Genomic DNA, 223,134 nt, shown 5'->3' with positions numbered 1-223,134 from the left:
GTGCTCATGGGCGGCATCGGGATCTTCTCCACGCTCATCGCCCTCATGGTCGTCGTGCTGCTTCCCATCGGGGGCCTGCGCATCGTCGACCTGACCGGGTGGCTGCTGGGCGCCGTCATCGTCTGGCTCGTGACGGCGCTCGGCAGCGTGCTGCTGCCGCTCATCTTCCTGCGGCGCCGGATGGAGGGCCGCAGCGGCCGTCGCTCGGGTCGAAGGGCTGCGCGTCAGATGGAGTAGTCCGGGGCGGTCAGCAGAGCCCTGGTGTCCTCACCGGCGGTCCGCTGACGCGGCTTCGCCGGCACACCCACGAGCACGCTGTCGGCGGGGGCGTCCTTGGTGACCACGGCGTTGGCGCCCACCACCGAACGGGCTCCGACCGTGACGGGGCCGAGGATCTTCGCCCCCGCGCCCACGGCCACGCCGTCCTGCAGGGTGGGGTGCCGCTTGCCGACGTCCCTGGTCCGCCCGCCGAGGGTCACACCGTGGTACATCAGCACGTCATCACCGATCTCCGCCGTCTCGCCGATGACGACGCCCATGCCGTGATCGATGAAGAAGCGTCGGCCGATCCGGGCGCCGGGATGGATCTCGACGCCCGTCAGCCACCGGGCGACCTGCGACCCGGTGCGGGCGAGGAGCCGGAGGCGCCGCCGCCACAGCGCGTGCGAGATGCGGTGCGCCCAGATGGCGTGCAGCCCCGGGTAGAGCAGCGCGACCTCGACCGCGGTGCGCGCGGCCGGGTCGCGAAGGCGCGCGGCGGCGATGTCCTCGCGCATTCGCCCGATCATGCCCATCGACGACCTCAGTCCTCGCGCAGATCCTCGAACAGGGCGGTGGAGAGGTACCGCTCGCCGGTGTCCGGGATGATCACGACGATGGTCTTGCCGGCGTTCTCCGGGCGCGCGGCGACGGTCAGCGCGGCCGAGACGGCGGCACCGGAGGACATGCCGACCAGCAGACCCTCCTTCGCCGCGAGCGCGCGGGCCACGCGCAGCGAGTCCTCGAACTCCGCCGTGATGATCTCGTCGAGCACCTCGCGGTCGAGCACGTCGGGCACGAAGTTCGGGCCGATGCCCTGAATCTTGTGCGGTCCGGGGTGCCCTTCGGTCAGGACGGGGGAGTCCTTGGGTTCGACGGCGATGACCTGGACCTCGGGCTTCGCCGCCTTCAGGGCCTGGCCGGTGCCGGTGACCGTGCCGCCCGTGCCCACGCCGGCGATGAAGATGTCGACCGCGCCGTCGGTGTCGCGCAGGATCTCCTGCGCCGTGGTCTCGCGGTGGATCTGCGGGTTCGCCGCGTTCTCGAACTGGCGGATCCAGATGGCGCCCGGGGTCTCGTCGACGATGCGCTTGACCTCCTCGATCGCCCCCTTCATGCCCTTCGTGGGGTCGGTGAGGACGATCTCCGCGCCGAACGCCTTGAGCAGCACGCGGCGCTCCTTCGACATCGAGGCGGGCATCGTGAGGATGACGCGGTAGCCGCGCGCGGCGCCCACCATGGCGAGGGCGATGCCGGTGTTGCCGCTCGTCGACTCCACGATCGTCCCGCCGGGGGCGAGCTCGCCGGCGGCCTCGGCGGCGTTGATCATGGCGATGCCGATGCGGTCCTTCACGCTGGACGCCGGGTTGTAGTACTCGAGCTTCGCGAGCACGGTGGCGCCGAGGCCCTCGGTCACGCGGTTGAGGCGGACGAGCGGGGTGTTCCCGAAAGCGGTGGTGATGTCGGGGTGGATGCCGGACATGGGGGAGCCTTCCTGTGCGGGTGCGCTGCCGATCCAGCCTAGGCGAGCGCGATGGGGGACGGGGCATTGTGACGGTCGCGCACTCTACGCTGGAGCCATGCCCGACCTCTCCCTCGCCGCCGCCGTGCGCGCCGCGGCGCAGCGTCTCGCCGACGCCGGCGTGCCCGACCCCCTCGTCGATGCGGAGCTGCTCGCCGGACACGTCCGCGGACAGCGCAGGGGAGAGGTGCAGGCGGCGGTGATCCGCGGCGACCGGCTCACCGATGACGACGCGGCGGCGCTGGACGCCCTCGTCGACCGCCGCGCGCGCAGGGAGCCGTTGCAGCACCTCACCGGAACTGCGCCGTTCCGGCACCTGGAGCTCGCGGTCGGCCCTGGCGTCTTCGTCCCGCGTCCCGAGACGGAGACGGTGGTGCAGTACGCGATCGACGCTCTCCTGGGTTCGGGGGAGCCGTCACCGATCGGGGTCGACCTCGGCACCGGCAGCGGCGCGATCGCGCTCGCGATGGCCACCGAGGTGCCGCACGCCCGGGTGTACGCCGCTGAGCTCTCTCCGGAGGCGCACGCCTGGGCCCGACGCAACGTCGCGGGCGTCGAGAACCTCACCCTCGTGCTCTCGGACCTGGCAGACGCGTTCCCCGAGCTCGACGGCACCGCGAGCGTCGTCATCTCCAACCCGCCGTACGTGCCGGCGCAGGCGATCCCCCGCGATCCGGAGGTCCGGCTGTTCGATCCGGCGCTGGCCCTCTACGGCGGAGAGGACGGTCTCGACGTCGTCCGCGTCCTCAGCACGCGCGCACTGCGACTGCTCCGGCCCGGGGGGACGCTGGTGATCGAGCACGGTGAGCTGCAGGGCGCTCCGATCCGGGAGCTGCTCGCGGCGGACGGCTGGCGGGCCGCGGCCACCCATCGCGATCTGACGCTGCGCGATCGCGCCACCACCGCCGTGCGTCCCTGATCAGCAGACGTCGAGCTCGTCCCGAACCCGCCCCGCGTAGAATCGAACCGTCATGTCCCCCATCTTCGACTGCAGCGACGAGGCGCAGCTGCTCGCCGGGATGCGCAACGCGCGTCAGGCGATCGGCCGCGGCGACCTCATCGTCATCCCCACCGACACCGTCTACGGCGTCGCCGCCGACGCCTTCTCGCCGCCCGCGGTGCAGCGCCTCCTGGATGCCAAGGGGCGCGGCCGCAATCAGCCGCCGCCCGTTCTCGTCGGCACGAAGGAGACGCTGACGGCCCTCGCGGAGGAGGTCCCGGAGCCGGTCCAGCGCCTCGTCGACGCGTTCTGGCCCGGCGGCCTCACGATCGTCCTTCCCGCGCAGCCCTCGCTGGTGTGGGACCTGGGGGAGACCAGGGGGACCGTGGCCGTGCGCATGCCCGAGGGGCGCGTGGTTCTCGAACTGCTGGCCGAGACCGGGCCGCTCGCGGTGTCCAGCGCCAACCTCACCGGGAAGGCGGCGGCGATCTCCGCGCTCGACGCCGAGAAGATGCTGGGCGACAGCATCGCCGTGTATCTGGACGACGGCATGAGCAGGAACGGCGTCGCGTCCACGATCATCGACGCCACCTCGCTCGTCCGCCGCGCCTCCGACGCCGAGCCGGGCGTGGTCCGGGTCCTGCGGGACGGCGTGGTGACGAGAGAGCAGCTGCGCGAGGTCCTGGGCGATCTGCTCGAGCCGGAGCCGCAGGACGGGGATTCGTGAAGCAGTACCTCTTCACGATCATCGTCACCGCCGCGATCACCTTCGTGCTGACGTGGGCGGTGTGGCGGTTGAGCCTGCGCTTCAAGCTGTATCCCGGCATCCGCGAGCGCGACGTGCACACCACGCCGACGCCCCGCCTCGGCGGCGTCGCGATCTTCTTCGGCATCGTGGCCGCCTTCGCGATCTCGGCGGCCAACCCCTTCTTCCAGAGCATCTGGACGCCCCCGCAGACCATGTGGTCCATCCTCGCGGCCGCCCTCCTCATCGCCGTGATCGGGGTCATGGACGACCTCTGGGACATCGATTGGATGATCAAGCTCGGCGCGCAGTTCCTCGCCGCGGGCATCATCACCGTGGGTGGCGGCCTGCAGATCCTCTCCCTGCCGTTCGGCGACCTCATCGTGGTGTCGAGCTGGCTGAGCATCACGATCACGATGTTCGCGATCGTGATCGTCATGAACGCCGTGAACTTCATCGACGGCCTCGACGGTCTCGTCGCCGGCGTCTGCCTGATCTCCAACGGGGTGTTCTTCGCCTACTCGTACATCTTCACGCGCGACTCCGGTGCCTCGAGCTACTTCAACCTCTCCACGTTCCTCGCCGCGGTCCTCATCGGGGCGTGCCTCGGGTTCCTGCCGTTGAACTGGAGCCCGGCGAAGCTGTTCATGGGCGACTCCGGTGCGCTCGTCATCGGCCTGCTCATGGCGACGTCGGCCATCGCGATCACCGGACAGATGGACCCCTCGGCGCTGGACCCGGAGCGCCTCGGACGCTCGCAGCTGATCGGTGCCTTCCTGCCCATCCTGCTTCCGCTGCTCGTCGTGCTCCTGCCGCTCCTGGACTTCGGGCTCGCCGTGCTGCGCCGGATGAGCGCCGGCCGATCGCCGTTCTCCCCGGACCGCAAGCACCTGCACCACCGGATGCTGGACCTCGGTCACCGCGACCGCGACGCCGTCCTCATCTTCTACGCCTGGACGGCCGTCATCTCGCTCGCCGTCCTCCTGATGTACGTCGGCGCCAGGGAGGACTGGCCGGGCCAGTACATCCCCGGCGTCGTGTTCGGCGTCGTCGGCATCGCCGCGTGCCTCGTCATCACCCTGAGTCCCACCCGCCGACGCAAGACCGCCGCGGGCGCCGCGCCCGACCCGATCCCTCTGGAGCCCCGATGAGCCCGAGCCCCGTTTCCAGCACCCCGATCCTGCGTCGCACGCTCATCTGGTCGGCCGTGGCCACCGTCGTGCTCGCCCTCGTCGCCGGCGGCATCGGATTCGCCGTCGCGCAGGGGGAGGGGCTGATCAGCGGACTGCTCGGCGTGCTCCTCGCTGCGCTCTTCCTCGGCATCACCGGGCTGAGCATCCTCATCGCGAACCGGTGGTACGGCGACCCGCTCTATGTGCAGCTCTTCTTCGCGATCGTGCTCGGCGGCTGGCTGCTGAAGCTCGGCGTCTTCGTCGTCGTGATGATCCTGCTCGCGGGACAGCCGTGGATCGAGCCGATGGTGTTCTTCCTGTCGATCGTGGCGGGCGTGCTCATGTCGCTGATCATCGACGTGGTCGTCCTGACCCAGATGCGCCTGCCGAACGTCAGCGACACCACGCTGCCCACCGAGGTGCCGGAGGACCGCGCCCCGGGAGCAGCGAACGATGCCCCGGACGGCCCGGCGGACACGGCCCCGCGGTCTTAGGGCACCCTTGGATTCTGATAGTGTTGAGGAGTGCCCGCCGCTCGCCCGCGAGCGCTTGCGCTGTGTAGCACACCGACCATCGTCGCCCCGGTTCTGACCGGTGCCCCGAAGCTGGAGCCCGCGCTGTTTAATCTTGCTGCGACCCTGACCCCCCGACTCGCGTCCTCTGATGGCGAGTTCCACGGCCCTTCGATCGATGAGTTCTTCCCGGAGATCCTCTTCCACGTCGGACCCATCCCGGTCAACCGGATCCACCTGATCCAGTTGCTCTCGGTGATCGCCGTCGTCCTGATCCTCTGGCTCGGCACCCGCCGCATGAAGGTCGTGCCCGGCCGGTTCCAGAGCCTCGTCGAGATGGGCCTCGGCTTCGTCCGCGGCGGCATCGCCCACGACCTGTTGGGCCGCAAGGACGGCGACCGGTTCCTGCCGATCCTCACCACGATCTTCTTCATGGTGCTGTTCATGAACATCACGGGCATCATCCCGTTCCTGAACATGCCGGGAACGGCGATCATCGCGGTGCCGCTCACGCTCGCCGTGGTCAGCTACGTCACGTTCATCTACGCAGGCATCAAGAAGAGCCCGAAGAACTTCTTCAAGAACGCCCTCTTCCCGTCGGGCGTGCCGTGGCCGGTCTACTTCATCGTCACGCCGATCGAGCTCATCTCGACGTTCATCATCCGCCCGGTGACCCTCACCCTGCGACTGCTGATGAACCTCGTCGTCGGCCACATGATCCTGGTCCTCTGCTTCGCAGCGACCCAGTTCTTCTTCTTCACCGCGGGTGGCGGCTGGGCCGCCCTCGGTATCGGAACCCTCGCCTTCGGTGGCGCCTTCACTCTCTTCGAGATCCTGGTGGCCGTCCTGCAGGCATACGTCTTCACCGTCCTCACCGCGGTCTACATCCAGCTCGCGGTCGCAGAAGAGCACTGAGCGGGCGGGCAACAGCCCTCCCACCCAACGAAAGGAAAAACCCGTGGACGCAACTACGGTTCTCGCTGAAATCAACGGCCACCTCGCGGCGGTCGGCTACGGCCTCGCGGCCATCGGCCCGGCCATCGGTGTGGGCATCGTGGTCGGCAAGACCATCGAGGGCGTCGCCCGTCAGCCCGAGCTGGCCGGTCGCCTGCAGGTCCTCATGTGGATCGGTATCGCCTTCACCGAGGCGCTTGCGTTCGTCGGCATCGCCGTCGGATTCATCCCCTTCCCGTAATCCCCACCGACTTCTGAAGGAGACAGGATGCTGAACGCTCTTGTCACGAACCTCGCGGCTGAGGGTGAGGCGGCGAACAACCCGCTGATCCCCGCGTGGTACGACATCATCTGGTCGGGCTTCTGGTTCCTCATCATCCTCGCCGTCGTGTGGAAGGTCGCCCTTCCCCGTCTGACGAAGATGCTCGACGAGCGGTCCGCCGCCATCGAGGGCAACATCGCCAAGGCCGATGAGGCGCAGAAGCAGGCGGAAGCGGCTCTCGAGGAGTACACCCGGCAGCTCGCCGAGGCGCGTACCGAGGCCGGTGAGATCCGTGAGGCCGCCCGTGAGGACGGCAAGAAGATCATCGCCGAGGCGAAGGAGACCGCAGCCAGCGAGGCCGCGCGTCTGACCGCCACCGCGCACACGCAGATCGAGGCCGAGCGCCAGACGGCTCTCGTCTCCCTGCGTAGCGAGGTCGGCTCGCTCGCTCTCGACCTCGCCGGCGGCGTGGTCGGCGAGACGCTCTCCGACGACGCTCGCGCGGCCGCCGTGGTCGACCGCTTCCTCGCCGATCTCGAAGCATCCGAGAAGGCGGCTCAGTAATGGGCAGCGCGACCGCTCAGGCACTCGCGGCATCCACTCAGACGCTTGCCGCAGCGAAGGACGTCACCCTCGAGACCGCGCGCGAGCTGTTCGCGGCCGCGCGGGCCGTGGGCGAATCGTCTCAGCTGAGCGGCGCGCTGGCTGACCCCTCGGCTCCGACCACGGCCCGGCAGAACGTCGTGTCCGCGGTGTTCGGCCAGTACGGCTCCGCAGCGCAGGACGTCCTGCGCACCGCGGTCGCCGAGCGCTGGTCGAACGCGTCCGAGCTGATCGACGGCCTCGAAGAGCTCGCGATCCGGGCGGCGACCATCGCCGAGCCCGGCGCGGACATCGAGGGAGAGCTCTTCGGCTTCTCGCGCGTGGTCGCGGCGAACCCGGAGCTCGAACTCGCTCTCGGCAGCCGGCTCGGGGGAGAGGACGCGAAGGCCGCCCTGGTCGAGCGTCTCCTCGCCGACGCCTCCGCCAGCGCTCCGACGGCCCTCATCGTCACGTCCCTCGTGCGTCAGCCGCGCGAGCGCCGGGTGCGGCAGCTGCTGAGCCGGGCGATGCGCATCGTCTCGAGTCAGCGCGGCCGCCTCGTGGCCACGGTGCACACGGCGACCGAGCTCAGCGACGCCCAGCGCACGCGACTCGGCCAGACGCTCTCGCAGCGATACGGCGGCCAGGTGTCCCTCAACGTCGTCATCGACCCCAGCGTCGTCGGAGGCCTGCGCGTGCAGATCGCCGATGACGTCATCGACGGCAGCATCTCCGCACGACTCGCCGACCTTCGCCAGAAGCTCGCGGGCTAACACGACTTCGCGCGGGGAACCGCGCACCCAGATACAAAGGGAAGACAATGGCAGAACTATCGATCAGCCCCGACGTCATCCGTGACGCGCTGAAGGATTTCGCCGCCGCGTACGAGCCCACCGGGGCCGCGGCGACCGAGGTCGGCACCGTCATCGACGCCGCCGACGGCATCGCTCACGTCGAGGGACTTCCCGGCGTCATGGCGAACGAGCTCGTGACCTTCGCCGACGGCACCAAGGGTCTCGCGCTGAACCTCGACGAGCACGAGATCGGCGTCGTCGTCCTCGGCGACTTCACCGGCATCGAGGCCGGTCAGGAAGTCACCCGCACGGGTGAGGTCCTCTCCGTCCCGGTCGGTGACGGCTACCTCGGCCGCGTGGTCGACCCGCTCGGCAACCCGATCGACGGCCTCGGCGCGATCGCGACCGAGGGTGTCCGCGAGCTCGAGCTCCAGGCCCCCGGCGTCATGCAGCGCAAGTCGGTCCACGAGCCGATGCAGACCGGCATCAAGGCCATCGACGCGATGATCCCGGTCGGCCGCGGCCAGCGCCAGCTCATCATCGGCGACCGTCAGACCGGCAAGACGGCCATCGCGATCGACACGATCATCAACCAGAAGGCCAACTGGGAGTCCGGCGACGTCAACAAGCAGGTCCGCTGCATCTACGTCGCCATCGGTCAGAAGGGCTCGACCATCGCTTCGGTGAAGGGCGCGCTCGAAGAGGCCGGCGCTCTGGAGTACACCACCATCGTGGCGGCGCCGGCGTCCGACCCCGCCGGCTTCAAGTACCTCGCTCCGTACACCGGTTCGGCCATCGGCCAGCACTGGATGTACGGCGGCAAGCACGTCCTGATCATCTTCGACGACCTGTCGAAGCAGGCCGAGGCCTACCGTGCCGTCTCCCTGCTGCTCCGTCGCCCGCCGGGCCGCGAGGCCTACCCGGGCGACGTCTTCTACCTGCACTCGCGTCTGCTCGAGCGGTGCGCGAAGCTGTCCGACGAGCTCGGTGCCGGCTCGATGACGGGTCTCCCGATCATCGAGACCAAGGCGAACGACGTCTCGGCGTACATCCCGACCAACGTGATCTCGATCACCGACGGCCAGATCTTCCTGCAGTCCGACCTCTTCAACGCCAACCAGCGTCCCGCGGTCGACGTGGGTATCTCGGTGTCGCGTGTCGGTGGTGACGCCCAGGTGAAGTCGATCAAGAAGGTCTCCGGAACGTTGAAGCTGGAGCTGGCGCAGTACCGCTCGCTCGAGGCGTTCGCGATGTTCGCGTCGGACCTCGACGCCGCGTCGCGCCGTCAGCTCTCGCGCGGTGCCCGTCTGACCGAGCTGCTCAAGCAGCCGCAGTACTCGCCGTACCCGGTGGAGGAGCAGGTCGTCTCGATCTGGGCCGGCACCAACGGCAAGCTCGACTCGATCGAGGTCGAGGACGTGCTGCGCTTCGAGCGCGAGCTGCTCGACTACCTGCGTCGCAACACCAAGGTGCTCGACACGCTGCGGGAGACGAACGTGCTGGACGACGCGACCGTCGCCGAGCTCGACAAGCAGACCGACAACTTCCTCCTGGAGTTCCAGGGCGGCAAGGGCCACGCCATCGGCGCCCCTGGTCACGAGGAGCACGCTGCGGCCGAGGCCGAGGACGTCAACCAGGAGAAGATCGTCAAGGGTCGTCGCGCGTAATCGCGTGAGGTACTGATTCATGGGCGCTCAACTCAGGGTCTACAAGCAGAAGATCTCTTCTGCTCAGACGACCAAGAAGATCACGAAGGCGATGGAACTCATCGCGGCTTCGCGCATCCAGAAGGCGATGGCACGCGTCAAGGCGTCCACTCCCTTCGCGCGGGCCGTGACGAGGGCCGTGTCCGCCGTCGCGACGCACTCGAACGTCGACCACCCGCTCACCCGCGAGCCCGAGACGATCCGCCGCTCCGCGGTCGTGATCTTCTCGTCGGACCGCGGCCTCGCCGGAGCCTTCAACTCGCAGATCCTCCGTGAGGGTCTCGAGGTCGCGGAGCTCCTGCGTGAGCAGGGCAAGGAGCCGGTGTTCTACCTCGTGGGCCGCAAGGCCGTCGGGTACTTCCAGTTCCGTCGTATCGAGGCCGCTGCAGAGTGGACCGGCGACACCGACACCCCCTCGTTCCACACGGCGGAGGAGATCTCGCAGACGCTTCTCGAGGCCTTCAACCGTGGGGGAGAGGACGGCGGCGTCGACGAGATCCACCTCGTGTACAACCGCTTCGTCAGCATGATGACGCAGTCGCCGGAGTCCGTGCGCCTGCTGCCGCTGGAGATCGCGGAGGCCGACGACTCGGAGGCGGGCAGCACCGTCTACCCGCTGTACGAGTTCGAGCCCGACGCCGAGACGGTGCTCGACGCGATCCTGCCGGTGTACATCCAGAGCCGCGTCTTCAACGCCCTCCTGCAGTCGTCCGCCGCCAAGCAGGCCGCGACGCAGAAGGCGATGAAGTCGGCCAGCGACAACGCCGACAAGCTCATCACCGACTACACCCGCCTGCGCAACAACGCGCGTCAGGCCGAGATCACCCAGCAGATCGCCGAGATCGTCGGTGGCGCCGACGCTCTCGCATCGAGCTGACAGACCCTCAGGAAAGAGACGAAGAAATGACCACCACCGCCACGGCTGAGCAGCCGGCGACCGCGGTCGTCGGGCGCGTCGCCCGCGTCAACGGTCCGGTTGTCGACATCGAGTTCCCGCACGACTCGATCCCCGACATCTACAACGCGCTGAAGACGACGATCACGATCGGCGAGGAGTCCACCGAGATCACGCTCGAGGTCGCGCAGCACCTCGGCGACGACCTGGTCCGCGCCATCGCCCTGAAGCCGACCGACGGCATCGTCCGCGGTCAGGAGGTGCGTGACACCGGTGAGGCCATCTCGGTCCCCGTCGGTGACATCACCAAGGGCAAGGTCTTCAACGTGATCGGCGAGGTCCTCAACGGCGAGCCCGGTGAGACCATCGAGGTCACGGAGCGCTGGCCCATCCACCGCAAGGCCCCGAACTTCGACCAGCTCGAGTCGAAGACCACGATGTTCGAGACGGGCATCAAGTCGATCGACCTCCTCACCCCGTACGTGCAGGGTGGGAAGATCGGTCTCTTCGGTGGTGCCGGCGTCGGCAAGACCGTCCTCATCCAGGAGATGATCCAGCGCGTCGCGCAGGACCACGGTGGCGTGTCGGTGTTCGCCGGTGTCGGTGAGCGCACCCGTGAGGGCAACGACCTCATCCACGAGATGGAGGAGGCGGGCGTCTTCGACAAGACCGCCCTCGTCTTCGGCCAGATGGACGAGCCGCCGGGGACGCGTCTGCGCGTCGCGCTGTCGGCTCTGACGATGGCGGAGTACTTCCGTGACGTGCAGAAGCAGGACGTGCTGCTCTTCATCGACAACATCTTCCGCTTCACGCAGGCCGGTTCCGAGGTCTCCACGCTGCTGGGCCGCATGCCCTCCGCCGTGGGGTACCAGCCGAACCTCGCCGACGAGATGGGCCTCCTCCAGGAGCGCATCACCTCGACGCGCGGTCACTCGATCACCTCCCTGCAGGCGATCTACGTGCCGGCCGACGACTACACCGACCCGGCTCCGGCCACGACCTTCGCGCACCTCGACGCGACGACCGAGCTCTCGCGTGAGATCGCGTCGAAGGGTCTGTACCCGGCCATCGACCCGCTGACCTCGACGTCGCGCATCATGGACCCCCGCTACTTGGGCGAGGACCACTACCGCGTGGCCACCACGGTCAAGCAGATCCTCCAGAAGAACAAGGAGCTGCAGGAGATCATCGCCATCCTCGGTGTCGACGAGCTCTCCGAGGAAGACAAGATCGTCGTGTCGCGTGCACGTCGCATCCAGCAGTTCCTCTCGCAGAACACCTACATGGCGAAGAAGTTCACGGGCGTCGAGGGCTCGACCGTGCCGCTGAAGGAGACCATCGAGTCGTTCGATGCGATCACCCGCGGTGACTTCGACCACGTCGCCGAGCAGGCCTTCTTCAACGTCGGTGGCATCTCCGACGTGGAGGAGCGCTGGGCGCAGATCCAGAAGGAGAACGCCTGACCATGGCGCTGCACGTCAGCCTCGTCTCCGCCGACGCGGAGGTCTGGACGGGAGAGGCGAGCCTCGTGGTCGCCAAGACCGTCGAGGGCGAGATCGGCTTCATGTCCGGTCACGAGCCGGTGCTGGCCATCCTCGCCGAGGGCCAGGTCCGGATCACCCAGACGGATGGCGCCAAGGTGCTGGCGAACGCGCAGGACGGATTCCTCTCGATGGAGGGCGACGTCCTGACGATCGTGGCCGGCAACGCGGCACTCATCTCCTGACAGTCCTGTACATCGCGTCCGCCTCGACACCCGCCCGGGTGCCGAGGCGGACGCGTCTCTTTTCCCCGAGGTCCTATGAAGATCCTGCTCCCGCCGTCCGAGACCAAGCGCGAGGGCGGTGACGGCAGCCCGCTGGACGTGTCGGCGCTCGCGCTTCCCGATCTCGCGCCGCAACGGAACGCCGTGATCGACGCGCTCATCGCTCTCGCGGACGACGAGGACTCGGCGCGCCGCGTGCTCAAGCTCAGCGAACGGCAGCGAGGAGACATCGCACACAACAGGGCTCTGCGGAGCGCACCCACGATGCCCGCGGTGGACCGCTACACCGGGGTGCTGTTCGACGCCCTCGACGCGGGATCGCTGTCCACCGCGTCCCGCCGCTGGCTGGATGCCCATGTGTGGATCCACAGCGCCCCGTTCGGTCCCGTCGCCGCCCTGGACGGGGTTCCGACGTATCGGCTCGCTGCCGGCACGGCGCTGCCCGGAGTGGCGCCGCTCCGCCGTCACTGGGCCGATCCGACGTCGGCGGCGATCGCGGCCGACGCCCCCGCGTTCGTCCTCGATCTGCGCAGCGAGGCCTACGCAGCGCTCGGTCCGGTCCCGCGCGCGGTGTCGTCGGCGTACGTGCGGGTCGTCACGGAGCAGGGGAGAGCCCTGAACCACTTCAACAAGAAGAGCAAGGGGCTGCTCGTGCGCGCGCTGGCGGAGGATCGTCCGCGGCTCGGCTCTCTCCGTGCGCTGCAGCGGTGGGCCCAGGCGCATGACGTCGTGCTCCGGGACGGGAAGGTGCCCGGCGAGGTCGAGCTGGTCGTCGCCGACTGACGCCCGCCCCGAGCCCGGCGAATCGCCTCCGGCGGTCGTTGCCGCCCCCTGGGCGCACCGCTACCATGTCCAATGCGAGGCGGGGAGTCTCGTGGTGGGGGACGAAAGCCGTCTCCCCTGACCAGAGAATGTGAGCCTCATGGGTTACGACGACTACGGAGCGGGCTATCTCGGCCTGCTCTTCGCCTACTTCTTCGTCATTCTGCTGATCGCGGTCGCCGGATACGTCCTGGTGTCGCTCTTCTACATGAAGATCTTCCAGAAGGCCGGAGTCCAGGGGAACTGGCGCGCCTGGGTGCCGGTCTACAACTCCATGATCTTCTTCAAGCTCGGCGACCTGAGTCCGTGGCTCGTCCTCTACGGGATCGCGGGCGCCGCGCTGCTGAGCTGGATCGGCATCGGCTTCCTGTTCTCGCTGGCCCTCGGGGTGCTCTCGGCCATCGCCGCGTGGCGCGTGGGTCTCAAGCTCCAGAAGGACGCCGTCTGGGTTGTCCTCTACGTCTTCCTCGCCGTCGTCTGGCTCGGCATCAACGCCTTCGACAAGTCGCGCTGGAACCCGAACATCCAGCCGGCACCGTGGGCGGGCAACGGATTCCTCGGCGACCGCACGGTCTGGGACGGCATCCCCGTCCAGCCCGCCGCGGCCGCGCCGCAGCAGGGCTACGGCGCGCCCCAGGGGTACGGTGCCCCGCAGGGCTACGGCACCCCTCCGCAGGGGTACGCTCCTCCGACGCAGCCGTACACCCCGCCCGCCGCTCCGGGCTACGCACCGCCGGCCGCGCCGACCGCTCCGGCGACGGGAGCGCCGATCCCTCCGGTGCCGCCCACCACTCCGCCGGCTCCGCCCGCGGCTCCGCCCACCACGCCTCCCGCGCCTCCGGCGGCTCCGCCTGCGGCGCCTCCGGCTCCGCCGACCACGCCGAACGATCCCACGCAGCCTCCTGCGTGATGACGGTGGAAGAACCCCCGGTCTCCGGACCGGGGGTTCTTCGCGTCCGTGGTGCCGGCACGCCCCGACATGCCGCTAACGTGGAGGCATGGACTCGTCGCACCGGAGGGCCGTGCACTCTCCTCCTTTCGTCCCGCGCCCCGTTCACAAAGATCCCGGTGCGGAGCAGGAGAGCGAGTTCCACTACGATGTGTGAGTATCCTGCGCCCGTCCCCTTCGCCGCAGGTCCATCGGAGGCAGTTCGTGGCTGAGACCAAGACGCACACCGTCACGGTTGCGCATCGTCCGTTGCTGCTGTCCTGGGCCGGGGTCACCGACCAGGGGCGACGCCGGGAGACGAATCAGGACGCGCTGCTCGCCGAGTACCCGTTGTTCATCGTCGCGGACGGCATGGGCGGCCACGCCGGCGGGGAGATCGCCAGCCAGAGCACCGTCACCCGGCTGCGCGCGGTGGTGGACGCGGACGAGGTCTCTCCGTCCGCGATCGAGAAGGCGCTCGCTCTCGCGGTGGACGACATCGCCGGGCACCCGGACACCACCGATGAAGGCACCGGCACCACGCTCACGGGTGTGTATCTCGATGAGCGCGAGGGGGAACCGCACTGGGTGGCGCTGAACATCGGCGATTCCCGCGTGTACCTCCTCCGCGACGACCGGCTGCTGCAGGTCACGACGGATCACTCGGTCGTGCAGGAGCTCATCACAGCGGGAAAGCTCAGCCCGGAAGAGGCCGAGGGACACCCGTACAGCAACGTGATCACCCGCGCCGTCGGCGCCAGTGAGCTCACCGCGCCGGACTACGTGACCATCGACGTGCGGCCGGGAGATCGCTTCGTGATCTGCTCCGACGGACTCACGAAGGAGCTCACGGACTACGGCATCCAGCACTTCCTCCGCGCGCACGCCGATCCGGGGGAGAGCGTCGACGCGATGCTCGCCGCGGCTCTCGACAACGGCGGTCGCGACAACGTCACCGTGATCGTCCTGCAGGTCAGCGACCCCGAGGACTCCTCCTCCCCATCCGACGACTCCGCGGAGTAGCGCCCCGCAGCCTGTGGAGAGGCCGCATCGGCACCGGGGGTGGGATGCACTGGGGGCATGGACCCTTCGCCGCTGCTCCTGCCGTCCGCATCGACACCGCTCCGCCGCCGCCCGCTTCCCCTCGTCGCCGCCGTCGTCCCCGTGGTGGCCGGCCTCGCGCTCTGGATGACGACGGGGGCCGTGCACGCGCTGTGGTTCGCGGCTCTCGGTCCCCTGATGCTGGGCGCTTCTCTCCTCGACACGGCCCGGGGGCGCCGTCGGGAACGGAAGGCCGACGCGCTCAGGGTGAGCACCGCCTGGGCCGACATCGAGGCCGAGCTGCATCGTCGGCACGCGCAGGAGCGGGCGCAGGGGGAACGCCGTCATCCGGATGCGGCATCCTGCATCCGCGACCGACCGTTGCGGGATGCCCGACCGCCGGGCGACGACACCCCGCTGGTGGTGGGACGCGGATCCCGGGCGAGCGGGGTGCGCTGCGAAGGCGGTGACGACGCCCGTGCTCACGCCTTCCGCCGCCGCTGCGCGGTGTTGGAGGACGCGCCGTGGGTCGTCGCCCTCGGCCGTGGGGTGTGCCTCCGCGGCCGGGAGCCGCTCGTGCAGGCCGCAGCTCGCGCTCTCGTGATCCAGCTCTGCCTGCGCTTCTCGCCGAGCGTGCTGTCCCTCGTCGGCGACGAGGGGTGCGACCCGGCGCTCCGAGCGCTTCCGCATGCGCAGCGAGCGCGACGCGGCGGATTCCGTCTCGCCCTCGCCACCGGTTCGGCCGGCGGGTCGGGGCCACGTGCGGATGCCGTGATCTGGACCGTTCCGTCCGGCGCCGAGGTCCCGGAGGGCATCACGACGGTGATCGACATCGAGGAACCGGGCGCGGCCACGCTGCGGACGCCGGACGGCGAGGCCGACCTCGCCGTGGAGTTCCTCGCTTCCGCCCAGGCAGCGGCCGCGGCGGAGCTGTGCGGCGCGCGGGACGGGGCGGGGCCCGCCGTCACCGAGACAGCCCTGCGAGACCTTCCGCAGCCGCCGGCGGGGCCGGGCCTCCGCGTCGCGCTGGGCACCGGGAGGGATGGCGCGCCCGTGGGAGCCGACATCGTCGAGGACGGTCCGCACGCCATCGTGACGGGGATGACGGGCACGGGCAAGAGCGAGCTCCTCGTCAGCTGGGTCGTCGCGGTCTGCGCGGGACACGGCCCTGACCGGGTGAGCTTCCTCCTCGCGGACTTCAAGGGAGGAACGGCCTTCGACCGGTTGCGCGGTCTGCCGCAGGTGGTCGGCGTCATCACCGACCTCGATGAGACGGAGGCGCGACGCGGGGTCGCCAGCCTCGCCGCCGAGATGCGGCGTCGCGAGGCAGCCCTCGCCGCGATGGGCGCCCGGGACGTGCGCGAGACCGACCTGCCCCGTCTGGTCATCGTCGTCGACGAGTTCGCCGCCTTGCTGCAGGAGCACGCGGAGCTCGCGGCGGTGTTCACCGATGTCGCGGCGCGGGGGCGTGCGCTGGGCATGCACCTGATCCTGGGCACCCAGCGCGCCGCCGGTGTCATCCGTGACGCTCTCGCGACGAACTGCCCGCTGCGGATCAGCCTCCGCGTCGCGGAGGCCGCCGACAGTCGAGCGGTGATCGGGACCGGGGAAGCGGCGGATCTGCCCGGGGGCGCGGACGGGCGCGGTCGGGCGCTGCTCCGACGCCCCCAGGACGAGGAGCCCCACCCCGTGCGCACAGCGCTCGCGGATGACGAGCACATCCGTCGCATCGGGGAGCGGTGGTCCGGTACGACTCCGTCCGCACCGCCGTGGCACCCGGCCCTCCCCGCGCACCTGCCGCTCGAGACGCTGCGGGCCGGGTCGAGGACGGGCGACCGGAGAACCGAGGAGGGGCCGCTGATTGTGCTCGGACGCGCCGACGACCCCGACCACCAGGCGCAGCCGCTGGAGGTCCTGCGTCCGGGGCACGAGCGCGGCCTCGCTGTGCTCGGCGCTCCGGGGACCGGCAGGACGACAGCGCTGCGCGTGATCGCCGCGCAGTATCCGGAATGCACGTGGTTCCCTGATGACCCCGAGAGCGCCGTCGATCAGCTCCTCGCATGGACGGAGGAGGACGGCGCTCCGTCCGATGTCGTGCTCGCCGACGACCTCGACGCTCTCCATGCGGCGCTGCCTCTCGAAGACGGTCAGGACTTCGTCCAGCGCTGGGAGCACCTCGTGCGGTCGAAGGCGGCCGTCACCTGGGTGCTGGCGGCGAGCCGGGCCGTGGGCCCTCTGGCGCGCGTGTTCGATGCGCTTCCGCGACGAGCGGTGCTCCGGATGCCCACCCGGGTCGAGCACCTCGCCGCCGGCGGCGAGCTGGCGGCCTTCCGACGAGACCGGCCGCCGGGGCGGGCGGTCCTCGAGGAGCGGGAGATGCAGTTCGCGTGGATCGACACCGAGAGTATGCCCGTACGGCCGCTGCAGCCCCTCCGCGAGGTGGCGGCGGCCTGGGCACCGGCGGGGGAGCTGACGGCGCTGGTCACCCCGGGCGCGGCCTCGGTCGTCGAGACGCTGGCCTCGGCGCACCCGGAGTGGGACGTGCAGGCCGCTCGTCCCGAGACGAGCCGGACCGGCAAGCCGCTCGTGCTCGTCGCCGATGCCGAGAGCTGGCAGCGTCACTGGGCGCTGTGGCAGCGGGTGCGGTCGCACGGGGAGGTGCTCATCCGGGCGGAGCGGCCCAGCGAGCTGCGCCAGCTCGTCGGCGTCCGCGTCCGCCCGCCGTACGCCCGACCCGACGCCGGACGCGCGTGGTCCGTGATCGGCGACCGCGCACCCCGGCGTGTGGTCATCGATGCTCTGGGGCGTCGATGACCACCCGACGGCGGCACACGGGTCCCGTGCCGCCGATGTGCGGTCAGATACCCGCGCCGGGCCGGACGACGCCGACGCGGGAGCCGCCACCGAGCACCGCGAGCGGCAGGGCCTCGGCCAGCGCGGTCACGTCGGCCTCGCTGAGGCCGCCGGCGCGCGCCAGCAGCGTGGCGGCCACGATCGTCGATGCCCGGGCGCCGCCGTCCAGCATCTTGAGGGCGACCGTGGTCCCGTTCGGAGCCACCATCACCATGACGCCCTCCGCGCCGCCCTTCGCGAAGACGCCGAGCCGCTCGATCGCGATCGTGTCAGGGCGCCCCGGACCATCGATGGTCCAGGGGTTCTCGCGGACAGCCTTGACCAGGGCGCCGGCCACCCGATGCAGCGCGAAGGGGGAGCGCTCGGAGGCGGTGCCGACGCGGTGGATCGCACGGGCCAGGCCCGTGAGGGTGAGGGCGTACACCGGGGCGCCGCAGCCGTCGATCGCGGTGTGCGCCATCTTCTCGCCGGTCAGGCGTTCGATGACGTCGCGGATGTGGGCCTGGAGCGGGTGGGTCGGATCGAGGTAGCCCTCGACGGGCCAGCCGGTCGCGATGCAGGCGCGGAGCATCGCGGCGTGCTTGCCCGAGCAGTTCATCCGGACCCGCGCCTCCTGGCCGTGCTCGCGCACCATCTCGTCGCGGGTCGCGGAGTCGCTCGGCCACGCCGGGGGACAGGCGAGGTCGTCCTCGTTGAGGCCGCCGGCGGTGAGCATCTCGCGCACGACCTCGGCGTGCCGGTCGGTTCCGGAATGGCTGGCGGTGGACAGAGCCAACTGCTCTCCCTCGAGCACGGCGCCCGCCGTGAGGCAGGCGACTGCCTGCAGGGGCTTGAGGCTGGAGCGGGGGAGGATCAGTGCCTCCGCGTTCCCATGCCGCGCGACCACCTCGCCCTCGGGCGACAGCACGACGGCCGCACCGGCATGACGCGACTCGATGAAGCCGCTCCGCTCCACGACGGCGAGTTCGACGGAATCCTGAACGGTGAGAGTCTCCAGCACCCGACAACTCTACCGGCGGGTGCGGCGCGGCTCCGTCGAGGGCGGAGCCCGGGTGTCGGCGCCGCCTGGCAGACTGGGCGCATGCCAGAGCAGACGACTCCCCGGGCCCTCGGCGAGCACCGCTACGCCCTCACCTCCACCTGGACCGGCAACGCCGGGTCCGGCACGAGCGGTTATCGCGACTACCGCCGTGACGTCACGATCGAGGTCGAGGGGAAGCCCGAGCTGCTCGCGTCGTCCGACAAGCCCTTCCGCGGCGATCCGTCGCGCTGGAATCCGGAGGACCTCTTGCTGGCCTCCCTCTCGGAGTGCCACCTGCTGTCCTATCTGCACGCGTGCGTGACGGCCGGCGTGGTGGTCGTCTCCTATCGCGACACCGCGAGCGGCCTGATGCGCGAGAACGGCGCCGGCGGCGGGTCCTTCGTCGAGGTGCTGCTGCGACCGGAGGTCGTCGTCGCCGAGGCGTCGATGATCGAGGCGGCCGAGCGGGCGCACGCCCAGGCGAACGAGTGGTGCTTCATCGCCAACTCGGTCAACTTCCCGGTCCGGCACGAGGCGACGGTGACGGCCGCCGGCTGAACGGGGCGCTCAGCGGCGCTCGTGCGGGAGCGCCTGCTTGATCTTCTCGATCGTGTTCTGCGCCGGCGCCTCGTTGTAGGTGCCCGCGAGCTCCTGACCGGAGAGGGCGTGGATCGCGGCCATGATCTCGTCGGTCGCGAGTCGGCGCGCGCGGCCGCTCGTCGCCGGTCCGTGCGGAGACAGATCCAGGGGCTCCCCGAAGCGCACGGTGATCCGCTCGGACAGCGTGGGCATCTTGGCGCCGACCGGCATCACCTTGTCGGTGCCGATGAGTCCCACGGGGACGACGGGGGCGCCGGTCTGCAGGGCGAGGAACGCCACGCCCGTGCGGCCCTTGTACAGCCGGCCGTCGGTGGAACGGGTGCCCTCGGGGTACAGCGCGACGGCGAGGCCCTCGTCGAGGAGCTGACGCTGCAGGTCGAGGGCGTCGAGCGCCGCCTGGCCGGCGCCGCGGCGGACCGGGATCGCGCCGATCGCCTCGAAGAACGTCTTGGACGCCCAGCCCTTCATGCCGGTGCCCTCGAAGTAGCTCGACTTGGCGAGGAAGTGCACGGGCCGCGGGGCAGCCACCGGGATGGCGATGGAGTCGATGAACGACAGGTGGTTGCTGGCGAAGATCACCGGGCCGGTGGTGGGGACGTGCTCGCGTCCTTCGATGTGCGGCCGGTAGACGAGCCGGGCGAGCGGGGCGATGAGGCTGCGGCCCAGGGCGTAGGTGAAGCCGGCGTGCCGGGGCTTCGGAGAGTCCTCTGAGGGGGTTTCGGGGTCCACGGACTGCTCAGAGCTCATCAGAGCAGGCTACTCCCGGATCCATGCCGACGTGGGAATGAAGACTCGCGCCGCCGCTTCCCAGCGCGAGCAAAGGGCGATGAGGCAGGATGGAAGCTCCCGCCCGCGATCGTGAGGTCTTCCTGTGCGCACCCGTCCGCTGCTCGTCCTGTCCACCGTCGCTGCGGCGACCCTGCTGCTGGCGGGCTGCTCCGGGAACGGCGATCCGCAGAGCACCTCCTCCCCGGACGCCTCCGGGTCGAGCCAGTGCCTCGTGAACGCGAAGGCCGGCGACACCTCGGACGCCATCGAGGTGGACGGCGAAGGCCTCGACGCCAAGATCACGGTTCCCGACGATGCGGAGTTCGCGAACGTCGAGCGGACCGTCGTGTCTGAGGGCGAGGGAGACGACCTCGCGGCGAACGACCTCGTCTCCGTCCAGTACCAGATCGTCGATGCCGCCAGCGGCGAGGTGGTCGACTCGTCGGCGCGCGGCGAGGACGGCACGCTCCCCGTGCTCCTCGACCCGAACCAGTCGTCGCTGTTCGTCGCCGCGCTGGAGTGCGAGCCGGTCGGATCCCGCGTCGTCCTCGCCATCCCCGGCAGCGCGCTCGGTGAGGGGCAGAGCAACATCGTCGTCTACGCGGAGGCCGTCGACCGACTCCCCGAGGTCGCGACCGGTGAGCCCGTCGAGCCGACCGCCGGCATGCCCGAGGTCGAGCTCGACGACGACGGCAAGCCGTCCGTCACGATCCCGGACGGCGACGCGCCGACCGAGACGAAGGTCTCCGTCCTCAAGCAGGGCGACGGGGCGACGGTCGCCTCCGGCGACCTTGTGGTCGTCCAGTACCTCGGCGTGAAGTGGTCCGACGGCGAGGAGTTCGACTCCAGCTGGAGCCGCGACGCCGCCCCCGCGCAGTTCCAGACCACGGGGGTCGTCGCCGGCTTCCAGAAGGCGCTCGAGGGGCAGAAGGTCGGTTCGCAGGTCCTCGTCGTCATGCCGCCGTCCGACGGCTACGGCGCGGCTGAGGGCCACGAGCTGCAGGACGAGAGCCTCGTGTTCGTCGTCGACATCCTCGCGACGACCCCGGTCCAGCCGCAGCAGTAGGGCCGCCGTCGCGGCGTGTCCTAGGCTGGCGTCATGCGTCGCGTCATCATCCTCGGCTCCACCGGTTCCATCGGCACCCAGGCGCTGGATGTGATCCGTGCCAATCCTCGACGCTTCGAGGTCGTCGGTCTCGCCGCAGGGTCGAACGCGGCGATGGTGGCCGAGCAGGCGGCGCAGTTCCAGGTGGAGCACACCGCTCTGGGCGCCGCGGAGGCGGAGCAGCTGGTCCGTGACGTCGAAGCCGATGTGGTGCTGAACGGGATCACCGGCTCGATCGGTCTGGGCTCGACGCTGGCTGCGCTGGAGGAGGGGCGGACGCTCGCCCTGGCGAACAAGGAGTCGCTGATCGTCGGCGGTGATCTCGTGCTCGCCGCCGCAGCCCCCGGTCAGATCGTCCCCGTGGACTCCGAGCACTCCGCTCTCGCGCAGGCCCTGCGCTCCGGTACGCACGACGAGATCCGTCGGCTCGTGGTCACGGCCTCGGGCGGGCCCTTCCGCGGGAAGTCGCGCGACGAGCTCACCGCCGTCACGCCGCAGGATGCGCTCGCGCACCCGACGTGGGACATGGGACGCACCGTCACCACGAACTCCGCCACGCTGGTCAACAAGGGCCTCGAGGTCATCGAGGCGCACCTGCTGTTCGACGTGCCCTACGACGACATCGACGTCGTCGTGCACCCGCAGTCGATCGTGCACTCCATGGTGGAGTTCATCGACGGATCCACCATCGCCCAGGCCTCTCCGCCGGACATGCGGCTGCCGATCTCGCTGGGCCTCGACTGGCCGCACCGGGTGGGCGGTGTGGGCCGCCCGCTGGACTGGACCACCGCCACGTCGTGGACGTTCGAGCCGCTCGATGACGACGCCTTCCCCGCGGTGGCACTCGCGAAGGCGGTCGGGCGTGCCGGAGGCACCTTCCCCGCGGTCTACAACGCCGCCAACGAGCAGGCCGTGGACGCGTTCCACGAGGGGCGCCTGCCGTTCCTCGGCATCGTCGACACCGTGCAGCGGGTCGTCGACGCGCACGACGCTCCGGACGCGCTGACCGTGGAATCGCTCGCGGCGGCGGAGGACTGGGCGCGGCGGAAGGCCGACCAGCTCATCGCCGCCGCCTGACGCGGCGCGGGCTCAGTCCTCGTCCGGGTACGGCACGGGCCAGCGCGGCTCCGGGACGGGCCATCCGGCGGCCTTCAGCGCACGCCGGGAGAGCTCGCGGGCGGAGTACGGCGTCCGCACTCCGCGGATGTCGCGGTAGTCCTGGTGGCCGGGTCCCGCCCAGAGGATCGCGTCGCCGTCGCCGACGAGTCCGACGGCGGCCACGATCGCGGCCTCCGGCGGGGAGTACTCGTGGATCTCGGCGTCGGGACGGGCGCGACGCGCGCCCTCGACGAGCGTGGCGCGGATCGACGCCGGGTCCTCGAACCGCGGGTGGTGATCGGTCACGACGAGGATGTCGCTGCCCTCCACCGCGGTGCGGGCCATGTCGAAGCGCTTGCTGGCGTCGCGGTCCCCGTCGGCCCCGAAGAGCATGAGCACCTTGCCGGGGGTCACCCGCCGCACGGCGGCCAGGGTCTTCTCGAAGGCGTCGGGCGAGTGGCCGAAGTCGACGAAGACGGCCGGCCCTTGCGCGCCCGAGACGAGCTGCGTGCGACCGGGCAGGTAGGCCCGGATGCCGCCGTCGCGCTGCAGGGCCCCGACGATCCGCTCCCAGGCATAGCCGCCCTCGAGCAGCATGACGATCGCCAGCGCCGCGTTCGCGGCCATGTGCGGACCGATCACGGGGACGGTCGTGGTGAGCGTGCCGGCCGGTCCCGTCATCGTGAACGTGGTGCCGGTCGCCCGCTCGTCGTCGATGACGACCACCCAGTCCGCTCGCGATGCCTGATCGGCGTCGGCGGCGATGGAGGGCGTCCCGACGGTGACGACGGGGATCTCGGAGCGTTCGACGACGAGGGCGCCGGAGGACGAGTCGAGGCAGACGACGCCGCGCACGGCGCGGTCGGGGCGGAAGAGCGGCAGCTTCGCCTCGAAGTACTCCTCCATGTCGGCGTAGTCGTCGAGGTGATCGTGGCTGAGGTTGGTGAACCCCGCGACGTCGAACCGGATGCCGTCGACGCGGTGACGGGACAGGGCCTGGGCACTGACCTCGACCGCGACGGCCTCGACCTCGCGCTCCCGCATCAGCGCGAGGAGGGCGTGCATCTCGGAGGCCTCGGGGGTGGTGAGCCGCGAGACGATGACCTCGCCCGCGATGTGCCGCTCAGCCGTGGAGGAGAGCCCGGTGACGACGCCCATCTGCTCGAGGATGCCCTCGAGGAGGTGGGAGACGCTCGTCTTGCCGTTCGTCCCGGTGGTCGCGAACAGGAGGGGGAGCGGATCCTCCGCGCCCGTGCCGTACACCCAGGCGCTCAGCGCGCCGAGCACGCCGCGGGGGTCGTCGACGATGAGGATCGGGAGGCCGGCGTCGGCGGCGATGTCGGCACCCGCCTGGTCCGTGATCACCGCGACCGCTCCCTTCTCGGCGGCGGTCTTCGCGAAGTCCGCGCCGTGGCGGTTCACGCCGCGGATGGCGACGAAGGCCTCACCCGGGCGCAGATCGGCCGTGGCGAGGGTGATGCCACTGAGAGCGACGCCCTCCACGTCGCCCCGCACGGAGCGGGCGAACAGGGAGGCGAGTTCGGACAGCTCGCGCCGGGGCGGGTTCGCCGGGCGGAGCACGGGGGGCAGGGTCGGCTGTTGTTCCATCGACATGTCGTCTCCATGTTCTCACGGCCGCGGTGTCAGCCCGGGCGGGTCGGTCCGCCGCGCGCCGGAGCCGGGCGCGGCGGACCGGGGGTCAGGCGCGGCGGCGGAACGCGAGCACCGCGACCACCAGCGCCGCGACGCCGGCGAGCAGACCGCCGGCACCCAGCGCGATGCCCAGCGCGTCGTCGCCGTCGTCCGCCGTCGCGGGCTGCGACGCGGCGCTCGTGCCGTGACCGTCCGCGGTGCCGTCCGTGACCGTCACGACAGGCGCGGGGGAGTCGAGGTCGTGCGGGTCCTCACCCTTCTCGGCGAGCTGCGTCCACTCGGTCGCGCCGTCCACGCACTGCTGGACCACCGGGAAGGCGAGCGTTTCGGGCGTGTCCTCATCCAGGCCCACCGACATGCTCACGGCGCCGCGCAGGTCGGTCGGCACCGGCGTGAGGGCGGTGTACGTGACGGCGCTCACGAGACCGTCGTCGCCGCGCTCGACCTGGATGGTCCAGTCGCCGTCGAGCGTGGGGGCTACCGAGGCGAGACCGTCCGGCATGGTGATGCGCAGGGCGGTGGTGGGCGAGGTGCCGCAGCCGTGCGAGAACGAGAAGGTCAGCACGCCGTGGTCGCCCGCGGCGAGCTCGTCGGGGCTGACGCTGACGTGTGCCCCGGCCATCACGGGGACGGCGAGGGCGAGGGCGAGTCCGCCGACGACGCCGGTGGCTCCGAGGAGGGTGCGGCGTGGACGACGGGGACGGATGGTGGTGTTCGACATGGGGTCTCCAGATGCTCGTGTGCGGGCGCGCCGGAACAGCGCAGCCCGGAAGGATGGGCCGTCGAACGGCGACGGCCGGATCGAGGGGCGGCTCAGCCGCCGACGAGCACCGGAGGACCGCGTCGCGAGACCACGGCGGTCGTCGCGACGTCGAGCGGAGGGAGGAGGGCGGAGCGCAGAGGACGCGGGGGAGCGGGCGGCGTGGAGGCGGGCGTCGCCGTGCGTCGGAGGGCGGCCTGGAACCAGCGGGCGATCGTGCGCAGCACGCTCTCGCCATGCCACAGCAGCACCGTCGTCAGCAGGGCGGCGACGAGGTGCGCCGACAGCATCAGCGCTCCTGGCCCTGCGGCCGGTGACAGCGGGCCGAGTGCGCTCAGGTCGAGGTGGTGGGAGTGGACGCCGAGTCCCGGCGCCTCCTCGGCGGTGGGCGCCCCCAGGAGCTGGAAGAGCAGGTGGAACGCGCCCTGCGCCAGGACCACGGCCACCGCGACTCGGGCGCGCGAGGACCGCCGGCCGACCACGGCGGCGGAGAGCGGCACGAAGAGCGTCGCGACGGCGGCGATGAGCAGCGGGTGCGGGGCGGCCCCGCCGGCGAGCGTGTGGGAGACGGCCGCGAGGAGCGTGGCGATCGCGGACACGGCGGCGGCGCGGAGGAAGCGCAGCTGCCGGGACGTCATCGTGCCAGCCTAGCGACGCTGCGCGAGCCGGGCGGATTCCTAGGCGGCGGGCAGTAGCGTGGGCTCGTGGAATTCCTGCTCTATCTGGGCGGCATCGTGTTCATGCTGATCGGCCTCGGCCTCTCGATCGGTCTGCACGAGGTCGGCCACCTCGTCCCCGCGAAGCTCTTCGGCGTGCGTGTCGGCCAGTACATGATCGGCTTCGGGCCGCGCCTGTGGTCGAAGCGGATCGGGGAGACGGAGTACGGCTTCAAGCTCCTGCCCCTGGGCGGCTTCATCTCCATGTCGGGGATGTATCCGTCGTCGAAGGACAGCGGGCCCGCCTCCGGGGCGTTCCGCACGCTCATCCAGGACGCGCGTTCTGCCAACGACGAGACCATCGCGGAAGGCGCCGAGGACCGGGTCTTCTACAAGCTGCCGGTGTGGAAGCGCGTGATCGTGATGCTCGGCGGACCGCTCATGAATCTCGTGCTGGCCGTGGTGATCTTCACCGTCCTCGTCAGCGGGATCGGCGTGCAGCAGGGGACCACCACGGTCGCGGCGGTGAACGAGTGCGTGGTCCCCGCGTCGTCGACGGCGACCGAGTGCGGGGCCGACGATCCGGAGTCCCCGGCCGCTGCGGCCGACGTGCAGCCGGGCGACGTCCTCGTGTCGATCGACGGGAAGCCGGTGTCGACCTTCGCGGAGGCCACCGCCATCGTCCAGGCCTCACCGGGCGAGCCCCTCGCCCTCGTCGTGCGCCGGGACGGCACCGAGCGGACGCTGACCCTCACGCCCATCGCCGCGGAGCGCACCATCACGGACGCGAGCGGGCAGCCGGTGCTCGACGACGACGGCGATCCCGTCGTGAAGGAGGTCGGCTATGCGGGGATGATCGCGCAGATGGGCTACGTGCAGCAGCCGCTGACCGCCGGACCCCAGCTGGCGGCGGACACCGTCGCCCGGGTCGGCTCGCTGATCGTCACGCTCCCGGTGCGGCTGTGGGACGTCGGGGTCTCGCTCGTGACGGGAGGGGAACGCGATCCGAACGGGCCGCTGAGCGTCGTCGGCGTCGGGCGTCTCGCGGGCGAGGTGGCCGCGACGGACGCTCCGGTGCTCAACCGCTTCGCCGTGCTGCTCGGCCTTCTCGGCTCGCTCAACGTCGCGCTCTTCGTCTTCAACCTGATCCCGCTGCTGCCGCTCGACGGCGGGCACATCGTCGTCGCGCTGTGGGAGGGGATCAAGCGGGCGTGGGCGAAGCTGTTCCGGCGGCCGCCCCCGGCCCCGGTCGACGCCACCAAGCTCGTGCCGCTGACCGTCGTCGTCGCGACGCTGCTCATCGCGATGGGCGCGCTCCTGCTCGTGGCCGACCTGTTCAACCCGGTCAAGCTCCTGGGCTGAGCGGCCGGAACGCGCTCAGCGCAGGGCGTGCGCCGCCAGGCGCTCCAGCGTGCGGATGCCGTCGCGGGACAGGATCGATTCGAGGTGGCCCTGCACCGATGCGAAGCCGTCGCCGCGGAGCGCGTAGACGTCTCCGGTCACCGGATCCGCGGAGACCTCGGCCGGGCCCACCGTGGTCGCTCCGGGGTCGACCCGTGCCGTGAAGGTGTTGTAGAACCCGATCGAGGCATCCTCGCCGAACACCGGCACGGCCTTCTGCAGCCCCTGGTGCGGAGCGTCGAGGGGCGTCAGCGCGATCCCCATCCGGTCCGCCAGGATCTGGTGGCTCAGGCAGACCGCGAGCAGCGGCGAATGCGCCTGCAGGCGGGCCGCCACGATCTCGCGCATCCGGGCGATGCGCGGGCTCGCGTCGTCTCGGGGGTCGCCGGGGCCGGGGCCGGCGACGACGAGATCGGCCGTCTCGACCGCTTCGTCGTCCACCTCGTCCCAGGACGCGATGGTCACGTCGAGCCCGAGGTGCCGCAGCTGATGCGCGAGCATCGTCGTGAAGCGGTCCTCGGCGTCGACGACGAGGGCGGAGCGGCCGGAGAACGGACCGGTGAAGTCCTCGCCCTGCGGGTTCAGCCAGAACTCGGCGAGGCGGGCGTTGCGCGAGGAGAGGAGCGCGGCGACGTCCGGGTCGTCCGCGAGACGCCGCGGCTCACCGGGGGCGTCGGCGTCGCTGCGGGCCTCGGCCACGCGGTCCCGATCGATCGCGCCGATGGCGCCGAGCACGCCCGCGGCCTTGCCGTGGGTCTCGGACACCTCGCCGTGCGGGTCCGAGTGGCGGACGAGGGTCGCGCCGACGGGCACGCTCAGCTCGCCGTCGCGCAGGTACACGGTGCGGATGAGGATGGGCGCGTCGAGGTCGTGCCCGCCGTCGGCGTTGGGCGTGAAGAGCGCCGCGACGCCCGAGTAGTAGCCCCGGGGCTTGCGCTCGTGCCGCCGGATCACGGCGCAGGCGTTCTGCATGGGGGAGCCGGTGACGGTCGGGGCGAACATCGTCTCGCGGAGGATGTCCCGCGGGTCCAGCCCGCTCCGTCCGCGCAGCATGTACTCGGTGTGCGTCAGCCGCGACATCTCCTTGAGATGCGGGCCCGTGATGCGTCCGCCGTCGGCGCAGACGGCGCTCATCATCTTGAGCTCCTCGTCCACGACCATGAACAGCTCCTCGGTCTCCTTGGTCGACGCCAGGAAGTCGGTGAGCGTCTCCTTCGTCGCGCCGCCGGCCGGATGCCGGAAGGTGCCCGAGATGGGGTTCATGGTGACGACACCGTCGCGGGCCACGACGTGCGCCTCGGGGCTCGCCCCGACCGCGATGTGCCCGGGGGTGACGACCGCGAACGTCCAGTACGCGCCGCGCTCGTGGGCGAGCAGAGCCCGGAACCAGGTGAGCGCCGCCTGGCGCTCGTCGGCGTCGACGGTCGCGGTGAAATCGCGGCGGATGACGAAGTTCGCACCCTCGCCGCGGCCGATCTCGTCTGCGATCACGGTCTCGACGATCCGCGCGTACTCCTCGTCCGCGATGTCGAAGCCCTCATCGCGGAGCGGGATCGGGGTGGTCGGAAGCGCGTCGAGCACAGCAGCGGTCGGCAGGTGCCGGTGCTCCGAGACGACGAGGCAGCGCAGCGGCGCCCCGTCGTCCTGGGCCACGAAGCCGCGTTCGCGGACCTGCCGATACGGGACGAGCGCGAACACCTCCCGCGGCTCTCCCTCGACCGTCAGGGGGATGTCGGCGAGCAGGTCGACGTCGGTGACGTCTCCGGTGAGCAGCTCGACGGTGTCCGCGCCGTCCCGGGCGATCAGCACGAAGGACGCGGTGGGGTCGGCGCTGAGCTCGTCGAGGCGAGAGAGGGTCATCGATGTCTCCTGTGCGAGGGCTCCGGCTCGGCGCAACGAAAAGACCGCCCCGGAGGCGGTCTGGATTCGAGGGAACGCGAACACACCGCCTAGGAGGCGGGCCACCAGGTGATGTGCGCGATCATGGGGCGAAACTACCACACCCGCCGCATCCAGCCCTTCCGCATCCGGGCGGCGTAGGCTGGGATCGTGCCAGCAGTGAATCTTGGGATGCCGAAGGTCCCCGAAGTCCTCGCCCCGCGTCGCAAGTCCCGTCAGATCAAGGTGGGCAAGGTGCTCGTCGGCGGCGATGCGCCCGTCAGCGTGCAGTCGATGACGACGACGAAGACCACCGACATCAACGGGACGCTGCAGCAGATCGCGGAGCTCACCGCCTCCGGCTGCGAGATCGTCCGCGTCGCCGTGCCCTCGCAGGACGACGCCGACGTGCTGCACATCATCGCGAAGAAGAGCCAGATCCCGGTCATCGCCGACATCCACTTCCAGCCGAAGTACGTCTTCCAGGCGATCGACGCCGGCTGTGCGGCCGTGCGCGTGAACCCGGGCAACATCCGCAAGTTCGACGACCAGGTCGGCGAGATCGCGAAGGCCGCCAAGGACGCGGGCGTCTCGCTCCGCATCGGCGTGAACGCGGGCTCGCTCGACCGTCGCCTGCTCGAGAAGTACGGCAAGGCCACGCCGGAGGCCCTCGTCGAGAGTGCGGTCTGGGAGGCGTCGCTGTTCGAGGAGCACGACTTCCACGACTTCAAGATCTCGGTCAAGCACAACGACCCGGTCGTCATGGTCAAGGCCTACCGTCAGCTCGCCGAGCGGGGCGACTGGCCGCTGCACCTCGGCGTGACCGAAGCGGGACCGGCCTTCCAGGGCACGATCAAGAGCGCGACCGCCTTCGGCATCCTGCTGGGGGAGGGCATCGGCGACACCATCCGCGTCTCGCTGTCCGCGCCGCCGGCCGAGGAGGTCAAGGTCGGTCACCAGATCCTGCAGTCCCTCAACCTCCGGGAGCGCAAGCTCGAGATCGTCTCGTGCCCGTCGTGCGGTCGGGCTCAGGTCGACGTCTACACGCTCGCGGAAGACGTCACCGAGGGGCTCAAGGAGATGACGGTGCCGCTGCGCGTCGCCGTCATGGGCTGCGTCGTGAACGGCCCGGGTGAGGCACGCGAGGCCGACCTCGGTGTCGCCTCCGGCAACGGCAAGGGCCAGATCTTCGTCAAGGGCGAGGTCATCAAGACCGTCCCGGAGGCCGACATCGTCGCCACCCTCATCGAGGAGGCGAACCGCATCGCCGCCGAGATGGGACCGGACGCTCCGCTCGGCACCGCCCAGGTCGTCACCGCCTGATCCGAGGAGTGCCGTGTCCGACATCCTCCTGCCCGCGCCGGTCCAGGCCATGATCGACGCGATCAACGCCGGGGACACCGACGCCTTCGTCGCCGCGTTCACCGCGGACGGCTTCGTGAGCGACTGGGGCACCGTGAAAGCCGGTGCCGACGGCGTGCGCGGCTGGGCGGACAGCGATGCGATCGGCGCCGGGGCGCGGATGACCGTGCTCTCGGCCGCCACGGACGGCGACACGACGCGCATCCGGCTCGCGTGGAGCAGTCGCGTCTTCAACGGCGAGTCCGATGGGATCTTCGTCGTCGACGGCGACCGGCTCGCCAGCTTCACGATCCCGCCGTCCCACTGACACCCCGTGCCTGACCGGCACCACCGTTCCGTCGTCTCTCCGAGGAGCCCCATGACCACGCCCACGATCGTCACCTTCCCGGACGGCGGCCTCCGCGGAGACGCCGTCGTGACCCGCGTGGCGGACGACGCCGACGGGACGGTGGTCGTCGTCGATGCCACGCCGTTCCACCCCGTCGATCACACCTGGCCCGATCAGCCCGGTGATACCGGCGCGATCTCCGGCGATGCCGGAGCCGTCCCCGTGACCGAGGCGCTCATGGCGGCGGTCTCGGATGACGGCGCGTTCGCGGTGGGCAGCGCGATCCCCGTCAAGCGCGGGAGCGAGGGGTGGACGTGGCTGGTGGGCCACCGGCTCGATGGTGCCGCGCCCGCCTGGCTCGCGGAGGGGACGCGCGTGGCGCTCTCGGTCGACGAGGCGCACCGTGCCGGCCTCAGCCGCGGTCACACCGCGTGCCACCTCGCCTCCCTCGCCCTGGATCTCGCGGTCGCCGACCTCTGGCGCAAGGACCCGGGGGAGGATGCGCTGGGAAACCCGGACTTCGAGGGACGGGCGAACCAGTCCAGCCGCATCCACGAGGACGGCGCCGTCGACGAGTACCGCCTGGGCAAGAGCCTGCGCCGCGCGGGTTTCGACACCGAGACGTTCGCGGCCACGCTGGCGGACCGCGAGCAGCGCATCAACGCACAGCTCGCCGCATGGGTCGGCTCCGCTGCCGCGAGCCGCATCGAGGTGGACGGACCGACCATCGTCGATCGGCGACGCTGGCACTGCGACCTCCCTGAGGGCGAGGCCGTGATCCTCTGCGGCGGCACCCACGTCGGTTCCCTCGCGGAATTCGCCGCCATCGCGGTGACTCTGGATCTGTCCGACCCGCAGCTCCTCGTGATGACGACGACCGCGACTCCCGCCTCCTGAGCGCTCGCCCGCCTCAGGCCTTCGCGCGAGGACAGGCGCCAGCGGCCGGTGTCGCCTGCTGTCGCATGCCTGCCTGTTCTCGCGATGAGGTCAGCGCACGAACCCTGCCTGCACCCGACCACCGGTGAGTTCCTGTTCCTCGCCGACCAGCCCGGACATCGTCCCGAGAGGCGCCGACGACCGTCTCGTCTCGGGCTGACGCTGGTGGAGGATCAGGCGAACGCGGCAGCACAGGCTCTGGCGCCGGTAAGCGCCTGGTCCGGCGTCCTCGCCTGACCCGGCGGAGTCAGACGGCGAGCTCGATCTCGCCCGTCGCGATGTCCACGCGCACGACGCGCAGCCGCACCACGTCCCCGGGCCTGGCGAGACCCACCGGCGCGGTCGTCGTCACGGCAGGGTCCGCGATCTGAACGGCGGCCCGCTCGCCCCGGAGCTCGATGACCGTGGCCTCGACCGTCTGTCCCACCAGAGGTGTGAGCAGGGCGGCCTCGACCCGGTTCACGGTGTCCGCGTCCAGCTGCGACGCCCGCCGGCCCGAGTCCTGCATGAGCGCGGGGAGGTCGTCGAGGGAGGAGCGCACCCACTCCGGCACCGGCTGTCCCGTCGACACGGCGAGGCAGATGGTGAGGACCCAGCGGTCGACGAGCCGGCGGAGGGGAGCGGTCGCGTGCGCGTACGGGGCTCCGATCGCGGCCTGCACGGCGTCGGCGGGCGGCTCTCCGTCGAACACGAGGTACCCCGCACCGCGGAACAGCGAGGCGGCGGCTTCCAGCACCGGGAGGGTCATCGGGTCGGAGCGGTCGAGGCCGCGGAGGTACTCGCCGTACGTGCCGTCGGTCCACGGGCGCCCGAGCGCCTCCGTCTGGTGACGGAAGGCCGCGAACGCCGCCTCGTCCGGCTCCGGCATCGTGCGGAGGATGCCCACGCCTGCGTCGATCATGAGCGTCGCGGCCGCCATCCCGGTCATGAGCGACAGCTGCGCGTTCCACTCCTCCACGGGCAGGGGGCTGCGGCGCTCGATCGCATAGGAGCCGTCCTCGGTGCGCACGACCTCCTCGTCCGGGACGTTGAGGCTGGCTCCACCGCGCCCACGCTCCTGCTCGAGGCGGAGGGCACCGATATCCGGCAGCAGGGCCGCGTGGCCGCCGTCGCCCCGGTCCAGCGCCTCCTGGGTGGACGCGTAGTCGAGCTGCGCACGGGACCGGATGAGGGCGCGCTCCAGCCGGAAGTCGGTCACGGTGCCCGCGGCATCCAGCGCGAACGTCCACACGAGAGCGGGACGGTCGACATCGGGGAGCAGGGAGACGCGGTCCTCGCTCAGCACCGGCGGATGCAGCGGGATCGTGCCGTCCGCGGCGTACAGGGTCTGTCCCCGTCGGCGGGCCTCCGCGTCCACGGCACCACCGGGGGTGACGAAACCCGGCACGTCCGCGATGGCGTACCGCACCCGATAGCCGTCGCCGTCGCGCTCGAGGTGGAAGGCCTGGTCGAGGTCACGGGCGCCCGCAGGGTCGAGGGTCGCGAACGGGATGTCCGTGAGGTCGAGCTCCGGGGTCGTGGCCGAGGCCGCTTCCGCCTCGGCGAGCACGTCGGCGGGAAACACGGTCGGCGTGTCCAGGGCCTCCCGCAGCGCGGAGAGCGCCGCGGCGAGCTCGGTCTGGGCGGCGGAGGGGGCGACATGCGAGCGGCGCTGGGGCATGCCGCCAGCCTAGGTCGAGCACCGGGACGATCCGCCGCAGCCGGCCCGCGTGCCCGCATCGGCCGCTAGCGTGGGGACATGACCACTGCTGCCAAGGCTCAGACCCTCGTCGGACTCTATGACGCCCCGGAGATCCTCCGTGTGGTGAACGTGTGGGATGTCGTCTCCGCACGCGCCGTCGCCGCGCTGCCGGAGACGAAGGCGATCGCCACCGCCGGTCACGGCATCGCCGCGTCGTTCGGCTACGACGACGGGGACACCCCGCGCGACGTCATGATCGACATGGTCGGACGGATCGCGGCGGCCGTGTCCGTTCCCGTCACCGCCGACCTGGACGACGGGTACGGCGACGCGGGGGAGACCACCCGCCTCGCGATCGCGGCCGGCGTCGTCGGCGCGAACGTCGAGGACCGCCTCAAGCCGCTCGACGAATCGGTCGCCGTCGTCGAGGCCATCGTGAAGGCCGCGGAGGCGGAGGGCGTGCCGTTCGCCCTCAACGCCCGGACCGACGCGTTCGTGCGTGCCGGGTCGCGCCCCGTGGAGCAGAGCATCGCGGATGCCATCCAGCGCGGTCGCGCCTTCCTCGATGCGGGCGCCACCGCGGTCTTCGTCCCCGGCATCCTGGACGCGAACGTCACGCGTCAGCTCGTCGAGGGGATCGGTGAGCGCAAGGTCAGCGTGATCGGCATCCCCGGCGCGCTCGCCGCCTCCGAGTACGAGAAGCTCGGCGTGACCCGCATCTCCTACGGTCCGCTGCCGCAGCGCGTGGCGCTCACGGCTCTGCAGGAGCTCGCGGAGAGCCTCTACCGCGGCGGTGTCGTGCCGCAGGGACTCCCGGCCCTCAACTGAGCGACGAGGCGGGTGACCGCGGCTCACTACACTTGAGCCGTGGTCACTCGTCTTTCGAACTTCTTCCTCCGTACGCTCCGCGAAGATCCTGCCGGTGCCGAGGTCGCCAGTCACAAGCTGCTGATCCGCGCCGGGTACATCCGACCGCAGGCGGCGGGCATCTTCGCGTGGCTGCCGCTCGGCCTGCGCGTCAAGGCGAAGATCGAGACCGTCATCCGCGAGGAGATGGCCGCCGCGGGTGCGCAGGAGGTGCACTTCCCCGCGCTGATGCCGCGCGAGGCGTACGAGGCCACCGGGCGCTGGGACGAGTACGGCGATCTGCTGTTCCGCCTCCAGGACCGCAAGGGCGGGGACTACCTGCTGGCGCCGACGCACGAGGAGGCGTTCACGCTCCTCGTGAAGGACCTGTACTCGTCGTACAAGGACCTGCCGCTGACGATCTTCCAGATCCAGGACAAGTACCGCGACGAGGCCCGGCCGCGCGCCGGGCTCCTCCGCGGCCGCGAGTTCACGATGAAGGACGCCTACTCCTTCGACGCCTCCGAGGAGGGGCTGGATGCGAGCTACCAGGCGCAGCGGGACGCGTACGAGCGCATCTTCCAGCGGCTGGGCCTCGAGTACGCCATCGTGCAAGCCGACGCCGGGGCCATGGGCGGTTCGCGGAGCGAGGAGTTCCTGCACCCGACCCCCGTGGGCGAGGACACGTTCGTCCGCAGTGCCGGCGGCTACGCGGCCAACGTCGAGGCCTTCAGCACCCCGGTACCCGCGCCGGTCCCGTTCGATGCCGACGGCGCCCCCGTGATCTTCGACTCTCCGGACACGCCGACCATCGAGACGCTCGTGGCGCACTGCAACCGCGAGCTCGACGGCGAGTACACCGCGGCCGACACGCTCAAGAACGTGGTCCTCGCGTTGAAGCACCTCGACGGCACCCGTGAGCTCGTGATCGTCGGCATCCCCGGCGACCGCGAGGTGGACGAGAAGCGCGCCGAGGTGGCCTTCGCGCCGGCCGAGGTCGAGACCGCCACCGCCGAGGACTTCGAGAACAGCCCCCTTCTGGTGAAGGGCTACATCGGTCCGTGGTCGCCCACGGGCGCCGTGCTGGGCGAGGAGTCCGCGACCGGCATCCGCTACCTCGTCGACCCCCGCGTGAGCGAGGGCACGAGCTGGATCACCGGCGCGAACATCGACCAGAAGCACGCGCACTCCGTCGTCGCCGGACGCGACTTCGAGGCGGACGGCATCGTGGAGATCGCGAACGTGCGCGCCGGCGACCCGGCGCCCGACGGCTCCGGTCCGGTCGAGCTCGCCCGCGGCATGGAGATCGGTCACGTCTTCCAGCTCGGACGGAAGTACGCGGAGGCACTCGGCCTCAAGGTCCTCAACGAGAACGGCAAGCTCGTCACGGTCACCATGGGGTCGTACGGCATCGGCGTCACGCGGATCCTGGCGATCATCGCCGAGCTCAACAACGACGACAAGGGCCTCATCTGGCCGGCCTCGGTCGCCCCGTTCGACGTGCAGGTCGTCGCCGCCGGGCGCGACCAGGTCGCCTTCGACGTCGCGGAGGACCTCTCCGCGCAGCTCGAAGCCGCCGGGCTCGACGTGCTCTACGACGACCGTCCGAAGGTGTCGCCCGGAGTCAAGTTCGGTGATGCAGAACTCGTCGGCGTCCCGAAGATCGTGATCGTCGGCCGGGGCGCCGCCGACGGCCAGGTGGAGTTCTGGGACCGCCGCACGGGCGAGCGCGAGGCGGTCTCGGTCGCCGAGGCTGTGGAGCGGCTCTCCGCCACGCGCTGACCCGGCGCCGCCGGTCGCTCAGCAGGTGACGCGGCCGTGGTTCATGATGTCGTCGTCCGGGGTGTCTCGGGTCACCAACGCCTTGAGCGCCCCGGCGGCCATCGCCACCTTGCCCTTCGCCGGTTCCCAGAACTCGGCGACGACCGGGGTGACCGCGAGCAGGGCGATGCCGGGGGTGTCCAGCCCCTCCTCGAACCAGATGTCGAGGGAGGGGGAGTAGAGCTCCTCCATCTTCGCGCGGTCGTGCACGATCTCTGCGGTGCCGGCGACGGACACGTAGCGCATGCCCTTCGCGTCGCAGTAGGCCAGCCCGACATCATGGTGACGGCGCGCCTCCTCGACCTTCTCCGTGTCTTCCGCCGTGAAGAACCAGATGGCGCCGGCGTCGTCCATCTGCCTGGTGGACATCGGCCGGCTGACGAGGTTCCCCTCCGGGTCGGTGGTGGTGAGCATGGTGAAGTCGATGTCCTCCACGAGCTCCTTGATGCGGGCGAGGGCCTCGGGTCCGGTGATCTCTGTCATGTCGCCATCGTGGCGCCACCGCCGACCGAGCGCACGGGCGTTGACACCGTGTCCCGCCCATGCTGCGGAGCGCGGGGGTGCGGATCTTCGGCGTTGCGTCCCGTCGGCGGGAGGCCGCGTGGGACGCTGGGGGCATGACCGAGGAACCGCTGCCGGCCGCTCTGAGCGACGAGATCAACCATGTGCTGGACGAAGCGGGGGTGTCCTCGGACCGCCGGCTCGTGATGCGGATGCTCCGCACGGCGCTGCTCCTCGGTGAGGACGACACCGACCGCCTCGACCTCAAGATCGCCTCCGCCGCCCTGGCCGAGATGCGCGACGCGTTCCGCCTCTTCGCCCCGTTCCGCGGCGTGCCGAAGGTGACGGTGTTCGGCTCCGCGCGCACCCTCCACGACGACCCGCTGTACCTGCAGGCGCGCGATGTCGCGGCGGCGCTCGCGAACGACGGCTGGATGGTCGTCACGGGCGCGGGCCCCGGGATCATGCAGGCCGCCGCCGAGGGGGCGGGGCCGGCGCTGTCTCTCGGCGTCTCCATCCGGCTCCCCTTCGAGGAGAAGGCGAACAGTCTCGTCGCGGGAAGCGATCAGGTCGTCGCGATGAAGTACTTCTTCACGCGCAAGCTCATGCTCATCAAGGAGTCGAGCGGATTCATCTGCCTGCCCGGGGGCTTCGGCACGCTCGACGAGATGTTCGAGCTGCTCACCCTGCAGCAGACCGGGAAGGCCGAGCCGACGCCGATCGTGCTGCTCGACGAGAAGGGCGGATCGTTCTGGCAGGGCATGCGGCGCTTCGTCGACGAGCACCTCGCCCCGATGGGGGTGATCTCCCCGGGGGACTTCGATCGCGTCGTCATCACCGACTCGGTCGAGGAGGCCCGCGCCGAGATCACCGGGTTCTGGCGCAACTACGACTCGCTGCGGTGGGTCGGGGACACGCTCGTGCTGCGGCTCAAGGCCGAGCCGACGGACGCCGAGATCGAGGAGCTCAACACCGCCTTCGCCGCACTCCTGTCGACCGGGCGGATCGAGCGCACGGCTCCCCGGTCCCCGGAGGTCGCCGACGACGACCGCCTCGACCTCCCGCGCCTCGCCCTGCACCTGGATCAGCGTCAGGTGGGCAACCTCTTCCGTCTGATCGGCGCGCTCAACGCCCTCCCGTCCGCGCCGAAGGCCTGACCAGGCGCGGGACTGTCCGCCGGAACAGGCACCTGTGCGGAAGCAGGCTGCTCGCGCACAGAGAGCCTGCTGGCGCGCGACGGCCTGTGCCGGCGGAGGCCGGATGGCCCGGGCGCGCGGCACACGGTATCGTTGTACGGATGTCGCGCGTGCATTCGGGCGCGACGAGAGCTGAATAGGGAGGCCGTCATGGACATCGAACTGAGTCTGCTGCGAGGGATCGAGAAGGAGAAGGCGATCCCGTTCGACGAGCTCGTCTCGATCATCGAGCAGGCGATCCTGACCGCGTACTCCAAGCACGTCTCGCCCGACGGCGCGACGCCGGAGGGCGTCCGCGTGCACCTCGACCGCAAGACCGGCCACGTCGCCGTCCTCCAGGTCGTCCGCGACGACGAGGGTGCGATCATCGGCGAGGAGGAGGCGACGCCGGACGACTTCGGGCGCATCGCCGCATTCGCCGCCAAGCAGGTCATCAGCCAGCGCCTCCGGGACATCGCGGACGACGCCGTCCTCGGCGAGTTCAAGGGCAAGGAGGGCGACATCGTCGCCGGCGTGATCCAGCAGGGGCCGAACCCGCGCATGATCCACGTCGACCTCGGCTCCGTCGAGGCGATCCTCCCGCCCGAGGAGCAGGTACCCGGCGAGGAGTACGCGCACGGGTCCCGGCTGCGCGTCTACGTCACCAGCGTCGCCAAGGGGCTCAAGGGTCCGCAGATCACCGTCTCGCGCACGCACCCGGGCCTGGTCCGCAAGCTGTTCGCGCTCGAGGTGCCCGAGATCGCGGCCGGCCTGGTCGAGATCGTCGCGCTGGCCCGCGAGGCCGGGCACCGCACCAAGATCGCGGTGAAGGCGAACGACCCGGCCATCAACGCCAAGGGCGCGTGCATCGGCGAGATGGGGCGCCGTGTGCGGGCCGTCACGGAGGAGCTGGCGGGGGAGAAGATCGACATCGTCGACTACGACGCCGACCTGCCCACGTTCGTGGCGCACGCGCTGTCGCCGGCGAAGGTCACGAGCTCGTTCGTCCTCGACGCGAGCACCAAGGCCGTCCGCGCCCTCGTGCCGGACTACCAGCTGTCGCTCGCCATCGGCAAGGAGGGTCAGAACGCGCGTCTGGCCGCCAAGCTCACCGGCGCCAAGATCGACATCCAGCCGGACAGCGTCCTCGACTGATCCCTGTCCGTCCTCGACGCCACGCCCGGTGGCGGCGAGGACGGACGGAACGCAGGTGTAAGATGGAACCCGTACGAACGTGCGTCGGTTGCCGCACGCGTGCTCCCCGCTCCACTCTGCTCAGGGTGGTTGCCCAGAACGACACCCTCATCCCCGATGAGCGTGCTGTCCTGCCGGGGCGTGGCGCGTGGGTGCATCCGACACCCGAGTGCATGGAAGCCGCTCTGCGGCGTCGAGCTTTCGGAAGAGCACTGCGTGTGACCACTCAGCTGGACACACGGATCTTCGAACAGCACCCACCAAGAAACAAAGGCTGAACAGCTATGGAAACAAAGTGAACGGCTCGAAATGAGACCCGTCCGCGACTAGTGGTCTGCCCTGTCTGGGCAGACCGACCCAGACAGGAGAATTGTGGCTGGTAAACCACGCGTACATGAGATCGCCGCCGAACTCGGCGTCGACAGCAAGGTCGCACTTGCGAAGCTCAAGGAACTCGGCGAGTTCGTGAAGAGCCCGTCCTCGACGGTCGAGCCCCCGGTGGCGCGCAAGCTGCGCGCCGCGATCGAGGCCGACCCGTCCCTGAAGGCGGCCTCCGAGCCCGCTGCGGCGAAGCCCGCCGCGAAGCCGGCACCGAAGTCCTCGGCGCCCACCCCCGGTCCGAAGCCCGGCCCCAAGCCGGGTCCTGCAGCTCCGGCCGCACCCGCTCCGAGCCCGGCGCCCGCCCCCGCGGCGGAGAAGGCTCCGGCGCCGTCGGCGCCCGCGAAGCCGTCGGCTCCGGCTCCGGCCGCACCGTCCTCCGGTGACGGCAACGCCCCGAAGCCCGGCGCGCCCCGCCCCGGCAACAACCCGTTCTCGTCCGCACAGGGCATGGGCCAGCGTCCCGCGGGTCCCCGTCCCGGCAACAACCCCTTCGCCTCGGCGCAGGGGATGGGCCAGCGCCCGACCCCCGGCAACATCCCGCGTCCGCAGGCGCCCCGTCCCGGTGCTCCGCGCCCGGGTGCCCCGCGTCCCGGCTCGCCGCGACCCGGCGCACCTCGTGGTGGTCAGGGCGGTCGTCCCGGTGCTCCGTTCCAGCAGCGTACGGGCGGCCCCGGTCGTCCCGGCGGCGGTGGCGGTCCCGGTGCGGGTCCCCGTCCCGGCGGCGGTTTCGCCGGTCGTCCCGGTGGTGGCGGTCGTGGCCGTGGTCCCGGCGGCGGTACGGCCGGTGCCTTCGGCAAGGGCGGCGGCAAGAGCAAGCAGCGCAAGTCGCGGCGGGCGAAGCGGCAAGAGTTCGAGATGCGGAGCGCCCCGGTCGTCGGTGGCGTCAACGTCACCCGTGGCAACGGCGAGACGATCCGCATGCGTCGCGGTGCCTCCATCGCGGACTTCGCCGACAAGATCGAGGCCCTGACCGGCTACACCGTGCAGCCGGGCACCCTCGTCACGATCCTCTTCAACCTCGGCGAGATGGCCACGGCCACCGAGTCGCTGGATGAGGCCACGTTCGAGGTCCTCGGTGAGGAGCTGGGATACAAGGTCCAGATGGTCTCGCCCGAGGACGAGGACAAGGAGCTCCTCGAGGGCTTCGGTCTCGACCTCGAGAAGGAGCTGGAGGAGGAGAGCGAGGACGACCTCGAGATCCGTCCCCCGGTCGTCACCGTCATGGGTCACGTCGACCACGGTAAGACGCGCCTCCTCGACGCGATCCGCCAGACCAACGTCATCGAGGGTGAGGCCGGCGGCATCACCCAGCACATCGGTGCCTACCAGGTCTGGACCGAGCACGAGGGCATCGAGCGGGCGATCACGTTCATCGACACCCCCGGTCACGAGGCGTTCACCGCCATGCGTGCCCGTGGTGCGCAGGTCACCGACCTCGCGATCCTCGTGGTCGCGGCCGACGACGGCATCATGCCGCAGACGGTCGAGGCGCTGAACCACGCCCAGGCGGCCAACGTGCCGATCGTGGTCGCGGTGAACAAGGTCGACAAGCCCGAGGCCAACCCGGCCAAGGTGCGTCAGCAGCTCACCGAGTACGGTCTGGTGGCCGAGGAGTACGGCGGCGACGTCATGTTCGTCGACGTCTCGGCCCGTGCCAACACCGGCATCCAGGAGCTCCTGGACGCGGTGCTGCTCACGGCGGACGCCGGTCTCGACCTGACCGCCAACCCGAACAAGGCCGCTCGCGGTGTCGCCATCGAGGCGAAGCTCGACAAGGGCCGCGGTTCGGTCGCGACGGTGCTGATCCAGTCCGGAACCCTCCGGGTCGGCGACGCGATCGTGGCGGGCACCGCTTACGGCCGTGTCCGCGCGATGATCGACGAGAACGGCGAGATCGTCGAGGCGGCCGCGCCGTCCCGTCCGGTCCAGGTGCAGGGTCTGAACTCCGTGCCCCGCGCCGGCGACGTCTTCATCGTCACCGAGGAAGACCGCATGGCGCGTCAGATCGCGGAGAAGCGCGAAGCCGTCGAGCGCAACGCGCAGCTGGCCAAGGCTCGCAAGCGCATCTCGCTCGAGGACTTCACCCGTGCTCTCGAAGAGGGCAAGGTCGAGTCGCTCAACCTCATCATCAAGGGTGACGTCTCCGGTGCCGTCGAGGCGCTGGAGGAGTCGCTCCTCAAGATCGAGGTCGACGACTCGGTGCAGCTGCGCATCATCCACCGCGGTGTCGGTGCGATCACCGAGTCCGACGTGAACCTGGCGACGATCGACAACGCGATCATCGTGGGCTTCAACGTCCGCCCCGACACGAAGGCGCGCGAGCGTGCTCAGCGTGAGGGCGTGGACATCCGTTTCTACTCCGTCATCTACAACGCGATCGACGAGATCGAGAGCTCGCTCAAGGGCATGCTCAAGCCGGAGTACGAAGAGGTCCAGTCGGGTGTCGCCGAGATCCGCGAGGTGTTCCGCTCCTCGAAGTTCGGCAACATCGCCGGTGTCATCGTGCGGTCCGGGACGATCACGCGCAACGCGAAGGCCCGCGTCATCCGCGACGGCGTCGTCATCGCCGATGGCCTCGCCATCGAGTCGCTGCGCCGGTTCAAGGACGACGTCACCGAGGTGCGGACGGACTACGAGGCCGGTATCGGCCTCGGCAAGTACAACGACATCCAGGTCGGCGACGAGATCGAGACGACCGAGATGGTGGAGAAGCCGCGCGGCTGATCCGCACGACTGCGGCGGCTGCCTCCTCCTCCCGTGACGGGGGAGGAGGCAGCCGCCTCCGCGGTTCGCTGGGAACCGCGACGCACAGAGGTGGGAGAAGGAACAATGGCTGGTGAACGACAGGCCCGACTCGCGGATCGCATCCGCGTGATCCTCGCCGAGCGCTTGGAGAAGGGGCTGCGCGACCCGCGTCTCGGCTTCGTGACCATCACCGACGTCCGCGTGAGCGGCGATCTGCAGCACGCGTCCGTGTTCTACACGGTGCTCGGCACGGAAGAGGAGCGCCTCGCCAGCGGTGCCGCGCTCACGTCCGCGACCGGAATGCTGCGCAGCGAGGTCGGTCGACAGCTCAGCACTCGACTCGTCCCCACGCTCGAATTCATCCCGGACGCGCTCCCGGAGAACGCCGACCACATCACCGCTCTGCTGCGCGAGGCGCAGGAGCGCGACGCGGAGGTGGCCAAGCTGGCCTCGTCCGCGACCCACGCCGGCGAGGCCGACCCCTACCGGTCGGACGACGACGACGAGGACTGATCCCGTCTGATACCCTCAGGTCCGCGGCGGGACAACCGGTGGATCTGGGGGGATCGACATTCAGGCGACGAGCACGCCCGCGGGCCTCTTCGTCGCGCCTGTCGTCGTGGAGCCGCTGCTGGATGAGCTTCGACGGCGGGATCTGTGCTGCGCGCCGCACGTGGCGGCGCAGCTGGGCGCCGCGCTGCCTGACGATGCCGAGGCCGTGCTCGCCGTCGCGGCCCGCCTCACACCGGAGCAGCGCCGCGGATTGAGTCGGATGCCGTGGCCGCTGCCGTCCGCGGCGGTCCATGCCGGCATCCGCGGGCTGGCGAGCGCCGACCGACTGCTCCTGCTCACGGTGGTGCTGGCACTCGAGGAGGAGCTGGATCCGATCCTCGCGGCCGACGGACGCCGCGTGGAGGAGATACGGGCCAGCGCCGCCGCGCCGCATCTGACGATCCACGCGGGCTCGATCCGGCTCACCGACCCGCGCGTGGCCGCGGAGGTGTACGCGGCCGCGTCGGCGGCGGAGGTCGCGCGCGTGCACACCCGGCTGGCTGACGCCGCGGTCGCACGCGGGGACCGGAGTGGGGAGGCGTGGCATCGCGCGCGATCGTGCGCCGCGCGGGATCGTCGGGCCGCAGCGGTCCTGACAGCGCGGGCCCGTGTCGCGGCCGACGCGGGGCTCACCGAGCGCGCGCTGCTCCTGGCCGGTGAGGCCGCCGCGCACGCGACCGGCGCCGTCGGCGAGGAGGCCAGGGTGCTCGCCGGCTGCGCGGCGCTCGCCTGCGGCTACGCCGCGGATGCCGAGGCGTGGCTGAGCGGTCTCTTCCCGGGCGCGGCGGAGCATCGACGGGCACGGGCGCTCGGCCCCTACCTCGCCGCCCGCACCCTTCGGCACGGCCTCGTTCCCGCCGTCGATCCGCGGCGGCTCGCCTCCGGCTCCGCGGCCGACGCCACGGCATGGGCGCGATCCGCGGGGCTCGTCGCGATCCTGTGCGCGGAACGTCGCGACCGCGGGGCCGAGTGGCGCTGGCTCGCCCAGGTCCGCGGAGCCTCCCACGCGGGGACGGACCGTGCGCTGCGCGATGCCGTGGTGGGGGTGTGCGCTCTCCTCGCCGGCGACGTCATGCCGGCGAGCGGGACCGCGGGCCTCGGCGGGCTCGGCGGCGTAGCGGCGGCGCTGCAGATGGCATGCGCGGGCGACATCGACGAGGGCCTGCGGCTGCTGCGCACGGGAGGACTTCCCGGAGCGGAGCGCGATCCGGTGTTCCCCGGCTTCGAGAGCAGCCCGGTCGTGCGGGCCTACCGCGCTGTCACCGAGGTGCTGCTCCTCGTCTGGCGGGGAGACATCGGTCCGGCCAGGGAACTGCTCCGGCACGCGGCGGTCGAGCTCCCCGTCGCCATCCCGTTCGCCGGTCTCGGTGTCGTCCTGGCGCGGCGGCTCGACCTGGCGGTGCTCGGCGCCCTGGGCCCGATCGCGCGTGCACTCACCGACGTCCTTGCTCCCGCCGCCGGGTCGGACGTGCTGGTCGATCGCGCCGTCGAGGCCTTTCTGGACGGTTCCTTCGAGGTGGCCGTCGGCGCCATGGGGCTGTGGCGGGACCGCGGAGCCCCGCAGCCGGTGTTCGCGGTGCCGGGAGTCGACGAGGTCGTGCTCTGGTCGCCGGGGGGATACCGGCCGGGGACCGTGCGGCCGCCGGAGAGCGAGATCGCCGCGGCGCTGCGGCGGGCGGTCGTCGGTTCCGCCGGCCCCACTTGGCGCACGGACCAGGAGGAGCTGCGGGTGGCGGCGAGCCGGCTTCGGTCTCCGTTCGCCCGCGGGCGGGTCGAGTCCCTCCTCGGGGTCCGATCCGGTCTGCACGGAGACGTGGTCTCGGCACGCGGGCACCTCGCGCAGGCCGAGCGGCTGTTCGAGGTCGCCGGAGCGCGAGCCTGGGAGCGCGCGGTGCGACGACGGCGGGAACGGCTCGAGGCGTCCGGGACCACGGCGGACGGGACGGCGGCCCTGCCCGCCTGCCGGAGCGCCTGGGCTCAGCGACTGACGCCTCGGGAAATCGAGGTGGCGATGCTCGCGGTCGGCGGGACGGCGAACCGCGCGATCGCGGAGCGGCTGTCGGTCTCGGTCCGCACGGTCGAGGTGCACCTCGGACGCGCGTTCGCGAAGCTGCATGTCCGCAGCCGCGTCGAACTGACCGTGCTGGCCCACCGCACCGAACAGCTCCTCTGAGCGCTCACCGTGGCAGGGAGAGGCCCTCCCCGTCGGCTTCCGCGAGCCCGTCGGCGATGAGGGAGTCGATCGCACGGTCCCGCTGACGCACGTCGGGCCAGTCCGGGAGGACGGCGGTGAGCGGGACCGCGGCGGGGGCGGCGGCGCGCAGGAGCCGGAGCACGGCGCCGCGGGCCTGGCGGTCCGAACCCTCGTACGCAGCCTGTCGTCGTCGCTCATCCCCGGTGTCGGGTCGGCCGGCCGCGAGCCACGCACACCCGTCCGCCAGCGGGCAGCGTTCGCATCGGGGCGCACGGGACGTGCAGATCGTCGCGCCGAGCTCCATCGCCGCGGCGTTGAGGACGGCGGCCTCGGCGGGGTCCGCGGGCAGCAGCGCCGCCATGAGCGCGAGGTCGCGGCGGGACGGGGATCCCGGTTGCGCTCGTCCCTCGACCGCCCTGGCGAGCACGCGACGGGTGTTGGTGTCGACGACGGGATGACGGTCGCCGTAGGCGAAGACGGCCACGGCACGGGCGGTGTAGTCGCCGATCCCGGAGAGGGCGAGGAGGGCGTCGACGTCACGCGGCACGACGCCGCCGTGGCGCTCGACCACCTCGACGGCCGCACGGTGCAGCCACAGGGCGCGCCGCGGATAGCCGAGGTTCGCCCATTGCTGCACGACGTCCGCCGGAGACGCGGCCGCCATCGCGCGGGGTGTGGGCCACCGCGTCAGCCACGCGTCGAGGTGCGGGATCACGCGGGTCACGGGCGTCTGCTGCAGCATGAACTCGCTCACCAGCACGCCCCAGGCGCCGAAGGCGGCGTGGAACTCCGGGCGGCGCCACGGCAGATCGCGCGCCTCCTCGGCGTACCAGCCGTGCAGGGGCGTCATCGTCGCAGGAGACGGTGCGGGCGCGGCCATCCCTCCAGCCTAGGCGAGCGGTCGCCGCTCCCGGCCTCGGTAGGCTGGAGGGATGGCGACCCCCGGCATCCTCCTCGTCGACAAGCCCGGCGGGCTGACCAGTCACGATGTGGTCGGCCGCACCCGACGGGCCTTCGGGACCCGCAAGGTCGGTCACGCGGGGACCCTCGACCCGATGGCCACCGGACTGCTCGTCATCGGCATCGAGGGCGCGACCCGCCTCCTCACCTACATCGTGGGCGCGGACAAGACCTACGAGGCGACCATCCGGCTCGGTGCCGTCACCTCCACGGATGACGCCGAGGGCGAGATCCTCCACCGCGCGGATGAGAGCGCCCTCGCGGCGATCGAGGAGGCGGCGATCGATGCCGGAGTGGCCGCGCTGACGGGCGCGATCTCCCAGGTCCCGAGTGCGGTGTCGGCGATCAAAGTCGACGGCCGCCGCGCCTACGACCGCGTCCGTGCGGGGGAGGAGGTCGTCCTCCCGCCGCGAGACGTCGTCGTGTCCCGATTCGACGTCGTCGCGCGTCGCCGCGACGACCACGCGATCGACCTCGATGTCGTCGTGGACTGCTCGTCCGGAACCTACATCCGCTCGCTGGCCCGCGATTTGGGTGCCGCCCTCGGTGTCGGCGGCCACCTGACCGCCCTCCGCCGCACCCGTGTCGGCCCGTTCGACGTGCGTGACGCCGTGACGATCGACGCCCTCGAGGGCGCTCCCGTGCTCACCCCCGCCGCCGCCGCCGGCCGCGTGCTCTCCGTCCTCCCCGTCACGGCGGACGAGGCGCGGGACCTGCGACACGGCAAGCGCCTCACCGGGCAGGCGGTGCGGCTGGACGGCCCGCTCGCGGCCGCCATCGAAGACGACGGCACGCTCGTGGGGATCGTCGAGAAGCGCGGTGCCGATGTGAAGAGCGCCATGAACATGCCGGAGGTCTCCCGATGATCCTGTGGTTCACGATCGTGCAGATCGTCGTCGCCGTCGCCGCCGGCCTCTTCTGCCTCGGCGCGGGGTTCGCCGGCCGTCGCCCCAGCGATTTCTCCGTCGGGGCGCTCGCTCTCGTCGAGGTGCTGCTGATCGTGCAGATCGTCGTCGCCATCGTCGCGCCGCTCGCGGGGAACCCGCCGACCGGGGACCTGCTGGAGCTCTGGGTGTATCTCGTCTCGGCGGCTCTGCTGCCCGTGGGCGCGGTGCTCTGGGCCCTCATGGAACGCAGCCGGTGGAGCACCGTCGTGCTCGGCGTGGCCGCGCTCGCGATCGCGATCATGCTCTGGCGCATGCAGGTCATCTGGACCGTGCAGGTCGCCTGAGGAGCACCCGGAGCGGACGCCGGGCAGCTCGCCCGGCTCTAGGATGGAATGCGCTATGAGCTCCACCGCCCCCTCCACTCGGATGACCGGTATCGGTCGTGTCCTGGTGATCGTCTACGCCGTGATGGCGCTGGCGGCCACCGGGCGCAGCTTCGTGCAGATCGTCCGGCGATTCGACGAGGCCCCGTTGGCCTACAGCCTCTCGGCGCTGGCCGCGGTCGTGTACGTCCTGGCGACGCTCGCGCTCGTCTTCGCGCGTCGTCGCGGCTGGTACACCGTCGCGTGGGTGGCGATCGTCTTCGAACTCACCGGTGTCCTGGTCGTCGGCGTGCTCAGCCTCGTCCTCCCCGAGCTCTTCCAGCACGAGACCGTATGGTCGCTGTTCGGGCGCGGCTACCTCTTCATCCCCCTCGTCCTCCCGATCTTCGGGATCTGGTGGCTGCGCACGCACCGGCCCGTCGAGACCGCGCGTCCGGTCGAGGTCGCCGCGTGATCGTGTTCCGGAATCCGGAGGAGGTGCCGGAGGACTTCGGGCCCAGCGCCGTTGCCATCGGCAAGTTCGACGGCGTGCACGAGGGGCATCGCGCCGTCATCCGTCGCCTGGAGGAGGCTGCCGCGGCCTCGGGGAGCCGTGCCGTCGCGGTCACGTTCGACCGCAACCCCCTCGCCGTGATCCGTCCCGACCGGTGTCCCGAGAACGTCGTGACCGTCGACCGCAAGCTGGAGCTCCTCGGCGAGCTCGGACTCGACGCGACGCTGGTGCTGACGTTCGACGAGACGCTCGCCGCCCGGAGCGCGGAGGACTTCGTCGTCGACATCCTCGTCGGCGCGCTGCACGTGTCCACGGTGCTCGTCGGCGCCGACTTCCGCTTCGGACACCGGGGCGCCGGCACCCCCGAGCTGCTGCGGGAGCTCGGCCCCCGGTACGGGTTCACGGTCGAGGTCGTCGACGACGTCTACCTTCCGGGGTCGAGCCGCCGGGTCTCGTCGAGCTGGATCCGCGAGCTGCTGATGGCGGGGGACGTCGCCGAGGCGGCCCGCGCCCTCGGGCGGTATCCCGACGTGCGCGGCGTCGTCGTCCACGGGCTGAAGCGCGGACGCGAGCTCGGGTTCCCGACCGCCAACCTCTCCACGATCATCGACGCGTTCGTCCCCGCCGACGGCGTCTACGCCGGCTGGCTCGTCGACCACGACACTGGCATCCGGCACCCGTCGGCGATCTCGGTGGGCACGAACCCCACCTTCGACGACGTGCTCGTCCGTCAGGTCGAGGCGCACGTGCTGGGGGAGACCGGGCTCGATCTCTACGGTCACGACGTGACGGTGGAGTTCGTGCAGCGGCTGCGCGGCATGGTCGCGTTCGAGGGCATCGAGAAGCTGATGACCCAGATGGCCGCCGATGTGACGCAGGCCGCGACCATCCTGGACGTGTCCGCGTAACACGACGGCGCCGTGCTCCCGCGGCCAGTGCCAGGGATGACATAGAATAGGGTCAGGCTCTCACCGGCCCCGCACGTATCGCGTGCTCCGGCGGGAACACCGATCCACAGTCCGCACGGTCCTGGCTCACGCCACACGCGGACGACGAGAACGGCTCACGGCTCCCTGAGGGCGCCGGAGCCCTTCAGGCTCAGGAGGAGCATGCCGACCACGGCAACCGCCGCCCCGCGGCGCAAGAAGACGTCCCGTCGCGATGACGAGGCACCCCTCATCCCGATCCTCGCGCGCAAGGTGCGCGAGATCGAGGCGAAGTCCCAGCGGGGGAAGCTGGGCCCCACGAACCGCACGAAGTTCCAGGTGATCGCGTTCCTGGTGCGCGAGGAGCGCGCCAGGGTGAAGGCCGACACGGAGATCACCGACGCGGCCCGCGTCGAGCTGCTCAAGCGGCTCGACGGTGTCGCGACGATCCTCGCGAAGACGGCCGCGCGGGACACCTCGCTCATCCAGCTGCTCGAGGCCGACCAGGCCACCTCGCCGGTCGCCAAGCGGATGCGGCGCGACTGGCTGCTCGAGTCGGGGGCCGAGCTCCCGCCGGAGGAGCTCATCATCGCCGACCCCGCGCCCGTGCAGGTGTCGGTGGTCCCCGCGGCCATCGCGGAGCGTCAGGTCACCCCGCCCTCGGTGGAGGCCCGTCAGCTGGCCAACCCGTTCCTCGCGCCCGACCTGACCCCGCGTCCGGCCAGCACGCCCCGCCGCCGCCTCGACGGCTGGGAGCTCATGGGGCCGCTGTACAAGGCCTTCGAGACCGGCGCGGGCGGTGCGGCGGCGTCGATGGAGCTTCCGCCGGCTCCGGAGTTCGATCACATCTCGCCCAAGGGCCGCGAGATCATGGTGCACCAGTCCCGTTTCCTCGAGGCTGTGCGCGCCGGACACCGCAGCTTCCTGCTCGCCGACGAGCCAGGCCTCGGCAAGACGGCGCAGTCGGTGCTCGCGGCCTCCGTCGCCGGCGCCTATCCGCTGCTCGTCGTGGTGCCCAACGTCGTGAAGATGAACTGGGCGCGCGAGGTCGAGCGGTGGACGCCGCAGCGTCGTGCCACGGTCATCCAGGGCGACGGCGACGACATCGACGCCTTCGCCGACGTGTTCATCGTCAACTACGAGATCCTCGACCGTCACATGTCCTGGCTCGCGTCGATCGGCCTGCGCGGCATGGTCGTCGACGAGGCGCACTTCATCAAGAACCTCTCGTCGCAGCGTTCGCAGAACGTGCTCTCGCTCGCGGCGCAGGTGCGCGAGCGCACGCCGGGGCACGATCCGCTCATGCTCGCCCTCACCGGCACCCCGCTCATCAACGATGTCGAGGACTTCGACGCCATCTGGCGTTTCCTCGGCTGGACGAACGGCGAGAAGCCCGGGCCCGAGCTCATGGAGAAGCTCGATGCGACGGGGCTCACGCCCGCGGACAAGGCCTTCTACCCGGAGGCCCGCGACGCGGTGATCTCGATGGGCATCGTGCGGCGCAAGAAGAAGGACGTCGCCGCCGACCTGCCCGACAAGCTGGTCGCCGATCTGCCGGTGCAGCTCGACGACGAGTTCGGTCGTAGCATCCGCCAGGCCGAGCGCGAGCTGGGGGAGCGCCTGGCCGCCCGCTACCGCCGCATCATCGAGGCACGCGGCGACCGCGGTCTCGCGCCCGGAGAGATCGACGACGACATCGTCCGGCTCGTGGCGCAGAACGAGCTCGAGGAGTCGAAGGCAGCCGGCACCGGGGGAGACAACGTCTTCACCATGGTGCGCCGCATCGGTCAGGCGAAGGCCCTCCTCGCCGCCGACTACGCCGCACAGCTGCAGCGGTCGGTCGGCAAGGTCGTGTTCTTCGCGAAGCACATCGACGTCATGGATCAGGCGGAGGCGCACTTCGCCTCCGCGGGCATCCGCGCGGTGTCCATCCGCGGCGACCAGACGAACACGGCACGGCAGCAGGCCATCGACGACTTCAACGGCGACCCCGAGGTCGGCATCGCGGTGTGCTCGCTCACGGCGGCCGGCGTCGGACTCAACCTGCAGGCGGCCTCGAACGTCGTCCTCGCGGAGCTGTCGTGGACCGCTGCCGAGCAGACGCAGGCCATCGACCGCGTCCACCGCATCGGCCAGGACGAGCCGGTCACCGCCTGGCGGATCATCGCCGCGCACACGATCGACACGAAGATCGCCGAGCTCATCGACCAGAAGCAGGGCCTCGCGGCCCGCGCTCTGGACGGCGAGGCGACGGAGGAGACGGCGAGCGAGTCGGTGCAGCTGGCGGCGCTCACGCACCTTCTGCGCGAGGCTCTGGGCGGGCGCTGAGACGTCGTCAAGAACACAGGTTCTTAACGGCGATTCCGAGGCCTCATCCTGCCGGAACGCGAAGTTCGGCGTTATCACTCCTCGCGGCCGTCAAGATCCCCGGTTTTCGACGCGCTCGAATGGCCACGCGAGGGGGCGGCGCGCTAGTGTCGATCGCAGGCACTGTCGCCGTACCCCCATCCCTCGACCTCCGAAGGCAGCAGCATGAAGATCGGCATCCTGACGAGCGGCGGCGACTGCCCCGGACTCAACGCGGTCATCCGCGGCATCGTGCTCAAGGGCACCACGACCTACGACCTGGAGTTCGTCGGCATCCGCGACGGATGGCGCGGCGTCGTCGAGGGCGACTTCATGCCCCTGACGCGGCATGAGGTGAAGGGCCTGTCCAAGGTGGGCGGCACGATCCTCGGCACCAGCCGCACCAACCCCTACGAGGGGGAGCGCGGAGGCGCCGACAACATCGCGAAGACCCTCTACGGGCACAAGATCGACGGCATCGTCGCGATCGGCGGCGAAGGCACCCTCGCGGCGGCGGACCGTCTCGCCAAGGACGGCATCAAGGTGCTCGGCGTCCCGAAGACGATCGACAACGACCTCCGGGCCACGGACTACTCGTTCGGCTTCGACACCGCCGTGAACATCGCCACGGACGCCATGGACCGGCTCCGGACCACGGGCGACTCTCACCAGCGCTGCATGGTCGCCGAGGTCATGGGTCGTCACGTCGGCTGGATCGCCCTGCACGCCGGAATGGCCGCGGGTGCGCACGTCATCTGCATCCCCGAGGTGCCGATGTCGCTGGACGAGATCACCGCTCTCGTCACGAGCGCCCACGATCGCGGTCGCGCGCCGCTCGTCGTCGTCTCCGAGGGCTTCAAGCTCGCCGGCATGGACGAGGCCTACAGCGACAAGGGCCTGGACGCGTTCAACCGTCCGCGGCTCGGTGGCATCGGCGATCTGCTCGCCCCCGAGATCGAGCGGATCACGGGCATCGAGACGCGGGCCACGATCCTCGGCCACATCCAGCGTGGCGGCTCGCCGTCGGCCTTCGACCGCGTCCTCGCGACCCGGCTCGGCCTGCACGCCGCGGATGCCATCGTGGACGGCGCCTGGGGGCAGATGGTCGCGATGCAGGGGACGGACATCGTCCGCGTCCCGTTCGCGGATGCTCTGGGCGAGCTCAACACGGTGCCCCGCTATCGCTACGACGAGGCCGCCGCCCTCTTCGGCTGACCGCCGGCTTCAGCCCCTCGCGCGGCTTCAGGAGTCCTGCTGTCTTCCCTGCCTGAATTTGCGTGAGTGCCTGTGTCCGCGTGGCTGCCTGTTCTTTCGGCCTCGCGCGGTGTCAGGCTCTCGCGGGGCTTCAGGCGTCCTGCTGTCTTCCCTGCCTGAACTTGCGTGAGGGCCTGTGTCCGCGCGTTCGTCTGTTCTCACGGCCTCGCGCGGTGTCAGGCTCTCGCGGGGCTTCAGGCGTCCTGCTGTCTTTCTCGCCTGTTCTCGCGCGAGTGCCTGAGCTTGTGGTCGGTCTGCTCCGCGCGAGCCGTCGCGCGACGGCGTGCGCGATGCAGCCCCTGCGCGAGCGCGGACAGGACGGTGTCCTCCACGTGAGTGTCATCGACCATGACCTGGTGGTAATCGAAGCGCAGGACGGTATACCCGCGGAGTGCGAGCCTCGCGTCCGCCGCGAGGTCTCGCCGCCGGTCGCCGGCGGCGCTGTGGTGGCGGAAGCCGTCGATCTGAATGGCGAGCCGTTCGCCTATGACACCGTCGAGCGGATGGCCGTCCACCCACACCTGCTGTCGCACGTCGATGCCGATCGCGCGCATCCGTTCGACGAAGACCGTCTCGGGACCGGAGTCCGACCGGCCGCGGACGATTCGAGCGAGGCGGTCAGCGGCGTGGCACCGCCACCGCACCCGCGCGAGCGTATCCAGCTCCACCGCCCCGTGGCGGATGGCGGACTCCCAGATCGCGCGGGCCTCGACGGGCGGCCGACATCGCGCGACCTGGAAGAGGACATTCAGGACGGGATCGACCGCCGCGCGCTGATGCGCCGGCACAGGCCCCTGGGCGCAGTGCACCTGGACGCCGCCGCGGTCGAACCGAGAAGCGGTACGGGGGAGGGCGACGTGCACGTCCGTGGCCCCGATGTCCCACCATCCGGCGAGAGCCGCAGCGCTCACACAGGTGACTCTCCCGCCGACCGAAGCAGCCGCCCGGCGCCGTGGATCGACATCGGGGAGGAGGAGCCACGACCGGCGCACACGCTCGAGCGTGCCTTCCTGCACCGCACGACGCATCTGGTACTCGGTGAAACCCGCCTCACGTACGCGCGACGAATGCGCGGAGCCTCCCTGCTCTCGAACCCAGCTCTCGACCCTCGTGCGTCTCACCCCTCCACCCTGAGCGCTCGCGCAGCACTCTCCATCGCTGCACTCGGGATGGGGAGATCGTTCGCGGAATCCTGGCCCTGTGCAGGATCAGTCGTCGCGTGTGGTCACCACAGGCGTCCGCGCGAGATCAGGCAGCAAGAGCCTCTTGCGCCTGATGCCACGCGAGCGCCTGATGCCGCGCGGAAGCCTGAGCCCACGTCGGACACGGGAGTGCAGGCCTCCGCGCGAGATCAGGCCAGGAGAGCCACTCGCGCCTGATGCCGCGCGAATGCCTGATGCCGCGCGCCTGATGCCGCGCGTGACCGATGCGTCAGGCGAGGTGGAGGGTGTCCAGGAGCCAGGCGAGCTCGAACGCCCGCTCGCGCCAGGAGTTGTACCGCCCGCTCACGCCCCCGTGCCCCGCGACCATCTCGCACTTGAGCAGCACGTCCTTCGCGCCGGCCTCCCGCAGCCGGGCGACCCACTTGGCGGGCTCCACGTAGAGCACGCGGGTGTCGTTCAGCGAGGTCACCGCGAGGATCCGCGGGTACTCCACGCCGTCGCGCACGTTCTCGTACGGCGTGTACGACTTCATGTACGCGTACACCTCCGGGTCGTGCAGCGGGTCGCCCCACTCGTCCCACTCGATCACCGTGAGGGGGAGCGAGGGGTCGAGGATCGTGGTCAACGCATCGACGAACGGCACCCCCGCGAGGATCCCGGCGAACAGCTCCGGAGCGAGGTTGGCGACCGCGCCCATCAGCAGACCGCCCGCGCTGCCGCCCTCCGCGACGAGCTGGGCCGGCGTCGTGGTGCCCTCGTCGACGAGGTGCCGGGCGCAGGCGACGAAGTCCGTGAAGGTGTTCCGCTTGTGCAGGAGCTTGCCTTCTTCGTACCACTGCCGGCCCATCTCGCCGCCGCCACGCACATGCGCCACGGCGAAGACGACTCCGCGGTCCAGCTCCGAGAGTCGGGCGACGGAGAAGCCCGGGTCGATGGAGTGCTCGTACGAGCCGTAGCCGTAGAGGTGGACGGGCCGGGGCGTCGCTCCGGGCTCTCCGAAGGAGCGCTTCCAGACGAGGGACATCGGCACGCGCGTGCCGTCCTCCGCGGTGGCCCATTCCCGCCGCTGTCCGTAGCCGGCGGGGTCGTAGTCGCCGAGCACCGTCACCTGCTTGCGGAGGACGAGTTCGCGCGTCGCGAGGTCGAGTTCGTAGACCGTGCCTGGGGTGACGAACGACGTGTAGCCGAGGCGCAGGAAGGGGGAGTGCCACTCCGGGTTGCCGCTGACGCCCGCCGAGTAGAGGGGCTCGTCGAACTGCAGCTCCTCCACGGCGTCCGTCGCGTAGTCCAGGAGCCCGACGCGCTCGAGGCCCTCGCTGCGGTACTCCACCGTGGCGAAGTCGCGGAACGCATCCACCCCGAGCAGCCGTCGTCCCGGCTGATGCGCGACGACGACGCGGCGCTCGCCCTGCGGGTCGTCCGCCGCCACGGAGACGAGCTCGAAGTCCAGGGCGTCGTCATTGTGCAGGATGAGCAGGCGGTCCTCGCCGTCCACGACCGCGTGCTCGAGCGAGTACTCCACGCCCTCCCGCCGCGGCCATACCGGACGCGGCTCCGCGGTGATGTCACCGGTCAGGTCGACGAGGTACTCCTCGCTCGTGATGCTGGAGCCCACGCCGATCACGAGGTAGCGACGACTGCGCGTGATCCCGGCGCCGAGCCAGAACTTCTCGTCGGGCTCGTGGAAGAGCTTGATGTCGTCCGACACCGGGGTCCCGAGCCGGTGCAGCCACAGGGTGTCGGGGCGCCAGGCGTCGTCGCGCGTCGTGTAGAGGATGCCGGTGCCGTCGGGGGTGAAGAACGCGCTGCCGGTGTCCGGGATCTCGTCGGCGAGCGTGACGCCCGTCTCCAGGTCGCGGACGCGCACGGTGTAGAGCTCGTCGCCCTCGAAGTCCGTCGACCACAGCAGCTTCGTCGCGTCGTCGGAGGTGTCGAACGCGCCGAGGGAGAAGAACTCGTGCCCCTCCGCCTCGGCGTTGCCGTCCAGCAGCACCACCTCTCCGGGGACGGGCACCCCCGGCTCGAGACGCGGCGGCGTCCAGTCGCCCTCGACGGCGGCGGCTCGGCAGTGGATGCCGTACTGCGCGCCTTCCTCGGTGCGGCTGTAGTACCACCAGTCTCCGCGTCGCGTGGGCACGGAGAGATCCGTCTCCTGCACGCGGCCCTTGATCTCCTGGAACAGCGTCTCGCGGAGCGCCGCCAGATGCGCCGTCTCCGCCTCGGTGTGCGCGTTCTCGGCCTCCAGGTGCGCGATGACCTCGGGGGAGTCCTTGGCACGCAGCCACTCGTACGGGTCGTCGACCGTGTCGCCGTGGTGCGTGCGGAAGGTGGAACGGCGGGCGGCGATCGGGGCGTCAGTCACCGTCCCACGCTATCCCAGGTCGAGTTGACCGGCACGGGGGACGGTGGCAGGATTTACCGGGGCCGGTAAACGGAAGTCAAACCCACGGTGAACTCTTCGTTCGTCACGTCGATCCCGTCGACATCTCCCTCTTCCTCAAGACCGAAAGCGAACGGTGGAAACCGCAGCCCTCATCGTCGTGCTCGTCATCGCGCTGGCACTCTTCTTCGATTTCACGAACGGGTTTCACGACACCGCGAACGCGATGGCCACGCCCATCGCGACCGGGGCGCTCAAGCCCAAGACCGCGGTGCTCCTGGCCGCTCTCCTCAACCTCGTCGGCGCCTTCCTGTCGACCGAGGTGTCCAAGACCATCTCCGGCGGCATCATTCAGGAGGATGCGATCCTCGCCGCGGGGGCGGAGCTGTTCCTCTCGCTGATCTTCGCTGGACTCATCGGCGCGATCACCTGGAACATGCTGACCTGGCTGCTCGGGCTGCCGTCCAGCTCGTCCCACGCCCTCTTCGGCGGTCTGATCGGTGCGACGCTCGTGGGAGCCGGCCTCGGCGGCATCGACTTCGGCGCCGTGCTGTCGAAGATCGTCCTCCCCGCTCTCATCGCCCCGATCACCGCCGGCATCATCGCCTTCGTGGCGACGAAGATCGCCTACTCGATCACCCGGCGCTATGACGGCAAGCCCGACGGGCGCGACGGCTTCCGCTGGGGTCAGATCTTCACGTCGTCCCTCGTCGCGCTCGCCCACGGCACCAACGACGCACAGAAGACGATGGGCGTCATCACCCTCGCGATGATCACGATCGGCTGGCAGTCCGGTGCGCACCACGAGCCCGAGCTCTGGGTCATCGTCGCCTGTGCGTTCACGATCGCCCTCGGCACGTATCTCGGCGGCTGGCGCATCATCCGCACGCTGGGCAAGGGCCTGACCGACGTCAAGCCGGCGCAGGGCTTCGCGGCCGAGAGCTCGACGGCAGCGACGATCCTCGCCTCCAGCGCCCTCGGCTTCGCCCTCTCCACCACGCAGGTGGCCTCGGGATCGGTCATCGGATCGGGTCTCGGTCGCCGCGGCTCGACGGTCCGCTGGCGGACGGCCGGCCGCATCGGCGTCGGCTGGCTGCTGACCCTGCCCGCGGCCGGCGGCGTCGGCGCCCTGGCGGCGCTGCTCGTCGTCTGGCTCGGTCCCTGGGGCGTGGCCATCGATGCGGTGCTCGCGGTGGTGATCATCCTCGGGCTGTACATGCGTTCCCGGCGGAACGCCGTCACGCCGGCCAACGCCATGAGCGACGTCGCCGAGTCCCACCTCGCGGTCGAGGTCCCCGACACCCCGCCGCCCACGCGTCGCCAGCAGCGCATCGCCCAGGCGAAGGCGGAAGCCAAGGCCCGTGCCGAGGCCAAGGAGAAGGCGAAGGCCGAGGCCAAGGACAAGGCGAAGAAGAAGGCCAAGGCCAAGGCCGACGCGAAGGCCGCGAAGACCGGCAGCGTCTCCTCGTCCGACGCCTCGCAGAACGGGGACTCGGCATGAACGTCACGATCGACTGGATCGCCTTCCTGCAGGTGTTCGCCGCCGCGCTCATCGGCGCCGCCGCCATCGTCACCTTCTACGCCCTGGGCCTGCGTCTGCTCGTACGCAGCGGCCGGGCCCCCGTCGTGAGCCCGGCGGAGTTCACCGACGCCATCACGGTGATCTCCGAGAAGGAGCTCAAGCGGGCCGCCAAGCAGGCGGCGAAGGCGGCGAGGAAGAGCCCGCTCACCGAGGGGCAGAAGACCCTCGCCCTCGTGGGCGCCTACGGCTGCTTCGTGCTCTGCGGGGCCGCGGTCATCGCCGGCATCCTGCTCATCGTCGTCGGCCACTGAGCCTCCGGCGCGCCAGGGACGGGCGTCGGCACCCGCCCCTAGGCTGAGGGCATGTCCGCAACCAACGGAACGCCCCCGGTCTTCGGCCGATACGCCCCCGCGTCCCATGTCCTGATCCATGTCAGCGACCCGCACTTCCTGGCCGGAGGCGCGGCGCTGGGGGGACGGTACGACGTCGATCACACGTTCGCGCGGACGCTCGAGGCGATCCGCGCCGTGCATCCCGCTCCCGCCGCCATCGTGATCACCGGGGACCTCGCCGACCTCGGCGAGCCGGATGCGTACCGCCGGCTGCGTGCGGCGATCGAGCCGGTCGCCGCCGAACTGGGCGCTCCCGTGGTCTGGGTCGCGGGCAACCATGACGAGCGCCCGGCGCTCCGCGAGGCGCTCCTGGACGGCGAGCCCACCGAGGAGCCGGTCACCGGGGTGTGGGATCTCGACGGGCTGCGCCTCGTGGCCCTCGACACGAGCGTCCCGGGATGGCACCACGGCGACCTCGACCCGGCGCAGCTCGCGTGGTTGGCCGACGTCCTCGCCGAACCCGCGCCGCATGGGACGATCCTGGCGATGCACCACCCGCCGCTGCCCAGCCATCTGCCATTGTTCGACATCCTCGAGCTCCGTCATCAGGACGAGCTCGCCGCCGTCATCCGCGGCACCGACGTCCGCGGCATCCTCGCCGGCCACCTGCATTACTCCTCACACGGTCTGTTCGCCGGCGTCCCGGTGAGCGTCGCGTCCGCGACCTGCTACAGCATGAACGTCGCCCGTCCGGCGGCAGAGGTGAACGGCATGGACGCCGCCCAGGCGTTCCAGCTCGTGCACGTGCGGCCGGAGACCCTCACGCACACGGTCGTCCCCGTGGTCGACGCGCCGACCGACGACTACTTCTCGGAGGAGTGGATCGCGCGAATGGCGGCGCTGACCCCGGAGGAGCGCCTGGAGGCGTTCTCCCGGAAAACCCCGCAGGGACCGGCGTAGACTGGTCGCATCCCCCACTTTTCCGTTCGCCACGACCCACGAGGATGTGACATGGCTTCTGCCGCGCCCGCCCATACCCGCACCGAGACCGATTCGCTGGGGAGCATGGAGATCCCCGCCGACGCGTACTGGGGGATCCACACCGCCCGCGCCGATGCGAACTTCCCGATCACGAAGCGCCCCATCTCGGTCTACCCCGAACTGGTGATCGCCCTCGCGATGGTGAAGCAGGCCAGCGCCCGGGCCAACAAGGAGATCGGCGTCCTCGACGCCGAGTGGGCCGACCTCATCGACCGCGCGGCACAGCGCGTCATCGACGGCGAGTTCCACGACCAGTTCACGGTCGGCGTCATCCAGGGCGGCGCCGGCACGTCGACGAACATGAACGCGAACGAGGTCATCACCAACATCGCGCTCGAGATGGCCGGACGCGAGAAGGGCGACTACGCCTTCCTCTCTCCGATCGACCACACGAACCGCAGCCAGTCGACCAACGACGTGTACCCGACCGCGGTCAAGATCGGCCTCTCGCTGACGCTGCGCTCGCTGCTCGACGAGCTGGACGCCCTGCGCGTGGCCTTCCTCGGCAAGGCGGGGGAGTTCCACGACATCCTCAAGGTCGGCCGCACCCAGCTCCAGGACGCCGTGCCCATGACGCTCGGCCAGGAGTTCCACGGCTTCGCCACGACCCTGGGCGAGGACCACAGCCGCCTCACCGAGAACGCCTCCCTCATGTTCGAGATCAACATGGGCGCGACCGCGATCGGCACCGGCATCACGACCCACCCCGACTACGCGCCCGCCGTGCTGAAGCACCTGCGCGAGATCACCGGACTCGACCTGGAGACGGCCACCGACCTCGTCGAGTCCACGAGCGACACGGGCGCCTTCATGTCGTTCTCCTCGTCGCTCAAGCGGAACGCCATCAAGCTCTCGAAGATCTGCAACGACCTGCGCCTGCTGTCGTCGGGTCCGCAGGCGGGCCTCGGCGAGATCAATCTGCCCGCACGCCAGGCCGGCTCGAGCATCATGCCGGGCAAGGTCAACCCGGTGATCCCGGAGGTCGTGAACCAGGTGGCGTTCGCGGTCGTCGGCGCCGACATGACCGTGACCATGGCCGTCGAGGGCGGTCAGCTCCAGCTCAACGCCTTCGAGCCCGTCATCGCGCACTCGATCTTCCAGTCGATCACCTGGATGCGTCAGGCCATGTGGACGCTGCGCGTGAACTGCGTCGAGGGCATCACCGCGAACCGCGACCGTCTGGGCGCGATGGTCGGCGCGTCGGTCGGCGTCATCACGGCGCTCACGCCCTTCATCGGTTACGCGGCGGCCGCCGCCCTGGCCAAGACGGCCCTGCTGACCAACCGCAACGTCGCCGACCTGGTGGTCGAGGCCGGACTCATGTCCCGCGACGAGGTCACCAAGCAGCTGTCTCCCGCCCGTCTGTCGGGCCTGGAGGCGGTCACGGCGGCCATCCCGATCGTCACCCCCGACGACCTCATCCAGATCTGAGCGTCGACCGGATACGCGAAGGGGACGGGAGCTCACAGCTCCCGTCCCCTTCGTCGCGTCCGGGTCAGTCGAGGATGCGGCAGTGCGTCGTGAGCTCGCCGATGCCGTCGATGCCGACCGTGACGGTCGAGCGGTCGCGGAGGAAGATCTGCGGGTCGCGCGAGTAGCCGGCGCCGCCGGGGCTGCCCGTGGAGATCAGGGTGCCGGGGAGCAGGGTGAGCGACTGGGAGAGGTGGGCGATGAGCTTCGCCACCGAGCGCACCATCTGATCGGTGCTGGCGTCCTGCACGGTGTGTCCGTCCACCACGGTCCAGATGTGGAGGTCCTGCGGGTCGGCGATCTCGTCGGCGGTCACCGCGAACGGGCCGGTGGGGGTGAAGCCGTCGAACGACTTGCAGCGGGACCACTGCGCCTCGGAGAACTGGATGTTCCGTGCGGTGATGTCGTTGACCACCGTGTATCCCCACACGTGCGTCAGGGCGTCCGCCTCCGGCACGTCCTTCGCGGGCGTGCCGATGAGCACGCCCAGCTCGGCCTCGTAGTCGACGGCCTCGCTGAGGCTCCGGGGCCAGGACGTGGTCTGGTCGTGACCGGTCAGCGAGTTCGGCCACAGCGTGAACACGGTCGGCGCGGCGTCGGTCTTGAGTCCGAGCTCGCTGGAGTGCGCGGCGTAGTTGAGACCGACGGCGAGCACGGCCGGCGGCGCGATCACGGCGGAGGCGAACCCCCAGCCGGTCAGCGGGTGGCGCGGGGCCGTGCTGTCGCGCAGGGCGGCGCGGAGCTCGTCGAGTCCGGCGTCTCCTCGCTCGATCAGCTGCTGCAGGGTGGCAGGCGCGTCGGACAGGAGATCGGAGACGAGGATGGCGTCCGAGCCCTCCACCACGGCGAGAACCGCCTGGGAGGAGTCTGGACGGCGCAGGTGAGCGAACCGCATGGTTCTACGCTACCGGGTGCGTGCGGCCGGTCGGGTGGAGGAAGCCCCCAGAGCCCGGCGCGGATGCTTGTGCCCCATAAGCTTTGAGCATGACCTTCGGAGGACCGTCCGACCCCCAGCAGCCCGCCCGGTACACGCCGCCGTCCGCGCCGCCCGCGCAGCCGAGTGCGTACTCCGCCGCGCAGTACGCACAGTCGCCGTATCTGCCGCCGACGTTCGGACAGCAGCCGGGCTATGCGTCGGCCCTCGCGCAGCCGACGCCCTACACGCCACCGGCTCCCGTCGCGCCGTCGCCCGCCGAGTCGCTGCCGGCTCTCCCGGTGCCGAACAAGAAGGGCCGGACGATCTCGCTGTGGCTGTTCGGCTTCCTCGGGTTCCTCCTCCTGGCGCTCATCGGCTACTTCGGCTGGGCGCTCGGACCGACCGCCTCGGTGATCGGGCTCGTCCTGGCGTTGATCCCGCTCACGATCGTCTTCCTCGGGGTGCGCATGATCGACCGGTGGGAGCCGGAGCCCAAGCGTCTCGTGGCGTTCGCCATCGCCTGGGGTGCCGTGGCCGCGGTCGGCCTCACGCTCCTCGTCGACATCGGCCTCACTATGCTGTTCGACATCCGCTCCGAGGAGTTCTCCGCGGTGATCCAGGCGCCCATCGTCGAGGAGTTCTGGAAGGGCCTCGGGGTCTTCCTCATCTTCCTGCTCGCGCGGCGCTCCTTCGACGGTCCGGTGGACGGCGTCGTCTACGGGGCGCTCGTCGGCGCGGGCTTCGCGTTCACCGAGAACATCCAGTACTTCGCGATCAGCCTGATCGAAGGCGGCGGCGAGCAGCTCGGCGTCACCTTCATCGTGCGGGCGGTGCTCTCGCCGTTCGCCCATGCGATGTTCACCTCGCTGACCGGGTTCGCGATCGGCCTCGTGGCTCGCCGGCACGCCTCCGCGGGAGCGGCCGCCGGCGCGGGCCTGCTCGGCATGGTCGGGGCGATCCTCCTGCACGGCCTGTGGAACGGCTCGGCCACCTTCGCCGACTTCTTCGGGCTCTACTTCACCCTGCAGGTGCCGCTGTTCATCGGCTTCATCCTCGGGATCGTCGCGCTGCGGCGAGAGGAGGCGCGGCTCACGCGGGCGCGCCTGGCCGAGTACGCGGCCGCCGGCTGGTTCACGCCGGAGGAGGTCACGATGCTCGCCACGCCCGCCGGGCGCAAGGTCGGGCTGGCGTGGGCGGCGCAGCTGCGCGGCGACCGCCGGCCGCTGATGCGTGAGTTCATCAAGGACGCGACGGCTCTGGCAGCGGTTCGCCAGCGGGCGATCACCGGTCGCGACCCGCTCGCGGTCGAGGACGAGCGTGCTCTGCTGATCCGCACGAGGGCGGCACGCGCCGCGCTGCTGGCCTACTGAGGGACCGCTTCGGACAGACTCAGCGCCCGGTGCTGCGGCGATGCCTGCATGTCTCCCGGGCGCTGAGTTGATCTGCCACCAGGGTGCACCCGGCCCCGGGGATGTGTCAAGGGTCTCCGCGACGGGCGGCCACAGCAGCTCGACGAGGTGTTCGCTGTGAGCAGGTGTGGTCGCGTTGACCGCGCGCGCGACGGTCGGGTTGGATGGAGCCATGACTGATCGCACAAAGCCCGAGTTCGACGCCCCGACCGGCCCTGCCCCCGCAGAACTGGTCATCCGCGACATCATCGAGGGTGACGGTGCCGAGGCCAAGCCCGGCGACACCGTGACCGTCCACTACGCCGGCGTGGAGTTCGAGTCCGGCGAGGAGTTCGACTCGTCGTGGGGTCGCGGGGAGACCATCCAGTTCCCGCTCCGTGGCCTGATCCAGGGCTGGCAGGACGGCATCCCCGGCATGAAGGTCGGCGGCCGCCGCGAGCTGATCATCCCGCCGCACCTCGCGTACGGCCCGGCCGGGGGAGGGCACTTCCTCTCCGGCAAGACGCTGATCTTCATCATCGATCTCGTCGCCGTCGGCTGACATCCTCGTTCGGAAGCGCCCCGCACCCTGTGGTGCGGGGCGCTTTCGATGTCTCCGGACTTTCTGCTCGACACGGGAATACATGCGAGTGAATGTATGTTGTCGGAAGGGTGCCGCGGACGATCGCGGTGCCATCCCTTCGCCGCCGCCGCGGCCGACGTCTCCTGAGGAGCAATCATGAGCAGCATCGACATCCCCGGTTACCGCCCCGGCACCTGGGTCCTGGACCCGTCCCACAGCGAGGTGACCTTCAGCGTCCGCCACATGATGATCTCGAAGGTGCGCGGCACCTTCGGTGTGAAGAGCGCGACGCTTGTGGCTCCGGAGAACCCGCTCGACGCCAAGGTCGAGGCCTCGGTCGACGTGACCTCCGTCGACACGAAGGACGAGGGTCGTGACCAGCACCTCCGCTCCGCCGACTTCTTCGACACCGAGAACTTCCCGACCATGGACTTCGTCTCGACCGGCGCGCGCGTCGAGGGCGGCGACTTCCTCGTGGACGGCGACCTCACCATCCGCGGCATCACCAAGCCCGTCACCTTCGAGCTCGACTTCGGCGGCTTCGGCAGTGACCCGTGGGGCAACTACAAGGCCGGCGCCTCGGCCAAGACGGTCATCAACCGCGAGGACTTCGGCCTCACCTGGAACGCCGCGCTGGAGACCGGCGGCGTGCTCGTCGGCAAGGACGTCACGATCACGCTCGACCTCCAGGGTGCGCTGCAGCAGGACTGACGCGCGCAGACCTCTCCGAACCCCGGGCCCGTCAAGGCTCGGGGTTCTCTGCGTCGTAGGCGCGGAACCGCGGGTGCCGACGGGCGAGGAGGGCGACGAGCACGATCACGAGGATGCCGCCGAGCAGCGGGGGGAACCACAGCGACGTCAGCGTCGCGAGGGTCCCGGCGTAGAGGGCGCCGACGCGGGGGCCGCCGGTCACCACGACGACGAAGAGCCCCTGCAGGCGTCCGCGCATGGCGTCGGGCACTGCCGCCTGCATCATGGTGTTGCGATAGATCGAGCTGATGTTGTCCGAGGCGCCGGAGAGCGCGAGCGCCACGCAGGCGGCGACGATGAGGAGGACGTGCGGCCGGTCCCCGGCCGCGGGCGTCGCGGAGAAGGCGCCGATCAGGAGGACGACGCCGAACAGGGCGATCGCGGCGCCGTAGGCCTCGATGGCACGGGCGATCCCACGACCGTGCCACCGGTACTGCACCACGCGGCCGGAGAACAGGCTCGAGGAGAAGGTGCCGACGGCGACCGCCGCCGTGAGGATGCCGGTCGTGAACGCCCCGCCGCCGAGGATCACGGTGCCCAGCGCCGGGAAGAGCACGAGCGGCTGCCCGAAGGTCATCGCGATGATGTCCATGACGTACTGCATCCGGATGTTGCCCGCCCGGCGGAGGAAGCGCCAGCCGTCGACGAGTGAGGCGAGACCGGGGCGCACGGTGTCGCCTTCGGGGCGCAGGGCGGGGAGGGTCCACAGTCCGAGGAACATCGACAGCATGAGCACGACGTCGATCGTGTACGTCCAGCCGTATCCGGTGAGGGCCACGAGGAGTCCGGCCAGCGCGGGGCCGGCCATGACCGTGAGTCCGAAGGCGACGCCGTTGAGCGCGGACGCGGCGGCGAGCATGCGGCGGGGGATGAGTCGGGGGACGATCGCCGTCCGGGTGGCCATGCCGACCGAGTTCGCCGCCGAGTTCACGATGCTCAGCGCGTACAGCCACCAGATCGTCTCCGTCCCCGTCCACGTGAGCGCGGCGAGGAGCGCGGTGGAGGCGAACGTCACGGTGGCCGCGATCAGCGCGACCCGCCGGCGGTCGAACGCGTCGGCGAGCATGCCGCCGTACAGACCGGCGAGGATCATCGGGAGGAGACCGGCGACGGCGATCATCGAGACGGCGAACGTGCTCTCGGTCAGTTCGAACACGTGCAGCATCACGGTCACGATGGTGAGCTGACCGCCGATGCCTGCGAGCGTCGAGCCGATCCACATCCGGGCGAAGGCCGAACTCGCCTTCAGCGGGGTGAGGTCGATCAGATGGCCGCGTCGGGAGCTCACAGGGCGATCTTCTTCTGCACATCCCGAGCCTAGTTGACCGGTGCGCCTCGCTCCGGACCCCGTGTCCCGCCGTGGTCGTTCGGGCTGGTAGACTCGTCAGGTTGCCGTTCGATCGGCCGCGGATAAAGAGAGCTCACGCATCAGGCGTCGGGCGCCGCGCAACAAGCAGAGAGGGGATCGAATCTATGGCACTGGAAGCAGACGTCAAGAAGGCGATCATCGAAGAGTACGCGACGCACCCCGGTGACACCGGATCCCCCGAGGTGCAGGCCGCGATGCTGACGCAGCGCATCAAGGACCTCACCGAGCACCTGAAGGAGCACAAGCACGACCACCACTCGCGTCGTGGTCTGTTCCTGCTCGTGGGTCAGCGCCGTCGTCTGCTCGGCTACCTCCAGAGCGTCGACATCGAGCGGTACCGCTCGCTGATCGCACGCCTTGGTCTTCGCCGATAAGGCACCACGGACCCAGCGTTCAATCGCGCAGAACATTCTTGAGAAGGCCGCCCCACGGTGTGGGGCGGCCTTCGTCATGTCCGGACGGCGTGGATCCGCTCAGGCGGTCGCCTGCACGAGGTCGGGGTGGTGGATGGCCGCCACGTCGGGGTGCGCCCGCAGGCGTGACTTCATGGCGTTCTCGCCGTAGGTCGCGTGGATCGGATTGCTCGGGTCCTCGGTGACTCCGGTGGCCTCGGCGGCGAGGTCGGCGGGGAGCTCGAGCAACGGCAGCTGCTGGTCGAGGGCGGGGTTGAAGAAGAACGGGATCGAGATGCGCTCCTCGGGCGCCCGCGGCGAGATCACCCGGTGGTTCGTCGCCTTGAGGTAGCCGCCGGTGGCGTACTCGAGCAGCTCGCCGATGTTGACGACGAAGGCGCCGGGAACCGGGGGAGCCGACACCCACTCGCCGTCGCGCTCGACCTGGAGCCCACCCTTGCCGGGCTCGACCCAGAGCAGCGTCAGCACCCCGGAGTCCTTGTGCGCGCCGACGCCCTGCTGCGGTTCCGGCTCGTTCGTGCCCGGGTACCGCACGATCTTGATCAGGGTGGACGGATCGCGGAACGTCTCGTCGAAGTAGGTCTCCTCGGCCCCGAGGGTGAGGGCCCAGGCGCGCAGGAGCTTGCGGGCGATCTCCGTCAGGGCGTCGTGCCACTCGGTGACGACCTGCTTCAGCTCGGGCTGGGCGGCCGGCCAGAGGTTGGGGCCGATGAGGCGGTTGAAGGCGGGGCCGCCGTCCACCGGCTCGCGCTCGGGGCCGATGTCGATCTGCTCGCGCCAGTCGACCTTGCCCTGCGTCCGTTCCCCGCCGATCCGGGTGTAGCCGCGGAAGTGCGGGCTGTTGACGTTCTCGATCGCGAGCTTGTCCTCCTCCGGCAGGGCGAAGAAGTCGAGGGCCGCCTGGTGCAGCCGCGCCTCGAGTTCCGGTGAGATCCCGGTGCCGGTCAGGTAGAAGAAGCCGACGTCGTGAGTGGCCGCGCGGAGGTCGTCGCGGAAGCGCGCCGCGGCCTCGGGGCCGTCGTCGAGCTGGGACAGGTCGAGGATGGGGAGCGAGAGTTCAGCCATGGACCGAGGCTATGTCGGGGATGTGGCCGGAGGACGCTCTGTTGCACTCCATTACCTCCGGCGGTGATGTCGGAGCCGCGTCGGTCGCGGTGCTAGAGTCTCGGTGGTAAGGGATGCCTTACCTCAGTCGTCAGTCAGAGAGTGTCTCCCGTGCTCGCCACCTTCCTCATCGGACTCCGCGAGGGTCTCGAAGCCGCGCTCGTCGTCGGCATCCTCGTCGCCTACCTCCGCCGTCTCGGTCGCCGGGACGCGCTGCCGAAGATGTGGGCCGGGGTCGGTCTCGCGATCGCCCTCGCTCTGGGCATCGGCGCGATCCTGACCTTCGGAGCCTACGAACTGACCTTCCAGGCGCAGGAGCTGATCGGCGGCGGGTTGTCCCTCGTCGCGGTGGCGATGGTGACGTGGATGATCTTCTGGATGCAGCGCGCCGGCCGCACCATGAAGGCGACTCTGGAGGGCGGCATCGATCGCGCGCTGACAGTGGGTGGTCTCTGGGCGCTCATCGCGATCGGCTTCGTCTCCGTCGCCCGCGAGGGGATCGAGACCACGCTGCTGCTGTGGTCGATGGTGCAGTCCTTCGGCGACGCCCCCTCGGCGCTCGTCGGCGCGCTCCTGGGACTCTCCGTGGCCGTCGTGCTCGGCTGGCTCATCTCCCGCGGGGCGCTGCGCCTGGACCTGCGGCGCTTCTTCGCCTGGACGGGCGGCTTCCTCGTGATCGTCGCCGCCGGCGTCCTCGCCTACGCGCTGATGGATCTGCAGGAGGCGGGCGCGCTTCCCGGCCCGTTCACCGCCGCCGCTCCGCTCGATCCGGTCACCGGTGCCGTCGCCGTGGGCGCGGCCGGCTTCCCGTTCGGCTGGGCGTTCGACGTGTCGGCGGCGATCGCTCCCGGCGGCGCGCTGGCCTCCGTCCTGCAGGCCACGGTCGGCTTCATGCCCGCCATGACCTGGCTGCAGGTGCTCGCCTGGGGTCTCTACATCCTCGTCGTGGGCGGGCTCTACCTCCGCGGCCTGCGCTCGGCACGCCCTTCGACGCGCGGCGCCTCCGCCGCCACCCCGACGTCCTCCCTCACACAGCAAGGAGCAGCATGATCACCTCGCACCGGGTCCTCGCCGCGGCAGCCGCCGCGGGTACCGCCGTCCTCCTCCTCCTCAGCGGCTGCGTCGCGAAGAGCGATGCCCAGGCGACGGCGGCGTTCGACGTCTCATCCACCGCCACGGACTGCGCCGTCTCCGCGTCCACCGCGAAGAGCGGGACGCTGACGTTCGATGTGACGAACGACACCGACCAGGTCTCCGAGTTCTACCTGCTGGCCGAGGACGGACTGCGGATCGTCGGCGAGGTCGAGAACATCGCCCCGGCCGCGTCCCGCACCCTCACGGTGGTCGCCCAGCCGGGCGAGTACTTCACGCTCTGCAAGCCGGGCATGGTCGGCGACGGTGTCGGCCGGGCGTCGTTCACGGTGACCGGAGACCGCGTGGCGGTGGACGGCCCCGACGCCGAGCAGAAGCAGAAGGCGGTCGATCTCTACGGGGCGTTCGTGAAGGATCAGGTCGGGCAGCTCGTGCCGGCCGTGGAAGACCTCGTGGCCGCCTACGAGTCCGGCGACGACGAGACCGCCCGCACGCTCTTCCCGCAGACGAGGGCGTTCTACGAGCGCATCGAGCCCGTCGCCGAGGCGCTCGGAGACCTCGACCCGCGGATCGACTACCGAGAGGTCGATGCGGTGGCGGAGGGCCTGGACTGGACCGGCTTCCACCGCATCGAGAAGGACCTCTGGGTGCCGGCGAAGGACGCGCTGAACGCCGACGGAGAGACCCCGGCATGGCAGGACTGGGCGCCGTCCACGCCCGCGGAGCGCGCCGATTACGGCGACCTGCTCCTGGCCGACGTGCAGGAGCTGTACGACTACGTGCACTCGGACGACTTCACCACCGCGCTGGACGACCAGGGGATCGGCGGCATCTCGAACGGCGCGATCGCACTGCTCGACGAGGTGGCCACCGGTAAGATCTCCGGCGAGGAGGACTGGTGGTCCGGCACGGATCTCTTCGACTTCGCCGCGAACGTCGAGGGCTCCAAGATGGCCTTCTCGCTGGTGCAGGACTTCGCCGCGGCGCAGGGCGACGACGGCGAGGCCCTCGTCTCCGAGATCGAGACCGGATACACCGCCCTCGAGGAGTCCCTCGCCGCGCACGGCTCGCTCGCCGAGGGCTTCGTGGGGTACGGAGAGCTGACCGATGCCGACAAGCGCGAGTTCACCGACCTCATCAACGCGCTCGCCGAGCCGCTCTCGCAGCTCACCGGCACGGTGCTCGACTGACGGCGGCACACGGAGGAGCACGGACGTGAACGAGTCGGAATCCGTCGCCCGGGAGGCGCCGGCGGCCCTGCCATCGGAGCCCTCCGGCGGCGGTCTCAGCCGCCGCGGGCTACTCGGGCTGGCCGTCGGCGGTGGTGTCGCCGGCCTGGCCGTCGGGCTGGGGGCCGGGACGGCCGGAGGCATGGCGCTCGGGCGTGCGCGTGCCGCCGAGGACGCCGAGTCGCGGTACGAGTTCTTCGGCGCGCACCAGGCCGGCATCACGACGCCGGTGCAGGACCACCTGCACTTCGCGAGCTTCGACATGATGCCCCGCACCGATCGGGACGACCTCATCTCCCTGTTGCAGGACTGGTCGTACGCCGCGGCACGGATGACGCAGGGGCTGGAGGTGAGTGCGAGCGGCGCGGTGAACGGTCCCGCCGAAGCGCCCCCGGATGACACGGGAGAGGCGCTGGGGCTCCCCGCCGCGGGCCTGACCCTCACGTTCGGGTTCGGTCCGGGGCTGTTCGAGAACGAGGACGGCGATCGCTACGGTCTCGCCGCTCGGCGTCCGTCCGGCCTCGAACGGCTCCCCGCCTTCCTCGGGGACGACCTCGATCCGGCGGCGTCGCACGGCGACCTGTGCATCCAGGCCTGCGCCGACGACCCCCAGGTCGCTGTGCACGCGATCCGCAACCTCAGCCGCATCGCGTTCGGGCGGGCCCGCCTGCGCTGGTCGCAGCTCGGATTCGGCAAGACCTCGCGCACGACGGCAAGTCAGGCCACGCCCCGGAACCTCTTCGGCTTCAAGGACGGCACGGCCAACATCCTCGCCGACGACACCGCGGCGCTCGCCGAGCACGTCTGGGTCGCCGAGGGTGACGAGCCGTCCTGGATGGCCGGCGGTTCGTATCTGGTCGCCCGGAAGATCGCCATGCTCATCGAGACCTGGGACCGGGTGCGCCTGGCCGAGCAGGACACGATCATCGGACGGGACAAGGGGGTCGGGGCACCGCTCTCCGGAGGCGACGAGTTCACGGCCCCCGACTTCCGCGGCACGGAGATCGATGCGAACAGTCACGTCCGGCTCGCGCATCCGGAGCAGAACGACGGCATCCGCATCCTGCGCCGCGGGTACAACTACGTCGACGGCAACAACGCCCTGGGACGACTCGACGCCGGGCTGTTCTTCCTGTCCTACCAGCGTGATCCCGCCCAGTTCATCAGCCTGCAGCGCCGCCTGTCGACCGACCGTCTCAACGAGTACATCCGTCACGTGGGCTCGGGCATCTGGGCCATCCCGCCGGGAGCGCGACCGGGTTCGTACGTGGGGGCGGAGCTGTTCGCCTGAGCAGACTCAGCCGGCGACGACGTCTTCGAGGACGGCGACGGCATCCGCGGCGAACGCATCCGCTCCGGCGTGATCGTGAGCGGTCACCGTCACCACCGCGTCGCCGAGGAACAGCAGCAGCTGGCCGTGCGCTCCGTGCAGCCGCCACGCCCGCCCCGGACCCTGCCAGCCCGCGAGCGCATAGCGGTCATAGCCAGGGTTGACGCCCGCGACGACGCCGTCCTCGTGCATGGCGTCGATCCACTCCGGGGCGACGAGTCGACGTCCCTGCCAGGAGCCGCGATCACGGATGAGCAGCCCCAGGCGCGCGACCTCCTCGGTGCGGAGCGGCAGGCCGCCACCCGCCTCGATGCGTCCGTTCGGGCAGCGGGACCACGTCACGTCCTCGATGCCGAGCGGGGCGAAGAGGCGCGTCGAGAGGTAGTCGCCGACGTCGCCCACGCGGGTCGCGAGGGCGGTCATCGCGGTGTAGGTGCTCGCGTTGGAGTACTGGAACACACGCCCGCGCGACGGCCGTCGCAGGAACTCGCGGGCCAGATCCGGCCAGTCCGTCATCAGCGTCTCGGACCACGGCAGGTCGATGCCGCTCGACATCGACAGCAGGTGACGCAGGGTGACGCGAGCGACGCCCTCGCCGAGTTCGTGCTCCGGCAGGAGGCTGGCGACGGTGTCGTCCAGGCCGATCAGTCCGTCGTCGGCGGCGAGGGCGGCCGCAAGCACGCAGACGCCCTTCGCGATCGAGTGCACGTCCTCACGGACGTCGGGCGTCCAGCGGTGATCCGCGGTGTCGTCGCCGATGCGCACGTGGAGCCCGTGCGCGGCGAACCCCTGGGAGTCGGCGATGGCGACGAGCCGGTCCCGGACCTCGGACGCGGGGCGGGCGGCTGTCATCGCGGACGCCGGGAGCCGGTCGGATCGTTGCGGCGACCTTCCCGCGACGCGAGCTCGGGATCGGCGAACAGCCACCGCGGCCGCGGCTCCACGAGCGGACGGAACACCCGCCGCACGGGCTTGGTCGCGAGCAGCAGGGCGAGGACCACCGAGAGTGCGGTGACCGCAGGGAGCCAGAACCAGGTCGGCTCGAGGTCGCGCAGCACGCCGCTCTCGCGGAACGGGTAGAGCACGAAGGAGTGCAGGAGGTAGACGTACATCGTGTACTGACCGAACGTGGTCCACCAGTACGCGCCGCGGGGGATGAGGGCGAAGAAGGCGGCGCACAGCACGACCGCGAGCAGCATGAGCAGGATGCGGATGCCGCCGGCCCACCACTGGTCGCCGACGAGGTCGACGTAGGAGTCCTCGTAGAACAGCCAGTGCCGCAGGTCGACCGCCTGCCACAGCGGCAGCCAGTTCCACGCCGCCCATCCGGCCGTGCCGAGGACGACGAGCGCGAGGACGCGGCTCCACCACGGGCGGACGTCGAGGAGGCGGAGGCGGTCGACGACGTTCTTCTCCCGGAGCCACCAGCCCAGGGTGAAGAACGGCAGCAGGCCCAGGGTCCGGGAGAGTGAGAACGTGCTGTCGACGTTCGGCAGATAGCCGGCGCCGATGGAGATCACGATCGTCCACAGCAGCGGCCAGCGCAGGAGCGCGAGGTACGGGAGGACGAGACGGAAGATCCCGAGCGCGAGCAGGAACCAGAGCGTCCAGCTGGGCTGCGTCGGGTTCGGGGTGGTCTCTCCCTCCACGAGCCACTTCGTGAGCGTCCAGAGCGCCTCGAAGATGACGTAGGGGAGGATGATGTCGGTGATGACGCGGGCCATCTGCGTCCGGGTGGGGGAGCCCGACTTGGAGAAGTAGCCCGAGATGATGGCGAACGCCGGCATGTGGAACGCGTAGAGCGCCAGATAGAAGGCGAAGGCGATGTCCGAGTCGTAGCTGAGGCGCTGGATGGCATGGCCCAGCACGACGAGGACGATGCAGGCGTAGCGGGCGTTGTCCCAGAAGGGCACGCGGCGGCGTTTGCGGGGAACCGGTCCGGTGCTGGGTCCTGTGGTGCCGACCCCGGTGGTGCTCATTCTCCGAGGCTACCGGTCGGGAATAAAGTTGCCGTGCACGCGTTGACCCAATTACATTCAAATGAATAGAACCGGATGTCCGGCATCCGATTCGGAGAACACGGAGCAATCATGAGCGAGCAGTCAGGCGCGCAGGCGATGCAGTTCGGCATCATGTCGGTCAGCGACATCACCCGCGACCCCACCACGGGAGTCACCCCCAGCGAGCAGGAGCGGATCAAGGCGACGCTGGCCATCGCCACGCACGCCGAGGAGGTGGGCCTCGACGTCTTCGCCATCGGCGAGCACCACAACCCGCCCTTCTGGTCGTCGAGTCCCACGACATTCCTCGCCGCGCTCGCCGCCCAGACGGAACGCCTCATCGTCTCGACCTCGACGACGCTGATCACGACGAACGACCCGGTGCGCATCGCCGAGGAGTACGCGATGCTGCAGCACGTCTCGGACGGCCGCATGGACCTCATGCTGGGCCGCGGCAACACCGGCCCGGTGTACCCGTGGTTCGGGCAGGACATCCGTCAGGGCCTTCCGCTCGCGATCGAGAACTACGCGCTGCTGCACAAGCTGTGGCGCGAGGACGTCGTCGACTGGGAGGGCAAGTTCCGCACGCCGCTGCAGGGCTTCACCTCCACGCCCCGTCCGCTCGACGGCATCGCCCCGTTCGTGTGGCACGGTTCGATCCGCACCCCGGAGATCGCGGAGCAGGCCGCGTACTACGGCGACGGCTTCTTCGCGAACAACATCTTCTGGCCGAAGGAGCACTACCAGCGGCTCATCGAGCTGTACCGTCAGCGCTTCGAGCACTACGGCCACGGCACGCGCGAGCAGGCGATCGTCGGTCTCGGCGGCCAGGTGTTCATGGCCGCGAAGTCGCAGGACGCGGTGAACCAGTTCCGCCCGTACTTCGACAACGCGCCCGTCTACGGTCACGGCCCCAGCATGGAGGACTTCACCGAGATGACCCCGCTGACCGTGGGATCACCGCAGCAGGTGATCGACCGGTACGCGGCGATGCGCGAGCACTACGGCGACTACCAACGCCAGCTGTTCCTCATCGACCACGCGGGTCTGCCGCTGAAGACGGTCCTCGAGCAGCTCGACATCCTCGGCTCCGAGGTCGTGCCGGTGCTCCGCAAGGAGCTCGCGAAGGACCGCCCGTCCACGGTGCCCGACGCGCCGACCCACGCCGCGCGCGTGCGGGCGACGTACGGCGACGGGCCTACCCGGCAGGCGCGCCCCGGTGCGAACCGCGGAGACAACCTCACCGGGGACTCGCCCTACCAGGACACGCCGGCGCCCGCGGGTGCCGCCTTCGGACTCGGCCGGAAGGAGGCCTGACATGACCACGCGTCGCATCGCCGTCGTCTCGGCGGGGCTGTCCAACCCCTCGTCCACCCGGATGCTCGCCGACCGGCTGGCCGCGGAGACCGTGAAGGCGCTCGCGGAGCGCGACATCGAGGCCACCGTCGACGTGATCGAGCTGCGCGACCACGCGCACGACATCACGAACAACATGCTGACCGGCTTCGCGCCTCCCGCACTCGAGACGGCGATCAACACCGTCGTCTCGGCCGACGCGCTGATCGCGGTCACCCCGATCTTCTCGACGAGCTACTCGGGCTTGTTCAAGTCGTTCATCGACGTGCTCGACCCGGACGCGCTCACCGGGAAGCCGGTGCTGATCGGAGCGAACGCGGGAACGCCACGGCACTCGCTCGCGATCGACTACGCGATCCGTCCGCTGTTCGCCTACCTGCATGCCGAGGCCGTCTCGACGGGCGTCTTCGCGGCGTCGAGCGACTGGGGCGGCGCGGGGGACGACGTCGCGCCGCTGGCGAAGCGGGTCGAGAAGGGAGCGAGGGAACTCGCTGAGGCGGTCGCGCGCCGGGATGCCGCCGCGGTCGTCGACCCGTACGACCCCGCCACCTACCTGGGTGAGGGACGCTCCTTCGGTCACATGCTCGGCGGTCTCGCCGGGGAGTGACCGGAACGGCCGCCCGACAGCGACGTGCCCCGTGCCTTCCGGCGCGGGGCACGTCCGTGTCTGCGGAGGGGGATGCGGGAGCAGGAGACCGGCTCCCGCATCCTCGCGGTCAACCGCTCTTGCGTCGGAACTCGCGCCGCGTCTGCGGGGCGTGGGCGGCGTGCACGGCGGAATCGCCGTCGAGGTGAGCCTCGCCCTGCCGGTGGTGCGCGTTCTTCTTCTCGAGCGCTTCCTTGAACTTGCGCTTCATGTCCTCGGAGGAGGAGCCGGCGCCTTCTTCGGTGCTCATGCTCCCGAGCCTAGAGCACGGCCGGTCGAGCGGCGAGGGTCGCCGCGTCGGTCGCGACCGACCCCGAGGCGGTGGGCGGGAACCAGAGCGCGGATAGCCGGTGACCCGTTATCCAGCATCCGGTGAACATCCGGTGCCCGACGCCGATTCCCCTCGGCGGGGACGGGGAGCGCCGCCATCCTGAGGGTGTGAGAGTCGCGATCGTCACCGAGTCCTTCCTTCCGCACATGAACGGTGTGACCGGATCCGTGATGCAGATCCTCCGTCACCTGGAGCGCCGAGGGCATGACTCCTGTGTGCTCGCTCCGGCCGCGATCGGAATGCCGGCGGAGCTGCACGGCGCGCCTGTCACCGCGATTCCCAGCGTCCCGCTCCCGGGGTACCGGGACGTCCGGGTGGGCGCGGCGACCATTCGGAGGATCGGCGCGGAGCTCGATCGCTTCCGTCCCGACGTCGTCCACCTGGCGTCGCCGTTCGCGCTCGGGTGGCGGGGCCTGCTCGCCGCAGAACGCGGGGGTGTCGGAACGGTCGCGGCGTACCAGACCGACGTGGGCGCCTATACGGAGAGATATCGCGTCGCGGCGACGACCGGGATCGCCCATGCCCACATCGCCCGACTGCACAGGAGGGCCACTCTCACGCTCGCGCCGTCCACCGAGTCGGCACAGCAGCTGAGCCGGCTCGGCATCGACCGCATCCGGCCCTGGGGGCGGGGTGTCGACGCCGAGCTCTTCCACCCCTCGCGGCGCAGCGACGCGCTCCGGGCCGAGTGGGGAGCCGAGACCGTCATCGGCTACGTCGGACGCCTCGCCCCCGAGAAGCAGGTGGAGGATCTCGCCGCGCTGCACGGCATCCCCGGCACGCGTCTCGTCATCGTCGGAGACGGCCCCCGGAGGGAGCGGCTGCAGGAGCAGCTTCCCGACGCCCTCTTCCTCGGGCGGCTCGACGGGGAGGCGCTCGCGGCGGCGCTGGCCTCCTTCGACGTCTTCGTGCATCCGGGGGAGAACGAGACCTTCGGGCAGACACTCCAGGAGGCCCATGCGAGCGGTGTCCCCGTGGTCGCCACAGGCAGAGGAGGCCCGCTCGACCTCGTCCGGCCCGGCGTCGACGGGTGGCTCTACCGACCAGGAGACCTCGCAGACCTCCGCCGTCGCGTGACCGATCTCGCCGGAGACGAGCGCCGGCGTCGGGCGTTCGGGGAGGCGGGCTGGAGCGCGGTGCAGGGCCGGAGCTGGGCGCACCTCGGAGATCAGCTCCTGGATCATTTCGAGGAGGCGCGGACGCTGCATGCCGTGGACCGTCGTCTGCGCGCTCGCCGCCTCGTCCGGCCGGAGCCGGCCCTGCCGGCCCCCGCGCGCCGCTGGCGGCGGATCGTCGCCCTCGGCGACTCGGTGACCGAGGGTCTCTGCGATCCCGGACCCGATGGGGTGCTCCGCGGGTGGGCGGACCGGCTCGCGCTGCTCCTCGCCGCGCGGGGAGGCCTCCACTACGCGAACCTCGCGATCCGGTCGAAGCGGGTGTCCGATGTGTGCGGACCGCAGCTGGAGCGGGCGCGCGAACTCCGCCCCGACCTGGTCACCGTCCTGGTGGGTGCCAACGACCTCGTGAGGCACCGCGTCGACGTGCCCGCGCTCGCCGCGAGCCTGGAGACCGCGGTGCGGCGGCTGCGCGCGACCGGTGCCGACGTGATCCTGGTCACGCCGTTCCTGCCCGCCCGTCGAGCGGCGGCGCTGTACGCGCGGCGCTTCTCCGCTTTCGCCACGGCGCTCGCCGGGGTCGCTGCGCGGACCGGTGCGATCCTCATCGACACCGATCTGCTCCCGGCGCTGGGGGAGCGACAGCACTGGGGCGAGGACCTCGTGCATCTCGGCAGTCGGGGGCACCGCGTGCTCGCCTATCGCGTCGCGGAGGTGCTCGGGGTACCGCACGCCGATGCGCTGGGAGCGCTGGATGCGGCGTTGCACGAGAACGAGCCGATCGGACGAGCGGCCTGGTGGCGGCAGTACGCGCTCCCGTGGGTGTGGCGACGACTGCACGGCCGCGCCGCGGGAGACGGGCGTCGGGCGAAGCACGACGACTACGTCTACCTCGGGCGCTCCACCGTGCCGCAGGACGCCAGTGTGGTCTGACGGGCGCGAGGCCTCAGCGTCGCCCCATCCCGTGGTAGGTCCAGCCGGCAGCCCGCCAGGCGTCGGCGTCCAGACAGTTCCGCCCGTCGATCACGATGCGGCCCCGCACGAGCCCGCCGGCGTGCTGCGGATGGAGCTCCCGGCGGTACTCGTCCCACTCCGTGACGACGACGACCGCATCCGCGTCCCGCAGGGCCTCGTCCCTGGACGAGGCGTACCCGAGCTGCGGATGCCGTGCGCGGGCGTTCTCGATCGCCGCGGGGTCGGTCACCACGACATCGGCGCCCAGTCCGCGCAGCCGCACGGCCACCTCCAGGGCGGGGGAATCGCGGACGTCGTCGCTGAAGGGCTTGAAGGCCGCGCCGAGGACGGCGATCCTCCTCCCGAAGACGAGGCCGCCGAGCGCATCCACCACGAGGCGCACCGCCCGATCCCGTCGGCGGAGGTTGATGGCGTCCACCTCGTGGAGGAACCCGACGGCCTCCCCGCGTCCGAGCTCCTCGGCGCGCGCCGCGAACGCGCGGATGTCCTTGGGCAGGCAGCCGCCCCCGAACCCGATCCCCGAGCCGAGGTAGCGGCGGCCGATGCGCGAGTCGTGTCCGAGTGCTTCGGCGAGGAGGGTGACGTCCGCTCCGGCCGCCTCGGCGATCTCGGCCATGGCGTTGATGAACGAGATCTTCGTCGCGAGGAACGCGTTGGCGGCACCCTTCACGAGCTCAGCGGTGGCGAGGTCGGTGACGAGGAAGGGCGCGCCCGCGTCGATCGCCGCGGCGTACACGCGGCGGAGCAGGTCGACGGCGGCGACGCCCTGCCGGGTGTCCTCGGCCCCGACCACCAGACGGTCGGGCCGGAGGGTGTCGTGGACGGCCCAGCCCTCCCGGAGGAACTCGGGGTTCCAGGCGAGCGTCGCGCCGGTCTCCGCGATCCGACGGGCGAGACGGGCGGCGGTGCCCACGGGCACCGTCGACTTCCCGGCGACCACCGCCCCCGGTCGCAGGTGCGGGAGCAGCCCGTCGATCGCCGCGTCGACGAAGCGGAGGTCGGCTGCGGGCCCGGAGGCGGACTGCGGGGTGCCGACCGCGAGGAAGTGCACCTCCGCCCCGGCAGCGGCCGCCGGATCCGCGGCGAAGCGCAACCGCCCTGACCGCACTCCCTCCTCGAGGAGCTCGGCGAGGCCCGGCTCGAAGAAGGGCGCGGCACCCGCGGTGAGGTCGGCGACCTTGCCCTCGTCCACGTCGATCCCCACGACATCGTGACCGAGCGAGGCCATCGCCGCGGCGTGCACCGCTCCCAGATACCCGCATCCGATCACTGACATCCGCATGCGCTCAGCACAGCCGAGCCGTCTCTCGCTCCGGCGCACGCGCGGTGAACACCGGGTGACGGTCGGGTGTCGGGACCGGGTCGCGCGTGGAGCCCTCGGGTCTTCGGGCACACGCTGGTAGTGTGGTCGAGGGTGACCCCGGTCATCCGATAACTTCACATCGACTCATGGAGCGATCGGCGGAGAAGCTGGTCCCCTGTGGTGGGTTCCTCGGCGCAGGTCGGGTGGCTTTCTACTGGTGGCCAGCGCAGGCGAGATTCGCGGGAATGCCCGCGCGCCCGAACCCTTCCGTTCCGCTCCTTTGAACACGCTCGCGCGTCACACGGATTCGCGAGTCTAAACAAAGAAGGAGAGACCTCTTGGAAGGTCCTGAAATCACCGCCACCGAGGCCGTTCTCGACAACGGCCGCTTCGGCACCCGCACCATCCGCTTCGAGACCGGCCGCCTCGCGCAGCAGGCTCAGGGCGCCGTCGCCGCCTACCTGGACGGCGAGACCATGCTCCTGTCGGCCACGAGCGCGGGCAAGCACCCGCGTGAGGGCTTCGACTTCTTCCCGCTGACGGTCGACGTCGAGGAGCGCTCCTACGCCGCCGGCAAGATCCCCGGCTCGTTCTTCCGTCGTGAGGGTCGTCCCTCGACCGAGGCGATCCTGGTCTGCCGTCTGATCGACCGCCCGCTGCGCCCGTCGTTCGTCGACGGCCTGCGCAACGAGGTCCAGATCGTCATCACGGTCCTCTCGATCGCGCCGGGCGAGTTCTACGACGCCCTCGCGATCAACGCCGCGTCCGCGTCGACCCAGATCTCGGGTCTGCCGTTCTCGGGTCCCGTCGCCGGTGTGCGCCTCGCGTTCATCCCCGGTCACGGTCAGCACGAGGACCAGTGGGTCGCGTTCCCGACCGCCGAGCAGGTCTCCGAGGCCGTGTTCGACCTCATCGTCGCCGGCCGCGTGGTCACCAAGGCCGACGGCTCCGAGGACGTCGCGATCATGATGGTCGAGGCCGAGGCGACCGAGGGCAGCTGGAACCTGATCAAGGCCGGCGCCACCAAGCCCGACGAGACCATCGTGGCCCAGGGCCTCGAGGCCTCGAAGCCGTTCATCGCCCAGCTCGTCAAGGCCCAGGCCGAGCTCGCCGCCACCGCGTCGAAGGAGCCGGGCGTGTACCCGGTCTTCCCCGCGTACAGCGACGAGGTCTACGACTTCGTGTCCGAGCGCGCGTTCGCCGAGCTGAGCGACGTCTACCAGATCGCCGACAAGACCGAGCGCCAGAACGCCGACGACGCGATCAAGGACCGCGTCAAGGCCGAGCTCATCGAGGCCACCGAGGCGGGCTCGCTCCCGGCTGCGGCCCCGCTGGAGTTCTCCGCGGCGTACAAGTCCGTCACGAAGAAGATCGTGCGTGGTCGCATCCTCACCGAGGGCACCCGCATCGACGGCCGCGGGCTGGCGGACATCCGTCCGCTCGACGCCGAGGTGCAGGTCATCCCGCGCGTGCACGGCTCCGCGATCTTCCAGCGCGGCGAGACCCAGATCATGGGTGTCACCACGCTGAACATGCTGAAGATGGAGCAGCAGATCGACTCGCTGTCGCCCACGACCAGCAAGCGCTACATGCACCACTACAACTTCCCGCCCTACTCGACCGGTGAGACCGGCCGGGTGGGTTCGCCGAAGCGTCGCGAGATCGGGCACGGCTTCCTCGCCGAGCGCGCTCTGGTGCCGGTTCTGCCGAGCCGCGAGGAGTTCCCGTACGCGATCCGTCAGGTGTCCGAGGCGCTGAGCTCCAACGGCTCCACCTCGATGGGCTCCGTCTGCGCGTCGACCCTCTCGCTCCTCAACGCGGGTGTGCCGCTGCGCGCCCCCGTCGCCGGCATCGCGATGGGCCTCGTCTCCGACGAGGTCAACGGGGAGACCCGGTACGCGGCGCTGACCGACATCCTGGGTGCGGAGGACGCGCTCGGCGACATGGACTTCAAGGTCGCCGGCACGAGCGAGTTCGTCACCGCCATCCAGCTCGACACGAAGCTCGACGGCATCCCGTCGTCGGTGCTCGCGGGCGCGCTGACCCAGGCCAAGGACGCTCGTCTGACGATCCTCAACGTCCTGAACGCCGCGATCGACGCTCCCGACGAGATGGCACCCACCGCGCCGCGCGTCATCAGCGTCCAGATCCCGGTCGACAAGATCGGCGAGCTGATCGGCCCGAAGGGCAAGACGATCAACGCGATCCAGGACGAGACCGGTGCGCAGATCTCCATCGAGGAGGACGGCACCGTCTACATCGGCGCGACCGACGGCCCCTCGGCCGAGGCCGCCCGTGCCCAGGTCAACGCGATCGCCAACCCGACCAACCCGGAGGTCGGCGAGCAGTTCCTCGGCACCGTCGTGAAGATCGCCACCTTCGGCGCCTTCATCTCGCTGCTGCCGGGCAAGGACGGTCTGCTGCACGTCACCGAGGTGCGCAAGCTCGCCGGTGGCAAGCGTGTGGAGAACGTCGAGGACGTGCTCTCCGTCGGCCAGAAGATCCTTGTGAAGATCACGAAGATCGACGACCGCGGCAAGCTGTCGCTCGAGCCCGTGCTCGACGATGCGCCCGCTGCGGACGAGGCTCCGGCCGAGGACGCCGCCGAGTAAGACAACGGATGACACGGAACCCGGGTCTCTCCGTCGGAGGGGCCCGGGTTCCGTCGTCTGTGCCGTGATCGAAACGTTATGGGAAGTTTGCGCGCCGTTCCCCGGATTGGTCGGGACGTTCGCGCACGTCGCATACCCTCGAAGTACGCACCGGGGGGTGCCAGCGAAGCAGTGATGTCGATCGGTTCCGGCCGATCACGGCGGGGGTGAGAGTATGCGGTTGTTCAGCGTAGGCGCAGGAACACCTGCTGAACGCGCCCCGCAAAAGCACGAGGACCACCCGTCCGCCCCCATCCCGATCGTCGGGCCCGGCGTGGGGGAGTCCATCCGCGCCGCCCTCGGCGAGACCGGGTACGAGACGTTCCCGCTGATGCTCGGCGCCGCGGAGTTCGGATGGAACGTCGATCTCGAGACGAGCCACGGCATCCTCGACCGCTACGTGGAGTTCGGCGGCAACGCCATCCATACCGCGGACGGGTTCTCCGGCGGGCGGAGCGAGCACATCCTCGGGCAGTGGCTGCGGTCGCGGGACCAGCGCGAGCGGGTGGTCCTGAGCGTGCGCATCGGAGCGCACGCCGACAACCCCGGCCTGGGATCGGTCAACCTCGTCCGTGCCGTCGAGGGGTCGCTGACCCGGCTCGGCGTCGAGCGCATCGACGTGCTGTACCTGGACGCCACGCTGGATGCGACGACCAACCTCGAAGACACCCTGGCCACGGTCGAGTGGCTCGTCGAGGCGGGGAAGATCGGGGCGCTCGGCGCGTACGGCTTCACGCCGGAGAGGCTCGTCGAGGCGCGGATCCTCGCGTCGGCGGGATATCCGCGCATCACGGTCATCGACACGCCGTACAACCTCGTCCGTCGGCAGCCGTTCGAGGGCGACCTGCGGCTCGTCGCCGGCGCGCAGAACCTCGCCGTGACGCCTTCCCACGCGCTGGAGCACGGATTCCTGTCCGGCCGTCACCGGACGAAGGCGGTCGCGTCGCGCGGCGTCCGCGGCGAGCAGCTCCGGGGTCACCTCAACCGCCGAGGGACCAAGGTGCTGCGTGCGCTGGATCAGGTCGCGGCGGAGCTCGCCGTGCCTGTCGCGGCCGTGTCCATCGCGTGGCTGCTCGCGCAGCGCACGGTCGCCGCGCCGATCGTGAACACGTTCGCGACCGACCACGTCGACGAGCTCATGCAGGGCGCGGGCGTGACGCTGTCCCGGGTACAGGTCGCCGACCTCACCCGCGCGGGCGCCTGAGCTCGCGGCGCCCGTGACATAGGGTGGAAGAGGAAGACCGGCGGATGCTGGCGACGAGGCGAGCGAGCGAGTTGTGACGCACTACATATATCTGGTCAGACACGGTGAACATCAGGATGCCGAGCACGGCCTCGCCGACGGACCCCTCTCCCCGCGCGGTCAGCGGCAGGCGGAGCTCATCGCGGATCGCCTGTCCGGCCTCCCGCTCGACGCCGTCTGGCATTCTCCGCTCCTCCGCGCCGCGGAGACGGCGCGAGCGATCGCCGGCCGACTCCCGTCCGTGGATCCGGAGCCCTCCGCTCTGCTCTTCGACTGCGTGCCGACGGGGATGACGGAGGAGACGCCGGCCGTGTTCGAGCCCTTCTTCGGCTCCGTGACCGAGGCGGAGATCGAGGCGGGCCGCGCGCAGATGTCCGATGCCGTCAACGAGTTCCTCGTGCGGAAGACCGGCGACGTGCACGAGGTGCTCATCACCCACAACTTCGTGATCTCGTGGTTCGTGCGCGAGGTGCTCGCCGCACCGGACTGGCGCTGGATGACCCTGAACCAGTCGCACTGCGGGTTGACGGTGATCGCGCAGAAGCAGGGACGGCCATGGACCCTGCTCACGCACAACGACACCGGCCATCTTCCGATGGAGCTGCGGACGGGCATCCCGGACGCGCTGCTGGTCTGATCGACGCCTCCGCGCGCCGCGACCCCCGGCCGACGCCCGGAAATAGACTGGACGCATGACCACGAAGGTAGCCCTCGTCGGCGGGACCGGAAAGCTCGGGACGATCATCGCTGCGGTGATCGAGGAGCTCGAGGGCTTCGAGGTGAGCCGGGTGCTGACGTCGGCGAGCGACCTGTCGGAGCTCGCGGGCGCCGACCTCGTGATCGATGCCTCAACCCCGCAGGTCAGCATCGACGTGGTGCGCACGGCCGTGGAGCACGGGCTCAACATCCTCGTGGCCACCTCCGGCTGGTCGGCGGAGCGGATCGCCCTCGTCCGGCCGCTCGTCGAAGCCGCCGACACGGGAGCGGTGTTCATCCCGAACTTCTCCCTCGGCTCCGTTCTCGGCTCGGCCCTCGCGGCGGCCGCCGCGCCCTACTTCGGCTCGGTCGAGATCGTCGAGGCACACCGGGAGACGAAGGTGGACTCGCCCAGCGGGACAGCCGTCCGCACGGCGGAGCTCATCGCCGCCGCGCGCGCGACGCAGGGTCCGGTGAGTGCGCCGCATGCCGATCAGCGCGCCCGAGGTCAGCAGGTCGGCAGCGTGCCCATCCACTCGCTCCGCCGCCCCGGGGTGATCGCCAAGCAGGAGGTGATCCTGTCCGGTCCGGGGGAGTCGCTGACCTTCACGCATGACACCACCGACCCGGGCCTGGCGTATGCGCCGGGGATCCGCCTGGCCGTGCCCTATGCGGCCACCGCCACCGGCGTCGTGGTGGGCCTGGAGAACATGCTCGACATCGGCATCCGCTCGTGATGTCGCGGATCGGGGTCGGGCTGATGGCCGCGGCCCTCCTGCTCTACCTCGTGGTGGCGGGCTGGCTCGCCGTCATGTTCCTCGCCGTGGGCACGCCTGTCTCCATCGGGATGGGCATCACGCTCCTCGTGCTCGCACCCGTGGGCGGGTGGGCGCTGGTGCGCGAGATGCTCTTCGGGTTCGGTGCCGACCGTCTGGGACGCCTGCTCGACGCCGAGGGCGGTATGCCGCCCGTGGAGACCGAGCTCACGCCCAGCGGACGCATCGCCCGCAAGGATGCCGACGCGCTCGTCGCGCGCTACACGGCGGAGGCGGAGGCGGCGCCCACCGACTGGCGGGCGCGCTACCGTCTCGGCGTTGTGCAGGACGCGGCGGGACGCCGCAAGGACGCCAGGGCGAGCATCCGACAGGCGATCAGCCTCTCCCGCGCCTGACGTCCACGCGGCTCAGGCGAGAGTCGCCTCGAGCGTGATCTCGATGCCCGCGAGAGCCTGGGACACCGGGCATCCGGTCTTCGCCCCCTCGGCGATCTCCTGGAACTTCTCCGCGGTCAGACCTGGCGCCGTCGCGTTGACGTTGAGGTGGCTGCCGGTGATGCCGACGCCCGGCTTGAAGGTGACCGAGGCGCTGGTGTCGACGCGCTCCGGGGGCGTGCCGTTCTCGGCGAGTGCGTGCGAGAGCGCCATGCTGAAGCAGGAGGCATGGGCCGCGGCGATGAGCTCCTCCGGCGTCGTGGTCGTGTCGCTGCCCTCGCTGCGCGACTTCCAGTCGATCGGGAACGTCCCCAGATGCGAGGAGGAGAAGGCGACCGTGCCGGAACCCTCCGTGAGCGATCCGGTCCAGGTGGCGGCGGCTTCACTGGTGACGGGCATGGTTCCTCCGGTTCTGACGCCACCGGGGGAGCGGCGTCGCTTGCTCGTCAGCCTACCGAGCGACCGGGCCTTCGGGAACCGGCGTCAGGCGGCGCGGCGCGGTCGTCCGGTGAGCCCGACGCGCTGCAGCAGGAGGTAGAGCTGGCACCCGAGGCACAGTCCGAACACGGCGTTGAGGAAGGCGGCGAGGAACGCGGCGGCGGTGGCGATCGGAAGGGCCCACGGCACGCCGGCGAGGTGGAGGAGCAGGCCGAGTCCCACGACGACGAGACCCACGCCCTGGGCGAACCGCGGGGGACGGGGATCCTCCAGCTCTGCGGGCGGCGCGAGGCGCGGACGGACGAGGCGGCGGTAGAGGACGCCCCACGGGGCGGTGGCGGGAGAGACGACGCCCCAGAGGAACAGGAGCGCGATCAGTGTGGCGAGGAGGAAGCCCGGGTCGAGGACACGCGCGACCGGCCCCGCGGCGGAGACCGCCCACCCGCCTCCTCCGATGAACGCGAACTCCGACGACGCCGTGAGCGCGAACCAGCCATCGGTGGTCCGCGCGGTGGAGATCCCGATGAGGGCCAGGAACGTCGCGACGGCGAGCAGGAGTGCGGTGATCCCGGCGGCGAAGCGGGGCCCGCGCGGATCGATTCCGGGGGGAGGCGTCATCATCTGCTCCAGACGGGGTCTCAGACGGCGGCGAGGGCGTGGGTCAGGCTCTCGCGAGCGGGTATGCCCGCGAACCGGGCCCTGACGCGCCCGGTGGCGTCGAGCACGAAGGTGGTCGGTGTCTGCAGCACACGGTAGCGCGCCGAGAGATCCGGGCGGTGCGTGAGATCGACCTCGATGTGCGCGAGGCCGGCGTCCTCGGACGCAAAGGAGCCGAGAAGACGACGCACCTGGGGGCAGCGGGCGCAGGTCTCCGTGCTGAACTGCACGAGCGTCGCCGCGGCCCCCAGCGCCGCGCCCTCCGCATCAGCGGGATCGAACCGCAGGTCGCCGCCGTCGCGGCGGCGACCCTCTCTCCCGCGGAGCACGAGCCCGACCACGGTGGCGAGCACCAGAAGCGCGGCCAGGGCGGCGAGAGCGAGCGCGGGGGACATCCTTCGAGGCTAGAGCCGTGACCGCAGAAGCGTCGCGATGTTTCGGTCCGTGACGTGCGGATCGCGTCACGGCCACCGCCCCCGCCGGGAGCGGGGCGGGTATCCTGACAACCATGAGCGCCGCTGTCCCGACTCCGTACGAAGACCTGCTCCGCGACGTGCTCGAGACGGGCACGCACAAGAGCGATCGCACCGGGACCGGGACCACGAGCGTGTTCGGGCGGCAGATCCGCTTCGATCTCGCGGCGGGCTTCCCCCTCATCACCACGAAGCGCGTGCACTTCAAGTCCATCGCGTACGAGCTGCTGTGGTTCCTGCGCGGCGACTCCAACGTCCGCTGGCTGCAGGAGAACGGGGTCTCGATCTGGGACGAGTGGGCGGATGCAGACGGCGATCTCGGCCCGGTGTACGGCGTCCAGTGGCGGTCCTGGCCGACTCCCGACGGCGGCAGCATCGATCAGCTGACCGAGGTCATCGAGCAGATCCGGCGCACACCCGACTCGCGGCGCCTGCTCGTCTCCGCCTGGAATCCCGCGGACATCCCGGACATGGCCCTCGCACCGTGCCACGCTCTGTTCCAGTTCTACGTCGCCGACGGAAAGCTCTCCTGCCAGCTCTACCAGCGCAGCGCCGACATGTTCCTCGGCGTCCCCTTCAACATCGCCTCCTACGCGCTGCTGACGATGATGATCGCGCAGCAGGTGGGGCTGGAGCCCGGCGACTTCGTGTGGACCGGCGGGGACTGCCACGTCTACGACAACCACGTCGAGCAGGTGCGCGAGCAGCTCACGCGAGAGGCCTACCCGTACCCGACGCTGCGCTTCGCGCGGAAGCCGGAGTCGATCTTCGACTACCGGTTCGAGGACTTCGTCGTCGAGGACTACCAGCACCACGCACCGATCAGGGCGGCGGTGGCGGTATGACCTGGGTGGGGCTCATCTGGGCCGAGGCCGCCGGAGGCGTGATCGGCGCCGAGGGCGGCATGCCCTGGTACGTGCCGGAGGATCTGGCGCACTTCAAGGAGACCACGCAGGGCGCTCCGGTCGTCATGGGACGCAAGACCTGGGACTCGCTGCCCGAGCGATTCCGCCCCCTGCCCGGTCGCGACAACATCGTCGTGACCCGCCAGCAGGACTGGACGGCGGAGGGCGCCCGCCGTGCGTCCACGGTGTCCGAGGCCGTGCGCGGCCAGGAGAAGGTGTGGATCATCGGCGGTGCGGAGATCTTCCGTCAGGTGATCGCCGACGCCGACCGGCTCGAGGTCACCGAGCTCGACCTCACGGTCGACGGTGACACGTTCGCTCCGCCCAAGACCGGGTGGCGCGTGGTAGACGAGGGGGACTGGCAGACGTCCCGCACCGGCGTCCGGTATCGCTTCCTGAGGTACGAGCGCTGATGCCCACCGTACTGATCACCGGAGCCAGCGCGGGGCTGGGCGCCGAGTTCGCCCGTCAGCTGGCACGTCGACGCGCCGACCTCGTGCTCGTGGCCCGCTCGGAGGAGTCGCTCTCGGCTCTCGCGGGGGAGTTGCGCGGCGAGTGGGGAGTGGCTGTCGAGGTGCTCCCGGCCGATCTGTCCGAGGAGGTCGGCGTCGAGCTCGTCGCGGCTCGGCTCCGTGATCGGGACGATCCGATCGACCTGCTCGTGAACAACGCCGGTTTCGGATTGCCGTTGCAGTTCGCCGACAACGACATCGAGGACGAGGTGCGGCATCTGCGTGTGCACGTCGAGGCCTCCATGCGCCTGATGCACGCGGCCCTGCAGACCATGCGGGGGCGGGGCGGTCGGATCATCAACGTCGCCTCGGTGGCCGGTTTCATCTCGCGGTCGACGTACTCCGCCTGCAAGGCCTGGCTCATCGACTTCAGCCGGTGGGCGAACACCGCCTACGGCCCGGACGGCGTGAGCGTCACGGCGCTCTGCCCCGGTTTCACGCACACCTCCTTCCATGAGCGGATGGGTCTCGCGGTCGGCGAGGAGGGCGTGCCGACCTTCCTGTGGCTCGATGCCCGAGACGTCGTGCGCGAGGGGCTCCGCGACGCGGCGCGGGGCAAGGCCGTGTCCATCCCCTCGGTGCGGTACAAGGCCGTCGTGGCCGCGACGAAGGTGCTGCCTCGGTCCCTCACCGCGGCGGTCGCCCGCCGGGGTCGGGTCTGACCCGCCGTCAGCGGAACCGCCCGAGACGGATCCCGGCGAGGGCGATGGCGGCGATCGTCTCGCCGTCCGTGATGCGGCCGTCGGCGATCATCCGCAGGACCTCGCCGAACGCCACCCACTCCACGGTGTCGATGCCCTCCTCCGCGCGGCTGTCGACCGCATCGTCGACGCGCTCGATCTCCCGGGCCAGGAAGACGTGCTCCGTGGCCTCCGCGACGCCGTCGAGCGCGTGGGTCGTGCCGAGGAGCTCCCACCGGAGCGCCCGGTACCCGCACTCCTCGAGGAGCTCGCGTTCCGCGGCGGCACGCGGGTCCTCGCCGTCGGTGCCGCCGGCGGGCACCTCGACGGACGGGCCGATCGTGTAGCGATCGACGGTGACCAGGCAGACTCGGTCGTCGGCGTCCATCGCGACGATGAACACCGCCGGGTTCCGCACCGTCATGACGCCGTAGACGCCCCGGCCACCCGGTCCGGTGACGTCGTCCTCCCGGACGCGGATCCAGGCGTTCTCGTAGGTCGTGCGTGAGGCGTGCGTGATCCAACCCATGGTGCGAGCCTACGGCCGACAGGGGAGGAGGACCGGACCCGTCCGCGACAGCGGCATCCGACCCGATACGCTGGACGCATGACGCACTCGGGCAACCCCTTCGGACAGGTTCTCGTCGCGCTCGTCACTCCGATGACGGCCGACGGCGAAGTCGACTGGCCCGCCGTCGAGAAGCACATCGATGACGTGATCACCGCAGGCGCGGACGGCATCGTCGTGACGGGAACGACCGGCGAGACCTCGACCCTGACGGACCCGGAGAAGCTCAAGCTCGTCGAGGTCGGCAAGTCCGTCTCGTCGGGACGCGCGAAGATCATCACGGGTGGCGGATCGAACGAGACCGCGCATGCGATCGAGCTGTACAAGGCCAGCGAGAAGGCCGGCGCCGACGGCATCATGATCGTCACGCCGTACTACAACAAGCCGACGCAGGCGGGCATCCTCACGCACTTCCGGCTCGTCGCCGATGCGACCGACCTGCCGGTCATCCTGTACGACATCCCCGGGCGGACCGGTGTCCCGATCAAGTACGAGACGATCCTCCGGCTCGCCAAGCACCCGAACATCCTCGCGGTGAAGGACGCCAAGGGCGACTTCTCCGAGGTGAGCCGTGTGCTCAACCAGACCGACCTCATGTACTTCTCCGGTGACGACGCGAACGTGCTGCCGCACCTGTCGATCGGGGCGACCGGCCTCATCGGCGTGACGGCGAACGTCGCCGCCGCTCCGTACCGGACCATCATCGATGCGGTGAACCGAGGCGACCTCGCCACCGCGACCGCCGAGCACAAGCGGCTGGAACCGCTGGTCCGGGCCGTCATGACGCACGTCCCCGGCACGGTCGCCGCGAAGTACATCCTGCACGGGCTGGGCCGCATCTCCAGTCCGCGTGTCCGCCTTCCCCTCGTCGGCCCGGAGGAGTGGGAGGCCGCCCTCATCGAGGACGAGCTCGATCTCGTCAGCGGCGTGCCGGGGGCGGACTTCTCGAACTTCCGGCCCGACCGCAACGCGGCCGCGGGCGGCGCCCTGCCGAAGGTGCACGGCACGACGCGCTGAGCCGCGTCACCCTGAACGAACGGACGCGTGGAGTGTCCGACTGAGGAGACAGCATGTCCATTCCCCTGGCCGAACCGTCCGCTCTCGACGAAGGGACGCTCCGGGTCATCCCGATCGGCGGCCTGGGGGAGATCGGTCGCAACATGACCGTGTTCGAGTACGCGGGCAAGATCCTCATCGTGGACTGCGGGGTGCTCTTCCCGGAGGAGCACCAGCCCGGCGTCGACCTCATCCTCCCCGACTTCGAGCCGATCCGTGACCGTCTCGACGACATCGTGGGCGTGGTGCTGACGCACGGGCACGAGGACCACATCGGGGCGGTTCCGTACCTGCTGCGGCTGAAGAGCGACATCCCGCTGATCGGCTCCGGACTCACGCTCGCCCTCGTCGAGGCGAAGCTGAAGGAGCACCGCATCAAGGCCTTCACCCTGACCGTGAAGGAAGGCCAGCACGAGAAGGTCGGGCCGTTCGACCTCGAGTTCGTCGCGGTGAACCACTCCATTCCGGACGCGCTGGCCGTCGCGATCCGCACCCCCGCGGGCATGGCCCTCGCCACCGGCGACTTCAAGATGGACCAGCTGCCCCTGGACGGCCGCATCACCGATCTGCGCGCGTTCTCGCGCCTGGGGGAGGAGGGCGTCGACCTCTTCCTCGTCGACTCCACCAACGCCGACGTCCCCGGCTTCACGCCCACGGAGCGCTCCATCGGCCCGGTCCTCGACCAGGTCATCGGCAAGGCTCCGCGCCGCGTGATCGTCGCGAGCTTCTCCAGCCACGTGCACCGCGTGCAGCAGGTGATCGACGCCGCGCACGCGCACGGGCGTCGGGTCGCGTTCCTCGGCCGCAGCATGGTCCGCAACATGACGATCGCGGAGCAGCTCGGCTACCTCAAGGTGCCGGCGGGCGTGCTGATCGACTTCAAGAAGGCACGCGACCTCCCGGACGAGCAGATCGTCTACATGTCGACCGGTTCGCAGGGCGAGCCGATGGCCGTGCTGAGCCGCATGGCCAACATGGACCACGCCATCGAGGTGAGCGAGGGCGACACGGTCATCCTGGCGTCGAGCCTCATCCCGGGCAACGAGAACGCCGTCTACCGCGTCATCGACGGGCTCACGAAGCTGGGCGCGAACGTCGTGCACAAGGCCAACGCGCGGGTGCACGTGTCGGGGCACGCCGCGGCCGGCGAGCTGCTCTACTGCTACAACATCCTCAAGCCGAAGAACGTCCTCCCTGTCCACGGGGAGTACCGGCACCTGATCGCCAACGCCAAGCTCGCCCAGGACACCGGGATCCCCGAGCAGAACACGATCATCGCCTCCAACGGCACCGTGATCGACCTGAAGGACGGCGTCGCCCGGGTGGCCGGGCAGCTCGACCTCGGGTTCGTCTACGTCGACGGCTCGACCGTCGGCGAGATCACCGATGCCGACCTCAAGGACCGTCGCATCCTCGGCGAGGAGGGGTTCATCTCGGTCATCGTCGTCGTGGATGCCGCGACCGGGCGCATCATCTCGGGGCCGGAGATCCACGCGCGCGGCGTCGCCGAGGACGACGCCGTGTTCGACGACGTCGCTCCGAAGATCGTCGCCGCGCTGAAGGAGGCGTCCGGCAACGGCGTGCGCGACACGCACGCGCTGTCGCAGGTCGTCCGTCGGACGATCGGCCGCTGGGTGAACCAGAAGCTGCGTCGTCGCCCGATGATCGTCCCTCTCGTCATCGAGGCCTGACCCTCGGATCACGGCGTGCCGTCGCGCGCCGTGATCGTCGAGTTCCGCGTGGTGACGCGGAGATGTCGGTCGCGGGTCGTACCGTGGAGGCATGGCCAGGAGCAGCACCAAGACCGAGCGCGCCTCGACGAGCGCCCCGTCGCGCCCCAAGCGGCAGGCGGCTCCGAAGGCGCAGCCCGCACCCAAGAAGTACATCGACGAGGCGGACAAGCCGCCCGTCGCCGCGCGCGCCTGGAACGGGCTCGCGCACGGCGTCGGCGGACTCTTCCGGGCCTTCGGGCCGGAAACGCTGCAGAAGGACGACCGCAGGGACGGATTCCCGTTCCTGCTGGTGATCCTGGCGGCGCTCGGTGCCGTCAACGAGTGGTTCTTCATCGGCAACGAGGTCGCGGCGAACATCAGCGCCTACTCGGTGGGGCTCTTCGTCGGTCGGGTGGCCTTCATCATGCCGGTGCTGCTGCTCCTCCTGGCGGGATGGCTGTTCCGGCATCCGTCGTCCGTGCACGACAACGGGCGCATCGGTATCGGCTTCGGGATGTTCGTGCTCGCTCTGGCGGGGATCTTCCACGTCGCCGGCCCTCGTCCCCACCCGAACCAGGGCATGCCCGCGCTGAGCGAGTCCGGTGGCCTGCTCGGGTGGCTCGTGGGCCAGCCCCTGACGTACCTCACCGACATCCCGGCGTACCTCATCCTCGGGCTGCTCGCCGCCCTGAGCATCCTCATCCTCACGAAGACCCCGCCGAACCGCATCGGTGCCCGGCTGGGAGATCTCTACGCGTGGATGTTCGACGCGGAGCGCCCGGAGAAGCCGGCGAAGGACACCGCGGCCGCGGTCGACGAGGCCGACAAGGTCGACGACCCGGACGTGCTGCCCTGGTGGCGACGCAACAAGACCGGTCGCGAGGAAGACCCCGACGAGGGCACGCTCGCGTCCGACGACATCACCGCGCTCCTGTCCACCACCGAGGCCACCCCCGCATACGACCAGGCCGTGACGGTGGCGAACCCGTACGACGCGGCGACCGAGGTGCTCAGCGACGTGCGCTCCGTGACCGACGCGCTCGCGGAGCAGCAGACGACCGCGCTGCTGGACGACGAGTCGGACACCGGCGAGATGCCGGAGCTGCCCGGACTGGACGGCTTCGGCACCGAGGGCCCCGGCGACCGCGGTCCGCAGGCCCCCGTGGCCCCCTACATCCTCCCGTCGCCGGGTGTGCTGTCCGAGGGACCGCCCTCGGTGGCCCGCTCGGAGGCGAACGACCGCATCGTCGAGCAGATCACCAGCGTCCTCGACCAGTTCAAGGTCGACGCCAAGGTCACCGGCTTCTCCCGCGGTCCGACGGTCACGCAGTACGAGGTCGAGGTCGGCCACGGCGTCAAGGTCGAGAAGATCCTGCAGCTCAGCAACAACTTCGCCTACGCGGTCGCCTCCAACGACGTGCGCATCCTCTCGCCGATCCCCGGCAAGAGCGCGATCGGCATCGAGATCCCGAACACCGACCGCGAGACGGTCGCCCTCGGCGACGTGCTGCGGTCGGCGGCCGCGCAGAAGAGCACGCACCCGCTCACGATCGGCGTCGGCAAGGACGTCGGCGGCAACTTCGTCGTCGCCAACCTCGCGAAGATGCCGCACCTCCTGGTGGCGGGCTCGACGGGGTCCGGTAAGTCCAGCTTCGTGAACTCGATGATCACCAGCCTGCTCATGCGGGCGCGCCCGTCCGACGTGCGCATGGTCCTCATCGACCCGAAGCGTGTGGAGCTGACGAGCTACGCCGGTGTCCCGCACCTGATCACCCCCATCATCACGAACCCGAAGAAGGCCGCCGAGGCGCTGCAGTGGGTCGTGAAGGAGATGGACATGCGGTACGACGACCTCGCGTCGTTCGGCTTCCGCCACATCGACGACTTCAACCGCGCCGTGCGTGCGGGGGAGGTGGAGGTGCCCCCGGGCAGCGAACGGGTGCTCAAGCCGTACCCGTACCTCCTCGTCGTGGTCGACGAGCTCGCGGACCTCATGATGGTCGCCCCGCGCGACGTCGAGGACTCGATCGTCCGCATTACGCAGCTCGCCCGCGCCTCCGGCATCCACCTGGTGCTCGCCACGCAGCGCCCGAGCGTCGACGTCGTCACCGGCCTCATCAAGGCGAACGTGCCGTCCCGTCTCGCGTTCGCGGTCACGAGCGTCACCGACAGCCGCGTGATCCTCGACAGCCCCGGCGCCGACAAGCTCATCGGACAGGGTGATGCGCTCTTCTCGCCCATGGGCTCGTCGAAGCCGTTCCGACTGCAGGGTGCGTGGGTCGACGAGAAGGAGATCGACGCGGTCGTCAAGCACGTCACGCGTCAGGCGCGTCCCGAGTACCGTGCCGACGTCCAGGAGGCGATGGAGCCGGCGAAGAAGAAGGAGGTCGACGAGGACATCGGCGACGACCTCGAGCTCCTGCTCGCGGCGGCCGAGCTCATCGTCTCCTCGCAGTTCGGATCGACGTCGATGCTGCAGCGCAAGCTGCGGGTCGGCTTCGCCAAGGCCGGACGCCTCATGGATCTCCTCGAGTCGCGCGAGGTCGTCGGTCCCTCGGAGGGCTCGAAGGCGCGCGATGTGCTCGCGACCCCCGAGCAGTTGCCGCAGGTCATGGCGAAGCTCCGCGGCGAAGACGTTCCGTCGGCTCCTGCGGCTCCGGCTGCGCCCGCCGCCGCAGCGGTGCCGCCGGCCGAACGGGACCCGTTGGAGGCGCAGTACGACGGCCTGCCGGTCGTCGAAGCGGAGGGCGACGAAGACGCCTGGGGCCTGACGGGACGCGATTGATGGCGATCCCTCGGCAGCTCCCCAACGCCATCACGGTGGCGCGCATCCCGCTCGCCGTGGTGTTCTTCGTCCTCCTGCTCGTCGGCGGGACGTACGGCCTCGCCGATCTCACCGTGCGCTGGATCGCCGCCGTCCTCTTCATCGTCGCCATCTCGACCGACTGGGTCGACGGCTACCTCGCACGTCGCTACGACATCGTCAGCGACTTCGGCAAGCTCTGGGATCCGATCGCGGACAAGCTCCTCACCGGCGCCGGATTCGTCGGGTTGGCGATCCTGGGCGAGGTCTCCTGGTGGATCGTCGTGATCATCCTCGTCCGCGAGTGGGGGATCACCATCCATCGGCTGGTCGTCGCGAGCGAGCACGTTGTCGCGGCCGCCTGGATGGGCAAGATCAAGACGGCTTTCCAGGGGGTCGCCCTCGGCTGGGCTCTCCTGCCGCTGCACGTGTTCATCGGGCTCGGCCCGTGGACCGTCGTGACGACCGTCCTCATGGTCATCGTGCTCGTGCTCACCGTCGTCAGCGGGATCGACTACATCGTCGCGCAGGTGCGCGGCGCGCGTCAGAGCCGATGAGCGGCACGACACCGGCCGAGGCTCTGGACGCTCTGCGTGAGCGAGGCTGGACCGTCGGTGTCGCGGAGTCGCTCACCGGCGGTGCGGTGTGCGCGGCGCTCGTCGCGGTTCCCGGCGCCTCCGCCGTGCTCCTCGGCGGCGTCGTCGCCTACGCCACCCCCGTCAAGCACACGCTGCTCGACGTCGACACCGACCTGCTGGAGCGATACGGGCCGGTGCACCCGGAGGTCGCGCGGCAGATGGCTGCCGGAGTGCGCGACGCCGTCGCGGTGGATGGTCTCCCCGCCGATGTCGGGGTGTCCACCACGGGGATCGCGGGCCCGGAGTCCCCGGATGGGCAGCCCGTGGGCACCGTCCACATCGGCGTGGTCACCCCGACAGTGAGCCGGACCCGACCGTTCCACTTCGAGGGGGACCGCGACGCGGTGCGAGCACAGACGGTCGCGGCGGTCCTCGATGTGCTGGCCGCTGCGCTGCGGGAATAGCGGCCCGCCGCGTCATGTTGATACGGATGTGCTCACATTTAAACCACAGAGTGCAAGGGTAGATTCTGTGCAAGCCAGGAGGACTAGACTGGCCGTCTCTTCGAGGGAGACCTCGATTCACGAACTGCGGAGGAGGTTCCGATGATTCTTGTACGACAGGAGATCGGCGACGTGCTGAGGGACTTCCGTCTGCAGAAGGGGCGGACGCTCCGGCAGGTCGCGAGCAAGGCATCCGTCGCTCTCGGTTACCTCAGCGAGGTCGAGCGCGGACAGAAGGAGGCCTCGAGCGAGATCCTCGCCTCGGTGGCAGAGGCGCTCGACGTCCCCATCTCCACGATCATGCGCGAGGTCGGGGACCGCATCTCGGTGCTCGAAGGCATCCAGGTCTTCCCGGACGTCGTTCCGGACGACCTGGTCGCGTCCGTGGAGCCCGAGCTCTCGCTCCGCTGACACTCGGAGATCACCCTGATGCGACGCAGTGAGTTCCTGCGCGCCGTCGACGCCGAGTTCCATACCCGAGCATCTTCTCTGGTGAATGACCTCGTGCTCTCCGGCATGGGGGGACGAACGGCGCTCGAGGCTCTCGAAGCCGGGGTACCTCCGCGCGACATCTGGCTCGCGCTCTGCGCCGACATGGATGTCCCCGAATCCCGTCGCCACGGCGTGGGGCGTCTGGAGCCGCGCGGCCGGTGACGGCGGCTTCCCGGGTGTGCGGAAGTCCGACACGCCGAACGTGCGTGTTGTCGAAAATCTGTTCGAACCAGGCGTAGTCTTCTGCACAAGTGGTCAGACGGTTCTGGTCCCCACGATCCCCGGCTCCTCGACGCAATGTCGGAGGCCCGCCGTACCGTGAGGTCCAGGCTGAAAAGCCATACGCCTTGTCGGAGAGTTCCTTCCGCCGGAAGAGCCGCGACAGCCTACAGGCGGCAGCACACGCGCAGAAGGAGCACACCATGCCATCACCCGCCGACCGCGAGAAGTCCCTCGAGACCGCCCTCGCCCAGATCGACCGCCAGTTCGGAAAGGGCTCGGTCATGCGGCTGGGCAGCGATGAGCGTGCCCCTGTGGCCGTCATCCCCACCGGCTCCATCGCCCTCGACGTCGCCCTCGGCGTGGGAGGTCTGCCGCGTGGCCGCATCGTCGAGATCTACGGCCCGGAGTCCTCGGGTAAGACGACGCTGACGCTGCACGCCATCGCCAACGCCCAGCGGGCCGGCGGTATCGCGGCATTCATCGACGCGGAGCACGCGCTCGACCCCGACTACGCCGCGAAGCTCGGCGTCGACATCGACGCCCTTCTCGTCTCGCAGCCCGACACGGGTGAGCAGGCTCTCGAGATCGCCGACATGCTCGTGCGCTCCGGTGCCATCGACCTCATCGTCGTCGACTCGGTGGCGGCCCTGGTGCCGCGTGCGGAGATCGAGGGCGAGATGGGAGACTCCCACGTGGGTCTCCAGGCCCGCCTCATGTCGCAGGCGCTGCGGAAGCTCACCGGTGGTCTGAACCAGACGAACACGACGATGATCTTCATCAACCAGCTGCGCGAGAAGATCGGCGTGTTCTTCGGCTCGCCGGAGACCACTGCCGGTGGTAAGGCGCTGAAGTTCTACGCCTCCGTGCGTATGGACATCCGCCGCATCGAGACGCTCAAGGACGGCACGGACGCCGTGGGTAACCGCACCCGCGTCAAGATCGTCAAGAACAAGATGGCGCCGCCCTTCAAGCAGGCGGAGTTCGACATCCTCTACGGCGTCGGCATCTCCCGCGAGGGCAGCCTGATCGACTTCGGCGTCGAGCACGGCATCGTCAAGAAGTCGGGATCGTGGTACACCTACGACGGCGATCAGCTGGGCCAGGGGAAGGAGAACGCGCGCACGTTCCTGCTCAACAACGCCGACATCGCCCTGGCGATCGAGAGCCAGATCAAGCAGAAGCTCGGTATCGGCGGCCCGGCCGCCGCTCCGGGTGCTGATGAGCTGGCCGAGCGTCGCCCGGCCTGATGAGTGACCAGCGTGGGGGCGATTCCGAGCGGATCGCCCCCATCATCCCTCTCTTCGGCGGACCCACGCGTGCGGAGCATCCAGCCGCAGGCGGTGCAGACGAGTCGTCGTCCGCACCGCCTGCGCGGTCGGGGCCACCCGCGGACGCGGCGGGACTCTGGCGCTCGACGTGGCACGAGCCCACGTCGGCAGGGTCCCCGTCGGTCGACGACGGTTCTCCCAGCGCGAGGCACCCCGCCCGGGGTGCCTCGGCGCGGGCCGCTTCCCGGGGCGGGAAGACCACCACATTGCGCGCCGTCGGCGATACGTCCCGGTCGACCGGAGGGGGAGAGGGCACGGAGAACGGCCCCTCGGCGGCGGAGATCCGAGCGACGGCGGAGGAGTCGTTGGTGCGGAAGCTCCGCACGCGGTCACTGTCCGTCTCCGAGGCCCGGCTGGTGTTGAAAGGGCACGGGCTTGCGACGGACGCCGTCGAAGACGTGATCGACGACTTCGTACGGCGCGGATACCTCGACGACGCCGTGCTCGCCGAGCTCCTCGTCACGTCCGGCGTCGAACGCAAGGGCCAGGGGCGGGTCGCGTTGTCTCGTGCGCTCGCGCAGCGGGGCATTCCTCGTGACGTCATCGACGCCGCGCTCGACGAGCTGCCCGACGACGATGCGGAGCGGGCCCTGGAGTTCGCCCGGACCAAAGCGCGTTCGATGGGACGCCTCGACCCCGACGCGGCGCTCCGCCGGTTGATCGGGCAGCTGTCGCGCCGCGGGTACGGGGGATCGGTCGCCATGAACGCGGCGAAGACGGCGCTGCGGGAAGCCTCGTTCGGCGGGGGCGTCTCCGGCGTCCGGTTCGTGGACTCCGACTGACGGTTCGCACGCGATCGGCTCTCGACGACGCTCGTACAATGGGAGCATCATGACTATCCCCCGCAGTGAACCGACGATCATCAGCGCGTCGTCGGCGGCCGTCGACGATGACGGGCGCCAGCGATCCTACGAAGTGCGCACCTTCGGCTGCCAGATGAACGTCCACGACTCCGAGCGTCTGTCCGGGTCCCTGGAGAGCGCCGGCTACATCCGCGCCGAGGCCGGGGCCGAGGCTGACGTGGTGATCATCAACACCTGCGCCGTCCGGGACAACGCCGCCGGGAAGCTCTACGGGACGCTCGGGCACCTGGCCGCCGTCAAGCGCCGCAAGGCCGGGATGCAGATCGCCGTCGGCGGCTGCCTGGCGCAGATGGACAAGCAGGCCGTGCTCGACAAGGCCCCCTGGGTCGACGTGGTCTTCGGCACGCACAACATGGGATCCTTGCCCGGCCTCCTCGAGCGCGCGCGCCACAACGGTGACGCCGAGCTCGAGATCCTCGAGTCCCTCGAGGTCTTCCCGTCGACGCTTCCCACCAAGCGCGACTCCGCACACAGCGGCTGGGTGTCGATCTCCGTCGGCTGCAACAACACCTGCACCTTCTGCATCGTCCCGAGCCTCCGGGGCAAGGAGAAGGACCGTCGCCCGGGCGACATCCTCAACGAGATCCGTCTGCTGGTGGAGGACGGCGCCATCGAGGTGACGCTCCTCGGGCAGAACGTGAACTCCTACGGGGTGGAGTTCGGGGATCGTCAGGCGTTCGGAAAGCTCCTCCGCGCCGCCGGCGAGATCGAGGGGCTCGAGCGCATCCGCTTCACGAGCCCGCATCCCGCCGCCTTCACAGACGACGTGATCGACGCGATGGCGGAGACGCCCGCCGTCATGCCGCAGCTCCACATGCCGCTGCAGTCGGGGAGCGACCGGATCCTCAAGGCGATGCGTCGCTCCTACCGCAGCGAGCGCTTCCTGGGCATCCTGGACCGCGTCCGCGAGCGCATCCCGCACGCGGCCATCACGACCGACATCATCGTCGGCTTCCCCGGCGAGACCGAGGAGGACTTCGAGGACACGATGCGCGTCGTCGAGCAGTCGCGCTTCTCCGGAGCCTTCACCTTCCAGTACTCGATCCGCGAAGGCACCCCTGCGGCCACGATGCCGGACCAGGTGCCCAAGGACGTCGTGCAGGCTCGCTATGACCGGCTGATCGCGCTCCAGGAGCGCATCTCGCTCGAGGAGAACCAGAAGCAGGTCGGCCGGGAGGTCGAGGTTCTCGTGTCCACGGGCGAAGGCAAGAAGGACACGGAGACGCGTCGCCTGACCGGGCGGGCGCAGGACAACCGGCTCGTGCACTTCGAGGTCACTCCCGGGTCCGAGCTGCCGCGCCCAGGGGATGTCGTCACGGTGACGGTGACGCACGCCGCGCCGTTCCACCTCCTCGCCGACGACCCGACGGGTGCCCCGCTCCGCATCCGTCGGACGCGTGGTGGCGACGCCTGGGATCGGGGACAGGCCGAGTCGTGCGCCGTGCCGGCACCGAGCGACGGCGCTCCGCGCGCCGTCTCCCTCGGCCTGCCGACCCTCCGCGTCGGAGTGTGACCGCGCCTCGGCTCTGGGCCGTCGTCGGCGCGACCGGCACGGGGAAGAGCGATCTGGCGCTCGATCTCGCCGAGGAGCTCCGGCGGCGCGGCAACCCGGCGGAGATCGTCAACGCCGACGCTATGCAGCTCTACCGCGGCATGGACATCGGCACCGCGAAGCTGTCGGTCGCCGAACGTCGCGGCATTCCGCACCACCTCTTCGACGCGCGAGAGGTGACGCAGGACGCTGCCGTGGCCTGGTATCAGCCGCTCGCACGAGAGGCCGTGCAGCAGATCCACGCGGCGGGAGGGGACGCGATCCTCGTCGGTGGATCGGGACTCTACGTGTCGAGCGTCGTCTACGAGTTCCACTTCCCGCCCCGGGACCCCGCCATCCGCGAGCGTCTCGAGCAGGAACTCGATCGCGAGGGTGTCGGGTCCCTGCTCCAGCGGTTGCGTGAGCGTGATCCGGGGGTCGCGGCCCGAGTGGACCCGCGCAACGGGAGACGCGTGATCCGCGCGCTCGAGATCATCGAGCAGGGGAGCGCGACGCATGGTGCCGTCCTCCCCGAGACGCCGACGCTCTGGTATCCGCACACGCGTCTGATCGGGCTGCACGTGGATCGGGGCGAACTCGTCGCCCGCCTCGATGCGCGTGTGCGTCGGATGTGGGAGCACGGCCTGGTGGCCGAGGTCGCCGGGCTGCGGGACCGCGGTCTGGAGCGCGGGACGACAGCCCCGCGGGCGATCGGATACGCACAGGCGCTCGCACAGCTGGACGGTCGCTCCACCGCCGAAGAGGCGATCGCCGAGACGCAGGCTCTCACGCGACGCTATGCACGTCGACAGGTGTCGTGGTTCAAGCGCTACCCGGAGCTGGAGTGGGTGACGCCACCCGTGGCCGTCGCCGACCTGTTGCGGGACTGACCGCGATGTCGGTGGCCCGTGCGAGCATGCGCGTATGGCCACTCACTACTTCACCGCGTCCAGCCTGGACGGCTTCATCGCCACTGCCGAGCACTCCCTGGACTGGCTGCTGAGCCAGGACATCGACATGGAGGGTCCGATGGCGTACCCCGCCTTCGAGAAGAGCATCGGTGCGCTGGTGATGGGGGCATCCACGTTCGAGTGGGTCATGCGCCATGAGGAGGGCCGCTGGACGTACACGCAGCCCACGTGGGTGCTGTCGCATCGTGACCTTGCGGTGCCGGCCGGGGCCGATGTCCGGGTGACGAGTGCCGACATCCGCGACGTGCACAGCGCGATGCTCGACGCCGCGGGTGGCAAGGATCTTTGGGTGGTCGGCGGGGGAGACCTCGCCGGGCAGTTCGCCGACGCGGGGCTGCTGGACGAGGTCTGGGTGCAGTACGCACCGGTGACCCTCGGGAGCGGCGCCCCGCTGTTGCCGCGGCGGCTCGATCTGGAACTGATCGAGGTGGCTCGCAACCGCAGCTTCCTCTGCGGGCGCTATCGCGTCGCACGGCCGGGCGCAGGGTCGTCGGCTCCCTAGACTGGTCCCATGGTCGCATTCACCAAGGGGCACGGTACCGGCAACGACTTCATCATCATCGCCGACCCCGACGGGCAGCTGGAGTTGACGGCGGAGCAGGTCGCCGTGCTCTGCGATCGTCACTTCGGCATCGGCGCGGACGGCGTGCTGCGCGTCGTGCGCTCGTCCGCGATCCCGGAGGGTGCAGCCGCCCTGGCAGAAGAGCCGGATGCCGAATGGTTCATGGACTATCGCAACGCCGACGGCTCCGTCGCGGAGATGTGCGGGAACGGGATCCGGGTCTTCGCCCACTACCTCGTCCGCTCGGGTCTCGCGGCGATCGAGCCCGGCAGCACGCTCCCGATCGGCACCAGAGCCGGCGTCCGTGACGTCACCCGCAGCGTGAGCGGCTATCAGGTCGACCTCGGCGCGTGGAAGCTGTCGGGAGACGACCCGCTGGTGCGCGCGGACGGGCTGACCGTCACCCGTCCGGGACTGGGCATCGACGTCGGGAACCCGCACGTCGTGGTGGCACTGGCCTCGGACGCGGAACTCGGACTGCTGGAACTCACCCGCACGCCGGAGCTGGAGCCGGCTCCGCCCGCGGGAGCCAACGTCGAGTTCGTGGTGCCCGGTGAGCCCCTCGTGCGCGACGGCATCGGGCACGTGCGGATGCGTGTCTTCGAGCGCGGCGTCGGCGAGACACTGAGCTGCGGGACGGGTGTCGCCGCCACGGCTCTCGCTGTGCGCTACTGGGCCGGCGCACAGGCCCCCGACAACTGGCAGGTCGAGGTTCCCGGCGGCACGCTCGGAGTTCGCATGTTCCCCGCCGAAGACGGGGAGCACGTCGCCCTGTCCGGGCCCGCGCAGCTCGTCTATCAGGGTGAGGTCGACCTCGTCTGAGGTCGCGGGGCGGACCTCTCAGACGAGGGCGATGGGCTCCGTCGGCGGTGTTCCGTGCTTGCGCACCTTGAGGATGCGGTACCCCTTGCCGGTCGCCGTCCGGAAGACGCTGTAGCCGGGCTGGAAGGTCGCCGCGATCCAGCGCTGCAGGGAGTCGGCGCCGAGGTTCCGCTGGACGACGAGCCACGCATCGCTGCGCTCGTCGAGCCTCGGGATCCACTTCTCGAGCAGACCGTGCAGCTCGTTCTTCCCCACCCGGATCGGGGGATTGGATCGGATCGTGCGGAAGGTCACGTCGGCGGGAACATCTTGGGGCAGTGCAGCGTTGACATTGGTGAGGCCGAGGGCTGCGGCGTTGCGACGCACGAGGTCCAGAGCCCGCTCGTTCACATCGACCGCCCAGACGGTCGCGTGCGGAGCGGCCAGCGCCATCGACAGGGAGATCGGCCCCCACCCGCTGCCGAGGTCGAGAAGATGACCTCCCGGTGGAACCGGAGGCATGTTGGCGAGAAGCACTGCGGTGCCGGCGTCGAGTCGATCCGGGCTGAAGACGCCACCCGCGGTGGTCACTTCGAGCTCACGTCCTGCCAGGGATACGCGGATCTTGCGCAGGTTCTCGGGGCTAGCCGGGGCCGCAGTGAAGTAGTGGTCGGACCCCATACGGTGAGCGTACCGGACGGCGCGGGCTAAGGTTAAGGCTCGCGAGGAAACCAGAGACAGGAACGGATGACGGAGACGAAGACACCCTCCACCGACGACCAGACGGTCGACCGCGTGCTGGCGAACGCAGAGAAGCGCTCGGAGGTGCGGATGTTCGGCGCCGCGCAGGCGCTCCAGGACGAAGCGACGGCCGCGCACTCGACCGCAGACGGCGACCAGTGGGACCTCGAGGACCGGCATGCGCTGCGGCGTGTGGGCGGTCTGTCGACGGAGCTCGAAGACGTCACCGAGGTCGAGTATCGCCAGCTGCGGCTCGAGAACGTCGTGCTCGTCGGCGTGTATCCGCAGGGCGCCCAGGAGGACGCGGAGAACTCGTTGCGCGAGCTCGCCGCGCTCGCGGAGACGGCAGGCGCCGTCGTGCTCGACGGCGTGCTGCAGCGCCGTCCGCACCCGGATGCCGCCACCTACCTGGGACGCGGCAAAGCGCAGGAGTTGAAGGACATCGTCGCCGCCGTCGGCGCCGACACCGTGATCGCCGACACCGAGCTGGCCCCCAGCCAGCGTCGTGCGCTCGAAGACGTCGTGAGGGTCAAGGTGATCGACCGGACCACCGTGATCCTCGACATCTTCAGCCAGCATGCCAAGAGCCGAGAAGGTAAGGCCCAGGTCGAGCTCGCGCAGCTCGAATATCTGCTGCCGCGCCTGCGCGGCTGGGGTGAGTCGATGAGCCGCCAAGCCGGTGGACAGGTCGGCGCCGGAGGCGCGGGCATGGGCTCGCGCGGACCCGGTGAGACGAAGATCGAGCTCGACCGCCGACGCATCCGGACGAAGATGGCGCTCCTGCGCAAGCAGATCCGCGACTTCGCTCCCGCGCGCGAGGCGAAGCGGGCCGAACGCAAGCGCAACACCATCCCCTCCGTCGCCATCGCCGGGTACACGAACGCCGGGAAGTCGAGTCTGCTCAACGCGCTGACGAGCGCGGGCGTGCTCGTGGAGAACGCGCTGTTCGCGACCCTCGATGCGACCGTCCGTCGGTCCGAGACCGAAGACGGCCGGGTGTACACGCTCACCGACACGGTGGGATTCGTGCGCAACCTGCCGCACCAGCTCGTCGAAGCCTTCCGCTCCACGTTGGAGGAGGTCGGTGACGCGGACGTCGTGCTGCATGTGGTCGACGGCTCGCACCCCGACCCGGCCGGCCAGCTGCAGACCGTGCGCGACGTGATGGGCGATGTGGGCGTGCGCGACATGCCGGAGATCGTCGTCTTCAACAAGGCCGACCTCATCCCCGAGGACGAGCGGCTCGTGCTGCGCGGCCTGGAGCCGCAGGCGCACTTCGTCTCGTCACGGTCCGGCGAGGGCATCGTCGAGCTCCGCGCGGCGATCGAGGAGGCGCTGCCGAAGCCGGCCGTCGAGCTCCACGCCGTGATCCCGTACGACCGCGGTGACCTCGTCGCGGCGATCCACGAGACCGGGATGCTGCTGTCCGTCGAGCACCAGGAGGCAGGGACCGCGGTGCACGCGCACGTGTCCGAGCGTCTCGCCGCCGACCTCGCGGCCTACGTCGTCAGCGACTGACGGCGGAGGCTCAGCGAGCGAGGAAGCGCGCCTCGACGGTCGCCGTGAGGACGATGTCCTGCGGCTCGTACTCCATGGCCGGCGCGGTGTCGGCCGCGAAAGCGACGGCACCGCGCGCCTTCCCCAGCGGTGTGCCGGGCGTCGGCGCCGTGGTGGAGAGCAGGCCGGTATCGGCGATCTCCAGGGGAGCCACGTCGGCGAGGCCGAGCGCGGCGGCGTAGGCCTCGGCTCTCGTCACGGCCACGTGGACGGCCTGCGTGGCCACCTCTCGTTCCACGCGAACGCGGGTCTCGGGGGTGAGGTGCCAGTCGACACCGCCGACCTCGACGCCATCCCAGGCGGAGATGTCGGAGATCCAGACCGACAGCTCCGACGCCTCGGCGAAGGTCGCGGTGACGTCGATGCTCGCGTAGTAGACCGGGGCGAGACGCTTCCCGTCGGCGTTCCACGGGCGCTCCGCACGGACCGAGAGGCGGGTGCTGCTCCAGTCGAGAGCGGAGCCGGCTTCCACGCGGCCCACGATGCTGGTCCGCACGGGCTCGGCCAAGCGCATCACATGGTCGACGACCGCGGCGCGGTCCGGCCCTTCCGCGCGGACCGCGACGTGGGCGGTGGCGCGCTCCGGAGCCAGACGGGCCTCGTGCTCGCCGCGGACGGTGACAGTCACATCGCTCATGGCGCCGACTCTACGCGACCTCCGCGGGCGGCGTGGAATGGCGACGCGGGCGGGAACGTTGTATCCTGTGATGCTCGGGTGCTCGTCGTCCGAGGCTGACAATTCCACAGTGTGACAGCGGCTCCTTCGAGAGAAGGACCACGGGGCTGATCGGTTTCGACAGCGCCTGTGAATCCACGAGAAGCGGGCCGAGGATGCAGAGTTATCTCGTAAACGCTCTCTGCAAAACAATAGTTGCCGAATCCAAGCGCAACGACTTCGCCCTCGCTGCCTAAGCGAGCCCGATAGTCCGTCAGACCGTATGTGATTCCGATACGGATCCTGGCGTCATCTAGGAATCTTGCTGCGTGACGGCGTCTGGACGTCACGTGGGACTCTTCCCAGGCTGGGCTCGTCGACTTAGGTGTCTGTGACAAAGGTCGGAGCCGAGCAGAACGCTTCCACAGACTGCGCCCGGAGAAGGCGTGGAGACTCAGCGTTGGACGGGGGTTCGATTCCCCCCAGCTCCACCAGGTCGCTGTCACACAGAACGAGGCCCGCCTCCCTGGTCATGTATCCGGGGAGGCGGGCTTCTTCGTGTCGGGGAACGGGCCGCAGAGACCCCCGCGGGGTCGGAACGTCGAGCTGGCTACGATGGGAAGATGTCGTCCGAACCCCGCCCGCCCGTGCGGAGCCGGCGCCGCACCGGCTGGCTCGTCGCGGTGATCGCGGTGGTGGTGGCAGCCGTGCTCCTCGTCGCCGCAGCGTGGGTGCTGGGGCGGAGGGTGGACCTCGTCACGAACGTGACCATCGCGCTGAGCTATGTCGGCGACGACGGGCGGACGTACTCGTGTACCTACGACTACAGGACCCCGCACCGCGCGCCGATGCCCCCGGAGATCGCGGAAGAGATGAACGACCGCGATTGGTCTCAGACGGGCCAGCTCATCTACGAATGGGCGAAGACCCATCCGGCCGAGTCGTGGTCCACAGAGGACGAGCTTCCTGCCGACGACCCCGGATCGACCAGAGCAGACAGCTCGTGGGCACTCGCGCTCGACCGCTTCATCACCTTCCCACCGTGGACGATCGAGACCGCGGAGGGACCCGAGTACGCGCTCTGGTGGGAAGCCCGCCGGGGAAGCGACTGCGAAGACGGCCTGCGATAGGCTCCGCGGCTGGTGACCGCGGTCGACTATGCGGTCACCCAGCGGACGCCGTCGGCGTCGGGGGCGAAGCGGCGCCCGGCGTCCGTCTCCAGCTCCTCCATGAGCGGGATGATGACGCTCCACAGCGCCCAGTGCTCCGGCGTGCCTTCACCACCTTGTGCCCTCCCTTCCCACCGGGCGGCTGCCGGAAGCGGAACGCGGAAGCCGAACCGGGTCCCCGTCGAGTCGGTGACCTCTGCGCTCAGCGACCCCGCTCCGGCCGCCAACTGCGTCAGGGTGAAATCCCGGGGGACGATGAGTGTTCCCCGCCCACGGTCCCAGGCCTCGCGGACCGCCGTCAGGAACGGCCCCGCGATGATGTCGGTCGTCATCAGAAGTCTCCTTCCCCGATCGGCGGGACAGCGCCCGCCCGTTCGACTCCCTCATCGCGATGATCGCAGGCGGAGTGACCGGATGTCTGTCCCCTCTTCGGGGGACGCGACCGATGCGCGGTGCGCGTACGACCGAACCGGCGCGCGCAAGGGGGTCGGAGGCGACTGCGGTCGCGCGGTACCAAGGGGGTCCACGACGAAGGGAGACGCCATGCCGAAGGGCGATGTCGACACGTTCCACCAGGAAGGCGGCTGGTTCAATCGCGTCCAGGGCGAGGTGAACACGTTCAGCGGGCCGCATGACACGAAGGACGAGGCGGTCGCCGTCGGTCGGGAGACGGCTCGGGCGCGTCAGGTCGAGCACCTCATCCGACGGGAGGACGGCACGATCGGGGAGCGGAACAGCTACGGCAACGACCCGAGGGACGTCCGCGGCTGAGACGCGGGTGGGGAGGCGCGGCATGACGGCCCTGGTGGCGGAGTCGGGCGAGGCCTACCATTCGCACATGGGGTTCATCATGTACGACAGCACGAGCCAGCTCCACATCGAGGACCGCGCGCTCGCGCACCTCAAGGTCGTGATCGCGACGAAGCTCCGACGCAACGAGAGCTTCACGGTGTCGTGGACCCACCCCGAGGGCGATGCGTACGGACGCTCCACGATCTGGCTGCATCCGTCGATCCCGCTGCGCTTCACGTTCGAAGGGCGGGAGCCGCCCAAGCTGAACCCGAAGTGGATCGACGACCTCATGCAATCGGCGAACTCCACCGGAGGCATCACGCTCGTCGACGAGATCGTCCAAGGCTCCACGGCCGAGTGACGGCGAAGGAGCCCCACCTCGTGCGAGGCGGGGCTCCTGGCATCGGGGCGGCAGACTCAGTGCGAGCGGTCGGGGTCCTCGGCGCGCACGTCGCCGCCGTCGTCATCCGATCCGTCCGTGGGCGGAACGGTGCGCGGCTCGCCCTTGTTGTCCTCGGCGCCGAGGTTGTCGTTCTCCTCGGGGCCGGGGGAGGGCTCGGTGCTGATGTCGTTGCGGTCGCTGTCGTTACCCATGCGCATTCCTTTCCTCGACGGATGTCACCAGCCTCGTCCGTCTGCGGCCTCAGGCCCAGCGGCTTGACAACACCAGCCCGAGTGGTGTGCGGCGTCAGCGCTGTCCCTCGATGAGGAGGAGTCCCTGCTTCGTGTCGGCGACCTTCACCCAGCCGTCCCCGAAGAGATACGTCATGCCGTACCCGTCCTCGTCCGTGCTCATGGCGAACTGCGGGTCCTCGGTGACGTACGTGCCCTGAGCGTCTTCCTCGCTCCGCCACCCCTCCTCCTCGAGGCCCGCCTGTGCGCGCTCCGCCTCCTCGGCGGACAGGGGGGACCAGCCGTACATCTGACCGTGGTCCGAGGGCACGCTGAAGTCCGCCCAGAGGCAGAGGAGTCCCTGTGTCAGCTCGACGTCCCCGACGCGGAACTCGCGTGGCTCTGCCGTCCAGCCGGCGTCGGTGAGGGCCGCGACGGTGCCTTCGGAGATCATCGACTCGCACGTGAGCTCGTCCCCGCCCGGTGTCGCGCTCGCGCCGCCGTCTCCCGTGGGAGCGGCCGAGCCCGGCGCCGACGGCTCAGGGGTGCCGCCACCCGTGCACGCCGTCAGGGCGGCTCCCGCGAGCACGAGACCGGTCAGGATCGCGAGTCGTCGGGTGGTCATCGTGGCCTCGGGGTGGTCAGTCGTGCAGGAGACGGAGGAACTCGTCGTGAAGAGTGCCGTTGGTGGCGAGTGTTGAGCGGGCGGAGATCGTCTCGGAGCCGTCGAATGCCGTCATGCGCCCGCCGGCCTCATTCACGATCGCCACAGCCGCTGCGATGTCGTACTCCTTCACATCGAACTCCGCGACCGCCTCCAGTCGTCCTTCGGCGAGGAGCATGTAGGCGTAGACGTCGCCGTACGCCCGATCGCGCCAGACGTGCGCGCTCAGGCGCAGCAGGGCATCCAGCTGTCCGGCGTCACGCCACTGCGCGATGCTCTGGAAGCTCACGCTGGCCTCGTCCAGCGAGGAGACGGTCGAGGTGGCGAGACGGCGCTCGGTGCGGTCGCTGACGGTCCAGGCGCCATGTCCGGCTGCCGCCCACCAGCGTCGACCGAGGGCGGGCATGCTGACCACGCCGACGCGCGGCACGCCGTCGATCGCGAGGGCGATCATCGTGCCCCACAGCGGGACACCGCGGAGGAAGTTCGCGGTGCCGTCGATCGGGTCGATGATCCACTGCCGGGCGGTGCTGCCCTGAGCGCCGAATTCTTCGCCGAAGATGCCGTCGTCAGGACGTTCCTCCTCGAGGATCCGGCGGATCGCCCGCTCCGTCGCCAGGTCGGCGTCCGTCACGTGCGAGTGGTCCGCCTTCGTGGAGATCTCCAGGTCGGCGGCGTCGAAACGCGGGAGCGACTGGGCATCCGCGGCGTCGGCTAGGCGGAGGGCGAGCTGGAGATCGGCGCGCAGGTCGGCGGCGTCGGGAGTGGCGGTCACGCTCTCAGGATAGTCGCCGCCCCGACGGCGCCCGCAGAGACCATCGGCCAGGATGAGGGGGCGAAACGCCCGAGCCACGCCCGGGCCGCGCTGGATTTCGTGTCGGCGCCAACCGCTGGTAATGTAATTCCTCGGTCGGGGTTATCCCGGGCCACGCACCTCTAGCTCAATCGGCAGAGCAACTGACTCTTAATCAGTGGGTTCAGGGTTCAAGTCCCTGGGGGTGCACGGAACAAGCCTCAGAGATCTCGCCATCTCCGGGGCTTTTTCTCTGCCTGTTTCGGGGCTGGATCGCTCAGGGCGGGATCGAAACCGTGCCTCTCGCGGCCGGGAAAACCGTGCCTCTCGCGGCCGGGAGAGGCACCTTTCGAACCGGCATGGGGCGGAGGCGACGACCTGCCGACGCGGGGATCGGAAACGCGCGCTGTGGCGGCGGGTGGCGCGCGCGTCAGGCCCGGCGGACCGAGAGCAGCTGCCAGCCCTCCGGGACCTTCGCCTCGATGCCCGCCATGTCCTCGGCCTCGATCTGCTCGACGCCGTCGACGCGCTGGAACGTCCCCGTGGCCTCCATCTTCGCCTCACCCTTGAGCATGCGCACCGGGGCGGAAGTGAGCGCGTAGCCCGGCTCACGATGAGCATCGAGCTGGGCGTGGACGTCTTCGAGGGATGTCCCGGTGACGTCGACGGTCATGGATCCTCGGGGGCGGATGAGGGCGACAAGCATCCGTCCAGTCTACGAGCGGACCGTGCTGCTCAGAGATCCCAGTCGAGCGTGGAGCGCACGTCGATGGGGGCATCATGGCCGGCGTCCTCGCGGATCAGGTAGACGACGACGCGCGACTGCGCGGTGATGAGCACGCTCGTCAGAGCGTCGCCGGTCGCCAAGTCGATGAACGTCGGTTGCGAGCGCGCCGCCGCCTCGATCCGAGACATGAGGTCCGCGACATCCGTGCTGCGAGGCAGGAGGAAGTCGTGCCCATCGATCTCGATGTGCGTCGTCGTCATTCCCGTCTGGTTCCCCATGGGCTCCACGGTACGAACCACCTCGATCCCCGACAAGAGGGGTTGAACCCCGCCGAAGAGCGTGTTAGGACCGGGTGAGAGCGCTCTCGCTGCCGTCCGGCTGCTGCTGGTCCGCGGGCTCGGGGACGAGGTACAGACCGCTCGGGGCGTTGGCGGTGAATGCGAGGGCCTCGATCCAGGCGCGGTTGACGCTGGGCTGGCGACTGCCGTGGTACTTGTACACCAGCGAGCTTCCGGCATGGATCCAGACCGTCGTCCGGCCGCCGCCCATGCTGACGTCGTCCTTCCAGGTGAAGCCGAAGGGCTCGCCACGGCGGAGCTTCGCGGTCATGACCAGCTGGATGTGAGTGAGAGCGCGGTCTTCGATGTCGACCTTGACGCTGTTCTCGTAGATGAACTTGCCCATCGCAAGATTCCCTTCTCGCCACGGGAACCTGTGCTAAGAGGCGCGGACGCGATGACCGCTGGTGTGGGGTGTGCTCAGCGTTTCACACTTCTGCCCGTTCTCCTACCCGACCGGGGTGTCGTGCGTCGTCGCGTGTCTCCCTGTTTCAGGCCACCGGATCGAGAAGCGTGGGATCGGACGGGTCGACGGTGCGCGTGTTGCTCACCTTGCGGTCGACGACGTGTCCGCGGAGCGTCGCCGCGACATCGGCGGAGGTGTGATCGAGCATCGCCAGCGTATCGAGCTTGGTCTGCCCGGTGAGCTTCTCCGGTGTGAGCCAGGCGTCCCAGGTGTCCGGAGTCAGGAAGGCGGGCATCCGGTCGTGCACCTCCCCACCGGCATCGCGTGCCTCCCGGGTGACGACGACGAAGCAGCGCACCTTCTCTCCCTCATGCTCCATCGACCAGGTGAGGCCGGCGGCGGCGAGCAGGCCGTCCCCGTGGAGGAAGTGCGGGGTCTTGTGGCCTTTCTCGCCCGTCCATTCGAAGTACCCGCGCATCGGCACGAGGCACCGCGCGGCGGAGAACGCCGGCGCCCAGAACCCGGCGGCGAGCTTCTCCATCCGTGCGTTGATCAGCGGGGCGCGCTGCGGACGGTTGGGAGGACTCTGCCAGTCCCACCGCACGAGTTCGAGGATGCGGCCCTCACCGCGGTCCCGGACGATCGGGGCGCTCTCGGTGGGCGCGATCGAGTAGGCGCCGTGCCAGGACTTCCACCAGTCCTCCGGGCGGCCGCCCTCGGCGACGAACTCCCTGATCAGCTCGTCCGTCGCCGCGTCGTTCGCGAATCGTCCGCACATGTCATCGCCTCCGTCTCGCCGGTCGCTCGCGCCGCGGCCGGCATCGCCTCCATCATGGGGCATGGCGCGGACATCGGGTCAGACGACCTCGATCACCGTGCCGGCGGTCAGATCCGACAGCTGGGCGAAGGTCAGCGGCATGACGGTGTGCGGGTGGCCCGCCGCCGCCCACACCACGTCGTACACCTGCAGCGCGCTGTCGATGAAGGTCGGGAGGGACGTGGGATGGCCGACGGGCGCCACTCCGCCGATCGCCTGTCCGGTGGCGTCGCGCACGGTGGCGGGCGGTGCCATGACGACCTCGCTCGCCCCCACGCTTCGCGCCAGGACGGCGAGGTTCGCCCGGTGCCCGCCGCTGGTCATGACGAGGACGGGGCGGCCGTCGGCGAGGAAGACGAGACTGTTGGCGATCGCGGCGACGTCGCAGCCGATGGCGGCGGCCGCCTCGGCGGCGGTGCGCGCCGAGTCCGGAAGAACCCGGATCTCGGTCTCGACACCGGCCGCGAGGAGGTGTTCCTGCACCCGTCGGCTGCGCTCGGGGAGGGGAGGAGCGTCGGTCATGCCCCCACGGTAGCCGAGCAGGTCAGCCGGCGTCACCGACGAGGATCGCCGCCGCGTCCTCGGCGGTCGCATCAGCCGGCTCGTCGTCGATGTGCGCGAGGACCTTCCGGCCGAGGAGGATCGTCAGCGCGGCCAGCAGGACGGCGGCGGCGGCGAAGAGGTACGGCACGGTGGCGCTGAACAGGTGCCACAGCAGGGCGGCGATCGGCGGGGCCATCGCGCCGCCGAGGAAGCGGACTGCGGAGTAGGCCGAAGAGGCGACGGAGCGGGGGAGGTCTGTCGCCTCCATGACGGCTTCGGTCAGCACGGTGTTCATGATGCCGAGGAGCAGACCGCCGACGATGATGCACACGACGAGAGCGGCCGGTTCGGCGACCACGAGTCCCGCGACCACGAGATCGACGGCGAGCAGGGGCAGCACGGTGAGGATCACGTGCGTCCGCGGCATCCGGCGCATCAGCACCGGCGCGACCCACACGCTGGTGATCGCGAGGGCGACACCCCAGCCGAAGAAGGTCAGGCCGATGCCCATCGCGCCGAAGCCCAGGGGGAAGGGCGAGAACGCGAGCAGCACGAAGAAGCCGATGTTGTAGAACAGGGCGGCCACGGCGAGGATCGCGAGCGCGGGACGGCGCAGGGCCGTGAAGGGGGCGGAAAACTTCACCGGCGTGCGCTTCTCGCCCGGACCCCGCAGCAGCACGAGCACGGCGATGAAGGCGATGGCCATCAGGGCCACGACGCCGAAGAACGGGCCGCGCCAGCTCTGCTCGCCGAGGATGCCGCCGAGCAGGGGACCCACGGCGATGCCGAGGCCGAGTGCCGCCTCATACAGCACGATGGCCGCGCTGCTGCCGCCGGATGCGGCGCCGACGATCGTGGCCAGCGCCGTCGAGATGAACAGCGCGTTGCCCAGCCCCCAGCCGGCACGGAAGCCGATGACCGCGTCGACGCTGCCGCTGATCGCGCAGAGGAAGGCGAACACGACGATCAGGCCGAGACCGACGAGGAGGGTCGCCTTGGCGCCGATCCGGCTGGAGATCCAGCTGGTGACGAGCATCGCGAGGCCGGTGACGAGGAGGTAGCTGGTGAACAGCAGTTCCGTCTCGACCGGCGTGGCCTCGAGGGACTCCGCGATGGCCGGGAGGATCGGATCGACGAGGCCGATGCCCATGAAAGCGACGACGCACGCGAAGGCGACGGCCCATACCTGGGCCGGCTGCCGCCAGACCGAGGGGGCGGGTGTAGCGGGGGCGGTGTTCAACGGATGTCTCCTGTCCGGTCGGCAGAGGTGCGGGCGGCGAGGATCTCGGCCGCACGGGTGAGGGCATGCCAGTCGTCGTCGTCGAGGTCGGCGAACCGCGGTGCGATCGTTTCCCGGAACTCGGAGCGCCAGGCGGCCAGGGCCGCCGTGCCGTCGGGGGTCGCGGCGACGACGGTGGCACGGGAATCGTCGGGGTCGGGGGAGCGGCGGACGAGGCCCTCGCGTTCGAGGGTGCCGAGCAACCGGGTCATCCCGGGCTGTGTCGTGCGGGCCGCCGCGGCGAGCTCGCCGACGCGACGGGGACCCGACTGGTCGAGCAGGCTGAGCACCCGCCATTGCGCGGCGGGCGCCTCGTTCCCCGCGTCCTGGGCGGCGATGCGACCCAGCGCGTAGCCCGAGAGCACGAGCGACGGGATGACCTCAGAGCGATTCATACCAGAAAGTATATACCGGCTGGTATGTATTAAGGTCACCGTCGGGCGTGCGCGATCCTCGCCGAGAGCTGATGCGCGTGAGCGAGGAGGATCCGGCCCAGCTCGGCCTGACGCTCCGGGCCGAAGCGGAAGGCGACACCGGTGAGGCTGAGCGCCCACTCCGGGCGTCCGGCGCGGTCGAACACCGCCGCGCCGAGGCCCCAGCTCCCCTCGACGATCAGGCCGGGGTTGACGGCGAACCCGCGTTCCTTCGTCTCGGCGAGGCGCTTCCGCAACGGGCGCTCGCCATGAGCGCGTCCCCAGTTCTCGACGAGCTCCGGATGGCGCTCCAGGTAGGCATCCACATCGTGGTCGGGGAGGAAGGCGAGGATCGCGAGGCCGGCGCTCGCCACGCCGAGCGGGAAGCGCACCCCCTCGCTCAGCACGAACGAGCGGATGGGGAACGACCCCTCCTCGCGCAGCAGGCAGACCGTCTCGTCCGCGCGGCGGACGGAGAAGAACGCGCTCTCCTCAGTCTTCACGGCGAGCGACCGCACGATGTCCCGGGCCAGGGCCGTCACGTCGTATCGTGCGGCGGCCACGGATCCCATGAGGAAGAGCTCGGGTCCGGGCATCCAGCGCGTGCTGTCGGCGTCGCGGTCGACGAGTCCCTCCGCGCGGAGGGCGCTGAGCAGGCGATGCGCGGTGGGCCGGGAGAGGCCGGCGCTGCCGGCGAGTTCCTGCAGGGTGGCGCCGTCGGTGCCGGCGGCCGTCACCAGTCGCAGGAGCCGCGCTGCCCGCGCGACCGCCTGAGTGCCGGGGACCGGGTTCGTCGCAGTGTCCACATAGTGGACGCTAGTGGCGCGGGCGTCCACATCGCAAGAGGGCGCTGGTCATGGCTCCGCCGGGGCGGGAGGCTGGTGGGGACACGGAACCGAAGGAGCAGACGTGATCGACAAGCAATGGGAGTCCGCGGCGGCCGCGGTCGCCGACATCCCGGACGGCGCCTCGCTCGCGGTCGGAGGCTTCGGGCTCTCCGGGAACCCGATCGCCCTCATCGAGGCGCTCCTCGCCCAGGGCACGACAGACCTGAGCGTCGTCAGCAACAACTGCGGGGTGGACGACTGGGGCCTCGGCATCCTGCTCGCCGCGCAGCGCATCCGGAAGATGACGTCGTCGTACGTGGGGGAGAACAAGGAGTTCGAGCGGCAGTTCCTGTCCGGGGAGCTCGAGCTGGAGCTGACCCCGCAGGGCACGCTCGCCGAGAAGCTGCGGGCGGGAGGATCCGGAATCGCGGCGTTCTTCACCCAGACGGGCGTCGGCACCCAGGTGGCCGAGGGCGGTCTGCCTCGCCGGTACCACGCCGATGGCTCGATCGCGGTGGCCTCGCCGCGCAAGGACGTACGCACGTTCACGGTGCACGGCGAACCGCGCGAGTTCGTGCTGGAGGAGGCGATCACCACCGACTTCGCCCTGGTCCATGCGGTCCGCGGCGACCGGCACGGCAACCTCGTGTTCCGGAAGGCGGCGCGGAACTTCAACCCGCTCGCTGCGATGGCCGGGCGCGTGTGCATCGCGCAGGTGGAGCGGCTCGTCGAACCGGGAGAGCTCGACCCGGACGCGATCCACCTGCCCGGCGTCTTCGTGCACCGGATCGTCGAAGTCGGCGAGGACATCCCCCAGCGCATCGAGCGACGGACCGTCGCCGCGGAAGGAGCCTGACATGGCGCTCACGAGAGACCAGATGGCCGCGCGTGCGGCGGCCGAGCTGCCGGACGGCGCGTATGTGAACCTCGGCATCGGCCTGCCCACGCTCGTGCCGAACCACGTCCCGTCCGACGTGACCGTGGTGCTGCAGTCGGAGAACGGCATCCTCGGGGTCGGGCCCTATCCGCGGGAGGACGAGGTCGACCCGGATCTCATCAACGCGGGGAAGGAGACGGTGACCACGCTGCCCGGGGCGGCGTTCTTCGACTCCGCCCTCAGCTTCGGCATGATCCGCGGCGGGAAGATCGATGCCGCGATCCTCGGGGCGATGCAGGTCTCCGCCACGGGAGATCTCGCGAACTGGATGATCCCCGGCAAGATGGTCAAGGGCCCAGGGGGTGCGATGGACCTCGTGCACGGCGCCGGACGGGTGATCGTGCTGATGGAGCACGTCGCCAAGGACGGCTCGGCGAAGATCGTCGACGCGTGCACGCTGCCGTTGACCGGACGCGGCGTCGTGGACCGGATCATCACGGACCTCGCGGTGATCGACGTGACGCCGGACGGGCTCGTCCTGGTCGAGCTCGCGCCCGACGTCTCGGTGGAGCAAGTGCGGCAGGCCACGGAGCCGCCTCTCCGCCTCGCCCCGGAACTGGACAACGGAAGGACCGAGATCAATGAGTGAGAACGATGTCGTCATCGTCGCCGCGGCGCGCACCCCGCAGGGGCGGCTGAAAGGACAGCTCGCCGCCTTCACCGCGCCGCAGCTCGGATCGTTCGCGATCCGCGGTGCGCTGGAGCAGGGCGGGGTGGACCCGGCAGACGTCGATGCGGTCATCGTGGGGCAGGTGCTCGCCGCGGGGTCGGGACAGAACGCCGCCCGTCAGGCCGCCATCGGCGCCGGGATCGGCTGGGACGTCCCCGCCCACTCCGTGAACAAGGTGTGCCTGTCCGGTCTCACGGCCGTGATCGACGCGGCGCGCATGATCCGGACCGGGGACGCCGAGGTCGTCGTCGCCGCTGGCATGGAGTCCATGACCCGCGCACCGCACCTGCTCATGGGATCGCGCGATGGCTGGACCTACGGCACCGTCGAGGTCCTCGACCACATGGCCTACGACGGGCTGACGGACGCCTACGACCGGGAGAGCATGGGCGCGTCCACTGAGCGGCACAACGCGCGCTACGAACTCACCCGGGAGGCCCAGGACCAGGTCGCCGCGCTCTCGCATCAGCGGGCCGCCGCCGCGCAGGAGAGCGGTGTGCTCGACGCGGAGATCGTCGCCGTCGAGGTGCCGCAGCGCCGGGGCGAACCCGTGCGGGTGACCCGAGACGAGGGGGTGCGCCCCGAGACCACGGTGGAGACCCTCGCGGGACTGCGCGCCGCCTTCGCCGAGGGCGGCTCGATCACGGCGGGCAACTCATCCCAGATCTCGGACGGCGCCTCCGCCGTCGTCGTCACGACTCGCGGGACGGCCGAGGCCAAGGGCTGGCCGGTGCTCGTGACCGTCGGGGCGAGCGGCCAGACCGCCGGCCCGGACAACTCGCTCCAGGCGCAGCCGGCGCGGGCGATCGAGCAGGCATGCCGGAAACAGGGCATCACGCCGCAGGACCTCGACCTCGTGGAGATCAACGAGGCGTTCGGGGCCGTCGTGGCCCGCTCGCAGACCGAGCTCGGGCTGGACGGGGAGATCGTCAACGTGCACGGCGGCGGCATCGCGATCGGTCATCCGATCGGTGCCTCCGGCAACCGCCTCGTGGTGCACGTCGCGCACGAGCTGGCCCGCCGGGGAGGCGGAACCGCGGCGGTCGGCCTGTGCGGCGGCGGCGGTCAGGGCGAGGCACTCATCCTCACCCGGTGACGCGGGAGGCGCGGGGGTGCGTCAGGACCGCTTGTCCTGGGCGTGCCCCTGCGCGTCGGCGAGGGCCTTCTGCGAACGGAACTGCAGACGCTGCGCCTTCTTGGACTTCTTCACCGACTGCGGGGAGTCCGCGTCCACCGGCACGCCGTGGCGCTCACGGCGCATGTCGACGACCGCGCCGACCGCGAGCGCCATGGTGATGCCCCAGCTCACCCACGACAGGAGCGAGCGCCAGGTGATGGGTTCGTTGCGGGTGCCGCGCAGCAGCGAGATCCCAGCCGAGATCGCGGCGACGAGTCCGGTGCTGAAGAGGTAGCGCATGCCCCTACGGTACCCGCAGGGAGCGCACGCGGGTCGGTGGCTTGACAAGGCGGGGGAGCGACTGGCAGGGCATGCGTCCTGAGGCACCGGATATCATGGGAGGGTCGCGGTTCGCCCGCGGCCGCAGAAACCGTGTATCTACCGGCCGTCGGCATCTCCGGCGGACAGCGGCGGCACCCGACATCGCGTCGTCGACGCGCGAGAGCCATGACACACGCCAGCACCACGCCCGATATCGCCGAGCCGAGCCTCTTCCGCCTCGCCGGCCTGCCCTACTTCCTCATCGCGTTCATCGCGCGTCTGCCCTTCGCCATGATGGTGGTCGGTGTGCTGACCGTCGTCGTGTCGGCGCGGGAATCCCTGTCGCTCGGCGGGCTCACGTCCGCTGCGGTCGGTCTCGGCACCGCCTGCTTCGGCCCGCTCCTGGGCGCCGCCGCCGACCGCTTCGGCCAGCGCACGGTCCTCCTCGCGCTCGCCGTGGGCAACGCGGCGATGCTCCTGCTCTTCACCGCGGTGGTCTACGGTCCGGCCGCCGACGGCTTCGTGCTTCTCACCGCGATCGGCATCGGTGCGACGGCTCCGCAGGTGGCGCCGCTCTCGCGCTCCCGTCTGGTCACGATCATCGGCGAGCGGATGCCGGCGGAGCGCCGCGCCCGCACCGTCTCCGGCACGATGGCGTACGAGTCGGCCGCCGACGAGACCGTCTTCGTGTTCGGTCCTTTCCTCGTGGGCGTCCTCGCCTCGGCACTCGCACCCTGGGCCCCGCTGGTCGGCGCCGCCGTGCTGACCCTGGTGTTCGTCGGGGCCTTCGCGCTGCACCCGAGCGGACGGCATGTCTCGCAGGACCGCACCGAGGACGGTCGGGCGCCCTCCGCCGTTTCCGAGCTGTTCCGGCCGCAGCTCCTCATCGTCGTCCTCGGCATCCTCGGCGTCGGCATCTTCTTCGGAACCATGCTCACCTCGCTCACGTCGTTCATGGCCGACCTCGGCGCCCCGGAGCAGGCGGGCCTGCTGTACGGCGTGATGGGCGTCGGCTCCGCGCTGCTGGCCCTGGGTGTCGCGTGGCTCCCCGCGCGGTTCTCGCTCCGGGCGCGATGGCTCGTCTTCTCCGGAGTCCTCCTCGCCGGCTCGCTGCTGCTCGGCATCGTCGACTCGCCGGCGGGGATGATGCTCGCCCTGGCCATCATGGGCATCGGCATCGGCCCGACCCTCGTCACCCAGTACAGCTTCGGAGCGGCGCGGAGCCCCCGTGGCCGATCGGCGACGGTGATGACGATGCTCGGCTCCGGCGTGATCGTCGGCCAGTCGATCGGCGCCGCGGTGGCGGGGGAGGTCGCGGAGAGTCTCGGCACGTCGGCCGCCCTCGTGCTTCCGATGATCGCGGCCGGCATCGCGTTCGCGGCGGGTCTCGCCAACTGGGCCCTCAGCGGTCTGCACCGCGGAACGTCCGCTGTCAAGGCCTGAGCGCGGACCAGCGGTCGGCGCTCATCCTCGGTAGGTTGGAAGCTCCTGGACCGAGGAGTGCCCCTGTGACCGCTGCTGATTTCGTCGTCGTCGCCAACCGCCTCCCGGTGGACCGGGTCGTGGGGCCCGACGGCGAGGAGACCTGGCGGACGTCGCCCGGCGGCCTCGTCGCCGCCCTCGAGCCGATGATGCGCCGCGTGCACGGCGCCTGGGTCGGCTGGCCCGGTCAGCCGGACGTGGAGCTCGAGGCCTTCGACGCCGACGGGATCCATCTCATCCCGGTGTCGCTGAGCTCCGAGGAGGTCGCGGACTACTACGAGGGCTTCGCCAACGACACGATCTGGCCGCTCTACCACGACGTCATCGCCCCGCCGCAGTACCACCGTGAGTGGTGGGAGGCGTATGTGCGGGTCAACCGCCGGTTCGCCGAGGCCGCCGCGGCCGCCGCCGCTGAGGACGGCACCGTCTGGGTCCACGACTACCAGCTCCAGCTGGTGCCCCAGATGGTCCGCGAGCTGCGCCCCGACGTCACGATCGGCTACTTCCACCACATCCCGTTCCCCGCGCACGGCCTCTACGCGCAGCTTCCGTGGCGCGACCAGGTCCTCCGCGGACTGCTCGGCGCCGACGTCATCGGCTTCCAGCGGGCGCAGGACGCGACCTACTTCCTCACCGCGGTGCGACGCCGGTTGCGCTACGAGGTGAAGGGGCCGAACATCACGGTCCCGGAGCAGGGCGGCTCGCGGACGGCGATCGCCAAGGCGTTCCCGATCTCCATCGACACCGCCCCGTACCTCGAACTCGCCGCGCGGGAGGACGTCCGGGCGCGGGCCGCGGAGATCCGCGCGAGCCTCGGCAACCCGAAGCGCATCCTCCTCGGCGTCGACCGCCTGGACTACACCAAGGGCATCGGGCACCGGATCAAGGCCTACGGCGAGCTCCTCGAAGACGGCCGCCTCGATGTGGAGGACGTCACGCTCATCCAGGTGGCGAGTCCGAGCCGGGAGAGGGTGGACGCCTATGCGCACCTCCGGGACGAGATCGAGCTCGCGGTGGCCCGCATCAACGGCGACCATGACACGGTCGGCCACTCCGCCATCCGCTACCTGCATCAGGGATACCCGCGCGAGGAGATGGTCGCCCTGTACCTCGCGGCGGACGTCATGCTCGTGACGGCGCTGCGCGACGGCATGAACCTCGTCGCGAAGGAGTACATCGCCACGCGGACGGACAACCGCGGCGTGCTGGTGCTCAGCGAGTTCACCGGCGCGGCGGACGAGCTCCGTCAGGCCGTGCGCGTCAACCCGCACGACATCGCCGGGCTCAAGGACGCGATCATGGAGGCCGTGGAGATGTCGCCCGCCGAGCAGGGACGCCGCATGCGGTCCCTGCGTCGACGTGTGCTGGACAACGACGTGAACGCCTGGTCGTCGTCCTTCCTCGAGGCCCTCGCGGACGTCCGCAGCCGCTGACCGCCCTTCCTGCACCCCCTTCTTCCTCTCGATCGGAGACACCGTGACGCGCCCCTGGATCCCCGGAACCGCCGACGCCGACCTCACCGCCCTCGCAACGACGCCGCGCCTGGTGGTCGCCCTCGACTTCGACGGCACCGCCTCCCCGCTCGTCGTGGACCCCATGGCCGCGCGGGCGCTTCCCGAGGTGGCCGCGCAGATGAATCGCCTCGCTGCCATGCCCGACACCGTGGTCGCCTACGTCTCGGGGCGCAGCATGCACGACCTCCGGGAGATCACCGAGCACACCGACGACTCCGTCGTGGTGCTCGCCGGCTCCCACGGCGCGCAGTACTGGTTCCCCGGCGAGGGGGCCGCCGACGCGCCGGGCGATGCGACCGAGACCGGGGCGCGGGAGGAGCTGTGGGCGGCCGCGCAGCCGATCATCGACCGCTACGAGGGGGCGGAGCTGGAGCCCAAGGCCTTCGGCATGGGCGTGCACACCCGCCGCGCGGACCGGGACACCGAGGAGAAGGTCTTCGCCGAGATCGACGCCCTCGTCGCCGAGCGCTTCCCGCACTGGCGGCGGCGCGCCGGTCACCGGGTCCTCGAGTTCTCGTCGCGGAACGAGGGCAAGGACGCAGCGATGATCGCCCTCCGGGAGCGCTTCGACGCGACGGGCATCCTCTTCGCCGGTGACGACGTGACCGACGAGGATGCGATGCGCGTGCTGCAGGAGGGCGACCTCGGCGTGCGCGTCGGGCCGGGGGAGAGCGCCGCGACCCTCCGTGTGGACTCCCCACAACAGATCGCCGCGCTTCTGGAGACGCTCGCGAACGAGAGGTCCGTCGCGCAGGAATAGACTCTCGTCATGTCCTCGCATGATCCCTCCGCCAGCGCGCCCATCGACATCAAGCCCCGCAGTCGCGTCGTCACCGACGGCATCGAGGCCACGACCTCCCGCGGCATGCTCCGCGCCGTCGGCATGGGGGATGCCGACTGGGACAAGCCGCAGATCGGCATCGCGTCCAGCTGGAACGAGATCACGCCCTGCAACCTGAGCCTCGACCGGCTCGCGCAGGGCGCGAAGGAGGGCGTGCACTCCGGCGGCGGGTACCCGCTGCAGTTCGGCACGATCTCCGTCTCGGACGGCATCTCGATGGGCCATGAGGGGATGCACTTCTCGCTCGTGTCCCGCGAGGTCATCGCCGACTCGGTCGAGACCGTGATGATGGCCGAGCGCCTCGACGGCTCCGTCCTCCTCGCCGGCTGCGACAAGTCCATCCCCGGCATGCTCATGGCCAGCGCGCGCCTCGACCTGTCGAGCGTCTTCCTCTACGCCGGGTCGATCGCACCGGGCTGGGTCAAGCTCTCCGACGGCACCGAGAAGGACGTCACGATCATCGACTCGTTCGAGGCGGTCGGCGCCTGCCGTGCCGGCCTCATGAGCGAGGAGGACCTCAAGCGCATCGAGTGCGCCATCGCTCCTGGTGAGGGCGCGTGTGGCGGCATGTACACGGCCAACACCATGGCCTCCGTCGCCGAGGCGCTCGGGCTCAGCCTCCCGGGCTCCGCCGCGCCGCCCGCGGCCGACCGTCGTCGCGACTACTTCGCGCACCGGTCGGGCGAGGCGGTCGTGAACCTGCTCCGCCAGGGGATCACGACGCGCGACATCCTCACCAAGGAGGCGTTCGAGAACGCGATCGCCCTCGCGATGGCCCTCGGCGGCTCGACCAACGTCGTCCTCCACCTCCTCGCGATCGCCCGCGAGGCGGAGGTCGAGCTGAGCCTGCACGACTTCAACCGCATCGGCGACAAGGTCCCGCACGTGGCCGACATGAAGCCGTTCGGCAAGTACGTCATGAACGACGTCGACCGGCACGGCGGCATCCCCGTGATCATGAAGGCGATGCTCGATGAAGGGCTGCTGCACGGCGACGCGCTCACGGTCACCGGCAAGACGCTCGCCGAGAACCTCGCCGAGCTCGACCCGCAGCCGATCGACGGCGAGGTCATCCACACGTTCGACAACCCCATCCACGCCACCGGCGGACTCACGATCCTGCACGGATCGCTCGCGCCGGAGGGTGCCGTCGTCAAGACCGCCGGCTTCGACGCGGCCGTCTTCGAAGGTCCCGCGCGGGTCTTCGAGCGGGAGCGCGCCGCCATGGACGCGGTCGCCGAGGGCAGCATCGAGCCGGGGACGGTCATCGTCATCCGGTACGAGGGCCCCAAGGGCGGACCGGGCATGCGCGAGATGCTCGCCATCACCGCGGCCATCAAGGGCGCGGGGCTCGGAAAAGATGTACTACTCTTGACGGACGGACGATTCTCAGGCGGCACAACCGGCCTGTGCATCGGCCACATAGCACCCGAAGCGGTGGACGCAGGTCCTATCGCCTTCGTGCGCGATGGTGATCTGATACGGGTCGATATCGCAGCTCGCTCTCTCGATCTACTCGTCGACGAGGCAGAGCTCGCCTCCCGCCGCTCTGGCTGGGAGCCGCTTCCCCCGCGCTACACCCGAGGCGTTCTTGCCAAGTACTCGCGCCTCGTGCGGTCCGCCGCCGAGGGCGCGACGACCGGCTGATCCATCGACCGGCTCAGCAACCGCTCGATCGGAGCGCCGGTGTCCCGCACAGTTCATCAGAAGGAAAGTCATGACTGCTGACTCCGTCTCGGCCGTGCCGAGGCCGCCCGCCCGCCCATCCGCTCCGGAGATCACCGGTGCGGAGGCCGTCGTCCGCTCGCTCGAGCTGCTCGGCGTCACGGACGTCTTCGGCCTTCCCGGCGGCGCGATCCTCCCGGTCTACGACCCGCTCATGGACGCCTCGCAGCTCCGCCACATCCTCGTGCGGCACGAGCAGGGCGCGGGCCACGCGGCCGAGGGCTACGCGTCCGCATCCGGCAAGGTCGGCGTGTGCATCGCCACCTCCGGTCCGGGAGCGACCAACCTCGTCACGGCGATCGCCGACGCCTACATGGACTCGGTGCCGCTGCTGGCGATCACCGGTCAGGTGTTCTCGACGCTGATGGGGACGGATGCGTTCCAGGAGGCCGACATCGTGGGGATCACGATGCCGATCACGAAGCACTCGTTCCTGGTGAAGGACGCCGCGGACATCCCCGGCGCCATCGCCGCGGCCTACGAGATCGCCGGCACCGGGCGCCCCGGTCCGGTGCTCGTGGACATCACCAAGGATGCGCAGCAGGCGACGGCACCGTTCGTGTGGCCGCCGAAGATCGACCTCCCCGGGTACCGACCGGTGACCAAGGCGCACGGCAAGCAGATCCAGGCGGCCGCCGCCCTCCTCGCGGAGGCGAAGAAGCCGGTGCTGTACGTGGGCGGAGGCGTCGTCCGCGGCCGGGCCGCGGCCGAGCTGCTCGAGCTCGCCGAGTCGACCGGCGCGCCCGTCGTGACGACGCTGATGGCGCGCGGCGCGTTCCCGGACTCGCACCCGCAGCACCTGGGCATGCCCGGCATGCACGGCACCGTTCCCGCCGTGCTCGCGCTGCAGGAGGCCGACCTCCTCGTCTCGCTCGGCGCCCGGTTCGACGATCGCGTCACCGGCAAGGCCGCGCTGTTCGCGCCGCACGCGAAGGTCGTGCACGTCGACATCGATCCGGCGGAGATCTCCAAGATCCGCACGGCCGACGTGCCGATCGTGGGCGACGTGCGCGACGTGCTCACCGACCTCGACGCCGCCTTCCGCGGAGCGACGGCCGACGCGAAGCCCGACATCGAGGAGTGGTGGTCGTACCTCGACGGGCTCCGGAACGAGTTCCCGCTCGGGTACGCGCCGACGACCGACGGTCTGCTCGCCCCGCAGTACGTGATCCAGCGCATCGGCGAGCTCACCGGTCCGGAGGGCATCTTCGCCTCCGGTGTGGGGCAGCACCAGATGTGGGCCGCGCAGTTCATCAAGTACGAGCGTCCGAACGCCTGGCTGAACTCCGGCGGAGCGGGCACGATGGGCTACTCGGTGCCGGCGGCCATGGGCGCCAAGGTCGCGGAGCCGGAGCGCCAGGTCTGGGCGATCGACGGCGACGGCTGCTTCCAGATGACCAATCAGGAGCTCGCCACCTGTGCGATCAACAACATCCCGATCAAGGTCGCGATCATCAACAACTCGTCGCTGGGCATGGTCCGGCAGTGGCAGACGCTCTTCTACGACGGCCGTCATTCCAACACCGACCTGAACACCGGGCACGGCACGATCCGCATCCCCGACTTCGTGAAGCTCGCGGAGGCGTACGGCTGCCTCGCGATCCGCGTGGAGAAGGAGGAGGAGGTCGACGCCGCCATCCAGCTCGCGCTGGAGACGAACGACCGCCCGGTGGTGATCGACTTCGTCGTGAGTGCCGACTCCATGGTGTGGCCGATGGTGCCGCAGGGGGTCAGCAACAGCTATGTCCAGTACGCGCGCGACCACGCGCCCGCGTTCGACGAGGAGGACTGAGCCATGTCGACCCACGTCCTGAGCCTGCTGGTGGAGAACACCCCCGGCCTCCTGACCCGCGTCGCCGGCCTGTTCGCGCGCCGGGGCTTCAACATCGACTCCCTCGCCGTCGGCGTGACCGAGGTGCCGGGGATCTCCCGCATCACGGTCGTCGTCGACGTGGAGGAGCTGCCGCTCGAGCAGGTGACCAAGCAGCTCAACAAGCTGATCAACGTCATCAAGATCGTCGAGCTGGACCCGGCGTCGTCCGTGCAGCGCGAGCACATGCTCGTGAAGGTGCGCACGGACAACGCCAGCCGTTCGAACGTGATCGAGGTCGTCAACCTCTTCCGCGCCTCGGTCGTCGACTACGCCGCCGACGCCCTCGTGATCGAGGTCACCGGAGACAAGGGCAAGGTCGAGGCGCTGCTGCGCGCTCTGGAGCCCTTCGGCATCAAGGAGATCGCCCAGTCCGGCCTCCTCGCGATCGGCCGCGGCGGCAAGAGCATCACCGAGCGCGTCCTGCGCGGCTGACCCTTCGACAGACTCAGGGACCGCGCGTCCCGCACAACCACAACCAAGGAGAGAAACCAGTGAGCACCGAGATCTTCTACGACGACGACGCCGACCTGTCCCTGATCCAGGGCAAGAAGGTCGCCATCGTCGGCTACGGCTCGCAGGGCCACGCCCACGCCCAGAACCTGCGCGACTCGGGTGTCGAGGTCGCGATCGCCCTCAAGGAGGGCTCGAAGTCCGCCGCGAAGGCCGAGGAGGCCGGCTTCCCCGTGAAGACCGTCGCCGAGGCGACCGAGTGGGCCGACGTCATCATGATCCTCGCGCCGGACCAGCACCAGCGCACGATCTACAGCGAGTCGATCGCCCCGAACCTGACGGCGGGCAAGACCCTGGCGTTCGCGCACGGCTTCAACATCCGCTTCGGCTACATCGACGCTCCCGAGGGTGTCGACGTGATCCTCGTCGCGCCGAAGGCTCCCGGCCACACCGTGCGCCGCGAGTTCGTCGCCGGCCGCGGCATCCCGGACATCATCGCCGTCGAGCGCGACGCGTCCGGCCAGGCCTGGGACCTCGCGCTCTCGTACGCGAAGGCGATCGGCGGCACCCGCGCCGGCGTCATCAAGACGACCTTCACCGAGGAGACCGAGACCGACCTCTTCGGCGAGCAGGCCGTGCTCTGCGGTGGCATGAGCCACCTGGTGCAGGCCGGCTTCGAGACCCTCGTCGAGGCGGGCTACCAGCCGCAGATCGCCTACTTCGAGGTGCTGCACGAGCTCAAGCTCATCGTCGACCTCATGTGGGAGGGCGGCATCGCCAAGCAGCGCTGGTCGATCTCCGACACCGCCGAGTTCGGCGACTACGTGTCCGGCCCGCGCGTGATCGACGAGCGCGTCAAGGAGAGCATGAAGGGCGTCCTGTCCGACATCCAGTCCGGTGCGTTCGCGAAGCGCTTCATCGAGGACCAGGACAACGGGGCCGAGGAGTTCCTCGCCCTCCGCGCCAAGGAGGAGCAGCACCCCATCGAGGCGACCGGCAAGGAGCTGCGTTCGCTCTTCGCCTGGAAGCAGCAGGACGAGGACTACGTCGACGGCAGCGCCGCGCGCTGATTCGACTCGCGAACGAACGGGCGTCCCTCCGGGGGCGCCCGTTCGGCGTTCGGTACGGCATTCAGCGGCGCAGACATCGGATGTCTGTGCCAGGATGGACGCATGCGACAGGAATGGTTTGATGACGCCCGCTTCGGCATGTTCGTCCACTTCGGCCTCTACAGCGGGGCCGCGCGGCACGAGTGGGTGCAGAACTACGAACGCCTCACCGACGAGGAGTACCGCCCCTACTTCGACAACTTCGACCCCGACCTCTTCGATGCCGCGGCCCTGGCGAAGACCGCCAAGGAGACGGGGATGGGCTACGTCGTGCTCACGACGAAGCACCACGACGGCTTCTGCCTCTGGGACTCGAAGCTGACCGACTTCACCTCCGTCACGGCGGTCGGACGGGACCTGGTGCGCGAGTACGTCGACGCTCTCCGTGCCGAGGGCATCCGTGTCGGCCTCTACCACTCGGTCATCGACTGGCATCACCCCGATTTCACGGTGGACTGGAACCACCCCCGACGTGACGACGAGAACGCGCACGCCCTGAACGAGGGGCGCGACATGGCCCGCTACCGGGAGTACCTGCACGGTCAGGTCCGCGAGCTGCTCACCGAGTACGGCGACATCGACTACCTGTTCTTCGACTTCACCTACCCGGAGTCCAAGGACGGCTGGGAGGGCAAGGGGCCGCAGGACTGGGACGCCGAGGCGCTGCTCGCGCTGTGCCGTGAGCTGCAGCCGGAGATGCTCGTCAACGACCGGCTCGGCATCCCCGCGGACTTCGTGACGCCCGAGCAGTACCAGCCGACGGCTCCGATCGTCCGCGACGGGTTGCCCCTCGTATGGGAGGCGTGCCAGACGCTCAACGGCTCCTGGGGCTATCACCGGGACAACACCGACCAGAAGTCGCCGGTGCTGCTCGTGCAGATGCTCGTCGACTCGGTGTCGATGGGCGGCAACATGCTGCTCAACATCGGTCCGGACGGGCGCGGGGCGATCGCGCCCCGGGACGCGGCGACCCTCGCCGAGATCGGGGAGTGGATGCGGCTCCACGACCGCGCCGTGATCGGGGCCGGCCACGCGCCGTTCACGCCGCCCCGAGAGGGCGTGTACACGCTCCGCGGCGACCGGCTCTACCTGAGCCTGTTCAGCTGGCCGCTGGGCTTCGTGCATCTGCCCGGTCTTGCGGGCAAGGTCTCGTATGCGCGCCTGCTGAACGACGGGTCCTGGCTGCGCACGAGCGTCAGCGACCCGGACCAGCAGGCCGACCTGATGACGCCGGCGGGCGAGGCCGAGGGGACGCTCACGGTGCACCTCCCGGTACGCCGTCCCGACGTGCTGATGCCGGTCATCGAGCTGCGGCTGACGGGGGAGTGAGGCCGTCGGTGGCGACGGCTCAGGCCGTCGCCACCGGGATCTCCATGCCCTCCAGCGCGAGGCGCGCGGCGCCGTGCAGGATCGCGTCCGCGCCGGTGGCCGCAGCCTCGATCCGCAGGCGCTGGGTCGCGAGCGGGTGGCAGGCCTCGTAGACCCGGCTGCGCACCGCGGCGATGAACGGCTCGGAGGCGCTCATGCTCCCGGTGAGGAAGAGGGCGTGCGGGTTGAAGAAGTTCACGACACCGGAGAGCGCCTGACCCAGGTGGGTCCCGGCGGTGCGGACGAGCGTCGTCGCCAGCGGGTCCGCGTCCCGTGCCAGTGTCAGCACGTCGGCCGTGGTGCGGACGTCGGTGTTGCCGCGCTCGCGCATCTGGCGGACGAGGCTCGCGCCGCTGGCCACAGTCTCCAGGCAGCCGGTGTTGCCGCAGGAGCAGGGGATGTCCCCGCTGCCGTCGATCCGCGTGTGCGTGATGTCGCCGGCCGCAGCGGTGGCCCCGCGGTGGATGTGGCCGTCCACGATGATCCCGCTGCCGATCGCGGTGCCCGCCTTGACGGTGATGCTGTGCTGGGTGTGCCCGAGCTGGCGACGGTGCTCGCCGAGGGCGGCGAGATTCGCGTCGTTGTCGACGACGACGGGGACGCCGTGGCGCTCCGCGAGGTGCTCGCCGACGCGGAATCCGGGCCACCCCGGCATCCGCGAGGGCTGATCCACGGAGCCGGTCGCGACGTCGACGGGGCCGGGCAGGCTCACGCCGATCGCGTGGACCCGCGTCTCGGCGAGCAGGCGCTCGAACACCTCCGACACTCTCTCCAGCGTGGCCTCCGGGCCGTCCGCGACGTCGATCGCGATGGTCTCCGAGTGGAGCAGGCCGCCGCTGAGGTCGTGCCGCCCGATGCGGGCATGGCGCCCGCCGAGATCGGCGGACAGCACGATGCCGTCGCCGGCGATCCGGAGCACGCGCGGCCGTCGTCCGCCGCGGGAGGTGCCGGCCCCGGCCTCCTCCAGCACGCCCGCATCGAGAAGCGCCTGCACGCGCAGGCCGACGGTGGAGGCGGCCACGCCGAGAGCGGAGGCGAGCTCCGAGCGGGAGCGGGCCTGACCGCGCGCGACGAAGTCGAGGATGCGCCGGGTGTGCGGATCGTCGACGGGGGTGTCGGCGGGGTTCGTCATGGAGGCCCTTCGTCTCGGAGCATCGTCAGCGTAGCGGGGGTGTCGCATGTTTCGGGGGAGTGACGAATTATCACCACCCTATAAACATCGGATGTTCAGCTTGCGGCACCTTGCGAACTATGACAGCGTAACTTCATACGAAATCCTAATTGGTTAGTTCGAGTCTCGAAATAACCGTTCCCTTCTCAGGAGGCATTCAATGAAGAAGTTGCGTGTGGGGGCTGTCGCCGCTGTCGCGGGCGTGGCCGTGGCGATGACCGGCTGTGCGAGCAGCGGGGGATCCGGAGGCTCGGCCGACGGCGACACCATCGTCGTGGACATGTGGGCCGGCAGCGAGTCGGACGTCGACGCGCTGGAGGCGCAGATCGAGTTCGCGCAGAAGCAGAACCCGGACATCAAGATCAAGCTGCAGACTTCGCCGTGGAGCGACTTCTTCACGAAGCTCACCACCAACATGGCCAGCGGCAACATGGCCTGCATCACCGGCATGAGCGGTGCGCAGCTCGGCGGCTACACGGCGGGCTTCCGTCAGCTGAGCGACGAGGACCTCGAGACCGCCGGCATCGACTGGTCGGAGTTCAACCCGAGCGCGGACGGCATCCTCAGCTTCGAGGGCAAGGTCTACGGCGTGCCGTTCGACGTCGCCACCATGCTCGTCTACTACAACCAGGACATGCTGACGGCCACCGGCGCCGCGACTCCGGAGATCGGCTGGACGTTCGACGACTTCGCCACGATCGCGGCCGACGCCACGAAGGACGGCATGTACGGCTTCGGCATGGGCATGGGCGGCTACCAGTGGATGTCGATGCCGATCGCCTACTCCGCCACGCAGCCCGCCTCCGAGGACGGCACACTGCACATCGACGACGAGGACTTCGTCGACGCGGCGTCCTGGTACGCCGGCCTGGTCACCGAGAAGAAGGTCGCGGCTCCGGTCGCCTCCGCGTCGGACACCGGCTGGGGCGAGAACCAGTACACGGGCGGCAACGCGGCGATGGCCGTCGACGGCACCTGGAACGCGGTCAGCTACCTCAACAACGAGTCCGGCTTCGCCGCCGGCATGGTGCCGCTGCCCGCCGGCGTGGACGGCAACCCCGGTCCCATCCTCGGCTCCGGCTACGGCATCGCCGAGAACTGCAAGAACCCGGAGGCCGCGCTGAAGGTGCTCGGCTCCCTCGTCGGCGAGGACGCGCAGGACTACATCGCCTCGTCCGGCCGCTCCTACCCGGCCCGCACCTCGTCGCAGCCGCTGTACTTCGAGTCGATCGACGAGCAGTACCGGGACCAGGTCCAGTCGGTGTTCGAGGCCGCGTTCGGCGACACGGTGCCGCTCTACATGACCAAGAACTGGCAGAAGCTCGACAGCTACATCCAGCCCAACCTCGTCAGCGTCTACAACGGCCAGATGACGATGGAGGAGCTGCTGTCGAACGCCCAGGCGCAGTTCGGCGAGTGAGCCGGATCCGGCCCGCACAGCAGTAACAGAGAGAGACGACGAGATGACGATCACGACGAGACGTCGAGGATCGCTCGCCAAGGTCGAGGGCCGCCAGGCGCTGGGTTTCGCAAGCCCGGCCCTGGTGGGCCTCGCCCTGTTCACGATCGTGCCCGTGGGGCTGTCGATCGTGATGAGCGTGTTCGACTGGCCGACCTTCGGCGAACGCACCTTCAACGGGGTGGACAACTACGTCAAGCTGTTCACCAGCAGCCCGGACTTCTGGCCCGCGCTGCGGAACTCGGCCGTGTACACGCTGCTGTACGTGCCGTTGAGCGTCGCTCTCTCGCTCGTGCTCGCCCTCGGACTCGGCCCCCGCATCCGCGGCCGCGGTGCCCTGCGCGTCCTCTTCTTCATCCCCGTCGTGACCCCGATGGTCGCGAACGTCCTGGTGTGGAAGATGATGCTGCAGCCCCAGGGGCTCTTCAACGGCCTCTCGGTCACCTGGTTCGGCATCGAGCTGCCGAACTTCCTCGCCGACCCCAACTGGGCGATGATCATGGTCGTCGTCATGAGCGTCTGGCAGGGTCTCGGCTACAACATGCTGATCTTCTCGGCAGCCCTCGAGCAGCTCCCGGAGAGCGTGCTGGAGGCCGCCAGCATCGATGGTGCGCAGGGGTTCCGGCGGGTCTGGAGCATCATCATCCCGATGATCTCGCCGTCGATCTTCTTCGCGACGATCATGACGATGATCACCTCGCTCCAGGTCTTCGTCCAGCCGCAGATGCTCACCGGAGGCGGCCCCGGCAACGCCACCAAGCCGCTCGTGATGTACATCTGGGAGCAGGGCTTCACGTTCGGCGACCTCGGGCTCGCCGCCGCCGCCGCATGGATCCTCTTCGCGATCATCATCGCGATCACGGGCATCCAGTTCGCCGCACAGAAGAAGTGGGTGCACTATGAGCACTGAGACCCTCGTCCGGCCCACCGGCACCGCCCCGCGGCGTCAGCGCGAGCGGGAGCGGGCCCGCGGCGCGGCGACAACGCCCGGCGCGCGTGCCCGGCTGATCCTCGCGCACGTCACCATCTACGTCGCGGCGCTCATCTTCATCGCGCCGCTCGTCTACGCGTTCTTCTCGGCCCTCAAGCCGAACTCGGAGATGTTCTCGATGCCGCCGACCCTGGTGGGCTCCGAGATCCGCTGGAGCAACTTCGTCGACGTCTTCGCCTACGGACCGTTCCTGACGTACATCATGAACTCGTTCATCGTGGCGATCGGCGGCACCCTGGTCGTGCTGGTGGTGTCGACCACGGCCGGATACGCGTTCGGGCGCCTGCGGTGGAAGGGCAGGGACGCGGTGTTCGTCCTCTTCCTCGCCACGCTGATGGTGCCCGCCGAGGTGCTCGTCATCCCCATGTTCCAGGTCATGCAGTGGTTCAACTGGGTCGACACCTATCAGGCGCTCATCCTGCCCTTCGCGTTCGGCGCCTTCGGCACGTTCCTGATGCGGCAGTTCTTCCGCGGCATCCCCTACGAACTGGAGGAGGCGGCCCGTGTCGACGGCGCAGGTCCCGTCCGGTCGTTCCTGCAGATCATCCTGCCGCTGTCGAAGTCCGCGGTCGCCGTGCTCGCGGTCTTCACGTTCCTCTCGTTCTGGAACAGCTACCTCTGGCCCCTCATCGTCACCGTCGACTACAACGCGCATGGCACGCTGCCCGTCGGTCTGGCGAGCTTCGCCGGCCTCACCGGCACCCGCTGGGACCTGCAGATGGCCGCCGCCATCATCTCGATGATCCCCACCACCCTGCTCGTCATCGTGCTGCAGAAGCACCTGGTCAAGGGCATCGCGATGGCCGGGCTGGGCGGACGATGAGCGCGGTCGGGCAGCAGACGGACGACCCTCGACGAACCACCACGGGCCTCGCGGCCGACCTGGCGCTGGCGGGGGTGGACATCGGGGGCACGAAGATCGCCGCCCTCGTCGTGGACGCCTTCGGAGCCGTCCTCGCACGCGGAAGCGTGCCGGCGCCCGCGAGCGTCGGCGGCGCGGCGATGGCGGATGCGGCGGCCGGTCTCGTCGCGCGGCTCGCGGCCGAGGCCGGTGTCACGGTCGCCGCGGTGGGGGTGGGTGCCGCGGGGGTCATCGACCACGAGAGCGGCACCATCCGCGCCGCGTCCGCCCTGTTCGCGGACTGGGCGGGTTTCCCGCTCGGCCCGGAGCTGGCGCAGCGCCTCGGCGTCCCGGTGCGGGTGGAGAACGACGTGAACGCCTTCCTCCTCGGTGAAGCCGCCGCGGCGGGTCCGAGCGTGCCCGATGTGCTCGGTGTGATGCTCGGCACGGGCGTCGGCGGCGCGCTGGTCATCGGCGGGGAGCTGCACCACGGCCCGCACGGCGCGGCCGGGGAGATCGGGCACACGCCCGGTTACAGCGATCTCGTCTGCACCTGCGGGCAGACCGGCCACCTGGAGACCCTGGCCTCCGGGACGTCGATCGCCCGGCGCTTCGCGGAGCGCACCGGCCGTCCGGTGAATGACGCCAGGGAGGTCGCGGAGGCTGCCAGGGTCGGCGACGCCGACGCCCGCGCGGTGTTCGACGACGCCGGGCGTGCGCTCGCTCTCGCCTGCGCCAGTGCGGCGACGCTCCTCGACCTGCCGACCGCCATCGTCGGCGGCGGGGTCACGGCGGCCTGGGACCTCCTGTCGTCGTCGATCGAGCGAACCCTTCGCACCGACGCCCCGGTGTCCGGCATCGCGCTGCGCATCGTCCCCGCCGTCCTGGGCGCCGACGCCGTCGCGCTCGGCGCCATCGAGAGCGCCCGGCGCGCCCTCGCCCCCGTTTCCTGACCACGACTGCGACCGCAGAGGAGAACAGCACCGTGACCGCACGCCCGGAAGCCCACGAGATCTGGATGGGTCCGCTGCCGCCGCTCGCCGAGGGCGGGCTCGCGCGGCCCCGGATCGGCATCGGCGGCATCTCCATCGAGTCGAGCACGTTCTCCCCGCACATCTCCGGGGACGAGGCCTTCACGATCCGGACCGGCGACGCGTTGCGGGCGTACTACCCGTTCCTCGATGCCGGGCGTGAGCTCGCCGAGGCCGCGGAGTGGGTCCCGCTCACCCACGGCCGGTCGCTGCCCGGCGGCGCCGTGGACCCGGACACCTACCAGCGGATGAAGGATGCGCTCGTCGAGGGGATCCGCGCGCAGGGGCCGTTCGACGGCTTCTTCTTCGACATCCACGGCGCGATGAGCGTCGTCGGGATGGACGATGCCGAGGGCGATCTGGCCCTCGCGGTGCGCTCGGCGTTGGGGCCGGACACCCTCGTCTCCACGTCGATGGACCTGCACGGGAACGTGTCGGAGACGCTGCGCGACGCGGTGGATCTGCTCACCTGCTATCGCATGGCCCCGCACGAGGATTGGCTGAACACGAAGGAGCGAGCGGTGTGGAACCTGCTCGACCGTCTCCGTGGCCCGCGCGGCGGCGACGTGCAGGCGCGGCGGCCTTTCACCGCCTGGGTGCCCGTTCCGGTGCTGCTACCGGGGGAGAAGACGAGTACGCGGCTGGAACCCGCGCAGAGCATCTATGCCGAGCTCCCCGGGATCGAGGCCCTGCCCGGTGTCGTCGACGCCTCGGTGTGGATCGGCTACGCGTGGGCGGACGAGCCGCGCTGCCAGGCCTACGTCGTGGTCACCGGCGACGACCGGGAGGTCATCGCCCGGGAGGCGGAGCGCGTGGCCCGGATGTTCTGGGAGGCGCGGGAGGACTTCGTCTTCGTCGCGAAGACCGGAAGCCTCGACGACGCACTGGAGGAGGCTCTGGCGTCCGGAGCCCCGCGTCCGTACGTGATCTCCGACTCCGGGGACAACCCGACGGCCGGGGGAGCGGGCGATGTGACCTGGACCCTCGCCCAGCTGCTCCAGCGACCCGAGCTCACCGACGGGACGCACACGACGCTGGTCGCCTCGATCTTCGATCCGCGGGCCGTCGCCGAAGCCGTGGAGGCGGGCGTCGGTGCGACGGTCACGCTGTCCGCCGGAGCTGCGGTCGACTCCGGGCCCCACGGACCGGTCGAGATCACCGGCACGGTGTTCTCCGTCACCGACGGCGACCCGGACGCCGGCACCCAGGTGGTGATCGCTGTCGGCGGGCTGCACGCCATCGTGACCGCGCGCCGCAAGCCCTTCCACCATCTCTCCGACTTCCGGATGCTGGGGCTCGAGCCGACGACGGCCGACGTCGTGGTCGTGAAGATCGGCTATCTGGAGCCGGAGCTGTACGAGCTGGCAGCGGGATGGACGCTGGCGCTCACCCCGGGCGGGGTGGACCAGGACCTGCTCCGCCTCGGACACCATCGCCTGCGCCCCGGGGTGTTCCCGTTCGACACGACCGGCGACCCCGACCTGACCGCGGTGGTCGTGCGCCGCGGCGCCGACGAGGAGGACACGGCATCATGATGAACTTCGAGAAGCGCACCGGCCCCGACTTCGGTGCGGCGGCCCCGGTCTACCCGGCGAACGGCGTGCCGGACTGGTACCGCGACGCCAAGCTCGGCTTCTTCGTGCACTGGGGCTTGTACTCCGTGCCGGCGTGGGCCGTGCAGCACGGGGAGGGCGTGAACATCCCCACCGAGGACGCCTATGCGTGGCACCAGTACGCGGAGTGGTACGGCAACACGGTCCGCATCCCGGGGAGCCCGACGTGGGAGCGCCACCAGCGCACCTACGGACCCGGGACCTCCTACGAGGACCTCGCCGACCGATGGGACGCCGCCGCGTTCGATGCCGACGCCTTCGTCGGCGAGCTCGTCGCGGCCGGGGCCCGCTATGTCGTGCCCACGACCAAGCACCACGAGGGGTTCTGTCTGTGGGACACCGCCACGACGGGATTCAACGCCGTCGCGCGCGGCCCTCGTCGCGACCTCATCTCCGAGTTCCACGACGCCACGCGGCGGGCCGGAGCCAGGTTCGGTGTGTACTACTCCGGAGCGCTCGACTGGCACGTGAGCGACTTCCCGCCGATCGAGTCGGACACCGACCTGTTCCGGTTCCGTCGCAACGACGCCCACTTCTCCCGGTACGCCGCCGCGCAGCTCGAGGAGCTCGTGGAGCGGTTCGCACCCGACGTGCTCTGGAACGACATCGAGTGGCCGGACGGCGGCAAGGGCACGGAGGACTACGCCGTGGCCGCACTGCTGCGGCGTTACTTCGACGCCGTCCCGGACGGCGTCGTCAACGACCGGTGGGGCGTGCCGTACCACGGCTTCCTCACCCGCGAATACACGGACATCCCGGACATCATCCCCGAGCCCTGGGAGTCGACCCGCGGGCTCGGCTACTCGTTCGGGTTCAACCAGGCGGAGGACGAGCGGCACTCGCTCTCCGGGGCGGCCCTGATCCGGCTCCTCGTCGACGTCGTCGCGAAGAACGGCAACCTGCTCATCAACGTGGGCCCCGCGGCGGACGGGTCCATTCCGGCGCTGCAGCGGAAGGCGATGCAGGAGCTCGGCGGCTGGCTGGCCGTGAACGGCGCGGCGATCTACGGCACGCGGCCCTGGACGCGGATGGGGGAGCGGACGGGGGCTCCTCGTCGCTACACCACGTCGACGGATGCGGTGCACGTGCACGCGCTGGACCCGGCGGCAGGCGAGTTCGAGCTGCCGTCCGAGCTCGCGGGCGCTGCGCTGTCGTGGGCGGACGGGACTCCGGCCCAGACGTCCGCGGACGGCGGTTCGACCCGCATCGTGATCCCGGCCGGACTCCGCGAGGCTCCGGTCGCCGTGCTCACCGCGCACGGCGCCTGACACAGGCGCCGCAGAAGGGCCCCCGTCGGTGATCCGACGGGGGCCCTTCGTCGCTGGACTAGGGGCGCGTGCGCTCCTCGAGCACCTCGATCACGTGGCGGTACGGGCGGCCGGTGGCGCGGGTCATGCCGATCTCGCAGGTGCGGTTGGCCGACACGAAGGCGTCGAAGCCGCCGCGGGCCGCATCGGCCGCGGAGACCTCGGCCGATTCCTGCGCCGTCGCGCTCGCGGTGAGCTCGGGGTGCAGCATTCCTCGGTCGCCGGCGAACGCGCAGCAGCCCCAGCCGTCGGGCACGAAGACCTCGTCGGCGACGGCGGCAGCGATCGTTGTCAGCGCGCCCGTCGCGCCGAGCGCGGTCGTCGAACAGGTCGGGTGCACGGCGATCGAGGGGAGCTTCGCATCGACGGAGAGGCGCGGCAGCACCTCCCGCGCGACGAACGTGGTGGCGTCCTCGATGCGCAGACCGGCGTACTCCGGATGGGCGGCGACGGCCTGGGTGAGCATCACGTCGAGGCCCTCGGTGCAGGAGGCGGCGTCGCAGACGACCGGGAGCTCCCCGTGGCGGCTGGCCTCCCAGAGCGAGGCCAGCACCCGGTCCGACATGAGGCGATAGCCGTCGAGGTGTCCCTTGGACTTCCACGGCGTCCCGCAGCAGAGCCCGCCGTTCTCCTCCGGGACCACGACGGGGATCCCGGCGCGGTCGAGCAGAGCGCGCAGGGCGTCGCGGGAGCCGGGGCCCTCGTCCTCCGGTCCGAACATCGTGCCGATGCAGGCGCCGAAGAAGACGGCCTGGGCATCGGGCGGGGACACCGGTCGCGCCGGAGCAGTGCCGCCGCGGGGGAGGCCGCCGTCGTAGAGGGGCACGGTGTCGGCGCCGAGCACCGCCCGTCCGATCCGCGTCGCGCCGCGCACGAGCGGGACGGGGAGCGCGTCGGCGACCGTCAGGGCGACGCCGCCGGCGCGCGTGACGGTGCTCCAGTGCTTCGCCGCCGTTCCCCACGCGGCCCCCTCCACGGCGTTCTCCTGCTCGGCGCGGAGGCGGCGGACGAGGTCGCCGGTGTTGATGTCCACCGGACACGCCACGCCGCACATGCCGTCGACCGCGCAGGTCTGCACGCCGTCGTAGTCGTAGTCCGCGCGCAGGTCGCGCAGCAGCGCCGTGTCGCCCTGCTCCTCGGCCCAGGCCATGTCCCGGCGCAGCACGATGCGCTGCCGGGGTGTGAGCGTGATGCCCTTGCTCGGGCACGTGGGCTCGCAGTACCCGCACTCGACGCAGCGGTCCACCTCGCGCTCGACCGTGGGCACGCGCTTCAGATCCTGCAGATAGGAGTCCGGGTCGTCGGACAGCACGACGCCGGGGTTGAGGATCCCGTCCGGATCGAACAGCCGCTTGATCTCCCACATCATGTCGGTGAGCTCGTCGCCGTACTGCCGCCGCACGAACGGCGCCATGATGCGGCCGGTGCCGTGCTCAGCCTTGAGGGATCCCTCCTGCGCGAGGACGAGCTCGACGAGGTCGTCCGTGAAGCGGCGGTACCGCGCGACGCTGTCCGGGTCGTCGAAGCGCTCGTTCAGCAGGAAGTGGACGTTGCCGTCCTTCGCGTGCCCGAAGATGACAGACCCCTCGTAGCCGTGCTCCGCGAACAGCTCGATCAGGCGTTCGCAGGTGGCCAGCAGCCGGGGGACGGGGACGACGATGTCTTCGAGGAGGGCGGTCGTGCCGGACGGCCGCGCTCCCGCGACCGCCGTGTAGAGGCCCTTGCGGACGTGCCACAGCGCGGCGCGCTCTGCCGCATCCGTGGTCAGTCGCGGAGTGACGGCAAGGGGGAGGGCGTCGAAGTGCGCCTGCGCGGTCGCGCTCGCGACGGCAAGGGACTCCTCGTCGGCGGCGTGCACCTCGACGAGCAGCGCGGCGTGGCCCTGGACGTCGATCTCGGAGATCGCGGCGGGGACGTCGCTCAGGCCCTGGGCGACGCGCAGTGAGGCGGCGTCCAGGAGCTCGATCGTCGCGAGCCCGAGCTCCGTGAGAGCGGGGAGCGCGGTCATCGCCGCCGACAGCGTGTCGAAGACGAGCAGACCGGTGGCGATCGCGGGGCGCACCTCGATGGTGCGGAAACGGGCCTCCGCGACGAAGCCGAGGGTCCCTTCCGATCCGATGAGGAGGTGTTCGAGGATCCGCACCGGGTCGTCGAAGTCGAGCAGGGCGTTCAGTCCGTAGCCCATGGTGTTCTTCATCGAGAACTGCTGCCGGAGGAAGGCGACATTCTCGGGCGAGGCGAGCAGCCGCTCCCGGAGCGACGACAGCCCGGCGAACAGGACGGGTTCCGCGGCGCGGAGCACGTCCGCGGCGTCCGCGCGTCCGGTGTCCAGAATCGTTCCGCTGGGGAGCACGACGAGCATCGAGGTGATCGTCTGGTACGAGTTCTCCGTGATGCCGCAGGCCATGCCGCTGGAGTTGTTGGCGACGACGCCGCCGATCGTGCAGGCGATCTCGCTGGCCGGATCCGGCCCGAGCTTGCGGCGGTACCGGGCCAGCCGGGTGTTCACCTGCCGGACGGTGGCTCCGGGGCCGACCCGCACCGCGGCGCCGTCGTCCTCGATGTGGATGTCGCGGAAGTGGCTGCGCGTGTCGACGAGGATGTCGCCGCTGATGCCCTGTCCGGACAGGCTGGTGCCGCCGGAGCGGAACGTGAGCGTGCGCCCGGCCGCCCGGACCGCCGTGAACGCGCGGGCGACGCCCTCCGCGTCCGCGGGGGAGAGCACCGCGTCCGGGACGAGCAGGTAATGCGAGGCGTCGTGCGCGCGGGCGAACCGGTCGATGGATCGGGCGTGGACCTGCGTCTCGGCTCCCAGCAGCGCCGGGTCGAGAGGGTGGTCGAGGGTGGTGGGCACGGTGCTCCTCTGCTCCGCTCGAAGATTGTCAGACAAGTGTACTGAACGACGGACGCCTCACTAGACTGTTCCGCATGACCTCGATCGCGGAGCGCCCCCTCGGCGTGGTCGGCGTGGTCGACGCCGTGACCGGACAGCTGCGCACCCGGATCCTCTCCGGCGAGATCCGCTCGGGGGAGCCGCTCACCGAGGCGGCGGTCTCCCAGGCCTACGGCGTCGCCCGCCCCAGCGCGAAAGCGGCCATCGAGCAGCTGGTGGCCAGCGGACTGCTCGTGCGGACGGCCCATCGCACGGCGCGTGTGGTCGGCATCGAAGCGGAGACCGTCCGCGACGTCTACCGCACGCGGATCCGGCTGGAGAGCGCGGCGCTGCGCGAACTGGCGGAGAGCGCCGCCGTGCCGGCGGCCGCTGTGGCGGCGAACGCCGAGCTGCAGGCGATGGCACCGGGCCCCGATCCCGCGACGGTCGATCCCGACCTCCGTTTCCACACGGCCCTCATCGACGGGCTGGGCAGCGAGCGCACCAGTCGCATGTACCGGAGCGTGCTGGACGAGGTGCGGCTGTGCATGGCGCAGGTGCAGGGGCGGCGTCTCCTCGACGCGGAACTCATCGCCGCGCAGCACGCGGAGATGCTCGAGGCCGTCGCCGCCGGGGACGCGGAGCGCGCGGCCGCGGTGCTGCGTGCCCACCTCGCCTCGGCGGAGGATCGTCTCGTCGAGGCCCTGGGCGCCTCCTGACGTCAGCCCGCGTCGGCGGGGGCGTCCTCGATCTGGATCGGCGCATCCGTCGGGTCGGCCCAGACCGGAGCAGGCAGAGGCGTGTCGACCTGGCCGGCCTGGATCGCGCGGAGGGCTTCGGTGATCTCGTCCGCGTTCTCGGGCACCGCCAGTCCGCAGGTGCGCAGCTCGGACGCGAACTGCAGGGTGAGCCGGATCTTCCCCGCCTCGATGGCCTCGGAGGTCGTGCCGGTGCGGATCTCGCTGCCGGTCTGGATCGCGGGCACCTCGTCGCAGACGTGATAGACCTTGCCGCCGTCGACCCACACGACCTCATCGGCCCCGAGGAGCTGGATCACGGCGGACTGGTCCGCGGTGTACTGCTCGACGGACGGCGGGGCGAAGCTCGTCCCGACGATCGCGGCGAGGACGGCGAGGACGATGCCGACGATGCCGGCGGTCGCCTTCTGTCCTTTGTCCATGTCCTTGTTCAGGAAGATGAGGATGACCAGGGGGAGGAAGGCGACGACCGCGATGATCGCGCCGAGCTGGTTCTGGACGAAGAACCGTGTCTTGTCCGCGCGCCGCGCCGGGTCGAGGGTGTTCGCCTTCCTCCACAGGAGCGAGCCGATGATCGACAGCGCGGCGATCACGACCAGCAGGACGAGCAGGGCGATGAACGCCCACTGCGGGAACTGCGCGGTCGCTCCCTGCTCTTCCAGGAGGCCGGTGTCCGGATCGCGGAGCAGCGCGCCGCCCTCGTCGACGAACTCGCGCTGGCGCAGGAGCCAGAAGATGCCGACAGCCTCGCCCGCGATCGCGAGCGCCCAGAGGATGGCGGCGATGATGCGGAAGCGCGTCGCGGAGGCCTTGGCCTCCGGGCTCGGCGTCCACCCAGCGGGCGGCTCTCCGGTCGTGGCGCCGATCGTGGCGCCGGTCGTGGCACGACGCGGCGCGGCGGAAGACGTCTGCTCGTTCTCGGCCATGGTTGTCCTTTCCCCCGAAAGTGCCCGGCGACCCCGCCGAGGCATCCCCGAGCCTAGTGGCCGCGGTGTCCTACGCTGGAGAGATGACATCCAATTCGGACGACGCCCTGAGCTGGGAGGGCGACGACAGCGCGGAGCGACGCCCCCGGGACGCCGCACGGCGCACCACGCCGGCTCCGGAACCGACCCCGGCCGAGGCCGTCACGCCCGCGGCGTCCGCACCGGCGTCGGGGGACGAGGCGACCGCGGCGCCCTCCGGGCTCAGCAACGCGATGCTGGTCCTCGTCGGCGTCGTCGGCGGCGTCTACCTGCTCTACACCCTCGGCTGGATCGCGGGCGGTCTCCGGCTGCAGCCGCTCGCCTCGTTCCTCGTCGCGGATTTCATGTTCCTGCCCTGGTTCGTGCTGGCGATCGCCGCCCCCGCGCTGTGGTTCCTCGCGACATGGGTGCTGACGCGGGGCCGGGCCTCCTGGATCCGCGCCGCCTTGCTCCTGGCGGGCGTCGTGCTGCTCGTTCCGTGGCCGTTCGTGACCGTGGGGGTGATCGGCTCATGACTGCTCCGAAGTCCCCGTCCGCGGTGGCGACCGGCTCGCCGCGCTGGCTCGTATGGACCGTCGTCGCCCTCGCCGGGCTCTTCTACGCCTACGCGGTGTGGAACGCGGTCGCCCACCTCATCACCATGGCCCAGACCGGCCTCACCGGCACCGGATGGGCGACGCTCCTGTTCGGCGTGGTGTTCCCCGTCCTCGTGTTCGGGTTCGCCTTCGCGATCGGCCGGCGGCGCCGGGTGGGCGAGCTCGCCCTGACGTTCCTCGCCGGACTCGGGATCGTCGCGGTGTTCTGGATGAGCCTGCTCGCGCTGAGTCTGACGCTGCCCAGCGCCTGAGCAGGATCCGTCACGCCGTCACACGGCACGGAGCGGTCCCGGCGCTCCGGTAGAGTTGTCGCGATCGCGCCCCCGACGGTGTGCGGCGCATCGGCCCCTCCCGCCTGTCGCGCTGCCCCGAAGGATCCACTGTGCCGAAGCCTGTCGTGCTCATCGCCGAAGTACTCTCTCCCGCCACGATCGAGGCGCTCGGCCCCGACTTCGACGTCCGCCACGTCGATGGCACCGATCGCGAGGCGCTCTTCGCCGCCCTCGCGGAGTCGGACGCGGTGCTCATCCGCTCCGCGACCCGCATCGATGAGGAGGCGCTGTCGCACGCGCCGAAGCTCAAGGTCGTCGCGCGGGCCGGCGTCGGCCTCGACAACGTCGACATCAAGGCCGCGACCGCGGCCGGCGTCATGGTCGTCAACGCCCCGACGTCGAACATCGTCTCGGCCGCCGAGCTGACGGTCGGCCACATCCTCAGCCTCGCCCGCCGGATCCCGGCCGCGCACGCCTCGCTGTCCGCCGGGCAGTGGAAGCGCAGCTCCTTCACCGGCGCCGAGCTCTTCGAGAAGACCGTCGGCATCGTCGGACTCGGCCGGATCGGCGCTCTCGTCGCCGCTCGCCTCGCCGCCTTCGACATGCGCGTGGTCGCGTACGACCCCTACGTCACCTCGGCGCGCGCCCAGCAGCTCGGCGTGCAGCTCCTCTCGCTCGACGAGCTCGTCGCCGAGGCCGACTTCCTCACGATCCACATGCCGAAGACCCCGGAGACGACGGGCATGATCGGCGCCGAGCAGTTCGCCGCCATGAAGCCGACCGCCTTCGTCGTCAACGTCGCCCGCGGCGGGCTCATCGACGAGGAGGCGCTGCACGAGGCGCTCGTCGCCGGCGAGATCGCCGGCGCCGGCCTGGACGTCTTCACCTCCGAGCCCCCGGCCGAGGGCGGGAGCGCCCGCGCTCTGCTCGACCTCCCGAACGTCGTCGTGACCCCGCACCTCGGTGCGAGCACGGAAGAGGCGCAGGAGAAGGCCGGCGTCTCGGTCGCGCGCTCGGTGCGGCTCGCGCTCGGCGGCGACCTCGTCCCGGACGCGGTCAACGTCGCGGGCGGCGTCATCGACCCGTACGTGCGTCCCGGCATCTCGCTCGTGGAGAAGCTCGGCCAGATCTTCGCTGCGCTGGCCACGTCGCCGCTCACGAGCCTCGACGTCGAGGTGCACGGCGAGCTCAACGACTACGACGTGAGCGTGCTCAAGCTCGCCGCCCTCAAGGGTGTCTTCACGAACATCGTGAGCGAGACCGTGTCGTACGTGAACGCTCCGCTCCTGGCGGAGCAGCGCGGCATCACGGTGCGCCTGCTCAAGGACGACGTGAGCGAGGAGTACCGGAACGTCATCACCCTCACGGGGGCGCTGTCCGACGGATCGCAGCTCTCGGTGTCGGGCACGCTGACCGGACCGAAGCAGGCCGAGAAGCTCGTCGGCATCAACGACCACGCCCTGGAGCTGCCGATCGAGAAGCACCACGTCGTGATGCTCTACACCGACCGCCCGGGCATCGTGGCCGTCTACGGGCAGAAGTTCGGCGAGGCCGGGATCAACATCGCCGGAATGCAGATCTCGCGGCTCGCGGCGGGCGACCAGGCGCTCAGCGTGCTGACGCTCGACTCGCCCGTGTCCGAGGAGCTGCTGGACGACGTGCGCGGCGCCATCGACGCCGACCTCTTCCGTCAGATCGAGATCACCGAGGTCTGACACCGCAGAGCGGGGGAGAAGGGCGGGAGCGCGATGCTCCCGCCCTTCTCCGTATCTGCAGCCTTATCCGGCGTCAGGCGGTGGCCCGCAGCACGAGCGCGATGAGGTCGGCGAGCTCGTCGCTCCGCGGGACCAGGCGCTCCGGGCCGTGAACGTCGAGCGAGTTGTTGAAGTAGAGGCCGTCGCTCACGAGCATCACGAGGTCGAGGCTGGCGGTGTCGCGGACGTGCGGGCGGATCGTCTCCGCCCAGCGGCGCCGGGTATCCCGGAGCATGTCGGACGCGGCGCTCGAACCGCCCTGGGCCAGCCGCGTCGTGGCGATCAGCGCCCGATCGAGGGCGTCGTCCTCCATCACCGAGGTCCGGACGTAGTACGCGACGGGGCCCTCCTCGGCGGCGCGCATGCGCTCCAGGTCGAGCGTGGTCAGGTGGTCCAGGCGCTCCAGGAGCCCGGCCTCGAGGTCGTCCTTGGAGCGGAAGTGGTAGAGCAGGCCGCCCTTCGACACGCCCGCGGCCTTCGCCGTGGCCTCGAGCGTCGCGGCGCGTTCGCCGTCGTCGATGAGGATCGCCTCGAAGGCGTCGAGGACCTTCTCGCGGGCGAGGGGAGGGCGGGGCATCGGTCATCCTCTGAGCGGAAACGGGAGGGCAGCATCTGTTACTATACCAGCCGGACGGTTTAGTAACGAGTCGTCCGCAGGAAGGAAAGGTGTTCCATGACCCGTACTGCGTCGATCCCGACGACAGAGACGGAAGCTCCCCGCGTCGGGGCTCGGGGGTGGGCGGCGCTCGTCGTCCTCATGCTCCCGGTGCTGCTGGTGTCGGTGGACAACACGGTGCTGAGCTTCGCGCTGCCCGAGATCTCGATCTCGCTCGCGCCGAGCGGGGCCGAGCAGCTCTGGATCATCGACGTCTATCCGCTCGTGCTCGCCGGACTCCTGGTGACCATGGGAACGCTCGGCGACCGCTTCGGGCGTCGCCGCCTGCTCCTCATCGGCGCCACCGGATTCGCCGTGGTCTCCGCGCTGGCCGCCTTCGCGCCGACCGCGGGCCTGCTGATCGCCGCCCGTGCCCTGCTCGGCTTCTTCGGCGCCATGCTGATGCCGTCGACGCTGTCGCTGCTGCGGTCGATCTTCCAGAACCGCGACCAGCGCCGCATGGCCATCGCGGTCTGGGCGTCCGCGTTCTCCGCCGGATCCGCGCTCGGCCCGATCGTCGGGGGCTTCCTCCTCGAGCACTTCGCGTGGGGCTCGGTGTTCCTCATCGCCGTCCCCGTCCTCATCCCGTTGCTCATCGCCGCACCGCTGCTCGTGCCGGAGAGCCGTGACCCCAACCCCGGCCGCATCGACCCGCTCAGCATCGCCCTCTCGATGGCCGCGATGATCCCGGTCGTCTACGCGATCAAGTCGTTCGCGGTCGACGGTCCGTCGCTGTACGCCGGGGGATGGGCTCTGCTCGGTCTTGTGATGGGGACGCTGTTCGTGCGCCGTCAGCTCCGCGCCGACACCCCGATGCTCGACATGGCGCTGTTCCGCCGTGGGTCGTTCTCGGGCGCGATCCTGGTGAACCTGCTCAGCGTCGTGGCTCTCGTCGGGTTCCTCTACTTCGTCTCGCAGCACCTGCAGCTCGTGCTGGGGCTCTCGCCGATGGTCGCGGGCCTCGCTCTCGTGCCCGGGATGGCGGCCATGATCGTCGCCGGACTCACGGTGGTGCCGATCTCGCGGCGGGTTCCGCCGCATGTGCTCATCCCGGCGGCGCTGGTGTTCTCCGTCGCGGGGTACCTCATCGTCGCCTTCACGACGCACGAGCACGGCGTGGCACCGCTCATCCTCGCCTTCGTCGTCCTCGGCATCGGCATCGGTGCGGCCGAGACCATCTCGAACGAGCTCATCCTCTCCAGCGCCCCCGCGGCGAAGGCGGGTGCCGCGAGCGCGGTGTCCGAGACGGCGTACGAGCTCGGCGCCGTGCTGGGGACCGCGATCCTCGGCGGCATCATCACCGCGTTCTACCGCGGCGCGCTGGTGCTGCCCGAGGGGCTTCCGGCCGAGGTGGCCCGCGCTGCGCAGGAGACGCTGGCCGGCGCGTACACCGCCGCCCACGAGCTCCCGGCCGCGCTCGGCGACGCCCTGTGGCAGGCGGCGGCCGACGCGTTCGGCTCGGGAGTCACGGTCACGTCGCTCATCGGTGCGGGCCTCGTCGTCGTCGCGGCGGTCATCGCGGCCGTCACACTGCGCAAGGCACCCACGCACTGACCACTACGCTGGGGGGACCGGCCCGTTCGACCCGCGGTCGCGCCGCGGCCGGTCCACCCCCGTGCAGTGCGCAAGGAGTCTCATGTCGCGTGTCGTGAAGCTGGCCGTCATCCCGGGTGACGGCATCGGTCCCGAGGTCATCGCCGAGGCGGAGAAGGTGCTCGACGCCGTCACCGCCGACAGCGCCGTGACGTTCGACAAGACCCGCTTCTCGCTCGGTGCCGGCCGGTACCTCGAGACCGGCGACACGCTCACCGACGACGACCTCGCCGCGATCTCCGCCCACGACGCGATCCTCCTCGGCGCGGTCGGCGGCACGCCGGGGGACCCGCGCCTGAGGGACGCGAACATCGAGCGCGGACTCCTGCTGAAGCTCCGGTTCACCCTCGACCACTACGTGAATCTGCGCCCCTCGAAGCTCTTCGCCGGAGCGCCCGGTCCGCTGTCCGACCCGGGCGAGGTCGACTTCGTCGTGGTCCGTGAAGGGACGGAGGGGCCCTACGTCGGCAACGGCGGAGCGATCCGGAAGGGGACGCCGCAGGAGGTCGCGAACGAGACCTCCGTGAACACGGCGTTCGGCGTCGAGCGGGTCGTCCGCTACGCCTTCGCGCTTGCCGAGCGCCGCCGTCAGAAGCTCACCCTCGTGCACAAGACCAACGTGCTCGTGCACGCCGGTGCGATCTGGCAGCGCATCGTGAACGAGGTCGCCACCGAGCACCCCGACGTCGCCGTCGACTACCTGCACGTCGACGCCGCCACGATCTTCCTCGTCACCGATCCCTCGCGTTTCGACGTGATCGTGACGGACAATCTCTTCGGTGACATCCTCACCGACCTCGCCGGCGCCGTCACGGGCGGCATCGGCCTCGCCGCCTCGGGGAACATCAACCCCGATGGCGCCTTCCCGTCGATGTTCGAGCCCGTGCACGGCTCGGCTCCGGACATCGCGGGTCAGCAGAAGGCCGACCCGACCGCCGCGATCCTCTCCATCGCGCTGCTGCTCGACCACCTCGGCCTGACGGCCGAGTCGGCGCGTGTGAGCGCCGCGGTCGAGGCGGACATCGCCGCCCGCAGCGGTGCCCGCACCACCGCGGAGATCGGCTCCGCGATCACTGCCTGTCTCTGAACGGCGGGCGTAGGCTGACAGGGCGCGAGGATGCGCCCACCCCACGAGGATTGGATGACGACATGACGACGATCGACGCCGAGACGAGCGTGGCTCCCCTGGAGTTCGCCGTGACGAAGAACCTGAACGCGGCCTCGCCGGCACGCGTCGCCGAAGTGCTGGAGAACCCCGGTTTCGGGGTCGTCTTCACCGACCACATGGTCGACATCTGCTGGTCGGCCAAGGGCGGCTGGCACCGTCCGCGCGTGCAGCCCTACGGCCCGATCCCGCTCGACCCCGCGGCGTCCGTGCTGCACTACGCGCAGGAGATCTTCGAAGGCATCAAGGCCTACCGGCACGCGGACGGTTCGATCCACACCTTCCGTCCCGACCGCAACGCCGCGCGCCTGCAGGCGAGCGCCCGCCGCCTGGCGCTGCCGGAGCTGCCGACGGAGTACTTCATCCAGTCGCTGCGCGAGCTCATCGCCGTCGACGGCCGCTGGGTGCCCTCCGGCGCCGACCAGAGCCTGTACCTGCGGCCGTTCATGTTCGCCAAGGAGGCCTTCCTCGGCGTGCGCGCGGCGCAGAAGGTCGCCTACTACGTGATCGCGAGCCCCGCCGGTGCGTACTTCACGGGAGGCGTGAAGCCCGTGCGGATCTGGCTCTCCGAGGACTACGCCCGCGCGGGTCGCGGTGGCACCGGCAAGGCGAAGACGGGCGGCAACTACGCCTCCAGCCTCCTGCCGCAGGCCGAGGCCAGTGCGAAGGGCTGCGACCAGGTCGTGTTCCTCAACGAGAACCGCGATGTCGAGGAGCTCGGCGGCATGAACGTCGTGTTCGTGTTCAAGGACGGTCGCGTCGTCACGCCCGAGTCGGACAGCATCCTCGAGGGCATCACGCGCGACTCGCTGCTGCAGCTGGCCGAGGACCGCGGCTACACGGTCGAGAAGCGTCCGATCTCGATCGACGAGTGGCGTGAGGGCGTGGCCTCCGGTGACATCGTCGAGGTGTTCGCCTGTGGCACGGCCGCGGTCGTGACCCCGATCGGAGCGCTCGTGGGCGAGGGCTTCGACGAGCCGCAGCCGCTGGGCGAGCTGGCGCTGTCCCTCCGTGAGGAGCTCACCGACATCCAGTACGGGCGCCGCGAGGACAAGCACGGCTGGCTGCTCCGCCTCGACGCCTGATCCGATTCCCCGAGACCCCGTCTTCCCGCCGACACCCCGCCGTGTCGACGCGTGGAAGGCGGGGTCTCGGCGTGTACCGGGGGGCTCGCGCGCTGGGACTGTTCCTGCACAATGCGGGGGGAGTGGGGGAAGAGAGGTGGGGGGTGTGGAGAACGAGAGGTGAGGGGAGTAGGCGGGGGAGAGTGAGGGGATGTCGCGGCGCCTCTCGTTCTCCGAAGCCTGGGATCTTGTGCGATCGCGGGAGGACGTCCTCGACACGGGGGTCACGGAACGGGAGCTGGGGGAGGCGGTCGCACACGGCAGGCTGCGGCGCGTGCACCGCGGGGCGTATGTCGACGGGGAGGTCTGGGACCAGCTGTGGCCCGAGGGAAGGCAGCTCGTGCGGGTGTGCGCCGTCCGTCGGGCCAGCCTCGGCGGAGGTCCGGTGTTCTCGCATCTCTCCGCGGCGGCGCTCTGGGGGCTGCCGCTCGTGGGGCCGATCCGGGACGACGTGCACACCGCGATCCGCAGCCGTCGGCACAGCAGGACCGAGGCCGGGGTCGTCCGACACCAGATGGCGCTCGACGAGGGCGACATCGTCCGGCGGCACGGGCTCCGGTGCACCTCGTTGATCCGTACCGTGGTCGACCTCGCCCGGCTGTTGCGTCCGGAGGCCGTCGTCGCGGCCGGAGACGCGGCTCTGCGGATGGTCTCGATCGACGGACACGAGGTCGACCACGGTGAGGTCGACGCCTGGCGGGCCGAGGTCGACCGGCTGTGCGTGGCGGGGCTCCGGGGCGTGCGTCGCGCGCGGTGGATCGGAGCCTTCGCCGACGGACGGGCGCAGCTTCCGGGCGAGAGCGTGAGCCGCCTGCAGCTCCACCGACTCGGCTTCCGGGACATCGATCTGCAGATCCCCGTCGTCGGCCCCGACGGCGCGCGGTACTTCGCCGACTTCGGGTTCCCGCGGTCGCAGGCCTTCGGGGAGTTCGACGGGGAGGACAAGTACCGGGACGCGGAGCTGCGGACGACGCCCACGGCGGCCGATGCGGTGATGGCGGAGAAGCACCGCGAGGACGAGATCCGCGGGGTCACGGGGTGGCGGGTGGTGCGCTGGGGCTCCCGACACATCCGCACCCCCGAGGATCTCGGGCGCCGGCTCGCCGCGTTCGGCATCCGTCCGCCCGGCTGAGGTCTGTCGAGCCCCGGGGTCGCGTCGAGACCCCACCCCGCCTCCGCACGTGAGCGGGGGTCTCGACGAGAGAGCGGGGTCTCGACGGGGGAGCAGGGGATCTAGGGTGGAGGGATGAAGATCGCTCGGTTCCGCCACGACGACGCCATCATGTACGGGATCATCGACGACCGCGAGCTCGTGGTCCTCGCCGGGGACCCGATGTTCTCCGGGTACGAGACGACCGGCGCGCGTATCCCGCTGACCGAGGCCACGCTGCTCGCGCCCGTGATCCCGCGCTCCAAGGTCGTGTGCGTCGGGAAGAACTACCACGACCACGCCGCCGAGATGGGCGGAGTGGCCCCCGAGGAGCCGCTGCTGTTCCTCAAGCCGAACACCGCCGTGATCGGCCCGGACGACGCGATCGTGCGTCCTGTCGCGCTGTCCGAGCGGACGGAGTACGAGGGCGAGCTCGTAGTCGTGATCGGGCGGATCGCCAAGAACGTGAAGGCGGAGAACGCCCTCGACCACGTGCTCGGCTACACGATCGGCAACGACGTCACGGCGCGCGACCTGCAGCGCAAGGACGGGCAGTGGTCGCGGGCGAAGGGCTTCGACACGTTCTGCCCGCTCGGCCCCGTGATCGAGACGGACTTCGACCCCGCACAGGCCACGATCGAGACGCGGGTGAACGGCGAGGTCCGCCAGCATGCGCCGCTCACCGACATGATCCACTCGGTCGCCGCGATCATCGAGTACGCCTCCGCGGTGTTCACGCTCCTTCCGGGCGACGTCATCATGACGGGGACCCCCGCCGGCGTGGGCACCTTCGAGGCGGGTGACACGGTCGAGGTCGAGATCTCCGGACTCGGCATCCTCCGCAATACCGCGCGCGACGCCGCTCCCGCGTCATGACCGAGGTCGCCCTCACGGCGACGCAGCAGCAGGCGGTCCAGCGCCGCACCGTGCTCGTGCTGTCGCTGGGGCAGGTGCTCGGCGGCATCGCGTTCGGAGCCACCGTGTCCCTCGGTGCGCTGCTCGCCGCGGACATCTCCGGCAGCGACGCGCTCTCCGGACTCGCGACGGCGTCGGTGACCCTCGGAGCCGCGGTCTGCGCGATCCCGCTGGCCCGGATGGCCGCGCGCCTCGGACGGCGTCGCGCCCTCACCCTCGGCAACCTCTTCGCCCTCGTCGGCATCGCCGTGGTGATCCTCGCGGCATCCGTGCGCGTCTTCCCGCTCCTGCTCGTCGGCATCCTGCTGATCGGTGCGGGGAACGCGGGCAACCTGCAGTCCCGGTTCGCGGCCACGGACCTCGCGGCCCCGCAGCATCGTGGGCGCGACCTCTCGATCGTCGTGTGGTCCACGACGATCGGCGGCGTGGCGGGCCCGCTGCTGCTCGGTCCGGGGGAGATCGTCGGCCAGGCGATCGGCATGCCGCCGCAGACCGGCTCGTACGTCTTCTCGTTCGTGGCGCAATGCGCGGCGCTCGCGCTCTACCTCGTCGCCCTCCGCCCGGATCCGCTCCTCGCCGCGCAGCGACTCGCGCAGGCGGCGGCCGCGACGACGAGCGCCGCCGTGGCGGACCGCCCGCACGTGGCCCGCTACGCGATCTTCGCCATCGCGGGCTCGCACGTAGTGATGGCCTCGGTCATGGCGATGACCCCGGTGCATCTGTCCCACATGGCGCACGGCGCCCACGGTGCGGCGGCGACCCCCGCTGACGTCTCGGCGCTCGTCGGGATCACCATCGCGCTGCACGTCGGCGGCATGTACGCGCTCTCGCCGGTGTTCGGAGTGCTGGCCGACCGCTGGGGGCGGCTGCGCGTGGTGCTGCTCGGGCAGGCGCTGCTCGGCGGTGCCCTGGCCTTCGCCGTCTTCGCGGGCACCGAGGCGTGGGGTGTCATGGTGGCGCTCATCCTCCTCGGCCTCGGGTGGAGCGCCGGCACGGTCGCCGGCGCCGCCCTGCTCACCGAGGCGTCGGCCCCCGACGTCCGCACGCGGCGACAGGGACGCAGCGACTCGCTGATGAGCCTGTCAGCCGCCGCCGGGTCGGTCCTCGCCGGCGTCGTGCTGTCGAACTTCCAGTACGCCGGGCTCGGCATCGCGGCCTCCGTGCTCGTCCTCGCGATCGTCGCGCTGTCGCCGCTCGCCCGGAGCAGCGCGCGGTGAAAGCCTGGGACGGCGTCGGGGAGGCCTATGCCGCCTCGTACGCCGCCCTGTGCGCGGGCACGGTCGATGTCCTCGCCGCAGCCCTCGGACCAGCGGAGGGTCGCAGCCTCCTCGACGTCGGGGCGGGGGAGGGCGGCCTCGCGGCCCGCTTCGTCGGCCTGGGGTGGAACGTCACGGCCTGCGAGCCCGAGCCCACCATGCGCGCCGTCGCCCGCCGGCGGCACCCGACGCTGCGCATCATCGACGGCGGCCTGCCGACGCTGCCCTTCGACGACCGTTCCGTCGACGCCGTCGTGGCGAACTTCGTGCTGAACCACGTCTCCTCCCCGCGGACCGCCGCCCGGGAGCTGGGGCGGGTCGCACGGGAAGCGGTCGCCGCGACGACTTGGACCCGTTCCCCGTCGTGGTTCTGGACAGAGGTCGTCGAACGCGCGGGGCTGCCGCCGTCTGCGGGGGAGAGGCTTCCGGCCGAGGAGGACTTCGATCGCACGGCGGACGGCTTCGCGGCCATGCTCGTCGAGGCCGGACTCCCGGAGGTGGCGGTCAGCGAGCACACCTGGACCTGGCGCGCCGACCCGGACGCCCTGTGGGTCTCGGTCGAGGGCGGTGTGGCCGGCGCCGGGGCGCAGTATGCCGGGCTCTCCTCCGCCGAGCGATCCCGGTTCCGCGCGGGGTTCGAGGAGACCGTCGCGGCGCATCGGGTGGGAACGGTGCTGCCCCTGGAGCACCGCGCGGCCGTGGCGGTCTCGCGCCGGGGCTGACCGGCCCGCACCCGTAGAATCGAAGGGCTATGGCTACTCCGCATCCCCTCACCACGACCGCCAGCGGCGCCGACGTCCGCGTCCGCTTCTGCCCCTCCCCGACGGGGCTGCCGCACGTCGGCATGGTCCGCACGGCTCTGTACAACTGGGCGTACGCCCGTCACAACGGCGGCAAGATGGTGTTCCGCATCGAGGACACCGACGCCGCCCGCGACAGCGAGGAGAGCTTCCGCCAGCTCGTCGACGCGCTCACGTGGCTGAAGATCGACTGGGACGAGGGCGTCGAGGTCGGCGGCCCGCACGCCCCGTACCGCCAGTCCGAGCGGCACGACATCTACCGCGAGGTCATCGACAAGCTCCTCGCGACGGGCGCGCTCTACGAGAGCTATTCGACGGCCGAGGAGATCGACGCCCGCAACGAGGTAAACGGCCGCGCGAAGCAGCTCGGTTACGACAACTTCGACCGTGACCTCACCGATGAGCAGAAGGCCGCCTTCCGCGCCGAGGGCCGGCAGCCAGCCCTCCGCCTGCGGGTGCCGGACGAGGACCTCACGTACGTCGACCTCATCCGCGGCGAGGTCACCTTCCCCGCCGGCTCCTTCCCGGACTTCGTCGTCGTGCGCCCCAACGGCGTGCCGCTGTACACCTTCGTGAACCCCGTCGACGACGCGCTGATGGGCATCACCCACGTCCTCCGCGGCGAAGACCTCATGCCGTCCACCGCGCGCCAGCTCTCGCTCTACGCCGCTCTCATCGACGCGGGTGTGACGACGTTCGTGCCGCGGTTCGCCCACATGCCGCTCGTGCTGGGCGAGACCGGCAACAAGAAGCTCTCCAAGCGCGACCCGCAGGCCGATCTGTTCCTGCACCGGGAGCGCGGCTTCATCCACGAGGGCCTGCTGAACTACCTCGCGCTGCTGGGCTGGTCGATCGGCCCGGACCGCGACGTCTTCTCGCTCGACGAGTTCATCGCCGCGTTCGACATCGAGAACGTGAACCCCAACCCGGCCCGCTTCGATCAGAAGAAGGCCGAGTCGATCAACGGCGACCACATCCGCATGCTCGACGTGAAGGATTTCGCCGAGCGCACGGTGCCGTACCTCGCCGCGGCCGGCCTGTTCGACGAGCCGACCCACGAGCAGCTCGTCCTGGCGTTCCGTGCGGCTCCGCTGGTGCAGGAGCGCGTGCAGCTGCTGGGCGAAGTTCCGGGCATGCTCGGCTTCCTGTTCCGCGACGAGGTGTCGTACGACGCGGATGCGCTCAAGGGGCTGCCGGCCAACGCGGCCGAGGTGCTGGACGCCTGCGTCACCGCCCTGGAGCCGGTCACGGACTTCACCCCGGAAAGGATCCAGGAGGCGCTGTCGACGGCGCTCGTGGAGAACCTCGAGCTGAAGCCGCGCGTGGCCTACGGGCCGCCGCGTGTGGCCATCACCGGCCGCCGCGTCTCGCCGCCGCTGTTCGAGTCGATGGAGCTGCTGGGCAAGGACGAGTCGCTGCGCCGCCTGCGCGCGCTCTCGGCGTTCCTCGCCGACTGATCCGCGACGCGCCCGAGCGGCGACACGACACCGGTGGTTTTGGTGATCGGTCGCCGCTCGGGTAAGCTTGACTCTCGGTGCGAGGCTCCGGTTTCGCCCTTGGGGTATGGTGTAATTGGCAACACGGCTGATTCTGGTTCAGTTGTTCTTGGTTCGAGTCCAGGTACCCCAGCACTTCGAAAACCCCCGCTCCGGCGGGGGTTTTTCGTTTCCGGCACGGTGGCCTCAGTTCCTCACGCGGCTTCAAGGAAGGGCTCGTACCGATAGCCCGCCTCATCCACGATCGATACCGTCGATTCAGGGACCTCTGTGAATGCACCGGGCAGATCGTTGAGGGGCTCGGACACGATCACGTGCGCCCGGCGGCCGAAGACGCGAAGCCGTTCGGCATCGGGGTACATCCGGCGAAGAGTCTCGATGTCGGTGGAGTGGAAGAGGGAGCGGGAGCGCCCAGCCGTCGAGTACCGGAACGCCCAGACGGTGGTGCCGTCGGACACCGCGAAGGTTCCCTGGACCGGGAAGCGGACGCCATGCTCGCGCCCCACGCGCTCGGCCTCGCGGATGGCCGCCCGCATCCCCGCGATCGGATCGTCCTGGAGGCCGAGGGTCAGGGCGAGGTGGAACAGTACCTCAGAGTCGGTGGTGCCCTGGATCTCGGGGTAGAGGGAGGGATCGACGGCAAGGATGAGGTCGCGTTTCACGGTCACGAAGTCCGCCAAGCCGCCATTGTGCATGAAGAGCCAGTTCGCGTGCCGGAACGGGTGGCAGTTGGTCTGCTGGACCGGCGGCCCGGCGGCAGCTCTCACATGGCTGAAGAACAGCGGGCTGCGGATCGTGCGGGAGATCTCGCGCAGGTTCAGATCGTTCCAGGCGGGCTCCATGCTGCGGAACAGTCCAGGCTTCGGAGGCTGCCCAGAGTCGTCACCGTTCGACACCGGATACCAGCCGAGGCCGAACCCATCCCCGTTCACGGTCTCCGCGCCGAGGGGCGAGTCCAGAGACTGCGCCACGAGGGAATGTCGCGCGTCGAGGATCACCTCCGATGGGTGCAGCGGTTCTCCCACGTACGCCAGCCACCGACACATGTCGACACCTCGTCCCCGACCCGATCACGTCTGTGCCCGACGATACGCTCGGTCACCCTCCCCGGCGAGACCCGCGGATGGCTGACCGGCTACTCGCACTCCCCGAGGAACCCGAGATAGCACACGGCCTCATGCGTGACGGCCGGCTCGGCATCGTCGTTCGAGACCTGGCGCGTCGCGGTCTCCGGCGTCCGGGTGAGGTGCCCGAAGTCGCCGAGGGAGGCCACGTACATCCCGTCCGCGTCCTCCGCGATCATCCGGTCGATCTCGGTACGGTGCTGCGCGCACAGGTCCGCGGAGGCCGGGACGAGGTCGACCCCGGCGCATGCTCCCGCGTACTCGGCCTCCATGAGCCCGATGCAGTCCGTCCAGTCCTGGTCCACCGCGCACGGGCTCACGCCGTCGTCGGCGACGAGGTACTTGCCGGTCTCGTACTCCTCGCTGTGGAAGGTCTCGGGCTTCTCCGGCACGTCGATCTTGGTCCAGTGGCGTGCGGTCGCGAAGGCGAACACCGTCACGATCGCGGCGATCAGGAGCAGCGCGCCCACGATGCCCAGCGTCACCCAGAGTCCGACCCGGCTCTTCCGCTCCGGGCCCTCCGCGGGCGTGGGGGTCCACGGGGCGGCGACCGGTGCCGGCGGGGGTGCCGCGGCGAATCCCGGCGCGGCGGCGACGGGGAGCTCGTGTCCCCCGAGCGGTGCCGCCGCCGCGGGGGCGGGCGCCGCCGTGGCCGTGGTCGCGAGGAAGTAGTCGTACCACGCCCGGCTCGCCTGCTCGTCCGCGGCGACCTGCTGCGCCTCGGCGTCGGTGAGCACGAGGCCCCACGCGTCACGGGCCGGTGCATGGGGGAGGGCGGAGCGGAAGTCTTCGAACGACACGGGCATGTTCGCAGAATATCGGCTTCTTCCCCGCGACCCGGGCGGTCATCCGATGTCCCCGGCTCCTGGAACAATGACGAGGTGATCGGTATGAAGTCCTTCTGGAACGCGTTGCCCACCGAGGGACGCTGGCTGCTGTCGACCGTGGCGATCCAGACCCTCGGGCGGGGAATGACGCTGCCGTTCACGATCATCTACCTCCACGAGGTCCGCGGCTTCGACCTCGGGTTCTCCGGAGCGCTCATGAGCCTCATCGCGATCACGGGGCTCGTGGTCACGGGTCCCGGCGGCACGCTCATCGACCGCTTCGGCGCCCGGCGCGTGCTGATCGTGGGCCTCCTGGCGATGATCGCGGGGTGCACGCTCCTCGCCTACGCCACGCATCCCGCCGTCGCGACGGTCGCGGTCGTGCTCATCGGGATCAACTTCGGGGTCTCCTGGCCCGGCTTCAACGCCCTCATCGCCTCGGTGGTCGACGGCGAGGTCCGTCAGCAGTACTTCGGCGTGAACTTCGCCCTCGTCAACCTCGGCATCGGCGTGGGCGGGATCATCGGCGGCTTCTTCGTCGACGTGACGGAGCCGTCGACGTTCACCACGATCTTCCTCATCGACGCGGCCACGAGCCTCATCCCGCTCGCTCTGCTCCTCGGCACGCTCCGGCACGTGCGCACCCAGGCGGACCCGGACCCTGCGGTGACCACCGAGGGCGGTTACCGGGAGATCCTGCGGCGCCCTGCGGTGCTCTGGATGACGCTGCTGACCTTCTTCTCCGTCTTCATCGGCTATGGACAGATCGAGGCGGGCTTCCCCGCCTACGCCCGTCAGATCGCCCAGGTCTCGACCGCCGTCGTCGGCATCTCGTTCGCGGTGAACACGGCCGTCATCGTGCTACTGCAGTTCGCCGTCCTCCGGCTCATCACCGGGCGCCGGCGCACCAGGGTCATGCAGGTCATGGCCCTCATCTGGGCCGTCTCCTGGGTCATGCTCGGCGCCGCGGGCCTGCTTCCCGACTCGGTCACGGCCGCGATCGCGGTGATCGCGTTCATGGGCGTGTTCGCCTTCGGGGAGACCATGATGCAGCCGACGATCCCGGCCATCTACAACGATCTCGCGACGGACCGCACCCGCGGGCGCTACAACGCCCTCAACTCCGCGGCCTTCCAGGGTGGTGCCATCCTCGGCCCGCTCGTCGCGGGAGTGCTCCTCGGCGTCGGCGTCAGCGGCTGGTTCATCGCGGTCATGGTCGCGGGCAGCCTCGCCGTCGGCGTGCTGGCGGTCGTACTGGAGCGGGTGCTCCCGGCAGCGGCCAACGGCAGCAGCGCCGAGGTCCATCGAACGGACGAGGTCGAACGGACGCCGCCGGTCTAGGCTCCGAGCATGGCCCTCGAACCGCTCTTTCTCCGTCTCGACCGGATCGCGGGTGGGCGGCAGGCCGGTGTGCTGATCAGCGAAGCCGGTCGCACCCATCCGCGGACCGTCCGTGCCTTCACCTGGATCCTCTGGCTGCTCGTCGCCGAACTGGTGCTCGGGGTGGGTGCCGTGGTGATCGCCCTGGTGCTCGCCGCCGACGGCGACAGCGTGCCCTTCGCCGTGTGGATGCGCACCCTCGTGGTGCTGGCGATGACCGCGACGCTGTTCTACTTCGCGTGGCGCGCACGCCGCGGATGGCGCTGGGCCTACCTCCGGCTGCGGTTGTTCGCGCAGATCTTCCCCGTCATCACGCTCGTCATGGCGGCGATCCCCGGCCTATACCCGGTCTGGATGGTCACCGAGCAGATCGTCTTCAGCCTGATCATGATCGGCATCGCGGACTTCCTCACCAGCGACCACATGCGGGCGGTCTTCGCGAAGGACGCCGACGCGGATAGCACGCCGGCGGGGTGAGACGCCACTCCCTTCCCGCCGAGACCGCGGTCACTCCACACTCGGAGGAGCTGCACGGCGGGAGGAGAGACGCATGGCGCGACTGGTGCGAGTGGTACCCGGCCAGGACCCGGGTTTCACACGGAAGCGGACGAGCTCGGGATTCCGGTACGTCGATCCGACGGGGGAGCCGGCGCCCGAGGCGGATCGCGAACGCATCAGCGACCTGGTGATCCCGCCGGCATGGCAGGACGTGTGGATCGCGGCCGACCCGCTCGCGCACATCCAGGCCGTCGGGATCGACACCGCCGGGCGCAAGCAATACCTCTACCACCCGCTCTGGCGGGTCTCCCGCGACCGTCGCAAGTTCGTCCGTGCGCTGGACCTCGCCGCAGCTCTGCCCAGCGCTCGGGCTCAGGTCACCAAGGCGCTCAAGGAGGACGGGCAGACCAAGGAGCGCGCCCTCGCGATCGCCTTCCGCCTCCTCGACGACGCCGCGCTGCGGATCGGTTCGGAACGCTACCTGGCGCGTCACGGCAGCCGGGGCCTGACCACGCTCCGCCGCCGCGACGTCCGCATCGACGGCGGCGACGTCGCCCTCTCCTTCCCGGCGAAGAGCGGACAGACCGCCGCGATCGAGATCACCGACGAATCCCTCGCCGAAGCCCTCACCGACTTCGCGAGCGGCGCCTCGACCGCCTTCCTCCTGGCGTACCGGAAAGGCCGGCGGCGGGTGAAGATCACGCCCGCCGAGGTCAACACGTACCTCAAGGACGTGCTCGGGGCCAGCTTCTCGGCCAAGGACTTCCGGACGCTGCACGGCACGATCATCGCCGCAGACGCCCTCGCCCGCATCGGAGCCCTCGACCGCCGCGGTCAGCGGAACCAGGCCGAACGTCTCGCGGTGCAGGCGGCGGCGACCGCCCTCGGCAACACGACCGCGGTCGCCCGCAACAGCTACATCGATCCCCGTGTGTTCCGGCAGTACGGTCGGGGGCGGACGCTCGACCTCGACGTGACGCCGGAGACGGCGATCCGGCGACTGCTGGGCGGACCGGAGACGTCGCGGAAGGTCAACCGGCGAGGAACGGGGCGGCGCGGCTGAACGCGCAGACGCTCCCCGGTCGTCGCCGGGAAGATGCCAGGATGGGGGGATGCACACCGCGAACCTGACCCGTGAGGAGACCGCGGCGCGATCCGCTGCGATCACCCTGCACCGCATCCGCGTCGAGCTGGACCTGACCGGAGCCCCGGAGCGAGCGCGCACGGGCTTCCCGACCACGACCGTCCTGGAGTTCGATGCGACCGTCCAGAGCACGTGGCTGGACTTCATCGGCGAGGAGGTCGTCCGCGTCGAGGTGAACGGGGAGCAGCGGGACGTCGTCTACGACGGGGCGCGCCTGACGATCGACGGCCTCGCGGCCTCGAACGTCGTCCTGGTCGAGGCGGTCGGTGCCTACAGCCGGTCGGGGGAGGGTCTGCACCGGTTCCACGACCCGGCAGACGACCGCACCTACCTGTACACCCAGTACGAGCCCGCGGACTCCCGCCGGGTGATGGCCTGCTTCGAGCAGCCGGACATGAAGGCTGAGTACACCTTCGTCGTCGACGCGCCGTCCGGGTGGGAGGTGCTCTCGAACCAGTCGCCGGCTCACGTCGACCTCGGCGTCGGCGTGCAGCGGGTGCAGTTCGCCCCCACCCTGCCGATCTCGAGCTACATCACGGCGATCGCGGCCGGCCCCTATGCCCGCGTCGACGGGGAGTGGACCAGAGACGAGCAGCAGGTCGCCCTCGGGGTGTTCGTCCGCCGCTCGCTCGTCGATCACCTCGAGGCCGACGAGATCCTCGAGGTCACCCGGCAGGGGCTCGACTTCTTCACCGACGCCTTCGCCTATCCCTATCCGTGGGGCAAGTACGACCAGGTCTTCGTCCCCGAGTACAACCTCGGTGCGATGGAGAATCCCGGTCTGGTCACCTTCACGGAGGGCTACCTCTCGCGCGGCGCCGCCACCGAGGCGCAGCGGGCGAGCCGAGCCAACACGATCCTCCACGAGATGGCGCACATGTGGTTCGGCGACCTCGTCACGATGACGTGGTGGGACGACCTCTGGCTCAAGGAGTCGTTCGCCGACTACATGGGCTCGCACGCCTCGGCGGTGGCCACCCGGTTCCACGACGCGTGGGTGACGTTCGCCATGCGTCGCAAGGCCTGGGCCTATCAGCAGGATCAGCTCCCCACGACCCACCCCATCGTCGCCGACATCCCCGACCTCGAGGCAGCGAAGCTGAACTTCGACGGCATCACCTACGCCAAGGGCGCTTCGGTGCTGAAGCAGCTGGTCGCCTTCGTAGGCGACGAGGCGTTCTTCGAGGGGGCTCGCCGGTACTTCGCCGCCAACGCCTTCGGCAACACCACTCTCGACGACTTCCTCGTCGAGCTCAGCGCGGTCTCCGGCCGGGACATGACCGACTGGGCGGCCGCCTGGCTGCAGACGACGGGCGTCTCGACGATCTGGACGGAGACCGACGCCGACGGAGGACACCACCTCGTGCAGGACGACGTCCGTCCGCACCGCCTGCGGATCGGGCTGTACGACCGCATGGATGGCCGCATCGTGCGGCGGGAGCAGCGGGAGCTGGACCTGATCGGGGAGCGCGTGGACATCGACCTCCCCGAGGCCGATCTCGTGCTGCTCAACGACGACGACCTCACCTATGCGAAGGCGCGCCTCGACGAGCGGTCCCTCCGCACCGTCGAGGAGTCGCTGTCCGACATCGAGGACCCGCTCGCCCGGGCGCTCGTGTGGTCGTCGCTCTGGAACGCCACCCGTGACGGCGAACTCGACGCGGCTCGCTTCGTCGCGATCGTGCGGGCGCACGCGCCGCGGGAGTCGAACGGCGGTCTGCTGGCCGCAGCGCTCCTCGACGCCGCTTTCGCGCTGCGGCATTTCGTCCGCGACGACCGACGCGACGCGGAGCAGCGCGCCTGGACCGAGGCCACGTGGTCGACGCTGCAGCAGGCGGACGCCGGCAGCGACGCCCAGCTCTCCTGGGCGCGCGCGCTGGCGGCGGCCTCGGCTTTCGATGACATCCATCACGCCGAGGTCCGTGCCCTGCTCGACGGCGATGTGCCCGAAGGGCTCGTCGTGGATCCCGACCTGCGCTGGCAGCTCCTCACGGCCCTCGTGACGACCGGCCACGCCGATCTCGCGGACATCGCTGCGGAGGAGGAGCGGGACGACACCGGCGACGGACGCACCGCCGCCCGCCGCGCTCGCGCCTCCGTCCCCGACGCGGCGGTGCGCGCGGCCGCCTGGACGGCCGCGTGGGACGACCGGTCGCTCACCAACGACCACCTCGATGCCGAGATCGGGGGCTTCCGCGCCGGCGGCCGCCGCGAACTCATCGAGTCCTTCGACGAGGAGTACTTCGAGCGGATCGGGACCGCGTGGTCGGAGCGGAGCATCGAGATCGCTCGTCGCCTGGTGATCGGTCTGTTCCCCGCGCGGTCCTCGCTGGACCTGGTCGATGCCTGGCTGTCGGCCACCCCCGAGGCCCCGGCGGCGCTGCGACGACTCCTCATCGAGCAGCGCGACCACCTCGCGCGTGACCTGCGGGTGCGGGGCGCTCAGGGCTGACCGACAGCGATCCCGGCAGCGGTCAGCGCCTCAGGCTCTTCGCGATGGCCTTGCCCTCAGGGGACTCTGCCAGCGTGTCCCAGAGGTCTGCGAAGCTCAGCGACACGTACACCCCTGGCGCGCCCTGCTCGCCGCAGCCGTCCCCGTAGGACACGACGCCGATCTGGTAGGCGGTGTCGCGCGCCGGAGGTCGGCGGAAAAGCGGCCCGCCGCTGTCTCCCTGGCAGGAGTCCTTGCCGACGACGCCGGCACACATGTTCACTCCCGGGCGGAAGGAGTCGTAGCTGAGCTCGCACTCCTCCGTCGCGAGCATCGGCACCTGGACCTGACGGAGCCGGTCCGGGAAGTTCCCGAGAGCGGTGTCGGTGTTGCCCCAGCCGATGACCGTCGCCGACTGTCCAGGACGGAGGAGGGCGTCCGTCCCCTTGGTGGGCAGCTTCACGGGCACGATGCCCGAGACCGGGCGGTCGAGCGTCACGAAGGCGAGGTCGTAGGCCTCATCCCCCTGGAGGTACCGCGGGTGCACGACGACCGGGCCGCCGGCGTCCGCGCCGGCGAGACCGCGATCCTGACCCTGACTGCCGTCGGACAGCACGGTGCGGCCGACCGTCACCGTCACTCCGTCCACGTCGGGCACCGGGAGCCCGCTGAGGGGGTCGGCGCCCGTGACGCAATGCGCGGCGGTCATCACGACGCGCGGCGCCACCAGCGAGCCGCCACAGAAGGCCTCGCCGGCGAACTGGAGGGACGCCATGAACGGATAGGCGTCGTTCGGCACCGCCGTGCCTCCGATGATCCGCGAGCTGGCCCGTTCCTCGCGGTCGCCGAAATCGTCGTCCGCCCGTGCCGTCGCCGCCGTCGTGCCGACGAGGCCGGACGCGACGAGGGCGACGCCGGCGAGGGCGAGCCCGATCCTCTTCCTGCTCTGGTGAACTCCGGTCATCATCATGAGGACTGTTCCTTTGGTGACAGGTAACACGTGACGAGCGCCCAGTACAGCATCCGGTCACGACCGGAGCAAGAGTGCCCCGGTATCCTGGCCCGCAGTCAGGAGGCGCGGCCGGCCGCGTCCTCCACGGTCATGCCCATCACGGTCCGCACGATCCATGGATGGGCGTGGTCATCGGCGATGTGGCTCATGCCGAGCTTCTCCGCCACGCCTCGTGACGCCTGGTTCTCGGGGTGGATGATGGCGGTGAGGAGTATCGGCGCGAACGTCTGCGCGACGAGGTCGACGCAGGCGCGCGCCGCCTCGGTCGCATAGCCGCGCCGCTGGCGGTCGGCGCGGACGTGATAGCCGACTTCGAGGACGGGGGAGTCGTTCACCGACTGCCAGGTGAGACCGCAGTCGCCGAGGAACTCCCCGTCGTGCGTCTCGATGATCCAGAGACCGTGGCCGTCCTCGCGGTAGCGCTGCTGCATGCGCGCGATCCACGCGGCGGCTTCGGTTCGCGACTTCGGCGCCGGGTAGTAGGCCATGACTTCCGGATCCCCGAGGAGCGCCGCCATCTCGTCGAGGTCGTCGGCGGTCATCTCCCGGAAGGCGAGCCGCGGCGTCGGGGCGGGCAGGAGGCGTCGCGGTGCGGTCACAGATCCACGGCGTCGCCGGGTTCGAGCACGAGGAACTCGCCGCCGCCCTGCTCGGTCGCCCACTGCAGCCGCTGGCGGTGCATGTTCTTGCCGATCACGGACAGGGTCATGTCGTGCGTGCCGAACGCGCGGCGGGGCTTCACGGCGAGCACGTAGTCGATGGCTTCCCCGATCTTGAGCCACGGGGCTCCGAGCGGCGCGGCGAGGGTGCCGACCTCGACGCCCTCGGGCACCGCATAGGAGTCGCCGGGGTAGTAGAACGTGTCGTTGACGAGCACGCCCACGTTGGCGATGGTCGGGATCGACGAGTGGATCACCGCGTGCGTGCCGCCGAAGAAGCGCAGGGTGAAGGCGCCGACCTCCACGGTGTCGCCGGGGGAGACGACGGTGACCTCGTAGCCCTCCGCCGCCTTCGCCACGCCCTCCGGTCCGAAGATGGGGGTGCCTGGGGCCGCGCGGAGGATCCGGTCGAGGTGCTCCGGCGTCCAGTGGTCGGGGTGCTCGTGCGTGAGCACGATGGCGACCAGTCCGCTGAGATCGTGCAGCGGGGCGGTGAAGGATCCCGGATCGATCAGGAGGGTGTCGTCGTTCTGGTCCAGGCGAAGGGTGGCATGTTCGAACTTGGTGACGCGCATGAGAAGAGTCAACTCCTTCCCGGGGTCTGCGGCAAACGGAAATCGGCGCGCCACGCCCGGGATCTGGGGTGAAGCGGCCTCGATTTGGCGCAGTGAGAATCGCCGTGGCATACTTGAACGGTTGTCGCGGAACGGAAAAGTTCCGCAAGACGGCCCCATCGTATAGCGGCCTAGTACGCCGCCCTCTCACGGCGGTAACGCGGGTTCGAATCCCGCTGGGGTCACACAACACGACGAAAGCCCTCCGGTTCTCCGGGGGGCTTTCGTCGTTCCCGACCGTGCGCGTCAGTCGTCCGCGCGCAGCGACAGGGTCCGGAACGCGCGGGCCTGGAGCGGCACGAGCATGAGCGTCATCATCGCGCCACCGGCCACGACGAACGGCACCCAGACGGCGGTGAGGGAGGCGAGTGCGCCGAAGCCCGCCATCGCGAGCGGCATCAGGCAGTCGTCGCCGAGCCGGGTGAGGGAGCCCATCCGACCGAGGAACGCGGTGTCCACCGTCGCGGCGAACGTCGCGCTCAGAAACACGGAGGCGTATCCCGCGGTGGCGCCGACCACAGCCGCGGCGACGGCCACCGTCCAGACGGGGCCGAACCCGAGCGCGACGATGCCCGCTCCCTGCAAGAGGAGAGCGCCGAATCCGCTCCGCGCCTCGTGGCGCGGCCGCCATCTCGCGACCGCGGCCGCGCCCACGGCGGCACCGAGGCCGAGGAGGCCCTCGAACAGGCCGACCGCGGGAGCTCCCCAGCCTTCGGCGTGCGCCCGCAGGGCGAGGCCGATGCCGACGGCCGGCCCGACCGCGAGGTTGAGCCCGGAGAGGGCGATGACGAGCGTGCGCGTCGTGGGGTTCGCCCCGAGGTGGGCGAACGCCGCGCCGATCGCGCGCAGGGACGACGTGCGCGGGGCCCGGGCGAGCCGGAACCGCGGGCGCAGGGCGATCGCCAGGAATCCGACGACGAGGGCGAAGGTCACCGCGTTCGCCGATGCGCTCCCCGCGAGACCGGCCTGCGCGACGAGCAGGCCGCCCAGCGCGGCGCCGCCCATCGTGCCCAGGCGTGATGCCGTCTGGATGACAGCCGCGTAGGAGGGGAGATCGTCCGTGCGCACCAGCTGTCGCCCGATGGTGCCGGCCGAGGGCTCGTAGAACGCGTCGCACACCCCGAACGCCACGGCGGCGGCGAGCAGGACGGGCACGGTCGGCGCCTGCGAGACCGTCCACACGGCAGCGGCGACGAGCACGCCCACACGCGCCGCGTTGCAGACCATCATCACCCGGCGGGCGTCGGCGCGATCCGCGATGACTCCGCCGAAGAGCAGGACCAGGGCGCGCGGAATCGTGCCGGCGGCGACGACGAGTCCGGCGACGGCGGGGGAGGCGATCTGCACGGCCGTCCACGCCACCGCGATCGTCCACACGGCGTCGCCGGCATCGGACAGGGCCTTCACGCCGATCCACGCGTGCACCATCCGGTCGCGCCGGAACGGAGGAGGGGCCGAGAGCTCGAGGGGCGGGGTGAGTGCGGTCATCACGGTTCCGTGGGGAACGCGTGGGCGAAGAAGAACACGGGCGTGCGCTCCTGGCCGTCGTCCTCGTCGATCGATGCCTGCCAGTCCCGCAGCGCCTGCAGGACGCGTGCGGAGAGATCGCGCAGCTCGTCCGGGGTCGCCCAGGCGGTGGCCTCCGTGTTGGAGGCGTCGTAGTCCGCCACGGCGGGATGGCCTCGGCGGCGGTGCCAGCGCTGCAGACGGTCGATCTGCATGCGGATGCCCTGCCGCTGTGCTTCCCTCGCGAGGAGCGCATCGGCGGGGGAGTCGGCGAAGTCCTCCACCGACCAGGTGAGGCCGCGTCGTGCGACCGTCCACCAGCTCGTGCGCCGATCGCCGGTCGGGTCGGGGGCACGCGCGACGATCCCGGCGCGCTCGAGCATCCGGAGGTGATGGCTGATGCTGCCGACCTGGCTGTCGAGCGCGCGGGCGATCGCCGTCACCTGCGACGTGCCGTAGAGCAGGAGGTGGTCGTAGATGCGACGCCGCAGCGGATGGTGCACGGCGGTGATCACGGAGATGTCTTCCACGCCCCGAAGGCTATGCAGCGGTTCGGAGACGCACAAGACTTCTTGTATACCGCGGAACGTCGGGTTATTCCTCCGTGCGGGGCTCAGCGGACGCGGCCTTCCGGCGCCGTCGGCCGCGGCGGACGAGCCAGACGACCAGGACGACGACAGCGGCCACCGCGAGCCAGGGGAGGAGGAAGCCGAACGCGACCACCAGGGCGTTCAGCGAGACCACCAGACCGTTCCATCCGGCTCGCAGCCCGTCGCCGAAGCCCGCGGGGTCGGCTGCGGCCGGGGCGTCCGCCCGCGACAGCTCCACGGTGAGGGACGACAGGGCCACCTGGTCCTCCAGGGCGGCGAGCTGCTGTTCGTACGACTCAAGCTGCGCCTGGCGATCGGTGAGCGCGACCTCGGCCTCGATGAGATCGGCGACCGAGCCCGACTGGCTCATGAGCTCCGTGAGCCGCTGCACCGAGGCGCGGGTCGACTCCACGCGGGCGCGGAGATCGATCGCGGTGGCGGTGACGTCCTGCTTCGTGACGGAGGACGACAGGACCTCGCCGGTGTCGCCGAGGGCGGCGATCACCGTGGTCAGGTCGTCGGCGGGGACGCGGACCGTGATCCAGCCGTACCCGGAGTCCGCGGGGACCCGCTCGGCGGGGGCATCCGTCGCGACCGCCTTGCCGACCTCGGTGCTCTCGACGTAGCCGCCGTGGTCCGCGGCGAGGTCGCCGATGGCGGCAGCGGCGTCGACGATGTCCTTCACGCGCAGAGAAGCCTGGGCCGTGGCGACGATCTCCCTGGCATCCTCGGCGGATGCCGCCGCGTCCGATCCGACGGCACCGGGGAGGGTCGCCCCTTCGACGGCCCGGTCCGGCACGGCCGAGCCCGCCTCGTCGGTCGACCAGCCCACGACGCCGTCCGCGGTGGACACGGACGAGCCGCCGCCTCCCACGGCACCGAGGATCGGCGGCGTCACCAGGACCCCGACGACGAAGGCCGCCGCGATCCCGCCGGCCGTGAGCCACCGGCGTCGACGTCTCCTGGCGCGCTCTGCGCGCGGCGGAACCGGCGGCCGCTCACCCTGGATCTCGCTGAAGACGGCGTCCTCGATCCGCGCGACGGTCGCGTCGGACATGGGCGGGAGGCTCTGCCGCGGGGTCTGGTCGTTCATGCGTCCCTCACTTCCTTGACGGCGCCGCGCAGCTGGGTGCGCACGCGCGAGAGACGGTTCCGGACGACGGCGTGCGTCACGCCGAGCTCGTCGGCGGCGGCCTGGTAGGCGTAGCCCTCGGACGCGCACAGCCGGAAGATCTCCCGGTCGAGCTCGTTCAGGGTGCCCACCTCCGCGGCGATCCGCGCGGCGAGCGCCGCCGTGATCACCTGGTCCTCGACGCTGACGACGTCGGGGAGCTGGTCGTCGGCCGCGTCCGTCGTGTGCGCCTGGTCGCGGCGCCGCTGACGCAGCCGGTTCGCCGCTTGGAAGCGGCAGATCGTCGCGAGCCAGGGGAGTATCGATTCTCCCTGCAGCTCCAGGCCCGGAAGCTTGCGCCAGGCGACCACGAAGGTCTCCTGCGTCACGTCCTCCGCGTCGGCGGCGGCGCCCAGGATGCCATGGGCGATCCAGTACACGGGGCGCACGTGGGCACGGTACAGCGCGCGGAAGGCGCTCTGGTCGCCGGCCGCCGCCTGGGCGGCCCATCGCTGGTCACTCGTCTGTCCGGGCATCCTGGTTCCGTTCGGTGTCTCTCCCTCGAGAGTGTCGGCGGATGTCCCATCGTCTCAGCACGGATGCGGATCCGCCGTCGTGTGTCGACTTCCTCGTCCCGATGACCCCCACCTCCGGTAGCATGGCCCGGGCGAGAGGGAGTATCCCGAATCCGCGCGTAACGTCATCACGAGCACCGACATCGCTGCTCCGGGCGCGCGCCGCACATCTGCGGGGGAGAGACTTTCGACTCATTCCCGACCCCTCGCGAAAGGTGCACAGCGCCCGTGGACATCCCCGTCTGGTTCGAGATCACCTCGATGGTCGTCCTCACGATCATCCTGATCGGCGACCTGCTCCTCATCCGGCTGCGCCCGCACATCCCCTCCACCAAGGAGTCGACCCTCTGGGTCGTGTTCTATGTGGGTCTCGCCCTGCTCTTCGCGGTGCTGCTGGGGACCGTGGGCGGATGGCGGAACGCCGGGGACTTCATCACCGGGTGGGCGCTGGAGTACAGCCTCTCCGTCGACAACCTCTTCGTCTTCGTGCTGATCATGGCGCAGTTCGCGGTGCCGCGACGTCTGCAGCAGCAGGTGCTGATGGTCGGGATCATCATCGCGCTGGTCCTGCGCGGGCTGTTCATCCTCGTCGGCGTGACGATCATCGAGAACTTCTCGCCGATCTTCTACCTGTTCGGCGCCTTCCTCGTCTACACCGCCATCCGGCAGGCGATGCCGGAAGGCGAGCACGAGGACGACGTCAAGCGCGAGAACTTCATCGTCCGGCTGCTCCGCCGCCGGATCGACATCAGCGAGACCTACGACGGCTCGAAGATCCGCACGACCGTCGACGGGAAGCGGATGTGGACGCCGATGATCATCGTGTTCATCACGATCGGCGTCACCGACCTCATCTTCGCGATCGACTCGATCCCCGCGATCTTCGAGATCACGACCAACGGCTTCCTCGTCTTCGCCGCCAACATCTTCGCTCTCATGGGGCTGCGCCAGCTCTACTTCCTCCTCGGCGACCTCCTGGACCGCCTCCGCTACCTGCACTACGGCATCGCCGTGATCCTCGGGTTCATCGGCATCAAGCTGATCCTGCACGCGCTGCACGTCAACGAGCTCCCGTTCATCAACGGCGGCGAGCACGTGGAATGGGTGCCGGACATCGACAACATGGTGTCGCTCGCCGTGATCCTCGTGTCGATGACGGTCGCGACGATCGCGAGCCTGATCGCCTCGTCCCGGGAGAAGCGCGCCGAGAAGCGCACCATCCCGGTCGGCGACTGAGTCCGCGCGGAGCGGGTCAGAACGCCTGCAGATTCGCCTGCAGACCGCCGTCCGCGTAGTCGCGGCGGAGGATCCCGCGGCGGCGGAGGATCGGCACCAGCTCGTCGAGGGTGCGGTGCAGGGTCACGGGATGGAAGTCGCCCCAGAGGAGCACGCCGTCGTTGCCCCACTCCCCGAGTTCCTCGACGAGATCGGCGAACTCCTCCGCGGTGCCCACGAACCCGCTGCGGTCGCGCAGCCGGCCGGTGCGGGCGAGTGCGGTGAGGTGCGCGCGGAGCGGGGCGTCCTCGCCCCGATCGCCGATCAGGCGCTGGATGCTCCCGCGGGAGACGTGCGCTCCGAAGATCGACGTGTCGAGGGGGCGGTCCAGATCGAGGGTCGTGAGATCGGTCTCCAGATCACTCGACTGCTTCCGGGCGATCTGCGCGAGTGCGGCGTCGTCCGGGTGTGCGGAGGCGGCCACGATCCGGTCGGCCTCCTCGGCGGACGCCGTGATCACGGGCTGGATCGCGAAGAGGATCTTGACGTCCTCGGCCCGGCGTCCGCGGGCGAGAGCCGCGTCGTGCACCCGCTGCCGGTACTCCCGCACCGACTTCTCGTGCAGGGGAGCGAGCGCCAGCTGGACGTCGGAGTTCGCTCCCGCGAACGCCAGGCCGCGTCCGGAGCCGCCGGGGGAGACGATGGCCGGCTCGCCGTCCGTGAAGGGCAGGGCGTTCAGAGGGCCGTCGAAGTCGTAGTGGGCGCCGCGGTGCTGCACCGGACGCATGCGCGTGCCGTCCGCGTAGACCCCTGAGACGGGATCGGCGACCAGCGCACCGTCGTCCCAGCTCCGCCAGAGCGCGCGGATGCCGGCGAGCCATTCCTCGGCACGGTCGTACGCCTCGTCATGGCCGAGTTGCGGGGCCGCCGAGAAGTGCCGGGCGCTGCCGGTGTCGGTGACCACGTTGAGGCCGAGCCGGTGCCCGCTCAGGTGCTGCAGGGTCGCGAACTGCCGGGCCGAGGTGTAGGGCAGCGAGGCCGCGGGGTTCACGGTGGGCACCACCCCGAGATGACGGGTCGCCTGGAAGAGGTACGGTGCGAGCAGCAGGGGATCGTGCTTCGGGCCGCCGAACGCATGACGCACGCGCAGGTCGATCGTGTCCGCCGAGCCGAGCGAGGGGCTGTCCTCGATGATCACGAGGTCGAAACCGGCCTGCTCCAGGGTGCGGGCGGCTTCCTGGTAGACCTCCGGTCGCGTCCAGTCGTAGTCCCAGTCCAGGGACGGATATCCCCACCCCTGAGGACCGAAGCCTCGGGCGAGGAACCACCCGAAGTGCTGCAGGCGGCTCATGCCACCGTCTCCCTGACGCTCTCGAGCACCCGCGCGAGGTCGCCGATCAGGTCGTCGACATCCTCGATGCCGATCGACAGCCGCAGCGTGCCGGGGCCGACGCCGAGGATCCGACGCTCCTCGTCGGTGCGCTGCGCGTGGCTGGTCGTGCCGGGGTGCAGCACGAGCGACCGCACGTCGCCGATGTGCGTCATGTGGGTGAACACGGACACCTCCTCCACGAAGCGACGGGCCGCGGGGAGACCGCCGCGCAGCGTGAAGGTGAAGATGGAGCCGAATCCGCCGTCGAGGTAGCGCAGCGCGGTCTCGTGGTGAGGATGCGAGGGCAGGCCGACGTAGTCCACGCTCTCCACGGCGTCGTGTGCGGCGAGCCAGCGTGCGACGGCGAGGGCGTTCTGCGACTGGCGCTCCACGCGCAGGCTGAGCGTCTCGGTGCCCTGGCCGATGAGGAACGCATTGAGGGGCGAGGGCGAGGCACCGAACCGCGGAGCCACCGACTCCCTGGCGTACCCGATGCGTGCGCGGCCGCCGTGCCGGGCGAAGACGCTGGGTGCGCCGCCCCGCCCCGGCAGCACGAGGTGCGGGGCGTTGTGCCCGGCGCGCTCCGCATCGAACCGGCCGTCGTCGATCACGACGCCGCCGAGCACCGCGCCCTGCCCCGCGAGGAACTTCGACGCGGAGTGCACCACGATCGCCGCGCCGTGCTCCAGCGGTCGGAGGAGGGCGGGCGTGGCCAGGGTGTTGTCGACGATCAGGGGGACGGCGATCTCGTCAGCCACGGCGCTCACCGCCGCCACGTCGAGCACGTCGTTGCGGGCGTTGGCGAGCGACTCCGCGAACAGCGCCCTGGTCGTCGGGCGTACGGCCTCCCGCCAGGCATCCGGGTCGGCGATGTCGTTCACGAACGTCGTCTCGATGCCGAGTCGGGCGAGGTTGTCCAGGAACAGCCCGCGGGTGCCCTCGTAGATGTGGGTCGAGGAGACGATGTGGTCGCCCGCCCCCACGACCGAGAGCAGAGCGGTGGTCACCGCGGCCTGTCCGCTGGCCACGAGCACGGCGTCGGCACCGGACTCCAGGCTCGCGAGCTGCCGCTCCACCGCGTGCACCGTGGGGTTGCCGGTGCGGGTGTACCCGAATCCGGTGCCGGTGCCGAAGTGGTCGGCGGCGTGATCGAAGTCGTCGAACTCGAACCCGGCCGTCAGGTAGATCGGCGTCACACGGGAGGCGGCAGCGGCTCGGCCTCTCGCGGCGTGGACGGCGCGGGTGGCGAAGCGGGCGGTCTCGACGGTCATGCGGGGGCCTCTCGGTCGATCGGGTGAGCAACAGAGTGTCACGGCGTGTCTCGGCGTGTCCGAGCGGTGGTAACCTGACGTCATGCGGACCGTGCTCCTTCTTAGCGGCCGCGGCGAGACCTCGATCTGAGCCCCTCCTCGTCGCGGAGTCCATCGTGGGCCGAACCGCCATCCACAGGAGACACGCCATGACCACCACCGCCGGTGCGGATTCCGCACGCCCCAGGACGCTCGCCGAGAAGGTCTGGGACGACCACCTCGTCGTCAAGGGCGAGGACGGCCAGCCCGACCTCATCTACATCGACCTGCACCTCGTGCACGAGGTCACCAGCCCGCAGGCCTTCGACGGCCTCCGCAGCGAGGGACGGCCGCTCCGCCGGCTCGACCTGACCATCGCCACGGAGGACCACAACACGCCGACGTGGGAGATCGACAAGCCCATCGCCGACCTGACCAGCCGCACGCAGATCGAGACGCTGCGCCGCAACGCCGCCGAGTTCGGCGTGCGTCTGCACTCCCTGGGGGACGCGGAGCAGGGGATCGTCCACGTCGTCGGCCCGCAGCTCGGCCTCACCATGCCCGGGATCACCGTGGTCTGCGGCGACTCGCACACGTCCACGCACGGCGCGTTCGGCGCGATGGCGTTCGGCATCGGCACCAGCGAGGTCGAGCACGTCATGGCGACCCAGACGCTGCCGCTGAAGCCGTTCAAGACGATGGCCATCAACGTCGAGGGCACGCTGCGTCCCGGCGTCACGGCGAAGGACATCATCCTCGCCGTGATCGCCAAGATCGGCACCGGCGGCGGTCAGGGCTACGTGCTCGAGTACCGCGGTAGCGCGATCCGCGCGCTCTCCATGGAGGGCCGCATGACGATCTGCAACATGTCGATCGAGGCGGGCGCCCGCGCCGGCATGGTGGCTCCGGACGAGACGACGTTCGCCTACCTCGAGGGGCGTCCGCACGCGCCGAAGGGCCAGGACTGGGACGACGCGGTCGCCTACTGGCGCACGCTGCCGACCGACGAGGGCGCTACCTTCGATGCCGAGGTCTTCATCGACGCCGACGAGCTGGAGCCGTTCGTGACGTGGGGGACGAACCCCGGCCAGGGCAGCTCGCTCTCCGCCTCGGTGCCGAACCCGGCGGAGATCGCCGACCCGAACGAGCGGGCCGCCGCCGAGCGGGCGCTGGAGTACATGGACCTGACGCCGGGCACGCCCCTGAAGGAGGTGCCGGTCGACGCGGTGTTCATGGGCTCGTGCACGAACAGCCGCATCGAGGACCTCCGGGCCTTCGCCTCCATCATCCAGGGCAAGAAGAAGGCCGACGGCGTCCGGGTGATGGTCGTTCCCGGCTCCGCCCGCGTGCGACTGGAGGCCGAGGCCGAGGGCCTGGACCAGGTCATCAAGGACTTCGGAGCGGAGTGGCGCTTCGCAGGATGCTCGATGTGCCTGGGCATGAACCCCGATCAGCTCGCCCCGGGGGAGCGCTGCGCCTCCACCTCGAACCGCAACTTCGAAGGGCGCCAGGGCAAGGGCGGCCGCACGCACCTCGTGTCGCCGCTCGTCGCGGCGGCGACCGCCATCCGCGGCACCCTGTCCAGCCCGAGCGATCTAGAGGCCTGACCATGGAGAAGTTCACCACCCACACGGGCATCGCCGCGCCGCTGAAGCGGTCGAACGTCGACACCGACCAGATCATCCCCGCGGTGTTCCTCAAGCGCGTCACCAAGACGGGCTTCGAGGACGCGCTGTTCCACGGCTGGCGGCAGGACCCGGAGTTCGTGCTCAACCAGGCGCCGTATCAGGGGGCGTCCGTCCTCGTCGCCGGGCCCGACTTCGGCACCGGTTCCAGCCGTGAGCACGCCGTCTGGGCGCTTCGCGACTTCGGCTTCAAGGTCGTGCTGAGCCCGCGGTTCGCCGACATCTTCCGCGGCAACGCGGGCAAGCAGGGCCTCCTCGCGGCGACCATCTCCGAGGCGGATCTGGAGCGGTTCTGGGCGATCATGGACGCCGATCCCGGCGCGCGCATGACGGTCGACCTCGAGGCGCGCACCGCCGCCATCGGCGACCCCACCGGAGGCGCGGAGGCCCGCTTCCAGGCCGACATCGGGATCGACGATTACACTAGATGGCGGCTCCTCGAAGGGCTCGATGACATCGGGCTCACGCTGCGCAACGAAGACAAGATCGCGCAGTTCGAGGCCCGTCGCGAGTCGTGGCGGCCGCGGACCCTCCCCGTCCAGTGAGACGGAGGGGGCGGGGGAGCCAGGGGTAACCCCGCCCCCGATGAATGAAGTGAGGCCCCGAATGACGACACCCGTGCGCGACGCTCTCTCCGACGACGTCCCCGCGCTGACCGGAGACGTCCTCGCCATTCGCGGAGGTCGTCCGCTGCGCGGACGGGTCGACGTGAAGGGGGCGAAGAACCTCGCCACCAAGGCGATGGTCGCGTCCCTGCTCGGGGAGACCACGAGCGTCCTGCGCGACGTGCCGGCCATCAGCGACGTCGCCGTGGTGCGCTCGCTGCTCGAGGTGCACGGCGTCCGCGTGTCGGAGGGCGACGAGCCCGGCTCCCTGGTCTTCGACCCCAGCGATGTCGAGTCGGCCCACTTCGAGGAGATCGACGCCCACGCGGGCGCCTCCCGGATCCCGATCCTGTTCTGCGGCCCGCTGCTGCACCGCCTCGGCCAGGCCTTCATCCCCGACCTCGGCGGGTGCCGCATCGGGGACCGTCCGATCGACTTCCACCTGGACGCGCTGCGCAAGTTCGGCGCGATCGTCGAGAAGCTCCCGAGCGGCATCCGCCTCTCCACGGGAGGAACCCGTCTGCACGGGGCGAACATCCACCTCCCGTACCCGAGCGTCGGCGCGACCGAGCAGGTGCTGCTGACCGCCGTCCGCGCCGAGGGCGTCACGGAGCTGCGCAACGCGGCGATCGAGCCCGAGATCATGGACCTGATCGCCGTCCTGCAGAAGATGGGCGCGATCATCTCCTACGAGCCGAACCGCGTCATCCTCATCGAGGGCGTCGAGAAGCTCCGTGGCTACGACCACCGGTCGATCTTCGACCGCAACGAGGCGGCCTCGTGGGCCTCGGCCGCCCTGGCCACGGACGGCGAGATCTTCGTCGGCGGTGCCAAGCAGCAGGAGATGCTCACCTTCCTCAACGTCTTCCGCAAGGCGGGCGGCTGGTTCGACATCCAGGAGGACGGCATCCTCTTCCGCCGCGACGGCGACATCAAGCCGGTCGTGATCGAGACCGACGTGCACCCGGGCTTCATGACCGACTGGCAGCAGCCGCTCGTGGTCGCCCTCACCCAGGCGCACGGCCGCTCGGTCGTGCACGAGACCGTGTACGAGAACCGGATGGGCTTCACCGAGGCACTGGTCAAAATGGGGGCCGACATCGTCGTGCATCCGCGCGGCCTGCAGGACGGCCCGCGGCGCGTCCCGCGTCGTGACCTGGAGCAGGCTGCCGTCATCACCGGTCCCACGCCCCTGCACGGCGCCGACATCGTGGTGCCCGACCTGCGCGGCGGCTACAGCCACGTGATCGCGGCGCTGACGGCCACCGGCGAGTCGAAGGTGTCGGGCGTCGACATCCTGAGTCGCGGATACGAGAAGTTCCTCGCCAAGCTCGACGCGCTCGGCGCCGACTTCGACGTCCTCCGGTGAGCCCGATGGCTTCCCGGTCGCCGGAGAAGACACGGCCGAGCGTGTTCTGGCCGCTCGCGGCGATCGTCGTCCCGCTGGTGTCGCTGATCGCGAAGGTTCGCATCATCGGGGCGGAGAAGCTCCCGCGAGAGGGTGCTTTCGTCCTCGCGCCGAACCACTACTCGGAGTTCGATCCGCTGATCGTCGCCTTGGCGGTCTGGCGGATCGGGCGCGCTCCGCGGTTCATGGCCAAGGAGAGCCTCTTCCGCGTGCCCGTGCTCGGGTGGTTCCTGCGCAAGACGGGGATGATCCCGGTCGCACGCACCTCGTCGGCGTCGTCCGCGAAGCAGACGATGGCCCAGTCGGCAGCTCTCGTGGAGCACGGCCGCGGCGTGATCGTGTACCCGGAGGGCACGCTCACCCGTGACCCCGACATGTGGCCGATGCGCGGCAAGTCGGGGGCGGTGCGGCTCGCCCTCGCCGACGGCATCCCGCTGATCCCGATGGCTCAGTGGGGGACCCAGGCGATCATGGGGCGCTACCAGAAGGGGCTCAGCCTCTGGCCGCTCCGGAAGCCCGTCACCGTCATCGTCGGCGACCCCGTCGACGTCTCCGATCTCCGCGGCCGCGCGGGTGAGCCGGCGGCGCTGACGGAGGCCACCAACCGACTCATGAACGCGATCACCGCGCTGCTGGAGCAGGTGCGCGGCGAGAAGGCCCCCGCGGAGCGCTGGAACCCGGCGAGCCACGGCCAGAAGGAGACCGGACGCCTTGACCCCTAAGAGAACCGCGCCGGCCGGACCCCGCGTCGCCGTGATCGGCGCCGGCAGCTGGGGAACGACGTTCGGCAAGATCCTCGCCGACGGCGGCGCCCACGTGACGATGTGGGCGCGCCGGGCCGAGCTCGCGCATGAGATCGACGAGGCGAAGCGCAACTCGCGTTACCTGCCGGGCATCAACCTGCCCCGCACGATGGCGGCCACGCACGAGCTGGCGACCGCGCTCGACGGCGTCGACCAGGTGTACCTGTCCGTGCCGAGCCAGTCGCTGCGGGAGAACCTCAAGGCACTGCGCCCGCTGATCGCTTCGGGCGACGCCAAGATCGTCAGCCTCATGAAGGGCGTCGAGCGGGGCACCGGCCTGCGCATGAGCCAGGTCATCCAGCAGGAGCTGCAGTGCGATCCCGACCGGATCGCCGTGGCCTCCGGACCGAATCTCGCCCTGGAGATCGCGCGGGAGCAGCCGACCGCAGCCGTGATCTCGTCGCGCAGCCAGGAGACCGCGGACGTCGTGGCTCGGGCCGCGCGCAACTCCTACTTCCGGACGTTCGTGAACACGGACGTCATCGGCACGGAGTTCGGCGGAGTGCTCAAGAACCTCATCGCCGTCGCCATCGGCATCGTCGACGGCGTCGGGTACGGCGAGAACACCAAGGCGTCCATCATCACCCGCGGCCTCGTCGAGATGACCGACTTCGCGGTCGCGAACGGCGCCCAGCCGGAGACCCTGCAGGGACTGGCCGGTCTCGGCGACCTCATCGCGACCTGCCAGTCGCCCCTGAGCCGCAACAACACCGCCGGGCGGCTGCTCGGGCAGGGCTACAGCTTCCAGGACGTCGTGAAGCAGATGCAGCAGACGGCCGAGGGGCTCGCCTCGGTCGCGCCGGTGCTGCAGCTCGCCCGCGAAGCCGATGTGCACATGCCGATCGTCGAGCAGGTGAAGATGGTGCTCGACGGCAAGATGGATCCCCGGGACATCGCCCCGCATCTCACGACGGACGACGACACCCCGCAGGGGGAGAGGACCAACCATGGACAAGCAGACGGTGGTGGTGCTCTTCGGAGGGCGCTCCAGCGAGCATTCGATCAGTTCCGCAACGGCGGGGGGAGTGCTGGGCGCGATCGATCGTGACCGGTATGCCGTGATCCCTGTGGGGATCACCCGCGAGGGTGCCTTCGTCCTCGAGGACGACGACCCGGCGAAGTTCCCGCTCGACGCCGCGCATCTCCCGGAGGTCGTCGACAACGGCACCCGGGTGCTCTGGCCGGAACCCGGGGGCGACCGCACCCTGCGGGTCGTGCATCCGGGCGGCGAGACCGAGGGACTCGGCGAGATCGACGTCGTGCTGCCGATCCTGCACGGACCGCACGGCGAGGACGGCACGATCCAGGGCTACTTCGACACGCTCGAGGTGCCCTACGCCGGGGGCGGCGTGCTCGACTCGGCGCTGTGCATGGACAAGCACTTCATGAAGATCGCCCTGCAGGCCGCCGGGATCGCGGTGGCGCCGGGTGTGACCGTGCGCCGTCGTGAGTGGGATGCGGATCCCGATGCCCTCCGCGCCCGCGCCGCCGACTTCGGCCTGCCCGTCTTCGTCAAGCCCGCTCGCGCCGGGTCGAGCGTCGGCGTCTCGAAGGTGTCGGCGCCGGAGGAACTCGACGCCGCCCTCACCATCGCGTTCGCCGAGGACGACAAGGTGCTCATCGAGGCCGGTGTCACCGGCCGGGAGATCGAGGTGGCCGTCCTCGAGACGGCCGACGGCGTCCGCGCCTCCCTCCCCGGCGAGATCGTGCTGACCGACCGCGGCTTCTACGACTTCGAGGGGAAGTACCTCGGCGGCGACGGTGTCGACGTGGTGTGCCCGGCGGAGCTGACCGAGGCGGAGGTGGCCGCCGTCCAGGAGGCCGGCGTCCGGGCCTTCCAGGCGGTCGACGGTCGCGGCCTCGCCCGGGTGGACATGTTCCTCACCCCGACCGGCGAGCTCGTCGTGAACGAGCTCAACACGATGCCCGGATTCACGCCCATCTCGATGTTCCCGAAGTGCTGGGTGGCGTCGGGACTGAGCTACGGCGACCTCATCACCGAACTGGTCGAGGCGGGCCTGCGCCGCTGACGGCGTGGTTCCCCGCGCGTGCTCAGCCCGCGGGGAACTCCACCCGGTCCGTGCACTGCGCGGTGGCCGGCGCCAGCCCCGACTGGATGTTCGACGACAGGCTGTCGACGATCGACTGGAAGTCGACCTGCTCGCCGCGGCGGATGATCACCTCGATGGCCGGTTCGCGACCGTAGGTGACGAGGCGCTGGCGCTCCTCCTCCTGCTCCAGGACGAGCCAATCGACGCCGCCGAGGGTGGTGCAGACGAGATCGGACGGCGCGGGCGGCTCCACGCCGCATCGCAGGACGACCGTGGGGTCTCCCCAGGCGCCCGTGGCCTGCGCGTCGGTCCACACGCGCTCGTACCCGCCGACGGTGTCCGGCAGGAGCACGGAGACGTTCGCGCAGGCCGGGTCATTCGCGTCCGCGGCTGGCTCGAGGTGCACGGTGGTGGAGCATCCGGCGAGTCCGGCGGCGAGGGCGATCGCCCCCGCGACGGCAGCGAGGCGGCGGGAACGAAGCATGTATCCAGGCTACCTTTGACGACATGCCCTCCCGACCCGACTCCGACGATCCGCGCCTGGGAGATCTCTCGGAGGGTCGCATCCTCCGCTCCATCCTCCAGCGCACCGCACCGGGCGCGCACACGCTCCTCGGTCCCGGGGACGATGCCGCCGTGGTCGCCGCCCCCTCCGCATCGGTCGTCGCGACGACGGACACGCTCGTGCACGGGCCCGACTTCCGGCTCGCCTGGACGAGCGGGTACGACCTCGGCTGGAAGGCGGCGGCGGTCAACCTCGCCGACATCGCCGCGATGGGCGCACGCCCGACCGCGCTGCTCGTGGCCCTGGCGGTGCCGCGCGACCTCCGGCTGTCCTTCGTGGAGCGCCTGGCCGACGGCTTCCGCGAGGCCTGCGCGGCGCTCGCCCCCGGGTGCGCGGTGGTCGGCGGGGACCTCACGGTGTCCGAGGTGCTCACGGTCGCTGTGACGGCTCTGGGCGACCTCGAAGGCCGCCCCCCGGTGACCAGGGCGGGGGCACGACCGGGCGATGTCGTCGCCGTCGCCGGAGAACTGGGTCACGCCGCACACGGGCTGGCCGTGCTGTTCGGACGCTTCCGAGACGGCGAGACGCCGGTCCCGGTCGATCCCGCGGCTCTCGCACCCGGGGAGAGCGCTGCGGTCGCCGCGCAGCTGCGGCCGTCGCCGCCCATCGGCCTCGGCGTCGTCGCGGCCGCGGCCGGCGCGACCGCGATGATGGACGTCTCGGACGGCCTCGCCCTCGACGCGCGGCGCCTCGCGGAGGCCTCCGGCGTCACCCTCGCGCTGGACGGCGCCGCGCTCGGCGCGAGTCCGCAGCGGGCGCTCGCGGGCGGCGAGGACCATGCGCTGCTCGCGACGTTCCCCGACGGCGTGCTGCCGCCGGGCTTCCGTGCGATCGGCGTCGTACGTCCGCGCGGCGAGGAGGACCTGCTCTGCGACGACGGTCCCGTGGACGTCAGCGGCTGGGATCCCTACCGGGACTGGGACTCCGTCTCGGGCTGAACGTCCGCCGACGCGGTGTCCTGCGGGCCGGGCTCCGCCCACCACAGGGTCGTGTCGCCGTAGGTCTTCTCCCGGAACACCCGGAGCCCGGCGGCTGCGAAGTCGGGGGCGGCGGAGCGGCGGGCGCGTTCGACGACCACCACGGCATCGTCGCTGAGCAGCGGAGCGAGGGCGGCGAGGTCGCCGTCCATCGCCTCATCGTCGATGTCGTACGGCGGATCCGTGAACACGAGGTCGTAGGGCCCGGACGCGCGGCCGAGGAACGCTCGGACCGTCGCCTCCTGCACCCGTGCGGTCGCGGTACCGGAGGCCTTCGCGACGGCCGCGGCGTTGCGCCGCACGACGGCGGCGGCCTGCCGGCCCCGCTCGACGAGGTCGGCGCTCCGGGCGCCGCGGCTCAGGGCCTCGAGCCCGAGCGCTCCCGAGCCCGCGTAGAGGTCGAGCACGCGGGCGTCCCCGATCGCGTCGAGCGACTCCAGGGCGCCGAACAGGGATTCGCGCACGCGGTCGCTCGTGGGCCTGGTCCCGGCGCCGGGGACGTCGAGCCGGGTACCGCGTGCCGTTCCGGCGATGATCCTCGTCACCCGTTCACGATACGACAGGCCGCGGACGGTCGTGTCCGTGCGGTTCCCTAGACTCGGAGCATGTCGCTCACGCTCGAATCCTCGCTCGAGGAGGCCCTGGGTGCGGCGTCGGCCAAGACGCTCGACCGCGCCTTCGGCATGAAGACCGTCGGCGACCTGCTCGCGCACTACCCGCGTCGGTACGCCGACCCGGGGGAGCTCACTCCCATCCGCGACCTCCCGATCGGGGAGACCGTCACGATCGTCGCCGAAGTGCTCTCGTCGAGCTTCCGCCGGATGCGCAATCGACCGGGGGCCATGGTCGACGTCGTCATCGGCGACGGCGTCGGTCGCATGTCGCTGACTTTCTTCGCGAAGAACGTCGGCGCGGCGGAGTGGCGCTCCAAGGACTTGGCGGTCGGGCGCCGTGGTGTGTTCTCCGGCAAGGTCGGCGAGTTCAACGGCATGACCCAGTTCGCCCACCCGGAGTACGAGCTGTTCGATGACGAGGACGCGGCGCGCCGGCGGGCGGATGCGAGGGCGGCGGTGCCCATCCCGATCTATCCGGCCACCTCCGCGATCCAGACGTGGCAGATCGCCCGGCTCGTCGGGCGCGTCCTCGACGACCTGTCGTCGGTCCCCGACCCGCTGACCCCGGAGATCCGCACCCGCGAAGAGCTGCTGACGGCGCGGGAGGCCCTGGAGGCGATCCACCGCCCGCGCTCCCGCAACGACATCGATCCCGCGGTGCGCACGCTGCGCATGCACGAGGCGCTCACGCTCCAGACGGCCCTCCTCCAGCAGCGCGACGCGGTGCGCGCCCTGGCCGCCACCTCGCGGCCGGCGGCGCCCGGCGGGCTGCTGGAGCGCTTCGACGCCGCCCTGCCCTACACGCTCACGCCGGATCAGCAGACCGTCGGCGCCCAGATCGCAGACGATCTCGTCGGCTCCTGGCCGATGAACCGGCTCGTGCAGGGCGAGGTCGGTTCGGGGAAGACGCTGGTGGCGCTGCGGGCGATGCTGCAGGTCGCCGAGAGCGGGGGACAGGCGGCCCTGATCGCCCCGACGGAAGTCCTCGCGGCGCAGCATCTGCGTTCGATCACGAAGATGCTCGGCCCGCAGCTCGCCCCGCTGCTGATGCCGACGCTGCTCACCGGGCAGATGCCGGCGGCGGATCGCCGCAAGGCCGCGCTGCGCGTCGCCTCCGGCCAGGCGCTGATCGTGGTCGGCACCCACGCGCTCCTCGGGGAGAAGACCACGTTCGCCGATCTCGGTCTCGTCGTGGTCGACGAGCAGCACCGCTTCGGAGTCGAGCAGCGGGAGGCGCTGCGGGCGAAGGGGTCCAGCCCGCACGCGCTCGTCCTCACCGCGACCCCGATCCCGCGGACGGTCGCGATGACGGTCTTCGGCGACCTCGACACCTCGGTCATCCGCACGATGCCGGCGGGGCGCGCCGGCATCGAGTCGTACGTGGCGCCGTTGGCCGAGCACCCGGGCTGGTTCAACCGGGTGTGGGAGCGGGCGGCGGAGGAGATCGCGCAGGGCCGGCAGGTGTTCGCGGTCTGCGCGGCCATCGACACCGCGGCGAAGACGGCCGAGGCGGGGGAGCAGGCGCTGCTCGCCCCGGAGGGCGGCAAAGGCCCTCGGTGGGGCGTCGTTCAGCTCGACGAGGCGCTGGCCACGCATCCGACCCTCGGCGGTCTGCGACGTGCGGTGCTCCACGGGAAGATGCCCTCGGAGGAGAAGGACGCCGTCATGCAGGCCTTCGCCCGCGGGGAGATCGACCTCCTGCTCGCGACGACCGTGATCGAGGTGGGCGTGGACGTCCCCAACGCGTCGACGATGATCGTGCTGGACGCCGACCGTTTCGGAGTGTCCCAGCTGCACCAGCTCCGCGGTCGGGTGGGACGAGGGGGCGTCCCGGGTCTCTGCCTGCTCGTGACCGAGGCCGAGGCCGGATCGGTGGCCCGCGAACGCGTCGATGCGGTCGCCGCCACCCTCGACGGGTTCGCGCTGGCCGAGGTCGACCTCGAACTCCGCGGCGAAGGCGACGTGCTCGGCGCGGCACAGGCCGGGGTGCGGTCGTCCCTCAAGCTGCTGCGTGTGGTGAAGGACGCCGTTCTCATCACCCGGGCCCGCGAGCTCGCGGAGGACATCCTCGCCGCCGACCCCGAGCTGGCCGCTCACCCCGGGCTCCGGGAGGCCATCGGGCGGCGCGTCACCGACGAGGATCGCGCGGCGCTGGCGAAGAACTGATCGCCGTTCCGGGTGCCCTAGGCTGGATTCCATGAGCAGCCGGATCGCCGTCGTCCCGGGTTCCTTCGATCCGCCGACCCTGGGTCACCTCGACGTGATCCGGCGCGCGGCCGCCCTCTACGACGAGCTGCATGTGCTCGTGGTGCACAACCCGGGCAAGGAGGCGATGCTGCCGATCGCGCAGCGGCTCTCCCTCCTGGAGCGTTCGATCGCCGAGGACGGCATGGCGGGCAACATCGTCATCGGCTCCTGGAGCATGGGACTCCTCGTCGACTATGCGCGCGACGTGAACGCCGGTGTGCTCGTGAAGGGCATCCGCTCGCAGGTCGACGTGGCGTACGAGTCGCCCATGGCGATCGTCAACCGGCACCTCGCCGACATCGAGACCGTCTTCCTGCTGCCCGACCCCGCGCATGCGATGGTCTCGAGCTCGCTGGTGCGTCAGGTCGCCGGTCTCGGGGGCGACGTCTCGCCGTTCGTCCCGCCGGCTGTCGCCTCGTTCCTCGACACCGGCGCGCGCGGTATCTGATCCGCGACCACGGTCCCGTTCCCGGCGGTCTCCCGGCCCTCCTCACCGGTGACCCGGGTAGCATGGCGGGGTGCGTTCCCGACTCAACAGCCCTTTCGTCCTCCCCGTCCGTGACATCGTCCGGCGCCCGGGGGAGATGCGCGAGCACTCCTTCTCGGTGCCCCTGACGGAGCAGTGGGGGGAGGGCATCGTCTCGTTCGAGGCGGGCTCGGAACTCGATCTCGACGTGCGGCTGGAGTCCGTCCACGAGGGCATCCTCGTCACCGGAGAGGCGGAGGGCGAGTACGTCGGCGTGTGCGGTCGATGCCTCACCGACATCGCTCGGCCCGTCGAAGTCGAGTTCCAGGAGCTTTTCGCGTATCCTGGTGAGGAAGAAACTGACTTCGAGGTTCAAGACGACCACGTGGATCTTGAAACTCTCGTCAGGGATGCGGCCGTACTGGCCCTTCCTTTTCAGCCGGTGTGTCAGCCGGATTGCCTCGGGCTCGACCCGGTCACAGGCGAGAGGCTGACCGAGAGCACCGGAACGGAGCAGGCCGCTCCCATCGATCCTCGGTGGAGCGCGCTCCAGCAGATCACAGACCAGGACGGCACGGCAGAACGCGGTGCCGCCGAGAAAGAAGAGAGCTAGTCATGGCTGGTAACCCCCCGAAGCGCAAGGTCTCCCGTTCGAACACCCGCTCGCGCCGTGCGCAGTGGAAGGCCGAGGCCCCCGCGCTCGTCAAGACCATCGAGAACGGCAAGGTCGTCTACAGCCGTCCGCACCAGGCGAAGGTCGTCACCGACTCGCAGGGCACCGAGCTCTTCCTCGAGTACAAGGGCCGCAAGGTCGCCGACGTCTGAGTCGCGAACCGTGACGGAGGTCCCCGGGGGGACGAGGCCTCTCCCAGATAAGCTCCGCGTCGAGATCGACGCGGAGCTTCTGGAGTTGGCCCTCACCCACCGCTCCTACGCGTACGAGCACGGCGGCATCCCGCACAACGAGCGTCTCGAGTTCCTCGGCGACTCGGTGCTGGGTCAGGCCGTGACCGTCATGCTGTTCACGCGGCACCCCGAGCTCGACGAGGGGGAGCTGGCGAAGCGCCGGGCGAGCGTCGTGTCGACGGTCGCGCTGGCGGAGGTCGCTCGCGGCATCGATCTCGGCAGCCACCTGCTGCTCGGGCGCGGTGAGGAGCAGACCGGTGGGCGCGACAAGGACTCGATCCTCGCGGACACCATGGAGGCCGTCATCGGCGCCACCTATCTGTCCGCCGGGCCCGAGGCCGCGACGGCGCTCGTCCTGCGTCTGACCGAGCCGCTGCTCGCCGACCCCGCGCGGTACGGCGCGGCGATGGACCCGAAGACGAGCCTGCAGGAGCTCGCGGCCCGCCTCGGCGCCACGCCTCCGCATTACTCGGTCGAGGCCAGCGGCCCCGACCACGACCGGCGCTTCACGGCGACCGTCGCCGTCGGCGACGTGCGGATGACGGGCGCCGGCAGCAGCAAGAAGACGGCGGAGATGGCCGCGGCCCTCAGCGCCTGGCGTACGCTCAGCGAGCGTGCCTGAGCTCCCCGAGGTCGAGGTCGTCCGCTCCGGCCTCGCCCCTGCCGCGGTCGACGCGGTCATCACAGGCGTCAGCGTCTTCGACGAACGCGCCCTCACCCGGCATACCGCCGGAGCTGCGGACTTCGTCCAGCGTCTGGAGGGTCGCCGCTTCACCGCGGCCGCGCGGAGGGGCAAGTTCCTCTGGCTCCCCGTGGACGATGGCGACTCCGCTCTGATCGCGCATCTGGGCATGAGCGGCCAGATGCTGCTCCGCGCGCCGGACGCGCCGACCGAGCGCCACGAGCGTGTCCGCCTCGGGATCGAGCATCCCCGACACGGCGAGCTCGCGATCGTGTTCGCGGATCAGCGGACGTTCGGCTCCCTCGCCGTCGACGCTCTCATCGCCGACGGCCCCTCCCGCATCCCGACACAGGTCGCGCACATCGCTCGCGACCCGCTCGACCCGTTCTTCGACGACCGGGTCTTCCGGGCCGCTCTCGCCCGGCGGCACAGCGCGATCAAGCGGGTGCTGCTGGACCAGGGCGTGGTGAGCGGCATCGGCAACATCTACGCCGACGAGTCGCTGTGGGCGGCCCGCATCCATCCGGAGACACCGGCCGACGCTCTGCCGACCCGAGCCGTGAATCGCCTGCTCGCGGAAGTGCGGTCGGTCCTGCAGAAGGCTCTCGCCGAGGGCGGCACGAGCTTCGACGCCCAGTACGTCAACGTCAACGGGCAGGCCGGTTACTTCGCGCACTCCCTGAACGCCTACGGGCGCGGAGGGAAGCCCTGCCCGCGCTGCGGCACGCCGATCACCCGTGCCGCTTTCATGAACCGCTCTTCGCACTTCTGCCCGCGCTGCCAACGGAGGCGCTGACCGGGGCCGAGTCGCGCGTGGCGGGCCGGACGGACCCGGCCCGCCACCGTCTCACGCCGGAGCGAAAGCCCGATCCAGCAGCGGGCGGGTCGCCCAGGTGCTCGCCCACACGACACCGATGCCGACGGCGACGACGGTCGCGATCGTCATCAGCGAGAGGGGCGCGACGATCAGCGCGATGCCCACCAGCGGGAACACGAGCACGGCAGCGCACAGCGCGGATCCGACCGCCGTGACCAGCAGTGGCGACATGATCGCGCGACGGCGCGCGCGGTCCACGGTCTCGACGGGCATGCCCAGATGGTGCAGGCTTTCGTGCAGGTCGCTCTTGTCGAGCACGTCCGAGGCCTGATTCACGCCGACGGAGGCGGCCACCATGAGGAACGACCCGATGAGGGTGATGATGAGCCCGGTGCGGATGTCCTCCGCGAGCGCAATGCTGGACGGATCGTCGCTCGCCCCGATCGTGTCGAGGAGCGCGACGCCGGTGCCCGCGAAGACGGCCATGAAGCTCGCCATCGCGATGCCGCCGACCTGACGCCAGGCCGCCTTCGGGGAGTCGAGAACGAGGCGGGCCGCGAGCAACCGCTCCGGGCGCTCCGCCCGCCGGAGCTGGCGCCCCGCCGAGACCTTCAGCACCCACGGACCGAGCAGATTGAGGACGCTCAGCGCGAGGGCGAACATCGCAGCGAGCACGGCGATCGTCGCCACGACCCCGCCGATCATCGGGAACACCTTGATGAGCGCGAACGCGATGGCGATGCCCGCGACCGCGATGACGGCGCGGATCCAGTGCACGTTCGTCGGCGCCGTGCGCGTGCGGACCCCGAGCGGCGAGATCACGACCCGACGCAGCCCCACGACGGCGCTGCCCGCGGCGAGCAGCAGGACGCCGCCCACGACGGCGGCGATCATCACCGGGGAGAGAACGACGGCAGCCAGGCCGAGCGGCTCGCCGCGGAACGGTATCAGACCGATGAGCGGACTCAGGGCCAGGTGACCCCCGATACCGATGACGGCGCCGGCGGCGGCGACGAGGACCGACTCGACCACCGTGGCCGTCGTCACACCACCCGGGGTCACCCCGAGCAGCCGCAGCGTGGATAGCCTTTCGTCGCGGCGCCGCGCGGACAACCGGGCGGCGGCGCCGCCGAGCGAGGTCAGCGGCACGACAAGCAGGACGAGAGCGATGGCGGCGAGGCCCTGATAGAGAACAGCCTCGTCGTCGGTCCAGGTCCAGAAGGCCTGGGCCCCGCCGACGACGGTGAGGACCAGGGTCGTGACCACCGCGAAGGCGACGATCGGCAGCGCGAGGACGCTGCGCTGGCCGGGAGCCGGGCGCAGGAGCAGGCCGAGGACGGAGAGATTCATGCGTTCACCGCCGAGCCGAGGATGCGGCCGTCCCGGACGGCGACGGTGCGCGTGCAGCGTGCGGCGACGTCGGCGTCGTGTGTGACGACGATGAGGGTGCGGCCCTGCCCGGTCGTGGACCAGAGGAGAGCGTCCATGACCTCGGCGGAGGTGTGCGAATCCAGAGCGCCGGTCGGCTCGTCGGCGAAGACGAGGTCCGCACCCGTCGCCTGGGCTCTGGCGATGGCCACGCGCTGCGCCTGTCCTCCGGAGAGCTCGCCGATGCGCCGTTCCTCCATACCGCCGAGACCCAGCGCCGCGAGCCACGACGCCGCGTGGGGGAGGGCATCCTTCTTGGCGACGCCGTTGATCATCGAGGCGAGGGCGACGTTCTCCACCGCCGTCAGCTCGGGGATCAGCAGTCCCTGCTGGAAGACGAACCCGAAGCGCTCGCGACGCAGCCGGGAGCGCGCCGCCTCACCCAGCGCGGTCACGTCGATGGCCGTGCCCGTCGAGGGCTGGAAGACCACGCGGCCGCTGTCCGGTGCGGTGATTCCCGCCAGCACATGCAGGAGTGTCGTCTTCCCCGAGCCCGACGCGCCCATGATGGCGACGGACTCGCCACGGTGCACCGCGAGGTCGACACCGGCGAGGGCGTGGGTGACGCCGTAGGTCTTGACGAGGGCGTGGGCTTCGATCACGGGAGTGTTCATGCTCCCAGCCTCGCCGTGGGGCCGTGCCGGTGTCGTCGGCCCGGCGGATGAAGCTGAGCGGTGGCCGTCATCCGGGAGGATGACGGCCACCGCTCGTCGTCAGATCTTCTTCTGCCACGCCCCTGCGTACGACACGGCCACGAAGCCGATCGCCTCGTTGATGTCGAGCATCGGCCGGTTCTCCTCCGCATTGAAGGTGGAGACCACGGTCGACCCGGGGACGAGCTCCCGCCAGCGCAGGAGGTTGGCGCATTTGACGATCGTGCCGAGGCGGTGACCGCGGTGATCCTTCGCGACCAGCGTCCCGAACTGGTGGGTGGTCCCGGACTTCTCCGCGCCGATCAGCAGCTCGTTGTACGCGACGAGCGTGCCGGTGGGGACGTGCTCCACCGCCACCACGGAGACGGTCTGACCAGCGCCCGTGAGACGCGCATCCCGGCGGATCACCCGCTCCGCGTCGTACACCTCGGCGACGAAATCCATATCGCCACTGGGCGCATCGGTCGACAGCCGGGCGAGGACAGCGGCATACCCGTCGCGGAGCTCCGGCGGGGTGGGCAGCTCCCACTCGACCACGCGGTAGTCCGGCCCCGCGGCCGCGAGGGCCGCATCCAACGCGCGGCGCAGGGGCTCCGGATCGGCGCGCAGATCGAGTTCGCTGTTGCGCTCGACCTGCTCCAGGGTGAAGCCGTGGGCCTCGGCGACATCGCTCAGCGGTGTCGCCGGGATCCGTCCCCAGCCGGTCCGCGGCTGGAGCATGCGATCGGCCTCCTCGGGCCGGTGCAGGGTCCAGATCTGCAGGACGCTCCGGCCGCGCGCCCTGGCCTCGGCCTCGGCGCGGTCGAGCAGCGCGTCCTCGACACCGCGTCCGGCGTGGGCGGCCGGGACGAGGAGATCGAGCTCGGCGGCGCGCGCGTCCTCCTCCTGCGGGAAGGACACCGTCACCATGCCGATGATGTCGTCCCCCTCCCTGGCGACGAATCCGAGGTCCAGCGCATCGGAGTCGTCCTGCCAGTTGGGCAGCATCTGCGCGGCGTCCGGCGCGAGGTCGGGGAGACCGACCTGCTCGTCGCAGATCTGTCGGTTCAGGGCGCCGTACGCGCGGAAGTCCGCGGCGTTCGCATCGTCGAGGGTGGCCGGGACGATCAGCGGCGTGATCGTCAGTGCGGCGGTCGTCATGTCAGGTCCTTCGTGTCGGAGGGAGGAGGAGGTGCCGGGTGTCCCGGCGCCCGTCCGCGGGTAAACGGACGGACGCCGGGTCGGCGTCGATGCGGTCGTCATCGCCCGGTCAGCGCATTCCGCGCTGCATGTCGTACATGAGGAGGGCGTGGGATTCCGCGGCCGAACGGTGACGCTGCTCTCCGACGAGGAACAGGTCTCCGGGATCGACGGTCCACGACCGGCGCGGACGGCGGGGCCGCTGCGCCCGCTGGAACAGCCAGAGGCCGATCCGGAGCGAGAGGCGGTCCGCGATGCCGAGCTCACGGAGCTCGTCGTCGCGGGGGATCTGGAGGACCTCGCGGTCCTCGGTATCGGGCGGATGGGTGGTGCTGCGTGACAGCGTGATGTTCACGATGGTTCCTTCGAAAGGGGTGGATGGGTGCGGAAGCACCACGTCAGGACCGAGTCGTCGGCCGCGGCGGGTGCGGACGAGAGCAGCGCCTGCGGAGCCGCGGAATGCGGAGGCCGGAGGCGGCGGGGATCCATGATCCGAGGGGATCAGAGGGTGGGACGCGACAGAACAGGCGGGAGAAGACCCGGATCGGGCCTGCGTTCCCAGGCTGCGGTTCTAGCCGAGCGAGCCGTGACGGACGCCGGCGGTCACCGATGCCGCGAGGCGCGGCGCAAAGTGCGCGGGCGCGGCGAGGCCAAAGACCTCTGCGGTGTGCTGAGTGATCATCATCGGTAACCTCCTTTCATGTGGCGATCCGGAGGCCACCGTAGCGAAACTCTCAGGAGATCGTCAAGCATTTCGTGGTAGCACCGGCGTGTCGCGGTGGAGGCGGGGTCCGCGACGACCGCGCGGGATACCGGCCGTTCCGCGGGATTCCGGTAGCGTAGCGGCGTGAATCTCCCCGGACGAGCGGTCGCCCCATGCACCTGAAGAGCCTGACGCTCAAGGGGTTCAAGTCGTTCGCGCAGCCCACGACCTTCGTGTTCGAGCCCGGCGTCACGTGCATCGTCGGACCGAACGGCTCCGGAAAGTCCAATGTCGTCGACGCCCTCGCGTGGGTGATGGGGGAGCAGGGGGCGAAGACGCTCCGCGGCGGGAAGATGGAAGACGTCATCTTCGCCGGCACCTCGACCCGTGGTCCCCTCGGGCGCGCCGAGGTGCAGCTCACGATCGACAATGCCGACGGCGCGCTGCCGATCGAATACGCCGAGGTCACCATCAGCCGCACGCTCTTCCGCAACGGCTCCAGCGAGTACGCCATCAACGGCGAGAGCTGCCGTCTGCTCGATGTGCAGGAGCTGCTCAGCGACTCCGGCCTGGGTAGGGAGATGCACGTCATCGTGGGTCAGGGTCGGCTCGACACCGTGCTCCAGGCCTCGCCGGAGGATCGACGCGGCTTCATCGAGGAGGCGGCCGGCATCCTCAAGCACCGTCGTCGCAAGGAGAAGACGCTGCGCAAGCTCGACGCGATGGAGGCCAACCTCACGCGTCTGAGCGACCTCGCCGGGGAGATCCGCCGACAGCTCAAGCCTCTCGGGCGCCAGGCGGAGATCGCGCGCGAGGCGCAGACCATCGCCGCCGTCGTGCGCGATGCCAAGGCCCGCCTGTTCGCCGACGACGTCGTGGCGCTGCGCACAGCCCTCGCGGATCACACCCGGACCGAGCAGGAGCGGCACACCGAGCGTCTCGTGCTGTCCGACCAGGCCGAGACGGTGCGCGCCGGGATCGCTCGGCTGGAGAAGAACCAGAACTCGATCGCGGTCGACGAGGCACGCAGCGTCGCGTTCGGACTCGAACAGGTGCAGGAGCGGATGCGCGGGCTGTACACGCTCGCCAACCAGCGCCTCGCGCTCCTCGGGTCCGAGGAGGACGACGCGGCCGTGACCGCGGTGACCGTCACGCAGGCGACCATCGACGAGGCGAAGGAGGACATCGAGACGATCTCCTCCGGCCTCGGCGACGCCCAGGACGCCGCGGCCGCCGCCAGCCGCGAGGTCGTGAACGCCCGTGCCGAGCTGGACACTCTCGACGTCGACATCGCGGAGCAGAGCGCGCTCGTCTCCGAGTACGACATGCGGCTCTCCTCGCTCCGCGGGAACGCCGATGCGGCCGCGTCCGCACTGGCCGCCGTCCGCGGTGCGGTGCTCCGTCAGGAGAACGCCCTCGAAGCAGCGCACGCCCGGCGGCGTGAGGCCGAAGAGGCCCTGGAGGCGATCGACGACGCGGAAGCTCCCGAGGGCACGGCCGTCGAGTATGCCGCCGCCTACGAGAGCGCCCAGCGTGCGGCGACGGCGGCGGAGGCGGAACGGGAGAGCCTTCGCGAGCGCCTGCACGCCGCGGAGCGTGAGGTCGACGCCCTCACGGCGAAGGCCGCCGCGTTGAGCAGTGCGCTGTCGCTGTCGGGAGGTGCCGCCGAGATCGTCGCGGAGGGCGGCCCCGGAATCCGCGGTCTCGTCGGCGATGCCGTGCAGGTGCGGGCGGGATACGAAGCCGCGATCGCGGCGGTGCTCGGTCCCCTGGCCGAGGGTGTGCTGGTCGGTTCCGCAGAGGACGCGTTCCTCCTGGCGGCGGAGGCCGCGGAGCGCCGCCGTGGGGTGGTCGACTTCGTGGTCGCCGAGGCCCCGAGGGAGCGGGCGCCGCATCCGGCCGTCGACGGCGTGATCGCCGCGACCGAGACGGTGACCGCGCCGGACGGCGTTCTCGGGATCCTGGCCCATGTGCTCATCGCCGACGACCTCGATGCGGCGCGGGCCGCACGGCGCGCTCTGGACGCGGCGGGTGACACCGCGACCACGATCGTGACGACCGGGGGCGACGTCATCACCGCCCAGACGCTGCGGACCGGCTCCGGAGGGGAGCGCTCTCGCCTCGAACTCGCGGCCGAGCGCGATGCCGCGACCGAGCGGCTCACCGAGATCCAGATCGTCGTCGACTCCCTGCGCGAGGCGCGCCTCGACGCCGACGAGGCCGTGGAGGAGACGCGGCGGCAGGCGAAGGACGCGCTGCGCGCCCTCCGCGAGCACGACGCCGCCCTCGCGACGCACGCGGAGCAGGTCAACAAGGTGACCGTGCGCCATGAGGCCGCTGTCGCCGAATGCGACCGCCTCGAGACCGGTCTCGCCCAGGCGCAGGCCGCCGTGGCGGACGCGGAGGCGAAGGCGGAGACCGCGAAGGCGGAGCTCGACGCTGCCGTCGCGGCGCCGCGTCCGGTGCTCGACGCGTCTGCGCGGGATGGACTGCTCGAGGCGCTGGAGCGCGCCCGCGAGGGCGAGGTCCGCGCCCGCCTGGAGGTCGAGACCCTGCGCGAGCGGGTCCGGGCGGCGCAGTCGCGGGTGACCGCGCTGGAACGGCAGCGCGAGCAGGAGCGGGACGCCGCGGCGGAGGCCGCCCGCCGCGCTGTCATCCGCCGGGCGCAGCGCGAGGCGGCGTCCGGAGTCGTGGACGAGCTGCCGCGCATCCTCGACTCCCTCGACCGCTCGGTCACCGAGGCCCGCGTCGCCCTGGCGGAGGCGGAAGCCGCTCGGTCGGCGCAGAACGAGGAACTGGTCGCCCTGCGCGCCCAGGAGTCGTCGCTGCGGGAGCGTCTGGCCGGGCTCACGGAGAGCGTGCACGGCCTGGAGCTGCAGATCCACGAGAAGAAGCTCCACCTGAACAGCCTCTTGGAGCGCGTGTCCTCGGAGCTCTCGCTGGACGAGGACGTGCTCGTCGCCGAGTACGGTCCTGATCAGCTCGTGCCGCGGGATCCCGGGACGGAGCCGGCCGACGGCGAACTGCTCGACGACACCGCGATCCCGTTCGACCGGCGCATCCAGCAGCGGCGCCTCGCGGACGCGGAGCGGAAACTCGCCCAACTCGGGCGGGTCAACCCGCTCGCGCTGGAGGAGTTCGCCGCCCTGGAACAGCGCCACGCGTTCCTCACCACGCAGCTCGCGGACCTGACGCAGACCCGGCAGGACCTCTTGACGATCATCGCCGACCTCGACGAGCGCATGCAGACGATCTTCGCCAGCGCGTTCGAGGACACCAAGGAGGCGTTCGGTCAGGTCTTCCCGCTGCTGTTCCCCGGCGGCACGGGCAGCATCTCGCTGACCGATCCGGAGAACATGCTGACGACGGGGATCGAGGTCTCGGTCCGTCCCGTCGGGAAGAAGATCGAGCGACTGTCGCTGCTGTCCGGCGGCGAGCGGTCATTGGCCGCGGTGGCGCTCCTGGTGGCGATCTTCAAGGCGCGCCCCAGCCCGTTCTACATCCTCGACGAGGTCGAGGCCGCCCTGGACGACGCGAACCTCGGCCGGCTCCTCACGGTGTTCGAGCAGCTGCGCGAGAGCTCCCAGCTCCTCGTCATCACGCATCAGAAGAGGACTATGGAGATCGCCGACGCCCTCTACGGTGTGTCGATGCGCCAGGACGGCGTCTCCGCGGTGGTCGGTCAGCGCGTCGGCGACCGCGCCGCCGCCGCCGTTTGACTCGCCCCAGGCACAGCTGCGGAGATCGTGGCCCGCACCTGGCGTGTCGACGGTCGGATCCCGCGTGTCGCCCGCGGTCTCCGAAGCTGTGCTCGGACGGACCCGGGGCGGGTCACATCGTGAGGGACTGTTCGAATGCGGTCACGGCGGCGGGGAACCCGGGGTGGTCCTGGGGGCGGTGAGCGAAACCGGAGAGGACGATGTGCTCGGCCCCGATATCGACGAGCCGTCGGGCGATGAGCTCGTACTCCTCGTTCCAGCCGCCGGTGACCACGAGGGTCGGCACCCCGGCGAGAGAATGCTCCCGGATGCCGTGTCCCCAAGGGAGATTCGCGGTTGCCCAGTGCTCCGCGACCGCGCGTTCGTCCGGCCAGGACTCGCCGTCCAGCGGGCCGCCGAACATGAGCGGGCGCAGGATCGACCAGAAGCCGTAGAGGTCGTCCTCGGCCGCGCGTGATCGCGCCTCTGTGACCACGGCGATATGCCGCTCGATCGGTGCGTCACCGCGAGCGATGTCGTACAGGGCGGGCTCGACGAGGACGAGGCCCGACACCCGCAGACCGTCGGCGAGGGCGCGGACGGCGGTCACCGCGCCGATGGAGTGGGCGAACAGGAGCGGCGTCCGGTCACGTTCTTCCTCGACGAGAGCGCCCGCCTGCGCTTCGACGGACGACTCCGGCGGGAAGCTGAGGAAGGTCCCCGACTCCGGACCCTGCGAGGGCCATGCGGCGGTGCCGCGCCTCCCGGCGCCATGGAGGAACACCCGGTGCGGGAGCGGCGCGCGGTGCATCCCTGGATGCTACCCGTAGGCTGGACGCATGGCAGAGAAGTCCTGGTCTCTCGGTCGCGCGCTGCGCGGCATGTTCGTGAAGCCCACCATCGACGAGACGACGTGGGAAGACCTGGAGACGGCGCTGATCACGGCGGACTTCGGCCCCGACATCAGCGAGCGCATCGTCGAAGAGCTGCGCGACAAGGTCGCGAAGTACCGCACCACCGACCCCAAGGACCTCCAGCGCATGCTGCGGGAGACCCTGGAGGAGCACTTCGCGAAGTTCGACACCACGCTCAAGCTCACCGAGCGCCCGGCCGTGGTCCTCGTCGTCGGGGTGAACGGCGTGGGCAAGACGACCACGATCGGGAAGTTCACGAAGTTCCTCCGCGGGTACCAGCGGAGCGTGGTCGTCGGCGCCGCCGACACCTTCCGTGCCGCCGCCGTCGACCAGCTCGCCACCTGGGCCCAGCGCGGGGGAGCGGCGATCGTCCGCCCGCAGCAGGAAGGTCAGGACCCGGCTTCCGTCGCTTTCCAGACCGTCGAGTACGCGAAGCGCGAGGGTATGGAGATCGCGATCATCGACACGGCGGGACGCCTGCACACCAAGGGCGGACTCATGGACGAACTGGGCAAGATCCGCCGTGTCGTGGAGAAGCAGGCTCCCATCAGCGAGGTGCTCCTGGTCCTCGATGCGACGACGGGGCAGAACGGCGTCATGCAGGCGGAGACCTTCCTGCAGCACGCCGGCGTCACAGGTCTCGTGCTCACCAAGCTCGACGGCTCGGCCAAGGGCGGCTTCGTGCTCGCGGTGCAGGAGCGCACGGGCATCCCGGTGAAGCTCCTCGGCCAGGGCGAGGGCATCGACGATCTGACCGGTTTCACGCCGCACGTCTTCGTGCAGGCGCTGGTCGGCTGACACAGGGCTTCCGCCCCGAGCACCAGGCTGGTTTCATAGCGTTATGGCGATCGAACACGACTACTTCGGACTGCTGTCGTCGGGCCCCGACGGCTCGATCTTCTGGTCGGAGACGGTCGAGCTCGGCGACCAGAGCGTGACCGTGGATCTGACGGCCCCGGACCAGGACGACGTCTCCGCCGACGCCCTCGACATCGCCGCCGGGCTCATCGCCGGCCTGGAGAACGTGGACGCGACCGCACGGCGCGGGATGCTCGCCGAGGTGGACGACCGCACGAGCGAGGTGACCGAGTACATCCTGCAGCAGCAGGAGGTGTTCGGCGACGACCTCCCCGACGTCCTCATCGACGTGTCCGGGGACGCGGCCGTGGACATCATCCGATCACTGCGACTGATGAGCATGACGATCCTCGCGGACGAGCACGGCGGCTCCGAGCCGTTCGCCGTGCTGGAGTACGCGCTCGACGACAGCGCCACCGACGACGTGCTGCTGGTGAACCTGGGGTCCGACGGCAGCGTGCAGTCGGTCATGAGCGCCGACTGACCGCCGCTCGTCAGACCGCCTGCGCGAAGCCGAGGTCGGCGCTCTCCGCGATGTGCGCGAGGTGCGCGGGGATCTCCCGTCCCTTCGAGGTCATCGACTGCGCCCAGAGCCGTCCGGCCCGGTACGAGGAGCGCACCAGCGGACCGGCGAGCACCCCGAGGAAGCCGATCCGCTCCGCCTCCTCCTTGAATTCGACGAACTCGGCCGGCTTCACCCACCGCGACACCGGGAGATGACGCGGGGTCGGGCGGAGGTACTGGGTGATGGTGATGATGTCGCAGCCGGCGTCGTGGAGGTCCTGCAGCGCCTGGACGACCTCCTCCGGCTCCTCGCCCATGCCGAGGATGAGGTTCGACTTCGTGATGAGTCCGGCGTCGCGGGCCTGGGTGAGAACGTTCAGCGACCGCTCGTAGCGGAACGCCGGACGGATGCGCTTGAAGATGCGGGGCACGGTCTCCACGTTGTGCGCGAACACCTCCGGACGGGCATCGAAGATCTGGCCGAGGAAGGCCGGGTCGGCGTTGTGCTCGTTGGCCAGCAGCTCCACGCCGGTGTTCGGGTTCAGCTCGTGGATCTTGCGCACCGTCTCGGCGTTCAGCCAGGCACCGGTGTCGGGGAGGTCGTCGCGGGCCACGCTCGTGACGGTCGCGTAGCGGAGGTTCATCCGCTGCACGCTCTCGGCGACGCGTCGCGGCTCGTCGGTGTCGTAGTCGGCGGGCTTGCCGGTGTCGATCTGGCAGAAGTCGCAGCGACGCGTGCACTGCGACCCCCCGATGAGGAACGTCGCCTCGCGGTCCTCCCAGCACTCGTAGATGTTCGGGCAGCCGGCCTCCTGGCACACCGTGTGCAGATCCTCGCTCTTCACGAGCGAGTGCAAGGCGGAGTACTCCGGCCCCATCTTGGCCTTGGTCTTGATCCACTCGGGCTTGCGCTCGATCGGGGTCTCGGCGTTGCGGATCTCGAGGCGGAGGAGCTTGCGCCCCTCGGGTGCGGCGGTCATGCCGGGACTCCTGTCAGGTCGGGTGCGTGCGCGGTGCGGAAGGCGTCCTGCACGGCGTCGACGAGGTCGAGCGGGCCGACCACGCGGCCGGACACCTCGCTCACCGTGGTCACGCCGGCGTCGGTGATGCCGCAGGGGATGATGTCGCGGAAGGGGGCGAGACTGTTGTCGCAGTTGATGGCGAAGCCGTGCATGGTCACGCCCTGCTGCACCCGCACGCCGATCGCGGCCACCTTGTCCTCCGAGAGCGGTCGGCGCACCCACACACCGCTGCGCCCCTCGATCTGGTGCCCGTCGACCCCGAACGGACGCAGCACCTCGATGAGGATCCGCTCCAGACGCCGGACGTGTGCGACCACGTCCATCGGCTCCGGCAGCCGGAAGATCGGATACCCGACGAGCTGCCCCGGCCCGTGCCAGGTGATCTTCCCGCCGCGGTCGACGTCGATGACCGGGGTCCCGTCCTGGGGGCGCTCGTGGTCCTCCGTGCGCTTGCCCGCGGTGTAAACGGCCGCGTGCTCGAGCAGGATGAGCGTGTCGGGGCGGGCACCGGACACGACGTCCGCGTGCACGCGGCGCTGCAGGGCCCAGCCGTCAGGATAGGGGACAGGGGTCGGCATGAAGCCGGGGGTGAGGATGTCGAGCATGCGTCGTCGCTTCCCTCTAATACATGGATTGCGTCCAACAATACATCCTCGTCCGGGGTGCGGCGCGGCGCGCGGTACCGTGAAGTCATGAACCGGACTGGTCGCGCCGGCCGCCCGAAGGCCTCCTCGCGCGAGACCCTCGCCGAGGCCGCCTGCGAGCTCTTCCTGGAGCGCGGGTACGAGGCCACGTCCATCGCGGACATCACGCAGCGGGCGGGGGTCAGCCGGTCGAGCTTCTTCAACTACTTCACGTCTAAGAGCGACGTGCTGTGGTCGGGTATCGATGAGCGCATCGGCGTCGCCACCACCGCGCTGGACGACCTCGGCCGCGAGGCCACGGGGGAGCGGGTGCGGCTGATCCTCCACGGCATCGTGCAGGACTTCGCGCCGGATCCTCTGGCGCTGGCCCTGCGGAACGCGGCGGCCATGGCTCTCGAGGAGGAGCTGGTGCGGGAGACGGGCGTCCGTCTGGCCCGCCTCTCCGCCGCCGTCTCCCGGGCGGCGTGCGCGGCCGGGATCGACGTCATGCGCGCCGACGTGCTCGGGGCCGCGCAGGCGGCCGCTGTCATGTCGGCGCTCCGGGTGTGGGCGGAGGAGGGCGCCGGCCGCGGCACTCCGGAGTCCGTGCTGCACGAGGCCCTCGCCCGCGTGCACGATCTCCCCTGGCGGGACTGACCGCGGTCGCGAGACCCCGGTTTCGCGCCGAGGCCCCGGCGTGCTCACGCATGCCGGGCGGGGTCTCGACAGCGAGGCGGGGTTTCGGCGAGCCGCCTCCGTGCCGCGCTGAGCCTGGAGGCTCCGCTCGCGTAGAATCGTAGGCACCATGGCTACCTTTGGCACGCTCTCCGATCGGCTCACCGACACCTTCCGCAACCTGCGCACGAAGGGAAAGCTCACCGCCGCCGACGTCGACGGCACGGTGCGCGAGATCCGTCGCGCCCTGCTCGATGCCGACGTCGCGCTCGCGGTCGTCAAGGACTTCACCGCCAAGGTGCGCGAGCGCGCTCTCGGCGACGAGGTCAACAAGGCGCTGAACCCCGCGCAGCAGGTGGTGCAGATCGTCAACGAGGAACTCGTCCAGATCCTCGGCGGTGAGCAGCGGCGCCTGCAGTTCGCCAAGACGGCGCCGACCGTGATCATGCTCGCCGGCCTCCAGGGTTCGGGAAAGACGACGTTCGCCGGCAAGCTCGCCAAGCAGCTCGAGAGCGAGGGCCACACGCCGCTCCTCGTGGCCGCCGATCTCCAGCGTCCGAACGCCGTGAACCAGCTCCAGGTGGTCGCAGAGCAGGCCGGAGCCACCGTGTACGCGCCCGAGCCCGGCAACGGCGTCGGCGATCCCGTGAAGGTTTCGCGCGACGGTGTCGAGCACGCCCGCCGGCAGCAGCACGACGTGGTCATCATCGACACCGCCGGCCGCCTCGGTGTCGACGCCGAGCTCATGAAGCAGGCCGCCGACATCCGCACGGCGGTCAACCCGGACGAGGTGCTCTTCGTCATCGACGCGATGATCGGTCAGGACGCCGTCAACACCGCCAAGGCCTTCCAGGAGGGCGTGGACTTCACCGGCGTCGTGCTCTCCAAGCTCGACGGCGACGCGCGAGGCGGAGCGGCGCTGTCGGTCGCCTCGGTCACGGGTCGCCCGATCATCTTCGCCTCCACGGGCGAGCGGCTGGAAGACCTCGAGCCGTTCCACCCCGACCGGATGGCGAGCCGCATCCTCGACCTCGGCGACATCCTCACCCTCATCGAGCAGGCCCAGCAGGCCTTCGACGAGGAGGAGGCACGCAAGGTCGCGGAGAAGCTCGCGAACGAGGCCTTCACCCTGGAGGACTTCCTCGAGCAGCTCCAGCAGATGAAGAAGATGGGCTCGATGAAGAAGATGCTCGGGATGCTCCCGGGCATGGGCCAGATGAAGCAGCAGCTCGAGGACTTCGACGAGCGCGAGATCGACCGCACCGAAGCCATCATCCGGTCCATGACGCCGGTCGAGCGTCGCAACCCCAAGATCCTCAACGGCTCGCGCCGTCTGCGCATCGCGCGCGGTTCCGGCATGACCGTCACGGACGTCAATCAGCTTGTCCAGCGCTTCGAGCAGGCCGCGAAGATGATGAAGACGGTCGCCCGTGGCGGCACGCCGAACATCCCCGGCATGGGCCCGGTGCCCGGCATGGGCAAGCCCGGCGCCTCGTCGAAGCGCGGCAAGAAGGGCAAGGGTGGCGGCGGCAACCGCTCCCGCTCCGGCAACCCCGCGAAGCGCGCGGCGGAGAACGCCGGCCTCGCGGCCTCGTCGGCACCGACCGGCTCGGGCTTCGGCCTCGGCGGGGGAGGCGCGGCCCCCTCGGAGGCGGACCTCGCTGAGATCCAGAAGCTGTTCGGCAAGGGCTGAGCGGCCGGGACCTCAGCGCACGGCGACCGGCGCGGCCGAAGGATCGACCGTAGTCGCGGGCGTGCCTCGCGGCCGTGCCGCGAACTGCCCGCCGACGAGGGCGGCGAGCGTGATCACGATGCCCGCCACCTGGACCAGGGTGAAGCTCTCGCCGACCACGAGCACGCCGAGCAGCGTCGCGACGATCGGTGAGAGCAGCGCGAGGAGCCCGGGCACGATCACGGGCAGGCGCTGGATCCCGCGGAACCACAGTGTGTACGCGACGATCCCTCCCGCCGTCGCGAGCCAGAGATAGCCGAGGAGCGCACCGGCGTCGAGGGCAGGAGGCGGGCCCTCGACCGCGAAGGTGAGGGGGAGGAGCAGCAGTCCTCCCGCGGTGAGCTGCCAGCCCGCGTAGGCCACGGGACCGACGCCGGCGGGGCGTCCCCAGCGCTTGGTGAGGATCATCCCGAGGCCGGTCGCGGTCACCCCGCCGAGAGCCGCGACGAGGCCCCAAAGGTCCAGCGCGGCGGCAGGGCCGAGGACGACGAGGGCGACCCCCGCCGCTCCGAGCACGGCTGCCGCGGCGGACACCGGGCGGATGCGCTCTCCGAGCACGAGCGCTCCGAGTCCCAGGACGATGAGCGGCTGCGCACCGGCGACGGCGGCAGCCACCCCGCCGGGGAGGCGTTCGGCCGCGAGGAACAGCAGCGGAAAGAACGCGCCGATGTTGAGGGCGCCGAGCACGAGGGCCTTGCCCCACCAGGCGCCGTGCGGCAGGCGCCGGGCCAGCAGCACCGCGAGGAGACCCGCAGGAAGCGAGCGGAGGAGGCCGGCGAGGAGCGGATGCCCGGCGGGGAGCAGCTCCGTCGTCACCAGGTAGGTCGTACCCCACGCCGCCGGCGCGAGGGCCGTGACGAGGGTGAGCGTGAGGCGGTTCATGCTCCCAGCCTGCGCGCCGCATGCAGATGAGTCCAACGCATTGTTGTCACGCTATCCATGACGAGCGATCATGGAACCATGGAACTCCAGCAGCTGCGATACGTCGTCGCCGTGGCGGACACCGGCTCGTTCACCCGCGCGGCGGAGCGCTGTCACGTCACGCAGTCGGCGCTCAGCCATCAGGTCGCCGCACTCGAACGCGAGTTGGGCGTGCGGCTGTTCGCGCGCACCAGTCGCAGCGTCCGTGCGACCGAGTCCGGAGAGGCGTTCCTCCGCTCCGCGCGTCTCGCCGTGCGCGCCGCGGATCAGGCGCGGGAGGATGCCGCGGCCGCTGCAGGCGAAGTCGTCGGAACGCTCCGGCTCGGGATCATCCCCACGGTGACCGCCGTCGACGTCCCCGCGCTCCTCGTGGCCTATCGCACCGCGCATCCGGCCGCCCGCGTGGAGCTCCGCGAGGGGAACAGCGACGGCCTCATGGCCGCGATCCGTCAGGGCGACCTCGATGTCGCCTTCCTCGGGCTTCGGGAGGGTGTGGAGCCCCAGGGCGTGGCGTCCCGACCCCTGTCCCACGAGCCGCTGGTAGCGGTGCTGCCTCGCGGGTACCACCTCGCCGCGAAGCGGAGGGTGCGGCTGAGCGACCTCGCGGACTCCGCTTTCGCCGACTTCCCCGCCGGAACCTCGGGACGGGCGCAGAGCGACGCGGCATTCCTGTCCGCGCGGCTCGAGCGGGACGTGGCTTTCGAATCCGACACGGCTGCGAGTCTGATCGGCCTGGTCGCTGCGGGCCTCGCCGTCACGCTGCTCGCGCCCGGGGTGGTGCGGGGCTATCGAGACGTCGTCGACACGGTGGCCATCCAGGACGGCCCCGTTCGTGTCGAGCACCTGGCCTGGGACGCCGCCGCACCGCGCAGCGCCGCCCGCGCCTTCCTCGACATCGTCGCCACGGCCTCCTGACACCCTGTTCCGGCTGCACGACCCGCGAACGGATGCACGACGGAACCCCCGGAACGGGCGGGCCACCGTATCCGGATCGTGCAGGCGACTCCGCAGAACGTTGAGCCGGAGACGACGAAGCGGGCCCGGGAAAAACCCGGACCCGCCTCATCGTGTGGTGATCAGCGCACGTCGTCGTCGACCCAGTCCATCGACTTCGTGACGGCCTTGCGCCACAGGCGCAGCTGGCGGTCGCGCTCGGCCTCGTCGAGCGAGGGCTCCCAGCGGCGGTCCTCCTGCCAGTTGGCGGACAGGTCGTCGAGGCCGCTCCAGAAGCCGACCGCGAGGCCCGCGGCGTAAGCCGCACCGAGCGCGGTGGTCTCCGCCACGACCGGCCGCACGACCGGGACGCCGAGGATGTCGGCCTGGAACTGCATGAGCGCGTCGTTGGCGACCATGCCGCCGTCGACCTTGAGCTCGCTGAGGTCCACTCCGGCGTCCGCGTTGACCGCGTCGAGCACGTCGCGGGTCTGGAAGGCCACGGCCTCCAGCGCAGCGCGCGCGATGTGGTTCTTGTTCGCGTAGCGGGTGAGGCCGACGATCGCGCCACGGGCGTCCGGACGCCAGTACGGTGCGAACAGACCCGAGAACGCCGGGACGATGTACACGCCGCCGTTGTCCTCGACCTTCTCGGCCAGCTCCTCGACCTCAGGGGCGGAGGAGATGATGCCGAGCTGGTCGCGCAGCCACTGGATGAGCGAGCCGGTGACCGCGATCGATCCCTCCAGCGCGTAGTGCGTGGGCTGGTCGCCGAGCTTGTAGCCGACGGTGGTGAGCAGGCCGTTCTTCGAGCGGACGATCTCCTCGCCCGTGTTGAAGATGAGGAAGCAGCCCGTGCCGTAGGTGTTCTTGCTCTCGCCCTTCTGGAACGCGGCCTGCCCGAACGTCGCCGCCTGCTGGTCGCCGAGGATGCCGGCGATCGGCGTCTCGCGCAGCAGCGACGAGCTCTCGGCGGCACCGTAGACCTCGGAGGAGGAGCGGATCTCCGGCATCATCGAGCGCGGTACACCGAACGCCTCGAGGATGTCGTCGCGCCATTCCAGCGTCTCGAGGTCCATGAACATCGTGCGCGAGGCGTTCGTCACGTCGGTCGCGTGCACGCCGCCGTCGATGCCGCCGGTCAGGTTCCACAGGACCCAGGTGTCGGTCGTGCCGAAGAGCAGGTCTCCAGCCTCGGCCTTCTCGCGGGCCCCCTCGACGTTCTCCAGGATCCAGGTGATCTTGGTGCCGGAGAAGTAGGTCGCCAGCGGGAGGCCGACGATCGACTTGAACCGGTCGACGCCCTCGTCGCCCGCGAGGCGGTTGACGATCTCCTGCGTGCGGGTGTCCTGCCAGACGATGGCGTTGTAGACCGGCTTGCCCGTGGTCTTGTCCCACACGACGGCCGTCTCGCGCTGGTTCGTGATGCCCACGGCGGCGATGTCGTGGCGGGTCAGATCGGCGCGCCCGAGGGCCAGACCGATCACCTCCTGGACGTTGCGCCAGATCTCGGCGGCGTCGTGCTCCACCCAGCCGGCCTTGGGAAGGATCTGCTCGTGCTCCTTCTGGCCGGTGGCGACGATGCTGCCCTTCTTGTCGAAGATGATCGCGCGGCTCGACGTCGTTCCCTGGTCGATCGCGATGATGTAGTCAGCCATGTGTTCTCCTTTGAATTCCCGAGCGGTTGAGGGGGATCAGCCGGCGAGGCTGAGCAGGCCGGGGGCGGCGAGGGCGGCGATGACACCACCGATGAGCGGACCGACGACGGGAACCCACGAGTAGGACCAGTCGCTGGAACCCTTGCCCTGGATCGGGAGGATCGCGTGGGCGATGCGCGGACCGAGGTCACGCGCCGGGTTGATCGCGTAGCCGGTGGGACCACCGAGCGATGCACCGATCGCGACCACCAGCAGGGCCACCGGGAGAGCCGTGAGCGGGCCGAGGCCACCGGGCGTGCCGACCTCGATGTCGCCGTAGTCCGCGAACGCGAAGATGACGAAGACGAGGACGAAGGTGCCGATGATCTCGGTGACGAGGTTCCAGCCGTAGGAGCGGATGGCGGGGCCGGTGGAGAAGACGCCGAGCTTGTTGGCGGCCTCCGGCTCCTCGTCGAAGTGCTGCTTGTAGGCGAGCCAGACGACGATCGCGCCGATGATCGCGCCGAGGAGCTCCGCGGCGGTCGCGGTGAGGAACATCGCGAAGGTGATCTTGCCGGCGACCAGCAGGCCGATGCCGACGGCCGGGTTCAGGATGGCACCGGAGTACGCCGAGACGAGCACACCCGCGAACACCGCGAGACCCCATCCCCAGTTGACCATCAGGAAGCCGCCGCCGAAGCCCTTGTTCTTCGCCAGGGCGACGTTCGCGACCACACCGCAACCGAGCAGGACCAGCATCGCGGTGCCGACGAGCTCGGAGAGGAAGTAGAGACCGAGATTGACGTCAGTCATGTCTTCGTTGACCTTTCTTGCGGGTCGGGGCCCCTCTGCCCCGACCCCTTATGGGGTAGCACCGCGAGGAGGGCGCGGTGGTCGGAGCCCCGTCAGCCGCGGGCGCGGGACGGGATGTGGAGTCCGTGTCGCTCGTTCAGCAGCACACGCGTCTGCTCCACCTCGGCATCGTGACGCTCGCGGTCCCATCCGAGGAGGGGAGCCAGGGCGTCGGCGACCTCGTCGAGCACCTCTGCCCGGGCGCCGCCGGTGAAGGCGATGCTGGTGCGGCGGAGGATGACGTCCTCGAGACGGGTGACCATCTCCTCGTTCACCATCCACTCCAGCTCGCGCGTCGACAGGTCGCCGCCGGCGAGGGGCGCGTCGTCCCCCTGCTCGACGAAGGCCCACACGGCCGCTGCCCGGGTGCCGTAGCGCGCGAGGAGCTGCTCGGCGCGAGCGCCGGCGCCGGGGAGGTTCTCCTGGATCCAGATCCGCTTCGCCTTCTCGGTGCGCGGGAACTCGCGTCCGCCGCCGATCGCGCGACCCGCCGTGGACACGGTGCGCGTGCGGCCGAGGAGGCCGAGCACCGTGTCGGAGAGGGACTCGCCCAGGGCGCGGAACGTGGTCCACTTGCCGCCGACCAGGCTCACCAGCGGGACGGCGCCCTGGCGGTCGACCTCGACGCGGTAGTCGCGCGAGACGAAGCCGGGAGCGGTGTCCTCGTGGCGGGGGAGCGGGCGGATGCCGGAGAAGTTGTAGACGATCTGCTCACGCGTCACCGCGATGGACGGGAACACGTGGTGGACGAGGTCGAAGAAGTAGTCGATCTCCTCCTCCGTGCACACCGGCACCTCGCGCGGGTCGGCATCGATGTCGGTGGTGCCGACGAGGACGCGGCCCTTGAGCGGGTAGATCAGCACGATGCGGCCGTCGGAGTGCTCGAAGAAGATCTCGCGACCCCGCGTCGCCGCCAGCAGCTCGGGGTTGTCGAGCACGATGTGCGATCCCTTGGTGCCGCCCATGAAGTGCGTGTCGGTGCCGAGGGCGTCGTTCGTGAGGTCGGTCCACGGGCCGGAGGCGTTCACGACGACATCGGCGGTCACGGTGAACTCGGTGCCGCTCTCGCGGTCCCGGAGCGTGATCTGCTCGCCGTCGCGGCCGATCGCCTCGACGTAGTTCAGTGCCACGGCACCGGGGTGCGCGGCGCGGCCGTCCTGCAGCACATCGAGCGCGAGGCGCTCGGGGTCGTGCATCGACGCGTCGTAGTACGTGGCCGTGTACTTGATCTTCGGATCCATCGACGGCAGCTCGGCGAGGGACTTCTTGCGGCCGAGGAAGCGGTGCCGGGGCACGGTGCCGCCGTCGCGGGAGAACGTGTCGTAGATCGTGAGGCCGACCTTGATGAGGAAGGCGCCGCGCTCCTTCGGCTTCCCGCTCTTGTGCGTGAGGAAGCGGAGCGGAGCGGAGAGGATCCCGGAGAACGTGGAGTAGATCGGGATCGTCGTCTGCAGCGGCTTGACGTAGTGCGGAGCGATCTTGAGCAGACCGTTGCGCTCCTCCACCGACTCGCGCACGAGGCGGAACTCGCCGTTCTCCAGGTAGCGGATGCCGCCGTGGATCATGTGGCTCGACGCCGCGGAGGCACCGGAGGCGAAGTCACCGCGCTCGACGAGGACGACGTCGACGCCCTGCAGGGCGAGGTCGCGGAACGTGGAGATGCCGTTGATGCCGCCGCCGATAACGAGGACACTGGTGCGCCCGGATTCGCGGAGCGCGCGGACCGCGTCCCGCTCCGGGGACGTGTGGGTGGAATCGATCATCGTCGACCCTCTCTTCCTTGCTTGCCACCAGCATCGACCTCCGTGACGCCGCGCGCAAGCTCGCTGCACATATGTGCAAGGATCGAGGGAGAGGAGGTCATCATGGCGGGATCCGGAGCGCCATCGCGCGACGGCAAGCTGGTCGCCGCGCTCACCGCTGCGCAGCTCTACTACATGCAGGACAAGACCATGGAGGTCATCGCGCAGGAGCTCGGCACCTCGCGATCGTCCGTGTCGCGGCTGCTCAGCTTCGCGCGGGAGAGTGGCCTCGTCGACATCCGCATCAATTCGCCGCTGGAGCGCCTCGGGATGCTCGAGCAGCGCATCAGGGACCGGCATCGGGTGGTGGCGCATGTGGTGCCGATGGCCGAGATCGTCAGCGAGGTCGAACGTCTGGAGCGCGTCGCTCTGACCGCGGGACGACTCCTCTCGCAGTTCGTGGACTCGAACATGATCGTCGGCGTCGCGTGGGGATCGACGATCAGCGCGGTCAGCCGCGGTCTCACCCAGAAGGAGACGCACAACACGACGTTCGTGCAGCTCAACGGCGCCGGGAACACCCAGACGAGCGGTGTGGAGTACTCCAGCGACATCCTGCAGCGCTTCGGGAGCGCGTTCGGGGCGCAGGTGCAGCAGTTCCCGGTCCCCGCGTTCTTCGACGACCCCGCCACTCGCGAGGCGATGTGGCGCGAGCGCAGCACCCGGCGCGTCCTCGACCTGCAGGCGAAGATGGACATCGCCGTGTTCAGCCTCGGGTCCCCGGCCGCGGAGGTGCCCAGCCGGGTGTACGTCGGCGGCTACCTCGGTCGGGAGGACTACCGCAGTCTGCGGGAGGACCACGCGATCGGCGACGTGGCGACGGTCTTCTTCCGCGCCGACGGCTCCTGGCGCGACATCCGGCTCAATGCGCGGGCGACGGGGCCGGGCCTCGATCGGCTGCGGCGCGTGCCGAGGCGGGTCTGCGTCGTCTCCGGTGTGCCCAAGCTCGCGAGCCTGCGCGCGGCTATCGCGGCCGAGCTCATCACCGACGTGGTCCTGGACGAGGGGCTCGCGCGCCGGCTCGTCGAGGACTGAGGGGCGTTCGCGTCACTCGCCTTCGATCGAGGACTGCGGTCCGGTCCGGAACTCCCGGATGAGGTGCTGGACCACGGCGCGGAGGTCCCCGTCCGTGGCGTCGGCGACCGCGAGCTGACGGGCGTAGCTCGCTCCGCCGTCGAGGATCGTCGCGATGCTGCCGAACTCGCGCACGCACCCGAGCTCGACGGCGACCGGGGCCAGTTCCTCGATCTTCTCGGTCAGGTGCTCGCGCACGGGGCGCTGCGTGCCGATCGTGTCGACGATGACCCGGGCGTCCAGGCCGTATCGGGCCGCGCGCCACTTGTTCTCGCGGTGGAACCACGCGGGGAGGTCGGGCAGGGCGGCCCCTTCATCCAGGAGCCGGGAGAAGTGCTCGACGAGGACCTGCACGAGCGCGGCCACCGCGGCCATCTCGGAGAGCGTGGACAGGCCGTCGCACGCGCGGACCTCGATCGTGCCCCAGCGCGGGGCGGGACGGATGTCCCAGCGCACTTCCGTGGCATCGGCCATGACACCGGTGCGGACCATGTCGTCCAGGTAGCGCTCGAACTCCGACCAGTCGCGCAGCGGCCAGGGAAGGCCCGCCGTGGGCAGCTGCTGGAAGACGAGAGCGCGATTGGAGGCGTACCCCGTGCGTTCCCCGGCCCAGAACGGGCTGGACGCCGACAGCGCCTGCAGGTGGGGGAGGTAGGCCGACAGTGCGTTGATGATGGGGAAGACCTTGCGCTGCTCGTCGACGCCCACGTGCACGTGGATGCCCCAGATCATCATGTTGCGCCCCCACCACTGGGTGCGCTCGATGAGGGTGTGGTACCGGGTCTTGTCGGTCACCGACTGGTCGTACCACTGGGCGAACGGGTGGCTTCCGGCGGAGAGCAGCTCGATCCCTGCCGGATCGGTGGCCGACCGCACGGCCGCGATCGCGTTCGCGATGTCGTCGACGGCGTGGGCCACGGAGTCTCCGATCCCGCTGGTCACCTCGATGGTGTTGGTCAGGAGCTCGCCGGTGACGGTGTGGCGTTCGTCCTCGCTCTCCGCCTCCAGCGCGGCGAGGAGCTCCGGCGCGCGACCGACGAGATCACCGGTCTCGGGATCGGCGAGCATGATCTCCCACTCGAGACCGACGGTGGAGCGGGCCGAAGCGGCGAAGTCGAGCTGCACGGGGACAGTCTGACACGGGGCTGGGCCTGCTCCGCAACGCCGTGTCGCCGGGTTTCGCACCCGGCGCACGCATCTGGCAGAATAGAGGGTCGGACGACGTGCTCGACCCTCTATCCAGCGCTCGTCCTCCTCATTTGAGCTTCCGCCGGGTGTGCACCCCACGCTCCAGGCGACCGGTTCGTTTCCTTCCACACCATTCAGGAGAATCGTGGCTGTCAAGATTCGTCTCAAGCGCATGGGCAAGATCCGCGCGCCGTACTACCGCATCGTCGTCGCCGACTCGCGCACCAAGCGCGACGGTCGCGTGATCGAGGAGATCGGCAAGTACCACCCCACCGAGGAGCCCTCGTTCATCGAGGTCGACTCCGAGCGTGCGCAGTACTGGCTCTCCGTCGGCGCGCAGCCGACCGAGCAGGTCACCGCCATCCTCAAGATCACCGGCGACTGGGGCACCTTCAAGGGCGACAAGGACGCGAAGTCCACCCTCAAGGTCGCCGGCGAGAAGGCCGCGTTCGAGGCCGACGCCTCGAAGAAGTCGGTCATCAAGCCCAAGGCGGAGAAGAAGGAGGAGGCCCCCGCTGCGGAGGCCCCCGCCGCTGACGCCGACGCGGAGGCCGCTGAGGCTCCCGCCGCCGACGCCGAGTAATCCATCGTGCTCGCCGCCGCGCTCGAACACATCGTCAAGGGGATCGTCGATCACCCCGAAGATGTGCGCATCCACGAATCCTCGTCGCCCCGTGGCGACCTGCTCGAGGTGCGTGTGCACCCCGACGACCGTGGACGCGTGATCGGGCGCGGCGGCCGCACGGCCAAGGCCCTGCGCACTCTCGTGAGCGCCCTCGCCGACGGGCGCCGCGTCCGCGTCGACGTCGCGGACGACTGACGTGGTGTCGCAGGACCGCATCCAGGGCCGTAACCAGCTGCGCGTCGGACGCCTGGTCAAGGCTCACGGGCTCAAGGGCGCCCTGAAGCTCGAGCTCTACACCGACAACCCGGAGCGGCGATTCGTCCCCGGGGCCGCGTTCACGTTGCAGGTGCCCGAGGCATCTCCGTGGCATGGCAAGGAGATCGTCGTCCGCGAATACCGCGTGATGAACGGCAACCCCGTCGTCTTCTTCGAGGACGTGGACGATCGCAACGCGGCCGAGAGCCTCGTCCGCGCCATCCTCTGGATGGACCAGGACGAGGACGAGACCGAGGACAACGCCTGGTTCGACCACCAGCTCGTCGGTCTGGACGTGGTCCGCGACGAGACCGTCGTCGGCCGCGTGGTCCGCGTCGAGCACCTGCCGGCGCAGGACCTCCTGATCGTGAAGCCGTCGACCGGCGGCACGGACGAGGTGATGGTCCCTTTCGTCGAGGCCATCGTCCCCACCGTCGACGTGGCGGCCGGCCGCGTCATCGTGACCCCGCCGGCCGGGCTCTTCGAGGAGCTTCCCGAGTCGGAGGACGGGACCGCCGCCTCCGACGGCGCCGAGTGACCGCTGATACGGTTCCCCCGTGCGCATCGACGTCGTCTCCATCTTCCCCTCGTACTTCGACGGACTGACGCTTTCCCTGCTCGGCAAGGCGCGAGGCTCAGGTCTGCTCGACCTGCAGGTGCACGATCTGCGCGACTGGACGCACGACCGGCATCGCACCGTCGACGACACCCCGTACGGCGGGGGAGCCGGCATGGTCATGAAGCCGGAGCCCTGGGGCCTCGCCCTCGATGAGCTCACGGCGGACGCCACCCCCGCGCCGACCATCATCTTCCCGTCGCCGGCCGGGGAGGTCTTCACCCAGGCGACCGCGCGGGAGCTCGCGGGACGCGAGCACCTCGTGTTCGGCTGCGGGCGCTACGAGGGCATCGACGAGCGCGTCTTCGAGTACGCCGCTGAGCGTGGCGAGGTGCGGCTGCTGAGCCTCGGCGACTACGTGCTCAACGGCGGCGAGGTGGCGACGATGGCGATGATCGAGGCCATCGGTCGGCTGATCCCGGGTGTCGTCGGCAATCCGGAGAGCCTGGTGGAGGAGTCGCACGAGGACGGCCTCCTCGAGTACCCGTCCTACACGAAGCCGTCGGTCTGGCGGGAGCGCGCCGTCCCCGACGTGCTCCTCAGCGGCAACCACGGCGCGATCGCGGCATGGCGGCGTGAGCAGCAGCTCGTCCGCACCCGCCTGCGACGCCCCGATCTGCTGCCGGACGCGCCGACCGACGGCTGACCCTGCCATCCGTCGCGACGAGTGCTGTTAGCGTCGAGGCATGGTGGATGTGACACGCGCGCGATCGTTCGAGAGCATCGGCGAGGAGTACGACCGCTACCGGCCGGGGTTCCCGGAGCGCGCGGCCGACATCATCGTTCCGGACCGCGTGGCGACGGCGCTCGACCTCGGCGCCGGCACCGGGAAGTTCACGGGCCTGCTCGTCGCGCGGGCGACGCAGGTGATCGCGATCGAGCCGTCCGCGCCGATGCTCGCCGTGCTCGCGCGCACGCTCCCGACGGTCGACGCGCGGCCGGGGACCGCGGAGAGCATCCCCGTTCCGGACGGCTCCGTCGATGCCGTCAGCGTCGCGCAGGCGTTCCACTGGTTCGATCGGGACGCGGCGGCGGCTGAGATCGCCCGCACGCTCGTCCCTCACGGAACGCTCGGGCTGCTGTGGAATCGCGCCGACCCCGCCTGTGCCTGGGATCTCGCGTGCCACCGGGTGGCGCATCCCGCGGTCGGCGCGGACGACGACACCTCCGCGTCGGCGACAGACCTTCCCGGTTTCGTCCTGGAGATCCACGAGGAGGTGCGCTGGACCGAGCGGATCACCCGCGAGGACTACCTCCGACGGTGGGGCACGGTGAGCAGCTTCCTCGTGGCGGACGAGGCACAGCGCACGGCGATGGTGGCGGCCCTGGAAGCGGTGCTGGACGGCACGGATGAGACGCGGGGGAAGGCGGAGTTCGATCTGCCGCACCTCACCGACGTGTTCCGTTACCGCCGCGCATGAGGATCTGGTCGCTGCATCCGGAGTACCTCGACCGTCAGGGGCTCGTCGCCTGCTGGCGGGAGACCCTCCTCGCTCAGGCGGTGCTCGCCGACGCCACGAAGGGGTATCAGCGACACCCGCAGCTCGAGCGCTTCCGGGCGACGGCCGATCCCGTGGCCACGGTGGGTGCGTACCTGGTGGGCGTCGCCGATGAGGCGGACGAGCGCGGCTACCGTTTCGACCGCACGCGTATCCGGCGCGCGGAGTCGGCGGTGCCGTCGATCCCGGTCACCACGGGTCAGCTGGCAAGCGAGTGGGCGCATCTGCGGGCGAAGCTCGCCGAGCGCAGCCCGGACGTGCTCCGTCGGCACGGGTCTGTGGAGCTCCCGAAGGCGCACCCGCTGTTCGTCGTCGTGCCCGGGCCGGTCGCGCCCTGGGAGCGCGCCGACCCCGCGACCGGAGTCAGTCGACGCCGAGGAACGAGCGATCCGTCAGGATGATCGGTCCGTCCTCGGTGATGGCGATGGTGTGCTCGGAGTGCGCGCCGCGGGAGCCGTCCGCGCTCCGCAGCGTCCAGCCGTCGGGGTCGGTGATCAGCTCGTCCGTCGTCGCGAGGAACCAGGGCTCCAGGGCGAGCACGAGGCCGGCGCGGAGCGGGAAACCGCGTCCTGCGCGGCCGTCGTTCGCCACATGAGGGTCGCCGTGCATCGTGCGGCCGACGCCATGGCCCCCGAAGTCGGTGTTGATGGAGTAGCCCTCGCCGTGCGCGACGTCGGCGATCGCGGCGGAGATGTCGCCGATGCGCTTGCCGACCACCGAGGTCTCGATCGCGGCGGCCAGCGCGCGTTCCGTGGTGTCGATGAGACGGAGGTCCTCGTCCCGCGGCGTACCCACGACGAAGGAGACCGCGGAGTCGGCGACCCAGCCGTCGACCGAGACGGCGAAGTCCAGGGTGACGAGGTCGCCGTCCCGGAGCGCGTAGTCATACGGGAGGCCGTGCAGCACGGCGTCGTTCACCGAGGTGCAGATGACCTTGCCGAAGGGGCTCGCCCCGAAGGACGGGTGGTAGTCGATGTAGCAGGACTCGGCGCCGGCCTTGCGGATCATGTCATGGGCCCGGCGGTCGATCGCCAGGAGGTTGGTGCCGACCTTCGTCTCGTCGCGCAGGGTCGCCAGCGTCTCGGCGACGAACCGGCCTGCCGCGCGCATCTCATCGATCTCGGCAGGGGTGCGCAGTTCGATCATCAGTGTCCTCTCGTCGTCTCCATTCTCCCTGATCGGACGGGTGCCCGGCGCCTGCCGCTCTCAGCGAACACCCGTGACGCGCAGGCGCGGTCGCCGTAGCATCGGAGCATGTGGATCCGACAGGCCTTCTTCCGCTGGCTGCTGCCGTCGGCGTTCCTCCTGCCGCTGTGGCTGCTCATCGGCTGGGCCGTCTTCCAGGGCGGCTGGTCGATCCTCTGGGTGCTGCTCATCGCGATGCCCTCGGTGTTCCTGGGACAGCTCCTGCTCACGCTGCTGACGCGCTCCCGCCCGTCGGTCCGCGCCGAGCGCGCCGTCTCGTGGTGGGACGTCGCCGGGTTCGGTCTCTGGCACGCGCTCACGATCGCGGTCGGCTTCTTCATCGACGGGGCCTTCGGCTGGCTCCTCGCGGCCGCCATCGTCGCGGGCATCGCCCTGGTCTGGCTGCAGCTGTGGCAGCTCTGGAACGAGGCGCGGGGGAGTGGGACGCGCATCCGCGAGACCATCTCCTGGTCGACGATGACGCCGCCGCGCACCGACAGCCCGCAGACGAGCGTGCACGAGGTGATCGTGGTGCGGGAGACCGACGACAGGCTCTGACCCGCCGTTTTGGCCGGACCTGTCATCCGTGGCAGAATGGTTCTTTGTGCCGTGACCGGCTCTGCCCCAGGGGAGCCCGCGGACGCGTCAGCGCCGTTCGGCACACTCCCATTCTTGTTCCTTCCTAATCCGTGCATCCGACCTGAGGCGAGTGCAGAGAGAGACGATCATGCAGATCCTCGACGCCGTCGACGCGGCTTCGCTCCGTTCCGACATCCCCGAGTTCTTCCCCGGTGACACCGTCAAGGTGCACGTCAACATCACCGAGGGCAACCGCTCCCGTATCCAGGTCTTCCAGGGCGTCGTCATCGGCCGCCAGGGTGACAGCGTCCGCGAGACCTTCACCGTCCGGAAGATCAGCTTCCAGGTGGGTGTCGAGCGTACCTTCCCCGTGCACTCCCCGGTGATCGACCACATCGAGGTCGTCACCCGCGGTGACGTGCGTCGCGCCAAGCTCTACTACCTGCGCGAGCTCCGCGGCAAGAAGGCGAAGATCAAGGAGAAGCGCGTCAACAACTGACGCGAAGCTTCTTCACAGCACCCCGGGACACGATGTCCCGGGGTGCTTTCGTTCTGTCCCCGGTGTGCGAACCTTGTTACTGCCGTGCGCTCACGGTGCACTCTTCGAGAAGGAACCAGATGACTGACTCTCCGTCCGCACGCCCGACACGACGGCGGCGCGGGTTCCTGGTCTTCCTCCGAGACGTGCTGGTCATCGTCGTCATCGCCGCGCTGGTGTCCTTCGTCATCAAGACGTTCGTCGTGCGCTCGTTCTACATCCCCTCGGCCTCCATGGAGCGGACGCTGCTGATCGACGACCGCATCCTCGTCGACGAGCTCACGCCGCGGTGGACCGGCTACGAGCGCGGCGACATCGTCGTCTTCAAGGATCCGGGCGGGTGGCTCGACCCGATGCCGCAGGCGCCGGCACAGCCGCCGCTGGTCAAGGCCGTCGATTGGGTTCTCACCTTCGTGGGCATCTCGGCGACCGACACCCAGGACCACCTCGTCAAGCGCGTGATCGGGGTCGAGGGCGACCACGTGGTGTGCTGCAACGCGCTGGGGCAGATCACGATCAACGGCGCCCCGATCGACGAGCTGAGCTACCTGAACCTCCCCGAGGGGGACACCGCGGCCTCCAACGAGCCGTTCGACGTCGTCGTGCCGGAGGACTCCGTATGGCTCCTCGGCGACAACCGGGACCGCTCCCGCGACGCCCGCGCACACCAGGAGCTGCCCAGCGGCGGTTTCGTCCCCGTCTCCAACATCGTGGGCAAGGCGTTCCTGACGACCTGGCCGCTCGACCGATTCGGACCGATCGACGGCCACCACGACATCTTCACGGGAGTGCCGGACCCCGAATGACCGTCATCACGCCTCGACTGACCCTGGAGCGGAAGCTCCTGGGGGAGTGCGACCTCATCATCGCTCTCGATGAGGTCGGTCGCGGCGCACTGGCGGGACCGGTGGCCGTCGGAGCAGCCGTGATGGACGCCACAGGCGCCCGCCGTCGGGTTCCGGAGGGCCTGCGCGACTCGAAGCTGGTCCCCGAGCGCCGGCGACCCGACGTCGCCGCCCGGGCGGCCTCCTGGGTGCAGGCCTCGGCCGTTGGCTGGGCGACCGCGGCGGAGGTCGACGAGGTCGGGATCATGCGGGCGCTGGGGCTCGCCGCCTCGCGGGCCGTGGAGGGGGTGGTGGCGCTGGGCGCGACGGTCGAGAACGCCCTGGTTCTCCTCGACGGCAACCACGACTACGTCTCGCGAGTGCATCCCGTGCCCCTGCGTGTGCGGCCCGTCATCAAGGCGGATCGCGACTGCGCCTCGGTGTCCGCGGCGTCGGTGATCGCGAAGGTCGCGAGAGACGGTCACATGGCGGAGCTGCACGAGGGTCACCGTGACTACCAGTGGGATCGCAACAAGGGGTACGCGAGCCCGGAGCACCGGGAGGCCATCCGCTCGTTCGGGCTCTCCCCGTTCCACCGGTCGTCGTGGGCGATCGCCGACGCGCCGACGCTGTTCTGAGAGGCCGCGCCCGGGATGCCGCGACCGGCGCCGGACGACCATAGGATGGACTCATCATGGATGAGGAAGCCTTCGACGACTACGACCGCGAGCTGGAGCTCGCGCTGTTCCGCGAGTACCGCGACGTCGTCTCTCAGTTCCAGTACGTCGTGGAGACCGAGCGTCGCTTCTACCTGGCCAACGAGGTCAACGTCGTGCGGCGGGACACCGAGCACGACTTCTACTTCGAGATCTCCATGAGCGACGTGTGGGTGTGGGACATCTACCGGGCCGACCGCTTCGTGAAGGCCGTCCGGGTGCTCACGTTCAAGGACGTGAACGTCGAGGAGCTCCAGCGTCGCGAGTTCGAACTGCCGCAGGAGCTCTCCCTCGACGGAGAGTGACGCGGCGCGCCGTTCCTGCACAGCGGTGACATTCTTCGCCGTTTCCACAGCCTCTGGACTGGTCGCGCGGGACCACGGCGGTGACGGGGTGCTGACGTCCATCCTTTCGGGATGGCAGCGAAAGACGACCTCGGACGAGCCGGGGAGCAGCAGGCAGCGGACTATCTGACGAAGCGCGGGTATCGGATCGTCGACCGCAACTGGCGGTGTCCCCAGGGCGAACTGGATCTCGTGGCGATCGTCGGGGCTCACCTGTCCGTCATCGAGGTGAAGACGCGGCGGTCGACGGCGTTCGGGCACCCGTTCGACGCCATCGATGACCGGAAGCGTCGGCGGCTGTGGCGGCTCGCTCATGCGTGGCGGGCGGAGCATCTCGATCTGGCGCGCGGACGGGTCCTCCGGGTGGAAGCGATAGGTATCACCGGTGCGTCCCCGGGGACAGCCACCGTCGAGCACCTCGAGGACATCGCATGAGCACCGCACGCACGTGGTCCGTGGCGCTCACGGGAGCGGACGGGCACGTGGTGGAGGTCGAGGCCGACCTCTCCCCGCAGACGCCGGAGTTCCGCATCATCGGGCTCCCGGACAAATCCCTCGGGGAGGCGGTGCAGCGCGTGCACAACGCCTGCGTGAACTCCAGCCTCCCGCTTCCGCGGCGGCGCCTGACGGTGAACCTCTCACCGGCGAGTCTGCCCAAGCACGGGGCCGCCTTTGACCTCGCGATCGCGGTGGCCTGCCTGGCCGCGAGCGATGTGATCGCTCGGCGCGCCGTCCGGCAGACCGTGCACCTGGGGGAGCTCGGGCTGGACGGGCGGCTGCGTCCCGTGCCGGGCGTGCTTCCCGCCGTCTTCGCCGCCGCGCGCGCGGGGTTCGAGCGTGTGATCGTGCCCCACGGCAACGCGACCGAGGCGGGTCTCGTCGCCGGCGTGGAGGTGCGCGCCGCCGCCTCGCTCGCGGAGGTCGCCGCCTGGCACGGCGCGGACGTGGACGTGCCCGACGTCGAGCCGGTCCCGGGGCCACAACCGCCGGAGGACGACCCCGATGAGCGCGATCTGAGCGATGTCCTCGGACAGGAGGAAGCCGTCGAGGCGCTCATCGTCGCGGCCGCCGGTGGCCACAACATGCTCCTGAGCGGTCCGCCGGGAGCAGGGAAGACGATGCTCGCAGGGCGCCTGCCCGGGATCATGCCGCCGCTGACCGAGCAGGAGGCCATCGAGGTGGCCTCGGTGCGCTCCCTCTGCGGTGAGGCCGTGACCGGGCTCGACCATCAGCCCCCGCTGGTCGCGCCGCACCACAGCGCCTCTGTGGCGGCGATGGTGGGAGGCGGATCGCGGACGGCGCGACCCGGAGCGGTGGCCCGTGCGCACCGGGGCGTCCTCTTCCTCGACGAGGCGGCGGAGTTCCCGCGGGTGGCCCTGGACGCGCTCCGTCAGCCGCTCGAGACCGGCTTCGTGGACGTGCATCGGTCCGGCTTCGTGGTGCGGTTCCCGGCGCGTTTCCAGCTGCTTCTGGCGATGAACCCGTGTCCCTGCGGCAACCGGGGCGTGCGTGATGGCGACTGCATCTGTCCGCCGCAGGCGCTGCGGCGTTACGCCACTCGGCTCTCCGGTCCGTTGCGCGACCGGCTCGACATCGATCTCCCGGTCACGCGCGTCGCGGCGTCGCGCTCGCTGGCGGGGGAGCGGTCGGGTGTCACGACCGTCGAGGCGCGGAACCGCGTCGGAGCGGCGCGCGCACGGGCCGAGCGGCGTTGGCGCGGTACGCCGTGGCGTCGGAACGCGGAGATCCCCGGCACCGTGCTTCGCCACGGCGGCTACCGTCTCCCGTCGGACGTGCGGGCGGGGCTCGATCGGGCGTTGGAACGCGGCGCGTTGACGCTCCGCGGCTACGACCGCGTCCTCCGGGTCGCCTGGACCATGGCCGATCTCTCCGGGCGGGACAGTCCCGGTTCGGACGAGGTCGGGCGGGCGCTCCTCCTGCGGACGGGGGCGGCACGATGATCGATGGACTCCTCTCCCAGAAGGATGCGCTCGACGCCGCGCGGGGCGTGCGCGGGACAGAGGAGGTGACGGAGGCGCTGGCGCGGGTCGCGTGGTCCGTCATCGCCGACCCGGGGGACGCCGTCGCCGCGACCCTCGTGCGCGAGTTCGGACCGGCCGACGGGCTGCGCTTCGCGTTGGACGGGGCAGGGCGGTCCTGGCCGGTGGTCCGCGCCCTCGGCGCCCGGCGGGCTCTCGACGAGGCGCGCGCACGGTGGCGGCAGCGCGCCGACCCGGTGGCTGTGGTCGCGGCCCTCCGCGGCGCGCAGAAAGCTGGTGCGCGGCTGCTGCTCCCCGGAGACCCCGACTGGCCGACGGCTGTCGACGATCTCGATGCGGAGGCGCCGATGGTGCTGTGGGTGCGCGGGCGCAGCGACCTCCTGACGAGCGCCGCGCGTGTCGCCATTGTTGGTGCCAGAGCGGCCACCGCTTATGGCGAGCGGGTCGCCGCCGACATGGCCGGAGATCTGGCCCTGGGCGACACGGCTGTCGTGTCCGGCGGAGCGAACTTTCACTGCCCGCAAAACTGTTGTTGCACGGCGACACCCACCAGTAGTTGAAAATGCCATCGTCTCGGAAGGAGTCCGCCTGCCACTCCTGTGTTGCCAGGAGTGGCAAACATGCTACAGTCGGGAAATGAGCAATGGGGAGACCGCGGCGTCGTTGTTGCGTGATCTTCGTAGGCGCCAAGGGCATACGCTCCGCTCTGCGGCTGCGGAGCTAGGTATCGCGCCCTCGCAGCTATCGCGCATGGAGCGCGGTCAACGATCAGTTGGGGAGGGCGCTGCCGAACGCCTCTCCGCTTACTACGACGTTCCCGCTGAGGTGATCGATCTCGCGCGCGGTCAGGCGCCCTCCGATATCGTCAGGATTCTTCAGAATCATCCGGAAGAGATGCAACGGCTTCGGGAAAGTTACCCCGAGTGACTGCCGACCTCGCGTCGCTCGATCCGTGGGCGGCGATGCTGATGGGTGCGAGCCTCGGGCCGTACGTTCTGGTCGAGCATCTTAACGCCGGACATTTTGGCCATGTCTTCGAGGCCGAGCACTCCCACACTCGAGCGCGGTTCGCGCTCAAGGTGTTGAAGTTGAACCCGAGCGCCGCGACTTCTACTGAGTTCGTGAATGAGGCCGTCCTGCTTAGACAGCTTTCCGGTTGCGACGGCATAATTAAGTTCGTTGATGAAGGTGTCGGCCGGGTCGAGTTACAGGTCAACGGAGGCATCGTGATGCCCGTCGACGTGCAGTACCTCGTCCTGTCCCGGGCGTCAGGATCGGTCGATGAACTGATCCTCGACCCGATCGCGCGCGGAGAATTGAGTGGGCTCGAGAAACTACGGCTCTGGCGTGACGTGGTCAAGGCTGTTCGCCAGATGCACGGTCTCGGGATTGCTCATCGAGATCTCAAGTGCAGCAACTGTCTGTTGATGGTTAGTGGTAATTATTCAAGCGTGAAGCTAGCGGACCTCGGCCGGTCCAAGGACTTGGCTCATCCTCCGGCGCGAATGGCCGAAGAATATTTGTTCGGAAGAGGTGATATGCGGTTTGCGCCTCCAGAGTTTTTGTATTTGCTTGGTGATTCATCGTCGTCTAGCGCCATCTCTTCGGACTATTACGGAATCGGATCCATCCTCGTTGAGCTTTTCACCGGGCAGTCGCTGACGAGCATTGTCATGGGAGACCTTAATCGGGTCATCGAGCAGGCGAAAGCAGATTACTTAGCTGGGCGGAGTAGAGATCCACGTATTCTGGTGGGCCGCTACCGATCGGTCATCGCCGACGTCGTGGAACTGATGCCCTTAAGCATTCGCACAGACGCCTCTACACTTCTGAACCAGATGTGTCATCCAGATCCGACTATGCGTTCTCTCCCTTCGCCGTACCGTCGGGATCGCTTGGATCGGGATCAACTTCATTGGATCTTGAAGCGGGTAGACATCATGATCAAACAATTGGAGATCGAGATGCGTACGGAACGACGATCAAACCAAATGGAAAGACGGTCCGCGTGATGGGTACCTTTGGGATCCTGGAAACGGTGGAGGACGGTTCTTCGTTTTCCTGGGACGTAGTGCGTCCCGTGCTGCCGGGTACGATGCGATCTGAATCAGGAGTGAAGCCCAGGCGTGCGCCCCTGGGGGATGCGGAGAGCCGACTTACTGTCGCGCTTGACAGCTTCGTGTCCGATTCTCTTCGCGTAGCCCAGCGGCACGAGGGTGTGAACTCGACGTCCACGTCTCTCGCGGCCCTTGCTTACGCGATGGAATCCTCCGGAGACCGTGCCGGCGCGATAGAGACAGCCCACCGTGCGCTTCAGCTTTGCCTCGAAGTTGCTCAGGGGCATCACTCGGATACCTTCGGTGCGCGGCTGGCTATCGAGATTCTTCTTCGAGCTGGACGCCTCGAAGACGTGCTTACCTATGCGCAAACACTCCCTATCAGCGCTCATCTTCGACTAGAGATTGGAGCGGTGTTGGCGGGCAAGTACCGCTTCGAGGACGCATGCTCGTTCATCCAAGAGGTCGCGGTTCCTGAGCGCTCGTCGATCGAAGGGTACATTCTGGCCCTCAAGGGTGATTACCATGCCGCGACGTCCCATCTGCGGGAAGCTCTGCGGCGGAACCCGAATGACGCTGATTCGGCACTGAACCTTTCGATTTCCCTACTCGCACTCGGCGCGCGCAAGAAAGCTCGCGCGGCTGCGGAGCAAGCCCGAAGCGTTGGTCAGGGAAGGGCAGACGTTTGGCTGCATCTGCTCGAGCTAGTGCTAGCCGATGGCGAGATTGATCGGGCAGAGCGCGAGATAGATGTTCTTCTACGCCAAGGGGTTGAGTTGTCCGCCCGGCTCCTAGTGATCCAAGCACGAGTTGAGCTTGCGCGAAAAGACATCAGCGCTGCGATCCGTACTCTCGACCGAGCGAGGCTTAAGGCCGAGCAAGACGGGGACACAGAAACGCTTGCTGAGGTGAGCAGCAATCTACTCCGCATCCGGGCAACGAATGATCGGATGTCGAGGGAGGATGCGTGGGATGACCTTGAATCCCTGCTCGGCCGGTATCCCGAGAATGAGATCGTCGTTCTCAATCTTGCGCAGCTTGCTTGGAGCAGGCGTAACGCAGATACGTTGCGGCGGGCCCTGGATGGCGCTGGGTCGCAGATGTCCAGGGTTAATAGAAGCTACGTATCCTTTCAGATTGCAACGCTAGAGGGAGACACTACTAAAGCCGCCGATCACGCAGAGGAATGGCTTAAGTTGGAACCGCACAATGATCACGCCCGAGCTGCGGTACTCATTGCGTTGGGTATTGGTGAGGAACGGTGGCAAGAGGCATCTGCCCTTGCTCAGCAACTTCTCGCCAGCGGAGAAGGCGATTCGAATTCTCTAAATAATGCTGCCTATGTGCTTGCAATGGCTGGTATGGCAGATATCGCAGTCGAAACCCTCGAACCGCTGGCCCGCGAAAGTTTTATCTTACGTGCAACTCTCGGGCTGGCTCATCTCGCGGCCGGTAACATCGTTCTCGGAATGAAGCTTTATCGACAGGCTGCGGATGAGGCTGAAGGGAGAACCGACGACTCGCGAAGCCTCATGACGGCTTATCAAGCACTTATCGTGCGTCAGCTCAACCTCCAGCAGGATGAAGAGCAGAATCGGATGATCTCTGCCCTGGCTCTTCCTCCGTATCCGCTTCCGGAGGACTGGGAGGAGAACCCGGAGTTCTTGCGGCTATACGCCGTTGCGCAACGAAACGGATACGAGTGGCCGTTGGCGGTGTCGTGAGGTGTCATAGCAGCAACCTCTACGTGTCTTCACGCGCGGGCTTGAAGCAGTCGCGCCCCGCGTTGTTGCCGGCTTTGAGCCAATCGGCTAGTGAGAGGCTCTTGGCGACGTCGGTGAGGCTGACGTGACTTGGTGGCGCGACTTTTGGGATGGATTGGCGCGGTCGTTCGGTTACGCGGAGTGGGTGTGGGGAAGCGCGGCTGACTGGGTGGCGGCTATCGGTACGGTTGGAGCTTTCGGTTTTGGGTTCCTACTCTTGAGGCGAGAAATCAGAGAGAGACGTGCCGAACATGCCAATGCGCTGCGGACTGAGCCGACTTTCTTGAAGAACCCATTGACTGGCAAGTGGTCTCTAGTGGTCGATGTCGAGAACTCGGGACCATCTACCGTGACGGGGGTGTCGGTGTACCAAAAGGCTGTGGGCGGGCCTGACATGATCGCCTTCTTCGGTAAGTACGACAACTTTCGATGGAAGATGGCTCCGGGCGCAACGCAACGGAGAACGATCGAACTTGATCATGCTCCGGCCGAGCTCAAACTCTTCGTGGAGTTCCGGGATGTCTTGGGTAGACAGTGGCGGCGCTCTCTGGATGACCACACCTATATATCTCGACGACGGTACAACCGTCTCTACTGGGGCACTTGGGGCGGCGAGCCAAGTAAGGCGAAGATTCGCCAAGAAGCTGGAAAGGTGGCGTTTCAGCAACCGAAGGATGAGCTCGACGGCGACGATCCGAGCGAGGTATTGGAAGATCCAACCCCGCCGCAACCGGTTCCAAGCAACGGCCATACACGGCTTTCGACTGTCGATGATGCCGAGGACGTCGGCAACGATGCTGAAGCAGACACTCGACAGGAAACCGAAACGTCGAAACCAGCAATCGATGATGGGGAAACGGCTAAACCTGTCTCAGCTCCGATTCGGACAGCGACCGCTGAACCGAGCGACGGCCTGCGTGATGCGAATCGAGTGACAGAGCACGATGGCGAGAGTTGACCTTCTCGCGCCGAGCCGCGCCGGCGACAAGTTTCACTACTACTGGGCGGCGCGCAAAGCTCTCGAGCTGTTGAGCGCAGGCACGGACCGCACCGAGATCGTGGTGGAGGGTCGCGCCCCCTCCGACCGGCAAACAGATGCCGACGAGGTCATAGATGTTGCGGAGTACTTCGAGTCTGACTCGCAACAGCGCGTCATCTACAGCCAGCTGAAGCACTCCTCCCGGCGTCTCTCGACCGAGTGGTCTCTGTCCGACTTCGAGGACGTGATCTCACGGTTCGCGGCTATCTGTGCTGATCAGATCCAACACGGCTCTTATCCCATCACTGCGATGACGTTCCGCATCGTCACCAACAGGCCAATCTCAGCATCCGTTTCGGAGTCGGTGCGAGCGTTTCTTTCCGGCGCGTCAGAAAATCGTTCCACGAGAGCACTGCGGCGGTACACGAGTGTGCTCGGGCCCAACGCCCACGCTTTTCTCGCACGTCTTGAGCTTGACGATGCGGAAGTCGGGGCCCTCGGACAAGTTGACCTCCTCACTCGCGAGAGCGGGGGCTTCCTCGTCGCGGCTAGCTCGGACCTCATGCTTCGCCTCAAAGAGGTGGTTGCGGACCGAGCGAGTTCGGAAAAGCATGCGCCGATTCGGCGATCGGATGTACTGGTCGCGCTGCGAGTCGACGAAAGCGAACTCCTACCCGCGCCAAGTGCACTCGAGTCTGTCCCCTTGATTGACCGTGCAGAGTACTTTCGTTTGCGGAACCGAATCCTCGAATCCGCAGGACCTTACGTTGTTCACGCAGCAGGAGGTGTCGGCAAGTCGTCGTTCTCGTCCTGGTTGGGGGGCCAGGGTCGCGATGGGAACGAGGTCGTTGTCTTCGATAGTTTCGCCGGCGGCAGCTACCGAGAGGTTAGCCAACTACGACATGATCACCGACGAGGCCTGACTCAACTCGCCAACGAGCTAGCGACGAGAAATCTGTGTGATCCTCTGGTGCCTACCGGCGCCGATGACACCCAGTACATGCGGGCGTTCCTTGCTCGGGTGCGTGAAGCCGCTCGAGTTCTCAGCATCAGGAATAAGTATCTGATCATCGTGATCGACGCCGCCGACAGCGCGGTCCTGGCGGCTGAGACCCAGGTAGGTTCAAGAGCCTTCGCGCCAGATCTACTGCGCGAGACTATGCCAGACAACGTTCGCGTTGTGTTGACCGCCCGCACGGAGCGTGTTGAGTTGTTGAAGCCGCCTCCGCAAGCAATCGATCTTCCTCTTGCCGCCCTCGATGTAGACGAGACGCGACAAATGCTTTGTCGGAAGTTCGCCTCGGTGACAGCGGCGCAAGCGTCTGAGTTTCGCGATGCCACCTGGGGTAATGCTCGCGTTCAGGACTTCGCAATCCGCGCGAACGAGTCGGTATCGGGTGCATTGCAGAGCCTCGCGATCGTCGGAATGTCTAGTGTGTCAGAGGCGCTGAACGAGCTCATCCGCTCAACCCTGGTTCAGATCCGAGATCGGTACGGAGCGCGCGGCGCAGAGATCGATCGCGTGTGCGCGGTGTTGGCCAGTCTGCGTCCCGTGATTCGTCTGACTACTGTCGCCGAGATTGCAGATGTCCCGGCATCACTTGTCGAAAGCTTTCTACTCGAGCTCCCATTCTCAGTGCAGCGGGTTGGGGACACCCTGCATTTTCGAGACGAACCGACTGAGACATACTTTCGCGACCATCTCAAGCCGACGCCCGACCAACTTCAGGGCATCGTTTCGCGCGTCGAGCGCCTGTCTCGAGAAAGCTTCTACCTCGCTTCCGCGCTGCCCCAACTTCTTTGGGAGAGCGGTCGTCACGATAGTCTCATCGAACTTGCGCTCGCCGACCGTGCGCTCCCCACGACCAGTTCCGCAGAAACACGAGAGGTGGCCAAGAATCGCACCGCGTTCGCACTCCGAGCAGCGATTGAGCTTCGTCGATGGGGAAGCGCTTCGAGAATCGCTTTGCGTGCCGGGACCCTGACCGAGGCGAGCTCAACCCGCGATCGCATCGTCTCAGAGAATTGCGACCTCGCCGGCTTCACACTCGATTTGGAGATGGCTGATCGCTACATCGCTTCCCGCGCGCTGGGTCGAGGACATGCGGGGTTCAACTTAGCGCGCGAAGGGCTTCTCCTTGCGAAAAGACCAGCCTTTGGAGGAACTGCGCTCGGGCGACTATGCAGCGCGGGCGAGTGGATGTCGTCGTACAGCCGTCAGCAAAGCGACGGATTTGAACAGCCCAGCATCGAAGTCGCTGACGTTGCAGACCTTCTACTTGCGAGGTTGCTGCTGCAGGGACCGATCGGTCTAGAAGATGAACTCGACCGTTTTCGCGAATGGGTTCACTTTCCGGCAATGAAAATCGTGGTTCGTCGGTTCCTTGACCAAGGCAGCCCCGGCGTTCTTGACCAGTTCTTGTCCGAAACACGTCATCGACTAGCAGCCCTCGCCTGCTGCGAAGAGATTTGGGACTGCGATGGCGCGCTCGGAAAATCGGCTGCACGCGCGGTCGCTCGCATACTGAAGAAGTCGCGTGCACCCTTCCGTGTCGAGGACCACGAGGACCCTCATGCTCCGCTACGCGCGGCGCTGGCTGCAGTGGTGCTCACCTTGAAGGCGCGTGAGCTGCCAACGGAGATCGCATTGCGCGTGTTGTCGCGGCACTTACCGAAGCAACCGCCCTCTTTTCTCGGCGACTCCCGCGGGGGCGACCGGGGAGCCTATGTGCTCGCCATGGCGCTCGTAGCCTCCCTGACCGGTAAGCCTCTTGAGTCCGAAGACATCGCCTCCGACGCCGTTAGGCGAGATATCACGAACGAAGCTTCGCCCGGCGCGGAGGTGCGCGAGTTCCGGGCGAATGTGATTCCGAGCCTGCCGTGGCTAAACGCTTGGGCTGGGGACGTGTTGGGTAAGACAATTCAAATCGATGAGCTTCGCGAGGACCTGAAGCGCAGGTTGACGAGCTATGACCCCCCGCGAATTTACGCAAGGTGGGTTCTCAGAGTGCAGACAAGCCTGAACACGAGCAACCGACTTACCGCATCCCTGTGCGTCAGGATGGGGTGAGACACCAGCACTGCTGACCTTCGCACTGCACGGGGCGAGAACGGACCAATACTGAGATGACGATGACGGTTG

219 protein-coding genes, 3 tRNA genes and 1 other RNA gene (1 of these 223 only partly in view) are annotated in these 223,134 nt (G+C 70.1%); 154 read left to right on the top strand and 69 right to left on the bottom strand.

Going from position 1 to position 223,134, the window contains the following annotated elements:
* Positions 1 to 237 carry the 3' portion of a phage holin family protein gene (locus tag AB0300_RS09905; RefSeq protein WP_025103139.1) on the top strand. It extends 198 nt beyond the left edge of the window, so only the last 237 of its 435 coding nucleotides appear in the window; its start codon lies off the left edge, out of view; the stop codon is at positions 235 to 237.
* Here AB0300_RS09905 and epsC read toward each other — a convergent pair.
* Together epsC and cysK are read right to left on the bottom strand one after the other, a co-directional pair.
* Complete coding sequence (gene epsC, locus AB0300_RS09900; protein ID WP_025103140.1) at positions 225 to 794, bottom strand: serine O-acetyltransferase EpsC; 570 nt, start codon at positions 792 to 794, stop codon at positions 225 to 227. The genes AB0300_RS09905 and epsC overlap by 13 nt on opposite strands.
* An 8-nt stretch (positions 795 to 802) precedes the next feature.
* A complete protein-coding gene (gene cysK / locus AB0300_RS09895; protein ID WP_025103141.1) occupies positions 803 to 1,741 on the bottom strand; it encodes a cysteine synthase A in 939 nt (312 codons plus the stop codon).
* Between the two features lie 97 nt (positions 1,742 to 1,838).
* Here cysK and prmC point away from each other — a divergent pair, with 97 nt between their 5' ends.
* The 16 genes from prmC (at position 1,839) to AB0300_RS09815 (ending at position 17,712) form a co-directional block, all read left to right on the top strand.
* The gene (gene prmC, locus AB0300_RS09890) at positions 1,839 to 2,699 is read left to right on the top strand and encodes a peptide chain release factor N(5)-glutamine methyltransferase (RefSeq protein WP_025103142.1); all 861 of its coding nucleotides are present in this window, start codon (positions 1,839 to 1,841) and stop codon (positions 2,697 to 2,699) included.
* Between the two features lie 52 nt (positions 2,700 to 2,751).
* The gene (locus tag AB0300_RS09885; protein ID WP_366215927.1) at positions 2,752 to 3,447 is read left to right on the top strand and encodes an L-threonylcarbamoyladenylate synthase; all 696 of its coding nucleotides are present in this window, start codon (positions 2,752 to 2,754) and stop codon (positions 3,445 to 3,447) included.
* Positions 3,444 to 4,616, top strand: coding sequence for an MraY family glycosyltransferase (locus tag AB0300_RS09880; protein WP_025103144.1), 1,173 nt, complete (start codon positions 3,444 to 3,446; stop codon positions 4,614 to 4,616). The genes AB0300_RS09885 and AB0300_RS09880 overlap by 4 nt, the downstream gene beginning before the upstream one ends.
* Positions 4,613 to 5,131, top strand: a complete 519-nt coding sequence (locus tag AB0300_RS09875; protein ID WP_025103145.1) for a hypothetical protein — start codon at positions 4,613 to 4,615, stop codon at positions 5,129 to 5,131. The genes AB0300_RS09880 and AB0300_RS09875 overlap by 4 nt, the downstream gene beginning before the upstream one ends.
* A gap of 144 nt (positions 5,132 to 5,275) precedes the next feature.
* Positions 5,276 to 6,064, top strand: a complete 789-nt coding sequence (atpB, locus tag AB0300_RS09870; protein ID WP_036292497.1) for a F0F1 ATP synthase subunit A — start codon at positions 5,276 to 5,278, stop codon at positions 6,062 to 6,064.
* Positions 6,065 to 6,107: 43 nt separating this feature from the next.
* Positions 6,108 to 6,344, top strand: a complete 237-nt coding sequence (gene atpE, locus AB0300_RS09865) for an ATP synthase F0 subunit C (protein ID WP_025103147.1) — start codon at positions 6,108 to 6,110, stop codon at positions 6,342 to 6,344.
* 27 nt (positions 6,345 to 6,371) lie between these two features.
* Complete coding sequence (locus AB0300_RS09860) at positions 6,372 to 6,929, top strand: F0F1 ATP synthase subunit B (RefSeq protein ID WP_025103148.1); 558 nt, start codon at positions 6,372 to 6,374, stop codon at positions 6,927 to 6,929.
* On the top strand, positions 6,929 to 7,720 hold the full coding sequence (locus tag AB0300_RS09855; protein WP_366215926.1) for a F0F1 ATP synthase subunit delta: 792 nt from the start codon (positions 6,929 to 6,931) through the stop codon (positions 7,718 to 7,720). Before AB0300_RS09860 ends, AB0300_RS09855 begins: the two co-directional genes overlap by 1 nt.
* Positions 7,721 to 7,767: 47 nt before the next feature.
* Complete coding sequence (atpA, locus tag AB0300_RS09850) at positions 7,768 to 9,408, top strand: F0F1 ATP synthase subunit alpha (RefSeq protein WP_062634989.1); 1,641 nt, start codon at positions 7,768 to 7,770, stop codon at positions 9,406 to 9,408.
* 19 nt (positions 9,409 to 9,427) lie between these two features.
* Positions 9,428 to 10,324, top strand: coding sequence for a F0F1 ATP synthase subunit gamma (locus AB0300_RS09845; protein ID WP_025103151.1), 897 nt, complete (start codon positions 9,428 to 9,430; stop codon positions 10,322 to 10,324).
* A gap of 26 nt (positions 10,325 to 10,350) precedes the next feature.
* Entirely contained in the window at positions 10,351 to 11,805 is a 1,455-nt protein-coding gene (gene atpD / locus AB0300_RS09840; protein ID WP_025103152.1) for a F0F1 ATP synthase subunit beta, read from the top strand.
* Between the two features lie 2 nt (positions 11,806 to 11,807).
* On the top strand, positions 11,808 to 12,068 hold the full coding sequence (locus AB0300_RS09835; protein ID WP_025103153.1) for a F0F1 ATP synthase subunit epsilon: 261 nt from the start codon (positions 11,808 to 11,810) through the stop codon (positions 12,066 to 12,068).
* 75 nt (positions 12,069 to 12,143) lie between these two features.
* A complete protein-coding gene (yaaA, locus tag AB0300_RS09830) occupies positions 12,144 to 12,890 on the top strand; it encodes a peroxide stress protein YaaA (RefSeq protein WP_249522033.1) in 747 nt (248 codons plus the stop codon).
* A 139-nt stretch (positions 12,891 to 13,029) separates the two neighbouring features.
* Positions 13,030 to 13,839, top strand: coding sequence for a DUF4794 domain-containing protein (locus AB0300_RS09825; RefSeq protein WP_025103155.1), 810 nt, complete (start codon positions 13,030 to 13,032; stop codon positions 13,837 to 13,839).
* A gap of 243 nt (positions 13,840 to 14,082) precedes the next feature.
* Complete coding sequence (locus tag AB0300_RS09820) at positions 14,083 to 14,880, top strand: protein phosphatase 2C domain-containing protein (protein WP_025103156.1); 798 nt, start codon at positions 14,083 to 14,085, stop codon at positions 14,878 to 14,880.
* A gap of 57 nt (positions 14,881 to 14,937) precedes the next feature.
* Positions 14,938 to 17,712: an FtsK/SpoIIIE domain-containing protein gene (locus AB0300_RS09815; protein ID WP_366215925.1), complete on the top strand. Its 2,775-nt coding sequence runs from the start codon at positions 14,938 to 14,940 to the stop codon at positions 17,710 to 17,712.
* A 43-nt stretch (positions 17,713 to 17,755) separates the two neighbouring features.
* On the opposite strand, the gene AB0300_RS09810 is transcribed toward AB0300_RS09815, so the two are convergent.
* Positions 17,756 to 18,751 carry an asparaginase gene (locus AB0300_RS09810; protein ID WP_303708072.1) on the bottom strand — a complete coding sequence of 332 codons (996 nt, stop codon included), beginning with the start codon at positions 18,749 to 18,751 and terminating at the stop codon, positions 17,756 to 17,758.
* Between the two features lie 81 nt (positions 18,752 to 18,832).
* Between AB0300_RS09810 and AB0300_RS09805 the strand changes: the two genes are divergently transcribed.
* On the top strand, positions 18,833 to 19,330 hold the full coding sequence (locus AB0300_RS09805) for an OsmC family protein (protein WP_029989208.1): 498 nt from the start codon (positions 18,833 to 18,835) through the stop codon (positions 19,328 to 19,330).
* Positions 19,331 to 19,339: 9 nt separating this feature from the next.
* On the opposite strand, the gene AB0300_RS09800 is transcribed toward AB0300_RS09805, so the two are convergent.
* Entirely contained in the window at positions 19,340 to 20,119 is a 780-nt protein-coding gene (locus AB0300_RS09800; protein WP_303708071.1) for a lysophospholipid acyltransferase family protein, read from the bottom strand.
* Between the two features lie 124 nt (positions 20,120 to 20,243).
* Between AB0300_RS09800 and AB0300_RS09795 the strand changes: the two genes are divergently transcribed.
* Positions 20,244 to 21,206 carry an FKBP-type peptidyl-prolyl cis-trans isomerase gene (locus tag AB0300_RS09795; protein WP_366215924.1) on the top strand — a complete coding sequence of 321 codons (963 nt, stop codon included), beginning with the start codon at positions 20,244 to 20,246 and terminating at the stop codon, positions 21,204 to 21,206.
* A 33-nt stretch (positions 21,207 to 21,239) separates the two neighbouring features.
* Positions 21,240 to 22,322, top strand: a complete 1,083-nt coding sequence (dxr, locus tag AB0300_RS09790; protein WP_366215923.1) for a 1-deoxy-D-xylulose-5-phosphate reductoisomerase — start codon at positions 21,240 to 21,242, stop codon at positions 22,320 to 22,322.
* 12 nt (positions 22,323 to 22,334) lie between these two features.
* Here dxr and AB0300_RS09785 read toward each other — a convergent pair whose 3' ends face one another.
* From AB0300_RS09785 to AB0300_RS09775, 3 genes are all read right to left on the bottom strand, one after another.
* Positions 22,335 to 23,951 carry a UDP-N-acetylmuramoyl-L-alanyl-D-glutamate--2,6-diaminopimelate ligase gene (locus AB0300_RS09785; RefSeq protein ID WP_303708378.1) on the bottom strand — a complete coding sequence of 539 codons (1,617 nt, stop codon included), beginning with the start codon at positions 23,949 to 23,951 and terminating at the stop codon, positions 22,335 to 22,337.
* A 91-nt stretch (positions 23,952 to 24,042) separates the two neighbouring features.
* Positions 24,043 to 24,717 (bottom strand): YcnI family protein, encoded by a 675-nt coding sequence (locus tag AB0300_RS09780; protein ID WP_366215922.1) that lies wholly within the window; start codon positions 24,715 to 24,717, stop codon positions 24,043 to 24,045.
* A 92-nt stretch (positions 24,718 to 24,809) separates the two neighbouring features.
* Positions 24,810 to 25,394, bottom strand: a complete 585-nt coding sequence (locus AB0300_RS09775; protein ID WP_338565878.1) for a hypothetical protein — start codon at positions 25,392 to 25,394, stop codon at positions 24,810 to 24,812.
* A 66-nt stretch (positions 25,395 to 25,460) separates the two neighbouring features.
* On the opposite strand from AB0300_RS09775, the gene AB0300_RS09770 reads away from it, so the two are divergent.
* Positions 25,461 to 26,774, top strand: coding sequence for an RIP metalloprotease (locus AB0300_RS09770; protein WP_025103165.1), 1,314 nt, complete (start codon positions 25,461 to 25,463; stop codon positions 26,772 to 26,774).
* A 15-nt stretch (positions 26,775 to 26,789) separates the two neighbouring features.
* On the opposite strand, the gene AB0300_RS09765 is transcribed toward AB0300_RS09770, so the two are convergent.
* Entirely contained in the window at positions 26,790 to 28,673 is a 1,884-nt protein-coding gene (locus AB0300_RS09765; protein ID WP_366215921.1) for a chorismate-binding protein, read from the bottom strand.
* 210 nt (positions 28,674 to 28,883) lie between these two features.
* On the opposite strand from AB0300_RS09765, the gene ispG reads away from it, so the two are divergent.
* From ispG to AB0300_RS09750, 3 genes are read left to right on the top strand one after another with little or no spacing between them, the layout of a single operon-like run.
* On the top strand, positions 28,884 to 30,014 hold the full coding sequence (gene ispG, locus AB0300_RS09760; RefSeq protein WP_025103167.1) for a flavodoxin-dependent (E)-4-hydroxy-3-methylbut-2-enyl-diphosphate synthase: 1,131 nt from the start codon (positions 28,884 to 28,886) through the stop codon (positions 30,012 to 30,014).
* Between the two features lie 13 nt (positions 30,015 to 30,027).
* Positions 30,028 to 30,360 (top strand): nuclear transport factor 2 family protein, encoded by a 333-nt coding sequence (locus AB0300_RS09755; RefSeq protein WP_366215920.1) that lies wholly within the window; start codon positions 30,028 to 30,030, stop codon positions 30,358 to 30,360.
* A gap of 51 nt (positions 30,361 to 30,411) precedes the next feature.
* Positions 30,412 to 31,278: a hypothetical protein gene (locus tag AB0300_RS09750; protein ID WP_366215919.1), complete on the top strand. Its 867-nt coding sequence runs from the start codon at positions 30,412 to 30,414 to the stop codon at positions 31,276 to 31,278.
* Positions 31,279 to 31,564: 286 nt separating this feature from the next.
* On the opposite strand, the gene AB0300_RS09745 is transcribed toward AB0300_RS09750, so the two are convergent.
* Positions 31,565 to 32,977, bottom strand: coding sequence for an RNB domain-containing ribonuclease (locus AB0300_RS09745; protein WP_366215918.1), 1,413 nt, complete (start codon positions 32,975 to 32,977; stop codon positions 31,565 to 31,567).
* Positions 32,978 to 33,055: 78 nt separating this feature from the next.
* On the opposite strand from AB0300_RS09745, the gene AB0300_RS09740 reads away from it, so the two are divergent.
* Together AB0300_RS09740 and AB0300_RS09735 are read left to right on the top strand one after the other, a co-directional pair.
* A complete protein-coding gene (locus AB0300_RS09740; RefSeq protein ID WP_025103173.1) occupies positions 33,056 to 33,826 on the top strand; it encodes an isocitrate lyase/phosphoenolpyruvate mutase family protein in 771 nt (256 codons plus the stop codon).
* Positions 33,827 to 33,865: 39 nt separating this feature from the next.
* Complete coding sequence (locus AB0300_RS09735; protein ID WP_366215917.1) at positions 33,866 to 35,626, top strand: proline--tRNA ligase; 1,761 nt, start codon at positions 33,866 to 33,868, stop codon at positions 35,624 to 35,626.
* A gap of 18 nt (positions 35,627 to 35,644) precedes the next feature.
* Here AB0300_RS09735 and AB0300_RS09730 read toward each other — a convergent pair whose 3' ends face one another.
* Positions 35,645 to 36,148, bottom strand: coding sequence for a pyridoxamine 5'-phosphate oxidase family protein (locus AB0300_RS09730; RefSeq protein WP_366215916.1), 504 nt, complete (start codon positions 36,146 to 36,148; stop codon positions 35,645 to 35,647).
* A 134-nt stretch (positions 36,149 to 36,282) separates the two neighbouring features.
* Here AB0300_RS09730 and AB0300_RS09725 point away from each other — a divergent pair, with 134 nt between their 5' ends.
* The 6 genes from AB0300_RS09725 to AB0300_RS09700 all read left to right on the top strand — a co-directional run bounded on the left by AB0300_RS09725 (position 36,283) and on the right by AB0300_RS09700 (position 44,386).
* Positions 36,283 to 37,323, top strand: a complete 1,041-nt coding sequence (locus AB0300_RS09725; RefSeq protein WP_025103176.1) for a TIGR00730 family Rossman fold protein — start codon at positions 36,283 to 36,285, stop codon at positions 37,321 to 37,323.
* 189 nt (positions 37,324 to 37,512) lie between these two features.
* On the top strand, positions 37,513 to 38,496 hold the full coding sequence (nusA, locus tag AB0300_RS09720) for a transcription termination factor NusA (protein ID WP_062634952.1): 984 nt from the start codon (positions 37,513 to 37,515) through the stop codon (positions 38,494 to 38,496).
* 62 nt (positions 38,497 to 38,558) lie between these two features.
* Positions 38,559 to 38,813, top strand: a complete 255-nt coding sequence (locus tag AB0300_RS09715) for a YlxR family protein (RefSeq protein ID WP_081811550.1) — start codon at positions 38,559 to 38,561, stop codon at positions 38,811 to 38,813.
* 94 nt (positions 38,814 to 38,907) lie between these two features.
* A complete protein-coding gene (infB, locus tag AB0300_RS09710; protein ID WP_062634951.1) occupies positions 38,908 to 41,640 on the top strand; it encodes a translation initiation factor IF-2 in 2,733 nt (910 codons plus the stop codon).
* 105 nt (positions 41,641 to 41,745) lie between these two features.
* Complete coding sequence (gene rbfA, locus AB0300_RS09705) at positions 41,746 to 42,174, top strand: 30S ribosome-binding factor RbfA (RefSeq protein ID WP_025103179.1); 429 nt, start codon at positions 41,746 to 41,748, stop codon at positions 42,172 to 42,174.
* A 160-nt stretch (positions 42,175 to 42,334) separates the two neighbouring features.
* Positions 42,335 to 44,386, top strand: coding sequence for a helix-turn-helix transcriptional regulator (locus AB0300_RS09700; RefSeq protein ID WP_366215915.1), 2,052 nt, complete (start codon positions 42,335 to 42,337; stop codon positions 44,384 to 44,386).
* Positions 44,387 to 44,390: 4 nt separating this feature from the next.
* On the opposite strand, the gene AB0300_RS09695 is transcribed toward AB0300_RS09700, so the two are convergent.
* Entirely contained in the window at positions 44,391 to 45,257 is an 867-nt protein-coding gene (locus tag AB0300_RS09695; protein WP_025103181.1) for an A/G-specific adenine glycosylase, read from the bottom strand.
* 82 nt (positions 45,258 to 45,339) lie between these two features.
* On the opposite strand from AB0300_RS09695, the gene truB reads away from it, so the two are divergent.
* The 6 genes from truB to AB0300_RS09665 all read left to right on the top strand — a co-directional run bounded on the left by truB (position 45,340) and on the right by AB0300_RS09665 (position 51,617).
* Entirely contained in the window at positions 45,340 to 46,233 is an 894-nt protein-coding gene (gene truB, locus AB0300_RS09690) for a tRNA pseudouridine(55) synthase TruB (RefSeq protein WP_366215914.1), read from the top strand.
* A complete protein-coding gene (locus AB0300_RS09685; RefSeq protein ID WP_025103183.1) occupies positions 46,230 to 46,598 on the top strand; it encodes a hypothetical protein in 369 nt (122 codons plus the stop codon). Before truB ends, AB0300_RS09685 begins: the two co-directional genes overlap by 4 nt.
* A gap of 55 nt (positions 46,599 to 46,653) precedes the next feature.
* A complete protein-coding gene (locus tag AB0300_RS09680) occupies positions 46,654 to 47,091 on the top strand; it encodes a hypothetical protein (protein ID WP_231729434.1) in 438 nt (145 codons plus the stop codon).
* Entirely contained in the window at positions 47,088 to 48,038 is a 951-nt protein-coding gene (locus AB0300_RS09675; RefSeq protein WP_366215913.1) for a bifunctional riboflavin kinase/FAD synthetase, read from the top strand. Before AB0300_RS09680 ends, AB0300_RS09675 begins: the two co-directional genes overlap by 4 nt.
* Before the next feature lie 201 nt (positions 48,039 to 48,239).
* Positions 48,240 to 50,384, top strand: a complete 2,145-nt coding sequence (locus tag AB0300_RS09670) for a DEAD/DEAH box helicase (RefSeq protein ID WP_366215912.1) — start codon at positions 48,240 to 48,242, stop codon at positions 50,382 to 50,384.
* Positions 50,385 to 50,588: 204 nt separating this feature from the next.
* Positions 50,589 to 51,617: a 6-phosphofructokinase gene (locus tag AB0300_RS09665; RefSeq protein ID WP_025103187.1), complete on the top strand. Its 1,029-nt coding sequence runs from the start codon at positions 50,589 to 50,591 to the stop codon at positions 51,615 to 51,617.
* A gap of 233 nt (positions 51,618 to 51,850) precedes the next feature.
* On the opposite strand, the gene AB0300_RS09660 is transcribed toward AB0300_RS09665, so the two are convergent.
* Complete coding sequence (locus AB0300_RS09660) at positions 51,851 to 52,567, bottom strand: DUF559 domain-containing protein (RefSeq protein WP_231729435.1); 717 nt, start codon at positions 52,565 to 52,567, stop codon at positions 51,851 to 51,853.
* A gap of 520 nt (positions 52,568 to 53,087) precedes the next feature.
* Positions 53,088 to 55,181: a S9 family peptidase gene (locus AB0300_RS09655; RefSeq protein ID WP_366215911.1), complete on the bottom strand. Its 2,094-nt coding sequence runs from the start codon at positions 55,179 to 55,181 to the stop codon at positions 53,088 to 53,090.
* 154 nt (positions 55,182 to 55,335) lie between these two features.
* Between AB0300_RS09655 and AB0300_RS09650 the strand changes: the two genes are divergently transcribed.
* From AB0300_RS09650 to AB0300_RS09635, 4 genes are read left to right on the top strand one after another with little or no spacing between them, the layout of a single operon-like run.
* Positions 55,336 to 56,700, top strand: coding sequence for an inorganic phosphate transporter (locus tag AB0300_RS09650; RefSeq protein WP_025103190.1), 1,365 nt, complete (start codon positions 55,336 to 55,338; stop codon positions 56,698 to 56,700).
* Positions 56,697 to 57,032: a hypothetical protein gene (locus tag AB0300_RS09645; RefSeq protein ID WP_025103191.1), complete on the top strand. Its 336-nt coding sequence runs from the start codon at positions 56,697 to 56,699 to the stop codon at positions 57,030 to 57,032. The genes AB0300_RS09650 and AB0300_RS09645 overlap by 4 nt, the downstream gene beginning before the upstream one ends.
* 51 nt (positions 57,033 to 57,083) lie before the next feature.
* Entirely contained in the window at positions 57,084 to 58,013 is a 930-nt protein-coding gene (locus tag AB0300_RS09640; RefSeq protein ID WP_126893049.1) for a phosphodiesterase, read from the top strand.
* Between the two features lie 51 nt (positions 58,014 to 58,064).
* Positions 58,065 to 59,525 (top strand): aspartate ammonia-lyase, encoded by a 1,461-nt coding sequence (locus tag AB0300_RS09635; RefSeq protein WP_366215909.1) that lies wholly within the window; start codon positions 58,065 to 58,067, stop codon positions 59,523 to 59,525.
* 64 nt (positions 59,526 to 59,589) lie between these two features.
* Here AB0300_RS09635 and AB0300_RS09630 read toward each other — a convergent pair whose 3' ends face one another.
* A complete protein-coding gene (locus tag AB0300_RS09630; RefSeq protein ID WP_025103194.1) occupies positions 59,590 to 60,459 on the bottom strand; it encodes a fumarylacetoacetate hydrolase family protein in 870 nt (289 codons plus the stop codon).
* 89 nt (positions 60,460 to 60,548) lie between these two features.
* Here AB0300_RS09630 and AB0300_RS09625 point away from each other — a divergent pair, with 89 nt between their 5' ends.
* From AB0300_RS09625 to AB0300_RS09615, 3 genes are all read left to right on the top strand, one after another.
* Positions 60,549 to 61,850, top strand: a complete 1,302-nt coding sequence (locus tag AB0300_RS09625) for a PrsW family intramembrane metalloprotease (protein WP_025103195.1) — start codon at positions 60,549 to 60,551, stop codon at positions 61,848 to 61,850.
* Positions 61,851 to 62,061: 211 nt separating this feature from the next.
* Positions 62,062 to 62,430, top strand: a complete 369-nt coding sequence (locus AB0300_RS09620) for an FKBP-type peptidyl-prolyl cis-trans isomerase (protein WP_025103196.1) — start codon at positions 62,062 to 62,064, stop codon at positions 62,428 to 62,430.
* Positions 62,431 to 62,607: 177 nt separating this feature from the next.
* Positions 62,608 to 63,162 carry a YceI family protein gene (locus tag AB0300_RS09615; protein ID WP_025103197.1) on the top strand — a complete coding sequence of 185 codons (555 nt, stop codon included), beginning with the start codon at positions 62,608 to 62,610 and terminating at the stop codon, positions 63,160 to 63,162.
* 31 nt (positions 63,163 to 63,193) lie between these two features.
* Here AB0300_RS09615 and AB0300_RS09610 read toward each other — a convergent pair whose 3' ends face one another.
* A complete protein-coding gene (locus AB0300_RS09610) occupies positions 63,194 to 64,489 on the bottom strand; it encodes an MFS transporter (RefSeq protein WP_126893046.1) in 1,296 nt (431 codons plus the stop codon).
* A gap of 185 nt (positions 64,490 to 64,674) precedes the next feature.
* On the opposite strand from AB0300_RS09610, the gene rpsO reads away from it, so the two are divergent.
* Positions 64,675 to 64,944, top strand: coding sequence for a 30S ribosomal protein S15 (gene rpsO / locus AB0300_RS09605; RefSeq protein ID WP_017203073.1), 270 nt, complete (start codon positions 64,675 to 64,677; stop codon positions 64,942 to 64,944).
* 99 nt (positions 64,945 to 65,043) lie between these two features.
* On the opposite strand, the gene AB0300_RS09600 is transcribed toward rpsO, so the two are convergent.
* Entirely contained in the window at positions 65,044 to 66,048 is a 1,005-nt protein-coding gene (locus AB0300_RS09600; RefSeq protein WP_062634929.1) for a 2-oxoglutarate and iron-dependent oxygenase domain-containing protein, read from the bottom strand.
* Between the two features lie 150 nt (positions 66,049 to 66,198).
* On the opposite strand from AB0300_RS09600, the gene efeU reads away from it, so the two are divergent.
* From efeU to efeB, 3 genes are read left to right on the top strand one after another with little or no spacing between them, the layout of a single operon-like run.
* Positions 66,199 to 67,137 (top strand): iron uptake transporter permease EfeU, encoded by a 939-nt coding sequence (gene efeU / locus AB0300_RS09595; protein WP_025103200.1) that lies wholly within the window; start codon positions 66,199 to 66,201, stop codon positions 67,135 to 67,137.
* Positions 67,134 to 68,369 carry an iron uptake system protein EfeO gene (efeO, locus tag AB0300_RS09590; protein ID WP_126893045.1) on the top strand — a complete coding sequence of 412 codons (1,236 nt, stop codon included), beginning with the start codon at positions 67,134 to 67,136 and terminating at the stop codon, positions 68,367 to 68,369. Before efeU ends, efeO begins: the two co-directional genes overlap by 4 nt.
* A gap of 25 nt (positions 68,370 to 68,394) precedes the next feature.
* The gene (gene efeB, locus AB0300_RS09585) at positions 68,395 to 69,699 is read left to right on the top strand and encodes an iron uptake transporter deferrochelatase/peroxidase subunit (RefSeq protein WP_174235362.1); all 1,305 of its coding nucleotides are present in this window, start codon (positions 68,395 to 68,397) and stop codon (positions 69,697 to 69,699) included.
* Positions 69,700 to 69,705: 6 nt separating this feature from the next.
* Here the strand turns inward: efeB and AB0300_RS09580 are convergent, their stop codons facing one another.
* The gene (locus AB0300_RS09580) at positions 69,706 to 70,590 is read right to left on the bottom strand and encodes a serine hydrolase (RefSeq protein WP_366215908.1); all 885 of its coding nucleotides are present in this window, start codon (positions 70,588 to 70,590) and stop codon (positions 69,706 to 69,708) included.
* Positions 70,587 to 71,717 carry an acyltransferase family protein gene (locus AB0300_RS09575; RefSeq protein WP_126893043.1) on the bottom strand — a complete coding sequence of 377 codons (1,131 nt, stop codon included), beginning with the start codon at positions 71,715 to 71,717 and terminating at the stop codon, positions 70,587 to 70,589. Before AB0300_RS09575 ends, AB0300_RS09580 begins: the two co-directional genes overlap by 4 nt.
* A gap of 111 nt (positions 71,718 to 71,828) precedes the next feature.
* On the opposite strand from AB0300_RS09575, the gene AB0300_RS09570 reads away from it, so the two are divergent.
* Both AB0300_RS09570 and AB0300_RS09565 read left to right on the top strand, forming a co-directional pair.
* Positions 71,829 to 73,055 carry an LLM class flavin-dependent oxidoreductase gene (locus tag AB0300_RS09570; protein WP_126893042.1) on the top strand — a complete coding sequence of 409 codons (1,227 nt, stop codon included), beginning with the start codon at positions 71,829 to 71,831 and terminating at the stop codon, positions 73,053 to 73,055.
* 1 nt (position 73,056) lies between these two features.
* The gene (locus AB0300_RS09565; protein WP_025103206.1) at positions 73,057 to 73,701 is read left to right on the top strand and encodes an FMN reductase; all 645 of its coding nucleotides are present in this window, start codon (positions 73,057 to 73,059) and stop codon (positions 73,699 to 73,701) included.
* A 109-nt stretch (positions 73,702 to 73,810) separates the two neighbouring features.
* Here AB0300_RS09565 and AB0300_RS09560 read toward each other — a convergent pair whose 3' ends face one another.
* The gene (locus tag AB0300_RS09560; RefSeq protein WP_025103207.1) at positions 73,811 to 73,990 is read right to left on the bottom strand and encodes a DUF5302 domain-containing protein; all 180 of its coding nucleotides are present in this window, start codon (positions 73,988 to 73,990) and stop codon (positions 73,811 to 73,813) included.
* 188 nt (positions 73,991 to 74,178) lie between these two features.
* Here AB0300_RS09560 and AB0300_RS09555 point away from each other — a divergent pair, with 188 nt between their 5' ends.
* Complete coding sequence (locus AB0300_RS09555) at positions 74,179 to 76,119, top strand: GDSL-type esterase/lipase family protein (protein WP_126893041.1); 1,941 nt, start codon at positions 74,179 to 74,181, stop codon at positions 76,117 to 76,119.
* A gap of 13 nt (positions 76,120 to 76,132) precedes the next feature.
* Here AB0300_RS09555 and AB0300_RS09550 read toward each other — a convergent pair whose 3' ends face one another.
* A complete protein-coding gene (locus AB0300_RS09550; protein ID WP_085607316.1) occupies positions 76,133 to 77,443 on the bottom strand; it encodes a UDP-glucose/GDP-mannose dehydrogenase family protein in 1,311 nt (436 codons plus the stop codon).
* 359 nt (positions 77,444 to 77,802) lie between these two features.
* Here AB0300_RS09550 and AB0300_RS09545 point away from each other — a divergent pair, with 359 nt between their 5' ends.
* The 5 genes from AB0300_RS09545 to AB0300_RS09525 all read left to right on the top strand — a co-directional run bounded on the left by AB0300_RS09545 (position 77,803) and on the right by AB0300_RS09525 (position 83,225).
* Entirely contained in the window at positions 77,803 to 80,076 is a 2,274-nt protein-coding gene (locus AB0300_RS09545) for a polyribonucleotide nucleotidyltransferase (RefSeq protein WP_060921087.1), read from the top strand.
* A 313-nt stretch (positions 80,077 to 80,389) separates the two neighbouring features.
* Entirely contained in the window at positions 80,390 to 81,319 is a 930-nt protein-coding gene (locus AB0300_RS09540) for an aldo/keto reductase (protein ID WP_238695578.1), read from the top strand.
* Between the two features lie 73 nt (positions 81,320 to 81,392).
* A complete protein-coding gene (locus AB0300_RS09535; protein ID WP_025103212.1) occupies positions 81,393 to 81,995 on the top strand; it encodes a histidine phosphatase family protein in 603 nt (200 codons plus the stop codon).
* A gap of 55 nt (positions 81,996 to 82,050) precedes the next feature.
* Complete coding sequence (dapB, locus tag AB0300_RS09530) at positions 82,051 to 82,791, top strand: 4-hydroxy-tetrahydrodipicolinate reductase (RefSeq protein WP_025103213.1); 741 nt, start codon at positions 82,051 to 82,053, stop codon at positions 82,789 to 82,791.
* Positions 82,791 to 83,225 (top strand): hypothetical protein, encoded by a 435-nt coding sequence (locus tag AB0300_RS09525; protein ID WP_082749918.1) that lies wholly within the window; start codon positions 82,791 to 82,793, stop codon positions 83,223 to 83,225. Before dapB ends, AB0300_RS09525 begins: the two co-directional genes overlap by 1 nt.
* 12 nt (positions 83,226 to 83,237) lie before the next feature.
* On the opposite strand, the gene AB0300_RS09520 is transcribed toward AB0300_RS09525, so the two are convergent.
* The 3 genes from AB0300_RS09520 to AB0300_RS09510 all read right to left on the bottom strand — a co-directional run bounded on the left by AB0300_RS09520 (position 83,238) and on the right by AB0300_RS09510 (position 84,754).
* Complete coding sequence (locus AB0300_RS09520) at positions 83,238 to 83,663, bottom strand: OsmC family peroxiredoxin (protein ID WP_126893039.1); 426 nt, start codon at positions 83,661 to 83,663, stop codon at positions 83,238 to 83,240.
* 84 nt (positions 83,664 to 83,747) lie between these two features.
* Positions 83,748 to 84,320, bottom strand: coding sequence for a DUF4395 family protein (locus tag AB0300_RS09515; RefSeq protein WP_025103216.1), 573 nt, complete (start codon positions 84,318 to 84,320; stop codon positions 83,748 to 83,750).
* A 20-nt stretch (positions 84,321 to 84,340) separates the two neighbouring features.
* On the bottom strand, positions 84,341 to 84,754 hold the full coding sequence (locus AB0300_RS09510; RefSeq protein ID WP_025103217.1) for a thioredoxin family protein: 414 nt from the start codon (positions 84,752 to 84,754) through the stop codon (positions 84,341 to 84,343).
* Positions 84,755 to 84,867: 113 nt separating this feature from the next.
* On the opposite strand from AB0300_RS09510, the gene AB0300_RS09505 reads away from it, so the two are divergent.
* The 3 genes from AB0300_RS09505 to AB0300_RS09495 are packed head-to-tail and all read left to right on the top strand — an operon-like array spanning position 84,868 to position 86,911.
* On the top strand, positions 84,868 to 85,677 hold the full coding sequence (locus AB0300_RS09505) for a thymidylate synthase (RefSeq protein ID WP_126893038.1): 810 nt from the start codon (positions 84,868 to 84,870) through the stop codon (positions 85,675 to 85,677).
* Positions 85,674 to 86,150 (top strand): dihydrofolate reductase, encoded by a 477-nt coding sequence (locus tag AB0300_RS09500; RefSeq protein ID WP_062634903.1) that lies wholly within the window; start codon positions 85,674 to 85,676, stop codon positions 86,148 to 86,150. The genes AB0300_RS09505 and AB0300_RS09500 overlap by 4 nt, the downstream gene beginning before the upstream one ends.
* Complete coding sequence (locus AB0300_RS09495) at positions 86,150 to 86,911, top strand: SDR family oxidoreductase (protein ID WP_249522006.1); 762 nt, start codon at positions 86,150 to 86,152, stop codon at positions 86,909 to 86,911. The genes AB0300_RS09500 and AB0300_RS09495 overlap by 1 nt, the downstream gene beginning before the upstream one ends.
* 7 nt (positions 86,912 to 86,918) lie before the next feature.
* Here AB0300_RS09495 and AB0300_RS09490 read toward each other — a convergent pair whose 3' ends face one another.
* The gene (locus AB0300_RS09490; RefSeq protein ID WP_366215907.1) at positions 86,919 to 87,458 is read right to left on the bottom strand and encodes an NUDIX hydrolase; all 540 of its coding nucleotides are present in this window, start codon (positions 87,456 to 87,458) and stop codon (positions 86,919 to 86,921) included.
* A 78-nt stretch (positions 87,459 to 87,536) separates the two neighbouring features.
* On the opposite strand from AB0300_RS09490, the gene dapA reads away from it, so the two are divergent.
* From dapA to dapF, 13 genes are all read left to right on the top strand, one after another.
* Positions 87,537 to 88,514, top strand: a complete 978-nt coding sequence (gene dapA, locus AB0300_RS09485) for a 4-hydroxy-tetrahydrodipicolinate synthase (RefSeq protein ID WP_085607326.1) — start codon at positions 87,537 to 87,539, stop codon at positions 88,512 to 88,514.
* A 53-nt stretch (positions 88,515 to 88,567) separates the two neighbouring features.
* The gene (locus AB0300_RS09480; protein ID WP_025103223.1) at positions 88,568 to 90,244 is read left to right on the top strand and encodes a ribonuclease J; all 1,677 of its coding nucleotides are present in this window, start codon (positions 88,568 to 88,570) and stop codon (positions 90,242 to 90,244) included.
* Positions 90,245 to 90,335: 91 nt separating this feature from the next.
* A complete protein-coding gene (locus tag AB0300_RS09475; RefSeq protein ID WP_102209870.1) occupies positions 90,336 to 93,050 on the top strand; it encodes a DNA translocase FtsK in 2,715 nt (904 codons plus the stop codon).
* A complete protein-coding gene (pgsA, locus tag AB0300_RS09470) occupies positions 93,050 to 93,625 on the top strand; it encodes a CDP-diacylglycerol--glycerol-3-phosphate 3-phosphatidyltransferase (RefSeq protein ID WP_025103225.1) in 576 nt (191 codons plus the stop codon). The genes AB0300_RS09475 and pgsA overlap by 1 nt, the downstream gene beginning before the upstream one ends.
* Positions 93,622 to 94,110 (top strand): CinA family protein, encoded by a 489-nt coding sequence (locus tag AB0300_RS09465; protein ID WP_366215906.1) that lies wholly within the window; start codon positions 93,622 to 93,624, stop codon positions 94,108 to 94,110. Before pgsA ends, AB0300_RS09465 begins: the two co-directional genes overlap by 4 nt.
* 141 nt (positions 94,111 to 94,251) lie before the next feature.
* Positions 94,252 to 94,560, top strand: a complete 309-nt coding sequence (locus AB0300_RS09460; protein ID WP_025103227.1) for a helix-turn-helix transcriptional regulator — start codon at positions 94,252 to 94,254, stop codon at positions 94,558 to 94,560.
* Between the two features lie 18 nt (positions 94,561 to 94,578).
* Positions 94,579 to 94,803: a DUF3046 domain-containing protein gene (locus AB0300_RS09455; RefSeq protein ID WP_025103228.1), complete on the top strand. Its 225-nt coding sequence runs from the start codon at positions 94,579 to 94,581 to the stop codon at positions 94,801 to 94,803.
* 260 nt (positions 94,804 to 95,063) lie between these two features.
* Positions 95,064 to 96,110 carry a recombinase RecA gene (gene recA / locus AB0300_RS09450; protein WP_025103229.1) on the top strand — a complete coding sequence of 349 codons (1,047 nt, stop codon included), beginning with the start codon at positions 95,064 to 95,066 and terminating at the stop codon, positions 96,108 to 96,110.
* A gap of 389 nt (positions 96,111 to 96,499) precedes the next feature.
* Positions 96,500 to 96,973, top strand: coding sequence for a regulatory protein RecX (locus tag AB0300_RS09445; protein ID WP_366215905.1), 474 nt, complete (start codon positions 96,500 to 96,502; stop codon positions 96,971 to 96,973).
* 49 nt (positions 96,974 to 97,022) lie between these two features.
* A complete protein-coding gene (miaB, locus tag AB0300_RS09440; RefSeq protein WP_060921069.1) occupies positions 97,023 to 98,567 on the top strand; it encodes a tRNA (N6-isopentenyl adenosine(37)-C2)-methylthiotransferase MiaB in 1,545 nt (514 codons plus the stop codon).
* Complete coding sequence (gene miaA / locus AB0300_RS09435; protein WP_025103232.1) at positions 98,564 to 99,475, top strand: tRNA (adenosine(37)-N6)-dimethylallyltransferase MiaA; 912 nt, start codon at positions 98,564 to 98,566, stop codon at positions 99,473 to 99,475. The genes miaB and miaA overlap by 4 nt, the downstream gene beginning before the upstream one ends.
* A gap of 34 nt (positions 99,476 to 99,509) precedes the next feature.
* Entirely contained in the window at positions 99,510 to 100,058 is a 549-nt protein-coding gene (locus tag AB0300_RS09430) for a dihydrofolate reductase family protein (protein WP_025103233.1), read from the top strand.
* A 9-nt stretch (positions 100,059 to 100,067) separates the two neighbouring features.
* Positions 100,068 to 100,940 (top strand): diaminopimelate epimerase, encoded by an 873-nt coding sequence (dapF, locus tag AB0300_RS09425; protein WP_085607334.1) that lies wholly within the window; start codon positions 100,068 to 100,070, stop codon positions 100,938 to 100,940.
* A gap of 18 nt (positions 100,941 to 100,958) precedes the next feature.
* On the opposite strand, the gene AB0300_RS09420 is transcribed toward dapF, so the two are convergent.
* Positions 100,959 to 101,600, bottom strand: a complete 642-nt coding sequence (locus AB0300_RS09420) for a methyltransferase (RefSeq protein WP_366215904.1) — start codon at positions 101,598 to 101,600, stop codon at positions 100,959 to 100,961.
* Between the two features lie 66 nt (positions 101,601 to 101,666).
* Between AB0300_RS09420 and hflX the strand changes: the two genes are divergently transcribed.
* A complete protein-coding gene (gene hflX / locus AB0300_RS09415) occupies positions 101,667 to 103,178 on the top strand; it encodes a GTPase HflX (RefSeq protein ID WP_366215903.1) in 1,512 nt (503 codons plus the stop codon).
* Between the two features lie 10 nt (positions 103,179 to 103,188).
* On the opposite strand, the gene AB0300_RS09410 is transcribed toward hflX, so the two are convergent.
* A complete protein-coding gene (locus tag AB0300_RS09410; RefSeq protein ID WP_366215902.1) occupies positions 103,189 to 103,854 on the bottom strand; it encodes an SIMPL domain-containing protein in 666 nt (221 codons plus the stop codon).
* 142 nt (positions 103,855 to 103,996) lie between these two features.
* Between AB0300_RS09410 and ssrA the strand changes: the two genes are divergently transcribed.
* Together ssrA and AB0300_RS09400 are read left to right on the top strand one after the other, a co-directional pair.
* Positions 103,997 to 104,366, top strand: a transfer-messenger RNA (tmRNA) gene (ssrA, locus tag AB0300_RS09405).
* Between the two features lie 129 nt (positions 104,367 to 104,495).
* Positions 104,496 to 105,002 carry a hypothetical protein gene (locus AB0300_RS09400; protein WP_194088841.1) on the top strand — a complete coding sequence of 169 codons (507 nt, stop codon included), beginning with the start codon at positions 104,496 to 104,498 and terminating at the stop codon, positions 105,000 to 105,002.
* A gap of 26 nt (positions 105,003 to 105,028) precedes the next feature.
* Here the strand turns inward: AB0300_RS09400 and AB0300_RS09395 are convergent, their stop codons facing one another.
* Entirely contained in the window at positions 105,029 to 105,373 is a 345-nt protein-coding gene (locus AB0300_RS09395) for a hypothetical protein (protein ID WP_085607350.1), read from the bottom strand.
* 211 nt (positions 105,374 to 105,584) lie between these two features.
* Here AB0300_RS09395 and AB0300_RS09390 point away from each other — a divergent pair, with 211 nt between their 5' ends.
* Entirely contained in the window at positions 105,585 to 105,812 is a 228-nt protein-coding gene (locus AB0300_RS09390) for a DUF2188 domain-containing protein (RefSeq protein WP_062634870.1), read from the top strand.
* A gap of 67 nt (positions 105,813 to 105,879) precedes the next feature.
* Positions 105,880 to 106,194 carry a hypothetical protein gene (locus tag AB0300_RS09385; protein WP_126893058.1) on the top strand — a complete coding sequence of 105 codons (315 nt, stop codon included), beginning with the start codon at positions 105,880 to 105,882 and terminating at the stop codon, positions 106,192 to 106,194.
* A gap of 56 nt (positions 106,195 to 106,250) precedes the next feature.
* Here the strand turns inward: AB0300_RS09385 and AB0300_RS09380 are convergent, their stop codons facing one another.
* The 3 genes from AB0300_RS09380 to AB0300_RS09370 form a co-directional block, all read right to left on the bottom strand.
* Positions 106,251 to 106,427 carry a hypothetical protein gene (locus tag AB0300_RS09380; protein ID WP_153244977.1) on the bottom strand — a complete coding sequence of 59 codons (177 nt, stop codon included), beginning with the start codon at positions 106,425 to 106,427 and terminating at the stop codon, positions 106,251 to 106,253.
* A gap of 94 nt (positions 106,428 to 106,521) precedes the next feature.
* Complete coding sequence (locus AB0300_RS09375; protein WP_366215901.1) at positions 106,522 to 107,070, bottom strand: hypothetical protein; 549 nt, start codon at positions 107,068 to 107,070, stop codon at positions 106,522 to 106,524.
* A 16-nt stretch (positions 107,071 to 107,086) separates the two neighbouring features.
* Positions 107,087 to 107,884: an inositol monophosphatase family protein gene (locus tag AB0300_RS09370; protein ID WP_366215900.1), complete on the bottom strand. Its 798-nt coding sequence runs from the start codon at positions 107,882 to 107,884 to the stop codon at positions 107,087 to 107,089.
* A gap of 155 nt (positions 107,885 to 108,039) precedes the next feature.
* Between AB0300_RS09370 and AB0300_RS09365 the strand changes: the two genes are divergently transcribed.
* Positions 108,040 to 108,112, top strand: a tRNA-Lys gene (locus AB0300_RS09365).
* 220 nt (positions 108,113 to 108,332) lie between these two features.
* Here AB0300_RS09365 and AB0300_RS09360 read toward each other — a convergent pair.
* The 8 genes from AB0300_RS09360 to AB0300_RS09325 all read right to left on the bottom strand — a co-directional run bounded on the left by AB0300_RS09360 (position 108,333) and on the right by AB0300_RS09325 (position 113,231).
* Positions 108,333 to 108,608 carry a hypothetical protein gene (locus tag AB0300_RS09360; RefSeq protein WP_025103251.1) on the bottom strand — a complete coding sequence of 92 codons (276 nt, stop codon included), beginning with the start codon at positions 108,606 to 108,608 and terminating at the stop codon, positions 108,333 to 108,335.
* Positions 108,609 to 108,637: 29 nt separating this feature from the next.
* Positions 108,638 to 108,907, bottom strand: coding sequence for a hypothetical protein (locus tag AB0300_RS09355; RefSeq protein WP_126893022.1), 270 nt, complete (start codon positions 108,905 to 108,907; stop codon positions 108,638 to 108,640).
* Between the two features lie 64 nt (positions 108,908 to 108,971).
* Positions 108,972 to 109,313 carry a hypothetical protein gene (locus tag AB0300_RS09350; RefSeq protein WP_025103253.1) on the bottom strand — a complete coding sequence of 114 codons (342 nt, stop codon included), beginning with the start codon at positions 109,311 to 109,313 and terminating at the stop codon, positions 108,972 to 108,974.
* 145 nt (positions 109,314 to 109,458) lie between these two features.
* On the bottom strand, positions 109,459 to 110,151 hold the full coding sequence (locus AB0300_RS09345; RefSeq protein WP_085607360.1) for an SOS response-associated peptidase: 693 nt from the start codon (positions 110,149 to 110,151) through the stop codon (positions 109,459 to 109,461).
* Positions 110,152 to 110,229: 78 nt separating this feature from the next.
* Entirely contained in the window at positions 110,230 to 110,712 is a 483-nt protein-coding gene (locus AB0300_RS09340) for a YbaK/EbsC family protein (protein WP_025103255.1), read from the bottom strand.
* Positions 110,713 to 110,734: 22 nt separating this feature from the next.
* The gene (locus AB0300_RS09335; RefSeq protein WP_025103256.1) at positions 110,735 to 111,973 is read right to left on the bottom strand and encodes an MFS transporter; all 1,239 of its coding nucleotides are present in this window, start codon (positions 111,971 to 111,973) and stop codon (positions 110,735 to 110,737) included.
* Entirely contained in the window at positions 111,970 to 112,407 is a 438-nt protein-coding gene (locus tag AB0300_RS09330) for a MarR family transcriptional regulator (protein WP_025103257.1), read from the bottom strand. The genes AB0300_RS09335 and AB0300_RS09330 overlap by 4 nt, the downstream gene beginning before the upstream one ends.
* Positions 112,408 to 112,442: 35 nt before the next feature.
* The gene (locus AB0300_RS09325) at positions 112,443 to 113,231 is read right to left on the bottom strand and encodes an IclR family transcriptional regulator (protein ID WP_025103258.1); all 789 of its coding nucleotides are present in this window, start codon (positions 113,229 to 113,231) and stop codon (positions 112,443 to 112,445) included.
* Between the two features lie 103 nt (positions 113,232 to 113,334).
* On the opposite strand from AB0300_RS09325, the gene AB0300_RS09320 reads away from it, so the two are divergent.
* Genes AB0300_RS09320 through AB0300_RS09310 form a run of 3 tightly spaced genes read left to right on the top strand, consistent with a single transcriptional unit; the run spans position 113,335 to position 115,955 of the window.
* Positions 113,335 to 114,108 (top strand): CoA transferase subunit A, encoded by a 774-nt coding sequence (locus AB0300_RS09320; RefSeq protein WP_025103259.1) that lies wholly within the window; start codon positions 113,335 to 113,337, stop codon positions 114,106 to 114,108.
* Position 114,109: 1 nt separating this feature from the next.
* Entirely contained in the window at positions 114,110 to 114,778 is a 669-nt protein-coding gene (locus AB0300_RS09315; protein WP_025103260.1) for a CoA transferase subunit B, read from the top strand.
* The gene (locus tag AB0300_RS09310; RefSeq protein ID WP_025103261.1) at positions 114,771 to 115,955 is read left to right on the top strand and encodes an acetyl-CoA C-acetyltransferase; all 1,185 of its coding nucleotides are present in this window, start codon (positions 114,771 to 114,773) and stop codon (positions 115,953 to 115,955) included. The genes AB0300_RS09315 and AB0300_RS09310 overlap by 8 nt, the downstream gene beginning before the upstream one ends.
* 21 nt (positions 115,956 to 115,976) lie before the next feature.
* On the opposite strand, the gene AB0300_RS09305 is transcribed toward AB0300_RS09310, so the two are convergent.
* On the bottom strand, positions 115,977 to 116,276 hold the full coding sequence (locus AB0300_RS09305; protein ID WP_025103262.1) for a hypothetical protein: 300 nt from the start codon (positions 116,274 to 116,276) through the stop codon (positions 115,977 to 115,979).
* 207 nt (positions 116,277 to 116,483) lie between these two features.
* Here AB0300_RS09305 and AB0300_RS09300 point away from each other — a divergent pair, with 207 nt between their 5' ends.
* From AB0300_RS09300 to AB0300_RS09265, 8 genes are all read left to right on the top strand, one after another.
* Positions 116,484 to 117,740 (top strand): MFS transporter, encoded by a 1,257-nt coding sequence (locus AB0300_RS09300; protein ID WP_085607362.1) that lies wholly within the window; start codon positions 116,484 to 116,486, stop codon positions 117,738 to 117,740.
* 65 nt (positions 117,741 to 117,805) lie between these two features.
* Positions 117,806 to 119,212 carry a trehalose-6-phosphate synthase gene (locus AB0300_RS09295; RefSeq protein ID WP_025103264.1) on the top strand — a complete coding sequence of 469 codons (1,407 nt, stop codon included), beginning with the start codon at positions 117,806 to 117,808 and terminating at the stop codon, positions 119,210 to 119,212.
* A gap of 43 nt (positions 119,213 to 119,255) precedes the next feature.
* Complete coding sequence (gene otsB, locus AB0300_RS09290) at positions 119,256 to 120,053, top strand: trehalose-phosphatase (RefSeq protein ID WP_366215899.1); 798 nt, start codon at positions 119,256 to 119,258, stop codon at positions 120,051 to 120,053.
* 9 nt (positions 120,054 to 120,062) lie between these two features.
* Positions 120,063 to 121,781, top strand: a complete 1,719-nt coding sequence (ilvD, locus tag AB0300_RS09285; protein ID WP_060920981.1) for a dihydroxy-acid dehydratase — start codon at positions 120,063 to 120,065, stop codon at positions 121,779 to 121,781.
* A gap of 70 nt (positions 121,782 to 121,851) precedes the next feature.
* Positions 121,852 to 123,651 (top strand): acetolactate synthase large subunit, encoded by a 1,800-nt coding sequence (locus AB0300_RS09280; RefSeq protein ID WP_025103267.1) that lies wholly within the window; start codon positions 121,852 to 121,854, stop codon positions 123,649 to 123,651.
* A gap of 3 nt (positions 123,652 to 123,654) precedes the next feature.
* Positions 123,655 to 124,164, top strand: a complete 510-nt coding sequence (ilvN, locus tag AB0300_RS09275) for an acetolactate synthase small subunit (RefSeq protein ID WP_025103268.1) — start codon at positions 123,655 to 123,657, stop codon at positions 124,162 to 124,164.
* A gap of 59 nt (positions 124,165 to 124,223) precedes the next feature.
* The gene (gene ilvC, locus AB0300_RS09270; protein ID WP_025103269.1) at positions 124,224 to 125,252 is read left to right on the top strand and encodes a ketol-acid reductoisomerase; all 1,029 of its coding nucleotides are present in this window, start codon (positions 124,224 to 124,226) and stop codon (positions 125,250 to 125,252) included.
* A gap of 102 nt (positions 125,253 to 125,354) precedes the next feature.
* On the top strand, positions 125,355 to 126,620 hold the full coding sequence (locus AB0300_RS09265; RefSeq protein ID WP_025103270.1) for an alpha-L-fucosidase: 1,266 nt from the start codon (positions 125,355 to 125,357) through the stop codon (positions 126,618 to 126,620).
* A 19-nt stretch (positions 126,621 to 126,639) separates the two neighbouring features.
* Here AB0300_RS09265 and AB0300_RS09260 read toward each other — a convergent pair whose 3' ends face one another.
* On the bottom strand, positions 126,640 to 127,791 hold the full coding sequence (locus AB0300_RS09260) for an ROK family transcriptional regulator (RefSeq protein WP_025103271.1): 1,152 nt from the start codon (positions 127,789 to 127,791) through the stop codon (positions 126,640 to 126,642).
* A gap of 199 nt (positions 127,792 to 127,990) precedes the next feature.
* Between AB0300_RS09260 and AB0300_RS09255 the strand changes: the two genes are divergently transcribed.
* The 6 genes from AB0300_RS09255 (at position 127,991) to AB0300_RS09230 (ending at position 135,033) form a co-directional block, all read left to right on the top strand.
* Positions 127,991 to 129,250: a sugar ABC transporter substrate-binding protein gene (locus AB0300_RS09255; RefSeq protein ID WP_366215898.1), complete on the top strand. Its 1,260-nt coding sequence runs from the start codon at positions 127,991 to 127,993 to the stop codon at positions 129,248 to 129,250.
* Between the two features lie 43 nt (positions 129,251 to 129,293).
* On the top strand, positions 129,294 to 130,199 hold the full coding sequence (locus tag AB0300_RS09250) for a sugar ABC transporter permease (RefSeq protein WP_025103273.1): 906 nt from the start codon (positions 129,294 to 129,296) through the stop codon (positions 130,197 to 130,199).
* Positions 130,189 to 131,103, top strand: coding sequence for a carbohydrate ABC transporter permease (locus AB0300_RS09245; RefSeq protein ID WP_025103274.1), 915 nt, complete (start codon positions 130,189 to 130,191; stop codon positions 131,101 to 131,103). Before AB0300_RS09250 ends, AB0300_RS09245 begins: the two co-directional genes overlap by 11 nt.
* Positions 131,100 to 132,074 (top strand): ROK family protein, encoded by a 975-nt coding sequence (locus tag AB0300_RS09240; protein WP_366215897.1) that lies wholly within the window; start codon positions 131,100 to 131,102, stop codon positions 132,072 to 132,074. Before AB0300_RS09245 ends, AB0300_RS09240 begins: the two co-directional genes overlap by 4 nt.
* A gap of 65 nt (positions 132,075 to 132,139) precedes the next feature.
* Positions 132,140 to 133,687: a M81 family metallopeptidase gene (locus tag AB0300_RS09235; protein ID WP_366215974.1), complete on the top strand. Its 1,548-nt coding sequence runs from the start codon at positions 132,140 to 132,142 to the stop codon at positions 133,685 to 133,687.
* The gene (locus AB0300_RS09230; protein ID WP_366215896.1) at positions 133,684 to 135,033 is read left to right on the top strand and encodes an alpha-L-fucosidase; all 1,350 of its coding nucleotides are present in this window, start codon (positions 133,684 to 133,686) and stop codon (positions 135,031 to 135,033) included. The genes AB0300_RS09235 and AB0300_RS09230 overlap by 4 nt, the downstream gene beginning before the upstream one ends.
* 58 nt (positions 135,034 to 135,091) lie before the next feature.
* Here the strand turns inward: AB0300_RS09230 and AB0300_RS09225 are convergent, their stop codons facing one another.
* Positions 135,092 to 137,926, bottom strand: a complete 2,835-nt coding sequence (locus tag AB0300_RS09225) for an FAD-binding and (Fe-S)-binding domain-containing protein (RefSeq protein ID WP_366215895.1) — start codon at positions 137,924 to 137,926, stop codon at positions 135,092 to 135,094.
* A gap of 74 nt (positions 137,927 to 138,000) precedes the next feature.
* Here AB0300_RS09225 and AB0300_RS09220 point away from each other — a divergent pair, with 74 nt between their 5' ends.
* Positions 138,001 to 138,663, top strand: coding sequence for a GntR family transcriptional regulator (locus AB0300_RS09220; protein WP_062634822.1), 663 nt, complete (start codon positions 138,001 to 138,003; stop codon positions 138,661 to 138,663).
* Between the two features lie 2 nt (positions 138,664 to 138,665).
* Here the strand turns inward: AB0300_RS09220 and AB0300_RS09215 are convergent, their stop codons facing one another.
* Complete coding sequence (locus tag AB0300_RS09215; RefSeq protein WP_366215894.1) at positions 138,666 to 139,628, bottom strand: hypothetical protein; 963 nt, start codon at positions 139,626 to 139,628, stop codon at positions 138,666 to 138,668.
* An 83-nt stretch (positions 139,629 to 139,711) separates the two neighbouring features.
* On the opposite strand from AB0300_RS09215, the gene AB0300_RS09210 reads away from it, so the two are divergent.
* The 3 genes from AB0300_RS09210 (at position 139,712) to serA (ending at position 142,250) form a co-directional block, all read left to right on the top strand.
* Positions 139,712 to 140,182, top strand: a complete 471-nt coding sequence (locus AB0300_RS09210; protein WP_366215893.1) for a hypothetical protein — start codon at positions 139,712 to 139,714, stop codon at positions 140,180 to 140,182.
* On the top strand, positions 140,179 to 140,514 hold the full coding sequence (locus tag AB0300_RS09205) for a hypothetical protein (protein ID WP_085606921.1): 336 nt from the start codon (positions 140,179 to 140,181) through the stop codon (positions 140,512 to 140,514). Before AB0300_RS09210 ends, AB0300_RS09205 begins: the two co-directional genes overlap by 4 nt.
* A gap of 131 nt (positions 140,515 to 140,645) precedes the next feature.
* Complete coding sequence (serA, locus tag AB0300_RS09200) at positions 140,646 to 142,250, top strand: phosphoglycerate dehydrogenase (protein WP_025103283.1); 1,605 nt, start codon at positions 140,646 to 140,648, stop codon at positions 142,248 to 142,250.
* Positions 142,251 to 142,323: 73 nt separating this feature from the next.
* Here the strand turns inward: serA and AB0300_RS09195 are convergent, their stop codons facing one another.
* Positions 142,324 to 142,866, bottom strand: coding sequence for a TetR/AcrR family transcriptional regulator (locus tag AB0300_RS09195; RefSeq protein WP_085606923.1), 543 nt, complete (start codon positions 142,864 to 142,866; stop codon positions 142,324 to 142,326).
* A gap of 96 nt (positions 142,867 to 142,962) precedes the next feature.
* On the opposite strand from AB0300_RS09195, the gene AB0300_RS09190 reads away from it, so the two are divergent.
* The 9 genes from AB0300_RS09190 to AB0300_RS09150 all read left to right on the top strand — a co-directional run bounded on the left by AB0300_RS09190 (position 142,963) and on the right by AB0300_RS09150 (position 152,576).
* Positions 142,963 to 144,498: an MFS transporter gene (locus AB0300_RS09190; RefSeq protein ID WP_085606925.1), complete on the top strand. Its 1,536-nt coding sequence runs from the start codon at positions 142,963 to 142,965 to the stop codon at positions 144,496 to 144,498.
* A gap of 82 nt (positions 144,499 to 144,580) precedes the next feature.
* Positions 144,581 to 145,624 (top strand): 3-isopropylmalate dehydrogenase, encoded by a 1,044-nt coding sequence (locus AB0300_RS09185; RefSeq protein WP_366215892.1) that lies wholly within the window; start codon positions 144,581 to 144,583, stop codon positions 145,622 to 145,624.
* A 62-nt stretch (positions 145,625 to 145,686) separates the two neighbouring features.
* A complete protein-coding gene (locus AB0300_RS09180; RefSeq protein ID WP_062634807.1) occupies positions 145,687 to 146,787 on the top strand; it encodes a branched-chain amino acid aminotransferase in 1,101 nt (366 codons plus the stop codon).
* 190 nt (positions 146,788 to 146,977) lie between these two features.
* Positions 146,978 to 147,958 (top strand): hypothetical protein, encoded by a 981-nt coding sequence (locus AB0300_RS09175; protein WP_366215891.1) that lies wholly within the window; start codon positions 146,978 to 146,980, stop codon positions 147,956 to 147,958.
* 114 nt (positions 147,959 to 148,072) lie between these two features.
* The gene (locus AB0300_RS09170; RefSeq protein ID WP_249521974.1) at positions 148,073 to 148,852 is read left to right on the top strand and encodes a fumarylacetoacetate hydrolase family protein; all 780 of its coding nucleotides are present in this window, start codon (positions 148,073 to 148,075) and stop codon (positions 148,850 to 148,852) included.
* A complete protein-coding gene (locus AB0300_RS09165) occupies positions 148,849 to 150,108 on the top strand; it encodes an MFS transporter (protein ID WP_025103290.1) in 1,260 nt (419 codons plus the stop codon). Before AB0300_RS09170 ends, AB0300_RS09165 begins: the two co-directional genes overlap by 4 nt.
* A complete protein-coding gene (locus tag AB0300_RS09160) occupies positions 150,105 to 150,869 on the top strand; it encodes a class I SAM-dependent methyltransferase (protein WP_366215890.1) in 765 nt (254 codons plus the stop codon). The genes AB0300_RS09165 and AB0300_RS09160 overlap by 4 nt, the downstream gene beginning before the upstream one ends.
* Positions 150,870 to 150,898: 29 nt before the next feature.
* Positions 150,899 to 152,404: a glutamate--tRNA ligase gene (gltX, locus tag AB0300_RS09155; protein ID WP_366215889.1), complete on the top strand. Its 1,506-nt coding sequence runs from the start codon at positions 150,899 to 150,901 to the stop codon at positions 152,402 to 152,404.
* Between the two features lie 100 nt (positions 152,405 to 152,504).
* A tRNA-Gln gene (locus AB0300_RS09150) sits at positions 152,505 to 152,576 on the top strand.
* A gap of 61 nt (positions 152,577 to 152,637) precedes the next feature.
* Here AB0300_RS09150 and AB0300_RS09145 read toward each other — a convergent pair.
* Both AB0300_RS09145 and AB0300_RS09140 read right to left on the bottom strand, forming a co-directional pair.
* Entirely contained in the window at positions 152,638 to 153,489 is an 852-nt protein-coding gene (locus AB0300_RS09145) for a class II glutamine amidotransferase (protein ID WP_126893005.1), read from the bottom strand.
* 89 nt (positions 153,490 to 153,578) lie between these two features.
* Complete coding sequence (locus AB0300_RS09140; RefSeq protein ID WP_085606968.1) at positions 153,579 to 154,373, bottom strand: hypothetical protein; 795 nt, start codon at positions 154,371 to 154,373, stop codon at positions 153,579 to 153,581.
* An 84-nt stretch (positions 154,374 to 154,457) separates the two neighbouring features.
* On the opposite strand from AB0300_RS09140, the gene AB0300_RS09135 reads away from it, so the two are divergent.
* From AB0300_RS09135 to pepN, 4 genes are all read left to right on the top strand, one after another.
* A complete protein-coding gene (locus AB0300_RS09135; protein ID WP_366215888.1) occupies positions 154,458 to 155,735 on the top strand; it encodes an MFS transporter in 1,278 nt (425 codons plus the stop codon).
* 9 nt (positions 155,736 to 155,744) lie between these two features.
* Complete coding sequence (locus AB0300_RS09130; RefSeq protein ID WP_366215887.1) at positions 155,745 to 156,251, top strand: hypothetical protein; 507 nt, start codon at positions 155,745 to 155,747, stop codon at positions 156,249 to 156,251.
* Between the two features lie 73 nt (positions 156,252 to 156,324).
* A complete protein-coding gene (locus tag AB0300_RS09125; RefSeq protein ID WP_062634787.1) occupies positions 156,325 to 157,335 on the top strand; it encodes a DNA topoisomerase IB in 1,011 nt (336 codons plus the stop codon).
* Between the two features lie 49 nt (positions 157,336 to 157,384).
* Entirely contained in the window at positions 157,385 to 159,868 is a 2,484-nt protein-coding gene (gene pepN, locus AB0300_RS09120; protein ID WP_366215886.1) for an aminopeptidase N, read from the top strand.
* 22 nt (positions 159,869 to 159,890) lie between these two features.
* Here the strand turns inward: pepN and AB0300_RS09115 are convergent, their stop codons facing one another.
* From AB0300_RS09115 to AB0300_RS09105, 3 genes are all read right to left on the bottom strand, one after another.
* Positions 159,891 to 160,817 (bottom strand): serine protease, encoded by a 927-nt coding sequence (locus AB0300_RS09115; RefSeq protein WP_366215885.1) that lies wholly within the window; start codon positions 160,815 to 160,817, stop codon positions 159,891 to 159,893.
* Between the two features lie 98 nt (positions 160,818 to 160,915).
* Positions 160,916 to 161,458, bottom strand: coding sequence for a GNAT family N-acetyltransferase (locus AB0300_RS09110; protein WP_274543239.1), 543 nt, complete (start codon positions 161,456 to 161,458; stop codon positions 160,916 to 160,918).
* Entirely contained in the window at positions 161,455 to 162,093 is a 639-nt protein-coding gene (locus AB0300_RS09105) for an MBL fold metallo-hydrolase (protein ID WP_366215884.1), read from the bottom strand. Before AB0300_RS09105 ends, AB0300_RS09110 begins: the two co-directional genes overlap by 4 nt.
* A gap of 151 nt (positions 162,094 to 162,244) precedes the next feature.
* Between AB0300_RS09105 and AB0300_RS09100 the strand changes: the two genes are divergently transcribed.
* A tRNA-Glu gene (locus AB0300_RS09100) sits at positions 162,245 to 162,317 on the top strand.
* Between the two features lie 61 nt (positions 162,318 to 162,378).
* On the opposite strand, the gene AB0300_RS09095 is transcribed toward AB0300_RS09100, so the two are convergent.
* From AB0300_RS09095 to AB0300_RS09080, 4 genes are all read right to left on the bottom strand, one after another.
* Positions 162,379 to 163,620, bottom strand: a complete 1,242-nt coding sequence (locus tag AB0300_RS09095) for an MFS transporter (RefSeq protein WP_366215883.1) — start codon at positions 163,618 to 163,620, stop codon at positions 162,379 to 162,381.
* Positions 163,620 to 164,168: a helix-turn-helix domain-containing protein gene (locus AB0300_RS09090; RefSeq protein ID WP_366215882.1), complete on the bottom strand. Its 549-nt coding sequence runs from the start codon at positions 164,166 to 164,168 to the stop codon at positions 163,620 to 163,622. The genes AB0300_RS09095 and AB0300_RS09090 overlap by 1 nt, the downstream gene beginning before the upstream one ends.
* Positions 164,169 to 164,232: 64 nt before the next feature.
* Positions 164,233 to 165,321: a DUF4349 domain-containing protein gene (locus AB0300_RS09085; protein WP_366215881.1), complete on the bottom strand. Its 1,089-nt coding sequence runs from the start codon at positions 165,319 to 165,321 to the stop codon at positions 164,233 to 164,235.
* On the bottom strand, positions 165,318 to 165,875 hold the full coding sequence (locus AB0300_RS09080) for a sigma-70 family RNA polymerase sigma factor (RefSeq protein WP_126892999.1): 558 nt from the start codon (positions 165,873 to 165,875) through the stop codon (positions 165,318 to 165,320). Before AB0300_RS09080 ends, AB0300_RS09085 begins: the two co-directional genes overlap by 4 nt.
* 267 nt (positions 165,876 to 166,142) lie before the next feature.
* Between AB0300_RS09080 and AB0300_RS09075 the strand changes: the two genes are divergently transcribed.
* Entirely contained in the window at positions 166,143 to 167,150 is a 1,008-nt protein-coding gene (locus tag AB0300_RS09075) for a TerC/Alx family metal homeostasis membrane protein (protein WP_025103305.1), read from the top strand.
* 16 nt (positions 167,151 to 167,166) lie between these two features.
* Here the strand turns inward: AB0300_RS09075 and AB0300_RS09070 are convergent, their stop codons facing one another.
* Positions 167,167 to 168,480 (bottom strand): LLM class flavin-dependent oxidoreductase, encoded by a 1,314-nt coding sequence (locus AB0300_RS09070; protein WP_366215880.1) that lies wholly within the window; start codon positions 168,478 to 168,480, stop codon positions 167,167 to 167,169.
* Positions 168,477 to 169,772, bottom strand: a complete 1,296-nt coding sequence (locus tag AB0300_RS09065; protein ID WP_366215879.1) for a PLP-dependent transferase — start codon at positions 169,770 to 169,772, stop codon at positions 168,477 to 168,479. The genes AB0300_RS09070 and AB0300_RS09065 overlap by 4 nt, the downstream gene beginning before the upstream one ends.
* A 188-nt stretch (positions 169,773 to 169,960) precedes the next feature.
* Here AB0300_RS09065 and leuC point away from each other — a divergent pair, with 188 nt between their 5' ends.
* The 6 genes from leuC (at position 169,961) to AB0300_RS09035 (ending at position 176,321) form a co-directional block, all read left to right on the top strand.
* Positions 169,961 to 171,397 (top strand): 3-isopropylmalate dehydratase large subunit, encoded by a 1,437-nt coding sequence (gene leuC, locus AB0300_RS09060; RefSeq protein WP_025103308.1) that lies wholly within the window; start codon positions 169,961 to 169,963, stop codon positions 171,395 to 171,397.
* Between the two features lie 2 nt (positions 171,398 to 171,399).
* Positions 171,400 to 172,020 (top strand): 3-isopropylmalate dehydratase small subunit, encoded by a 621-nt coding sequence (gene leuD / locus AB0300_RS09055; protein WP_025103309.1) that lies wholly within the window; start codon positions 171,400 to 171,402, stop codon positions 172,018 to 172,020.
* A gap of 61 nt (positions 172,021 to 172,081) precedes the next feature.
* The gene (gene murA / locus AB0300_RS09050; RefSeq protein WP_025103310.1) at positions 172,082 to 173,449 is read left to right on the top strand and encodes a UDP-N-acetylglucosamine 1-carboxyvinyltransferase; all 1,368 of its coding nucleotides are present in this window, start codon (positions 172,082 to 172,084) and stop codon (positions 173,447 to 173,449) included.
* Between the two features lie 5 nt (positions 173,450 to 173,454).
* Positions 173,455 to 174,210 (top strand): lysophospholipid acyltransferase family protein, encoded by a 756-nt coding sequence (locus AB0300_RS09045; RefSeq protein ID WP_029989231.1) that lies wholly within the window; start codon positions 173,455 to 173,457, stop codon positions 174,208 to 174,210.
* Positions 174,200 to 175,339, top strand: a complete 1,140-nt coding sequence (locus tag AB0300_RS09040; protein WP_060922899.1) for an NAD(P)H-dependent glycerol-3-phosphate dehydrogenase — start codon at positions 174,200 to 174,202, stop codon at positions 175,337 to 175,339. Before AB0300_RS09045 ends, AB0300_RS09040 begins: the two co-directional genes overlap by 11 nt.
* On the top strand, positions 175,239 to 176,321 hold the full coding sequence (locus AB0300_RS09035) for a D-alanine--D-alanine ligase family protein (protein WP_366215878.1): 1,083 nt from the start codon (positions 175,239 to 175,241) through the stop codon (positions 176,319 to 176,321). The genes AB0300_RS09040 and AB0300_RS09035 overlap by 101 nt, the downstream gene beginning before the upstream one ends.
* A gap of 22 nt (positions 176,322 to 176,343) precedes the next feature.
* Here AB0300_RS09035 and AB0300_RS09030 read toward each other — a convergent pair whose 3' ends face one another.
* Positions 176,344 to 176,826 (bottom strand): DUF3515 domain-containing protein, encoded by a 483-nt coding sequence (locus tag AB0300_RS09030; protein WP_126892994.1) that lies wholly within the window; start codon positions 176,824 to 176,826, stop codon positions 176,344 to 176,346.
* A 23-nt stretch (positions 176,827 to 176,849) separates the two neighbouring features.
* On the opposite strand from AB0300_RS09030, the gene thiL reads away from it, so the two are divergent.
* Entirely contained in the window at positions 176,850 to 177,845 is a 996-nt protein-coding gene (gene thiL, locus AB0300_RS09025; protein WP_366215877.1) for a thiamine-phosphate kinase, read from the top strand.
* On the opposite strand, the gene rsmD is transcribed toward thiL, so the two are convergent.
* Positions 177,815 to 178,429 carry a 16S rRNA (guanine(966)-N(2))-methyltransferase RsmD gene (gene rsmD, locus AB0300_RS09020; RefSeq protein WP_366215876.1) on the bottom strand — a complete coding sequence of 205 codons (615 nt, stop codon included), beginning with the start codon at positions 178,427 to 178,429 and terminating at the stop codon, positions 177,815 to 177,817. The genes thiL and rsmD overlap by 31 nt on opposite strands.
* 60 nt (positions 178,430 to 178,489) lie before the next feature.
* Between rsmD and AB0300_RS09015 the strand changes: the two genes are divergently transcribed.
* The 6 genes from AB0300_RS09015 (at position 178,490) to mutM (ending at position 183,595) form a co-directional block, all read left to right on the top strand.
* Positions 178,490 to 180,664, top strand: coding sequence for an ATP-dependent DNA helicase RecG (locus AB0300_RS09015; protein WP_366215875.1), 2,175 nt, complete (start codon positions 178,490 to 178,492; stop codon positions 180,662 to 180,664).
* A 31-nt stretch (positions 180,665 to 180,695) separates the two neighbouring features.
* Positions 180,696 to 181,193 (top strand): pantetheine-phosphate adenylyltransferase, encoded by a 498-nt coding sequence (gene coaD / locus AB0300_RS09010; RefSeq protein ID WP_025103318.1) that lies wholly within the window; start codon positions 180,696 to 180,698, stop codon positions 181,191 to 181,193.
* A gap of 136 nt (positions 181,194 to 181,329) precedes the next feature.
* Positions 181,330 to 181,824: a DUF177 domain-containing protein gene (locus AB0300_RS09005; protein WP_025103319.1), complete on the top strand. Its 495-nt coding sequence runs from the start codon at positions 181,330 to 181,332 to the stop codon at positions 181,822 to 181,824.
* Positions 181,825 to 181,826: 2 nt separating this feature from the next.
* Positions 181,827 to 182,036, top strand: coding sequence for a 50S ribosomal protein L32 (rpmF, locus tag AB0300_RS09000; RefSeq protein WP_013586329.1), 210 nt, complete (start codon positions 181,827 to 181,829; stop codon positions 182,034 to 182,036).
* Positions 182,037 to 182,046: 10 nt separating this feature from the next.
* On the top strand, positions 182,047 to 182,739 hold the full coding sequence (gene rnc / locus AB0300_RS08995) for a ribonuclease III (RefSeq protein WP_366215874.1): 693 nt from the start codon (positions 182,047 to 182,049) through the stop codon (positions 182,737 to 182,739).
* Positions 182,732 to 183,595 carry a bifunctional DNA-formamidopyrimidine glycosylase/DNA-(apurinic or apyrimidinic site) lyase gene (gene mutM, locus AB0300_RS08990; RefSeq protein ID WP_025103321.1) on the top strand — a complete coding sequence of 288 codons (864 nt, stop codon included), beginning with the start codon at positions 182,732 to 182,734 and terminating at the stop codon, positions 183,593 to 183,595. Before rnc ends, mutM begins: the two co-directional genes overlap by 8 nt.
* Before the next feature lie 51 nt (positions 183,596 to 183,646).
* Here the strand turns inward: mutM and AB0300_RS08985 are convergent, their stop codons facing one another.
* From AB0300_RS08985 to AB0300_RS08970, 4 genes are all read right to left on the bottom strand, one after another.
* Positions 183,647 to 184,966, bottom strand: coding sequence for an FtsX-like permease family protein (locus AB0300_RS08985; RefSeq protein WP_025103322.1), 1,320 nt, complete (start codon positions 184,964 to 184,966; stop codon positions 183,647 to 183,649).
* A complete protein-coding gene (locus AB0300_RS08980) occupies positions 184,963 to 185,658 on the bottom strand; it encodes an ABC transporter ATP-binding protein (RefSeq protein WP_025103323.1) in 696 nt (231 codons plus the stop codon). The genes AB0300_RS08985 and AB0300_RS08980 overlap by 4 nt, the downstream gene beginning before the upstream one ends.
* Positions 185,659 to 185,757: 99 nt before the next feature.
* Complete coding sequence (locus AB0300_RS08975) at positions 185,758 to 186,837, bottom strand: GNAT family N-acetyltransferase (RefSeq protein ID WP_249521956.1); 1,080 nt, start codon at positions 186,835 to 186,837, stop codon at positions 185,758 to 185,760.
* Positions 186,838 to 186,946: 109 nt separating this feature from the next.
* Positions 186,947 to 187,231, bottom strand: a complete 285-nt coding sequence (locus tag AB0300_RS08970) for a hypothetical protein (protein ID WP_025103325.1) — start codon at positions 187,229 to 187,231, stop codon at positions 186,947 to 186,949.
* Positions 187,232 to 187,752: 521 nt separating this feature from the next.
* Here AB0300_RS08970 and smc point away from each other — a divergent pair.
* Positions 187,753 to 191,298 carry a chromosome segregation protein SMC gene (smc, locus tag AB0300_RS08965; protein ID WP_366215873.1) on the top strand — a complete coding sequence of 1,182 codons (3,546 nt, stop codon included), beginning with the start codon at positions 187,753 to 187,755 and terminating at the stop codon, positions 191,296 to 191,298.
* A gap of 112 nt (positions 191,299 to 191,410) precedes the next feature.
* On the opposite strand, the gene AB0300_RS08960 is transcribed toward smc, so the two are convergent.
* Complete coding sequence (locus AB0300_RS08960) at positions 191,411 to 192,088, bottom strand: alpha/beta hydrolase (RefSeq protein ID WP_366215872.1); 678 nt, start codon at positions 192,086 to 192,088, stop codon at positions 191,411 to 191,413.
* Between the two features lie 28 nt (positions 192,089 to 192,116).
* Here AB0300_RS08960 and ftsY point away from each other — a divergent pair, with 28 nt between their 5' ends.
* On the top strand, positions 192,117 to 192,989 hold the full coding sequence (ftsY, locus tag AB0300_RS08955) for a signal recognition particle-docking protein FtsY (protein WP_025103328.1): 873 nt from the start codon (positions 192,117 to 192,119) through the stop codon (positions 192,987 to 192,989).
* A gap of 43 nt (positions 192,990 to 193,032) precedes the next feature.
* Positions 193,033 to 193,533 (top strand): DUF2004 domain-containing protein, encoded by a 501-nt coding sequence (locus tag AB0300_RS08950; RefSeq protein WP_060922216.1) that lies wholly within the window; start codon positions 193,033 to 193,035, stop codon positions 193,531 to 193,533.
* A gap of 10 nt (positions 193,534 to 193,543) precedes the next feature.
* Here AB0300_RS08950 and lipA read toward each other — a convergent pair whose 3' ends face one another.
* Together lipA and lipB are read right to left on the bottom strand one after the other, a co-directional pair.
* Positions 193,544 to 194,533, bottom strand: a complete 990-nt coding sequence (lipA, locus tag AB0300_RS08945; RefSeq protein WP_025103330.1) for a lipoyl synthase — start codon at positions 194,531 to 194,533, stop codon at positions 193,544 to 193,546.
* On the bottom strand, positions 194,530 to 195,180 hold the full coding sequence (gene lipB, locus AB0300_RS08940; RefSeq protein WP_249521953.1) for a lipoyl(octanoyl) transferase LipB: 651 nt from the start codon (positions 195,178 to 195,180) through the stop codon (positions 194,530 to 194,532). Before lipB ends, lipA begins: the two co-directional genes overlap by 4 nt.
* 87 nt (positions 195,181 to 195,267) lie before the next feature.
* Between lipB and AB0300_RS08935 the strand changes: the two genes are divergently transcribed.
* Together AB0300_RS08935 and ffh are read left to right on the top strand one after the other, a co-directional pair.
* Complete coding sequence (locus AB0300_RS08935; protein ID WP_126892987.1) at positions 195,268 to 195,855, top strand: TetR/AcrR family transcriptional regulator; 588 nt, start codon at positions 195,268 to 195,270, stop codon at positions 195,853 to 195,855.
* Positions 195,856 to 196,003: 148 nt separating this feature from the next.
* Positions 196,004 to 197,566 carry a signal recognition particle protein gene (gene ffh / locus AB0300_RS08930; RefSeq protein ID WP_366215871.1) on the top strand — a complete coding sequence of 521 codons (1,563 nt, stop codon included), beginning with the start codon at positions 196,004 to 196,006 and terminating at the stop codon, positions 197,564 to 197,566.
* 12 nt (positions 197,567 to 197,578) lie between these two features.
* Here the strand turns inward: ffh and AB0300_RS08925 are convergent, their stop codons facing one another.
* The gene (locus AB0300_RS08925; RefSeq protein WP_366215870.1) at positions 197,579 to 198,487 is read right to left on the bottom strand and encodes an EamA family transporter; all 909 of its coding nucleotides are present in this window, start codon (positions 198,485 to 198,487) and stop codon (positions 197,579 to 197,581) included.
* A 78-nt stretch (positions 198,488 to 198,565) separates the two neighbouring features.
* On the opposite strand from AB0300_RS08925, the gene AB0300_RS08920 reads away from it, so the two are divergent.
* Positions 198,566 to 199,441 carry a LysR family transcriptional regulator gene (locus AB0300_RS08920; RefSeq protein ID WP_366215869.1) on the top strand — a complete coding sequence of 292 codons (876 nt, stop codon included), beginning with the start codon at positions 198,566 to 198,568 and terminating at the stop codon, positions 199,439 to 199,441.
* A 161-nt stretch (positions 199,442 to 199,602) separates the two neighbouring features.
* Here AB0300_RS08920 and glpK read toward each other — a convergent pair whose 3' ends face one another.
* The 3 genes from glpK to AB0300_RS08905 form a co-directional block, all read right to left on the bottom strand.
* Positions 199,603 to 201,117: a glycerol kinase GlpK gene (gene glpK, locus AB0300_RS08915; protein WP_060922209.1), complete on the bottom strand. Its 1,515-nt coding sequence runs from the start codon at positions 201,115 to 201,117 to the stop codon at positions 199,603 to 199,605.
* A 36-nt stretch (positions 201,118 to 201,153) separates the two neighbouring features.
* On the bottom strand, positions 201,154 to 201,909 hold the full coding sequence (locus AB0300_RS08910; RefSeq protein ID WP_025103336.1) for an MIP/aquaporin family protein: 756 nt from the start codon (positions 201,907 to 201,909) through the stop codon (positions 201,154 to 201,156).
* 92 nt (positions 201,910 to 202,001) lie between these two features.
* Entirely contained in the window at positions 202,002 to 203,711 is a 1,710-nt protein-coding gene (locus AB0300_RS08905) for a glycerol-3-phosphate dehydrogenase/oxidase (protein ID WP_249521950.1), read from the bottom strand.
* 102 nt (positions 203,712 to 203,813) lie between these two features.
* Between AB0300_RS08905 and AB0300_RS08900 the strand changes: the two genes are divergently transcribed.
* Complete coding sequence (locus AB0300_RS08900) at positions 203,814 to 204,785, top strand: sugar-binding domain-containing protein (protein ID WP_025103338.1); 972 nt, start codon at positions 203,814 to 203,816, stop codon at positions 204,783 to 204,785.
* A gap of 12 nt (positions 204,786 to 204,797) precedes the next feature.
* On the opposite strand, the gene AB0300_RS08895 is transcribed toward AB0300_RS08900, so the two are convergent.
* Complete coding sequence (locus AB0300_RS08895; RefSeq protein ID WP_025103339.1) at positions 204,798 to 205,949, bottom strand: glutamate--cysteine ligase; 1,152 nt, start codon at positions 205,947 to 205,949, stop codon at positions 204,798 to 204,800.
* 208 nt (positions 205,950 to 206,157) lie between these two features.
* Between AB0300_RS08895 and rpsP the strand changes: the two genes are divergently transcribed.
* Genes rpsP through AB0300_RS08865 form a run of 6 tightly spaced genes read left to right on the top strand, consistent with a single transcriptional unit; the run spans position 206,158 to position 209,408 of the window.
* A complete protein-coding gene (gene rpsP, locus AB0300_RS08890) occupies positions 206,158 to 206,595 on the top strand; it encodes a 30S ribosomal protein S16 (protein WP_025103340.1) in 438 nt (145 codons plus the stop codon).
* A gap of 6 nt (positions 206,596 to 206,601) precedes the next feature.
* Positions 206,602 to 206,832 carry an RNA-binding protein gene (locus tag AB0300_RS08885; protein WP_025103341.1) on the top strand — a complete coding sequence of 77 codons (231 nt, stop codon included), beginning with the start codon at positions 206,602 to 206,604 and terminating at the stop codon, positions 206,830 to 206,832.
* A 1-nt stretch (position 206,833) separates the two neighbouring features.
* Positions 206,834 to 207,430 carry a ribosome maturation factor RimM gene (rimM, locus tag AB0300_RS08880; protein ID WP_126892983.1) on the top strand — a complete coding sequence of 199 codons (597 nt, stop codon included), beginning with the start codon at positions 206,834 to 206,836 and terminating at the stop codon, positions 207,428 to 207,430.
* A gap of 19 nt (positions 207,431 to 207,449) precedes the next feature.
* The gene (gene trmD, locus AB0300_RS08875) at positions 207,450 to 208,154 is read left to right on the top strand and encodes a tRNA (guanosine(37)-N1)-methyltransferase TrmD (protein ID WP_126892982.1); all 705 of its coding nucleotides are present in this window, start codon (positions 207,450 to 207,452) and stop codon (positions 208,152 to 208,154) included.
* A 40-nt stretch (positions 208,155 to 208,194) separates the two neighbouring features.
* Positions 208,195 to 208,929, top strand: coding sequence for a class I SAM-dependent methyltransferase (locus tag AB0300_RS08870; protein ID WP_126892981.1), 735 nt, complete (start codon positions 208,195 to 208,197; stop codon positions 208,927 to 208,929).
* Positions 208,926 to 209,408, top strand: a complete 483-nt coding sequence (locus AB0300_RS08865) for a pyrimidine dimer DNA glycosylase/endonuclease V (RefSeq protein WP_085607026.1) — start codon at positions 208,926 to 208,928, stop codon at positions 209,406 to 209,408. The genes AB0300_RS08870 and AB0300_RS08865 overlap by 4 nt, the downstream gene beginning before the upstream one ends.
* Here AB0300_RS08865 and map read toward each other — a convergent pair.
* On the bottom strand, positions 209,371 to 210,153 hold the full coding sequence (gene map / locus AB0300_RS08860; protein ID WP_025103346.1) for a type I methionyl aminopeptidase: 783 nt from the start codon (positions 210,151 to 210,153) through the stop codon (positions 209,371 to 209,373). The genes AB0300_RS08865 and map overlap by 38 nt on opposite strands.
* 108 nt (positions 210,154 to 210,261) lie before the next feature.
* On the opposite strand from map, the gene AB0300_RS08855 reads away from it, so the two are divergent.
* The 13 genes from AB0300_RS08855 (at position 210,262) to AB0300_RS08795 (ending at position 223,062) form a co-directional block, all read left to right on the top strand.
* Entirely contained in the window at positions 210,262 to 210,750 is a 489-nt protein-coding gene (locus AB0300_RS08855) for an MFS transporter permease (RefSeq protein WP_126892980.1), read from the top strand.
* 169 nt (positions 210,751 to 210,919) lie between these two features.
* Positions 210,920 to 211,270 (top strand): 50S ribosomal protein L19, encoded by a 351-nt coding sequence (gene rplS, locus AB0300_RS08850; RefSeq protein ID WP_025103348.1) that lies wholly within the window; start codon positions 210,920 to 210,922, stop codon positions 211,268 to 211,270.
* A gap of 119 nt (positions 211,271 to 211,389) precedes the next feature.
* The gene (gene lepB, locus AB0300_RS08845; protein ID WP_025103349.1) at positions 211,390 to 212,115 is read left to right on the top strand and encodes a signal peptidase I; all 726 of its coding nucleotides are present in this window, start codon (positions 211,390 to 211,392) and stop codon (positions 212,113 to 212,115) included.
* Positions 212,112 to 212,771: a ribonuclease HII gene (locus AB0300_RS08840; RefSeq protein ID WP_085607030.1), complete on the top strand. Its 660-nt coding sequence runs from the start codon at positions 212,112 to 212,114 to the stop codon at positions 212,769 to 212,771. Before lepB ends, AB0300_RS08840 begins: the two co-directional genes overlap by 4 nt.
* Positions 212,772 to 212,827: 56 nt before the next feature.
* Positions 212,828 to 213,154 carry a DUF2469 family protein gene (locus AB0300_RS08835; RefSeq protein WP_017204525.1) on the top strand — a complete coding sequence of 109 codons (327 nt, stop codon included), beginning with the start codon at positions 212,828 to 212,830 and terminating at the stop codon, positions 213,152 to 213,154.
* A gap of 111 nt (positions 213,155 to 213,265) precedes the next feature.
* The gene (locus AB0300_RS08830; protein WP_126892979.1) at positions 213,266 to 213,628 is read left to right on the top strand and encodes a YraN family protein; all 363 of its coding nucleotides are present in this window, start codon (positions 213,266 to 213,268) and stop codon (positions 213,626 to 213,628) included.
* Positions 213,625 to 215,154 (top strand): YifB family Mg chelatase-like AAA ATPase, encoded by a 1,530-nt coding sequence (locus AB0300_RS08825; RefSeq protein ID WP_126892978.1) that lies wholly within the window; start codon positions 213,625 to 213,627, stop codon positions 215,152 to 215,154. The genes AB0300_RS08830 and AB0300_RS08825 overlap by 4 nt, the downstream gene beginning before the upstream one ends.
* Positions 215,151 to 215,753, top strand: a complete 603-nt coding sequence (locus AB0300_RS08820) for a DNA-processing protein DprA (RefSeq protein WP_366215868.1) — start codon at positions 215,151 to 215,153, stop codon at positions 215,751 to 215,753. The genes AB0300_RS08825 and AB0300_RS08820 overlap by 4 nt, the downstream gene beginning before the upstream one ends.
* A gap of 76 nt (positions 215,754 to 215,829) precedes the next feature.
* Positions 215,830 to 216,120: a helix-turn-helix transcriptional regulator gene (locus AB0300_RS08815; RefSeq protein WP_366215867.1), complete on the top strand. Its 291-nt coding sequence runs from the start codon at positions 215,830 to 215,832 to the stop codon at positions 216,118 to 216,120.
* Positions 216,117 to 217,205 carry a protein kinase gene (locus AB0300_RS08810; protein WP_366215866.1) on the top strand — a complete coding sequence of 363 codons (1,089 nt, stop codon included), beginning with the start codon at positions 216,117 to 216,119 and terminating at the stop codon, positions 217,203 to 217,205. The genes AB0300_RS08815 and AB0300_RS08810 overlap by 4 nt, the downstream gene beginning before the upstream one ends.
* Entirely contained in the window at positions 217,205 to 218,974 is a 1,770-nt protein-coding gene (locus tag AB0300_RS08805; RefSeq protein ID WP_366215973.1) for a tetratricopeptide repeat protein, read from the top strand. Before AB0300_RS08810 ends, AB0300_RS08805 begins: the two co-directional genes overlap by 1 nt.
* 397 nt (positions 218,975 to 219,371) lie before the next feature.
* Positions 219,372 to 219,971: a hypothetical protein gene (locus tag AB0300_RS08800; protein ID WP_366215865.1), complete on the top strand. Its 600-nt coding sequence runs from the start codon at positions 219,372 to 219,374 to the stop codon at positions 219,969 to 219,971.
* Positions 219,958 to 223,062: a hypothetical protein gene (locus AB0300_RS08795; protein ID WP_366215864.1), complete on the top strand. Its 3,105-nt coding sequence runs from the start codon at positions 219,958 to 219,960 to the stop codon at positions 223,060 to 223,062. Before AB0300_RS08800 ends, AB0300_RS08795 begins: the two co-directional genes overlap by 14 nt.
* Positions 223,063 to 223,134 lie beyond the last annotated feature (72 nt).

Origin of the sequence: Microbacterium sp. NPDC078814, assembly GCF_040702645.1 — a bacterium.
GTDB lineage: Bacteria > Actinomycetota > Actinomycetes > Actinomycetales > Microbacteriaceae > Microbacterium.
The sequence above is the reverse complement of the archived record's forward strand: the minus strand, read 5'-3'. Positions and strand labels throughout refer to the sequence as shown.

What these genes read in the sequence shown, in the direction of transcription:
- epsC (WP_025103140.1), bottom strand. Translation starts at nt 794, where the DNA reads ATGGGCATGATCGGGCGAATGCGCGAGGACATCGCCGCCGCGCGCCTT.
- cysK (WP_025103141.1), bottom strand. Translation starts at nt 1,741, where the DNA reads ATGTCCGGCATCCACCCCGACATCACCACCGCTTTCGGGAACACCCCG.
- prmC (WP_025103142.1), top strand. Translation starts at nt 1,839, where the DNA reads ATGCCCGACCTCTCCCTCGCCGCCGCCGTGCGCGCCGCGGCGCAGCGT.
- AB0300_RS09885 (WP_366215927.1), top strand. Translation starts at nt 2,752, where the DNA reads ATGTCCCCCATCTTCGACTGCAGCGACGAGGCGCAGCTGCTCGCCGGG.
- AB0300_RS09875 (WP_025103145.1), top strand. Translation starts at nt 4,613, where the DNA reads ATGAGCCCGAGCCCCGTTTCCAGCACCCCGATCCTGCGTCGCACGCTC.
- AB0300_RS09860 (WP_025103148.1), top strand. Translation starts at nt 6,372, where the DNA reads ATGCTGAACGCTCTTGTCACGAACCTCGCGGCTGAGGGTGAGGCGGCG.
- AB0300_RS09855 (WP_366215926.1), top strand. Translation starts at nt 6,929, where the DNA reads ATGGGCAGCGCGACCGCTCAGGCACTCGCGGCATCCACTCAGACGCTT.
- atpA (WP_062634989.1), top strand. Translation starts at nt 7,768, where the DNA reads ATGGCAGAACTATCGATCAGCCCCGACGTCATCCGTGACGCGCTGAAG.
- AB0300_RS09845 (WP_025103151.1), top strand. Translation starts at nt 9,428, where the DNA reads ATGGGCGCTCAACTCAGGGTCTACAAGCAGAAGATCTCTTCTGCTCAG.
- atpD (WP_025103152.1), top strand. Translation starts at nt 10,351, where the DNA reads ATGACCACCACCGCCACGGCTGAGCAGCCGGCGACCGCGGTCGTCGGG.
- AB0300_RS09835 (WP_025103153.1), top strand. Translation starts at nt 11,808, where the DNA reads ATGGCGCTGCACGTCAGCCTCGTCTCCGCCGACGCGGAGGTCTGGACG.
- yaaA (WP_249522033.1), top strand. Translation starts at nt 12,144, where the DNA reads ATGAAGATCCTGCTCCCGCCGTCCGAGACCAAGCGCGAGGGCGGTGAC.
- AB0300_RS09825 (WP_025103155.1), top strand. Translation starts at nt 13,030, where the DNA reads ATGGGTTACGACGACTACGGAGCGGGCTATCTCGGCCTGCTCTTCGCC.
- AB0300_RS09815 (WP_366215925.1), top strand. Translation starts at nt 14,938, where the DNA reads ATGGACCCTTCGCCGCTGCTCCTGCCGTCCGCATCGACACCGCTCCGC.
- AB0300_RS09805 (WP_029989208.1), top strand. Translation starts at nt 18,833, where the DNA reads ATGCCAGAGCAGACGACTCCCCGGGCCCTCGGCGAGCACCGCTACGCC.
- AB0300_RS09800 (WP_303708071.1), bottom strand. Translation starts at nt 20,119, where the DNA reads ATGAGCTCTGAGCAGTCCGTGGACCCCGAAACCCCCTCAGAGGACTCT.
- dxr (WP_366215923.1), top strand. Translation starts at nt 21,240, where the DNA reads ATGCGTCGCGTCATCATCCTCGGCTCCACCGGTTCCATCGGCACCCAG.
- AB0300_RS09785 (WP_303708378.1), bottom strand. Translation starts at nt 23,951, where the DNA reads ATGGAACAACAGCCGACCCTGCCCCCCGTGCTCCGCCCGGCGAACCCG.
- AB0300_RS09780 (WP_366215922.1), bottom strand. Translation starts at nt 24,717, where the DNA reads ATGTCGAACACCACCATCCGTCCCCGTCGTCCACGCCGCACCCTCCTC.
- AB0300_RS09775 (WP_338565878.1), bottom strand. Translation starts at nt 25,394, where the DNA reads ATGACGTCCCGGCAGCTGCGCTTCCTCCGCGCCGCCGCCGTGTCCGCG.
- AB0300_RS09765 (WP_366215921.1), bottom strand. Translation starts at nt 28,673, where the DNA reads ATGACCCTCTCTCGCCTCGACGAGCTCAGCGCCGACCCCACCGCGTCC.
- ispG (WP_025103167.1), top strand. Translation starts at nt 28,884, where the DNA reads ATGCCGAAGGTCCCCGAAGTCCTCGCCCCGCGTCGCAAGTCCCGTCAG.
- AB0300_RS09750 (WP_366215919.1), top strand. Translation starts at nt 30,412, where the DNA reads ATGACCACGCCCACGATCGTCACCTTCCCGGACGGCGGCCTCCGCGGA.
- AB0300_RS09745 (WP_366215918.1), bottom strand. Translation starts at nt 32,977, where the DNA reads ATGCCCCAGCGCCGCTCGCATGTCGCCCCCTCCGCCGCCCAGACCGAG.
- AB0300_RS09740 (WP_025103173.1), top strand. Translation starts at nt 33,056, where the DNA reads ATGACCACTGCTGCCAAGGCTCAGACCCTCGTCGGACTCTATGACGCC.
- AB0300_RS09730 (WP_366215916.1), bottom strand. Translation starts at nt 36,148, where the DNA reads ATGACAGAGATCACCGGACCCGAGGCCCTCGCCCGCATCAAGGAGCTC.
- AB0300_RS09725 (WP_025103176.1), top strand. Translation starts at nt 36,283, where the DNA reads ATGACCGAGGAACCGCTGCCGGCCGCTCTGAGCGACGAGATCAACCAT.
- nusA (WP_062634952.1), top strand. Translation starts at nt 37,513, where the DNA reads ATGGACATCGAACTGAGTCTGCTGCGAGGGATCGAGAAGGAGAAGGCG.
- AB0300_RS09715 (WP_081811550.1), top strand. Translation starts at nt 38,559, where the DNA reads ATGGAACCCGTACGAACGTGCGTCGGTTGCCGCACGCGTGCTCCCCGC.
- rbfA (WP_025103179.1), top strand. Translation starts at nt 41,746, where the DNA reads ATGGCTGGTGAACGACAGGCCCGACTCGCGGATCGCATCCGCGTGATC.
- AB0300_RS09695 (WP_025103181.1), bottom strand. Translation starts at nt 45,257, where the DNA reads ATGACGCCCCTGCACGGCTGGTACGCCGAGGAGGCGCGCGATCTGCCG.
- truB (WP_366215914.1), top strand. Translation starts at nt 45,340, where the DNA reads ATGGCGACCCCCGGCATCCTCCTCGTCGACAAGCCCGGCGGGCTGACC.
- AB0300_RS09685 (WP_025103183.1), top strand. Translation starts at nt 46,230, where the DNA reads ATGATCCTGTGGTTCACGATCGTGCAGATCGTCGTCGCCGTCGCCGCC.
- AB0300_RS09680 (WP_231729434.1), top strand. Translation starts at nt 46,654, where the DNA reads ATGAGCTCCACCGCCCCCTCCACTCGGATGACCGGTATCGGTCGTGTC.
- AB0300_RS09670 (WP_366215912.1), top strand. Translation starts at nt 48,240, where the DNA reads ATGCCGACCACGGCAACCGCCGCCCCGCGGCGCAAGAAGACGTCCCGT.
- AB0300_RS09665 (WP_025103187.1), top strand. Translation starts at nt 50,589, where the DNA reads ATGAAGATCGGCATCCTGACGAGCGGCGGCGACTGCCCCGGACTCAAC.
- AB0300_RS09645 (WP_025103191.1), top strand. Translation starts at nt 56,697, where the DNA reads ATGAACGTCACGATCGACTGGATCGCCTTCCTGCAGGTGTTCGCCGCC.
- AB0300_RS09640 (WP_126893049.1), top strand. Translation starts at nt 57,084, where the DNA reads ATGTCCGCAACCAACGGAACGCCCCCGGTCTTCGGCCGATACGCCCCC.
- AB0300_RS09635 (WP_366215909.1), top strand. Translation starts at nt 58,065, where the DNA reads ATGGCTTCTGCCGCGCCCGCCCATACCCGCACCGAGACCGATTCGCTG.
- AB0300_RS09630 (WP_025103194.1), bottom strand. Translation starts at nt 60,459, where the DNA reads ATGCGGTTCGCTCACCTGCGCCGTCCAGACTCCTCCCAGGCGGTTCTC.
- AB0300_RS09625 (WP_025103195.1), top strand. Translation starts at nt 60,549, where the DNA reads ATGACCTTCGGAGGACCGTCCGACCCCCAGCAGCCCGCCCGGTACACG.
- AB0300_RS09620 (WP_025103196.1), top strand. Translation starts at nt 62,062, where the DNA reads ATGACTGATCGCACAAAGCCCGAGTTCGACGCCCCGACCGGCCCTGCC.
- AB0300_RS09615 (WP_025103197.1), top strand. Translation starts at nt 62,608, where the DNA reads ATGAGCAGCATCGACATCCCCGGTTACCGCCCCGGCACCTGGGTCCTG.
- rpsO (WP_017203073.1), top strand. Translation starts at nt 64,675, where the DNA reads ATGGCACTGGAAGCAGACGTCAAGAAGGCGATCATCGAAGAGTACGCG.
- AB0300_RS09600 (WP_062634929.1), bottom strand. Translation starts at nt 66,048, where the DNA reads ATGGCTGAACTCTCGCTCCCCATCCTCGACCTGTCCCAGCTCGACGAC.
- efeO (WP_126893045.1), top strand. Translation starts at nt 67,134, where the DNA reads ATGATCACCTCGCACCGGGTCCTCGCCGCGGCAGCCGCCGCGGGTACC.
- AB0300_RS09580 (WP_366215908.1), bottom strand. Translation starts at nt 70,590, where the DNA reads ATGACAGCCGCCCGCCCCGCGTCCGAGGTCCGGGACCGGCTCGTCGCC.
- AB0300_RS09575 (WP_126893043.1), bottom strand. Translation starts at nt 71,717, where the DNA reads ATGAGCACCACCGGGGTCGGCACCACAGGACCCAGCACCGGACCGGTT.
- AB0300_RS09570 (WP_126893042.1), top strand. Translation starts at nt 71,829, where the DNA reads ATGAGCGAGCAGTCAGGCGCGCAGGCGATGCAGTTCGGCATCATGTCG.
- AB0300_RS09565 (WP_025103206.1), top strand. Translation starts at nt 73,057, where the DNA reads ATGACCACGCGTCGCATCGCCGTCGTCTCGGCGGGGCTGTCCAACCCC.
- AB0300_RS09560 (WP_025103207.1), bottom strand. Translation starts at nt 73,990, where the DNA reads ATGAGCACCGAAGAAGGCGCCGGCTCCTCCTCCGAGGACATGAAGCGC.
- AB0300_RS09550 (WP_085607316.1), bottom strand. Translation starts at nt 77,443, where the DNA reads ATGCGGATGTCAGTGATCGGATGCGGGTATCTGGGAGCGGTGCACGCC.
- dapB (WP_025103213.1), top strand. Translation starts at nt 82,051, where the DNA reads ATGACCACGAAGGTAGCCCTCGTCGGCGGGACCGGAAAGCTCGGGACG.
- AB0300_RS09525 (WP_082749918.1), top strand. Translation starts at nt 82,791, where the DNA reads ATGTCGCGGATCGGGGTCGGGCTGATGGCCGCGGCCCTCCTGCTCTAC.
- AB0300_RS09520 (WP_126893039.1), bottom strand. Translation starts at nt 83,663, where the DNA reads ATGCCCGTCACCAGTGAAGCCGCCGCCACCTGGACCGGATCGCTCACG.
- AB0300_RS09515 (WP_025103216.1), bottom strand. Translation starts at nt 84,320, where the DNA reads ATGACGCCTCCCCCCGGAATCGATCCGCGCGGGCCCCGCTTCGCCGCC.
- AB0300_RS09510 (WP_025103217.1), bottom strand. Translation starts at nt 84,754, where the DNA reads ATGTCCCCCGCGCTCGCTCTCGCCGCCCTGGCCGCGCTTCTGGTGCTC.
- AB0300_RS09505 (WP_126893038.1), top strand. Translation starts at nt 84,868, where the DNA reads ATGAGCGCCGCTGTCCCGACTCCGTACGAAGACCTGCTCCGCGACGTG.
- AB0300_RS09500 (WP_062634903.1), top strand. Translation starts at nt 85,674, where the DNA reads ATGACCTGGGTGGGGCTCATCTGGGCCGAGGCCGCCGGAGGCGTGATC.
- AB0300_RS09495 (WP_249522006.1), top strand. Translation starts at nt 86,150, where the DNA reads ATGCCCACCGTACTGATCACCGGAGCCAGCGCGGGGCTGGGCGCCGAG.
- AB0300_RS09490 (WP_366215907.1), bottom strand. Translation starts at nt 87,458, where the DNA reads ATGGGTTGGATCACGCACGCCTCACGCACGACCTACGAGAACGCCTGG.
- dapA (WP_085607326.1), top strand. Translation starts at nt 87,537, where the DNA reads ATGACGCACTCGGGCAACCCCTTCGGACAGGTTCTCGTCGCGCTCGTC.
- AB0300_RS09480 (WP_025103223.1), top strand. Translation starts at nt 88,568, where the DNA reads ATGTCCATTCCCCTGGCCGAACCGTCCGCTCTCGACGAAGGGACGCTC.
- AB0300_RS09475 (WP_102209870.1), top strand. Translation starts at nt 90,336, where the DNA reads ATGGCCAGGAGCAGCACCAAGACCGAGCGCGCCTCGACGAGCGCCCCG.
- pgsA (WP_025103225.1), top strand. Translation starts at nt 93,050, where the DNA reads ATGGCGATCCCTCGGCAGCTCCCCAACGCCATCACGGTGGCGCGCATC.
- AB0300_RS09465 (WP_366215906.1), top strand. Translation starts at nt 93,622, where the DNA reads ATGAGCGGCACGACACCGGCCGAGGCTCTGGACGCTCTGCGTGAGCGA.
- AB0300_RS09460 (WP_025103227.1), top strand. Translation starts at nt 94,252, where the DNA reads ATGATTCTTGTACGACAGGAGATCGGCGACGTGCTGAGGGACTTCCGT.
- AB0300_RS09455 (WP_025103228.1), top strand. Translation starts at nt 94,579, where the DNA reads ATGCGACGCAGTGAGTTCCTGCGCGCCGTCGACGCCGAGTTCCATACC.
- recA (WP_025103229.1), top strand. Translation starts at nt 95,064, where the DNA reads ATGCCATCACCCGCCGACCGCGAGAAGTCCCTCGAGACCGCCCTCGCC.
- miaB (WP_060921069.1), top strand. Translation starts at nt 97,023, where the DNA reads ATGACTATCCCCCGCAGTGAACCGACGATCATCAGCGCGTCGTCGGCG.
- AB0300_RS09430 (WP_025103233.1), top strand. Translation starts at nt 99,510, where the DNA reads ATGGCCACTCACTACTTCACCGCGTCCAGCCTGGACGGCTTCATCGCC.
- dapF (WP_085607334.1), top strand. Translation starts at nt 100,068, where the DNA reads ATGGTCGCATTCACCAAGGGGCACGGTACCGGCAACGACTTCATCATC.
- AB0300_RS09420 (WP_366215904.1), bottom strand. Translation starts at nt 101,600, where the DNA reads ATGGGGTCCGACCACTACTTCACTGCGGCCCCGGCTAGCCCCGAGAAC.
- hflX (WP_366215903.1), top strand. Translation starts at nt 101,667, where the DNA reads ATGACGGAGACGAAGACACCCTCCACCGACGACCAGACGGTCGACCGC.
- AB0300_RS09410 (WP_366215902.1), bottom strand. Translation starts at nt 103,854, where the DNA reads ATGAGCGATGTGACTGTCACCGTCCGCGGCGAGCACGAGGCCCGTCTG.
- AB0300_RS09400 (WP_194088841.1), top strand. Translation starts at nt 104,496, where the DNA reads ATGTCGTCCGAACCCCGCCCGCCCGTGCGGAGCCGGCGCCGCACCGGC.
- AB0300_RS09395 (WP_085607350.1), bottom strand. Translation starts at nt 105,373, where the DNA reads ATGACGACCGACATCATCGCGGGGCCGTTCCTGACGGCGGTCCGCGAG.
- AB0300_RS09390 (WP_062634870.1), top strand. Translation starts at nt 105,585, where the DNA reads ATGCCGAAGGGCGATGTCGACACGTTCCACCAGGAAGGCGGCTGGTTC.
- AB0300_RS09385 (WP_126893058.1), top strand. Translation starts at nt 105,880, where the DNA reads ATGGGGTTCATCATGTACGACAGCACGAGCCAGCTCCACATCGAGGAC.
- AB0300_RS09380 (WP_153244977.1), bottom strand. Translation starts at nt 106,427, where the DNA reads ATGGGTAACGACAGCGACCGCAACGACATCAGCACCGAGCCCTCCCCC.
- AB0300_RS09375 (WP_366215901.1), bottom strand. Translation starts at nt 107,070, where the DNA reads ATGACCACCCGACGACTCGCGATCCTGACCGGTCTCGTGCTCGCGGGA.
- AB0300_RS09360 (WP_025103251.1), bottom strand. Translation starts at nt 108,608, where the DNA reads ATGCTTGTCGCCCTCATCCGCCCCCGAGGATCCATGACCGTCGACGTC.
- AB0300_RS09355 (WP_126893022.1), bottom strand. Translation starts at nt 108,907, where the DNA reads ATGGGGAACCAGACGGGAATGACGACGACGCACATCGAGATCGATGGG.
- AB0300_RS09350 (WP_025103253.1), bottom strand. Translation starts at nt 109,313, where the DNA reads ATGGGCAAGTTCATCTACGAGAACAGCGTCAAGGTCGACATCGAAGAC.
- AB0300_RS09345 (WP_085607360.1), bottom strand. Translation starts at nt 110,151, where the DNA reads ATGTGCGGACGATTCGCGAACGACGCGGCGACGGACGAGCTGATCAGG.
- AB0300_RS09340 (WP_025103255.1), bottom strand. Translation starts at nt 110,712, where the DNA reads ATGACCGACGCTCCTCCCCTCCCCGAGCGCAGCCGACGGGTGCAGGAA.
- AB0300_RS09330 (WP_025103257.1), bottom strand. Translation starts at nt 112,407, where the DNA reads ATGAATCGCTCTGAGGTCATCCCGTCGCTCGTGCTCTCGGGCTACGCG.
- AB0300_RS09315 (WP_025103260.1), top strand. Translation starts at nt 114,110, where the DNA reads ATGGCGCTCACGAGAGACCAGATGGCCGCGCGTGCGGCGGCCGAGCTG.
- AB0300_RS09310 (WP_025103261.1), top strand. Translation starts at nt 114,771, where the DNA reads ATGAGTGAGAACGATGTCGTCATCGTCGCCGCGGCGCGCACCCCGCAG.
- AB0300_RS09305 (WP_025103262.1), bottom strand. Translation starts at nt 116,276, where the DNA reads ATGCGCTACCTCTTCAGCACCGGACTCGTCGCCGCGATCTCGGCTGGG.
- AB0300_RS09300 (WP_085607362.1), top strand. Translation starts at nt 116,484, where the DNA reads ATGACACACGCCAGCACCACGCCCGATATCGCCGAGCCGAGCCTCTTC.
- ilvD (WP_060920981.1), top strand. Translation starts at nt 120,063, where the DNA reads ATGTCCTCGCATGATCCCTCCGCCAGCGCGCCCATCGACATCAAGCCC.
- AB0300_RS09280 (WP_025103267.1), top strand. Translation starts at nt 121,852, where the DNA reads ATGACTGCTGACTCCGTCTCGGCCGTGCCGAGGCCGCCCGCCCGCCCA.
- ilvN (WP_025103268.1), top strand. Translation starts at nt 123,655, where the DNA reads ATGTCGACCCACGTCCTGAGCCTGCTGGTGGAGAACACCCCCGGCCTC.
- AB0300_RS09265 (WP_025103270.1), top strand. Translation starts at nt 125,355, where the DNA reads ATGCGACAGGAATGGTTTGATGACGCCCGCTTCGGCATGTTCGTCCAC.
- AB0300_RS09260 (WP_025103271.1), bottom strand. Translation starts at nt 127,791, where the DNA reads ATGACGAACCCCGCCGACACCCCCGTCGACGATCCGCACACCCGGCGC.
- AB0300_RS09255 (WP_366215898.1), top strand. Translation starts at nt 127,991, where the DNA reads ATGAAGAAGTTGCGTGTGGGGGCTGTCGCCGCTGTCGCGGGCGTGGCC.
- AB0300_RS09250 (WP_025103273.1), top strand. Translation starts at nt 129,294, where the DNA reads ATGACGATCACGACGAGACGTCGAGGATCGCTCGCCAAGGTCGAGGGC.
- AB0300_RS09245 (WP_025103274.1), top strand. Translation starts at nt 130,189, where the DNA reads ATGAGCACTGAGACCCTCGTCCGGCCCACCGGCACCGCCCCGCGGCGT.
- AB0300_RS09240 (WP_366215897.1), top strand. Translation starts at nt 131,100, where the DNA reads ATGAGCGCGGTCGGGCAGCAGACGGACGACCCTCGACGAACCACCACG.
- AB0300_RS09235 (WP_366215974.1), top strand. Translation starts at nt 132,140, where the DNA reads ATGGGTCCGCTGCCGCCGCTCGCCGAGGGCGGGCTCGCGCGGCCCCGG.
- AB0300_RS09230 (WP_366215896.1), top strand. Translation starts at nt 133,684, where the DNA reads ATGATGAACTTCGAGAAGCGCACCGGCCCCGACTTCGGTGCGGCGGCC.
- AB0300_RS09220 (WP_062634822.1), top strand. Translation starts at nt 138,001, where the DNA reads ATGACCTCGATCGCGGAGCGCCCCCTCGGCGTGGTCGGCGTGGTCGAC.
- AB0300_RS09215 (WP_366215894.1), bottom strand. Translation starts at nt 139,628, where the DNA reads ATGGCCGAGAACGAGCAGACGTCTTCCGCCGCGCCGCGTCGTGCCACG.
- AB0300_RS09210 (WP_366215893.1), top strand. Translation starts at nt 139,712, where the DNA reads ATGACATCCAATTCGGACGACGCCCTGAGCTGGGAGGGCGACGACAGC.
- AB0300_RS09205 (WP_085606921.1), top strand. Translation starts at nt 140,179, where the DNA reads ATGACTGCTCCGAAGTCCCCGTCCGCGGTGGCGACCGGCTCGCCGCGC.
- AB0300_RS09195 (WP_085606923.1), bottom strand. Translation starts at nt 142,866, where the DNA reads ATGCCCCGCCCTCCCCTCGCCCGCGAGAAGGTCCTCGACGCCTTCGAG.
- AB0300_RS09190 (WP_085606925.1), top strand. Translation starts at nt 142,963, where the DNA reads ATGACCCGTACTGCGTCGATCCCGACGACAGAGACGGAAGCTCCCCGC.
- AB0300_RS09185 (WP_366215892.1), top strand. Translation starts at nt 144,581, where the DNA reads ATGTCGCGTGTCGTGAAGCTGGCCGTCATCCCGGGTGACGGCATCGGT.
- AB0300_RS09180 (WP_062634807.1), top strand. Translation starts at nt 145,687, where the DNA reads ATGACGACGATCGACGCCGAGACGAGCGTGGCTCCCCTGGAGTTCGCC.
- AB0300_RS09175 (WP_366215891.1), top strand. Translation starts at nt 146,978, where the DNA reads ATGTCGCGGCGCCTCTCGTTCTCCGAAGCCTGGGATCTTGTGCGATCG.
- AB0300_RS09170 (WP_249521974.1), top strand. Translation starts at nt 148,073, where the DNA reads ATGAAGATCGCTCGGTTCCGCCACGACGACGCCATCATGTACGGGATC.
- AB0300_RS09165 (WP_025103290.1), top strand. Translation starts at nt 148,849, where the DNA reads ATGACCGAGGTCGCCCTCACGGCGACGCAGCAGCAGGCGGTCCAGCGC.
- gltX (WP_366215889.1), top strand. Translation starts at nt 150,899, where the DNA reads ATGGCTACTCCGCATCCCCTCACCACGACCGCCAGCGGCGCCGACGTC.
- AB0300_RS09145 (WP_126893005.1), bottom strand. Translation starts at nt 153,489, where the DNA reads ATGTGTCGGTGGCTGGCGTACGTGGGAGAACCGCTGCACCCATCGGAG.
- AB0300_RS09140 (WP_085606968.1), bottom strand. Translation starts at nt 154,373, where the DNA reads ATGCCCGTGTCGTTCGAAGACTTCCGCTCCGCCCTCCCCCATGCACCG.
- AB0300_RS09135 (WP_366215888.1), top strand. Translation starts at nt 154,458, where the DNA reads ATGAAGTCCTTCTGGAACGCGTTGCCCACCGAGGGACGCTGGCTGCTG.
- AB0300_RS09130 (WP_366215887.1), top strand. Translation starts at nt 155,745, where the DNA reads ATGGCCCTCGAACCGCTCTTTCTCCGTCTCGACCGGATCGCGGGTGGG.
- AB0300_RS09125 (WP_062634787.1), top strand. Translation starts at nt 156,325, where the DNA reads ATGGCGCGACTGGTGCGAGTGGTACCCGGCCAGGACCCGGGTTTCACA.
- pepN (WP_366215886.1), top strand. Translation starts at nt 157,385, where the DNA reads ATGCACACCGCGAACCTGACCCGTGAGGAGACCGCGGCGCGATCCGCT.
- AB0300_RS09115 (WP_366215885.1), bottom strand. Translation starts at nt 160,817, where the DNA reads ATGATGATGACCGGAGTTCACCAGAGCAGGAAGAGGATCGGGCTCGCC.
- AB0300_RS09105 (WP_366215884.1), bottom strand. Translation starts at nt 162,093, where the DNA reads ATGCGCGTCACCAAGTTCGAACATGCCACCCTTCGCCTGGACCAGAAC.
- AB0300_RS09095 (WP_366215883.1), bottom strand. Translation starts at nt 163,620, where the DNA reads ATGACCGCACTCACCCCGCCCCTCGAGCTCTCGGCCCCTCCTCCGTTC.
- AB0300_RS09085 (WP_366215881.1), bottom strand. Translation starts at nt 165,321, where the DNA reads ATGAACGACCAGACCCCGCGGCAGAGCCTCCCGCCCATGTCCGACGCG.
- AB0300_RS09080 (WP_126892999.1), bottom strand. Translation starts at nt 165,875, where the DNA reads ATGCCCGGACAGACGAGTGACCAGCGATGGGCCGCCCAGGCGGCGGCC.
- AB0300_RS09070 (WP_366215880.1), bottom strand. Translation starts at nt 168,480, where the DNA reads ATGAGCCGCCTGCAGCACTTCGGGTGGTTCCTCGCCCGAGGCTTCGGT.
- AB0300_RS09065 (WP_366215879.1), bottom strand. Translation starts at nt 169,772, where the DNA reads ATGACCGTCGAGACCGCCCGCTTCGCCACCCGCGCCGTCCACGCCGCG.
- leuC (WP_025103308.1), top strand. Translation starts at nt 169,961, where the DNA reads ATGACCACCACCGCCGGTGCGGATTCCGCACGCCCCAGGACGCTCGCC.
- leuD (WP_025103309.1), top strand. Translation starts at nt 171,400, where the DNA reads ATGGAGAAGTTCACCACCCACACGGGCATCGCCGCGCCGCTGAAGCGG.
- murA (WP_025103310.1), top strand. Translation starts at nt 172,082, where the DNA reads ATGACGACACCCGTGCGCGACGCTCTCTCCGACGACGTCCCCGCGCTG.
- AB0300_RS09045 (WP_029989231.1), top strand. Translation starts at nt 173,455, where the DNA reads ATGGCTTCCCGGTCGCCGGAGAAGACACGGCCGAGCGTGTTCTGGCCG.
- AB0300_RS09035 (WP_366215878.1), top strand. Translation starts at nt 175,239, where the DNA reads ATGGACAAGCAGACGGTGGTGGTGCTCTTCGGAGGGCGCTCCAGCGAG.
- AB0300_RS09030 (WP_126892994.1), bottom strand. Translation starts at nt 176,826, where the DNA reads ATGCTTCGTTCCCGCCGCCTCGCTGCCGTCGCGGGGGCGATCGCCCTC.
- thiL (WP_366215877.1), top strand. Translation starts at nt 176,850, where the DNA reads ATGCCCTCCCGACCCGACTCCGACGATCCGCGCCTGGGAGATCTCTCG.
- AB0300_RS09015 (WP_366215875.1), top strand. Translation starts at nt 178,490, where the DNA reads ATGTCGCTCACGCTCGAATCCTCGCTCGAGGAGGCCCTGGGTGCGGCG.
- coaD (WP_025103318.1), top strand. Translation starts at nt 180,696, where the DNA reads ATGAGCAGCCGGATCGCCGTCGTCCCGGGTTCCTTCGATCCGCCGACC.
- AB0300_RS09005 (WP_025103319.1), top strand. Translation starts at nt 181,330, where the DNA reads ATGCGCGAGCACTCCTTCTCGGTGCCCCTGACGGAGCAGTGGGGGGAG.
- rpmF (WP_013586329.1), top strand. Translation starts at nt 181,827, where the DNA reads ATGGCTGGTAACCCCCCGAAGCGCAAGGTCTCCCGTTCGAACACCCGC.
- AB0300_RS08985 (WP_025103322.1), bottom strand. Translation starts at nt 184,966, where the DNA reads ATGAATCTCTCCGTCCTCGGCCTGCTCCTGCGCCCGGCTCCCGGCCAG.
- AB0300_RS08980 (WP_025103323.1), bottom strand. Translation starts at nt 185,658, where the DNA reads ATGAACACTCCCGTGATCGAAGCCCACGCCCTCGTCAAGACCTACGGC.
- AB0300_RS08975 (WP_249521956.1), bottom strand. Translation starts at nt 186,837, where the DNA reads ATGACGACCGCCGCACTGACGATCACGCCGCTGATCGTCCCGGCCACC.
- smc (WP_366215873.1), top strand. Translation starts at nt 187,753, where the DNA reads ATGCACCTGAAGAGCCTGACGCTCAAGGGGTTCAAGTCGTTCGCGCAG.
- AB0300_RS08960 (WP_366215872.1), bottom strand. Translation starts at nt 192,088, where the DNA reads ATGCACCGCGCGCCGCTCCCGCACCGGGTGTTCCTCCATGGCGCCGGG.
- ftsY (WP_025103328.1), top strand. Translation starts at nt 192,117, where the DNA reads ATGGCAGAGAAGTCCTGGTCTCTCGGTCGCGCGCTGCGCGGCATGTTC.
- AB0300_RS08950 (WP_060922216.1), top strand. Translation starts at nt 193,033, where the DNA reads ATGGCGATCGAACACGACTACTTCGGACTGCTGTCGTCGGGCCCCGAC.
- lipA (WP_025103330.1), bottom strand. Translation starts at nt 194,533, where the DNA reads ATGACCGCCGCACCCGAGGGGCGCAAGCTCCTCCGCCTCGAGATCCGC.
- lipB (WP_249521953.1), bottom strand. Translation starts at nt 195,180, where the DNA reads ATGCTCGACATCCTCACCCCCGGCTTCATGCCGACCCCTGTCCCCTAT.
- AB0300_RS08935 (WP_126892987.1), top strand. Translation starts at nt 195,268, where the DNA reads ATGAACCGGACTGGTCGCGCCGGCCGCCCGAAGGCCTCCTCGCGCGAG.
- ffh (WP_366215871.1), top strand. Translation starts at nt 196,004, where the DNA reads ATGGCTACCTTTGGCACGCTCTCCGATCGGCTCACCGACACCTTCCGC.
- AB0300_RS08925 (WP_366215870.1), bottom strand. Translation starts at nt 198,487, where the DNA reads ATGAACCGCCTCACGCTCACCCTCGTCACGGCCCTCGCGCCGGCGGCG.
- AB0300_RS08920 (WP_366215869.1), top strand. Translation starts at nt 198,566, where the DNA reads ATGGAACTCCAGCAGCTGCGATACGTCGTCGCCGTGGCGGACACCGGC.
- glpK (WP_060922209.1), bottom strand. Translation starts at nt 201,117, where the DNA reads ATGGCTGACTACATCATCGCGATCGACCAGGGAACGACGTCGAGCCGC.
- AB0300_RS08910 (WP_025103336.1), bottom strand. Translation starts at nt 201,909, where the DNA reads ATGACTGACGTCAATCTCGGTCTCTACTTCCTCTCCGAGCTCGTCGGC.
- AB0300_RS08905 (WP_249521950.1), bottom strand. Translation starts at nt 203,711, where the DNA reads ATGATCGATTCCACCCACACGTCCCCGGAGCGGGACGCGGTCCGCGCG.
- AB0300_RS08900 (WP_025103338.1), top strand. Translation starts at nt 203,814, where the DNA reads ATGGCGGGATCCGGAGCGCCATCGCGCGACGGCAAGCTGGTCGCCGCG.
- AB0300_RS08870 (WP_126892981.1), top strand. Translation starts at nt 208,195, where the DNA reads ATGGTGGATGTGACACGCGCGCGATCGTTCGAGAGCATCGGCGAGGAG.
- AB0300_RS08865 (WP_085607026.1), top strand. Translation starts at nt 208,926, where the DNA reads ATGAGGATCTGGTCGCTGCATCCGGAGTACCTCGACCGTCAGGGGCTC.
- map (WP_025103346.1), bottom strand. Translation starts at nt 210,153, where the DNA reads ATGATCGAACTGCGCACCCCTGCCGAGATCGATGAGATGCGCGCGGCA.
- AB0300_RS08855 (WP_126892980.1), top strand. Translation starts at nt 210,262, where the DNA reads ATGTGGATCCGACAGGCCTTCTTCCGCTGGCTGCTGCCGTCGGCGTTC.
- rplS (WP_025103348.1), top strand. Translation starts at nt 210,920, where the DNA reads ATGCAGATCCTCGACGCCGTCGACGCGGCTTCGCTCCGTTCCGACATC.
- lepB (WP_025103349.1), top strand. Translation starts at nt 211,390, where the DNA reads ATGACTGACTCTCCGTCCGCACGCCCGACACGACGGCGGCGCGGGTTC.
- AB0300_RS08840 (WP_085607030.1), top strand. Translation starts at nt 212,112, where the DNA reads ATGACCGTCATCACGCCTCGACTGACCCTGGAGCGGAAGCTCCTGGGG.
- AB0300_RS08835 (WP_017204525.1), top strand. Translation starts at nt 212,828, where the DNA reads ATGGATGAGGAAGCCTTCGACGACTACGACCGCGAGCTGGAGCTCGCG.
- AB0300_RS08830 (WP_126892979.1), top strand. Translation starts at nt 213,266, where the DNA reads ATGGCAGCGAAAGACGACCTCGGACGAGCCGGGGAGCAGCAGGCAGCG.
- AB0300_RS08825 (WP_126892978.1), top strand. Translation starts at nt 213,625, where the DNA reads ATGAGCACCGCACGCACGTGGTCCGTGGCGCTCACGGGAGCGGACGGG.
- AB0300_RS08820 (WP_366215868.1), top strand. Translation starts at nt 215,151, where the DNA reads ATGATCGATGGACTCCTCTCCCAGAAGGATGCGCTCGACGCCGCGCGG.
- AB0300_RS08815 (WP_366215867.1), top strand. Translation starts at nt 215,830, where the DNA reads ATGAGCAATGGGGAGACCGCGGCGTCGTTGTTGCGTGATCTTCGTAGG.
- AB0300_RS08805 (WP_366215973.1), top strand. Translation starts at nt 217,205, where the DNA reads ATGGGTACCTTTGGGATCCTGGAAACGGTGGAGGACGGTTCTTCGTTT.
- AB0300_RS08795 (WP_366215864.1), top strand. Translation starts at nt 219,958, where the DNA reads ATGGCGAGAGTTGACCTTCTCGCGCCGAGCCGCGCCGGCGACAAGTTT.